The 221944-nt window shown below is 64.1% G+C and carries 212 protein-coding genes, 1 tRNA gene and 1 pseudogene (1 of these 214 only partly in view); 110 read left to right on the forward strand and 104 right to left on the reverse strand.

The window, feature by feature from the left end; genetic code table 11:
- Positions 1 to 25: 25 nt before the first annotated feature.
- The gene (locus tag ACSQ3E_RS02150) at positions 26 to 364 is read right to left on the reverse strand and encodes a hypothetical protein (protein ID WP_310316843.1); all 339 of its coding nucleotides are present in this window, start codon (positions 362 to 364) and stop codon (positions 26 to 28) included.
- Positions 365 to 1141: 777 nt separating this feature from the next.
- Here ACSQ3E_RS02150 and ACSQ3E_RS02155 point away from each other — a divergent pair.
- The 3 genes from ACSQ3E_RS02155 to ACSQ3E_RS02165 are packed head-to-tail and all read left to right on the forward strand — an operon-like array spanning position 1142 to position 4950.
- Positions 1142 to 1912, forward strand: coding sequence for a glycosyltransferase family 2 protein (locus tag ACSQ3E_RS02155; protein WP_436121427.1), 771 nt, complete (start codon positions 1142 to 1144; stop codon positions 1910 to 1912).
- 9 nt (positions 1913 to 1921) lie between these two features.
- The gene (locus ACSQ3E_RS02160; protein WP_310316838.1) at positions 1922 to 2866 is read left to right on the forward strand and encodes a glycosyltransferase family 2 protein; all 945 of its coding nucleotides are present in this window, start codon (positions 1922 to 1924) and stop codon (positions 2864 to 2866) included.
- Entirely contained in the window at positions 2863 to 4950 is a 2088-nt protein-coding gene (locus ACSQ3E_RS02165; RefSeq protein ID WP_436121428.1) for a glycosyltransferase, read from the forward strand. The genes ACSQ3E_RS02160 and ACSQ3E_RS02165 overlap by 4 nt, the downstream gene beginning before the upstream one ends.
- Before the next feature lie 37 nt (positions 4951 to 4987).
- Here ACSQ3E_RS02165 and ACSQ3E_RS02170 read toward each other — a convergent pair whose 3' ends face one another.
- From ACSQ3E_RS02170 to ACSQ3E_RS02210, 9 genes are all read right to left on the reverse strand, one after another.
- A complete protein-coding gene (locus ACSQ3E_RS02170) occupies positions 4988 to 5752 on the reverse strand; it encodes a GGDEF domain-containing protein (RefSeq protein WP_436121429.1) in 765 nt (254 codons plus the stop codon).
- A gap of 124 nt (positions 5753 to 5876) precedes the next feature.
- The gene (locus ACSQ3E_RS02175; RefSeq protein ID WP_436121430.1) at positions 5877 to 7136 is read right to left on the reverse strand and encodes an NAD(P)/FAD-dependent oxidoreductase; all 1260 of its coding nucleotides are present in this window, start codon (positions 7134 to 7136) and stop codon (positions 5877 to 5879) included.
- Between the two features lie 28 nt (positions 7137 to 7164).
- Positions 7165 to 8655, reverse strand: a complete 1491-nt coding sequence (locus ACSQ3E_RS02180; RefSeq protein WP_436121431.1) for a M81 family metallopeptidase — start codon at positions 8653 to 8655, stop codon at positions 7165 to 7167.
- A gap of 159 nt (positions 8656 to 8814) precedes the next feature.
- Positions 8815 to 10170, reverse strand: coding sequence for a serine hydrolase domain-containing protein (locus ACSQ3E_RS02185; protein ID WP_436121432.1), 1356 nt, complete (start codon positions 10168 to 10170; stop codon positions 8815 to 8817).
- A gap of 73 nt (positions 10171 to 10243) precedes the next feature.
- Positions 10244 to 11233, reverse strand: a complete 990-nt coding sequence (locus ACSQ3E_RS02190; protein ID WP_436121433.1) for an ABC transporter ATP-binding protein — start codon at positions 11231 to 11233, stop codon at positions 10244 to 10246.
- On the reverse strand, positions 11230 to 12183 hold the full coding sequence (locus tag ACSQ3E_RS02195) for an ABC transporter ATP-binding protein (protein WP_436121434.1): 954 nt from the start codon (positions 12181 to 12183) through the stop codon (positions 11230 to 11232). Before ACSQ3E_RS02195 ends, ACSQ3E_RS02190 begins: the two co-directional genes overlap by 4 nt.
- A gap of 2 nt (positions 12184 to 12185) precedes the next feature.
- Entirely contained in the window at positions 12186 to 13037 is an 852-nt protein-coding gene (locus ACSQ3E_RS02200) for an ABC transporter permease (protein WP_436121435.1), read from the reverse strand.
- Complete coding sequence (locus ACSQ3E_RS02205) at positions 13034 to 13960, reverse strand: ABC transporter permease (RefSeq protein ID WP_436121436.1); 927 nt, start codon at positions 13958 to 13960, stop codon at positions 13034 to 13036. The genes ACSQ3E_RS02200 and ACSQ3E_RS02205 overlap by 4 nt, the downstream gene beginning before the upstream one ends.
- Positions 13961 to 13978: 18 nt before the next feature.
- The gene (locus ACSQ3E_RS02210) at positions 13979 to 15568 is read right to left on the reverse strand and encodes an ABC transporter substrate-binding protein (RefSeq protein ID WP_436121437.1); all 1590 of its coding nucleotides are present in this window, start codon (positions 15566 to 15568) and stop codon (positions 13979 to 13981) included.
- 290 nt (positions 15569 to 15858) lie between these two features.
- Between ACSQ3E_RS02210 and ACSQ3E_RS02215 the strand changes: the two genes are divergently transcribed.
- Complete coding sequence (locus ACSQ3E_RS02215) at positions 15859 to 16716, forward strand: MurR/RpiR family transcriptional regulator (protein ID WP_310316809.1); 858 nt, start codon at positions 15859 to 15861, stop codon at positions 16714 to 16716.
- A 77-nt stretch (positions 16717 to 16793) separates the two neighbouring features.
- Here ACSQ3E_RS02215 and ACSQ3E_RS02220 read toward each other — a convergent pair whose 3' ends face one another.
- Positions 16794 to 17678, reverse strand: coding sequence for an AraC family transcriptional regulator N-terminal domain-containing protein (locus ACSQ3E_RS02220; protein WP_436121438.1), 885 nt, complete (start codon positions 17676 to 17678; stop codon positions 16794 to 16796).
- Positions 17679 to 17814: 136 nt separating this feature from the next.
- Here ACSQ3E_RS02220 and ACSQ3E_RS02225 point away from each other — a divergent pair, with 136 nt between their 5' ends.
- Positions 17815 to 18780, forward strand: a complete 966-nt coding sequence (locus ACSQ3E_RS02225) for an aldo/keto reductase (protein ID WP_436121439.1) — start codon at positions 17815 to 17817, stop codon at positions 18778 to 18780.
- Positions 18781 to 18909: 129 nt separating this feature from the next.
- Here the strand turns inward: ACSQ3E_RS02225 and ACSQ3E_RS02230 are convergent, their stop codons facing one another.
- Entirely contained in the window at positions 18910 to 19809 is a 900-nt protein-coding gene (locus ACSQ3E_RS02230) for a LysR family transcriptional regulator (RefSeq protein ID WP_436121440.1), read from the reverse strand.
- A 114-nt stretch (positions 19810 to 19923) separates the two neighbouring features.
- Between ACSQ3E_RS02230 and hglS the strand changes: the two genes are divergently transcribed.
- The 4 genes from hglS to ACSQ3E_RS02250 all read left to right on the forward strand — a co-directional run bounded on the left by hglS (position 19924) and on the right by ACSQ3E_RS02250 (position 25763).
- On the forward strand, positions 19924 to 21315 hold the full coding sequence (gene hglS, locus ACSQ3E_RS02235) for a 2-oxoadipate dioxygenase/decarboxylase HglS (protein WP_436121441.1): 1392 nt from the start codon (positions 19924 to 19926) through the stop codon (positions 21313 to 21315).
- On the forward strand, positions 21315 to 22736 hold the full coding sequence (locus ACSQ3E_RS02240; protein WP_436121442.1) for an FAD-binding oxidoreductase: 1422 nt from the start codon (positions 21315 to 21317) through the stop codon (positions 22734 to 22736). The genes hglS and ACSQ3E_RS02240 overlap by 1 nt, the downstream gene beginning before the upstream one ends.
- A 49-nt stretch (positions 22737 to 22785) precedes the next feature.
- Positions 22786 to 24300 carry an L-piperidine-6-carboxylate dehydrogenase gene (gene amaB / locus ACSQ3E_RS02245; RefSeq protein WP_436121443.1) on the forward strand — a complete coding sequence of 505 codons (1515 nt, stop codon included), beginning with the start codon at positions 22786 to 22788 and terminating at the stop codon, positions 24298 to 24300.
- A gap of 167 nt (positions 24301 to 24467) precedes the next feature.
- Positions 24468 to 25763, forward strand: a complete 1296-nt coding sequence (locus tag ACSQ3E_RS02250) for an NAD(P)/FAD-dependent oxidoreductase (protein WP_436121444.1) — start codon at positions 24468 to 24470, stop codon at positions 25761 to 25763.
- Positions 25764 to 25924: 161 nt separating this feature from the next.
- Here ACSQ3E_RS02250 and ACSQ3E_RS02255 read toward each other — a convergent pair whose 3' ends face one another.
- Positions 25925 to 27100 (reverse strand): M20 aminoacylase family protein, encoded by a 1176-nt coding sequence (locus tag ACSQ3E_RS02255; protein ID WP_436121445.1) that lies wholly within the window; start codon positions 27098 to 27100, stop codon positions 25925 to 25927.
- Between the two features lie 152 nt (positions 27101 to 27252).
- On the opposite strand from ACSQ3E_RS02255, the gene ACSQ3E_RS02260 reads away from it, so the two are divergent.
- The 8 genes from ACSQ3E_RS02260 to ACSQ3E_RS02295 all read left to right on the forward strand — a co-directional run bounded on the left by ACSQ3E_RS02260 (position 27253) and on the right by ACSQ3E_RS02295 (position 38705).
- A complete protein-coding gene (locus ACSQ3E_RS02260) occupies positions 27253 to 28407 on the forward strand; it encodes a M20 aminoacylase family protein (RefSeq protein WP_436121446.1) in 1155 nt (384 codons plus the stop codon).
- A 224-nt stretch (positions 28408 to 28631) separates the two neighbouring features.
- Positions 28632 to 29369: an IclR family transcriptional regulator gene (locus tag ACSQ3E_RS02265; RefSeq protein ID WP_436121447.1), complete on the forward strand. Its 738-nt coding sequence runs from the start codon at positions 28632 to 28634 to the stop codon at positions 29367 to 29369.
- A gap of 17 nt (positions 29370 to 29386) precedes the next feature.
- A complete protein-coding gene (locus ACSQ3E_RS02270) occupies positions 29387 to 33238 on the forward strand; it encodes a hydantoinase B/oxoprolinase family protein (protein ID WP_436121448.1) in 3852 nt (1283 codons plus the stop codon).
- An 84-nt stretch (positions 33239 to 33322) separates the two neighbouring features.
- Positions 33323 to 34894 carry an ABC transporter substrate-binding protein gene (locus tag ACSQ3E_RS02275; RefSeq protein WP_436121449.1) on the forward strand — a complete coding sequence of 524 codons (1572 nt, stop codon included), beginning with the start codon at positions 33323 to 33325 and terminating at the stop codon, positions 34892 to 34894.
- A 57-nt stretch (positions 34895 to 34951) separates the two neighbouring features.
- Entirely contained in the window at positions 34952 to 35959 is a 1008-nt protein-coding gene (locus tag ACSQ3E_RS02280; RefSeq protein WP_436121450.1) for an ABC transporter permease, read from the forward strand.
- A complete protein-coding gene (locus ACSQ3E_RS02285) occupies positions 35956 to 36852 on the forward strand; it encodes an ABC transporter permease (protein ID WP_436121451.1) in 897 nt (298 codons plus the stop codon). Before ACSQ3E_RS02280 ends, ACSQ3E_RS02285 begins: the two co-directional genes overlap by 4 nt.
- A gap of 1 nt (position 36853) precedes the next feature.
- On the forward strand, positions 36854 to 37891 hold the full coding sequence (locus ACSQ3E_RS02290; RefSeq protein WP_436121452.1) for an ABC transporter ATP-binding protein: 1038 nt from the start codon (positions 36854 to 36856) through the stop codon (positions 37889 to 37891).
- On the forward strand, positions 37884 to 38705 hold the full coding sequence (locus ACSQ3E_RS02295) for an ATP-binding cassette domain-containing protein (protein ID WP_436121453.1): 822 nt from the start codon (positions 37884 to 37886) through the stop codon (positions 38703 to 38705). The genes ACSQ3E_RS02290 and ACSQ3E_RS02295 overlap by 8 nt, the downstream gene beginning before the upstream one ends.
- Positions 38706 to 38874: 169 nt before the next feature.
- Here ACSQ3E_RS02295 and ACSQ3E_RS02300 read toward each other — a convergent pair whose 3' ends face one another.
- The 7 genes from ACSQ3E_RS02300 to ACSQ3E_RS02330 form a co-directional block, all read right to left on the reverse strand.
- Positions 38875 to 39927, reverse strand: coding sequence for an ABC transporter ATP-binding protein (locus ACSQ3E_RS02300; protein WP_436121454.1), 1053 nt, complete (start codon positions 39925 to 39927; stop codon positions 38875 to 38877).
- Positions 39924 to 40961: an ABC transporter ATP-binding protein gene (locus ACSQ3E_RS02305; protein WP_436121961.1), complete on the reverse strand. Its 1038-nt coding sequence runs from the start codon at positions 40959 to 40961 to the stop codon at positions 39924 to 39926. The genes ACSQ3E_RS02300 and ACSQ3E_RS02305 overlap by 4 nt, the downstream gene beginning before the upstream one ends.
- Before the next feature lie 113 nt (positions 40962 to 41074).
- Positions 41075 to 41962, reverse strand: a complete 888-nt coding sequence (locus tag ACSQ3E_RS02310) for an ABC transporter permease (RefSeq protein WP_436121455.1) — start codon at positions 41960 to 41962, stop codon at positions 41075 to 41077.
- A 12-nt stretch (positions 41963 to 41974) separates the two neighbouring features.
- Positions 41975 to 42931, reverse strand: coding sequence for an ABC transporter permease (locus tag ACSQ3E_RS02315; RefSeq protein ID WP_436121456.1), 957 nt, complete (start codon positions 42929 to 42931; stop codon positions 41975 to 41977).
- Between the two features lie 42 nt (positions 42932 to 42973).
- Positions 42974 to 44575: an ABC transporter substrate-binding protein gene (locus ACSQ3E_RS02320; RefSeq protein ID WP_436121457.1), complete on the reverse strand. Its 1602-nt coding sequence runs from the start codon at positions 44573 to 44575 to the stop codon at positions 42974 to 42976.
- A 119-nt stretch (positions 44576 to 44694) separates the two neighbouring features.
- The gene (locus tag ACSQ3E_RS02325) at positions 44695 to 45558 is read right to left on the reverse strand and encodes an amidohydrolase family protein (RefSeq protein ID WP_436121458.1); all 864 of its coding nucleotides are present in this window, start codon (positions 45556 to 45558) and stop codon (positions 44695 to 44697) included.
- The gene (locus ACSQ3E_RS02330; protein WP_436121459.1) at positions 45545 to 47356 is read right to left on the reverse strand and encodes an adenine deaminase C-terminal domain-containing protein; all 1812 of its coding nucleotides are present in this window, start codon (positions 47354 to 47356) and stop codon (positions 45545 to 45547) included. Before ACSQ3E_RS02330 ends, ACSQ3E_RS02325 begins: the two co-directional genes overlap by 14 nt.
- Before the next feature lie 255 nt (positions 47357 to 47611).
- Here ACSQ3E_RS02330 and ACSQ3E_RS02335 point away from each other — a divergent pair, with 255 nt between their 5' ends.
- Positions 47612 to 49000: an amidohydrolase family protein gene (locus tag ACSQ3E_RS02335; RefSeq protein ID WP_436121460.1), complete on the forward strand. Its 1389-nt coding sequence runs from the start codon at positions 47612 to 47614 to the stop codon at positions 48998 to 49000.
- 103 nt (positions 49001 to 49103) lie between these two features.
- Here the strand turns inward: ACSQ3E_RS02335 and ACSQ3E_RS02340 are convergent, their stop codons facing one another.
- The 4 genes from ACSQ3E_RS02340 to ACSQ3E_RS02355 all read right to left on the reverse strand — a co-directional run bounded on the left by ACSQ3E_RS02340 (position 49104) and on the right by ACSQ3E_RS02355 (position 53426).
- The gene (locus ACSQ3E_RS02340) at positions 49104 to 49832 is read right to left on the reverse strand and encodes a GntR family transcriptional regulator (RefSeq protein ID WP_436121461.1); all 729 of its coding nucleotides are present in this window, start codon (positions 49830 to 49832) and stop codon (positions 49104 to 49106) included.
- A 124-nt stretch (positions 49833 to 49956) separates the two neighbouring features.
- Positions 49957 to 50916 (reverse strand): GlxA family transcriptional regulator, encoded by a 960-nt coding sequence (locus ACSQ3E_RS02345; protein ID WP_436121462.1) that lies wholly within the window; start codon positions 50914 to 50916, stop codon positions 49957 to 49959.
- Between the two features lie 31 nt (positions 50917 to 50947).
- Positions 50948 to 52114, reverse strand: coding sequence for an MFS transporter (locus ACSQ3E_RS02350; protein ID WP_436121463.1), 1167 nt, complete (start codon positions 52112 to 52114; stop codon positions 50948 to 50950).
- Between the two features lie 190 nt (positions 52115 to 52304).
- Complete coding sequence (locus tag ACSQ3E_RS02355; RefSeq protein WP_436121464.1) at positions 52305 to 53426, reverse strand: DUF930 domain-containing protein; 1122 nt, start codon at positions 53424 to 53426, stop codon at positions 52305 to 52307.
- A gap of 216 nt (positions 53427 to 53642) precedes the next feature.
- Here ACSQ3E_RS02355 and ACSQ3E_RS02360 point away from each other — a divergent pair, with 216 nt between their 5' ends.
- The 3 genes from ACSQ3E_RS02360 (at position 53643) to ACSQ3E_RS02370 (ending at position 56447) form a co-directional block, all read left to right on the forward strand.
- Positions 53643 to 54617 carry a nucleoside hydrolase gene (locus tag ACSQ3E_RS02360; RefSeq protein ID WP_436121465.1) on the forward strand — a complete coding sequence of 325 codons (975 nt, stop codon included), beginning with the start codon at positions 53643 to 53645 and terminating at the stop codon, positions 54615 to 54617.
- A gap of 262 nt (positions 54618 to 54879) precedes the next feature.
- Entirely contained in the window at positions 54880 to 55089 is a 210-nt protein-coding gene (locus tag ACSQ3E_RS02365) for a hypothetical protein (RefSeq protein ID WP_310316771.1), read from the forward strand.
- Positions 55090 to 55634: 545 nt separating this feature from the next.
- Positions 55635 to 56447, forward strand: coding sequence for a GntR family transcriptional regulator (locus ACSQ3E_RS02370; RefSeq protein ID WP_436121466.1), 813 nt, complete (start codon positions 55635 to 55637; stop codon positions 56445 to 56447).
- Positions 56448 to 56595: 148 nt separating this feature from the next.
- On the opposite strand, the gene ACSQ3E_RS02375 is transcribed toward ACSQ3E_RS02370, so the two are convergent.
- Positions 56596 to 57693 (reverse strand): CapA family protein, encoded by a 1098-nt coding sequence (locus ACSQ3E_RS02375; RefSeq protein WP_436121467.1) that lies wholly within the window; start codon positions 57691 to 57693, stop codon positions 56596 to 56598.
- Positions 57694 to 58119: 426 nt separating this feature from the next.
- On the opposite strand from ACSQ3E_RS02375, the gene ACSQ3E_RS02380 reads away from it, so the two are divergent.
- The 6 genes from ACSQ3E_RS02380 (at position 58120) to ACSQ3E_RS02405 (ending at position 65012) form a co-directional block, all read left to right on the forward strand.
- Positions 58120 to 59136, forward strand: a complete 1017-nt coding sequence (locus tag ACSQ3E_RS02380) for a sugar ABC transporter substrate-binding protein (protein WP_436121468.1) — start codon at positions 58120 to 58122, stop codon at positions 59134 to 59136.
- Between the two features lie 96 nt (positions 59137 to 59232).
- Complete coding sequence (locus tag ACSQ3E_RS02385) at positions 59233 to 60801, forward strand: sugar ABC transporter ATP-binding protein (protein ID WP_436121469.1); 1569 nt, start codon at positions 59233 to 59235, stop codon at positions 60799 to 60801.
- Positions 60798 to 61862, forward strand: coding sequence for an ABC transporter permease (locus ACSQ3E_RS02390; protein ID WP_436121470.1), 1065 nt, complete (start codon positions 60798 to 60800; stop codon positions 61860 to 61862). Before ACSQ3E_RS02385 ends, ACSQ3E_RS02390 begins: the two co-directional genes overlap by 4 nt.
- A 59-nt stretch (positions 61863 to 61921) precedes the next feature.
- Positions 61922 to 63349, forward strand: coding sequence for an allantoinase AllB (gene allB / locus ACSQ3E_RS02395; protein WP_436121471.1), 1428 nt, complete (start codon positions 61922 to 61924; stop codon positions 63347 to 63349).
- An 82-nt stretch (positions 63350 to 63431) separates the two neighbouring features.
- Positions 63432 to 64247, forward strand: a complete 816-nt coding sequence (locus ACSQ3E_RS02400; RefSeq protein ID WP_436121472.1) for a bifunctional allantoicase/(S)-ureidoglycine aminohydrolase — start codon at positions 63432 to 63434, stop codon at positions 64245 to 64247.
- Between the two features lie 54 nt (positions 64248 to 64301).
- Positions 64302 to 65012, forward strand: coding sequence for a GntR family transcriptional regulator (locus ACSQ3E_RS02405; RefSeq protein WP_436121473.1), 711 nt, complete (start codon positions 64302 to 64304; stop codon positions 65010 to 65012).
- 64 nt (positions 65013 to 65076) lie between these two features.
- Here ACSQ3E_RS02405 and ACSQ3E_RS02410 read toward each other — a convergent pair.
- Positions 65077 to 65152 (reverse strand) — tRNA-Ile (locus ACSQ3E_RS02410).
- A 136-nt stretch (positions 65153 to 65288) separates the two neighbouring features.
- Here ACSQ3E_RS02410 and ACSQ3E_RS02415 point away from each other — a divergent pair.
- Positions 65289 to 66002: an SIMPL domain-containing protein gene (locus tag ACSQ3E_RS02415; RefSeq protein WP_310316709.1), complete on the forward strand. Its 714-nt coding sequence runs from the start codon at positions 65289 to 65291 to the stop codon at positions 66000 to 66002.
- A 228-nt stretch (positions 66003 to 66230) separates the two neighbouring features.
- Here ACSQ3E_RS02415 and ACSQ3E_RS02420 read toward each other — a convergent pair whose 3' ends face one another.
- Both ACSQ3E_RS02420 and ACSQ3E_RS02425 read right to left on the reverse strand, forming a co-directional pair.
- Positions 66231 to 66659, reverse strand: coding sequence for a hypothetical protein (locus ACSQ3E_RS02420; protein WP_310316706.1), 429 nt, complete (start codon positions 66657 to 66659; stop codon positions 66231 to 66233).
- Between the two features lie 231 nt (positions 66660 to 66890).
- Positions 66891 to 67337, reverse strand: coding sequence for a YcgN family cysteine cluster protein (locus tag ACSQ3E_RS02425; protein WP_436121474.1), 447 nt, complete (start codon positions 67335 to 67337; stop codon positions 66891 to 66893).
- 199 nt (positions 67338 to 67536) lie between these two features.
- On the opposite strand from ACSQ3E_RS02425, the gene ACSQ3E_RS02430 reads away from it, so the two are divergent.
- The 5 genes from ACSQ3E_RS02430 to ACSQ3E_RS02450 all read left to right on the forward strand — a co-directional run bounded on the left by ACSQ3E_RS02430 (position 67537) and on the right by ACSQ3E_RS02450 (position 72164).
- Positions 67537 to 69627, forward strand: a complete 2091-nt coding sequence (locus tag ACSQ3E_RS02430; RefSeq protein WP_436121475.1) for an OmpA family protein — start codon at positions 67537 to 67539, stop codon at positions 69625 to 69627.
- A 335-nt stretch (positions 69628 to 69962) separates the two neighbouring features.
- On the forward strand, positions 69963 to 70499 hold the full coding sequence (locus ACSQ3E_RS02435) for a TIGR00645 family protein (RefSeq protein WP_067959907.1): 537 nt from the start codon (positions 69963 to 69965) through the stop codon (positions 70497 to 70499).
- A 131-nt stretch (positions 70500 to 70630) separates the two neighbouring features.
- Positions 70631 to 70873: a hypothetical protein gene (locus tag ACSQ3E_RS02440; protein WP_436121476.1), complete on the forward strand. Its 243-nt coding sequence runs from the start codon at positions 70631 to 70633 to the stop codon at positions 70871 to 70873.
- Between the two features lie 197 nt (positions 70874 to 71070).
- Positions 71071 to 71499, forward strand: a complete 429-nt coding sequence (locus ACSQ3E_RS02445) for a PACE efflux transporter (RefSeq protein ID WP_436121477.1) — start codon at positions 71071 to 71073, stop codon at positions 71497 to 71499.
- 137 nt (positions 71500 to 71636) lie between these two features.
- Complete coding sequence (locus tag ACSQ3E_RS02450) at positions 71637 to 72164, forward strand: hypothetical protein (RefSeq protein ID WP_436121478.1); 528 nt, start codon at positions 71637 to 71639, stop codon at positions 72162 to 72164.
- Between the two features lie 73 nt (positions 72165 to 72237).
- On the opposite strand, the gene ACSQ3E_RS02455 is transcribed toward ACSQ3E_RS02450, so the two are convergent.
- Complete coding sequence (locus tag ACSQ3E_RS02455) at positions 72238 to 72663, reverse strand: VOC family protein (protein ID WP_436121479.1); 426 nt, start codon at positions 72661 to 72663, stop codon at positions 72238 to 72240.
- A 69-nt stretch (positions 72664 to 72732) separates the two neighbouring features.
- On the opposite strand from ACSQ3E_RS02455, the gene ACSQ3E_RS02460 reads away from it, so the two are divergent.
- Entirely contained in the window at positions 72733 to 73338 is a 606-nt protein-coding gene (locus ACSQ3E_RS02460) for a TetR/AcrR family transcriptional regulator (protein ID WP_436121480.1), read from the forward strand.
- A gap of 3 nt (positions 73339 to 73341) precedes the next feature.
- On the opposite strand, the gene ACSQ3E_RS02465 is transcribed toward ACSQ3E_RS02460, so the two are convergent.
- The gene (locus ACSQ3E_RS02465; RefSeq protein WP_436121481.1) at positions 73342 to 74277 is read right to left on the reverse strand and encodes a LysR family transcriptional regulator; all 936 of its coding nucleotides are present in this window, start codon (positions 74275 to 74277) and stop codon (positions 73342 to 73344) included.
- A 109-nt stretch (positions 74278 to 74386) separates the two neighbouring features.
- Between ACSQ3E_RS02465 and ACSQ3E_RS02470 the strand changes: the two genes are divergently transcribed.
- Positions 74387 to 75022, forward strand: a complete 636-nt coding sequence (locus ACSQ3E_RS02470; RefSeq protein WP_436121482.1) for an FMN-dependent NADH-azoreductase — start codon at positions 74387 to 74389, stop codon at positions 75020 to 75022.
- Positions 75023 to 75416: 394 nt separating this feature from the next.
- A complete protein-coding gene (locus tag ACSQ3E_RS02475; protein ID WP_436121483.1) occupies positions 75417 to 77903 on the forward strand; it encodes a PIG-L family deacetylase in 2487 nt (828 codons plus the stop codon).
- Positions 77904 to 77961: 58 nt separating this feature from the next.
- Here the strand turns inward: ACSQ3E_RS02475 and ACSQ3E_RS02480 are convergent, their stop codons facing one another.
- Positions 77962 to 78420, reverse strand: a complete 459-nt coding sequence (locus ACSQ3E_RS02480) for an Lrp/AsnC family transcriptional regulator (protein ID WP_310316673.1) — start codon at positions 78418 to 78420, stop codon at positions 77962 to 77964.
- Positions 78421 to 78592: 172 nt separating this feature from the next.
- Here ACSQ3E_RS02480 and ACSQ3E_RS02485 point away from each other — a divergent pair, with 172 nt between their 5' ends.
- The 5 genes from ACSQ3E_RS02485 (at position 78593) to ACSQ3E_RS02505 (ending at position 82808) form a co-directional block, all read left to right on the forward strand.
- Positions 78593 to 79333: an AzlC family ABC transporter permease gene (locus ACSQ3E_RS02485; protein ID WP_436121484.1), complete on the forward strand. Its 741-nt coding sequence runs from the start codon at positions 78593 to 78595 to the stop codon at positions 79331 to 79333.
- Positions 79330 to 79629 carry an AzlD family protein gene (locus tag ACSQ3E_RS02490; RefSeq protein ID WP_310316668.1) on the forward strand — a complete coding sequence of 100 codons (300 nt, stop codon included), beginning with the start codon at positions 79330 to 79332 and terminating at the stop codon, positions 79627 to 79629. The genes ACSQ3E_RS02485 and ACSQ3E_RS02490 overlap by 4 nt, the downstream gene beginning before the upstream one ends.
- A gap of 145 nt (positions 79630 to 79774) precedes the next feature.
- Positions 79775 to 81397, forward strand: coding sequence for an ABC-F family ATP-binding cassette domain-containing protein (locus tag ACSQ3E_RS02495; RefSeq protein ID WP_310316665.1), 1623 nt, complete (start codon positions 79775 to 79777; stop codon positions 81395 to 81397).
- A 113-nt stretch (positions 81398 to 81510) separates the two neighbouring features.
- Entirely contained in the window at positions 81511 to 82101 is a 591-nt protein-coding gene (locus ACSQ3E_RS02500) for a VOC family protein (RefSeq protein ID WP_436121485.1), read from the forward strand.
- A 17-nt stretch (positions 82102 to 82118) separates the two neighbouring features.
- Positions 82119 to 82808: a glutathione S-transferase family protein gene (locus ACSQ3E_RS02505; RefSeq protein ID WP_436121486.1), complete on the forward strand. Its 690-nt coding sequence runs from the start codon at positions 82119 to 82121 to the stop codon at positions 82806 to 82808.
- A gap of 69 nt (positions 82809 to 82877) precedes the next feature.
- Here the strand turns inward: ACSQ3E_RS02505 and ACSQ3E_RS02510 are convergent, their stop codons facing one another.
- From ACSQ3E_RS02510 to ACSQ3E_RS02525, 4 genes are all read right to left on the reverse strand, one after another.
- Positions 82878 to 83579, reverse strand: a complete 702-nt coding sequence (locus tag ACSQ3E_RS02510; RefSeq protein ID WP_436121487.1) for an outer membrane protein — start codon at positions 83577 to 83579, stop codon at positions 82878 to 82880.
- 159 nt (positions 83580 to 83738) lie between these two features.
- Complete coding sequence (locus ACSQ3E_RS02515) at positions 83739 to 84029, reverse strand: HlyU family transcriptional regulator (protein WP_436121488.1); 291 nt, start codon at positions 84027 to 84029, stop codon at positions 83739 to 83741.
- Between the two features lie 104 nt (positions 84030 to 84133).
- On the reverse strand, positions 84134 to 84427 hold the full coding sequence (locus ACSQ3E_RS02520; protein ID WP_310316651.1) for a GYD domain-containing protein: 294 nt from the start codon (positions 84425 to 84427) through the stop codon (positions 84134 to 84136).
- 124 nt (positions 84428 to 84551) lie between these two features.
- The gene (locus ACSQ3E_RS02525; RefSeq protein ID WP_436121489.1) at positions 84552 to 85445 is read right to left on the reverse strand and encodes a helix-turn-helix domain-containing protein; all 894 of its coding nucleotides are present in this window, start codon (positions 85443 to 85445) and stop codon (positions 84552 to 84554) included.
- Between the two features lie 157 nt (positions 85446 to 85602).
- Here ACSQ3E_RS02525 and ACSQ3E_RS02530 point away from each other — a divergent pair, with 157 nt between their 5' ends.
- Positions 85603 to 86433, forward strand: a complete 831-nt coding sequence (locus tag ACSQ3E_RS02530; protein ID WP_436121490.1) for an N-acyl homoserine lactonase family protein — start codon at positions 85603 to 85605, stop codon at positions 86431 to 86433.
- Between the two features lie 24 nt (positions 86434 to 86457).
- Here the strand turns inward: ACSQ3E_RS02530 and ACSQ3E_RS02535 are convergent, their stop codons facing one another.
- Entirely contained in the window at positions 86458 to 86934 is a 477-nt protein-coding gene (locus ACSQ3E_RS02535) for a GNAT family N-acetyltransferase (protein WP_436121491.1), read from the reverse strand.
- A gap of 84 nt (positions 86935 to 87018) precedes the next feature.
- Positions 87019 to 87630 (reverse strand): LysE family translocator, encoded by a 612-nt coding sequence (locus tag ACSQ3E_RS02540; protein WP_115731279.1) that lies wholly within the window; start codon positions 87628 to 87630, stop codon positions 87019 to 87021.
- 238 nt (positions 87631 to 87868) lie between these two features.
- Here ACSQ3E_RS02540 and ACSQ3E_RS02545 point away from each other — a divergent pair, with 238 nt between their 5' ends.
- Both ACSQ3E_RS02545 and ACSQ3E_RS02550 read left to right on the forward strand, forming a co-directional pair.
- On the forward strand, positions 87869 to 88138 hold the full coding sequence (locus ACSQ3E_RS02545; RefSeq protein ID WP_436121492.1) for a DUF2798 domain-containing protein: 270 nt from the start codon (positions 87869 to 87871) through the stop codon (positions 88136 to 88138).
- Between the two features lie 309 nt (positions 88139 to 88447).
- The gene (locus ACSQ3E_RS02550; RefSeq protein WP_436121493.1) at positions 88448 to 90616 is read left to right on the forward strand and encodes a right-handed parallel beta-helix repeat-containing protein; all 2169 of its coding nucleotides are present in this window, start codon (positions 88448 to 88450) and stop codon (positions 90614 to 90616) included.
- 44 nt (positions 90617 to 90660) lie between these two features.
- Here the strand turns inward: ACSQ3E_RS02550 and ACSQ3E_RS02555 are convergent, their stop codons facing one another.
- Entirely contained in the window at positions 90661 to 91278 is a 618-nt protein-coding gene (locus tag ACSQ3E_RS02555; protein WP_436121494.1) for a TetR/AcrR family transcriptional regulator, read from the reverse strand.
- A 143-nt stretch (positions 91279 to 91421) separates the two neighbouring features.
- Here ACSQ3E_RS02555 and ACSQ3E_RS02560 point away from each other — a divergent pair, with 143 nt between their 5' ends.
- The 3 genes from ACSQ3E_RS02560 to ACSQ3E_RS02570 all read left to right on the forward strand — a co-directional run bounded on the left by ACSQ3E_RS02560 (position 91422) and on the right by ACSQ3E_RS02570 (position 93224).
- Positions 91422 to 92120 (forward strand): PspA/IM30 family protein, encoded by a 699-nt coding sequence (locus ACSQ3E_RS02560; protein WP_436121495.1) that lies wholly within the window; start codon positions 91422 to 91424, stop codon positions 92118 to 92120.
- Positions 92121 to 92151: 31 nt separating this feature from the next.
- Positions 92152 to 92412, forward strand: coding sequence for a YiaA/YiaB family inner membrane protein (locus ACSQ3E_RS02565; RefSeq protein WP_115731274.1), 261 nt, complete (start codon positions 92152 to 92154; stop codon positions 92410 to 92412).
- Positions 92413 to 92567: 155 nt separating this feature from the next.
- Positions 92568 to 93224, forward strand: coding sequence for a methyltransferase family protein (locus ACSQ3E_RS02570; protein WP_436121496.1), 657 nt, complete (start codon positions 92568 to 92570; stop codon positions 93222 to 93224).
- A 4-nt stretch (positions 93225 to 93228) separates the two neighbouring features.
- On the opposite strand, the gene ACSQ3E_RS02575 is transcribed toward ACSQ3E_RS02570, so the two are convergent.
- Together ACSQ3E_RS02575 and ACSQ3E_RS02580 are read right to left on the reverse strand one after the other, a co-directional pair.
- On the reverse strand, positions 93229 to 93486 hold the full coding sequence (locus ACSQ3E_RS02575) for a putative hemolysin (RefSeq protein ID WP_436121497.1): 258 nt from the start codon (positions 93484 to 93486) through the stop codon (positions 93229 to 93231).
- A gap of 122 nt (positions 93487 to 93608) precedes the next feature.
- A complete protein-coding gene (locus ACSQ3E_RS02580; protein ID WP_436121498.1) occupies positions 93609 to 94691 on the reverse strand; it encodes a citrate synthase in 1083 nt (360 codons plus the stop codon).
- A 75-nt stretch (positions 94692 to 94766) separates the two neighbouring features.
- Between ACSQ3E_RS02580 and ACSQ3E_RS02585 the strand changes: the two genes are divergently transcribed.
- Both ACSQ3E_RS02585 and ACSQ3E_RS02590 read left to right on the forward strand, forming a co-directional pair.
- Positions 94767 to 95972, forward strand: a complete 1206-nt coding sequence (locus ACSQ3E_RS02585) for a citrate synthase family protein (RefSeq protein WP_436121499.1) — start codon at positions 94767 to 94769, stop codon at positions 95970 to 95972.
- A 74-nt stretch (positions 95973 to 96046) separates the two neighbouring features.
- A complete protein-coding gene (locus tag ACSQ3E_RS02590; RefSeq protein ID WP_436121500.1) occupies positions 96047 to 96433 on the forward strand; it encodes a DUF1801 domain-containing protein in 387 nt (128 codons plus the stop codon).
- Here ACSQ3E_RS02590 and ACSQ3E_RS02595 read toward each other — a convergent pair.
- Entirely contained in the window at positions 96430 to 97107 is a 678-nt protein-coding gene (locus tag ACSQ3E_RS02595) for a TetR/AcrR family transcriptional regulator (RefSeq protein ID WP_436121501.1), read from the reverse strand. The two genes, ACSQ3E_RS02590 and ACSQ3E_RS02595, sit on opposite strands and share 4 nt — an antisense overlap.
- A 17-nt stretch (positions 97108 to 97124) precedes the next feature.
- On the opposite strand from ACSQ3E_RS02595, the gene ACSQ3E_RS02600 reads away from it, so the two are divergent.
- The 3 genes from ACSQ3E_RS02600 to ACSQ3E_RS02610 all read left to right on the forward strand — a co-directional run bounded on the left by ACSQ3E_RS02600 (position 97125) and on the right by ACSQ3E_RS02610 (position 99228).
- A complete protein-coding gene (locus ACSQ3E_RS02600; RefSeq protein ID WP_436121502.1) occupies positions 97125 to 97883 on the forward strand; it encodes an SDR family oxidoreductase in 759 nt (252 codons plus the stop codon).
- A 31-nt stretch (positions 97884 to 97914) separates the two neighbouring features.
- Entirely contained in the window at positions 97915 to 98472 is a 558-nt protein-coding gene (locus tag ACSQ3E_RS02605) for a class I SAM-dependent methyltransferase (RefSeq protein ID WP_436121503.1), read from the forward strand.
- Between the two features lie 99 nt (positions 98473 to 98571).
- A complete protein-coding gene (locus ACSQ3E_RS02610; RefSeq protein WP_436121504.1) occupies positions 98572 to 99228 on the forward strand; it encodes a DUF930 domain-containing protein in 657 nt (218 codons plus the stop codon).
- Between the two features lie 55 nt (positions 99229 to 99283).
- On the opposite strand, the gene rpoD is transcribed toward ACSQ3E_RS02610, so the two are convergent.
- Entirely contained in the window at positions 99284 to 101308 is a 2025-nt protein-coding gene (gene rpoD / locus ACSQ3E_RS02615; protein WP_310316597.1) for an RNA polymerase sigma factor RpoD, read from the reverse strand.
- A 325-nt stretch (positions 101309 to 101633) separates the two neighbouring features.
- A complete protein-coding gene (gene dnaG, locus ACSQ3E_RS02620; RefSeq protein ID WP_436121505.1) occupies positions 101634 to 103589 on the reverse strand; it encodes a DNA primase in 1956 nt (651 codons plus the stop codon).
- A gap of 351 nt (positions 103590 to 103940) precedes the next feature.
- Between dnaG and ACSQ3E_RS02625 the strand changes: the two genes are divergently transcribed.
- The 3 genes from ACSQ3E_RS02625 (at position 103941) to ACSQ3E_RS02635 (ending at position 107855) form a co-directional block, all read left to right on the forward strand.
- On the forward strand, positions 103941 to 105605 hold the full coding sequence (locus ACSQ3E_RS02625) for a Na/Pi cotransporter family protein (RefSeq protein WP_436121506.1): 1665 nt from the start codon (positions 103941 to 103943) through the stop codon (positions 105603 to 105605).
- Positions 105606 to 105918: 313 nt separating this feature from the next.
- A complete protein-coding gene (locus ACSQ3E_RS02630) occupies positions 105919 to 107082 on the forward strand; it encodes an amidohydrolase (protein WP_436121507.1) in 1164 nt (387 codons plus the stop codon).
- A gap of 188 nt (positions 107083 to 107270) precedes the next feature.
- Positions 107271 to 107855, forward strand: coding sequence for a glyoxalase superfamily protein (locus tag ACSQ3E_RS02635; RefSeq protein WP_436121508.1), 585 nt, complete (start codon positions 107271 to 107273; stop codon positions 107853 to 107855).
- Between the two features lie 103 nt (positions 107856 to 107958).
- Here ACSQ3E_RS02635 and ACSQ3E_RS02640 read toward each other — a convergent pair whose 3' ends face one another.
- Positions 107959 to 108408 carry a GatB/YqeY domain-containing protein gene (locus tag ACSQ3E_RS02640; RefSeq protein WP_310316585.1) on the reverse strand — a complete coding sequence of 150 codons (450 nt, stop codon included), beginning with the start codon at positions 108406 to 108408 and terminating at the stop codon, positions 107959 to 107961.
- A gap of 289 nt (positions 108409 to 108697) precedes the next feature.
- Here ACSQ3E_RS02640 and carA point away from each other — a divergent pair, with 289 nt between their 5' ends.
- The 7 genes and pseudogenes from carA (at position 108698) to ACSQ3E_RS02675 (ending at position 115339) form a co-directional block, all read left to right on the forward strand.
- Positions 108698 to 109900, forward strand: coding sequence for a glutamine-hydrolyzing carbamoyl-phosphate synthase small subunit (carA, locus tag ACSQ3E_RS02645; RefSeq protein WP_310316582.1), 1203 nt, complete (start codon positions 108698 to 108700; stop codon positions 109898 to 109900).
- Positions 109901 to 110051: 151 nt separating this feature from the next.
- Positions 110052 to 110339, forward strand: a pseudogene (locus tag ACSQ3E_RS02650) (MFS transporter); the annotation flags it as partial.
- 247 nt (positions 110340 to 110586) lie between these two features.
- Positions 110587 to 111144, forward strand: coding sequence for an FMN reductase (msuE, locus tag ACSQ3E_RS02655; RefSeq protein ID WP_436121509.1), 558 nt, complete (start codon positions 110587 to 110589; stop codon positions 111142 to 111144).
- Positions 111145 to 111234: 90 nt separating this feature from the next.
- Positions 111235 to 112599, forward strand: coding sequence for an LLM class flavin-dependent oxidoreductase (locus ACSQ3E_RS02660; RefSeq protein WP_436121510.1), 1365 nt, complete (start codon positions 111235 to 111237; stop codon positions 112597 to 112599).
- 22 nt (positions 112600 to 112621) lie between these two features.
- A complete protein-coding gene (locus ACSQ3E_RS02665) occupies positions 112622 to 113473 on the forward strand; it encodes an ABC transporter permease (RefSeq protein WP_310316569.1) in 852 nt (283 codons plus the stop codon).
- A gap of 36 nt (positions 113474 to 113509) precedes the next feature.
- A complete protein-coding gene (locus ACSQ3E_RS02670) occupies positions 113510 to 114514 on the forward strand; it encodes an ABC transporter substrate-binding protein (RefSeq protein WP_436121511.1) in 1005 nt (334 codons plus the stop codon).
- Between the two features lie 54 nt (positions 114515 to 114568).
- Entirely contained in the window at positions 114569 to 115339 is a 771-nt protein-coding gene (locus ACSQ3E_RS02675) for an ABC transporter ATP-binding protein (protein ID WP_436121512.1), read from the forward strand.
- Between the two features lie 94 nt (positions 115340 to 115433).
- Here the strand turns inward: ACSQ3E_RS02675 and ACSQ3E_RS02680 are convergent, their stop codons facing one another.
- From ACSQ3E_RS02680 to ACSQ3E_RS02720, 9 genes are all read right to left on the reverse strand, one after another.
- Complete coding sequence (locus tag ACSQ3E_RS02680) at positions 115434 to 116033, reverse strand: YdeI/OmpD-associated family protein (protein WP_436121513.1); 600 nt, start codon at positions 116031 to 116033, stop codon at positions 115434 to 115436.
- Positions 116033 to 117289 (reverse strand): TCR/Tet family MFS transporter, encoded by a 1257-nt coding sequence (locus ACSQ3E_RS02685; protein ID WP_436121514.1) that lies wholly within the window; start codon positions 117287 to 117289, stop codon positions 116033 to 116035. The genes ACSQ3E_RS02680 and ACSQ3E_RS02685 overlap by 1 nt, the downstream gene beginning before the upstream one ends.
- Before the next feature lie 186 nt (positions 117290 to 117475).
- Complete coding sequence (locus tag ACSQ3E_RS02690; protein ID WP_436121515.1) at positions 117476 to 118393, reverse strand: aldo/keto reductase; 918 nt, start codon at positions 118391 to 118393, stop codon at positions 117476 to 117478.
- A gap of 11 nt (positions 118394 to 118404) precedes the next feature.
- Complete coding sequence (gene ypfJ, locus ACSQ3E_RS02695; RefSeq protein ID WP_436121516.1) at positions 118405 to 119316, reverse strand: KPN_02809 family neutral zinc metallopeptidase; 912 nt, start codon at positions 119314 to 119316, stop codon at positions 118405 to 118407.
- Between the two features lie 117 nt (positions 119317 to 119433).
- Positions 119434 to 119622 carry a hypothetical protein gene (locus ACSQ3E_RS02700; RefSeq protein WP_436121517.1) on the reverse strand — a complete coding sequence of 63 codons (189 nt, stop codon included), beginning with the start codon at positions 119620 to 119622 and terminating at the stop codon, positions 119434 to 119436.
- Positions 119623 to 119798: 176 nt separating this feature from the next.
- Positions 119799 to 120680 (reverse strand): hypothetical protein, encoded by an 882-nt coding sequence (locus ACSQ3E_RS02705; protein ID WP_436121982.1) that lies wholly within the window; start codon positions 120678 to 120680, stop codon positions 119799 to 119801.
- Entirely contained in the window at positions 120640 to 123183 is a 2544-nt protein-coding gene (locus ACSQ3E_RS02710) for an AMP-binding protein (RefSeq protein WP_436121518.1), read from the reverse strand. The genes ACSQ3E_RS02705 and ACSQ3E_RS02710 overlap by 41 nt, the downstream gene beginning before the upstream one ends.
- A gap of 146 nt (positions 123184 to 123329) precedes the next feature.
- Complete coding sequence (locus tag ACSQ3E_RS02715; protein WP_436121519.1) at positions 123330 to 124046, reverse strand: class I SAM-dependent methyltransferase; 717 nt, start codon at positions 124044 to 124046, stop codon at positions 123330 to 123332.
- A 74-nt stretch (positions 124047 to 124120) separates the two neighbouring features.
- Entirely contained in the window at positions 124121 to 125293 is a 1173-nt protein-coding gene (locus ACSQ3E_RS02720; RefSeq protein ID WP_436121520.1) for an MFS transporter, read from the reverse strand.
- A gap of 147 nt (positions 125294 to 125440) precedes the next feature.
- Between ACSQ3E_RS02720 and ACSQ3E_RS02725 the strand changes: the two genes are divergently transcribed.
- A complete protein-coding gene (locus ACSQ3E_RS02725) occupies positions 125441 to 125782 on the forward strand; it encodes an ArsR/SmtB family transcription factor (RefSeq protein WP_436121521.1) in 342 nt (113 codons plus the stop codon).
- Between the two features lie 2 nt (positions 125783 to 125784).
- The gene (locus ACSQ3E_RS02730) at positions 125785 to 126540 is read left to right on the forward strand and encodes a metallophosphoesterase family protein (protein WP_436121522.1); all 756 of its coding nucleotides are present in this window, start codon (positions 125785 to 125787) and stop codon (positions 126538 to 126540) included.
- An 89-nt stretch (positions 126541 to 126629) separates the two neighbouring features.
- Here the strand turns inward: ACSQ3E_RS02730 and ACSQ3E_RS02735 are convergent, their stop codons facing one another.
- Together ACSQ3E_RS02735 and ACSQ3E_RS02740 are read right to left on the reverse strand one after the other, a co-directional pair.
- A complete protein-coding gene (locus tag ACSQ3E_RS02735; RefSeq protein ID WP_436121523.1) occupies positions 126630 to 129047 on the reverse strand; it encodes a DNA/RNA non-specific endonuclease in 2418 nt (805 codons plus the stop codon).
- A 96-nt stretch (positions 129048 to 129143) separates the two neighbouring features.
- The gene (locus ACSQ3E_RS02740) at positions 129144 to 129740 is read right to left on the reverse strand and encodes a TetR/AcrR family transcriptional regulator (protein WP_310316529.1); all 597 of its coding nucleotides are present in this window, start codon (positions 129738 to 129740) and stop codon (positions 129144 to 129146) included.
- Positions 129741 to 129870: 130 nt separating this feature from the next.
- Here ACSQ3E_RS02740 and ACSQ3E_RS02745 point away from each other — a divergent pair, with 130 nt between their 5' ends.
- The 5 genes from ACSQ3E_RS02745 to ACSQ3E_RS02765 all read left to right on the forward strand — a co-directional run bounded on the left by ACSQ3E_RS02745 (position 129871) and on the right by ACSQ3E_RS02765 (position 136986).
- A complete protein-coding gene (locus ACSQ3E_RS02745; RefSeq protein ID WP_436121524.1) occupies positions 129871 to 130875 on the forward strand; it encodes an NADP-dependent oxidoreductase in 1005 nt (334 codons plus the stop codon).
- A gap of 93 nt (positions 130876 to 130968) precedes the next feature.
- Positions 130969 to 131970: an NAD(P)-dependent oxidoreductase gene (locus tag ACSQ3E_RS02750; RefSeq protein ID WP_436121525.1), complete on the forward strand. Its 1002-nt coding sequence runs from the start codon at positions 130969 to 130971 to the stop codon at positions 131968 to 131970.
- A 249-nt stretch (positions 131971 to 132219) separates the two neighbouring features.
- Positions 132220 to 135714 (forward strand): carbamoyl-phosphate synthase large subunit, encoded by a 3495-nt coding sequence (gene carB, locus ACSQ3E_RS02755; RefSeq protein ID WP_310316517.1) that lies wholly within the window; start codon positions 132220 to 132222, stop codon positions 135712 to 135714.
- Positions 135715 to 136005: 291 nt separating this feature from the next.
- Positions 136006 to 136383 (forward strand): hypothetical protein, encoded by a 378-nt coding sequence (locus tag ACSQ3E_RS02760; protein WP_436121526.1) that lies wholly within the window; start codon positions 136006 to 136008, stop codon positions 136381 to 136383.
- A gap of 237 nt (positions 136384 to 136620) precedes the next feature.
- Positions 136621 to 136986, forward strand: a complete 366-nt coding sequence (locus tag ACSQ3E_RS02765; protein ID WP_436121527.1) for a hypothetical protein — start codon at positions 136621 to 136623, stop codon at positions 136984 to 136986.
- Positions 136987 to 137036: 50 nt separating this feature from the next.
- Here the strand turns inward: ACSQ3E_RS02765 and ACSQ3E_RS02770 are convergent, their stop codons facing one another.
- The 5 genes from ACSQ3E_RS02770 to ACSQ3E_RS02790 form a co-directional block, all read right to left on the reverse strand.
- The gene (locus tag ACSQ3E_RS02770) at positions 137037 to 137504 is read right to left on the reverse strand and encodes a hypothetical protein (RefSeq protein WP_436121528.1); all 468 of its coding nucleotides are present in this window, start codon (positions 137502 to 137504) and stop codon (positions 137037 to 137039) included.
- Positions 137505 to 137506: 2 nt separating this feature from the next.
- Positions 137507 to 138592, reverse strand: a complete 1086-nt coding sequence (locus tag ACSQ3E_RS02775) for a DUF262 domain-containing protein (protein WP_436121529.1) — start codon at positions 138590 to 138592, stop codon at positions 137507 to 137509.
- A 1065-nt stretch (positions 138593 to 139657) separates the two neighbouring features.
- Positions 139658 to 141313 (reverse strand): peroxidase family protein, encoded by a 1656-nt coding sequence (locus ACSQ3E_RS02780; RefSeq protein WP_436121530.1) that lies wholly within the window; start codon positions 141311 to 141313, stop codon positions 139658 to 139660.
- Positions 141314 to 141422: 109 nt separating this feature from the next.
- Positions 141423 to 141911 carry a GNAT family N-acetyltransferase gene (locus ACSQ3E_RS02785; protein ID WP_436121531.1) on the reverse strand — a complete coding sequence of 163 codons (489 nt, stop codon included), beginning with the start codon at positions 141909 to 141911 and terminating at the stop codon, positions 141423 to 141425.
- A gap of 2 nt (positions 141912 to 141913) precedes the next feature.
- Positions 141914 to 143014: a transglycosylase SLT domain-containing protein gene (locus ACSQ3E_RS02790; RefSeq protein WP_436121532.1), complete on the reverse strand. Its 1101-nt coding sequence runs from the start codon at positions 143012 to 143014 to the stop codon at positions 141914 to 141916.
- A gap of 235 nt (positions 143015 to 143249) precedes the next feature.
- Here ACSQ3E_RS02790 and ACSQ3E_RS02795 point away from each other — a divergent pair, with 235 nt between their 5' ends.
- Positions 143250 to 143768 carry a methylated-DNA--[protein]-cysteine S-methyltransferase gene (locus tag ACSQ3E_RS02795; RefSeq protein ID WP_436121962.1) on the forward strand — a complete coding sequence of 173 codons (519 nt, stop codon included), beginning with the start codon at positions 143250 to 143252 and terminating at the stop codon, positions 143766 to 143768.
- Between the two features lie 103 nt (positions 143769 to 143871).
- On the opposite strand, the gene ACSQ3E_RS02800 is transcribed toward ACSQ3E_RS02795, so the two are convergent.
- On the reverse strand, positions 143872 to 144234 hold the full coding sequence (locus tag ACSQ3E_RS02800) for a hypothetical protein (protein WP_436121533.1): 363 nt from the start codon (positions 144232 to 144234) through the stop codon (positions 143872 to 143874).
- 310 nt (positions 144235 to 144544) lie between these two features.
- Here ACSQ3E_RS02800 and ACSQ3E_RS02805 point away from each other — a divergent pair, with 310 nt between their 5' ends.
- Positions 144545 to 144754: a cold-shock protein gene (locus ACSQ3E_RS02805; RefSeq protein WP_109575191.1), complete on the forward strand. Its 210-nt coding sequence runs from the start codon at positions 144545 to 144547 to the stop codon at positions 144752 to 144754.
- A gap of 284 nt (positions 144755 to 145038) precedes the next feature.
- Here ACSQ3E_RS02805 and ACSQ3E_RS02810 read toward each other — a convergent pair whose 3' ends face one another.
- From ACSQ3E_RS02810 to ACSQ3E_RS02820, 3 genes are all read right to left on the reverse strand, one after another.
- Positions 145039 to 145650: a glutathione S-transferase family protein gene (locus tag ACSQ3E_RS02810; RefSeq protein WP_436121534.1), complete on the reverse strand. Its 612-nt coding sequence runs from the start codon at positions 145648 to 145650 to the stop codon at positions 145039 to 145041.
- Positions 145651 to 145752: 102 nt separating this feature from the next.
- The gene (locus ACSQ3E_RS02815; RefSeq protein WP_436121535.1) at positions 145753 to 146589 is read right to left on the reverse strand and encodes an EAL domain-containing protein; all 837 of its coding nucleotides are present in this window, start codon (positions 146587 to 146589) and stop codon (positions 145753 to 145755) included.
- Positions 146582 to 147493 carry an EAL domain-containing protein gene (locus ACSQ3E_RS02820; RefSeq protein ID WP_436121536.1) on the reverse strand — a complete coding sequence of 304 codons (912 nt, stop codon included), beginning with the start codon at positions 147491 to 147493 and terminating at the stop codon, positions 146582 to 146584. The genes ACSQ3E_RS02815 and ACSQ3E_RS02820 overlap by 8 nt, the downstream gene beginning before the upstream one ends.
- A 282-nt stretch (positions 147494 to 147775) precedes the next feature.
- On the opposite strand from ACSQ3E_RS02820, the gene ACSQ3E_RS02825 reads away from it, so the two are divergent.
- From ACSQ3E_RS02825 to ACSQ3E_RS02840, 4 genes are all read left to right on the forward strand, one after another.
- On the forward strand, positions 147776 to 148978 hold the full coding sequence (locus tag ACSQ3E_RS02825; RefSeq protein WP_436121537.1) for a pyridoxal phosphate-dependent aminotransferase: 1203 nt from the start codon (positions 147776 to 147778) through the stop codon (positions 148976 to 148978).
- A 217-nt stretch (positions 148979 to 149195) separates the two neighbouring features.
- Complete coding sequence (locus ACSQ3E_RS02830) at positions 149196 to 149588, forward strand: hypothetical protein (protein WP_310316484.1); 393 nt, start codon at positions 149196 to 149198, stop codon at positions 149586 to 149588.
- Between the two features lie 121 nt (positions 149589 to 149709).
- On the forward strand, positions 149710 to 149880 hold the full coding sequence (locus tag ACSQ3E_RS02835) for a hypothetical protein (protein ID WP_018428911.1): 171 nt from the start codon (positions 149710 to 149712) through the stop codon (positions 149878 to 149880).
- A gap of 332 nt (positions 149881 to 150212) precedes the next feature.
- On the forward strand, positions 150213 to 152102 hold the full coding sequence (locus tag ACSQ3E_RS02840; protein WP_310316477.1) for an MFS transporter: 1890 nt from the start codon (positions 150213 to 150215) through the stop codon (positions 152100 to 152102).
- A gap of 69 nt (positions 152103 to 152171) precedes the next feature.
- Here the strand turns inward: ACSQ3E_RS02840 and ACSQ3E_RS02845 are convergent, their stop codons facing one another.
- Entirely contained in the window at positions 152172 to 153065 is an 894-nt protein-coding gene (locus ACSQ3E_RS02845; protein ID WP_436121538.1) for an NAD(P)/FAD-dependent oxidoreductase, read from the reverse strand.
- A 204-nt stretch (positions 153066 to 153269) separates the two neighbouring features.
- Between ACSQ3E_RS02845 and ACSQ3E_RS02850 the strand changes: the two genes are divergently transcribed.
- Positions 153270 to 153716, forward strand: a complete 447-nt coding sequence (locus ACSQ3E_RS02850) for an Rrf2 family transcriptional regulator (RefSeq protein ID WP_310316473.1) — start codon at positions 153270 to 153272, stop codon at positions 153714 to 153716.
- An 82-nt stretch (positions 153717 to 153798) separates the two neighbouring features.
- On the opposite strand, the gene ACSQ3E_RS02855 is transcribed toward ACSQ3E_RS02850, so the two are convergent.
- Positions 153799 to 154293, reverse strand: a complete 495-nt coding sequence (locus tag ACSQ3E_RS02855) for a hypothetical protein (protein WP_436121539.1) — start codon at positions 154291 to 154293, stop codon at positions 153799 to 153801.
- A 227-nt stretch (positions 154294 to 154520) separates the two neighbouring features.
- A complete protein-coding gene (locus ACSQ3E_RS02860; protein WP_436121540.1) occupies positions 154521 to 156014 on the reverse strand; it encodes an MFS transporter in 1494 nt (497 codons plus the stop codon).
- 97 nt (positions 156015 to 156111) lie between these two features.
- On the opposite strand from ACSQ3E_RS02860, the gene ACSQ3E_RS02865 reads away from it, so the two are divergent.
- Both ACSQ3E_RS02865 and ACSQ3E_RS02870 read left to right on the forward strand, forming a co-directional pair.
- Positions 156112 to 156843 carry a winged helix-turn-helix transcriptional regulator gene (locus tag ACSQ3E_RS02865; protein ID WP_436121541.1) on the forward strand — a complete coding sequence of 244 codons (732 nt, stop codon included), beginning with the start codon at positions 156112 to 156114 and terminating at the stop codon, positions 156841 to 156843.
- 101 nt (positions 156844 to 156944) lie between these two features.
- Positions 156945 to 157859, forward strand: a complete 915-nt coding sequence (locus ACSQ3E_RS02870) for a pyridoxal-phosphate dependent enzyme (protein WP_436121542.1) — start codon at positions 156945 to 156947, stop codon at positions 157857 to 157859.
- A 27-nt stretch (positions 157860 to 157886) separates the two neighbouring features.
- Here ACSQ3E_RS02870 and arsK read toward each other — a convergent pair whose 3' ends face one another.
- Positions 157887 to 159080, reverse strand: a complete 1194-nt coding sequence (gene arsK / locus ACSQ3E_RS02875) for an arsenite efflux MFS transporter ArsK (RefSeq protein ID WP_436121543.1) — start codon at positions 159078 to 159080, stop codon at positions 157887 to 157889.
- Between the two features lie 232 nt (positions 159081 to 159312).
- Complete coding sequence (locus ACSQ3E_RS02880; RefSeq protein ID WP_436121544.1) at positions 159313 to 160902, reverse strand: ABC transporter substrate-binding protein; 1590 nt, start codon at positions 160900 to 160902, stop codon at positions 159313 to 159315.
- 298 nt (positions 160903 to 161200) lie between these two features.
- Between ACSQ3E_RS02880 and ACSQ3E_RS02885 the strand changes: the two genes are divergently transcribed.
- A complete protein-coding gene (locus ACSQ3E_RS02885; protein ID WP_436121545.1) occupies positions 161201 to 163252 on the forward strand; it encodes an elongation factor G in 2052 nt (683 codons plus the stop codon).
- 175 nt (positions 163253 to 163427) lie between these two features.
- On the forward strand, positions 163428 to 164387 hold the full coding sequence (msrP, locus tag ACSQ3E_RS02890) for a protein-methionine-sulfoxide reductase catalytic subunit MsrP (protein WP_436121546.1): 960 nt from the start codon (positions 163428 to 163430) through the stop codon (positions 164385 to 164387).
- Between the two features lie 43 nt (positions 164388 to 164430).
- Here msrP and ACSQ3E_RS02895 read toward each other — a convergent pair whose 3' ends face one another.
- Positions 164431 to 164853, reverse strand: coding sequence for a GFA family protein (locus ACSQ3E_RS02895; protein WP_436121547.1), 423 nt, complete (start codon positions 164851 to 164853; stop codon positions 164431 to 164433).
- Positions 164854 to 165645: 792 nt separating this feature from the next.
- Here ACSQ3E_RS02895 and ACSQ3E_RS02900 point away from each other — a divergent pair.
- Positions 165646 to 166143: a methyltransferase family protein gene (locus ACSQ3E_RS02900; RefSeq protein WP_436121548.1), complete on the forward strand. Its 498-nt coding sequence runs from the start codon at positions 165646 to 165648 to the stop codon at positions 166141 to 166143.
- 52 nt (positions 166144 to 166195) lie between these two features.
- Here ACSQ3E_RS02900 and ACSQ3E_RS02905 read toward each other — a convergent pair whose 3' ends face one another.
- The 5 genes from ACSQ3E_RS02905 to trxB form a co-directional block, all read right to left on the reverse strand.
- On the reverse strand, positions 166196 to 166612 hold the full coding sequence (locus ACSQ3E_RS02905) for a GFA family protein (RefSeq protein WP_436121963.1): 417 nt from the start codon (positions 166610 to 166612) through the stop codon (positions 166196 to 166198).
- A 24-nt stretch (positions 166613 to 166636) separates the two neighbouring features.
- Positions 166637 to 167104 carry an SRPBCC family protein gene (locus ACSQ3E_RS02910; RefSeq protein WP_436121549.1) on the reverse strand — a complete coding sequence of 156 codons (468 nt, stop codon included), beginning with the start codon at positions 167102 to 167104 and terminating at the stop codon, positions 166637 to 166639.
- Between the two features lie 2 nt (positions 167105 to 167106).
- On the reverse strand, positions 167107 to 167421 hold the full coding sequence (locus ACSQ3E_RS02915; protein WP_436121550.1) for an ArsR/SmtB family transcription factor: 315 nt from the start codon (positions 167419 to 167421) through the stop codon (positions 167107 to 167109).
- Between the two features lie 302 nt (positions 167422 to 167723).
- Positions 167724 to 168620 (reverse strand): LysR family transcriptional regulator, encoded by an 897-nt coding sequence (locus tag ACSQ3E_RS02920; RefSeq protein WP_115731220.1) that lies wholly within the window; start codon positions 168618 to 168620, stop codon positions 167724 to 167726.
- Between the two features lie 32 nt (positions 168621 to 168652).
- Positions 168653 to 169627 (reverse strand): thioredoxin-disulfide reductase, encoded by a 975-nt coding sequence (gene trxB / locus ACSQ3E_RS02925; RefSeq protein ID WP_436121551.1) that lies wholly within the window; start codon positions 169625 to 169627, stop codon positions 168653 to 168655.
- Positions 169628 to 169881: 254 nt separating this feature from the next.
- On the opposite strand from trxB, the gene ACSQ3E_RS02930 reads away from it, so the two are divergent.
- Positions 169882 to 170352 carry an Lrp/AsnC family transcriptional regulator gene (locus tag ACSQ3E_RS02930; protein WP_067959664.1) on the forward strand — a complete coding sequence of 157 codons (471 nt, stop codon included), beginning with the start codon at positions 169882 to 169884 and terminating at the stop codon, positions 170350 to 170352.
- A gap of 36 nt (positions 170353 to 170388) precedes the next feature.
- Here the strand turns inward: ACSQ3E_RS02930 and ACSQ3E_RS02935 are convergent, their stop codons facing one another.
- From ACSQ3E_RS02935 to greA, 6 genes are all read right to left on the reverse strand, one after another.
- On the reverse strand, positions 170389 to 171309 hold the full coding sequence (locus ACSQ3E_RS02935) for an FkbM family methyltransferase (protein WP_436121552.1): 921 nt from the start codon (positions 171307 to 171309) through the stop codon (positions 170389 to 170391).
- A 57-nt stretch (positions 171310 to 171366) separates the two neighbouring features.
- A complete protein-coding gene (locus ACSQ3E_RS02940; protein WP_436121553.1) occupies positions 171367 to 172158 on the reverse strand; it encodes a glycosyltransferase family 25 protein in 792 nt (263 codons plus the stop codon).
- Positions 172159 to 172202: 44 nt separating this feature from the next.
- On the reverse strand, positions 172203 to 172985 hold the full coding sequence (locus ACSQ3E_RS02945; protein ID WP_436121554.1) for a glycosyltransferase family 25 protein: 783 nt from the start codon (positions 172983 to 172985) through the stop codon (positions 172203 to 172205).
- A 12-nt stretch (positions 172986 to 172997) separates the two neighbouring features.
- Positions 172998 to 173921, reverse strand: coding sequence for a glycosyltransferase family 25 protein (locus ACSQ3E_RS02950; protein ID WP_436121555.1), 924 nt, complete (start codon positions 173919 to 173921; stop codon positions 172998 to 173000).
- Between the two features lie 232 nt (positions 173922 to 174153).
- Complete coding sequence (locus tag ACSQ3E_RS02955) at positions 174154 to 175239, reverse strand: glycosyltransferase family 4 protein (RefSeq protein WP_436121556.1); 1086 nt, start codon at positions 175237 to 175239, stop codon at positions 174154 to 174156.
- Between the two features lie 43 nt (positions 175240 to 175282).
- Entirely contained in the window at positions 175283 to 175756 is a 474-nt protein-coding gene (gene greA, locus ACSQ3E_RS02960) for a transcription elongation factor GreA (protein ID WP_115731214.1), read from the reverse strand.
- Between the two features lie 281 nt (positions 175757 to 176037).
- Here greA and ACSQ3E_RS02965 point away from each other — a divergent pair, with 281 nt between their 5' ends.
- Positions 176038 to 177171 carry a PQQ-dependent sugar dehydrogenase gene (locus tag ACSQ3E_RS02965; protein ID WP_436121557.1) on the forward strand — a complete coding sequence of 378 codons (1134 nt, stop codon included), beginning with the start codon at positions 176038 to 176040 and terminating at the stop codon, positions 177169 to 177171.
- A 75-nt stretch (positions 177172 to 177246) separates the two neighbouring features.
- Here ACSQ3E_RS02965 and msrA read toward each other — a convergent pair whose 3' ends face one another.
- The 4 genes from msrA to ACSQ3E_RS02985 form a co-directional block, all read right to left on the reverse strand.
- The gene (gene msrA, locus ACSQ3E_RS02970; RefSeq protein WP_310316410.1) at positions 177247 to 177753 is read right to left on the reverse strand and encodes a peptide-methionine (S)-S-oxide reductase MsrA; all 507 of its coding nucleotides are present in this window, start codon (positions 177751 to 177753) and stop codon (positions 177247 to 177249) included.
- 167 nt (positions 177754 to 177920) lie between these two features.
- Positions 177921 to 178460 carry a tetratricopeptide repeat protein gene (locus ACSQ3E_RS02975; protein WP_436121558.1) on the reverse strand — a complete coding sequence of 180 codons (540 nt, stop codon included), beginning with the start codon at positions 178458 to 178460 and terminating at the stop codon, positions 177921 to 177923.
- 155 nt (positions 178461 to 178615) lie between these two features.
- Complete coding sequence (locus ACSQ3E_RS02980) at positions 178616 to 179197, reverse strand: tetratricopeptide repeat protein (RefSeq protein ID WP_436121559.1); 582 nt, start codon at positions 179195 to 179197, stop codon at positions 178616 to 178618.
- 60 nt (positions 179198 to 179257) lie between these two features.
- The gene (locus ACSQ3E_RS02985) at positions 179258 to 179608 is read right to left on the reverse strand and encodes a DMT family protein (protein WP_310316400.1); all 351 of its coding nucleotides are present in this window, start codon (positions 179606 to 179608) and stop codon (positions 179258 to 179260) included.
- Positions 179609 to 179763: 155 nt separating this feature from the next.
- Between ACSQ3E_RS02985 and ACSQ3E_RS02990 the strand changes: the two genes are divergently transcribed.
- From ACSQ3E_RS02990 to ACSQ3E_RS03010, 5 genes are all read left to right on the forward strand, one after another.
- The gene (locus tag ACSQ3E_RS02990; protein ID WP_115733721.1) at positions 179764 to 180189 is read left to right on the forward strand and encodes a DUF3775 domain-containing protein; all 426 of its coding nucleotides are present in this window, start codon (positions 179764 to 179766) and stop codon (positions 180187 to 180189) included.
- 103 nt (positions 180190 to 180292) lie between these two features.
- Complete coding sequence (locus ACSQ3E_RS02995; protein WP_436121560.1) at positions 180293 to 181255, forward strand: extensin-like domain-containing protein; 963 nt, start codon at positions 180293 to 180295, stop codon at positions 181253 to 181255.
- 110 nt (positions 181256 to 181365) lie between these two features.
- Complete coding sequence (locus ACSQ3E_RS03000) at positions 181366 to 182367, forward strand: extensin family protein (protein ID WP_436121561.1); 1002 nt, start codon at positions 181366 to 181368, stop codon at positions 182365 to 182367.
- Positions 182368 to 182516: 149 nt separating this feature from the next.
- On the forward strand, positions 182517 to 183224 hold the full coding sequence (locus ACSQ3E_RS03005; protein ID WP_436121562.1) for an LssY C-terminal domain-containing protein: 708 nt from the start codon (positions 182517 to 182519) through the stop codon (positions 183222 to 183224).
- Between the two features lie 92 nt (positions 183225 to 183316).
- Positions 183317 to 184606, forward strand: coding sequence for a hemolysin family protein (locus ACSQ3E_RS03010; RefSeq protein WP_436121563.1), 1290 nt, complete (start codon positions 183317 to 183319; stop codon positions 184604 to 184606).
- 64 nt (positions 184607 to 184670) lie between these two features.
- Here the strand turns inward: ACSQ3E_RS03010 and ACSQ3E_RS03015 are convergent, their stop codons facing one another.
- Entirely contained in the window at positions 184671 to 185651 is a 981-nt protein-coding gene (locus ACSQ3E_RS03015) for a quinone oxidoreductase family protein (protein WP_436121564.1), read from the reverse strand.
- 96 nt (positions 185652 to 185747) lie between these two features.
- On the opposite strand from ACSQ3E_RS03015, the gene ACSQ3E_RS03020 reads away from it, so the two are divergent.
- Entirely contained in the window at positions 185748 to 186143 is a 396-nt protein-coding gene (locus ACSQ3E_RS03020) for a winged helix-turn-helix transcriptional regulator (RefSeq protein WP_436121964.1), read from the forward strand.
- Between the two features lie 57 nt (positions 186144 to 186200).
- Here the strand turns inward: ACSQ3E_RS03020 and ACSQ3E_RS03025 are convergent, their stop codons facing one another.
- Positions 186201 to 186806, reverse strand: a complete 606-nt coding sequence (locus ACSQ3E_RS03025; RefSeq protein WP_310316381.1) for an NADPH-dependent FMN reductase — start codon at positions 186804 to 186806, stop codon at positions 186201 to 186203.
- A gap of 102 nt (positions 186807 to 186908) precedes the next feature.
- Between ACSQ3E_RS03025 and ACSQ3E_RS03030 the strand changes: the two genes are divergently transcribed.
- On the forward strand, positions 186909 to 187277 hold the full coding sequence (locus ACSQ3E_RS03030; protein ID WP_310316378.1) for a winged helix-turn-helix transcriptional regulator: 369 nt from the start codon (positions 186909 to 186911) through the stop codon (positions 187275 to 187277).
- A 140-nt stretch (positions 187278 to 187417) separates the two neighbouring features.
- Here ACSQ3E_RS03030 and ACSQ3E_RS03035 read toward each other — a convergent pair whose 3' ends face one another.
- Positions 187418 to 187813 (reverse strand): acyl-CoA thioesterase, encoded by a 396-nt coding sequence (locus tag ACSQ3E_RS03035; RefSeq protein WP_310316375.1) that lies wholly within the window; start codon positions 187811 to 187813, stop codon positions 187418 to 187420.
- 180 nt (positions 187814 to 187993) lie between these two features.
- Here ACSQ3E_RS03035 and ACSQ3E_RS03040 point away from each other — a divergent pair, with 180 nt between their 5' ends.
- The 5 genes from ACSQ3E_RS03040 to ACSQ3E_RS03060 all read left to right on the forward strand — a co-directional run bounded on the left by ACSQ3E_RS03040 (position 187994) and on the right by ACSQ3E_RS03060 (position 192864).
- A complete protein-coding gene (locus ACSQ3E_RS03040) occupies positions 187994 to 189610 on the forward strand; it encodes a GMC family oxidoreductase (RefSeq protein WP_436121565.1) in 1617 nt (538 codons plus the stop codon).
- A gap of 122 nt (positions 189611 to 189732) precedes the next feature.
- Entirely contained in the window at positions 189733 to 190143 is a 411-nt protein-coding gene (locus ACSQ3E_RS03045) for an endonuclease domain-containing protein (RefSeq protein WP_436121566.1), read from the forward strand.
- 208 nt (positions 190144 to 190351) lie between these two features.
- Positions 190352 to 191563: a mandelate racemase/muconate lactonizing enzyme family protein gene (locus tag ACSQ3E_RS03050; protein WP_436121567.1), complete on the forward strand. Its 1212-nt coding sequence runs from the start codon at positions 190352 to 190354 to the stop codon at positions 191561 to 191563.
- Between the two features lie 7 nt (positions 191564 to 191570).
- Positions 191571 to 192488 carry an NAD(P)-dependent oxidoreductase gene (locus tag ACSQ3E_RS03055; RefSeq protein ID WP_436121568.1) on the forward strand — a complete coding sequence of 306 codons (918 nt, stop codon included), beginning with the start codon at positions 191571 to 191573 and terminating at the stop codon, positions 192486 to 192488.
- Positions 192489 to 192642: 154 nt separating this feature from the next.
- Entirely contained in the window at positions 192643 to 192864 is a 222-nt protein-coding gene (locus ACSQ3E_RS03060) for a DUF6500 family protein (protein ID WP_310316361.1), read from the forward strand.
- A gap of 208 nt (positions 192865 to 193072) precedes the next feature.
- On the opposite strand, the gene ACSQ3E_RS03065 is transcribed toward ACSQ3E_RS03060, so the two are convergent.
- Positions 193073 to 194011 carry a diacylglycerol/lipid kinase family protein gene (locus ACSQ3E_RS03065; RefSeq protein WP_436121569.1) on the reverse strand — a complete coding sequence of 313 codons (939 nt, stop codon included), beginning with the start codon at positions 194009 to 194011 and terminating at the stop codon, positions 193073 to 193075.
- Positions 194012 to 194260: 249 nt separating this feature from the next.
- Here ACSQ3E_RS03065 and ACSQ3E_RS03070 point away from each other — a divergent pair, with 249 nt between their 5' ends.
- The gene (locus ACSQ3E_RS03070; protein ID WP_310316354.1) at positions 194261 to 194674 is read left to right on the forward strand and encodes a hypothetical protein; all 414 of its coding nucleotides are present in this window, start codon (positions 194261 to 194263) and stop codon (positions 194672 to 194674) included.
- A gap of 143 nt (positions 194675 to 194817) precedes the next feature.
- On the opposite strand, the gene ACSQ3E_RS03075 is transcribed toward ACSQ3E_RS03070, so the two are convergent.
- Positions 194818 to 195060, reverse strand: a complete 243-nt coding sequence (locus ACSQ3E_RS03075) for a DUF1344 domain-containing protein (protein WP_436121570.1) — start codon at positions 195058 to 195060, stop codon at positions 194818 to 194820.
- A 463-nt stretch (positions 195061 to 195523) separates the two neighbouring features.
- Between ACSQ3E_RS03075 and ACSQ3E_RS03080 the strand changes: the two genes are divergently transcribed.
- Positions 195524 to 195781: a SemiSWEET family sugar transporter gene (locus tag ACSQ3E_RS03080; protein WP_436121571.1), complete on the forward strand. Its 258-nt coding sequence runs from the start codon at positions 195524 to 195526 to the stop codon at positions 195779 to 195781.
- A 111-nt stretch (positions 195782 to 195892) separates the two neighbouring features.
- On the opposite strand, the gene ACSQ3E_RS03085 is transcribed toward ACSQ3E_RS03080, so the two are convergent.
- The 3 genes from ACSQ3E_RS03085 to ACSQ3E_RS03095 form a co-directional block, all read right to left on the reverse strand.
- A complete protein-coding gene (locus tag ACSQ3E_RS03085; protein WP_436121572.1) occupies positions 195893 to 196846 on the reverse strand; it encodes a hypothetical protein in 954 nt (317 codons plus the stop codon).
- A 105-nt stretch (positions 196847 to 196951) separates the two neighbouring features.
- Positions 196952 to 198040, reverse strand: a complete 1089-nt coding sequence (locus ACSQ3E_RS03090; RefSeq protein ID WP_436121573.1) for a CapA family protein — start codon at positions 198038 to 198040, stop codon at positions 196952 to 196954.
- 45 nt (positions 198041 to 198085) lie between these two features.
- Positions 198086 to 199177: a glycosyltransferase family 4 protein gene (locus tag ACSQ3E_RS03095; RefSeq protein ID WP_436121574.1), complete on the reverse strand. Its 1092-nt coding sequence runs from the start codon at positions 199175 to 199177 to the stop codon at positions 198086 to 198088.
- A 252-nt stretch (positions 199178 to 199429) separates the two neighbouring features.
- Here ACSQ3E_RS03095 and ACSQ3E_RS03100 point away from each other — a divergent pair, with 252 nt between their 5' ends.
- Both ACSQ3E_RS03100 and uvrB read left to right on the forward strand, forming a co-directional pair.
- A complete protein-coding gene (locus ACSQ3E_RS03100) occupies positions 199430 to 199846 on the forward strand; it encodes an SH3 domain-containing protein (RefSeq protein ID WP_436121575.1) in 417 nt (138 codons plus the stop codon).
- Positions 199847 to 199956: 110 nt separating this feature from the next.
- On the forward strand, positions 199957 to 203010 hold the full coding sequence (uvrB, locus tag ACSQ3E_RS03105) for an excinuclease ABC subunit UvrB (RefSeq protein WP_436121576.1): 3054 nt from the start codon (positions 199957 to 199959) through the stop codon (positions 203008 to 203010).
- 51 nt (positions 203011 to 203061) lie between these two features.
- Here uvrB and ACSQ3E_RS03110 read toward each other — a convergent pair whose 3' ends face one another.
- Entirely contained in the window at positions 203062 to 203277 is a 216-nt protein-coding gene (locus ACSQ3E_RS03110) for a DUF1127 domain-containing protein (protein WP_436121577.1), read from the reverse strand.
- 87 nt (positions 203278 to 203364) lie between these two features.
- Here ACSQ3E_RS03110 and ACSQ3E_RS03115 point away from each other — a divergent pair, with 87 nt between their 5' ends.
- Entirely contained in the window at positions 203365 to 204237 is an 873-nt protein-coding gene (locus tag ACSQ3E_RS03115) for a LysR family transcriptional regulator (protein WP_310316332.1), read from the forward strand.
- 202 nt (positions 204238 to 204439) lie between these two features.
- A complete protein-coding gene (locus ACSQ3E_RS03120) occupies positions 204440 to 204862 on the forward strand; it encodes a VOC family protein (RefSeq protein WP_436121578.1) in 423 nt (140 codons plus the stop codon).
- Between the two features lie 41 nt (positions 204863 to 204903).
- Here ACSQ3E_RS03120 and ACSQ3E_RS03125 read toward each other — a convergent pair whose 3' ends face one another.
- On the reverse strand, positions 204904 to 205521 hold the full coding sequence (locus tag ACSQ3E_RS03125; RefSeq protein ID WP_310316328.1) for a glutathione S-transferase family protein: 618 nt from the start codon (positions 205519 to 205521) through the stop codon (positions 204904 to 204906).
- 229 nt (positions 205522 to 205750) lie between these two features.
- Between ACSQ3E_RS03125 and ACSQ3E_RS03130 the strand changes: the two genes are divergently transcribed.
- The 3 genes from ACSQ3E_RS03130 to ACSQ3E_RS03140 all read left to right on the forward strand — a co-directional run bounded on the left by ACSQ3E_RS03130 (position 205751) and on the right by ACSQ3E_RS03140 (position 207511).
- Positions 205751 to 206179, forward strand: coding sequence for a hypothetical protein (locus ACSQ3E_RS03130; protein ID WP_436121579.1), 429 nt, complete (start codon positions 205751 to 205753; stop codon positions 206177 to 206179).
- A complete protein-coding gene (gene dapA, locus ACSQ3E_RS03135) occupies positions 206154 to 207134 on the forward strand; it encodes a 4-hydroxy-tetrahydrodipicolinate synthase (RefSeq protein ID WP_436121580.1) in 981 nt (326 codons plus the stop codon). The genes ACSQ3E_RS03130 and dapA overlap by 26 nt, the downstream gene beginning before the upstream one ends.
- Positions 207135 to 207256: 122 nt before the next feature.
- The gene (locus tag ACSQ3E_RS03140; protein ID WP_436121581.1) at positions 207257 to 207511 is read left to right on the forward strand and encodes a hypothetical protein; all 255 of its coding nucleotides are present in this window, start codon (positions 207257 to 207259) and stop codon (positions 207509 to 207511) included.
- Between the two features lie 41 nt (positions 207512 to 207552).
- Here ACSQ3E_RS03140 and ACSQ3E_RS03145 read toward each other — a convergent pair whose 3' ends face one another.
- Positions 207553 to 208032, reverse strand: coding sequence for a hypothetical protein (locus ACSQ3E_RS03145; protein ID WP_436121582.1), 480 nt, complete (start codon positions 208030 to 208032; stop codon positions 207553 to 207555).
- Positions 208029 to 208535 (reverse strand): Lrp/AsnC family transcriptional regulator, encoded by a 507-nt coding sequence (locus ACSQ3E_RS03150; RefSeq protein WP_436121583.1) that lies wholly within the window; start codon positions 208533 to 208535, stop codon positions 208029 to 208031. Before ACSQ3E_RS03150 ends, ACSQ3E_RS03145 begins: the two co-directional genes overlap by 4 nt.
- A gap of 103 nt (positions 208536 to 208638) precedes the next feature.
- Here ACSQ3E_RS03150 and ACSQ3E_RS03155 point away from each other — a divergent pair, with 103 nt between their 5' ends.
- Entirely contained in the window at positions 208639 to 209835 is a 1197-nt protein-coding gene (locus tag ACSQ3E_RS03155) for a diaminopropionate ammonia-lyase (RefSeq protein WP_436121584.1), read from the forward strand.
- A 260-nt stretch (positions 209836 to 210095) separates the two neighbouring features.
- The gene (locus ACSQ3E_RS03160) at positions 210096 to 211445 is read left to right on the forward strand and encodes a serine hydrolase (RefSeq protein ID WP_436121585.1); all 1350 of its coding nucleotides are present in this window, start codon (positions 210096 to 210098) and stop codon (positions 211443 to 211445) included.
- A gap of 75 nt (positions 211446 to 211520) precedes the next feature.
- Here the strand turns inward: ACSQ3E_RS03160 and ACSQ3E_RS03165 are convergent, their stop codons facing one another.
- The 3 genes from ACSQ3E_RS03165 to ACSQ3E_RS03175 form a co-directional block, all read right to left on the reverse strand.
- Positions 211521 to 214664 carry an efflux RND transporter permease subunit gene (locus tag ACSQ3E_RS03165; protein ID WP_436121586.1) on the reverse strand — a complete coding sequence of 1048 codons (3144 nt, stop codon included), beginning with the start codon at positions 214662 to 214664 and terminating at the stop codon, positions 211521 to 211523.
- A 108-nt stretch (positions 214665 to 214772) separates the two neighbouring features.
- Positions 214773 to 215912 (reverse strand): efflux RND transporter periplasmic adaptor subunit, encoded by a 1140-nt coding sequence (locus ACSQ3E_RS03170; protein ID WP_436121587.1) that lies wholly within the window; start codon positions 215910 to 215912, stop codon positions 214773 to 214775.
- A 52-nt stretch (positions 215913 to 215964) separates the two neighbouring features.
- Complete coding sequence (locus ACSQ3E_RS03175) at positions 215965 to 216573, reverse strand: TetR family transcriptional regulator (RefSeq protein ID WP_436121588.1); 609 nt, start codon at positions 216571 to 216573, stop codon at positions 215965 to 215967.
- A gap of 298 nt (positions 216574 to 216871) precedes the next feature.
- Between ACSQ3E_RS03175 and ACSQ3E_RS03180 the strand changes: the two genes are divergently transcribed.
- Positions 216872 to 217516, forward strand: coding sequence for a DUF1326 domain-containing protein (locus tag ACSQ3E_RS03180; RefSeq protein WP_436121589.1), 645 nt, complete (start codon positions 216872 to 216874; stop codon positions 217514 to 217516).
- Complete coding sequence (locus ACSQ3E_RS03185) at positions 217513 to 218361, forward strand: DUF2182 domain-containing protein (RefSeq protein ID WP_436121590.1); 849 nt, start codon at positions 217513 to 217515, stop codon at positions 218359 to 218361. Before ACSQ3E_RS03180 ends, ACSQ3E_RS03185 begins: the two co-directional genes overlap by 4 nt.
- A gap of 1 nt (position 218362) precedes the next feature.
- Here the strand turns inward: ACSQ3E_RS03185 and ACSQ3E_RS03190 are convergent, their stop codons facing one another.
- The 3 genes from ACSQ3E_RS03190 to ACSQ3E_RS03200 all read right to left on the reverse strand — a co-directional run bounded on the left by ACSQ3E_RS03190 (position 218363) and on the right by ACSQ3E_RS03200 (position 220128).
- Positions 218363 to 218890: an N-acetyltransferase family protein gene (locus ACSQ3E_RS03190; protein WP_436121591.1), complete on the reverse strand. Its 528-nt coding sequence runs from the start codon at positions 218888 to 218890 to the stop codon at positions 218363 to 218365.
- A 6-nt stretch (positions 218891 to 218896) separates the two neighbouring features.
- Positions 218897 to 219463, reverse strand: a complete 567-nt coding sequence (locus tag ACSQ3E_RS03195) for a helix-turn-helix domain-containing protein (protein ID WP_436121592.1) — start codon at positions 219461 to 219463, stop codon at positions 218897 to 218899.
- Between the two features lie 80 nt (positions 219464 to 219543).
- Positions 219544 to 220128, reverse strand: a complete 585-nt coding sequence (locus ACSQ3E_RS03200) for a TetR/AcrR family transcriptional regulator (protein WP_436121593.1) — start codon at positions 220126 to 220128, stop codon at positions 219544 to 219546.
- 139 nt (positions 220129 to 220267) lie between these two features.
- Here ACSQ3E_RS03200 and ACSQ3E_RS03205 point away from each other — a divergent pair, with 139 nt between their 5' ends.
- Positions 220268 to 220756, forward strand: a complete 489-nt coding sequence (locus ACSQ3E_RS03205) for a hypothetical protein (RefSeq protein ID WP_436121594.1) — start codon at positions 220268 to 220270, stop codon at positions 220754 to 220756.
- Between the two features lie 27 nt (positions 220757 to 220783).
- Here ACSQ3E_RS03205 and ACSQ3E_RS03210 read toward each other — a convergent pair whose 3' ends face one another.
- Positions 220784 to 221434 carry a class I SAM-dependent methyltransferase gene (locus ACSQ3E_RS03210; protein ID WP_436121595.1) on the reverse strand — a complete coding sequence of 217 codons (651 nt, stop codon included), beginning with the start codon at positions 221432 to 221434 and terminating at the stop codon, positions 220784 to 220786.
- Between the two features lie 173 nt (positions 221435 to 221607).
- Between ACSQ3E_RS03210 and ACSQ3E_RS03215 the strand changes: the two genes are divergently transcribed.
- Positions 221608 to 221944 carry the 5' end (the start) of a polysaccharide deacetylase family protein gene (locus tag ACSQ3E_RS03215; protein WP_436121596.1) on the forward strand. It continues 443 nt past the right edge of the window, so only the first 337 of its 780 coding nucleotides appear in the window; the start codon lies at positions 221608 to 221610; its stop codon lies off the right edge, out of view.

Here is a 221944-nt window from a genome sequence, read left to right on the forward strand (position 1 = left end):
CAGCCAAAAGCAGCGCAGGTCGCACTTACTTGTCGGGATTGCTCTCTGAGCCGGGAGGCGCTTCGGCCTCGTCGTGACCGATCGTGCCGACGACGAGGGAGCCGCCGAGGGGCCGGCGCCGTTGCCGCGTCTCGGCCACGACCTTGTCCATCTCCGCCTTGATTTCGGCCAACGCAGCCAGCGCCTCGTCCTCCAAGCGCTTCAACTCAGGATCAGGCGTGCCCGACACGGCCTCAGCTGTGGCCCGCGCGTCGCGTACGATCAGGTAATCCTTGTAGGCCTCGTCCCACTTGCTGGTCAGGATAACCCAGTCGTCGAAAGCATCGGGGGCAGGAGGAGTTTCGGGTCGCTGTGGGCTAGGCAAATTGAATCCTCGAACAATCGGGCGCACGGAACATGTCACAGGCGCTGTGTCCGAACGCCGCTGATCGTGCTGGTGGCCCCCGCCTCCTGATTTCATCCAACCTAACATGAACGACCCGGTCCGTCATTCGAGCAGTCGCCTTATCTGCACACTTGCTAACAAACATCTGCGTGCATGTTGCCCTTCCGCCGCACTGCTTGAAGTGGCCGGTTTTAGCCCAAAAACCCCGCATTTTGGGCCGATCACAATGTTGCGACTGGCCGGTGTTGTGCATTTCAGGCTGCAACCATCACGGGTTTTGAACAGGATACAGGCTTCGTCAGCCAGCGTTCGCTTAGGTTTCGAGCCAAAAGAATTAACACTAAAGCTCAACCTAATATGCCTGACATGAATTGATGTATGCCCATTGCCACACGCCTGCCATCGCCGTTGTCGTAGTTAAATTTAGATAAACATTTATTTATCTAGTAAAAATCATTGAAACGACAGGTTCATACAAATCCACATCTATGAATCAGCACTAATGGAGAGCCAACTACATGCAGATACTACATATGGTTTACAACAAGTAAATGCATGGTATAGTTCTGATCGGCGAGTGGGGCTAACAAGACACTTGCGTCCAGATTTTATTCGGAAACAACCTTCCTGCGAAGTTGTGTTCTGCAGGCTGCTGTTTTGCGTCCGGTGCGTTTGGTTCGCGTAGTCATTGGGTGCCACCACCTTTGGGTTGGAGTAACCATAATGACGGCGGCAGCATTCCCGCATCGACCTGCTATGGAAATTTTCAAACTGGCAGGAATGCCTGTCGGCGGCACACCTCGCATCAGTGTCGTGGTTCCCGCCAAGAACGAGGCCAAGAACCTTCCTCACGTCCTTCCCCACATCCCTGCATGGGTGGATGAAGTCATTCTCGTCGACGGCAACTCGACCGACGACACCATCGCTGTCGCCAAGTCGCTGCTGCCCGACATAGTCGTGCTGCAGCAGGACAGGCGCGGCAAGGGCGCGGCGCTGCGCACCGGCTTCAACGCCGCCAAGGGCGACATCATCGTCACCCTCGACGCTGACGGCTCCGCCGATCCCGGCGAGATCCCGGCCTTTGTCGGCGCGCTCCTCGCGGGCGCCGATTTCGTCAAGGGCTCGCGCTTCATGCAGGGCGGCAACACCACCGACATGGAGTGGTATCGCCGGCTCGGCAACTGGGGACTTTTGACGCTTGTGCGCATTCGCTTCGGCGGCAAGTTCACTGACCTCTGCTACGGCTACAACGCTTTCTGGCGCGACGTGCTGCCCTATCTCAACATCGAGGATGCGACGGGTTTCGAAATCGAGACCGAAATGAACGTCCAGGCGCTGCGCGCCAACCTCAACGTGTTCGAGGTGGCGAGCAAGGAGTTCCCGCGCATCCACGGCGTCAGCAACCTGCGCACCATCCCCGACGGCTGGCGGGTGCTGAAGACGATCGTCCGCCTTGGCGTCTCCCGCCCGGCGCGGCCGGCGGTCCCGCCCCGCAGCGCAACCGGACAACACCAACCCAGCATCTAGCGAGCGGTCATGACGGCGTCGGCGACTTCGGTATCAGTCATCATCTGCGCCTACGCCGACAACCGTCGCGAGCAGCTTCAGCGCGCCATCGCCTCGGTGGTCGCCCAACGCACCAAGGCGACCGAGATCATCGTGGTCATCGACCACAACATGCCGCTATGGGCGTATTTCTTTTCCATCTACCCAGCCGTGACCGTCATCGTGAACGAGGGCGCACGCGGCCTTTCGGGTGCCCGCAACACCGGCGTCAGGCGGGCTAGCAGCGAAATCCTGGCCTTCCTCGACGACGACGCGGTCGCCGCACCCGACTGGCTGGAAAAGATGCTGCCGCACTATCGCAACCCGTCTGTTATCGGCCTGGGCGGGCAGGTGCTGCCGATGTGGCAGGTCGATCGCCCACGCTGGTTTCCGGAGGAGTTCCAGTGGGTTGTCGGCTGCAGCTATCGCGGCCAGCCCGAAAAGGTCGAGCCAGTGCGCAATCCTATCGGCTGCAACATGTCGTTCCGTCGCAGCATCCTCGATTTGACCGGGGGGTTCCGCGAAGGCATCGGCCGCACCGCGGCTGATGCCGCCGGCTGCGAGGAGACGGAGCTTTGCATCCGCGCGTTGCAGGCCATTCCCGGCTCGCTCATCCTCTACGACCCAGCGATGAGCGTACACCACCAGGTCACGGCCGAGCGTGCGGGCTGGCGCTATTTCCGCAAGCGCTGCCTCGCAGAGGGCCGTTCCAAGACCCAGGTCGTCAATGCTGTCGGTGCGCTGGATGGATTGTCCAGCGAACAGCGCTATGTCATGCGTGTCCTGCCCGCGGGTGTTCTGCGCGGACTTGGCGATGCAGTGCTGAAGCTCGACATGTGGGGGCTGGCTCGTGCCGCCGGCATCTTCTTCGGGCTCGGCTACACCACGATGGGTTATGTCGGCGCCCGGCTGAGCCGCGCACGGAGGCATGCATGAGCGCGCCCGAGTTTCACCCGATCAAGATTCTTGACGTCGATGTCTGCCGGCCAATGAACGACGTGCAGATGCTCGACGCGGCAACCGGCCAGCGCTACGGCGGCGTCTTTTGCCTCGTCCGCCGCCAGGGCCGTCCGGTGACGATCATGGAGTTCGATTTCGACGAAGACGTGCTCACGACATTCGAACTGCGCCGCCGCCTCAACGAGAACCAGGCTGTCCAAGACAGCACCTTGCAGCACGACGCGCCCCTGCCAAAGAAGGACGGCCCGTTCGCCAGCGTCGTGATTGCCACGCGCGACCGCGCCGAAAGCCTGGCGCGCTGCCTCGATTCACTGCTGGTCCAGACCTACCAGCCATTCGACATCGTCGTCGTCGACAATGCGCCGTCCTCGTCGCAGACCGCCGATCTCATCGCCCGGCGCTACGGCGGCTCACGCGCGGTCCGTTATGTCAGGGAAAACGTGCCGGGCCTCGGCCGCGCCCACAATGCCGGGCTTGCCAACCTGTCGTCCGAGCTGGTGCTGTTCACCGACGACGACGTCGTCGTCGACCCCAACTGGGTGGCGGCGATGGCCGCCAATTTCGACCGCGACGGCCGGGTCGGCTGCGTCACCGGCCTGATCCTGCCGGCCGAACTCGACACGCGCGCGCAGTTCTGGACCGAGCGCCATGGCGGCTTCGGCAAGGGTTTTGCGCGCAAGGTCTTCGATCTCGCCGGCAATCGCCCGGCGGGATCGCTTTTTCCCTTCACCGCCGGACAGTTCGGCTCAGGCGCCAACATGGCATTCAGGACCGAGGCGCTGCGCCAGATCGGCGGCTTCGATTCAGCACTGGGCGCCGGCACGCTGGCGCGTGGCGGCGACGACCTCGCCTCCTTCTACGCGGTAGTCCAGGCCGGCTTCCAACTTGTCTACGAGCCGCGCGCGCTGCTCTGGCACCATCACCGCCGTGGCGAGGACGGCATGCGCCGCCAGGCCTTCGGCTACGGCATGGGCCTCGGCGCCTACCTCACCAAGGTGGTCATCGACGAACCGGCGGCTGCCTTGCGGCTGGCGCGCGCCATGCCGGCCGGCATCGCTCACATGGCCGGGCCGACATCGCCCAAGAACCAGCGCCTGCCGGGCGACTATCCGAGCAATCTGATCTGGCGCGAGAGGTTGGGCATCGCCGCTGGCGTGCCGGGCTATCTGCGCAGCCGCTATGCCGCAGCACGCAGCCCGTCATCCGGCATCGCCCCCTCCGCAAGCGGGCACGAGGTCGCCTTCAAGGGAGGATCGACAGCCATGCGCCCATCAGTGCCTATCCTTGTTTACCACAGCATCGACACCGAATGCGCTGCGCCCTACCGGCGCTGGATGATGCTGCCCGACGAGTTCGAACGCCACATGCAGGTGCTGGCCGAAGGCGGCTTCCGCCCGGTGACGATCTCGGCGCTGGCGACGATCTTTCGCGAAAAGCGGCCTTTGCCTCCGCGCACCGTCTGCATCACCTTCGACGACGGGCTGCAGGATTTTCTCATCGGCGCCATGCCCATTCTGGAACGCCACGGCTTTGTCGCGACGCTCTATGTCGTCTCGGGCCTTGTCGGCAAGACCAGCCAGTGGCTCGCTTCATCTGGCGAAGGCGACCGGCCGATGCTCGGCTGGGGCGACCTGCGCGCACTGGCCTGCGAAGGCATCGAGATCGGCGCCCACACAGTCAGCCACCCGCAACTGGACATCCTGTCGGCCAGCGACGCGGCGCGCGAGATCCACGACAGCAAGCTCGCCCTCGAGCACGGCCTGAAGCGGCCGGTGCACAGCTTCGCTTACCCGCATGGCTATTCGAGCCGCACCACGCGCGCGCTGGTGCGCGGCGCCGGCTTCACCTCGGCGTGCCGGGTCAGGCATGCCATGACTTCGACGACGGAGGATCCGTACACCTTGTCGCGCATCATCATGACCAGCGAGATCGGGCCGGCCGAATTGCGCCGCATGCTGACCCAGCCGGTGCTGCCGGTGGCACCGCCGGCCGACAGGCTGGTCGCCTCGGGCTGGCGCATGGTTCGCCGCTTCCAGCATCTGGCTCATGCCGGCGGCTAAGATCCGGAGTACGGAAGAAGCGGAATGACGCCCCGGCTCAGGCCGCGGCCAGCTTGCCGTCGGTGTTAACGATACGGTCGCGGCCATTGGCCTTGGCGAGATAAAGGTTCCTGTCGGCGGCGAGCAGCAGAGCGTCGAGGCTCTGGCCCGGCTGATGTTTCGACACACCGATGCTGACGGTGACCTCGCGGCCGCTCATGCCGACAATGGCGGCAATCGCCTTCACCTTCCGCCGCAGGCGCTCGCACACCAGCGCTGCCTTGTCCTCGCCGGCACCAACCAGCAGCACGACGAACTCCTCGCCGCCCAGCCGCCCGGCAATAGCCTTGGCGCCAATGCTCGAAGCCAGTGCCGCGCCGATTTCCTGCAGCACGGCATCGCCCATGGCATGGCCGTGGCGGTCGTTGATCGCCTTGAAATGATCTGCATCGATGAAGAGCAGCACCCCGGCACCCTCGCCGCTTTCGTGGCCGCTGAGGACCTGCCGGGATCGAAGCAGGAAGGTTTTTCTGTTCAGCAGCCCGGTCAGGTCGTCGAGACGATTGGCCCGGTCGAGCTCGGCCGCAAGTTCAACGAGCCTGGCGCTGCGCCCCATGAAGAAATAGGACAGCGGCCCGGCCACGGCGACGACGATCAGGCTCGTCAGCGCGAGATCGAGCAGCAGCCGGTCGGAAAAGAAAATCGAGTAGAAGATCAGCGTCAGCAGGTCGGCGCCCAGCGTCGCGGCGGCCACGATCACGCAGGACTGTCCCAGCACCGACAGGCCGTTGAACCGTTCAGCGATGCGACTTGCCCCAACCATCCCTGGCCGCTCTCCCGATTTGCGGCTTGGGATTAGCAGCAATTGGTAAAGGCCAGCCTGACCGACTTTGTTAATTGTTTGTTTCGGCGAGCCTCGGCACAAGGCACCGCTGCTGCGCTACGCGTCAGCCAAACCGCTCCAGTGCGTAAGGCGCAGGATCGGTAAACACCGGCTCGCCCGTCATCATTTCGGCCAGCAGGCGTCCCGTGATCGGGCCGAGCGTCAGTCCGTGATGGTTGTGGCCAAAGGCGAACCACAGCCCCTTGTGCCTGTAGCCTCGGCCGATCACCGGCCGCATGTCGGGCAGGCACGGGCGCGATCCCATCCAGGGTTTCGGTTCGATGCGCTGCCTGAGCGGGAAGATCTGGCGCGCCAGCGGCTCGGTCATGTCGAGCTGGACCGGGTTTGGCCGGCTGCCGCGCGAGGCGAATTCGACGCCCGTGGTCAGCCTCATACCCTTGGCCATCGACGCCAGCACGAAACCGCCATCGGCATCGACAACGGGATGATTGAGTCGGGCGTCTCCATCGGTTTCGAAATGGACGTGGTAGCCGCGCTTCATCGCCAGCGGGATCTTGTAGCCGAGTGATCGGGAGATCGTGTCGGTCCAGGGCCCGAGCGCCACGACCGCCTCCGGCGCCTCGACGCCTCCGCTGTCGGTGACGATGCTCCAGCCCGCTTCCGCCTGCCGCAGCTGCTGGGCATCGCCTTGCAGGAAGAGCCCGCCGCGATCGACGAAATGGCTGGCATAGGCCTTCACCAGCGCCCCCGGATCAGCAACCGTGGCCGGATCGAGCCAATGCACGGCGCCGACCAGCGCGTCGGAGAGATGCGGTTCGCGCTGCTGCAGCGCCTTGCGGTCAAGCACTTCGTAATTCAGGCCGAACTGGTGAAGGGCCGTGGCCGCGCCCCGCGCGTGTTCGAACGTCTTTTCGCTTCGATAGGCCTCGAGCCAGCCGGCCCGGCGCAGCTGCGGCAAAACACCTGCCTCCGCCATCAGCGCCTCATGCTCGCTCACCGAATTCTCGATGAGCGGCTGCATGTCGGCTGCGGCGCGTGCCAGCGGCCCTGGTGCCGACTCACGCCAGAACCGCCACAGCCAAGGTGCGATGCGCGGCATCTGCAGCCAGTCGAAACGCACGTCCGCCGACAGGTTGAACGCATAACGCATCAGCTTCGAAAACTCGCGCGGCGCGCCATAGGGCACGACGCTGGAGCGTTCGATCAGGCCGGCATTGCCGTAGCTCGTTTCCTCGCCGGCGCCACGACGGTCGACGAGGATGACGGAACGGCCGCGCCGCTGCAGCTGCAGCGCGACCGAAACGCCGATGATCCCGGCACCAAGCACGATGACGTCGGCCTGCTGGATATGTGGCTGTGTCATCGGTTTCCTTGCTGTCATTGCCATGCGCTTAAAGTGTCATGTCGCGGTCGAGCGGGAAGATCGGGCGGGCGACGTTGCGATAGGGCATCCTGGAATAGTCCATGGTGCAGAGCGCGCCGCTGTCGCAAACGATGACCTTGCCGGCGATGGGCTCGAAGGCAGCGCGGAAATGCTGCATCGACTTCAGCCCGACAACGCGATGACGCGCCGGGTCGATGCCGAAGGCCCGGAACTGCTGCAGGTCGCGCATCTGCGACGGCTCGGTGACGACGAGCACGGCAATGCCATCGATCTGCACCACGGCCGTCGGGCCGAACGAGAACTCCAGTCCGCCCAGTTGCTCTCCGTCGCCGATGAGCTTGCCGTCACTGATAACGAGCAATTTGCCGGTCACCTCGAGCGGATCGCCGCCGAAGCGTGGATCGGTCTTGCCGCCGAGCTTCAGCTTCACGGTATCGCCGACGGTGGCTCGGTGAAGCTGGTTGGCCGTCTCCGGATCGACAATCGGACCGAAGCAGGCATCGCTGATGCCCACTTCGAGCATGGCACCAAGCAAGGCCGTCGCGTCGCCATAACCGCCGGCACCGGGATTGTCGGCATAGTCGGCGATGATCAACGGGCGGTCGCCGCGGTAGTCATGCGCGATCTCGGCAGCCTGCATCACCGTGTAGAAGGTGTTCAGCACGTTGAAGCGGTTGTCCCAGATCTCGTCGGCAATGCTTTCGGCAAAGGCCTGATGCCGCGCCGGGTCGCCGTCATAGGTGACGAGCACGGTCGGGCCGACTTCGGGGATGTCGGCATTGGGAAAGGCGCCGTTGATGCTGACCGCCAACGCGCCAGCCGTCTCTTCATAGGCGCGGGCTCTGGCGATCCATTCGACCATCGGCCCGATGTCGGTGCGCCCGGCATTGGCCTCCTCCAGCATCGGCCGCCGCGCCAGAAGCGTTTTCGGGCGGATTTCGCCGGCCATCGTCTTCTGCAAAAGCTCGCCGGCGTGGTGGGCGATCGCGCGCATGTCGATATGCGGATAGGTCTTGAACGAGATCAGGATGTCGGCGAGCTCGCACATCTTGGCCGTGACGTTGGCATGCGGGTCGAGCGTGACGGCGATCGGCAGGTCCGGCCCGACCACGGCGCGCAGCCGTTCAAGCAGCTCTCCCTCGCCGTCGGGCGAAAAGTCGGTGACCATCGCGCCATGCAGGCCAAGCAAGATGCCGTCGATCTGGCCCTTGTTGTCCGCCGCCGCCTTGACTATGGCGCCGCCGATGCGGTCGAAGGCGTCGCGCGTCACCGGCCCAGCCGGTTCGGCTGCGGTGCTCAGCACATGCTCAATGGCCCAGCCATATTTGCGGCCGATGTCGAGGAAGCCGGCGATCTCGGTGTTGGCTTCGCCTCGGGCGCGGATGGCGTCGTCGCCGAACAGCACGCCTTCGACGGTGAAGGCGTCGTAACCCGTCTTGCGGACGCTGAAGGTGTTGGTCTCATGCGCGAATTCGGCGGTCAGAACACGAAAGCTCATTGTCGATCTCCATGTGGTCGTTCAGGCGTTTTGGATCGATCGGGCGCGCGTATCCATTGCGTCCCTCGCTGAGGGACACGTGCGCCTGATCAGGCGAGTTGGTTTGACGTGTTTGGAAGGGTGGCCGCACCGGCAGGCTGCGGCCTACTTCCGTTGCGATTACTCCATGTGGAAGCGCATTTCGCTCACCCGGTCCTCAGTGTCGCGGCTGATCGTCCAGTGCAGGTGGTAGCCGCCCATCTCCAGCCGGTAGCGCCTGCCGCCGTCGGCTTCCTGATGGGTAAGTTCGAGCGGCACTCCAGCCACCGCGACGCCGCTGGCTGCGATCTGTTCGAACCAGCCATTGCTCCACAGGCGCCAGGCCTCGCCAGCAAAGCTGTCACGTGACGCGCGTCGATCGACGATGGCCTGCAGCAGTTCGTGGTCGCGCCGGGTCAGCGCTTCGTTGCCGTCGGCAACCGGCTCGTAGGGCGCTAGTGCGGGGTCGACGATGCCTGCGATCTTCTGGCCGATCCGGGCGACCTGGGCCTCGTCAGTGTTGCCAAGCACGCAGACCGACAGCTTGCGTGCCGGAAAGCGTGCGATCTCGGCACGAAACCCGTCCCAGGTACCGCCATGGCGGATCTTGCGATGGCCGCGGATCGTGGAATTCTGCCAGCCCAGGGCATAGTTGTTGAACGACGGCTGGCCGTTCTTCATCTGCACAGGCTCCGACATCAGTGCGATGGTTTCGGGCCGCAGCACCGTCGGATTGTCCAGTTCGAGCAGCCAATGGGCGATGTCGCGCGGCGAGAAATAGAGCCCGCCATCTCCGGTACGCTGCAACGTGGGTGCTGCCCAGTAGCGGTTCTCCAGCTTGCCGTCGCGAATGCAGTGGCCGGCGGCGCGGTTCGGCACGATGTCGAACCACGAGGCCTCGCGCGCCGTTGCCATCCCGATCGGTTCGAACAGCCGCTCGCGCAGCAGCTCGTAATAAGGCTTGCCTGAGACGCGGGCGACGACCAACCCGGCCAGGATGTAACCGGTGTTGCTGTACTGGTAGCCCTCGCCCGGCTGGTACATGAACGGCGAACGGCGGGCCAGGTCGATCAGTTGCTCGTCGCTGTAATCCTGCCACAGGTTGAGCGGCACGGCGCCGCCCTCCTCGCCGCCTTCCGCACCGAAGACGATGTCGAAATTGCCGAAGCCGGCCATCATCGAAAGCAGGTTGCGGATGGTGATGCCGGCCCAGCTTTCGGGCCCCTCGGGAATGTAGCGGCTCAACGGATCGTCGAGCTTGATGCGGCCGTCCTGCAGCAGGAACATCACCGACGCCGAAGTGAACATCTTGCCGGTCGAACCGGAATGGAAAACCGTATCCGGCGTCACCGGCACCTGGTTCTCGACATTGGCAAGGCCGTAGCCCTTGAGGTGAATGATCTCGCCATCGTGGACGATGGCGACGCCGAGGCCGGGAACCTGGCTGTTGTCGATTTCCGACTGGAGATAGCGGTCGAGTTCTTCTGTGAAGTTCATGCTGATTTCCTGGTCTTCAAAGCTGTCCGCTTCGGTGCGAGGCACCTGCAACGGCAGTGTCTGTGGATAGCGTTCATGCGACCGACCTCTGCTCAACTGCCGCCTCGGGCATGGCAGTCAGCGGATGGTGACAGGCAGCCTGATGCCCGCTGCCTTGCGACGTCAGTGTCGGCAGCTGGCGACGGCAGAGATCTGTGACGCGCGGGCAGCGGTTGGCGAAAGCGCAGCCGGCCGGCAGGTCGTAGCCGCTCGGGATTTCGCCGGCGAGCCGCGTGATAGAGCGGCGGCGTTTCGGATCGGGCTCGAAGGTGCTGTCGAGCAATGCCCGGGTGTAGGGATGCGCGGGCGCCGCATCGCTCGGCAGCACCTCGACGATGCGGCCAAGATACATGACCAGGATCTGGTCGCAGAAATAGCGCACCAATCCGAGGTCGTGCGAGATGAACAGATAGGTCAGCCCGAGTTCCTGGCGCAGCCGCTCCAAGAGTGCAACGATCTGCGCCTGCACCGAGACGTCGAGCGAAGCCGTCGGCTCGTCGAGCACCACCAGCGACGGATTGAGCGCCAGGGCGCGTGCGATGCCGACACGCTGCTTCTGGCCGCCCGACAGCTGGTGCGGGTAGCTTGCCGCAAGCGAGCTGTTCAGGCCGACCATGTCGAGCAGCGATGCGACAGTCTCATCAGTAGATTTCGGCTTCACGCCCTGCACGCGGTACGGTTCGAGCAACGCGTCCCTGATCGAGTAACGCGGATCGATCGCCGAATAGGGATCCTGGAACACCAGCTGCATGCGCTGGCGCAGGCGGCGCATGTCTCCACGCGACAGCGAGGCCATATCGACGCCGTCGAACGTGACCTGCCCCCCGCTCGGGTTGATCAGCCGCAGCACCAGCCGCGCCAGCGTGGACTTGCCGCATCCGGATTCGCCGACGACGCCGAGGATCTGGCCCTTCTTCAAGGCGAACGAGACGTCACTGACGGCGTGGAACGTCTTGCGCTTGCGGAACAGTCCGCCATCGCTGAAACGGCGGCTGAGCCCATTGACTGTAAGAAGATCGCTCATGCTGCCTCCGCCACGTGGCAAGCCACGCCATTGCCGCTCACGCCTATGCGCAGCTCGGGGATTTCGATGCGGCAGCGGTCCGCGACACGGGCGCAGCGCGGATTGAACCGGCAGCCCGGCGGCTGCGCTGCGGCACTCGGGACCACACCGGGGATGGCGCTCATCGTCCCGCGCGCCATGTCGTGGCGGGGGATGCAGCGGATCAGCGCCTGCGTGTAGGGATGACGCGGCTGCGCGAACAGCGCGTCGACCTCGGCCAGTTCGACCACGCGGCCGCAATACATCACCGCCACGCGGTCGCAGGCCTGGGCAACGACGCCCATGTCGTGGGTGATCAGGATCAGCCCCAGCCCGCACTGCCGCACGAGGTCGACGAGGATCTGCACGATCTGCGCCTGGACCGTGACGTCGAGCGCCGTGGTCGGCTCGTCGGCGATCAACAGCTCGGGGTCACCGGCAAGCGCCATGGCAATGACGATGCGCTGCTTCATGCCACCCGAGAGCTGGTGCGGAAACAGGTCGTAGACCGAGGCCGGATCGGGGATGCGCAGATCGGCCATCAGCTCCAGGCTTCTGGCCCGTGCCGCACTTCGGCTGAGGCCGAGGTGCAGGCGCGCGGCCTGGTCGATCTGCGGTCCGATCCGCATCATGGAGTCGAGCGAGGTCATCGGGTTCTGCGTGATCAGCGCGATGCGCCCGCCACGCAGCCGACGCATCTGCCGTTCCGGCAGCCCGACGAGATCGGTGCCGTCGAAGCGGATGGTGCCGGCAGCGACCTGGCCGCCGATACGCGGCAAAAGCCCCATGATCGCGGTCGCGGTCAACGACTTGCCTGAACCGGATTCACCGACGATGCCGAGGATTTCGCCACGGTCGACGCTCAGCGTGACCTGGTCGACCGGCGCGAAGGCACCGAAGCTGATGCGCAGCATTTCCAAATCCAGCAGCATCGTTACGCCTCCCTGAATTTGGCGCGGACATCGAGCGCAGCGATGACCGCGTCGCCGAACAGGTTGATGAAGACGACCGTCAGCGCCACAGCGAGGCCGGGCAGCAGGATCACCCAAGGGGCGATGAACAGCTGGGCCGTGCCGGAACTCATCATCGCGCCCCAGCTTGGCGTCGGCGGCTGCGCGCCCAGTCCAAAGAAGCCGAGAGTCGCCTCGAGGATGATGGCATCACCCGTTGCCAGCATCGCCGCGACCAGCACCGGCGCCAGCGCGTTGGGCAGGAGATGCGAAAACAGGACATGGGCGTGGCCGGCGCCAAGGCTGATTGTCGCCTCGACATAGGTCTCGCTCTTGAGCGACATGATCTGGGTTCGCGTCAGCCGGGTGAACTGCGCCAGGTAGGCAATGGCTATGGCGATCACCACGCCCTCCAGCCCCGGCCCGATGATGGCAACCAGCATCAGCGCGATCAGGATCTCGGGAAACGACCAGGTCAGGTCGATCACGGTCATGACGACCCGGTCGAACGTGCCGCCGAAATAGCCGCAGGTGGCGCCCAGGACCAGGCCGAGCAGCACGGAGATGCCGATCGCCGTGACACTGACCGAGAGCGAGGTGCGCGCGCCGGTGATCATCCGCGACAGCACATCGCGTCCGAACTCGTCGGTGCCGAACAGATGCGTCAGCGACGGCGCCTGGTTCATGATGCCCAGGTCCTGCTGGTCGTAGGGATATGGCGACAGCCACGGCGCAAACAACGCGCCGATGACCAGAAGCAACAAAAACGCCCCCGATATGCCGCCCTTGAAGGTAGAGACGGCCTTGAGCAGTGCCAATGCGCGACGCTTGATCATGCCCGTGCCTCGCGCTGGCGTGGATCCATCGCCGCCTGGACGATGTCGCCGATCAGGGCGCCGATGATGACGGCCATGGCCAGCATGAGAAGGCAGCCCTGCACCAGCGGATAGTCGCGCTGGTTGAGCGCCCTAATCAGCAGCGACCCGAGGCCCGGACGGGCGAAGACATATTCGATCGTCACAGCACCACCGAGCACCCAGCCGATGCGTAGGCTGAGGATGGTGACGACGGGAACCATGGCGTGGCGCAGCACATGGCGCAGCTGGATGACGAAGGGCGGCAGGCCCTTGGCGTGCAGCAGCGTCACGAAATCCTGCCGCGACGTCTCGATCATGGCGATGCGTGTGACGCGGGCCACCAGCGCTATGCCACCGAGGCCGGCGGCGATGGTCGGCAGGATGAGCGAACTCCAGCCGCGGGCGCCCGACACCGGGACCCAGCCGAGCCAGACCGCAAAGACAAGGATCAGCAGCAGGCCGAGCCAGAAGCTTGGCACCGTCGAGCCAAGCAGGATGAAGCCGGTGATCGTATCGTCGACGCGGGTGCCCTGGTAGCTCGCCGCAATCACGCCGGCGGCGATGCCGGTCAGCGTCGAAAACAAGAGCGCAGCAATGCCCAGCTCGAGGCTGTAGGGCAGGTTGCGGGCGATCAGGGCGCTGACCGGGCGCCCCTGAATGATCGAGGTGCCGAGATCGCCGGTCAGCAGCCGCCCCATCCAGGTGAAATATTGCTCGACGAGGCTGCGGTCGAGACCATACTTCGCCGCAATCAGCATGCGCTGCTCCGGCGTCGAGCCGGCGCGCATGAGATTGTCGATGGGATCGCCCGGAACGAGGTGGATTATGAAGAACACCACCAGCGAGACGACAAAGAAGACAGGCAGCAGCAAGACAAGCCGCCTCAACGTGAATCCGATCATTATCGTCCCGCCGACCGCTTAACCAACGACCTTGATGTCGACGGCCGTTGCCTGCACCAACTGGGTGCCGCGCAGCTTTTCCGGCACTTCGAGCATGGTCTTGTTGAACGCGTAGTTCTGCACCGGCTCATGGATCGGCACGAACAGGAAGTTGCCGATCAGGTTCTCCTGATACTTCCTGAAATTGGCGACCCGCTCGTCCTGAGTCTTCGACTGCTGCATGGCGACGTTACGAAGCTCCTGCGATTTCTCGTCCTGCCAGCCGGAGGAGTTCGGATAGGGAATGTTGGTGGTGCTGAAGAACCAGTCGAGAATGTCGGCGTTGTTCCAGCCATACTGACGCACCGCGAGCTGATGCTGGCCCTTCTTGAGCTGATCGACGACTGTCGTGCTGTCGAAGATATCGATCTCGACAACCATGCCGATTGCCTTGAGCTGCGCCTGGACGATCTCGGCAGTACGTTTGATCGCCGTCTCCGACTGCGCCGTCAGCTTGATCTTCAGCGGCTTGCCGTCCTTGACCCGCATGCCGTCATCACCGCGCTGCCACCCGGCCTTGTCCAGAAGCTCGTTGGCCTTGGCCAGGTCGTGGTGGATTTCCAGCTTGGGATCGATCTTCGATTCCACCAGCGTGCTGATCAGGAACTGGTGCGCTTCGAGGCCAACGCCGTTGAAGACGCTCTTGAGGATGGCGCCCTGGTCGACCGCCAGCGCGGTTGCCTGGCGCACGGCGGCATCGCCGAAGGGCTCGGCGCGGGTGTTGAACGCGAGGTAGGTGATGCCGAAGCCAGGCAGGCTCCGAAAGTCCAACATCTCTTCTGCCTGAAGTTGCGGCAGGAACTGGTCCGGCACCCCGAGCAGCAAGCCGACGCCGCCCGTCTTCAGTTCGAGGAAGGCGGTCGAGGCATCGGGAATTTCGCGCAGGGTCAGCCGCTTGATATGCGGTGATGCCTTGTTTTCCGAGAGGTCGCTGCCCCAGTTGTAGTCTTCATTGGCGACCAGAACGGTTTCCTGGCCGACGGCAAAGCTCTCGAACTTGAAGGGCCCGGTTCCGACGGCCTCGGTCACGCCAAAATTGTCACCCGCCGCGTCGTAGGCCTTCGGCGACGGGATACCCATGAAGGACGACGCCAGATTGTAGATCAGATTCGGCTCCGCCCGTTTCATGACGAAGCGAACCGTGTAGTCGTCGACGACCTCGACACGATCGACAGCGTCGACAAGGTACTCGTTCGGGCTGCCTTTGAACTTGGGGATCCACCACGCTATGGTCGCGGCATTGAACGGTTCACCATCATGAAAGCGAACGCCTTGCCGCAACTTGAAGGTCCAGTTCATGCCGTCGGGACTGTTCTCCCAGGATTCGGCGAGATGGGGATGATAGGTCTGGTCGACATCCTGCTCGATCAGCCGGTCGTAGATCAGGGTCGCGACGGTGCTCAGCAAGGTGGCGCGAATTGGATCGTGATGAGGGGCGCCGATTTCGGCACTGCCGAGAGCAAATACGGCCTCCGGTTCTGATGCCCGCGCTGAATATCCTCCAGCCAGTCCGAGGCCTGCGGCCAGCGTGACCACCGATACCGAAGCAAGAAAACCACGTCGATTCATGTTCAACCTCCCCTTGGAAAATTGGCAAAAGCCCGCCATGCCGCGGAAGCAGCATTTTTTCGACAACAGACAAGAATTCGCGTGGTGGCACGGTCATATAACCTGAGCCAGCTGCGCGTCGTTTCCTCCCGGTTGCTGTGCAGCACTGCCAAAGGCCAGTGGCCCAGCAACGTTTTTCTTCCCCGCTCCTCAACGGGGGTGGGTTCAAGCTATTTTGAAAAAAAACAAACGTCAATCGATTCTGTGATAGAATTCTTACAAGAAATCCCGCCCCAGACAGGGAGAGCAAAATGACGGAATCGGTACGCCGAAGGCTTGTCGAAAGCCTCGCCACCGCCACCAACGCCGAAAAGGCGCTGGCCAACTACATGCTGGCAAATCTGAACGGCGTGCCGTTCGAGACCTCGGCGACGCTCGCCAGCAAGGTCGGCGTCAGCGAGCCGACTGTCGGGCGATTCTGCCGGACGCTGGGTTATGCCCGCTTCAAGGACCTCAAGGAGGACCTCCGGGACAACATTGGCACGCAGCCCTGGCTGGCCGGCGACCGGCTGAAGGAATTCCGCGACCGCAGCCAGAACGGCGATGCGCTGGCGCGCAGCCTGGAGCTGGAGATCGCCGCGCTGCTCAGGATCTACGAGATCGCCAACACCAAGGAGTGGGCCCGTGCCGTCAAGCGCCTGGCCAACACGCCCCAGCTGTTCGTTGCCGGCTTCCAGACCGAGCGCGGCATCGCCCAGTATTTCGCCAACCAGCTCCAGTACCTGCGCCCCGGCGTCCAGCTTGCGGATATCGCCGGCGGCAATTTCAGCGAGATCCTGCTGAACCAGCCTAAATCCACTTGCCTGGTGATCTTCGAGGCCCGGCGCTATTCGCGCCTGAACCTGCTGCTGGCGCAGGAAGCCAAGAAGGCGAAGATTCCGATCACGCTGGTCACCGACGCCTTCTGCGACTGGGGTCGCGACCTTGCCGACGAAATGTTCGTCGTTCCCACCGAATTCGGCATGTTCTGGGAATCGACCGCGCAGATGGCCAGCCTTGGCAACCTGCTGATCAACGGCATCTTCAACGAGCTCGGCGTCGCGATCGAAGGACGCATGAACAAGGTCTCGGAACTGCACGGCAAGATTACCGGCTACGTCGGCGACTAAAGCATAGGCCGTGAGCGATAGGCGAACACGCCCTTCAGCCGTCTGATCGTGCAGGCAGCCTGCCCGCGCCCTGCGCGCTATCCCTGGGAGTTCATGGCCTGCAGCTGCCTGGCGTCGCGGGCTGGCGACAGGCCGAACAGGCGTTTGTACTCGCGGCTGAACTGCGACGCGCTTTCATAGCCGATCGAGAACGCCACGCCGGCGGCGTCTGCCGGCGCCTGGGCTAGACGGGACCGGGCCTCGTGCAACCGGATCTGCTTCTGGTACTGGATCGGCGACAATGCGGTCACCGCCTTGAAGTGCTTGTGGAAGACTGACGGGCTCATGCCCGCGATCGCAGCCAGCTCTTCGACACGGATCGGCTCGGCGAAATGCGACCGGATCCACGACATCGCCTTCCTTATGCTGGACAGGCGGTTCTCGCTCCCCGTCAGCTGCCGAAGCAGGAACCCGCTCGGTCCCTGCAACAGCCGGAACAGGATTTCCCGTTCGATCATCGGAGAAAGAACCGAGACCTCATCCGGGCGGTCCAGCAGGCTCACCATGCGCCGCCATGCATCCATCATCTGGTCGTCCGCGCTGGTGGCCACGAAACCGGCAGGCTTTGCAGGCTCTTTCCCTTTCGGCGCGTCGAGCAGCACCTTGGTGATGACATACGGATCCAGCAACAGATTGACCGCCAGAAACGGGCGGTCGGGGGTCGCCTCGGTGATCTGGCCCATCGCCGCCACCTCGGCGGCGGCGACGAAGTAGTCGCCGGCGGTATAGTGGAGAACCCGATCGCCGATGACGGCCCGCTTGCCGCCCTGAAGCACCAAGCAGACGACGGGTTCATAGATCACCGGCTGCAGCGTGGTCGGCTGCTCCAGCTTCATGATCTCGACGCGCGCGATCGGCGTGATCGTTTGCAGCTGGTGGGCATGCGGAAGCGTAAGCAGCTTCAGGTCGTCGATCTTGCTCATGCCGACCCGATACTCCTGCAGCGAACGCCGCGCAACACATCAGGAGGATTAGGCAAGAATCCAGCAGTTTCCGGCACGCCGGATCGGGTGCCAGCACTTAGCTATGTCGTGTCCAGACTGAAAGGGATTTACCACCATGCAGAAGCGCAAATTGGGCCTAAACGGTCCGGAAGTTTCGGAAATCGGCTATGGCGCCATGGGCGTCTCCATCGCCTACGGCAACAGCGACGAGGCTGAGGGCATCGAAACGATCCGCTACGCATTCGACCAGGGCGTGACCTTCTTCGACACCGCCGAATTGTATGGCTGGGGCGAGAACGAGAAGATCGTCGGTCGCGCCGTGAAAGGGTTCCGCGACGAGATCGTCATCGCGACCAAGTTCGGCTTCACCCATGACTACGGGGTCGACAGCCGCCCGGACCATATCCGCGAAGTGACCAACAACAGCCTGCGTTACCTCGGCGTCGAGCAGATCGACATCATGTACCAGCACCGCGTCGACCCGAACGTGCCGATCGAGGATGTCGCCGGCACGGTCAAGGACCTGATCGCCGAAGGCAAGATCAAGTATTTCGGCATGAGCGAGGCCGGGCCCGAGACCATTCGGCGTGCCCATGCCATTCAGCCGGTCACCGTGCTGCAGACCGAATACTCGGTGTTCGAGCGCGAGGTCGAGGTCATCTTGCCGACACTGCGCGAGCTGGGCATCGGCTTCGTGCCCTACAGCCCTCTCGGCCGCGGTTTCCTGACCGGCGAAGTCAAGCCGGCAGCCGCATATGCCGAAAACGACATGCGCCGCACAGACCCTCGCTGGCAGCCCGGCAACTTCGAGAAGAACAAGGCGGCGGTCGAGCAGCTGACCGTGCTGGCGAAGTCCAAGGGTGCCACCGTCTCGCAGCTGGCGCTAGCCTGGCTTCTGGCGCAGGGCGACGACATCGTGCCGATCCCCGGCACCCGTCGCAAGGAGCGCCTCGACGAAAACATCGCCGCGGCCGATCTCAAGCTTACGCCAGAGGATCTGGCACGCATCGTCGAGATCCTGCCCGACGGCGCTGCCGGTGCTCGTTATGCCCAAGCCAGCATGATTCCCGATTGGAAGTAAGCCGATAGGCCGCCTTGGCAGCAAGGATGGTGCATGGATCGAGTTCCGTGCGCCATCCGACGTGCCAGCCCAACGGGGTGGAATCCGCACACGAAAGGCGCTGGCCTCAACGGCCAGCGCCTTGTGGTTTCAAGCCTGCGGCGTCACCTGCCCCAGAATCCAGTCGAACAGCTGATTGGTCAGCTGGCCCGCCGCTTTTCGTTCGGGAACGACGAAATAGTAGCTCTTTTCGGTCTGCAGCGGCATGTCGAGCACGACCTGCAGCTTGCCGTCGCGCAGCTCGCTTTCGACGAGATAGAGCGGCAGTAGCGCCACCCCCAGGCCGGCCACGGCCGCCTCGATCAGCATGGTGAACTGGTCGAAGCGATGGCCCTGATAAGCACCTTGCGCCTCGACGCCGGCGGCCTGGAACCAGTTCGCCCATGCCTTGGGGCGAGTCGCCATATTGAGCAACGGCGCATGCGCCAGCGCTTCGGGCGAACCGATGTCGCGGCCGGCAAGAAAGTCCGGGCTGGCAGCTGGCACGATCACTTCGCGGCAGATGTAGCGGCACACCGCGTTTGCCCAGACCGGCTGGCCATAATGGATCGCCGCATCAAAACCCTGATCCTCGAGGTCGAACTGCTCGGAACGCGACACCACGTTCAACGCGATGCCGGGATGGGTTTTCAGGAAGCCCGGCAACCGCGGCACCAGCCAGCGGCTGCCAAAGGTCGGCAAGGTGGCGAGGCTGAGCAGCGACACGCCTGAGCTCGCCATCGCCCTCAGCATCGCCGCCTCGCCCTGCTCGAGCAGCTTGCGGGCGTCGGGCAGGAATTTCTGGCCCGCCGCCGACAGCACCACGCGCTGGCGCACCCGCTCGAACAGAAGCAGGCCAAGCTGGGCCTCGAGGTCGCGGATCTGCCGGCTGACGGCACTTTGCGACAGATTCAGCTCGCGCCCGGCGAGCGTGACGTTGCCATGGCGCGCAGCGGCCTCGAAGGCCTGCAGCTTGCCCAGGTCAGGGAGGAGTGTACGCGCAGCAGTCATTCTGTTTTCGCATCAACTTAGATGGATTCAGCGCAATTCAGCGCCGTCAGAACCGGATATAGCACTGCCGAAGCATGAAGTCGCCCATGCCGAACGCGAAAACAGAGGATCCGAATGTCCCCGTCTCCTTTCATGTCGCCCGATGCCATCCGCGCTGCCTTCTCGGCGGCCATGTCGGCCATGTACCGCGATGAGGTGCCCGCCTACGGCACGCTGATGGCCTTGGTCGCCGACGTCAACGAAGCAACCCTCGTCGGCCAGCCGGAGCTCCGCGCCAGCCTGGAAGCGACCGAGACGCTCGATCGTATCAGCGAGGAGCGCCACGGCGCCATCCGCCTCGGCACCGAAGCCGAGCTCGCCATGATGCGGCGCGTCTTCGCCGTGATGGGCATGTTCCCGGTCGGCTATTACGACCTCAGCGAGGCTGGCGTGCCGGTGCATTCCACAGCCTTCCGGCCCGTTGGCGAAGCCGCGCTCAACATCAACCCGTTCCGGGTATTCACCTCATTGCTGCGGCTCGACCTGATCGCCGACGAAGGCCTGCGCGCCACCGCAGAACAGACGCTGGCCCGCCGGCAGATCTTTTCCGACGCGGCTACTGCGCTCGTTGGCAAGGCCGAGCGCGACGGCGGCCTGTCGCATGACGATGCCGGGCTGTTCGTCACTGAGGTGCTCGACACGTTCCGCTGGCACAATGAGGCAAGCGTCGACCAGGCGCTTTACATCAGGCTGCACGATGCACACCGCCTCATCGCCGATGTCGTCTCGTTCAAGGGACCGCATATCAACCATCTGACGCCGCGCACGCTGGATATCGACGCTGTGCAGGCCCAGATGCCGTCGCGCGGCATCGTGCCCAAGGCCGTCGTCGAGGGCCCGCCCAGCCGCGCCTGCCCCATCCTGTTGCGTCAGACCTCGTTCAAGGCAGTCGAAGAACGCGTGTCGTTTCCCGACGACAACGGCAACCTCAAGACAGGCTCGCACACCGCACGCTTCGGCGAGATCGAGCAGCGCGGCATTGCCCTGACGCCGAAGGGCCGTGCTCTCTACGACAAGCTGCTGAACCAGGCACGCGCCTCGGCGCGCCCTGCCCCTGATGGTTCCAATGCGGACGCCTACCACGCAGCTCTCGCCCAGAGCTTCGCCGAATTCCCCGACGATTGGAATTCGATCCGCAAGGCCGGGCTCGGCTACTTCCTCTACACCGTCAACGACACGGTGGGGGGTGCGCGCGGCAGCGACATCGAAGCCCTGATCGAAGCAGGTGCGGTGCGTTTCGACGCCATCGTCTACGAAGACTTCCTGCCCGTCTCGGCCGCGGGCATCTTCCAGTCCAATCTGGGCGACGACGCCGTGCAGGAGTTCAGCGCCAGCCCCAACCAGCGCCTGTTCGAAAAGGCGCTCGGAGCTGCCGTTCTCAACGAGTTCGAGCACTATGCCGGCATCGAGCGGGCATCGATCGAGCGCTGCCTTGCTGCGCTGAAGGCGTTTTCGGACGCGGCCTGATGCTGGCGCGCGAACACATCGACAACCTCAGCGCCCTGCTCGGCGCAGGCGGACTTTTGACCGACCAAGCCGACATGGCCGGTTACGAGAAGGGCGCGCGCTATGACAGCGGGCGCGCCGCGTTTGTCGCGCGACCGGCTGCGACGGAGGCCGTCTCGGCCGTGGTCGCCTATTGCGCGCGCTACGCGATCCCACTGGTACCGCAGTCCGGCAACACCGGGCTCGTCGCCGGCTCCACTCCTGACGACAGCGGCACTCAGGGTGTGCTGAGCCTGGAGCGCCTGCGCTCCACCTTCGAGCTCGACATCGACAACCGCACCCTGCGCGTCGATGCCGGCCTCCGCCTCTCCGAGATCAACGCCCGGCTCAAACCGCACGGCCTGTTCTTCCCGATCGATCTCGGCGCCGACCCGATGGCCGGTGGCATGGTCGCGTCCAACACCGGCGGCGCGCGTTTCCTGCGCTTCGGCGACGTCCGCCGCAACACGCTGGGTCTCAAGGTGGTGCTCGGCGACGATGCCGGCACCACAGTCGACCTCGGCGCCGGACTGCGCAAGGACAACACCGGCGTCGACTGGAAACAGCATTTCATCGGCACCGCGGGCGCGTTCGGCGTCATCACCGAATGCACATTCAATCTGGAAAGGCTGCCGCAGCAAACGGCAACCGCCTATCTGGTGCCGCGCTCATCAGAGCATGTGACCGTCCTGCTCAACGCCATGGAAGAGCGCCTGGGCACCTATCTCAGCGCCTTCGAAGGCATGTCGGGCGCAGCGATCACCCGCACGCTTGCCCATGTCGAAGCGCTGCGCAATCCGTTCCCCGGCGGTGCGGTGCCCAATTTCGTCATCCTCGCCGAGGTGTCCAGGTCATGGCTGCCTCGCGCGGCCGAGCAGCCGCTCGACGCCGTGCTCGAAGACGTGCTGGCGGAAATCTGGAGCCTGCCGGAAGAACCGCTGGGCGACGCTTTTGTCGGCCCGGCGCACGAAATGTGGGCCCTGCGTCACGCGCTGTCCGAAGGCGTGAAGTCGTCGGGCTACGTCGTCGGCCTCGACCTGTCATTCCCCCGCGGCGAGCTGATGCGCTTCCGCCAACGCATGAGCGACCTGCTCGCCGTGGAGTTCCCTGCTGTCGCCATCTGCGATTTCGGCCATGTTGGCGACGGCGGCGTGCACTTCAATCTTGTCGTGCCGAAACTGGCGAACGGAACGAACGACATGGCAACCGCCGAGGCGTTGCGCGGCCGGGTCATCGCCGTCGCCGTTGAAGAGCATGGCGCGAGCTTCAGCGCCGAACACGGCCTCGGCCGCCGCAACCAGCATTTCTACGACCGCTATACGCCCGCAAAACTGAAATCGATGGCCGCGCAGCTGAAACAGGCGATTGCCCCCGCCTCGATCGGCACCGCCCGGCTGGGTTGACCATGGCGCGCAGCGCCGCAACGAACACGAGAAACAAAAGGACAAGAAGATGACGATAGCAAAGGAAACCGCCGCCCTTCTGGAACGGCTCGGCGTAGCGACGGCTGCCTTCAGCGGCGGCGACCTGATCGTGCGCAGCCCGGTGACGGGCGACCAGATCGGCGCGCTCAAGTCGATCTCGACTGATGAAGCCGGTGCCGTCATCGCGCGCGCCGATGCGGCCTTCAAGGCCTGGCGCAACGTGCCGGCGCCGAAGCGTGGCGAGCTGGTCCGCCTGCTCGGCGAGGAGCTGCGTGCCGCCAAGGCCGATCTCGGCCGCCTGGTCTCGATCGAGGTCGGCAAGATCCCGTCGGAGGGCCTCGGTGAAGTCCAGGAAATGATCGACATCTGCGACTTCGCCGTCGGCCTGTCGCGCCAGCTCTACGGTTTGACGATTGCCACCGAGCGTCCCGGCCATCGCATGATGGAGACTTGGCACCCGCTCGGCGTCGTCGGCGTCATCTCGGCCTTCAACTTCCCCGTCGCGGTGTGGTCGTGGAATGCCGCACTGGCGTTTGTCTGCGGCAACTCGGTGGTCTGGAAGCCGTCGGAGAAGACGCCGCTGACAGCCCTTGCCTGCCAGGCGATCTTCGAGCGCGCGGCAAAGCGGTTCGGCGCGGATGCGCCCGAAAACCTGTCGCAGCTGCTGATTGGCGACCGCGCCATTGGCGAAGTGCCCGTCGACCATCCCAAGGTGCCGCTGGTCTCGGCCACCGGCTCGACCCGCATGGGCCGTGACGTCGGCCCGCGGCTTGCCAAGCGTTTTGCCCGCGCCATCCTCGAGCTCGGCGGCAACAATGCCGGCATCGTTTGCCCGTCAGCCAATCTCGACATGGCATTGCGGGCGATTGCCTTCGGCGCCATGGGCACCGCCGGCCAGCGCTGCACCACCATGCGCCGCCTGTTCGTCCATGACAGCGTCTATGACCAGCTCGTGCCGCGGCTGAAGAAGGCCTATGAAAGTGTGTCGGTCGGAAGCCCGCTGGAGAGCTCGGCCCTCGTCGGCCCGCTGATCGACAAGGCGGCCTTCGACGGCATGCAGAAGGCACTCAAGCACGCGGCCGAAAGCGGCGGCGTCATCACCGGCGGCGCCCGCGTCGACCAGGGTTTTGACGGCGCCTATTACGTCAAGCCGGCACTTGTCGAGATGCCGGGCCAGGTTGGCCCGGTGCTCGAAGAGACCTTCGCGCCGATCCTCTATGTCATGAAGTATTCCGACTTCGACCAGGTGCTGGACCTGCACAATGCTGTCGGTGCGGGCCTGTCGTCGTCGATCTTCACGCTTGACCTGCAGGAGGCCGAGCGCTTCCTCTCCGTCGAGGGCTCGGACTGCGGCATCGCCAATGTCAACATCGGCACCTCGGGCGCCGAGATCGGCGGCGCGTTCGGCGGCGAGAAGGAGACCGGCGGCGGCCGCGAAAGTGGCTCCGACGCCTGGCGCGCCTACATGCGCCGCGCCACCAACACGGTGAACTACTCCAAGGCGCTGCCCCTCGCCCAGGGCGTCAGCTTCGACATCGACTGAGCAGCACTACATCGGCTGCGGCGACGGCATCAGCCACGCCGCAGCACCATGACTTCGAGCGCCGTCCGCACAAGCAGGCGGCGCCACCCTCACCTCGGCTCAGGCGTCATGCCGTCCCGAGCCGGGTCAATCTTTTCCCAGCAACCTGCAGCCACGGACGCCTGCCGATGCTCAGCACCCCTCACAAGCCGCATTCCCATGGGCCGCGCTCGCACGGGTTGTGGGAAGCGACGGCACCAGTGGCACCGGCAACGACTGCTCTCGACGGGCACGTTTCGGCTGACATCGTCATCGTCGGCGGCGGCTACACCGGCATGTCCTGCGCGCTCCATCTCGCCGAGGCCGGCCGCCGGGTGGTGCTGCTGGAAGGCAAGGAGATCGGCTTTGGCGGCGCAGGCCGCAATGTTGGCCTGATCAATGCCGGCCTGTGGCTCGCCCCCGACGACGTCTCCGCCGCTCTCGGGCCCGATCATGGCGAGCGGCTGCTCAAGCTGCTCGGCGACGGCCCGGCGCAGGTGATGGCGCTCATCGACAAGCACGGCATCGACTGCGAGCTGGAGCGCAACGGCACGCTGCACTGCGCGGTCGGCGCTTCAGGCCTCGCCGAGATCAGGGAGCGCGAGGCGCAGTGGCAAAGGCGTGACGCGCCGGTCAAGCTGCTCGACGCCACCGAAACCGCAGCAAGGCTCGGCACATCAGCCTATCTCGGCGCGTTGCATGATGCGCGCGCCGGAACGCTGCAGCCGCTGGCCTATGCGCGCGGACTGGCCACGGCCGTCGTCAAGGCGGGCGTGACGCTCCATACATCTAGCCCCGTCACCACCGCCGAGCGAAAGGGCGATCGCTGGCGCCTCACTACCCCCGACGGCAGCATCGATGCCGACTGGGTCGTCGTCGCGACCGATGCCTACAGCACCGGCCCCTGGCAGATGGTGCGCAACGAGCAGGTCCACCTGCCCTATTTCAACCTGGCAACCCAGCCGCTCGCACCCGACCTGCTGCGCAAGGTCCTGCCCCGGCGTGAAGGCGTTTGGGACACCAAGACCGTCCTGTCGTCCTTCAGGCTCGATCGCGCCGGGCGGCTGGTGTTCGGCAGCGTCGGCGCGCTGCGCAACTCCGGCACGACCATCCACAAGGCCTGGGCCCGCCGTGCCTTGTCACGGCTCTATCCCGAGCTTGGCGACATCGACTTCCAGCACGAATGGTACGGGCAGATCGGCATGACCGGCGATGCCTTGCCGAGGTTCCACACATTCGGCCCCAACGCCGTCGGCTTCTCCGGCTACAACGGCCGCGGCATCGCCCCCGGCACGGTATTCGGCCGCGAACTCGCCCTGCTGATCACAGGCGAAAAGACCTACGCCGATCTACCGCTGCCGGTCTCCGACGTCACGCCCGCGCCTTTCCGCCGAGGCCGCGAAGCCTGGTACGAAGCCGGAGCCCAGCTCGCCCATCTGATCTGACGGCAGTCAGGCAACCATCAACGCCCCGACGAAGCGCACGCCGACCGCATGCACGACATGCAGCGGCAGGTCGGCGCCGGCCTTCATCTAGAGGCTTGGGGGGACGCTGCCGTCGGCGTATGTTGCTCCTCAAGGGGAAATCTGCTGCCGCCCTCGATCGTCTAACCGCGGTTCGCCAGCCTCTCGCCGACCAGCGTCGTCCAGTAGCTGATACCATGGACGATCGCGTCGTCGTTGAAGTCGTAGGCGGGGTTGTGCAGTCCGGCGGAGTCGCCGTTGCCCAGCCAGATGATGGCGCCGGGACGCTTTTCGAGCATGTAGGAGAAGTCTTCGGCACCCATCGTGCACTGGCAGTTGCCGTTGACCTTGTCCGCGCCGGCGACGTCGGAGGCGACTGAAATCGCGGCTTTCGTCATCTCGGGGTCGTTGACGGTCACGGGGTAACCGGGGCGCCAGTCGATCTCGGCCTGGGCCTCGAACAGGCGCGCAGTGTTGGCGACGATGTCCTTGAAGCGCTGCTCGACGGCCTTGCGCGTCTGCGGATTGATCGTCCGGATCGTGCCGCCGACGACGGCCTGCTCCGGAATAACGTTGAGTGCACCCTCACTGCCGCCGGCGAGATAGGTGACCGAGACGACGACGGGATCGAATGGATCGACGTTGCGCGAGGCGATCGACTGCAGCGCCGTCACCAGATGCGCGGCAATCAGCACGGGGTCGCGCGATTCATGCGGCGAAGCGGCATGCGAGCCCTTGCCGTTCAGTTTGACCACGAAGCGGTCGGCGGCGGCCAGCATCGGACCCGGCCGGATGGCGAAGGAGCCGACCGGCAGGCCCGGTTCGTTGTGCATGCCGAAGACCTCCTCGATGCCGAAGCGCTCGAGCAGCCCCTCCTCGAGCATGACGCGCCCGCCGGCGCCGCCCTCCTCGGCCGGCTGGAAGATGAGCACGGCCGTGCCGGCAAAGTCCCTGGTCGAGGCAAGGTGACGCGCAGCACCCAGCAGCATCGCCGTGTGGCCGTCATGGCCGCAGGCATGCATCTTGCCCGGGTTCTTCGACGCATGGGCCAGGTTGGTCTGCTCGGCGATCGGTAGCGCATCCATGTCGGCGCGCAGGCCGACGGTGCGACCGGCGCCCAGCTTTCCCTTCACCACCGCGACGACGCCTGACTTGGCAATGCCGGTGACGACCTCATCGCAGCCGAACGACTTCAGCTTGTCGGCGACGAAGGCCGACGTCGCGGGCAGGTCGAACAGGAGCTCGGGATTCTGGTGGAGGTGGCGGCGCCACTGCCCGGCTTCTTCCGCAATCGTCTCGATCGTCTGTGCTGACATCATTTCCTCTTTCAGGCGGCTCAATCTGGAGTGTCGGCGCCTGTGGGTCAGTCGACCCGCGCCGCCGTTCACATCTTCGAGGCCTAGGACGAAACGCTTGCCTTCACAAGACGCCAGTGCCACTGACACGCCAAAGCCACGAAAGACGGTCCGCCATGCCTGTGATTGAACAGATTGCCCAGTTCGCCGACGATCTCACCGCGATACGCCAGGATTTTCACCAGCATCCCGAGCTCGGCTTCGAGGAACATCGCACCTCGCAGCGGGTCGCGGATCTGCTTGCCAGCTGGGGCGTCACCGTCGAGCGCGGCATCGGCGGCACCGGCCTGGTCGGCGTCATTGAGGGCAACAGGCCGGGGCGCAGTATCGGCTTGCGCGCCGACATGGACGCCCTGCCGATGGATGAGTTGACCAACCTGCCCTACGCCTCGAAGAACCCCGGCGTGTTCCATGGCTGCGGCCATGACGGCCACACCACCATGCTGCTTGGTGCCGCGCGCTACCTCTCGGGAAATCGCGATTTCGCCGGCCGCGCCGTGCTGATCTTCCAGCCGGCGGAGGAAGGTCTCGGCGGCGCTCGGGCCATGCTGCGCGACGGCCTGTTCGACCGCTTCCCCTGCGACGAGCTCTACGGCATGCACAATTCGCCCTACCAGGGGCATTCCCAGCTGACGATCCGGCCGGGCAAGGCACAGGCCGGCGCCAGCTTCTTCGACATCACGATCCACGGCCGCGGCAGCCACGGCGCCATGCCCCAGGCCAGCCGTGACCCGATCACCATCGGCTCCGGCCTGATCAAGGAGATGCAGGAGATCGTCTCGCGCAACACCGACCCGACGCATCCCGCCGTCGTTTCGGTCACGCAGTTCCATTCCGGCTCGGCCTACAACGTCATTCCGGAAACCGCTGTCCTGCGCGGCACCTTCCGCTATTTCCACGACGCAGACGGCGAACTGATCGAAAACCGCATCCGCAAGCTCTGCGCCGGCTTTGCACTCGCCCACGAAATCGAGATTGAAGCCGACATCCGCAACATCTTCGACGTGCTGTCGAACGATCCAGAGCGGGTCGGCAATCTCATCGAGGTGGCCCAGGAGATCGTCGGCGACAAGGCACAGCCGAGCGCGGAACTGACCATGGGGTCGGAAGACATGGCCGATCTGCTGCGCGTGGTTCCGGGCGCTTTCTTCAATCTGGGGCATGGCGGAACCGTCCCGCTGCACAATTCCGGATTCATTTTCGACGACACGATCCTGCCCGTTGGTGCCAGCCTGCTGGCCCGGCTCGTCGAGGTGCGCGGCGGCGCCTGAGCGCGGCCGCGCCAATAAAATCAATTTCTTGATCTGAGGACTTCTCACGATCCCGGCATCGCTGCCGGGATCGGCGGAGCTTTGCCTTTGCGATCCGCGATGCCGCCTGCCCGGAGGCATCGGGAAGTCGGCTCATTTTTTAGCTTGACCGAATGCACGGACGAGAGCATTAGTTGCGTAAAGTGGAACTCGAGTTCCATTTAATGGAACGACTCGGAGGAGCAATGTCGGTCCTGAACAATGCCGCAGATGTGCTGAGGTGCTTCGGCAACGACTGTCCCGACCTGACGGTTTCGGACGTCGTGAGACTGCTCGGCATGCCGAAGGCCAACGCGTCGCGCCTGTTGAAGGCGATGCGCGAGGCGAACATGCTGGAGACGATCGGCGACAGCCACCGCCATCGCCCAGGCCGCCTGATGCTCGACCTTGCCGCGGCCTATCGTCGTTCCTCGCTGCTGATCGGCCGCGCCAGCGAAGTGGTCGCCGAAGCCAGCGCCACGTTCGGTCATACCGGCTACATCTCCGTCCGCGACGGCAAGGAAGTGACCGCCGTCGCCGACTTCCAGGGCACCAACGCGCTGCGCGTCGTCAGCAACATCGGCAGGCGCCTGCCCGCCCATCTCAGCGCGACCGGCCGGTCGCTGCTGGCGAGGCTTGGTGAAGAAGCAGTGCATGCGCTCTACGCCGGGCACAGCGCGCTGCACGATCTGGGCGAGCAGCTCTCGAAAGTGCGGCACCAGGGCTTCGCTTATTCGAGCCAGGAAGCCACGCCCGGCGTCGACGCCATCGCGATTTCGGTCGCCGACCCCCGTACCGACGAAGCCGTCAGCCTCTGCATCGTCTACCCCCACGCCCTCGTCGACACCAAAGGCCGTGACGAGATGATCGCCGCCCTCGCCAAGGGGGCCGCCCGCATAGCCGAGGACCTGGGCGACAGCGCCTTCGTCGCCCCCCGGATCTGAAGAAAAGGACATCAGTAATGAGTGATCTGCCCAACCGCTGGCGCGTGGGGTTCGACATTGGTGGAACCTTCACCGACTTCGTGCTCTATGACAGCCAGAACCATTCCGTCACGCTGCACAAGCGCCTGACCACGCCGCACGATCCGTCCCAGGCCGCACTGCTCGGCCTGCAGGAGTTGCTGGATCTTCAGAGCATCAGGCACAGCGACGTTAGCGAGATCGTCCACGGCACGACGCTGGTCACCAACGCTGTCATCGAGCGCAAAGGCGCGCCTGTCGGCCTGATCACCACGCGCGGCTTCCGCGACCTGCTCGAGATGGGCACCGAGCAGCGCTACGACATCTACGACCTGTTCGTCTCCTTCCCCGATCCGATGGTCAGCCGCGACCTGCGCCTCGAGGTCGACGAGCGCATGAACGCTTCGGGCGAGGTGGAAACCGCGCTCGACGAAGCACAGGTTCTGCAGGCCGCCAAGTCGCTCGTCGCGCAGGGTTGCGAGGCGGTGGCCATCGCCTTCATGCATTCTTATGCCAATTCGGCGCATGAGCGCCGCGCCGCCGACATCATCCGCGCCGCCTTCCCCGAGCTGTCGATCTCGATGTCGAGCGAAGTCGTCGCCGAAATGGGCGAATACCAGCGCATTGTCACCACCTGCGCCAACGCCTTCGTGCAGCCCCTGATGCACCGCTACCTGACCAAGCTCGAGAAGTCGCTGCGCGGCGCGGGCTTTGCCGGCGCGCTCAGGCTGATGCATTCGGCCGGCGGCCTGATGTCGCTGGAAACGGCACGGGACTTCCCGATCCGGCTGCTGGAAAGCGGCCCGGCCGGCGGCGGCCTCGCCACCGCGCTGTTCGGCAAGGCGGCCGGCCTGTCCGACGTGATTTCCTTCGATATGGGCGGCACCACTGCCAAGGCCTGCATGATCGAGGACGGCCGCGCCGAAATCTCGCCGATGATGGAAGCCGCGCGCGTCCACCGTTTCGTCAAGGGTTCCGGTCTGCCGATCAAGGCACCGGTTATCGAGATGATCGAGATCGGCGCCGGCGGTGGTTCGATCGCGGCCATCGACGACGTCGGCCTGCTGAAGGTCGGCCCGCATTCCGCGAGCTCCGATCCGGGCCCGGCCTGCTACGGCATGGGCGGCAAGCAGCCGACCGTCACCGACGCCAACCTCACGCTCGGCTACTACGATCCCAACTTCTTCCTCGGCGGTCGCATGAAGCTCGACCTCGAGGCCGCACGTGCAGCCATTGCGCGCGTGGCAGAGCCCCTGAACCTGACCATCGAAGAAGCTGCACTTGGCATCCACAAGGTTGTCGTCGAGAGCATGGCTTCGGCGGCGCGCGTGCACCTGGTCGAGCGCGGCAAGGATCCGCGCGAATATTCCATGGTCGGTTTCGGCGGCGCTGGCCCGGCCCACGCTGTCGACGTGGCGCGCGCCATGGGCATCAGCTCAGTGCTGATCCCGCCGGCATCGGGTGCTGCATCAGCGCTCGGTTTCCTTGCAGCCCCCCTGTCCTTCGAAGGCGTGCGGTCGCTGCGCGTCGAGCTGAAATCAGGCTTTGACGCGGAAGCCGTCAATGGCGTGCTGACCGCCCTCGAAGACGAGGGACGCCACCAGCTTACCCGTTCGGGCATCGCCGCAGCCGACATCGTGGTCGAGCGCAGCGCCGACATGCGCCTCGTCGGCCAGATGCACGATATCAGCGTATCCCTTCCCACGACCACGCTCGGCGAAGCCGACCTGCCCACCATTCGTGAGGCCTTTGTTCGCGCCTACTCCGCCCGCTACGCCGAGCCGTTCGAAGGCGCGCGCTTCGAATCCGTCAACTTCCGCGTCCGCGTCGCCGGCCCCACGCCGCAGCTTTCGCTCACCGGCGCTACCGGTGGTGGCGATACGGCAGCCCGGATCAAGGGTCACCGCATCTGCTGGTTCGACGAAGGCAAGTTCGAGACCGCCGTCTACGACCGCTATGCCCTGCGCAGCGGCGACACCATCCCCGGTCCGGCGATCATCGAGGAGCGTGAGTCCACCACCGTTGTCGGCCCGTCCGACAGCGTGACCATCGACGCCGGCCAGAACCTCTGCGTGCAGGTCGGTGCGCTCAAGGCAGCCGATGCGTTCGTCACCGACGACATGACCCGCGCCGAGGCCGTCGCCCGCATCAAGGGCGACCCGATCGGCCTCGAGATCATGTGGTCGCGCCTCGTCAACGTCGTCGAGGAGATGTGGCTGACGGTCTGCCGGACCGCCTTCTCGCTCGTCATCGCCGAGGCGCAGGACTTTGCCTGCGAGCTGCTCGACAAGGACGGCGAGACGCTGGCCCACAGCCCGCGCGCCATGCCGGTCTTCAACCTGACGCTGCCTCGCGCGGTCAAGGCGTTGCTGGCCCGCTACCCGGCCGAGACGCTCAAGCCGGGCGACGTGCTGATCACCAACGACCCGTGGCTGTGCGCCGGACACCTGTTCGACATCGCCATCGTCACGCCGGCCTTCCGCAATGGCAAGCTCGTCGGCCTGATGGGCACTGTCGGCCACGTCTCCGACATCGGCGGCACCAAGGACTCGCTGCATGCCCGCGAGATCTACGAGGAAGGCCTGCAGATCCCACCGATGAAGATCTTCGAGGAGGGACGACCGAACGAGACGCTGATCCAGCTCATCCGCCAGAACGTCCGCAACGGCGAACAGGTGCTGGGCGACATCTTCTCCTTCGTCGCAGCCAACAAGCTCGGCGCGGAGCGGCTCGATGCCTTCATGCACGACTATGGCATGCATGACCTCGGCGCCCTTGCCGAAGTGGTGCAGGGCCTGTCGGAAAAGGCGATGCGCGATGCAATCCGTGCACTGCCCGATGGCGAGTATCGCTCGGTCATCACCAACAACCCGCTCGGCGAGACCATCACCTACCCCGTCCTGGTCAAGGTCGAAGGCGACAGCATCACTGTCGATTTCGACGGCGCGCCGCCGCAGCTGCCGCAGGGTGGTCTCAACTCGACGCTGAACTACACGGCGGCGCACGCGACCTACCCGCTGAAGTGCATGCTGACGCCAGCCGTGCGCGGCAATGCCGGCTGCTATCGCCCGTTCACCGTGACGGCGCCTGAGGGTTCGATCCTGAACCCGACTTACCCGGCGGCCGTGAACCTGCGTACCCGCACCGGCTGGTATCTCGCGCCGAACATCTTCGCAGCACTCGCCTCGGCCTCGCCCGAAATGGTGCAGTCCTTCACCGGGCTTGCGGTCGCGGCGAATGTCTATGGCCAGACCAAGGACGGGCAGTTCTATTCAGACATGCTCTTCTGCGGCGGTGGTCAGGGTGGTTCCGAGCGCGGCGACGGCCACTCATCGCTGCTGTGGCCGACATCGGCTGCCAACACCTCCATCGAGCTGATGGAAAGCCGCGTGCCCGTACTGGTGCTGGAGAAGGCGTTCCGCGCCGACAGCGGGGGTGCCGGCAAGCAGCGCGGCGGCCTCGGCCAGGTCGTGCGCTTCCGCAAGCGCGACGAGGACGGACTTGAGATGCTCGTCTCCGTCTACCCCGAAGGTGTCGACAACCCGATCGACGGCCTGTTCGGCGGCCAGGCCGGCGGCGGCGCCCGCGGCCGCGTGCTCTCCACCGACGGCCGCGTGCTGCGCGACTGCGGCACCGGCGAGCTGGTGTCACTGCACCGGACCGACCAGGTGGTCGAGCTCGTGCTCGCCGGCGGCTCCGGCTACGGCAACTCCGCCGAGCGTTCCCCAGCAGCGATCTCCCGCGACCTTGCGCTTGGCTTCGTCACGCCCGACCACGTCGCGCTCAACTACCGCCACGAACCGGGAACCTCCGGCACCGTAGCACCCCAGGAGAACGTGGCCTGGGCCTGACCGCCCCATCGAGATCCGGCGGCGCCCGGCCAACTGGCGCCGCCCATTTGCAATGACGACCAGACATTCGACAGGAGCAATGCAATGACCTCTGACCAGTTCAACATCTCGCGGCGCGGCCTTCTGGCCCTCGCCGGCGTCGGCCTCGCCACCACGGTTTTCCCGCGTCAGCTCTTCGCCCAATCGGGCGGCGTCCTGATCATCGCCGCCGGCCAGGACATCCCCAACTTCGACCCGCACACCGCGACCGGCTATTCCGCCTCGTTCTTCATGCGCAACGTCTATGACCCGCTGGTGCGCATCTCGGGCAACCCGCCGGTACCCGCCCCTGGTATCGCAGAAAGCTGGACGGTCAGCCCCGACGGCACGGAATTCACCTTCATCCTCAACAAGGCCGCCAAGTTCCACTCCGGCAGCCCAGTTACCGCCGACGACGTCGTCTATTCCTTCGCCCGCGCGCTGAAGCTCGCCAAGGGCAACTCCTGGATGATCCGCGACATCGTCACCGCCGAGGGCGTCACCGCCGTCGACGCCGGCACCGTCAAGTTCAAGCTCACCGCCCCCTTCGCGCCGTTCCTGCAGGTGCTGCCGTGGATCTTCATCGTCGAGAAGGCGGTGGTCGAGGCCAATCTCGGCGGTGATTCAGGCGAAACCTACCTCATGACCAATACCGCGGGCTCGGGTCCGTTCGCCGTGGCGCGCTTCGAAGTCGGCACTCTCTACCAACTGGCGCGCGCGCCTGAAGCCTGGCAGGCCGGCGGCGGCAACCTCGAAGGCGTGATCTGGCAGATCGTGCGTGAAACAGCCACCCAGCGCCTGATGATCCAGCGCGGCGAAGCCCATATCGCTACCGACCTCACCAGCGAGGACATGGACGCGCTGAAGGATGCAGCCGGCGTCGTCAGCGTCATCGAGCCGGAATACCGCACCTTCTCGATCAAGATGAACACCCAGCACGGCCCCTGCGCCGACATTAACCTGCGCAAGGCGATCTCCTACGCCACGAACTATCAGGCGATCCTCGACGCCGCGGGTTATGCCGACCTGATGAAGGGCCCGCTGCCGATGGGCATCCTCGGCTTCGACGCCAATCTCGCCGCCTATGGCACCGACATGGCCAAGGCCAAGGAATACATGGCGAAGTCGGCCAAGCCGGAAGGCGGCTTCAAGCTCAAGATGTACCACGTCTCGGGTCTCGAGCAGCAGCGCCGCTGGGCACTCATCATGCTCGACAGCCTCAAGCAGCTCAACATCGAGCTCGAGATCGTGCCGATGAACTGGCCCGACATGGTCACTGCCTGCAAGTCGCCGGAAACCTTCCCGGACCTGTTCCCGGTCTACCAGACGGCGAACTACGGCGACCCCGACAACATCGCCTATGCGGCCTACCACTCCTCGCGCAACGGCGCCTGGCAGAACGCCGTCTACAAGAACCCGGAAGTCGACGCTCTCATCGAGGCCGGCCGCAAGGAAATCGATCAGGCCAAGCGCGTCGCGATCTACGGCGAATTCCAGAAGAAGGTCGTCGAGGATGCGCCTGACGTCTTTGGCGTGCTGGAGCGCCGCAAGCTCGCCATGCGCGACACGGTGAAGGACTACCACTTCACCCCGGTCGCCTCCAACGCGATCGAGGCCTGGGGCCTGTCGCTCGGCTAAGTCGAACATTTGGCGGGCCTCCGGGCCCGCCAAAGCTCCAACCAAAGGACATCGGCAATGCTGCATTTCATCCTGCGGCGGCTTCTGCTGCTCATACCGGTCATCGTCGGACTGACGGTCATCATGTTCGCCATCGCTCGCCTTCTCCCCGGCGATCCGGTGGCGCTCGCCGCAGGTCCGAACGCCACGCAGGCGGAAATCGCAGCACTTGCCGTCGAGTACGGCCTGGATAAGCCGATCTGGGTACAGTACGGCACCTACGTCTCCGGCCTGATGCATGGCGACCTCGGCACGTCTTTGCTGACCCGCCGCCCCGTCGCCGCCGATATCAAGGCCTACCTGCCCGCGACGCTTGAACTCGTCTTCGCAGCGATGTTCATCGCGGTCGTGGTCGGAATTCCGCTCGGCCTGATCACCGCCGTCTGGCGCAACCGCTGGCCCGACTACCTCGCCCAGATTGGCGCAATCGGCGCGATCTCCATGCCGCGCTTCTTCCTCGGCCTGCTGCTGCAGCTCTGCTTTGCCATGTGGCTGATGTGGCTTCCGCTCGGCGGACGCCTGCCGATCGTCGTCATCCCGCCGCGCTTCGTCACCGGTTTCCTGACCATCGACTCCCTGATCGCCGGCAACTGGAATGCCTTCTTCATGTCGCTGCGCCACCTGGCGCTACCAGCAATCGCCATGTCGCTGTCCCCGCTCGCCACCATCATGCGCATGATGCGCGCCTCGACGATCGAAGTGATGCAGCAGGACTATGTGATGACGGCGCGCGCGCTCGGCCTGCCCCAGCGCAAGATCATCACCAAGTATGTCGCCCGCAACGCCGTTTCGGCGACGCTGACCGTCATCGGCCTCTATTTCGGCTGGCTGCTCGGCGGCACGGTGCTGGTCGAGACCGTCTTCGACTGGCCCGGCCTCGGCCTCTACGCCACCAAGGCCATCGTCTCGCAGGACATGATGCCGGTGATCGGCGTCGCCTTGGTGATCGGCCTGCTCTTCGTCTTCGCCAACCTCGTCATCGACCTGCTCTACGGCGTCATCAACCCCAAGGTCCGCTACTCATGAGCACCACCGAGCACAACATTGCGGACGATTTCGCGACGCCCCGGCGCGACAGGCTGCGCCGCGCCTTCTTCCGCTTTTCGCAGAGCAAGCTGTCGATGCTCGGCGCTGTCATGGTCGCGGCGGTGATCTTCTTCACCGTCTTTGGCACCGTGCTCGCCCCCTACCCCGAACATGTCGCCGGCGGCGTCGACACCGCTTCGCGCTTCATGCCGCCATCGGTCGCCCATCCCTTCGGCACCAACGAACTCGGCCAGGACGTGCTTTCGCTGGTCATGGCCGGCACGACGGTTTCGGTGCTCGCCGGCTTCGGCGTGGTGCTCATCGGCTCGGTGATCGGTACGCTGGTCGGCGCCGTTGCCGGTTTCGCCCGCGGCTGGGTCGACGAGGTGCTGATGCGCCTGACCGACCTGACGCTGACCATTCCCGGCCTGATCCTCGCCATGGCGATCGCCGCCGCCCTCGGCTCGGGCTTCGGCAACATGGTCATCGCGATCGCACTCTCATGGTGGCCCGGCTATGCGCGGCTGGTGCGCGGCGAGGTGCTGGCAGCGCGCGAAGAGGTCTATGTGACCGCCGCCCGCGCCCTCGGCGCGACGCCCAAGCGCATCCTCTTCCGCCACATCCTGCCCAACGTCGTCTCGCCGATCATCGTCAAGATGTCGCTCGACATGGGCTTCGCCATCCTGACCGTCGCCGGCCTCGGCTTCATCGGAATCGGCGTCCGTCCGCCGACGCCCGAATGGGGTACGCTGCTCTCCGTTTCGCGCTCCTACATGCCCGACTACTGGTGGACGGCCATGGCGCCCGGCATGGCGATGTTCCTGGCCGTGTTCGGCTTCAACCTGCTCGGCGATGGCCTGCGCGACATCCTCGATCCGAAGGCGAGGCGCTGAGATGACCCAGCCTCTCCTTTCAATCCGCGACCTGCACCTCAGGATGTCCAGCTTCGACGGCCGGGCGCATGTCCTGAACGGCATCAACCTCACCGTGAACCGGGGCGAGATCTGGGGCCTCGTCGGCGAAAGCGGCTGCGGCAAGTCGCTCACCGGCCTGTCGGTGTCACGCCTGCAGCCGACGCCGCCCGCGCACTACACCGCCGGCGAGATCCTGCTCGAAGGCCAGGAGTTGCTCAAGCTCAGCCAGACTGAGATGCAGCGCCTGCGCGGCAAGCGCATCGGCATGATTTTCCAGGATCCGACGACCAACCTCAATCCGGCCTTCCGCATCGGCGAACAGCTCGTCGACGTAGCGCTGGCTGCCGCTGACCGCGATCCTGACGTCATCGGCTGCACGCCCAGTGCCGGCCGGCGCGAACGCCGCCAGGCCGCCCGCAAGCTGGCCGGCGAGATGTTGACCCGCGTCGGCATCCCCAACGCACTGGCGCGGCTCGACGACTATCCACATCAGTTCTCCGGCGGCATGCGCCAGCGCGTGCTGATCGCCATGGCCCTGATCGGCCGCCCCGACCTTCTGATCGCCGACGAGCCGACGACGGCGCTCGACGTGTCAGTCCAGGCGCAGATCCTCGAGCTGATCAAGAACAGCGTCAAAGACTTCGACATGGGCGTCGTGCTGATCACCCATAATCTCGGTGTCGTCGCCCAAACATGCAGCCATGTCGCGGTCATGTATGCCGGAAACATCGTCGAAAGCGGCCCGGTCGCGGCCGTCATCGGCAATCCCGTCCATCCCTACACGCGTGCCCTGATGTCGGCGATCCCGACACGCGAAACCAAGCGCGGCGAGCTTCGCGGCCTGGCGGGCTCCGTGCCCAACCTCATCACGCCGCCACCTGGCTGCCGCTTCGCCCCGCGATGCCAGTTTGCCCAACCCGCCTGCACCGCGTCCATGCCGGCGCCGGTGTCGGTCGGCGACAGCCATGCTGCCGCCTGCATCCGCGTCAACGAAATGGAGGCGCTCGTCGATGACTGAGATCATGCTTGAGATCGACAACGTCTCGAAGATCTACCCGGGACGGCGCGGCATCTTCGGCACGTCAGCCGAGGTCCATGCGCTGAAGAACGTCTCGCTCAGCGTGCGCAAGGGCGAGAGTTTTGGTCTCGTCGGCGAAAGCGGCTCGGGCAAGACGACGCTGACCCGCTCCATCCTGCATCTGGAAACGCCGACCTCGGGCAGCATCCGCGTGCAGGGACAGGACCTGGGCAAGCTTTCCGACGCCGAACTACGTCGCCTGCGCTCACGCGTCCAGATCGTCTTCCAGGATCCCTACGCCTCGCTCAACCCGCGCATGTCGGTCTATGACATCGTGACCGAACCGCTCGTCATCCACCACGAGACGCTCGGCCTGACCAACAGGCAGCGCAGCGACCGCGCCGCCGAACTGCTGTCGCTCGTCGGCATGGGCCCGCAGCACCTGCACCGCTATCCGCACGAGTTCTCTGGCGGCCAGCGTCAGCGCATCTGCATCGCCCGTGCGCTTGCCTCGGGCCCGGAGCTTCTGCTGCTTGACGAGCCGACCTCGGCGCTCGACGTCTCGGTGCAGGCGCAGGTGCTCAATCTGCTGTGCGAGTTGCAGGATCGTCTCGGCCTGACCTACTTCTTCATCAGCCACGACCTGGCGGTGGTGCGTTACCTCTGCGACCGGGTGGCGCTCATCAACCGCGGCGAGCTCGTCGAACAGGGCGACTGCGCCGAGATCTTCGACGCCCCGAAAAGCGAGTACGCCCGCATGCTGATCGGCGCTATGCCGGAGGTGAAGGTGCCGACTGCCGGAGTGAGCGTGTAATCGTCGAAACTGTCAGCACTTCGAAAGAAATGCTGGTGGATCGGCCTCAAAACGTTCCCGGCCAATCCACCAGCGGCGCCAGATCATGGGAACATGCGGTGGGGAAGCAAACCGCAAATGATCTCGACGCACCCCGCGGCGCTTGAAACCGCGGGGGGAGGCCGAACGGCTAGCCGGCGTTAACCACTGCTTCCGAAGATGACGTTGCCAAGGCCGGCCGGGTGAACAGTTCCGCCGCCCGGAAGCAGCGCGTTTCGCGGCTCTGCGAGAGCGAGAGCGGCGGTGGGCTGTCCTTCGTGCAAATGGCATCGACGGCGAAACGGCAACGTGGCGCGAAGCTGCAGCCTTCGGCGAGCCGGCTCATGTCGGGCGGCGTGCCGGGGATGGCGTCGATGTCGGTGTCGCGATCCTGGCCGTGCACGGTCGAGGCTAACATGCCCATCGTGTAAGGGTGCGACGGCTTAAGCAGCACGTCGCGCACGCAGCCATATTCGACGATGCGCCCGGCATACATCACAGCCACCTTGTCGGCGATCTGGGCGGCCACGCCGAGATCGTGGGTGACGAAGATCACCCCCATGCCAAGCTCCTGCTGCAGCTTGCGCAGCAGCAACAGCACCTGGATCTGCACTGTCGCATCGAGTGCGGTTGTCGGCTCGTCGGCAAGCAACAGCTTCGGCCGGCATGACAGGGCGACCGCGATCATGGCGCGTTGGCGCAGGCCGCCCGACAGCTCGTGCGGATAGGCCTTCAGCCGCCGCTCGGCGTTCGGCACCTTGACGAACTGCAACAGCTCCAGCGCCTTGGCCATCGCCTCGCCGTGGCTGCAGTGCTGGTGGCGCACGATGGTCTCGGCGATCTGGTCACCGATCGTGTAGGTCGGGTCGAGCGCCGTCATCGGCTCCTGGAACACCATCGAGATGGTCGAGCCCCTGATGTCACTGAGCTGGCGCTCGCTGACCGCCATGATGTCGTGCTCGGCGACGCGGATGTTCCCCGAAACCCGGGTAATGCGCGGCGAGAACAGCCGCATCAGCGCGCGCATTGTCACCGACTTGCCGGAGCCGGACTCGCCAATGATGCACAGCACCTCGCCCGGCATTACGTCGAACGACACGCCGTTGACGGCGTGCACGGTGCGGTCGCGCGTCTCGAACCTGACATTGAGGTCGCGGACCTCGACCAGCGGCCGGGCGGTCTGTTCGGTTGCGGGCGCGTTCATCGTGTCGCCTCCTGTGCAAGCGCGTCGTGGGCTGCGGTCCCTGCCCTTGTGTGCCCCGATTGCGGATCGGCCATGTGGCAGGCAGCGACATGCGAACCCCGGTTGGCCCAGGCGCCGAGCACTGGTGCCTTGCTTTCGCAGATGGCTTCGGCGAATTGGCAGCGGCTGCGGAAGCGACAGCCAGGAGCCGGGTTGATCGGATTGGGCGGATCGCCGGTCAGCGGCGGCGTGACGATCTTGTCGTCAGGGTCCATTGCCAGCCGCGACCTGAGCAGCGCCGCCGTATAGGGGTGCTTCGGGCCGTTGTAGATCTGGTCGACAGGACCCATTTCGACGACCTGGCCAAGATACATCACCATGACGCGGTCGGAGATGTACTGGACCACGTTGAGGTCGTGCGAGATGAACAGGTAGGTCAGGTCGAACTCGCGCTTGAGCTGGCGCAAAAGGTTCAGCACCTGCGCCTCGACCGACTTGTCCAGCGCCGACACCGCCTCGTCGAGGATCAGCATCTTGGGGTCGAGCGCCAGTGCACGGGCGATGTTGACGCGCTGCTTCTGGCCGCCCGACAGCTCGTGCGGATAACGAGGTCCGAACAGCTCGGGGCGCAGGCCGACCTTGCCGAGCAGGCTGCGCGCCGCCTCGCGCGCCTTATCGGCGCTCATGCCGTGGACACGAGGTCCGTAAGCGATCGAGGCCTCGACCGGCAGGCGCGGATTGAGCGAGGAATAGCTGTCCTGGAACACCATCTGCAGGTTGCGTCGGAGTTCGCGCAGCGGCAGGCCGTCCTTGTCGCCGACGGTGCGGCCGCCAAAGGCGATCTCGCCGCTATCCGGTGGCATCAGGTACATCAGGAGCTTGGCCAAGGTAGACTTGCCGCAACCGGACTCACCGACGACACCCAGCGTCTCGCCCTTGAAAACGGTGAAGGAGATGTCGTCGACGGCGTGCACGTTGCCGACCTTGCGGTTGAGCAGCCCGCCCTTCACCGGGAAGTACTTCTTCAGGTTCTTGACCACCAGCATGGCCGGCATCGCGGCCGATCCGCCACGCGGGGTCTTGCTGCCGCCGGTTTCGGGCGTTGCCAGGGCGTCGAAAAGTGCCGCGGCAGGAATTGCCAATTGAGCGTCCATTTTCGCCTCCGATCTCACTGCCTGACGTCCATTGCCTGCCGCAAACCATCGCTGACCATGTTGAACGACAGCGAGGTGATGAAGATCGCGACACCGGGCAAGGCGCACAGATACGGGTCGATGTAGATTGCCTGGCGCAAGGCCGAGAGCATCAGGCCCCAGTCAGGCGTCGGCGGCTCGACACCGAGGCCGAGGAACGACAGGCCGGCGGCCAAAAGCACCGAGACCGAAATCAGGCTGGACGCATAGATGAACACCGGCCCGAGCACGTTGCCGAGGATGTGGTGCACGATGATCGAGCCCATGCCAGCGCCACTGGCGCGGGCCGCTTCGACGAAGTCGAGGCTGCGCACCTGGGCAGTTGCCGTCTCCGAAATGCGGCACAGCGGCGGGATGAACACCAGGGTCAGCGCCAACAGGCCGTTGAGCATGCCGCCGCCCATCATGCCGGAGACGGCGACCGCCAGAAGCACTGACGGAAAGGCGTAAAAGACGTCCATCACCCGCATGATCGCGGTGTTGACGAAGCCGCCGGCATAGCCAGCGACCACGCCGAGGAAGCCGCCGATAACAGTCGCCAGCATAACCGGCACCAGCCCCATCGCCAGCGACACGCGGCCGCCATAGAGCAAGCGGGCGAGCATGTCGCGGCCAAGTTCGTCGGTGCCAAGCCAGTGGCCTGATGTGCCGATTGGCTTCAGCCGGGCGATCATTTGCGGCTTGTTCGGGTCCACCGATGTCAGCCATGGCGCAAACACCGCCGACAGCACGACAAGAAGGATGATCCCGGCGAAGAACAGCGTCACGTGGTCGTAGCTCAGCCGGTGGCCCACGCTTTGCCAGTAGCTGCGCACCTTGGGTGCGGCGGAGCGCGAAGGAGTGTCGAAAGTAGCGTCAGTCATGATGTCCTCCCGTCAGCCGCGCTTGATGCGTGGATCGACAGCCGTCTGGATGAGGTCGACGCACAGGTTGGTGATGACGAAGCAGATGGCGAGCACCAGCACCACGCCCTGCACGACTGGTACGTCGCGGGTCAGGATCGCCTTGCCGAGCAGGAAGCCGGTGCCCGGCCAGTTGAAGATAGTCTCGACGAGGATCGAGCCGCCGACGAGATAGCCGAACTGCAGGCCCATCACGGCGAGCACCTGCGGCAGCGCGTTGCGGATGGTGTGGCGGGCAACCGCCCATTCACCCAGGCCCTTGGCCCGCAGCGCCTGGACGAAATCCTGCGACAGCACGTCGGCGACCGCCGAGCGGGTGTTGCGCATGATGACGCCGAGCGGTACCAGCGACATGGTGGCGATGGGCAGGATGGCGTATTGCAGCTGCTCCCACTCGAAGATGCTGAAATTCTCGGAACCGCCGCTGCCCATGCCCATGGCTGGCAACAGGTTGAACTCGACGGCGAAGATGATCACCAGCACGACGCCGAACCAGTAATTGGGCACGCTGACGCCGGCGATCGACAGGCCGGTTACAGTACGGTCGACCCAGGTGCCGAGATGATAGGCGGCAATGGTGCCGAGCACGAAGGCGATGGAGAAGGCGATCGCCACCGCGCCAAACGACACGAGGACCGTGTTCATCAGCGCATGCGAGATTTCCGTCAGCACCGGCCGGCCGCTCTGGATCGAGTTGCCGAGATCACCGGTGCCAACCCGCATCAGCCAGTCGAAATACTGCACCGGCAAAGGCCGGTCGAAACCGTAGACGCCGCGCAGATATTCGATGTCGGCCTGCGAAGCGTCTGGCGGCAAAAGCGAGCCGAGCGGGTCGCCCGGGGCCAGGAAAACCAGCCCGAAGCAGATGATCGATACGCCGAGAGCGATGGGGACGGCATAGACAATACGCCGCAATGCATAAAGCCACATGGTCCTGTCTCCTGTTCGTCCTCGGCGCCTTTCTCCTTGTGCTTATGGTTCAACGACGATCGGCGTCAGGTCCTGGAACCAGCTCTGCGCCTGGACGAAGCCCTTGACCTTGGGCGACATGGCGCGCGGGTTGAGGTCGTGCGCGATGTAGACCATCGGCGCCTGGGCGACCGTCAGTTCATGAATCTTGGTGATCATCGCGTCGCGCTGCGGCTCGTCGAAGGTTTCCATCGCCTTCTTGCCGAGCGCGTCGATCTCGTCGGTCGAGAACCAACCCCAGTTCGGCCCGTTGGGCGCGAAGCGGCTCTTCATGACGAAACCGAGCACGCCATTGTAAGGCTCCATCGGCGCCCGGCTGACATTGATGGCGTCGGTGTCGGGAAACGCCTCGCGGCCCTTCAGGCTGACGTCGTGCAGCGCGCTCCAGTCCATGACGTTGAAGTTGACCTTGAAGCCGGCGGCTTCCAACTGCGACTTGACCAGCTCGTTCATCGCCAAAGGCTGCATCTGGCCGGAACCGGCCGTCGACATCGCCACGTTGATCTCGCAAGGGAAGCAATTGGCTTCCTTGAGCAGCGCCGTCGCCTTCTCCGGGTCGAAATCGTATCTCACCGGGTGGCCGAAATAGCGCGAGCTCGGCGGCAGCATGGCATAGCCGGGTTCGCCGGTTCCACCGAGCAGCGCAGCGACATCCTCGCGGTTGACAGCGTGGTTGGCCGCCTGACGCACCTTGATGTCGTTGAAGGGCGGATCGACCATGTTGACCTGGTAGGTCCAGTTGTGCGGATAGGTGTTGGTGACGATCGTCATGCCCGCCGACTGCAGCCTCGGGATGGTGTCGGGCGACGGCGCCTCGACGAAATCGACCTGGCCCGACAGGAGGGCTGCCGTGCGCGTGGTCGCTTCCGGCATCGGCACCAGCACCAGGCGGTCGTGCTTCGGGATGCGGTCCTTGTCCCAGTAGTTCTCGTTCTTCACCAGCTCGAGCCGCTCATGCGGAACGACCTTGTCGAACTTGTAGGGGCCGGTTCCAGCCGGCGCCTTGGCATAGACGGCATAATCCCAGTTCGCCTTCTCCAGCGCGACCTTGGAGATCATGAAGAAGTTGGTCAGGCTGAACGGCGTGAATGAATCCGGCGCCTTGGTGAACAGCGCCACTTGGTTGGCACCCAGCGGCTCGACATGGTCGATGTTGCTGGCGCGGGTGCGCATGCGAGCGAACTGCGCCGGGTCGAAGCCCTGCGTGGTCTTGTCTGTCAGGCGGGCGAAGTTCCAGGCGACGACCTCGGGTGTCAGGTCGGAGCCGTCATGGAACTTCACGCCTTCGCGCAAGGTGATGATCCAGCGCTTGTGATTGGCGGGGTCGACCTCCCATTTGGTCGCCAGGCCCGGGCGGAGTGTCGGCTCCTTGTCGGATTTGGAGAGGTCCCAGTTGATCAACCCGTCATGCAGGTTGAAGCCGACGAAGCGGTAGCCCTCGTAGCCCTGATCAGGCTGGCCGGTCCAGGCCGGGATGTCGCCAAGCGTCATGGCGACGCGCAGCACGGTCTCGGCCGAAGCGGTTCCCGGCGACAGCATCGTCGAAGCGAGCGCGACGGCGGCACTCCATCTGATCAGGTTCCGTCCGAATGTGTGTTTGGTCATGTCAGAGTTCCCTTTGTTATTGTCGACGCGTCAAAGGTTCGGTCCTCCCTGGACCGCTCCTCCCGGGCCGCCGCGCCGTTGGCGGCCATTCTAGCACCGGACGCCTTGTCCGGCTTGGCTCAACGTTGGGCGCCCTCCTCCAGCCGGCCGTCGCGAGCGACGATGCGACCGTCGAGGATGACGACTGACGGCACCGCCTGGGCGATGTCGTCCACGATCAGAAGGTCGGCCAAGCGTCCCGGCGCCACGGAACCGACGTCATGTTCGATGCCGTGCTGCACGGTGGCGTTGAAGCCTGCCATCTGCACCGCGCGATGGAGCGGAATGCCGGCCTGAACCGCAGCGCCCAACACCGGCCGCACGGCGATGGCGCCGTTGTTCGCTTCACCGTGGCGAAGCATAAGCCGTGCCGTCTCGAGCCCGACGGCAGCCACCGTGCGCAGCAAGGCGAGGCGCTTGACGGGATCGGAGCCAACTTCGAGAACCACCGCCATTCCCGCGGCAACCGCATCAAGGGCAGCTCCGGCGGCGGAGCAGACCTGCTGCTGATGGACAAGGCGGGCGCGGCCCACACCGTCAAGCCAGCCAGGTCCTTCGGCCGCCAGATGCCAGCGCCGCACGTCGGGCTGTCCGGAATTTGGCGCGATCGCGCCTGTCTCGGTCGAGACAATGGACGTCACGCCCAGCGGAAGCAGGGTCGCGGCGAGCCGTTCGGCGTCCGACGAAACACCAGTCAGGGATTCGACATAACCGGGCAGGACATAGCGTCCCGAGCAATCGATGATGTGCCTGGCGTCACCGTCATAGCCTGTGCGGATCGCAACGATGCGCGAACCCGCGATGGCGATTGAGGCCGTGTAGGTCTCTTCCGACCAGACATTGACAAGGTTGCAATTGGCGAGCAGCAGGTCGGCCGGCTGCCGGGCCAGGGAGACACGGACTCCTGCCAGCGCCGTTTCGACGGAAGCGTCAGTGGCCAGCATCTTGAGCTCCTTCCACGACGACAGTGGTGCCGACGCCGATGCGCGAATTGATCAACCCCTTGTCGGTCAGGCCGAGGTCGGGAAGCGTGGTGTGGATAGTCGAGACCAGCGTCTTGAACGGATCGGTAAGCGCGCAACCCAGCTCGGCGGCCGCTGCTTGCGCCTTGTCGATACTGGCAAGCAGCACCTCATAGGGCTCTTCCGACATGATGCCGCCGACGCGCAGCGGCGCCTCGGCAAGCACCTCGCCATCGGCGACGGCGATGAAGCCGCCCTGGATCTCGCCCATGCGCTGGATGGCGTGCCAGATGTCGTCGTCTGTGGCACCGACAACGACGACATTGTTGAACGGCACCGATATCGACGTCGCCAGCGCGCCACGCTTCAGCCCGAACCCCTTGACGAAACCAGTGCCGATCTTGCCGTGCAGGCCGTAACGCTCGACGACCGCGATCTTCAGGATGTCGTTGGCCGGGTCGGGCTGGATACCCTCGCCCGTAACGGCAAGCGTGTGGACAAAGCCGCGATTGAAGGAGTCGCCGTCGACCACCTCGAAAACACGCGCCTGCACCGACGTCGCATCTTCGGGCGCGTCGCATTTGAGCGATGCACGTTCGACCTTTTCGAGCTTGATCGAGTTGCGGTAGCTCTCGGGGAAATTCGGCTTGGGGATGTCGATCTGCAGCTCGCCGCGGCGGGCCACCACTTTGCCACCGACGATGACATATTCCGGCGGAAACGCATCGGGCGCGGTCATGAGCAGGATGTCGGCAAAACGGCCGGGCGCGATCGAGCCTATCTGGTCGGTCACCCGGAAATGCTCTGCCGGATTGAGCGACACCATCCTGTAGGCGTCGAGCGGCGAGACACCCGCCTCCAGCGCAATGCGCACCAGATAGTCGATATAGCCGTAGCCCTTGGTCACCATGTCGATCGAGGTGTTGTTGTCGATGCACATGCAGACCTGGCGGAAGGACAGCCCCTTGCGCAGCATCTCGTCGAGCAGCGGCCGCAATTGGCCGCGCCGGCCGGTGCATTCAACGAAAAACAGCTTCAGCCCGCGCCGCAACCTTGGCAGGATGTCCTCGCCCCGGCCGATGCAATGGTCGTCCTGGATGCCACTCGCGACATAACCGTCGAAGGCGGCCTCGTCGCCGCGGCGGATTTCGCCGCCATGGCCGCTGACCCGGAAACCCGCCTCGCGGCAGGTCTGGATGACACGCATGTAGTCGAAGTCTTCCAGCGCGATCCGCGACCAGACGGTCTCACCGATGCTCATGCAGCCGTCGTTGAGCAGTTCGGCGATGTCGGCCGAATTCATCTCGACCGCTGCCGTGCCAAGCGTTGCATCGAACGGACAGTAGGAAGGTGCGGCCACATAGCCGCGCAGCGGCAACCCCTCGAAGGAACGGCGCAGCACGTCGACGGCTTCGACACCGCCAGTATGGGCGTTGTTGGTGGTGTCGACGAACACGCTCGTGGTACCAAGCGGCAAGAGCACCCGTGCTAGCTCGCCGGGCCACAGGAACGTCGTGTCGACATGCATGTGACAGTCGATCATGCCCGGCATCGCCCACAAGCCCTGGCAATCGATCACTTCGGCGCCGGCGTAGCTGTCGCGCCTGGCGATTGAGACGATGCGCTCGCCCGAGATGGTGATGTCGGTCTCTTCGGTCACGCCTGAATAGACGTTGAGCAGCCGGCAGCCCTTCAGGATCAGCGTCGCCTCCCCTGCCGCGGCCGGCACTGCGTCATGCAGCGGCGCTGCGGGGCCAACCGGTGCGTCTTCAAGCGTCATTCTGGCGATCCTCCTGATGCCGGGCAGCTGCTTGGCAACCCGACCTTTCCATCATCGTGACACTCCTCAAAAAAAGTTGCAACATAATTTTGAGGTTTTTGTTACAATCATTTTTGAAGATCATTCACAAAGAAGATATTGCAGTTTGTCCAAAATTTTGGCGGTATGCGCCCAACGCAGCCAGACGGCTGGGGCAACTGCCTGGTTTCGAGGCACAGCCGCAGCGTCAGGATCAACAATGGAAGGAGTGATGAGATGACTACGCAGACATCAGGGCCGTCAGCGGTCGACCTCATGGTCAAGGGATGCGACCTGATCACCATGAACGATGCAGACACGGTCATCCGCGATGCAGCGCTTGCCGTGGACAAGGGCCGCATCGTGTGGACCGGCAAGGCTTCGGAGGTATCGGAGCTCTACCGAGCGAACCAGACAATCGACGCCAGCGGCCAGATCGCGATGCCCGGCATGGTCGACGCGCATTTCCACACCGCCCAGCACCTTTTGCGCGGCAAGCTGTCGGAGATCACCCGCACGCGCGCCCCGAAAATGCCGGTGTGGAAGCACTACTACCTGCCGTTCGAGGCGATGCTCGAACCGGAAGACGTGCACCTGTCGGCGCTGGCCGCCTACACCAACATGCTGCGCGTCGGCACCACCTGCTTTGCCGAGGCCGGCGGCCCGCACCCCGACGAGATGGGCCGCGCCGCCGACGAGGTCGGCATCCGCGGCTTTATCGCGCAGTCGACTTGCGACACCGGCATGGGCGTGCCTGACGCGCTGATGATGAAGACCCAGCAGGCCTATGACCGCAACGTCGAGCTGGTGCAGCGCTGGTCTAAGCACGAGCGCGTCAAGGCGTTCCTTTCGCTGCGCCAGATCGTTGTCTGCACGCCGGAACTGGTGAAGGGCATCGGCCAGGCAGCCAAGGACCTCAACGTCAAGGTTCACACTCATCTCTGCGAGGGCATCTACGAGATCGACTTCGCGCTGGAGCGCTACGGCAAGCGCCCGACCGAATATCTGGAAGAACTGGGCGTGCTATCGCACCATTTCCACGGCGCGCATTCGATCTTCCTGTCGCCGGAGGAAGTGGACCTCTATGCGCGGCACAAGGTGTCGGCCTGCCATTGCGGCCTGCACAACTACTCCGTCGGCCAGCCGCGGGTCGCCGAGATGTGGCGCCGTGGCATCGATATCGGCCTTGGCACCGACGGCGCGGCCTCCTCGGGCACGCTCGACCTGTTCCAGGTGGCGCATGCCGCCCGTATCGGCCAGCAACTGGTGGCCGGCACGCCCTGGCACATGCGCACGGCGATTTCGAGCGACGAACTGCTCAAGATCGCGACCCACGGCGGCGCGCGCGCGCTCGGCGTCGGCCATGAGTTGGGCCGGCTGGAAAACGGCTTCAAGGCCGACTTCATCCTGGTCGACGCCTCCGACATCGACCAGCAGCCGATTTATGATCCGCTGTTCACCGCATCGACCACCACGGTCGGCCGCGACGTCCGCACCGTCATCGTTGACGGCAAGCTGGTGATGAAGGACCGCGAAATCCTCACCGTCGATGTTGAGGCGATCAAGGCACGGCTCGCCAAGCGGCGGCCAGAGATCATGGACAGGTTCGAAAAGCTGGTCGCCTGAGACGACAGTGAGACGCGAGGCCGGGCCGTAGGTCGGGCGGCCTCGCTTCGCCTTGGCAGGTGCCTATGGCGACAGACAGGCAGGGGCCGTCCTTCGGGGCGGCCTACTTTGCCTTGGCGGGCCGCGACGCGTAGCGCGACAGGATCTCGCCCAACCCCGGCTCTTCGGCCGGTTCGCCATCCAGGCTGACCCGCTCCAGTATGTGCTCGAGGTGATGCACCATAGCATCCGACGCCGCCGCGGCATCGCGCTTGCGCAACGTCTCCAATATCGCGTCATGCTCGTCGATGCCGCATTCCGACGACGAGCTGCGTCCGTAAAGCGCCATGACAAGCGCGCTGCGGGTGATCAGCTTGCCCAGCGTCGCCTCCAGCACCCGGTTGCCCACCATCTCGGCAGCGCGCTGGTGGAACCGCTCGGCAAAACGGCGTGACTCGGCATCGCGGCCGGCGCGGTAACTGTCGCGATGATCGGCCACCTGCTTCTGCAACTCGTCGAGCTGCGCCGGCGTAATCTGCCTGGCCAGCCGCGCCGCAACTTCCCGCTCCAAAACGATGCGCAGATCAAATATCTCGCGCGCCTCCTCGACCGTCGGCGACGACACGTAGGCGCCGCGATTCTTGTGGATCTCGACCAGCGCCTCGCCGTGCAGCCGGTTGAGCACCGCGCGCACAACCATCCGGTTGACGCCGAAGGAACTGGCGATCGTTTCTTCCGACAGCTTCATCGCCGGCTTGAGATCGCGCGACAGGATTGCCTCGACCAGACCGGCATAGACGTCGTCAGTGCTGAGCTCGGCCGTTTCGGCGTCGATCACTTCGTGCTTGGACATGCTGAAACCTGCTCTGCGAAGGCGGCACATGCTGCCATGATGCAACTGATATAGCTCACGAATACCGATTCACACAATCACTCAGCAGGTCGGCACCCAATCCAGAAACATTTTTGTTACAGTTTCACAGTGCCGGCGAGCGACGCGACGCTTCCGTTGGCGACAGGCCCGTCATCTTGCGGAACACCCGGCTGAAGTGCCCGGCATTGACGAAGCCGGCCTGGAAGGCCACCTCGCCGACCGGGTTCTTGCCCGAGCTCAGCAGGCGCGTGGCCAGGCTGATGCGCAGCTTCAGATAGGCTCGCGCGGGGCTGGTGCCGAGCTGAGCGGCGAAATCGCGGTCGAGCTGCCGCGTGGACACGCCGACCGAACGGGCGACGTCGACGATCGCGAGCGGTTCCTGGAGGTTGCTTTCCATCACCAGCAACGCCCGGCGCACCGAAAGCGTCTTCGCCTCGGGGAAAAGCTCGAGGTTGGGCTGCACGGCGTCGGCATCCCTAACCCGGTCGAGCAGGAGGATTCGCGACGCCTTGGACGCCGACTGCTCGCCGATGACCTCGGAGACCAGATGGGCCGCAAGGTCTGCGGCGCCCGCCCCTCCCGAGCATGTCGCCCTGTTGCCATCGACGATGAACAGCCTGTCGCATGAAGCGTCGACGTCGGGGAAACGTGAGCGGAAATCCTCGATGTGGAACCAGCTCACCGAAGCCCGGTGGCCGTCGAGCAGCCCCATCTCCGCGAGCACGAAGCTGCCGGTGCACAGGGCGCCCACTGGAACGCCCTTCCGTGCGGCGCTCTCGACGAACCGCTCCGCCGACGCCGGCAGCGAATTCTTTCGTCCGAGCAGCCCGCCCACCACCAGGATGTTGTCGTAGTCCTCGGGGCGGAGGGCTGGCGCCGTCGGCATCAGCTCGATGCCGGAACTCGCCCGGATGGGCAGCCCGAGCTCGCCAATGATCTGCCAGTCGAAGGCGGCGCGCCGGCTGCGATCGCCCTCGTCCCCGGCGAGCCGGAGCGTGTCGACGAACAACGACAGCGGCGACAGTGTAAAATCGCGGGCAAGGACGAATGCGAAGCGCTTCATGCCGGCATAGTCGAACGAAATGTTCGACTTTTCAAACTTCGATGGCAGGCCTCCTCGGCTTGTCTGCGACACGCCAGGCAGCAACCAGGCTGGCGACGACGGCAAGGGCCGCGAGGACCGCCCCCGTCCATGGCAAGGCCGCCGTCGAGCCGCGCTCGAGCGCAAGCCCGCCGATCGCGGTGCCGAGGGCGACGCCGACATGCATGGCGGACAGATTGAGGCTGACGCCGGCCTCCGCGGTGTCGGGCCCGGCGCTGATCAGGAAGCTCTGCACCACCGGCGAGATCATCCAGCTGATGCAGGCCCAGACCATCATCAGGCCGAGGAATGCGAGCGGCATGGAAGACGCCGCCGGAATGGCGAGCAGGACGGCGAGATAGGCGAGCGGTACAACGAGGATCGCAGTGCGCGGCGTGACAATGTCAGTCAGCCAGCCGCCGAGATAACCACCGCTGACACCGGCGGCGCCGAAGGTAACGAAGATCGGCACGAGCTTGTCAGCATCGAATCCAACCGCGTCGACGGCATAGGGCGCGAGATAGGCGAACAGGACGAAGTGGCCGCCGATCATCAGGATGGATACCAGTTGCCCGGATATCAGCCGCAGCGCCCCGAAATGGCGGCGATAGCCGGGCACATCGCGCGGCCTTCTGCCTGAAACTGGCAGAAACAGCTGGCACACCGAAAGGATAAGAACGGCCAGCAGTGCGAGCGCCACGAACACGCTGCGCCAGCCAAACAGGCTGCTGATCAACATTCCGGCAGGCACGCCGAGCACCATCGACCCGCTGATACCCATGAAGATCAGGCCAATTGCCCGCCCGCGCCTGTCGGGCCCGGCGAGTTCGACAGCCAGCATGGTGGCGACAAGGCAGACGGTGGCGCTGGCAGCCGCCATGGCAACGCGTGCGGCAAACAACACCGCGATACCAGGGCTCAGCGCCGCGACCAGATTGCTCGCGATGAACAAAGCCAGGGCGAGAGCGAGGATCGTCTTGCGCTCCATGCGCCTGGTCAGCACAAGTGCTGCTGGCGCGGCCAGCGCAAAGGTCAGCGAAAAGACGGCCGTCAACTGACCGGCCAGGCCAAGCGAAACGCCAAGGCCTGCAGCGACGTCGGGAAGAATGCCGATGACGATGTTTTCGGCCGTGCCGGTGGCAAACGTCGCCAGGGCCAAGAGAAAGATGCGAGGATCCATGTGCTGCCTTCCGAAACATGGTCGCGCCATGCCGGGAAGAAAAAACGTCCCGACACCGCACGACGTGCTTGCCGGGTTTCGAGGCTGAGCTTCGGTTATCCCTCTGGGCGCTTGATACCACGCAATGGCGCTACAGCGGAAGGGCAGCGTTACATTCAGCCAAGATCGGGATACGCCTTCCGGCAAACCACTAGTTACTTGCAGGCAGCCCCAGGCGCGCCCACTCGCCAGGCGGGATCCTGGCTCCGACGCGGAAGGACAAGGACCGGATTGTCGTCGCCTCGCTATCGACCTCGCATCGAAAGCTCAGCGCGTGCCATGCCGTTCGCGTGCGGAATGCAGCCTCCGGCACGTCAAGGACATTGCCCCGCTTCAGCGGGACAAGTGGCACCAGGTCGGGGGAATAGGAAGCGTCGACCAATTGCTGCTGCAGCGCGCTGGCGCAGAGTTTGGCCGCACGCTTGTCGCGTGGCACGCCAGCCATCGACGTCGTCGCCAGGGCATCTCCGCCGCCACCTTGCGACCGGGGCCGTCGAACGCCCGGCAATCCCGAGAAGGGCTGCGATGTGGCAACGTCCGCATTCCCTGGGTTTGGCCCGGCACTGCCGCTTCCGGGTTTCGGGACCTTCCTCAGGCTGGGCTTCGGCGCGTTGGCGGGCCTGGGTTCAGGCGCCTTGGCCAAGGCGGGTAGCGCGATCTCACCGTCGGTGCCAGCAGTGCCCAATGGCGCCGGTGCCATGGCCGATTGCTTGTCGGCACCGTCCGCCAGGCCCTCTTGCTTTTCAGCCTCCTGTTTGCCCGTGTCCTTGTCCGAGGTCGACTCGATCGCAGCATTCTGGGCTGGTTCGGCATCCTTTGCCGCGGCCGCCTGCGTCGCGGCGTCCTTGGCTGTATCCGGCCGCTCCTCGGAAGGCGGCGTCAGCTCCTTGTCCTTCGCCGGCGGGATCGAGGCATCCTGGATGTTGTCCTTGTCCTGGGACTTGCCGGAACCGGCATCCTTGTCTCCGAACCGGAAAACAGGCTTCAGCACCTCGATTTGCGCCGACTTGGGCGGCTGCTCCGGTGCAGGTTGCGGCTTCGGCTCCGCTGGCTTTTCGGCATCGGGCACCTTTGCCGGCGGAGGAGGAGCAGCTTTCGGCTTCGGCTGTTCCGGCGGAGGCACCAGAGTGACGTTAACCGCCTCCTCCTGCTGTTCAGGAAGCTTCGGCTGGCTGTAGGCCACCAAGACCGCGATGAGTAACCCATGCAGGATCAGCGATGTGGGCCAGGCCCACAGCAAATCCCGACGCAGGTTCCTTGTCTCATCCGACATGCTGAGCGATGTGCAGTGAAATACTGGCGGCATCAAGCATGATCGTCGGCATCACGCAAGATAACCGAGCCAGAGAGCTGGCTCTCGGATCGCCGTTCCGGGACCAATCGCTGCGGTTGCGTTGGCAACCATGCCTTGATTGGAGCCGGTCGGACCGGAACCTTGACGGCGCCTGGCGCGGCGGTCTCTAGTCGCCAAAGACAGAAAGGCGCCCCCATGGAAAAGATCATCCTGGACTGTGATCCCGGACACGACGATGCCATTGCCATCCTGCTGGCGGCAGGCAATCCAAACATCGACCTGCTCGGCATCACCACCGTTTCAGGCAACCACAATGTCGAGAACACCACGCGCAATGCGCTTTCGGTGTGCACCGCTTATGGCATCAAGGTGCCGGTCGCCAAGGGATCACCCGCGCCGATGATCAGCGACCAGGTTCTGGCCATCGAGATCCATGGCGAGACCGGGCTGGACGGACCCGTGCTGCCGCCGGCGTCCTTCGAGCTCGACAAGCGTCACGCCGTAGATTTCATCATCGATACCGTCATGGCGCATGAGCCCAGGACCGTCACGCTCGTGCCGGTCGGTCCCTACACCAATATCGCGCTTGCCGCGCGCAAGGAACCGCGCATCGTCGAGCGGGTGAAGCGGGTCGTCGCGATGGGCGGCAGCTATACGCGTGGCAACATCACGCCCGCTGCCGAATTCAACATTTACGGCGATCCGGAAGCCGCCGATGTCGTGTTCCGCGCCAATTGGGACGTCACCATGGTGGGGCTCGATCTCACCCACCAGGCGCTCGCCACCCCGGAACTCCAGGATAGGGTGCGCGGCGTCGGCGGCCCGATCAGCAAGTTCATTCTCGACATCTGGGAGTTCATCGCGACAACGCATAGTGGCCTGCTGCAGATCGCGCACCCTGCCGTGCATGATGCCTGCTGCGTCGCGGCCATGATCGACCCGTCCGTCGTCACCACCGAAAAAGCCGACATCCGCGTCGAAATCGCCGGCCGCTGGACCAAGGGCATGACGGTCTGCAACTTCGAGAAGATGGGCGGCATGCGCCATTTCGGCGGCACCGCCAGCGAGCAGGTCAACTTCCGCCACAGCGTGGCAATGCAGCTCGACCACCCCAAATTCTGCGACCTGATCGTCGACGCGCTGGAGCGTCTCGCGAGTCCGAAGGCGTGACCGGTCTGCAGGATCAGCCTGGACCTGTCTGCTCGGCCCGTCGCCGGAGGTCTGCATCTAATGATTGCGCGGCTCGGCAGCGTTGCTCGGCGCGGGTCGCATGCCTCCGGCGCCGCCATGCGGCTCAGCAGGATTCATGAGCCGACAAGCGGCTTGGCGATGTGGAGCCGTATTGTTGTTTGGCGGTTTTGACCGGAGACCTCTGAACCATTGGCACTGAATTCGATGCCATCTATAAGCCTCCCTCCATTGGGATGCTGGCATGACGCTTGAAGACATATGTGAAGATTCCTCGCTGAGCCCGCAGCGCAAGCTCGAGCGGCTGCGCGCGATTGAAAGCACCATGCGCGAGCTGGAACGATGCAGCGTTTTCAAGGGCCCGGATCAATCATCGACGTGGCAGGACGATCTTTCCCGGCTCTGTGTGATCATGCGGGATATCGAGAGACAGATCGCAAGCGTGCGCCCATAGCCCGGTGTCAGACATGACGACAGCCATTTAGGAAGCACTCGCCGTGCCATCGACGCGGCGAACGAGCCAGCCCGTTACCAATTGCCTGCGTGAACTAGGCCCATAGGGCAGCGGCTCCACCACCGTTGCCTAGGTCGGCTCACGACGAAGTCACCCCGGATCAGCGCGGAAGGCCATATGTGCTGCGTCGCGGATCCGCCCTGGTGCGTCCAAGAAATCGACCTTTGCGCAACATGACGAGACGATCGATTTTCCGTTTGTCGCCAAGTTAGAAGGTGGGGCCCCTGCCGACCTGCCAATCGGGTAGAACAAATGCTCGCAGCTTCAGCTTCATACTCATAACAGTATCGGTGCTCAGGCAACCAGCAGCAGTCGAACCACCGTGCTGGCGGCAGGGCCGTTGGTGTTCTATCTTCCATCCAAGCCATTCAGGCAGTCGATTGTGTCGGCTAGCTGTGGATTAACTTTTCATAGTGGGTTACGCCGCTGGTAAGCCCTTTCGGGCTGGCTACTGTCGGCTCTGCCGACCGGGAAGGATAGAATTGATGACCGTGGGGACCAAGCGACCCAGCAAGACGACACGCGGGCCGCGGTCCAAGCCCGCTTCACACCAGAACGCTGATACGACTTCGGCGTGGCGGTCGCTCTCTGACCAAGTGGCGCAGCGCATTGCAGACGACTATGTGGTTGGCGGACGCACCCCGCCGGGCGAATTGCTTCCAAGCGAAGGCGAGCTCTGCGGTATCTATGAAGTTTCGCGCGGCACGATCCGGGCCGCCATCCGAACGCTTTGGGATCACGGCCTGATCAGCGTGCGAAATGGCGTCGGCGCCATCGTGCTGCCGCGTGCGACGGAAGTTCGTCACGGACTGGATCGACTTGGCTCCATCGACACATTTGCCCGGGAGACAGGGCACAATGTAGAAACGGGCCATATGCGATGGGAGAATGTGCAGGCGGATGCAGCCATCAGCAGGAAACTGCAAATACCGGTTGGAGCACCCGTATTGCAGGTCAAGCGCAGCAAAATAATCGACGGGGAGCCATCAGCCTGGATTATAGATACGGCTCCATTGGATGCGGTGGACGAACAGATGCTCCGCAAGAAATTCGATGGCTCCATCCTCGATGTCTTGCTCTCGGATGGCCAATACCGGATTGACTATGCCGACAGCGAAGTGAAGCCATGCCTCGCTCGCGGCGAGGTCAAGGAAATACTGGCAGGCAATGAAGACGGGCTCCTGCTCTTTCTCGACACGGTGACCGTTACCGTCGAGGGCAAGCCGATCCTGTGGGGCCAGGTATGGCTGGACCCGGCACACTTCACATTTGCCTTTCACCGCCGCCGTTTCCGCTGACGCAGCGCTTCGAGCTGCCGCGTCATGATCGGCAACTCAACTAGGTAGTTCGACAGGCATTGCAGTTGTGGTGACGGTGACGGCTTGCTGCCGAAACGCGGCCAGCAGCCAATTCCTCAAACCTGGAGACGAAGCATCTAATGCGTCGTCATATCGAGGAGACTATTATCCGTCCCTCGACACGCCGTACGGCCCCACCCCGAACGGCCGACAGCCTGCTTAGTCTCTCGTAAATGCGACCCGCAACCTCCGGGGGGGCGATTTCAGGAAGACGACGCTCATTGAGTACCGTCGGAACTATCTCGATGTCGCGAACGCCCTGGGCACCGAAATGAAGGCGTGTGACAAACCCTTCATCGGACATGGCGCGCCAGATTTCATGGACCTGATCTGAGGCTGGTAGCAAGACTTGCTGACCGATCAGCACGTTTGCACTGAAGATGACGGGCTTTTCTTGATAGAATCCGACCGCCTGGATCGCATGTGGATGATGCCCATGGATCACGTCGGCACCCGCGTCAATCAGCGCCCTCGCCAATGGTTCCTGATACTCGGCCAAGGCTTCAGTCGACCCGAATCCCCAGTGGACTGAGGCAATAAGGCAATCGCAACTCTTCTTCGCCTCCCTGACTGCCTCACACGCAGCAGCGATATCCTGGTCCCGCACGCGGGTGCGGATTGTTATGCAGCCGGAGTCACCCGGCTCCTCCATCTGGTAGCCCGGGTCCACCTCATAGCCCGTCGTCACCTGCAGGCAAGCGATGCCAGGTCGGGTTGACGACGCTCCAAAGCCCGCCGGCGCCAAGCAGGAAAACGCAATCACGCCGATGCGCTTTGACTTTACGCTAGTGACAACAGGGGACAGCGCCTCAGCGAGGGTTTCGCCCATGCCGACAACCTCGATCGACTGCGCTTCAAGGGCACGGCGCGTATCCAGCAGACCATCCCAACCGTAGTCCCCGGCATGATTGTTGGCGAGGCTGGCAACGCTGAAGCCGAGGGAAGACAGGCCCTCCGCAGCGGATGGAGACGCCTTGATGTTGAGGAGCTTGGGAACCGCGACCCCGCGATCGGTGAGCGGAATTTCGAAATTGACGACCGAGAAGTCAGCTTCGCCGATCAGTTTGAAAACCGCGCCCACCTTCTCGTCACCGGCGTGGACAGGCGATATCGGGTAGACATCCGGGCACAGGACTATCTCGACGGTTGATCCCGCCTCATCCGCCTCGTGGTCAAGCTTTTCCATGAAGAGACCTGCCTTTGTTGGGTGTGTGCGACGGTCAACCCTGCTTGCAGCGAGGGATCGATTGGCGAACCGGCGTCATGGGATCGCTCAGTGTTTGTCGCCGGCAATGAGACAGGCTCGCGCTCCACTCCATGGGGCAGACAGCCCACCGGTCATCGAGCTCACCTGAATCATCGCCATATCTGTTTGAAAACGCTGGATGATTCCATGGATCACCAGCAGCGGCCCAGCTACCAGAACTGCACCGCCCCAATGAACGCGCTCCAGTCACATGTCTCCTAGCTCATGTCAACCTATATAATTGGCTTGCCAACCTATCATATAGGTGCTACTTCCAACAGCGTTACCTGCGGATTGCCGCATGTTGGAGGACATGTAAGCGTCGACATCACGGAGGTAGCGAACAACAACAAGGAGGAGGAACACATGAAAGAAACTCTCTGCGAAAAGGGAGCGTCCGGACGGACAACCAGCAGGCGGAAATTCGTTCGCCTTGCAGCGCTGGCCACCCTGGCGTTGGGATTGGCGTCAGCGGCATCTTTCCCCGCATTCGCGCAATCGTCGAAGACGATCGCCGTAAGTTTTCCCAACTCGTCAAAGATCGGCGCCGTGATCATTTCGCTCGATCAGGCCAAGAAAAGGGCCGGCGAGCTTGGCTACGAACTGGTGGTCGATGACCCGGGCTCGGACATGAACAAGCAGGTCAACGCCATCAAGACCTGGATCGAACAGAAGGTTGCGGTCATCGTCTGCAACGTGCCCAATCCGGCCGCGTTCGAAACCCTGGCAAAGCAAGCTCGCGAGGCAGGCATCTACTGGATCACCTACGGTGATCGCATCGAAAACCAGGATGCGACCGTCGGCTACGACCAGTACAATGACGGGCGCAAACTCGGTGCGTATGCTGGCCAATGGATCAACGAAAACCTTGGCGGCGAGGCAAAAGTTGCGCTGCTGGGCTTTGACCTGATGATCTGGGGACAGGCCCGCACCAAGGGGATCGAGGAAGGCCTGGCGGAGGCCGCGCCGAAAGCCGCGATCGTCGCCAAGCAGAACGCCATCACGCCGACCGAAGGCCTCAACGTGACCCGCACGATCCTGCAGGCCAACCCGGAGGTCAATGTCATTCTCGGCGTCGAGGACCCGGCGACCGAAGGCGCCTACAAGGCGTGGGTGGCTTCGGGCCGTGATCCGAAGCAACCAGGTATCTTCATCGGCGGCATGGATGGAACCGCGCCGGCGCTCACGCTGCTGCAGCAGGGCGACAACGTCTACAAGGCGTCAATGGCGATCCCGCTCCGTCGTGTCGGAGATGCCATCGCCGAAACGGCTCATGAGCTTGTCACGAAAGGCAAGGCGCCCGACAATATCGTGCCGCTCGAGCTCATCGCGTCGGGTTCACCGCTGGCTGCCCAGTATCTCGCGGAACAGGGCAGCAAATAAGGCGCGAGGTCCGCTCTGGCGGCCTTTTGCAGCGAGGCAAACTAGACGCGGCCGCGCCCGGCGGCGGCCGCGATCCTCGCGACAAGAACAGAACGCGTGCGCCTGCTGAATTCGCGGGACCACCACTCTAGCACTTCAATACGGGAGGAGCTCGAAATGGCATTTGCAGTTCGAGGGCTAGGAAAATCTTACGGCGGGATAAAAGTCCTCAACAGCGTGGATCTGTCGGTCGAAGACGGCGAAATCCATGCTTTGCTCGGTGCTAATGGCGCCGGAAAATCGACGCTGATCAAATGCTTGTCCGGCGCTGTCTCTGCCGACTCCGGTGAGATCGTGATCGGCGACCGATCCTACAAATCACTCAATCCTCGGGAGTCGAGACAGGCCGGCGTCGCCGTCGTCTATCAGGAGCTGTCGCTTGCGCTTTCGTTGAGCGCTGCCGACAACATATTCCTCGGCCAGGAAGATTGCTGGGGCCCGTTCGTGCGACGGTCCCGCCAGCGATCCCGCGCCGCCAAGCTGTTGGGCGATCTCGGTGTCGAGATGCAGTTGGACACCGATCTCGGCGATACCGGCAACGCCGAGCTGCAGTCGATCGAGATCGTCAAGGCCCTCGCCTCCAACCCCAAGGTTCTCATCCTCGACGAACCGACAGCTGCCCTTTCCGAACGCGAAGCGGAAAGGTTGGAGCAACGCCTGAAGCAGCTGAGAAGCCACAATCTGCCGGTGCTCTACGTCACGCACCGTCTCAGTGAGGTCTTCAGCCTGGCCGATCGGGTCACTGTGCTGCGCGGCGGGCGAGTGGTGCTCACGGGCAATGTCCGCGACTTCACGCAGCAGCAGATTGTCGACGCGATCGTCGGACGCACGGTTGATCGGGGACGCATGGTCGAGGCCGCCGACACGGCCAGGATGCCCGTGTTGTCGCTCACCGAGATGGTCGCACCAGGGATAGGCCCTGTCAGCTTCAATCTCCACGGTGGCGAAATCCTCGGTGTGTTCGGCCTTGTCGGCTCGGGAAGGACTGAATTGCTCGAGACGCTTTTCGGCGCGCGTCGGCTTCATGGCGGCCGGATCCGCTGCTACGACGCGGAGATCAATCCATATAGCCCGGCACAGGCGCAACGGCACGGTTTGGCCCTTGTTCCCTCAGACAGGCTGCGCAAGAGCATATTCGCCGGCCTGACGGCGGCTGACAATCTCCTGGCATCGAGCTTCGGCGAGCTTTGCTCCGGCTTCGTCAGGAGACGGTCGCGGGAGCGCGGACTGTTCGACCAGGCCGCCGCGAAGCTCAACTTGCAGCCCCGTCGCCCCGATCTGGAAGCCAGGCGTTTCTCCGGTGGAAATCAGCAGAAGCTGGTGATCGGCCGATGGCTGAACGACGTCAAGAACTGCCGGATATTGATGCTCGACGAGCCGACACAAGGTGTCGATGTCGGCGCCCGGAGCGAAATCTATGCGGCCCTGCGCGAGGTGGCATCCAGCCGCGACCGGGCAGTCATCGCGACATCATCAGAACCAGAAGAACTCATTCAAATCGCCCATCGCGTCGTCGTCCTCGCCGGCGGACGCGTGGCGGGAATCCTCGAAGGCGACGAGATCACGGAGGGCGTATTGCTTTCCCTGGCCCACAGCCGCGAAAACGCACAGGAAGCGGTAGCATGAACCAGGCGTATGAACTGCGGCAAGGCCGCATCTCATTTTCGAAGTTGCTCTCAAGCGGCAACCTCGTGGTCAACAACATCCTATTTCTGGCCTTGTTCGTGCTGATTGGCTACTTCGCCTTGGCGAGCAGCCATTTCCTGAGCGTCTCGAACTTCACCGTGCTGCTGACGAACTATGCCGCGATCGGAGTTGTCGCCGCCGCCATGACGCTCCTGATGATTGCCGGACACGTCGACCTGTCGGTTGGATCGAACATCGCATTTTCCGGCATGATGACCGCCTTGGCCGTCATCAATTTCGGCGCCCCTCCCTCCGTGGCGATCGTCATCGGCATCCTGAGCGGCGCCTTCATCGGCGGCATCATCGGCGTGGCGTGCGGAATCCTGAAGCTGAGCCCCATCATCGTCACGCTCGGCATGCTCAGCCTTCTGCGCGGCGCGACACTGCTGGTGAACCCAACTGAGGTCTACGGCCTCGGCGACACGTTCTTCTACATCGGCAACGGCGCCTTCCTGGGAATTCCGGTGCTGTTGTGGATCGTGGCGCTGGCCTTCCTGGCCTCTGCCCTGTTCATCTCGACGACGGTCTGGGGCCGCTATATCTATGCGGTTGGGATCAATCCCCAAGCAGCGTTTCTCGCCGGATTGCCAGTGGGAAGGCTGCTTCTGTCGCTCCACGTTATCACCGGCGCTGCTGCCGGCCTGGCAGGTGTTCTCTTGGCAGCGCGTCTTGATGGCGTGTCTCCTGGCGCCCTTGGCATGCAGATGGAATTGCAGGCCCTGACGATCATCCTTTTGGGCGGCGTGGCGTTTGCCGGCGGCCGCGGGCGCATCCTGAGCGTCATGGCAGCCTGGGTTTTTCTGGCCGTCCTCGACAACGGACTGACACTGCTCAACGTCCCGCCCTTCGTTCAACTGGTGGCCAGCGGCATGGCGCTGGTGTTCGCGGCCAGCATCGACGCGATCGGAACCTATGTGGCGCCAAAGCTCGCGCAGCGACGGCAGGTGGCCGAGCAGATCGAACAACGACGCCTGCGCGAGGCAAAGACGCCCGAAGCTTAAGCATCGGTGGCGCGCAGATCATACGAATGAGTAACAGCGGGCTTTCGCGAAAACGCTCAATGCCCCCCGGGCCGAACGACGCGCTGCGCAGTGAACATCGGCGATCGGGCGCAGCGATCGGCAGAACAGGAAGAGAAACGATGGATACCTACATCAAGAATGCCAGGATCGTGACAGAATCCGGGACGTTCGATGGCGGCGTGGCAATAAAAGACGGTCGGATCAGCCTGATCGTCGACGGTGAGCAGGCCATAAGCGCCGACAATGTCATCGACGCAGCGGGCAACTATGTCCTGCCTGGAATTATCGACGCGCACGCCCATTTCAGCCATCCCGGGCGCGAGTTCGAGGGGTATGCGACGGGCTCGAGAGCCGCGGCCGCCGGCGGCGTCACAACAGTGATCGACATGCCGCTCAACGACCTGCCGCCGATGGCAACGGCGGCGGCACACGCTGCCAAGCACGATATGGTCAAGGATCTGGCCGTCGTGGACTACGCGTTCTGGGGCGGCCTGATCGACGACAATTTGGAACACCTCGATGAGCTCAACGACAAGGGTGTCGCCGCCTTCAAGGCATTCATGCGCACGGCGAAGGACTATCCCAAGGTAAACGACGATCTACTTTTCGCCGGTCTCAGGAAGATGAGCGAATTTGGCAACATGGTTGGCGTTCACGCCGAAAACGATACCGTCATTTCGCATCTGGAATCCCATTTCAAATCCATTGGCCGCCATGACCGCGCGGCGTGGAACGATTCCCATCCTTGCGAATCTGAACTCGAGGCGATCAACCGCGCCATCTTCTGGTCCAAATCCACCGGCGGCAGCCTCTACATTTGCCACATCAGTTTCGCCGAAGGCGTCGACGCTGTCAGGCAGGCAGCCCTGCAGGGCGTCGATGTCTATGCCGAGACCTGCGCCCACTACCTGTTCTTCGACATGGACGACTATCTCCGCGTCGGACCCCGTCTGCGCGCTGCACCGCCGATCCGGCCGCGGCCGCAGGTGGAAGAACTCTGGAACAGGGTGCTGCGCGGCAATGTCGACGTCATCGCATCCGATCATTCGCCGTTTCTGCCGGAAACGTACCGCGCCGGCGAAAACAGTCCCTGGGAAGGGACCGGCGGCGTGACGGGAATACAGTCGATCCTTCCAGCCATGATGACCGAAGGTGTCCACAAGCGAGGCATGTCGTGGGAACTGCTGGTCAAGATGATGTCGTCGAATCCGGCAAGGATTTTCGGCCTCTACCCGAAGAAGGGTGCGATCCTTCCTGGGGCCGACGCTGACCTTGTGATCGTGGACCCCAACAAGACCTGGACCCTCGAAGAAGACGATCTGTTCTATCGCTACAAGCACAGCCCCTATGTCGGGCGCTCGTTCCACGGCAGCGTCGAGCGGACGATCGTGCGCGGCGAAACGGTCTACCTGCAAGGCGAAATTGTGGGAACGCCTGGCCACGGGCAACTGGTTCAGCGCCGCTGACAGACAGCGTAATTGTCAGAACAACATGCATCGGGATGACCACTGGCCATCCCCGGCGAATTCGAGCGGCAAAGATCGAGAAATGGACAGATATTCATCCCTGACAGTCGGCGGACTACCTGACCAGAACCAGCTGATTTCAAGCAAGGCCATATTCACACCCGCCTATGCGGTGGTGCCGCGTTCGGTCCTGACGGATATCGTCTCGAGCTTTTTTCCTGACTGGCGGTCAACTCGCGGGTGGATCCTGGCGAGACCGCTTTCCGGCTTCGCCGAGACTTTTGCCCAGTATCTCATGGAAGTCGAGCCCGGCGGCGGCAGCGACGAGCCCGAACCGGACCCTCGCGCCGAAGCCGCACTGTTCGTGATCGACGGAAAGCTGACGGTGGAGACCCTGGGGGTCCGCCACGAACTTCGCGCCGGGTCGTTCGCATTCATTCCAGCCGGGCAATCCTGGACGATTGCGAACACGTCGCAAAGTACCGCCAAGTTCCAATGGATACGAAAGGTGTTCGAAAAGGCGAACAAGCTGGGTGCCCCGCCGGCGATCTTCACGCATGAAGACGAAGCACCTTCGGTAACGATGCCGGGCGAACCGCGGTGGGGCTCGACGAGGTTCATCGATCCTGGCGACCTGCGATACGACATGCATGTCAACATCGTCTGGTTCGACACGGGCGCGGCGATTCCGTTCCTCGAGACCCATGTGATGGAACACGGCCTGTATATCCTGGAAGGAACAGGCGTTTACCGTTTGAACAGCGACTGGGTGGAAGTCGAAAAGGGAGATTTTCTTTGGTTGCGGGCTTTTTGTCCGCAGGCTTGTTATGCCAGAGGGTCAGGTAGATTTCGCTATCTCCTTTACAAGGACGTCAACCGCCATCCCAAGCTGTGGTAGCTCCAAATCAAAAAGCGCATGTCAGGAGCGGCCTGAGGTTGCCAAGGTGAGAGAATGGCCAAAACCGCAAACATCGACCCGAAGGACAGACCCGGTTCGAAGATCGACGCCATCTACCAGGTCCTCGTCCGGGCAATCCTCGCGCGCGAACTGACGCCCGGCACCAAACTCAGCGAGCAGGCAATCGGGACACTGTTTTCAGTCAGCCGTACCCTCGTGCGCGCTGCCTTCAACCGCCTGCACACGGAATCGCTTGTCGAGTTCCGTCAGAACCGCGGCGCATTCGTTGCCAGCACAACGCCCGAGGAGGCACGCCAGGTTTTCGAGACCCGCAACTGCATCGAGCGCGAGATCGCCTCGAAGCTGGCCACCATCGTCACTGACAAGCAGATCGCTTCGCTCGAACGGCATATCGAGAGGGAACGCGATGTCCGCCATTCCTGCGACCACGCCGAGGCGATCCTGCTGTCGAGCGAGTTCCACCTGCTGGCCGCCCAGATGGCCGACAACGATGTTCTGGCCGGCATCCTCAAGTCACTGATCTCGCGGACGTCGCTGATCCTTGCCCAGCACAGCGCGCATAAGGAAACCGACTGCAGCGTCGATGAACACACTGCCGTCCTGCAGGCCCTGCGCTCACGCGAACCAAGGGCCAGCGCTGCAGCCATCGTCCAGCACCTGCGGCAAGTGTTCGAGCGGGCCAATATAGGCCAAGTCACGCGTCCCAAGCGGGATCTGAGTGAAGTTCTCTCGCGCTACGCATGATCTTGTGAAAGGAGCCTCGTGCTCCAGTGCACGTCCTGGTGCACACTCAAAAAAGCAAATGGTTTGGTGGGCCCGGAGGGACTCGAACCCCCAACCAAGCGGTTATGAGCCGCCGGCTCTAACCATTGAGCTACAGGCCCCACACGCGGGCTGGATAGTCAGTTTTGCGCGCTGGCACAAGCCATCTTCGCGCATCTGTTGCGCGCTGCCGCAATCCACCCATAATCCGCCCCTATTTGACACTCCCGAAGGGCTCAGGACAACGGAGATTATATTATGAATCGCAAATACATGGCGCTTGCACTTGCAGCAGCACTGACACTTCCAGCGGCTGCCGCCCGCGCCGACAACGAGCCGTCGCCGCGCATCGTCGTGACCGGCGAAGGCGAAGCCTCGGTAGCACCCGATCTCGCGCTCCTGTCGCTGTCGGTGATGCGCGAGGCCAAGACCGCGCGCGAGGCGCTCGACGCCAACAACGACGCCATGGCCCAGGTGATCGCCGCGATGAAGGCTGCGGGTGTCGCCGACCGCGACCTGCAGACCGCAGGCATCCAGATCCAGCCGCGCTACAACTACACCAACAAGCCCGACGGCTCGCAGGATGCCGAACTCGTCGCCTACCAGGTGATCAACACCTTGTCGGTACGCGTCCGCGACATCGCCAAGACCGGCGAGATCCTCGACAAGGCTGTCTCGCTTGGCGTCAACCAGGGCGGCGGCATCACCTTCACCAACGAGAAGCCGGAAGGCGTCATCACCGAGGCGCGCAAGCTTGCGGTTGCCGACGCCATCGCCAAGGCCAAGGTCCTGGCCGAGGCCGCCGGCGTCAAGGTTGGCAAGGTGCTCGAGATCACCGACCAGTCCTATGCCCCGCCGCCAATGCCGATGCAGGCCAAGTCGTTCGACCGCGCAGCCGGTGCCGCACCTGTCGAGGCAGGCGAAAACGCCTACCGCGTCCAGGTCAACGTCACCTTCGAACTGAAGAACTGACGGGCCAACTGAGGGCCTGAAATTGGAATTCCCTCTGCCGCGCGTTCAAGCGCGCGGCAGAATTCATCCAGGCAGATCGCGAACCAGGCAGTTCGACAACGATCAGGCACTTCGAACAATGAAAAACCCCGGAGGCCAGGCCTCCGGGGTTTTGTTTGGAGCCACCACCCTTCCCGAGGGGAAAGGGGCTCCCGCTACTGCGATCGGGCGTACCCGATGCTGTCGAGATTACCAGCGGACAACCGGGCAGTTCGGGGCACGGGCGAAGGTGATCGCGACGCGCTCGCCATACTTGCGTCCGCTCACCGTGATCGAGCGGCGGTTGACGTCGACGATGCGGGCGCGGCGCAGGCCCATGCGCTCGGCCTTGTCGACGGCGCGGTCCGGCGAGCAGGCGCGGTCCCAACGGCCACCCGGACGGCCCCAACGGTTGTCGTGACGGTTGTCCCAGCGGCCGCCATTGTCCCAGTTGCCATTGCGGTTATCCCAACGGTTGTCACGGCGGCCATCGCGGTCCTGGATGTAGACGCCGACATTCGGCGAACCCTGGCCGAGATTGAGATAGAGGCCGTCGGCCTGTGCGGTCGCCGGTATGGCGGCCAGCGTGCTGAAACCGATGACGGCAGAAAGGGCGGCAGTCTTGATCTTGTCGAACATGGGGGCTTCTCCTTGAATTCAGTGGCGTCAGGCCATCTCTGCCTGAGCGATGACCAGACAATGCACCACCCAAGCTGAACCGTTTTCGAACCGTGTATTCATTTTCGGTTCATGTGGCAAACATTTGATTCTAATAGATATTTCTTACACGCCGCAACACTGCGTGAGCCGTCACGCAGTCGTGAGAGGGACCGGAGGCCTGAGCGGCATGGTCGCGAGCGGGTTCGCCGTTTATGGCTCTTCGTCCAGCATGTGGTCGAAATAGTCTTCCGGCTCGGCCATGTCGTCCTCGGAAGCCGTCAGCTTGCCGCGCACCGAAATGCCGGCCTCATGCACCGTCTCGCGGCTGCCGGAGACAAGATGGTGCCACCAGTAGAGATCATGGCCTTCGCCGACCAGGCGATAGGCGCAGGTGCTGGGCAGCCAGGAAATCGTACGCACATTCTGAGGCGTCAGCCCGACGCAATCAGGCACGCGCGCGAGACGATTGGCATAGTCGGCGCAGCGGCAGGTCGCGCCGTCGAACAGCCGGCAGCCGACGCTGGTCCAGTAGATCTCGCCGGTGTCTTCGTCCTCGAGCTTGGACAGGCAGCATTTGCCGCAGCCGTCGCAAAGCTGTTCCCACTGGGTCGGGCTCATCGCCTCGAGCGGCGTCGTTTTCCAAAAGGCATCGTCCATGGCTGGCATTTGGCGCCGAAAGGAGGTTGCGTCAAGCGCAGCGCATTCATCGCCAGTTCAGCGAAACCACGATATTGCCATGTTGCTGTCGGGCAATCGCCCCGATGCGATGCGACTTCGGCGGCAAGCGGAACCATAACCGGTTCCATCTGTTTGGGCCGGGACGGGACCAAAGTTCACTTCGAGGAGATTTCCAACGATGAAACGCCAACCACGGATTCTCGCAGGCACGGCTATCGGCCTGTTCATGGCATCCGCGCCGTTGGGCGCCATGCCGCTGACGAACGGCGCGCTGACTGAGGCAGGTGCTACGCTGCCGCTGATCCGCGTCCAGTCCGACTGCCAGGAAGGCGAATCGGCGGAAGCCTGCGCCGCGCGCCAGGGTGGTGGCCAGCAGGCCCCTGCCCCGGAGCCACAGCCAGAACCTGCCCCGCAGCCGGAGCCGGCTCCGCAGCCTGAGCCCCAGCCCGAACCGCAGCCGCAGGCAGAACAGCCGGCACCGCAGGCCGAAGAGCCAGCACCCGAGCCGCGCCGCAAGAAGCGCGAGGCCCCGGCCGAAGAACCTGCACCGCAGCAGGAGGTAGCACCGCAGGCCGAACCCGAGCCGCAGGCAGAGCCTCAGCCGCAGGCGGAAGAGCCTGCCCCCAAGCGCAAGAAGCGCGAGCCCGCCGCTGAACAGCAGCAGCAGGAACAGCCGCAGGCGGAGCAGCCCGCCGCCGAGCCGGAGGTAGCGCCTCAGCCCGAGCCGCAGGCCGAGGAGCCGGCACCGAAGAAGGGCAAGCAGAAGGAGCAGGCTCCGGCCGCTGAAGAACCAGCCCCGACGCCTGAGGTTGCACCTCAGCCCGAGGCCCAGCCCGAGCAGAAGCCCCAGGCAGAGCAGCCCGCCGAACAGCCGGCGGCAAAGCCTGCCGAGCCGACACCGGAACAGGTTCCTACCCCTGCCCCGGCACCCGAAACCACCGCACCCGCAGGTGAAACGCCGGCGCAGGGCGAACAGCCTGCCGTGCAGCAGCCATCGACGGAGCAACCCGCGACTGGCGAGCAGCCCGCTACGGGCGAGCAGCCCCAGCAGCCGGCAACTGGTGAACCGCCGCAACAGCCTGCCCAGCAGGGCGAGGCGAACCAGCCGCCGGTGAACCCCAACGAGGCGCCGATCCTCGACAGCCAGAAAGAAACGCCGCCTGCCCAGGCCGGTGGCCAGCAGCCGGCTACTGAGGGCCAGCCCGCTCAACCCGCGCCCGAAGGCCAGACTGGCGAGCAGACGGCGCAGCCTGTGCCGGTGCCTGTCGATCCGGGTCCGCCTCCGGTCGACGACAAGGCGGCCACCGAAGCAGCCCAGCCTGTCGAGATCCAGGCTGTGACAGCCGAAAAGGGCACGCGCATCGAAAAGATGCCTGAAGTCGACCTGCGCCGCAGGCCGCGTCCGGAAGGCAGCGAGTTCCTGCGCGAGATCGGTGACCGGGTGATCATCCAGATCAACAACCAGATCATCGTCGAAAGCAACGACCGGCCGCGCATCACCCGCGACGCCCAGGACGTCTATTACGAGGAACTGCCGCGCGGCCGCACCCGCGAAGTCATTGTTCGCGACAACGGCAACCAGATCATCACCATCCGCAACCGCTACGGCGACATCGTGCAGCGTTCGCGCATCACGCCCGATGGCCGCGAATATGTGCTGAGCTATGTCGACGACCAGTATTACGAGGAGATGGACGAATGGCGCGATCCGGGTCTCGACCTGCCGCCGCTGCAGCTTCACATTCCGCGCAACGAGTACATTCTCGACGCGCAATATGTCGAGGATGACGATGCCTATTACGACTTCCTCGAGCGTCCGCCGGTGGAGCGCGTCAAGCGGCTTTACTCGGTCGACGAGGTCAAGCGTTCGGCCCGTGTCCGCGACATCGCCAGGCGCGTCGACCTCGACACGCTGAGCTTCGAGTTCGGCTCGGCCTCGATCCCCGAGAGCGAGATTTCCAAGCTCGAAGGCGTCGCCAATGCGATGGAGAAGCTGCTCAAGAAGAACCCGGCCGAAACCTTCCTCATCGAGGGCCACACCGACGCCGTCGGTTCCGATGTCGCCAATCTGGCGCTGTCGGATCGCCGCGCCGAGGCCGTGGCGGATGCGCTGACCAATGTCTTCGGCATCCAGCCGGAGAACCTGTCGACGCAGGGCTACGGCGAGCGTTACCTCAAGGTGAAGTCGCAGAAGCCGGAGCGTGAAAACCGCCGCGTCGCCATCCGCCGCATCACGCCGCTGGTGGCGCCTATCGCCAGCGCCAACTAGCGCCAGGCGCAATCATCCAAGGCCCGCCCCGCGCATCGCGGAGCGGGCTTTTTGCCCGCCTAAAGTGCTCTTTTCGGACACAGAATCGCCGGTAACAATCACGCGATCACCCGGCTTTGGCCATTGAATCGCTGGATTTTGATGCCACTTTGTGGGTGACGTGGTTCCCTGCCCCGTCCCATCTCCGGCGTTTCAGGAGATCAGGCCCGGCCGAATCCCCCCTCCAGCGGCCGGGCCTTGTTTTATCCCCGAAGCTGTTGCATTCGTCTTTTATCCTCGAAGCTGTTGCATTCGTCGGCACGCCTCAATTTCCAATCGCCAATTTCGGACGTCTCATGAAACGCCTCGAACACGCTGTCGAATCCATCATTCTCGCCTCGCGCTGGCTGCTCGTGGTGTTTTACCTCGGCCTCGCCGTCGCACTCGGCATCTACGCCCTGTCCTTCGTCAAGAAGCTCTACGAGTTCGTCATGAAGGTGATGGTGCTCGACGACACCGACACCATCCTCAAGGTGCTGGGGCTGATTGATGCTGCGCTTGTCGCCTCGCTGGTGGTGATGGTCATCATCTCCGGCTACGAGAACTTCGTCAGCCGCTTCGACAACCATGATGGCGAGGTCCACTGGCTCGGCACCATCGACATCAGCTCGCTCAAGATCAAGGTTGCCTCGACCATCGTCGCGATCTCGTCGATCCACTTGCTCCAGGTCTTCCTCAACGCCCAGCAATACACCTCCGACCAGCTGATGTGGCTGACCATCATTCACCTGGCTTTCGTGCTCTCGGCGCTGCTGCTCGCCTATATCGACCGCCTGACCGGCCTCTCCAAGGGCGACAAGAAGGCTGCAGGCGAGGACGGCCCCAGCCTCTAGAACGCAACGTCGGCTGGAATCATTTTCTCAGCCGCGCCGGCCAAGCCGCTGGATTGACTCATCTTCGGCCACTGTAGCGCCGATTGACATCAAGGGACGGAGGTGCTGCACAAGCGCCTCCGTTTTCAATTGTGCGGGAGGCACTGCTGCGTCTGTTGGGATATGCGCTGCTCGTCCTGGGCATCCTGGTCTGTGCTGCGAGCTTCGGCGGCTGGGTCTGGCTGAACGCCTATGGCTGCAGCACCGGCTGCAACGATTTCCGGCTGCGCTGGGAAAACAGCGAGGCGCTCGCCGTATTCATCCCGCCCTTCATCGCCGGCTCCTTGCTGGCACTCGCCGGCGCCGGCACGGTCTTCTTCAACCGCAGGAAGTAGCCGGACAATATCGGCGCCACGCAGGACGGCAGTTGCAGGCTGCCACCGTCTTCTGCTGCCCCTGGCACCGTCGAACAGGCAGCCCTGGCAGTATTGAACAGCTGTCCGGGCTTCATTAGTCTTGCCTGCGAAGCGAGGACCATCTCCCCCATCTGGGACGCTTTTTCGGAACGGGCCGAAATCCCAGGAGGGCTAAGATGCGCACCACCCTTGACCGTGTTCGCCACGCTGTCAGCTTCGAGGTGATCGGGCTGGCCTTGGTCACGCCGCTAGGCGCCTGGGCCTTCCACATGCCCATGGGCGACATCGGCGTCGTTGCCATCGTCAGCGCGACGATCGCAACGATCTGGAACTACCTGTTCAATCTCGGCTTCGACCACCTGCTTCTGGCTATGAGAGGCAGCGTCCGGAAATCGCTTCAGGTGCGTGTCGTCCACGCCGTCCTTTTCGAGGTCGGGCTGCTCGCCTTGCTGATGCCGTTCATCGCCTGGTATCTCGGCATAAGCCTGCTCCAGGCGCTGCTGATGGATGCATCGTTTGCGATTTTCTACATGGCCTACGCATTTGTCTTCAACCTGGCCTACGACCGCGTCTTTCCGGTACAGGAGCGCCCGGCCGAGGCTTAGTTTTCGCCTCCCTTTGCTTGCCCCAAGGGCACGGCGTCTGGTCGGACACGGAACCTTTCTTCAAAACGCCGCATTCATCTTGCGTTCAAAACATGCCCGCTAAGGTCGAGGCCTCCAACGATTCGAGGACATCTATCGTGTCAATCGCCCAAACCCTTACGATGCGGACGGCCTTCGCATCGATCTGTGTCGCCGGACTGGCGGCAACAGTCTCCGCCTTTACCTCCACCCCCGCAGAGGCTCAACGGCTGATCCGCTGCGCATCGGAAGGCGGCACCTGCCGCCTGCCTTATCCGGCCGAGGTCGTTTATGGCGCGCAAGGCAGGACCACTTCGCGCTTCATCGACGCGCCTGCCGTCCGCTGCTCGAACCGCAGTTTCGGCGACCCGGCGCCGGGCATGCGCAAGGAATGCTACATCGTCGAGCGCGGCCGCCGCGGCCGCGACTATGGCGACGGCGGCGGCTACGGCGAACCGCGCCGCAAGCGCTGGGCTGCCTGCGCCAACGAAAATGAGTACTGCGATTTCTACGGCCGCAAGCGGGTGCGCTACGGCACGATGAACCAGTTCGAGGAAGGCGTCTTCCGCGACGGCGTCGATTGCGACAACGAGACCTTCGGCGATCCAGCACCGGGCGTCCGCAAGCGCTGCTACATCCAGGACTGAGCCTTTCGGCCAGCTTGAAGCTGGTAGATAAAGTGACGGAGGCGCCTCGCGGCGCCTCCGTTTTTCGTTTGCGTCAGGCGTCAACTTTGTCCGGCACATACAGCGCCAGGAACTCGGGGCTCGGCGGGATCGGCGTGATGACGTCGATCAGCACGCCGTTGGGATCCCTGGTGATGAAGTGGCGTTGCCCAAAGTCTTCGTCGCGCAGCGAGCGCAGGATCGGCAACCCTTCCGCGACCAGCCGTTCATGCACGGCATCAACATCCTTGACCTCGAAATTGATCAGCAGGCCGGAGACCCGCCCGCGCCCTTCCTCGGGGATCGTCTCGTGGTCGCCCTGGACGATGGCGAGATCGACGCGCCTGTCTTCCGTCGACCGCAGGTGGACATACCAGCCGGCGTCAAACTCCGACGCGAAGCGGAAGTGCTTGATGTAGAAAGCGGCGGTGCCGGCGACATCGCCGGTCATAATCACGGGATAGTAGCTGGTCGTTTTCATGGCTTTCCTTCTCTCCTCAATCAACATACAGTCTGCATGTAAATGTGAATTAACATACAGGCTGCATGTATGCAAGTGAAAAGCGAACGCCGCTCCAACCGTGACCGCACCGAGGCGACGCGCGGCGACCTGATCGCCGCCGCGCGCAGGCTGTTCACCGAAAAATCCTATGCCGAGACGAGTACACCCGAGATCGTGGCGGCGGCCGGCGTCACGCGCGGCGCGCTCTATCACCACTTCAGCGACAAGCAGGCACTGTTTGCCGCGGTCGCCGAACAGGAGGCAAATGCGGTTGCCGAAGAGGTCGAACGCGCAGCCCCCACCGCCCTTGGCGCCCGCGAAGCACTGTTGGTCGGCAGCGAAGCCTATCTCAAGGCAATGCAGGTGCCGGGACGGACGCGGCTATTGCTGCTCGACGGCCCGGCGGTACTCGGCCGTCCCGGCATGGACGCCATCGACGACCGCCATGGCAACCGCACGCTGCGCGAGGGCCTCGCCCTGACGATGCGCGCAGGCGAGATGCGCAAGCTGCCGCTGGCAGCGCTCACCAGCCTGCTTGCCGCCACCTTCGACCGTGCCGCGCTGGCGATCGATGCCGGCGCGCCCTTCGCCGACCAGGTCGCCGTCATCTCGGCCCTGATCGATGGGCTGATGACGCCTGACCTATCAGCCTGACGCTCACGCCATGCCGGTCGCTGTCTGGCGATGCGGCTCGAACTCGTTGAAACAGCCAAGCTCACGCTTGAACTGCTCGATCAGCCAGGCCGCCGCCGGCTTTGGCGTGCGGTCGGCGCGATACATGGCAAACAGCGGCGAGCGCTGCTCGCTGTAGGGCTCGAGGTTGAGCTCCACCAGGCGGCCGTTTGCCAGGTCGTCGGCGATCAGCCAGCGCGGCAGACCGCCCCAGCCAAGCCCCTCGCGCATCAGGGCATGTTTGGTGCGCATGTCGGTCAGCCGCCATGTGCGATAGGCGAAAACGCCGAAATCGCGCCCGCGCGTCCGCTCCGACTGGTCTGACACAACGAGCTGGATGTGCTCGCGCATCTCCTCCAGCGGCACCGGGCCGGAAAACTGTGCCAGCGGATGATCGGGAGCGGCTGCCGGCACCATGGACATGAAGCCGAGGCGAACAAGCTGCACCTCGGCCTCGCCCGTTATGCCGCCCACCCCGAGATCGGCGTGCCCGGTCATGACCTGGTCGACGATCAGCCCGAGCGAGCCGACATGCAGGCGCAGCGCCACCGTCGGAAACCGCTCCTCGAACGCCTTCAGCACCGGGACCAGCACCGGCGACGGCAAGGCAACCTCAACCGACATCGCGACTTCCGCCTCGAGCCCCTGCTGGTGGCCGCTGGCGCGCGAACGGATCCGCTGCAGCACGCCGATCATGCGGCGGGCATCTTCCAGCATCGTCTTGCCGACATCAGTCAGCTGCGGCTCGCGGGTGCCTTCGCGCTCGAACAGCTTGAGACCCAACTGCGCCTCGAGATTGGCGATGGCATAGCTGATCACCGACTGCGCACGGTTGAGCTTGCGGCCTGCCGCGGAAAAGCTTCCGGCATCAGCCACGGTAACAAAGACCTGGAGCTGGTCGAGCGTGGGATTGGGCTGCATCTATCCATCCAGATTATGGATGGATTATATAGATAATATGCCAGTTTTTCAAATGGGTTGGTCGGACCATATTCAGTGCACCGAACAACCCAACCCAAGAGAAACCGCCATGTCCGTCCTGCTTGTCACGTCCAGCCCGCGCGGTGCCGCCTCGCACTCGACCCGCATCGCAACCGAATTCGCCCAGAAGCTGGTAGCCGCCGACCCTTCTGCCAATCTTGTCGTCCGTGATCTCGTCGCCAACCCGCTGCCGCATATCGACACCGACTATGCCACCGGCATCTACACGCCTGCCGAAAACCGGACCCAGCGCCAGGCCGAGGTGGTCGGCGTTTCCGACGCTGTTCTCGACGAGCTTTTTGCCGCCGACACCGTCATCCTCGCCACCGGCTTCATCAACTTCAACATCTCGTCGACGCTGAAGTCCTGGGTCGACCACGTCGCCCGCTCCGGCAAGACCTTTGCCTATGGCGAAAACGGCCCCAAGGGCCTCGTCACCGGCAAGAAGGTCTATATCGTGCTCGCCTCGGGCGGCATCTATTCGGAAGGTGCCGCCGTCCAGATGGACCACGCCATCCCCTACCTGCGCAGCGTGCTCGGCTTCATCGGCATGACCGATGTCGAGGTGATCCGCATCGAGGGCGTCGGCATGGGCCCGGACGCGGTCACGGCGGCACTCGCCAAGGCAACGGCCACGGTCGACGCGCTGGTTGCAGCCTCCGCCCATACGGCCATTGCCGCATAAGATTTTACAATCGCCACGATTGCCATCAGGGGACGCCGCCAAGCGTCCCCTGAATCATTTTTCGGGTGGATGCCGGCGTCATTCCCTTTCGCCCCTTTGATCCAGTTGTCTTTCGATGCCGGACCAGCATCCGCCTTCAATGTCGAGGACACGGCACGAAGCAAGCGCGGCAGGCTAAAACACCGCCGCCGCAGGCCCAGATGGCATCACATGTCCCCGCCCTGCCCGTCAGCTTCTCACCTTAGGTAAGCACCTCCTCAATTACATAAACTTACTTGAGTTATTTTATCTTGCTGGCCATAGTCTGCTCTGTTGGCCCCGTTGGCCAGCGGAGGCGTCCACGGGAGGGGAGCTGCCACCTCTGGGCGCCGCCTGATTACGAGAGGAGATTTCCATGTCCACGATGACCCGGCGATTGTTCATCGCCTCGTTGCCGCCTGCCCTTCTGGCCATGCGCACTGCCGCGCACGCCGCGCCCGCCACCGACCTCGAGCTGATCGCCCGGCAGAAGCTGGAGCCGGCAATCGTGACCTTGCACCGCCGCCTCGAGCGGTTGACCTCGACACTCACCTTCATGACCACGGGCGCCCATCCCGACGACGAGCCGAGCGGCCTGCTTGCCGCACTGCGCCACGTCTACGGCATCCGCCCGGTGCTCTACTGCATCACCCGTGGCGAAGGCGGCCAGAACAGCATCGGCGCCGAGCGCGGCTCGGTGCTCGGCGTGCTGCGCACCCGCGAAATGCAGGAAGCCTCGCGCTCGCTCGACGCCTCGCTCGCCTTCGGCGGCCGCGGCCATTCCGATTCGGTGCACGACTTCGGCTTCTCCAAGGATCCCAACGCCACCATCGACCGCTGGGGCCGCGACCGTGTCGTCGAGCGCATGACCTGGGCCTTCCGCCAGTACAAGCCCGACATCGTCATGAACTGCTTCCTCGACGTGCCGGGCCAGCACGGCCAGCACCGCGCCGCCGTGGTTGCCACCTTCGTCACCGCTGACATCTCGGGCGACGCCAAGGAATATCCGGACCAGATCGCATCGGGCCTCGACCCGTGGAACGTGCCCAAGATCTATTCGCCGGCCTATGGCGGCGGCGGCGGCGTCTATGACGACGAAACACCCCCGCCCCCGACCACGCTGACGGTCACCGCGCCCGAACGCGACAAGATCTCCGGCGCCACCTTCCCGCAGATGGGCGAGTGGTCGCGCTCCTGCCACCTGACCCAGGGCATGGGCAAATGGCGCGAGGAGCCGCAGACCGAATGGCAGCTGCATCTCGCTCGTGTCGCCAAGGGTGAGCCGGCCAAGACCGAAAGCGACATCCGCGAGGGCCTGATTGCCACGGTCGGCGACATCGCCAAGCTCGACGGCATGCCGGCATCTTCGGCCGACGCGCTGCGCAATGCGCAAGGCCTGATCGACGAGGCCATCGCCGACTATGGTGACCCGGTCGTGGTGGTCGCCAAGGCGGTGGAAATCGCCAAGGCCATATCAGAGGCCCGCAAGCAATTGCCGCAGGAGCTGCGTGCTCAGGTCGCCCACCGCCTCGAACGCAAGGCGCGCGAAATCGATCTGGTTCTGGCAACCGCCTCAGGCATGCACATCAGGGCCTTCACCGACGGCGAAGACCTCAAGCCAGGCGACAGCATCACCATCAAGACCCTGGTCGAAGCCCCTGAAAACGTTGTCGTTGAATCGGCCGAGATCATCGCCCGCAAGGGCCTGACGGCGAGCAACGACCAGCTTTCGGTGGCAGCCGACGCCGAGCTCACCAACCCGCTGACCGAGCAGTTCGACCCGCTCGGCGGCAATGGCGATGCCTTCGTGCGCCTGACCGCCAAGATCGGCGGCCATTCGGCGGTGCTCGACGTCGATCTCGAACACGCGCTCCGGGTCGTGCCCGCGGCATCGCTCGAGCTGAAGCCGGACGCGGTGGTGTTCAACACCGCGGCTGACTTGGCGCCTGTCGCCATGACCGCGACCGTCACCAACGCCAAGGTCGGCGACCTCAAGATCGACCTGCCCGAAGGTTGGGCGCTGAGCCCGTCGGGCGAAGCGTCTGACAATTCAGGCACATTCGACCTGCAGCCGCCGGCAAAGCCGGGCGAGACACGCTTTGCCATCGAGCCCCAGCTGCTCGGCAAGGACGCCTATGCCATCAACACCTTCACCTACCCGCATATCGGCCGCTCCGTTGTGCCGACCCGGGTTTCGGTTCCGGTGCAGACGGTCGGCGCCGAGCTGACCGGCCTGAAGGTCGGCTACATCAGCGGCGGCAACGACAAGGTCGGACTGTGGATGAAACGGCTCGGCATCGACGTCGTCGAGCTCAGCCCAGCCGACGTCGAACAGGGTGCATATCGCGACCTCAAGACCATCGTTGTCGGCATCTTCGCCTTCGGCAAGCGCAAGGACCTCGCCAAGGCGGTACCCGAACTGCACAAGTGGGTGCAGGATGGCGGCCATCTGGTCACGCTCTACCATCGCCCGAGCGATGGCTGGGATGCCGAGAAGGTACCGCCGCTGTTCCTCAAGATCGGCTCGCCCTCGATCCGCTACCGCGTCACCGACGCAGCTTCCGAGGTCGATATCCTCGAGCCGGAACACCCGCTGCTCAACAAGCCCAACAAGATCGGGCCTGAGGACTGGGCAAACTGGGACAAGGAGCGCGGCCTCTACTTCGCCTCCGAATGGGACAAGGCCTACAAGCCGCTGCTGGCGATGAGCGACAAGGGCGAGGATAAGCTCAACGGCTCGCTTTTGTCGGCCAAGATCGGCAAGGGCCGCCACACCCATACCTCGCTGGTGCTGCACCACCAGCTCGACAAGCTGGTGCCCGGCGCCTTCCGCCTGCTGGCCAATCTGGTCCAGCCGGCCTAACTTCAACGAAAGGCCCCGGCAACAGCCGGGGCCTTTTCTCCATTCACCGGCATTCTGCCTACAGCGGCATTTCCGATGTCTGCTTGATCGTCTGGCTCGGCACATCGGTCTTGACGTTCTGCACGCCCTTGATGCGGCTGAGATGCTCGGACTGGAAACGCCGGTAGGCATCGATGTTGGCCGCCACCACCCGCACCATGGCATCGCAATCGCCGAGCATCAGGTAGCACTCCAGCACCTCCGGCAGCTTCGCCACCTCGGCCGCGAAATGCTCGATCGTGTCCTCGTCCTGAGCCTTCAGCCAGATCCGGGTGAAGAAGGTCTGCCCCCTGCCGATCTTCGCCGGGTTGAGCATGGCGACGTAGCGGTCGATGACGCCGGCCTCCTCCAGCAGCTTGACGCGCCGCAAGCAGGGCGACGGCGACAGCCCGACTTCGCGCGCTAGGTCGTTGTTCGCCATCCGGCCGTCGCGCTGCAACGCCCGCAGGATGCGCTTGTCGATGTCATCCAACTTCATTGGCCCAGGATTCCAATATTTCAATCATCCACCGCATCAGATGCCATCTCGGCGTGAAATTCAACAATCTTCGCAAGCAAATTGCGTCGATGTTGGACTAAGTTGCGGTTTGACACCGTCAGTTCGAGTCACTTTGGAAAGCGCGCGCTGCGAGGCACGCGAGGATGATTTCATGAGTATTTCGCAAGCCACATTGTCCGACCGGACAGAAGGCGGCATCGGTTCCGAGTTCTGGCGCGGCATGCGCTCGTGCACGCCGGTGCTGCTCGGCATCGTGCCCTACGCGCTGGTGCTTGGCGCCCAGGCGGCGCAAAAGGGGCTGAGCCCGGTCGAGGTGCCGTTGATGACCGGGTTGAACTTTGCCGGTGGCTCCGAATTCGCAGCGATCCAGCTCTGGACCTCGCCGCCGCATGTCCTGCTCATCGTCGCCATCACCTTCCTGGTCAACAGCCGCCACCTGTTGATGGGGGCAGCGCTCGCGCCGTTCCTGCGCCACCTGCCCAAGCGCAAGGTGTTTCCGGCGCTCTTCCTGATGTGCGACGAGAGCTGGGCGCTCGGTCTCGCCGACGCCAGGAAACGCGCCGCGACAGGCGTCGCCCCCTCCTTCAGCCTGCCCTACTACGCCGGCGCCTCGATCCCCTTCTACCTGGCCTGGGTCGTCTTCACCGGGCTTGGCGGCGCGCTCGGCCCCGTGCTGGGCGACGTCGAGGCCTACGGTTTCGACATGGCGTTTCCGGCCGTGTTCCTGGTGCTGCTCGCCGGCATGTGGAAAGGCGTCGCCGCCGCGCGGCCATGGCTGGTCAGCCTTGTCGTTGCAGCCCTTTTCTATCTCCTGGTTCCCGGCGCCTGGTATGTCGCCGCCGGCGCGCTGTCCGGCCTCGTCGCGGCCTATGTCCTGGCAGGTGACGCATGATCGACCCGATCAACCTTCTCGCCATCGTCTTGATGGCCAGCGTCACCTACCTCACCCGCATCGGCGGCTATGTCATGCTGCGCAACCGCACGCTCAGCCCGCGCGCCACAGCCGTCATGGAGGCAGCACCGGGCTGCGTACTGATCTCGGTCATCGCGCCTGATTTCGTCTCCGACAATCCGGCCGACCTCGCAGCACTCGCCATCACCGTGCTTGCGGCGACGCGGCTGTCGATGCTGCCGACTGTCATCGTCGGCATCGCCTCGGCCGGGATCCTGCGCCATCTGATCGGTTAGGAATGCGCTTTTATCCCTGCGCCGCCGGTGCCTGTGACATCGGCGGCCCTTGCGCGCCAAGGCTCCGGATGCTTTACGGGCACACTCTTTTACGGGCGCAACCGATGGCGTGGTGACCCGACAAATCCTCTGGGTCCTACAAAACATGATTCGTCTCGAAAACATCGGCAAGCAGAACGGCAAGCAGCTCGTCTTCATCGAGGCCTCGGCAGCCCTCCAGAAGGGCGAGAAGGTCGGCCTGGTCGGCCCGAACGGCGCCGGCAAGACGACCTTGTTCCGCATGATCACCGGCCAGGAGCAGCCCGACGAGGGCCAGGTCTCGGTCGATCGCGGCGTCACCATCGGCTATTTCAGCCAGGACGTCGGCGACATGTCGGGCCGCAGCCCGGTCACCGAGGTGATGGACGGCGCCGGCCCGATCAGCGAGCTGATCGCCGAGATGCGCGAACTGGAAGCGGCGATGGTCGACCCCGACCGCGCGGACGAGATGGACCAGGTCATCGAACGCTACGGCGAGGTGCAGGGCCGCTTCGAGGAGCTCGACGGCTATTCGCTCGACGGCCGCGCCCGCGAGGTCCTCGACGGCCTCGGCTTCTCGCAGGAGATGATGGACGGCGACGTCGGCGCGCTGTCCGGCGGCTGGAAGATGCGCGTTGCGCTCGCCAAGATCCTGCTCATGCGCCCCGACGCGCTTTTGCTCGACGAGCCGAGCAACCATCTCGATCTCGAAAGCCTGATCTGGCTCGAGGCCTTCCTGAAAAACTATGACGGCGCACTGCTGATGACCTCGCACGACCGCGAGTTCATGAACCGCATCGTCAACAAGGTCGTTGAAATCGACGGCGGTTCGCTGACCGCCTACTCCGGCGACTACGAATTCTACCAGCAGCAGCGCGCGCTGGCCGACAAGCAGCAGCAGGCCCAGTTCGAACGCCAGCAGGCCATGCTGGCCAAGGAAATCGCCTTCATCGAACGCTTCAAGGCGCGCGCCTCGCACGCCGCCCAGGTGCAAAGCCGGGTCAAGAAGCTCGACAAGATCGACAAGGTCGAGCCGCCCAAGCGCCGCCAGACCGTGTCGTTCGAGTTCCAGCCCGCCCCGCGCTCGGGCGAGGACGTCGTCACGCTCAAGAACGTGCACAAGAGCTATGGCTCCAAGACCATCTATGAAGGCCTCGACTTCCAGGTCCGCCGCCGCGAACGCTGGTGCATCATGGGCATCAACGGCGCCGGCAAGTCGACGCTGCTGAAGCTTGTCGCCGGCGCCTCCAATCCCGACAACGGCACTGTCGCCCGCGGCCCGAGCGTCAAGATGGGTTATTTCGCCCAGCACGCCATGGACCTGCTCGACGGCGACCGCACCGTGTTCCAGCAGCTCGAAGACACCTTCCCGCAGGCTGGCCAGGCGCCGCTGCGTGCGCTCGCTGGCTGCTTCGGCTTCTCCGGCGACGAGATCGAGAAGAAGTGCCGCGTGCTGTCGGGCGGCGAAAAGGCCCGCCTGGTCATGGCGATCATGCTGTTTGATCCGCCCAATCTGCTGGTGCTCGACGAGCCGACCAACCACCTGGATATCGCCACCAAGGAAATGCTCATCACCGCGCTGTCGCAGTACGAGGGCACCATGCTGTTCGTCTCGCACGACCGCCATTTCCTCGCCGCCTTGTCCAACCGCGTGCTCGAGCTCACCCCTGACGGCATCCATACCTATGGCGGTGGCTACACCGAATATGTCGAGCGCACTGGCCAGGAAGCCCCGGGCCTCCGCAGCTGACCGGGCACCTGCCATCAGGGCCGCGGACCGGCGCGACACCGGTCCGGGCAGTCCTCTCGATCTATTGCTTGTGACGGGGCTTGTGCGACACTGCTGCCGACGGAGGATGGCACATGCGAAAACTCCAGGCGCAAGGCGTACACCACATCACCCTTGTCGGCGCTGACCGGAACACCTCGATCGATTTCTGGGAAGGCCTGCTCGGCATGCCTTTCATCTTCGAGCAGCCCAATCTCGACAAGGCCAGCGAGAGCCACCTCTATTTCGATCCCGGCGATGGCCGCCTCATCACCATCTTCACCGACGAGAACCGCAAGCCCGATCCGAAGCGGACGCCGACCGACATCGGCTGCGTGCATCACATCGCCTTTGCCGTCTCGCGGGTGACGTTCCTGCAGGCAGTCGAGCGCCTCGACGAACGCGCCATCAAGCACAGCGGCGTCAAGGATCGCGGCTTCATGGATTCGATCTATTTCGAAGATCCGCTCGGCCTTTTGATCGAACTCGCCTCCTACCGGTTCGAGCCGCCGGCGGGCCACACCCATGCCGACGTGCTGATGGAGGCCCACAAGGTCAGGGTCGCCCGCGGCGACTACAACATCGCAGAAATTCACCTGGCGGACGCCATCGAGGCACTCACCGAGCGCAGCCGGGCGACCTTGTCGGCCGGGCGCGAGCCAAAGGATCCTTATCGCAAGAGCTGAAGCTGGGAGAATCTGACATGGCCGACATCACGCTCAACGTCATCAAGCCAAGCGTCAACAACATGAGCGCGCGCGTGTTCTTGCGTGCCTCGGGCCTCGGTTTCACCGAAAAGGACGTCTACGGCCAGACCCGGACACCGGAATATCTCGCGGCCTGCCCGGCCCATCTCACGCCGATGATCGAAACCGCCGAATTGCCCAACGGCGTGTTGTGGGAGAGCTGCGCCATCATGCAATATCTCTCCAACAAGCACGGGCTGGACAACCTCTACCCCAGGGATCCCGAGCGGCGCGCGATGATCGACAGCGCCATGTTCTACCTCATCGGCACCTTCTATCCCTATCTGGCGCGCGCCACTTACCCCGCACTCAACTTCCCGCAATATCCCGGTGAAGTCGGCCACAGCGACGCCGATGCCCCGACCAAGGAGAAGGCGCGCCAGGCCGCCGTTGAAGCTCTCGCCGAGCCACTCGACGTCTTCCGCTCCTTCTACTTCAAGGACCAGCCCTTCATCGGCGGCGACAGGCCCTCCATCGCAGACATCCGGCTTGCCGCGACTTTGGAATTCCTCGCCGTCATCGACTATCCGCTGCCAGGCTGGGCAAAGACCTATGTCGCGGCGATGGAGAAGTCGCTAGGCGACGCCTACACCGAACCCGCCAACGACGTGCGCGGCTACATCGGCTACGTCAGGTCGCAGGGCTAGGCTGGCAACGGCCCCCAGAAACAAAAAACCCCGGCGCGAGGCCGGGGCTGATGGTGAAAGAATGACGCCTCAGAACTTGTAGTTCAGGCCGATCTTGACGGCGTGGACGTTGAAATCACCCTCGTAGGTGCGAAACGGAATAGGATCGTCCACGGCGATGTCGCCCGAAAAACGGTAGAACTGATATTCGCCTTTCACCGACCACTTGTCGTTCAGGGCATGCTCCACGCCACCGCCGATCGTCCAGCCCGTCAGGGTCTTGGAGCCGCGCGAATTGAAAGTGTCCGGGTCCGTGTAATCGTCCATTTCGAGCCGGGTGAAGCCAATGCCCGCCTTGCCATAGAACAAGGTGCGGTCAAGCGCGTAGCCGGCCCGGCCGGTGATGCTGGCAAGGAATGAATACTCGTTGTCGTTGCGCGCGCCATTATCCGTCTCGGCGGGAAATTCGTTGATCCTGGAGCTTCCGTCCGCCCAAGAATAGGACAGATCACCCTCCAGGCCGAGAACCCAGGAACCCCACTGATGGTTGTAGCCAACTTGGGCGCCCAGTAGGCCTCCGCGCGCCTCGGGATAGGCAGTCTCAAACCGTCCGACACCAGGTTGGGGATAAGCACCATCGCCACTACCCCAGGAATAGCCACCATGGACGCCGGCATAGAAGCCGGTCCAGTTGTAGGGTGCTGCCACCGGGTCAGCCGCCACTGCGTCGGCCGCCATGCTCGCACCGGTCGCGGCGAGGAGGATAGTTGAGGCGAGAAGAACGGATTTCATGCCAGTCCCCAGATTCGGTTGTAACCACCCTAGGGTTTCAAGAATCCGTCACGCAAGGCAGGATCGCAGTACGCAACCTCATTGCGACAGCAAGTTGCATTAGAGCAACATAATGGAATGGCATCGCGGCGAACGAAGCCTGGCCGGAGACAATCGGCCTCAGCCGAACATCTTCTCGCCCTGCTCGTCGACGAGCTGGCGCCCCTTGGTCAACGACACCTCGACCGCGTCGTCGAGCGCTGCAAAACGGTCGGCGCGGATGAACTTGTGTTCCTTGACCACGCCGTCGACGTCCTTGGAAACGATACCGCAGGTCTGGAACTGGCCACCTTCCTTGTAGGGCATCGCCTTGATGGCAAAGCCCTTGTATTCGATCTCCTTGGCCACCGTCGATGCCGGCGCCTCGGCCGATCCGCCGCCACCGCCAAATAGCCTCTTCAGAAACGACATCTGGTTCTTCCCGTTGTTTTTCCGAAGCTTAGACGCTTGTCTTGATTCAGTCGAGGCGTTTCGGCCCGGGCGCATGCGCCATGCCTGCGCCCGGTGCCAGGCGACTAGCCCATCGAGGCGATGATCTCGCGATAGGCAAGTTCGGGGAAGGCTTTCAGCGTGCGTGTCCTGATGTTACCGGCCTGTCCGAGGATCAGCGCAAAGCGCGCCACCACCGCGTCGTCGGGCGCTTCGGCCACCGCCACCATGTCGTATTCGCCCATGGTCAAATAGAACTGCTTGAACGATCCGCCCATGTCGCCGAGCAGCTTCTTGGCCGCATCGAGCCGCTTGGGCGATGAACGCACGTCGCGCACGCCCTGGTCGGTCCAGTTGATCAGCATGATGTATGTCGTCACGGCACACCTCCCTCCGGTGCCACGGAGCACGGCGTACTGCCGGGGCGGGCATCCGGGTCATCGCCCTCAAATGCATCCACGGGAAGGCAGTATCCTCCCCTGCCGGGCTTCCGGCAAGGTCGTTTCAACTTTGCCGCGATGCCCCTTTCAGCCGCGCCTCGGCCGGTGTCGCCCCATAAACCGCTTGGAATCGGCGGGCGAAATGCGACCTTGAGGCATAGCCGGCCGCATCCGCCGCATCGGTGATGTTGCCGTCGCCGCGCACCAGCATCTCATGCGCCAGTTGCATCCTGGCCGAAGCCTGGACGCCGCGCAGCGACGTGCCCGCTTCGACAAGTTTGCGCCGCAGCGTCGAGGCGCCGACACCGAGCTCGCGCCCGATCTCCTCGGCCGTCCAGCGTTTCGCGGGCGCGCGCGCCACCAGCCATGCCGCACGCTCGGCCAGCGACTGCTCGAACAGCGGCTGCGCCACAGGCATTTTCCTGAGCAGGATCAGCACCTCGGCGAGGCGATGTTCGGCCAGCGCCGCGGCATGGTCGGAACCGCCGAGCGAGATGGCGGCATGGCCGAGCGCATCAACGAGCTCCTGAGACAACGGCACGCGCAGGTCAAAGCCGGCGACCGGACGGGCAGCGCCCGGCATCTCCTGCACCCATTTCGGCACCTGGGTGACCTCGACAAGCAGTGACTCGTAGAGGCCGCTCGTCTCCGAGGGAATGTTGACAGCGTCGAACGGCGTGCCCGCCGGCAGCACGAACACGTCGCCGGCCACGAAACGCTGGCCGGCGTCGCCGAGCCAGAACTCCTTTTCGCCGCTGAGCACGATGCCGATCCTCGGCATTTCCGAAACCACGCTCGCCAGCCGCTCGCGCTCGATGCAGCAATAGCTGAACAGCTGGCGGGCAAACGTGTGCAGGCCGGGGCCGCGCGCCGTGCGGCTCGACATCGCCAGCGGCCGCAGGAGCTGCAGCAGGCGTCGCGACAATGTGCTTTGGGCGTCTTCGACAGATTTGAGCATGCCAGCAGTTTAGCGCCTGCCATGGCGCTGTCGACTTCACTTTGAGCGTTTCGGGCACATATGGCGCCAATTTCAGGCACGCCTCCCCTGCACCCACGGACCATTTTGGCGCCGCGCCGGCAATCGACGCCGCCGCAGCATCCAAGGAGATCCGAACGTGAAAACTGGACAATTTCTGCTGGCCGCCATGCTGGCGCTGCCGGCTTTCGGTGCCGCACAAGCGACTGAGACCGAACTCTGGCGCCTCGACTGCGGATCGATCAAGATCGGCGATCTCTCCGCCTTTTCCGACACGCTGCGCTACCAGGGTGAAACCAGGACACTGACCGACAGCTGCTACCTGATCCGCCACGACGCATCCTACGTGCTGTGGGACGCCGGCCTGCCGGCAGCGCTCCTCGGCGCATCGCAGGACGGCGGCGGCATGAAGCCGAGCCTGGCAACGACGATCAAGGACCAGCTGTCCGAGATCGGCGTGGCACCAGAAAAGATCGAAACCGTCGGCATCAGTCACAACCACTTCGACCATGTCGGCCAGGCCACCGATTTCCCGCAGGCCAGGCTGCTGATCGGCAAGGCCGACCTGGATGGCTTTCGGGCAGAGCCGCCGGCCTTCGCCGTCGATCCGTCGCTGGTCAAGCCATGGCTCGATGGCAAGGCTGTGCTCGAAACCGTCGAAGGCGACAAGGACGTGTTCGGCGACGGCTCCGTCGTCATGCTGTCGACGCCCGGCCACACCCATGGCAGCTATTCGCTGCTGGTCCGACTCGCCGGCAAGGGACCGGTACTGTTGAGCGGAGACACCGTGCATTTCGAGGAGCAGTTCGCCAACAATGGCGTGCCGCCCTTCAACGTCGACAGGGCACAGTCGCTGGCGTCGATGGACAGGCTTCAGGACATGGCCAAGGCGCTCGATGCGACGCTCATCGTCCAGCACGATGCCAACGACATCGCCAAGCTGCCTGCCTTCCCGGCCAGCGCGAAATAGGCAGCAGCGCTTCCCAAAACCCGGTCAGGCAGTCTCGGCGGCCGCGCCGAGCTGCTTCTCCATGAACACGCTGAGCGGGTCCTCGCGGTAGTCCCCAAAAGGCCCGCGGCGGACAAAGCCCTTGCGCTCGTAGAGAGCCATAGCCTCGTGGCTGTCGATGCCGGTTTCCAGGCGCAGCACCGAATGGCCGGCATCGAGTACCCGCGCCTCGAGGTCGGCCAGGATGGCTTTCGAGATGCCCTTGCCCCTGGCTTCGGGCACCACCCACATGCGCTTCAGTTCGGCAAAGCCGTCCGACAGCGCGATGGCTCCGGTCGCGACAGCCGTGCCCTGCCCGTCACGGGCAACGACGAAACGCACATTCGGCGCGCGCAATGCATCCAGCGGCAGGAAATGGTTGCTTTCCGCCGGATAGAGCGAGGCACCATAAGCATCGCCCGCCTCCAGCAGCGCGATCACGTCAGGCTTGGCAGGATCTTCCAGGGCAATGTGGAACTGCATGTCGTCGGGCTCGGCTCGAAATCTCGTCGAGCCCGACTAAAGCGCAGCCACAGCTACCGGGCAACCCGGCCGACAGGGCCACTCTCAGCGTTCCGTCAGGGCCAGCTTGGCGCCGAGCATGACGAAGGCCGCGGCAAACGTCCGCCGCATCCAGGTCATGACGCGCGGGCTGCCCGTCACCTTGTCGCGCACGGCAGCGGCGCACAGGCCATAGATCGCGAAGATGACGAAGGTCGCCAGCATGAACACGCCGGACAGCTCCAGCATGCGCCCGAGCACGTTCGCTTCATTCGGCGCGATGAACTGCGGCAGGAAGGCAACGAAGAAGATCGACAGTTTCGGGTTCAGCACGTTGATCAGGATGCCGTCGACAAGCACCTGCCAGGCGCTGCGCGGATCGGCATTGGCCTCGACCTTGAGCGCGCCATGCTCGCGCAGGCTCTGCCAGGCCATGTAGAGCAGGTAGGCGACACCGGCATATTTGACGATCTCGAACAACAGCGCGCTGGTGTGCAGCAGCGCGGCAAGGCCGGTCAGTGCCGCGATCAGGTGCGGCACGATGCCGAGCGTGCAGGCGAATGCCGCAAGCACGCTTGCCTTGCCACCACGCGACAGCCCTGCCGCCAGTGTGTAGACGACACCCGTGCCGGGCGATGCGACGATGATCAACGTGGTCAGCAGGAATTCGATCGACACTGGTGTCCTCCCTCAAGGTGAGGCGACCATAGTGCAAGACGACATCAGGCAAAAGCCACCCGAAAAGCTATAGCTGACACCGTTGCATTCTGTTGCAGCCGAAGCTATCTAAGCCGCGCTGCCTTCAGCGCATGCCGTAAGCGTCTCACGTCAAGCAACGCATTCAACCGGTCGCAACCGGGAGGAATGCCATGACTTGCACTCTCGTGATCGACGACCGCTCCCAAAGAGTGATCTTATGAGCTTACGTTCCCATCCCCGTTCGCGCGGCAAGCTGCCCGCGCGCTACGCTGCCATCATCATGCCGCTTGTGCTGTCGGTGCTGATGTCGTCCGTCGTCTCGGCCATCTCGACGCTGAAAAGCCTCGGGCCGACGCCCGACTTCCTGTCGACCTGGCCCGCCGCCTGGGCGCTGTCCTGGCTGGTAGCCTTCCCCACGCTGCTGCTCGTCCTGCCGCTGGTCAGGCGCATCGTGGCACTTGTCGTCGCGGCACCGCCGTCCAATTAGAAGCGAAACGCCCCGGGCGGCACGAGCTGCTGCCCGGCGCGCCTGCCTGGCCCAACGAAAAGCCAATTTGCCGCAGTATGCGATGACAACCGGCTTGGTCTCTTGCAGTGGCCACCGACTGCCCCAGCGTCCGCAGCCGTTTCTAACAAACGCACCCCTTCAGGGTCCTAAATTAGATTCAACGCATTGAAACAAAAGGCAAAAATGTCGTCCACAGGCGGCGCCATGCATTCTCCAGTTTAATCTGGACTCTTTTATTCAGGTATTATAGCTCACCGACGTTCAATCGGAAATTTGAAGTACCTCATCATGAAATTCCCAAGCCTGTTTGCAGCGGCGCTGGCCTCCGGCACCGCCCTTTCGACCTGCGCCTTCGCGCAAGCCCAGCAGCCGATCCTCGAACTTGAAGGCAACCTCGCCTATGGCCACGGCAATGGCGGCATCGGCATCTTCATGCCGTTCCTGCTCGACAGCGGCAACGGCGTGTTCTTCGACGCCAGCGGCCATTTCGTCGAAGGCTCGGCACGGCAGGCCTCGTTCGGCATGGGTTACCGCCACCGCATCGAGAGCGGCTGGCTGCTCGGCGGCTATGGCTATCTCGACGTCTTCAACAGCGAACACGGCAACACCTTCAACCAACTGTCCTTCGGCGTCGAAGCGCTCGGCCCGGTCTATGAGGCGCGCGCCAACGTCTATCTGCCGCTCGGCGACGACAAGGTCGCCGCAAGCCTGAGCCACGCCTTCGTCTCCGGCAGCGAGCTCAAGTTCCAGGCCGGTCGCGAATTCGCCCGTACCGGCGCCGACGCCGAGGCCGGCATGCGCCTGCCCGTCTTCCCCGAAGGCATGAACGTCGAGATGAAGGTCTTTGGCGGCGCCTACTGGTATGACGGCGCGCGCGGCCTCGACGACACGCTGGGCGTCAAGGCGCGCACCGAAGTCAGCTTCTCCGGCCTGCCCGGTGTTTCGGGCTCGACGCTGGCGCTCGGCGCCTCTGTTTCCTACGACAACGAGGACCGCACCGAATTCGGCCTCACCGCGCGGCTGCGCGTGCCGCTCGGCGGATCGAGCCGCACCGGCAAAGCCGCCTTCGACCCGATGTTCCAGCGCGTTGAACGCTCTGACTTCGTCCGCACCCATGCCGACAGGGATGGCGTGATCGAAACGGCCGAATTCGTCCATGGCGGCCAGGCCGTCGGCAAGGTCGTCTCGATCTCGCAGGCAACGGGCGACGCGGCGGCCATCAATGCCGCGCTCACCACCGCCGGCACCAACGCACTGGTGCTCGCCAATGGCGGCATCACGCTCGGCCAGACGCTGCAACTGGGTGCCGTCCAGCACATGGTCGGCGGTGGAGGTTCGATCGCCGTGCGCGGCGTCAACAGCCGCATCCAGGCGGCGTTCCGCGCCGACGGCGCGCTCGCTTCTCTGCATGGCACCAACCCGGCTGCCAACGTCGTCAGCATGGCCTCGGGCAGCGAGATCGCAGGACTGGCGATCACCGGCGGCCTCGCCGGCATCGCCTCCAACGGCGCATCGAACATCGCGATCAGCAATGTCGACATCTCCGGGACCGCGGGCGACGGCATCCGGCTCGACAACGTGACCGGCGCCACGATATCGGGCGCCAACATCCACGATCTCTACATCTGCAACAGCAACACCAACTGCGAATTCGCCGTCGGCCGGCCGAACCGCGCACCGCACGCCGCAATTGCCGCGCTCGGCACCAGCGGACTGACGGTTCGCGATACGGTGATCGACAGCGTCACCTACGGCATCTTCGCCGGCAGCCGGATCGACCAGAGCGACTGGCCGGAGGTGATCACCCATGCCGCCAGCGACATCGTCATCGACAACGTCAAGATCAGCAAGTCACGCCGCGAAGGCATCCTGCTCGTCGCCGCCAACGACGTGACGATGAACAAGGTCACCGTCGACAATTCGGAACAGGGCCTGGACATGGACCTGGTGGTGCTCCAGGGCACCTCCAATGTCTCCATCACCGACATGACCTTGAAGGGCGGCATCAACGGGCTGATGCTCGTCACCGCCTCGACCCTGCCTGAGGATGCGGTGACGACCAACGTCAATGTCCGCGGCCTCACCATCGACGGCACCCGCAATGCCGGCATCTTCCTGAACCCCGTCTCCGGCATCAGCTTCAAGGATGTCACCATCACCAATGCCGGCACCTATGGCGCCTACATCTACGGCAGCGAGTGGGAGTTCCTCGGCGGCCCGGTGAAGAACATCGACTTCGGCAACATGCGCGTCGAAGGCGCCAGCAAGGCCGGCCTCTACTTCTCCGGTCCTGCCGAAAACATCCGCGGCGACGTCACCGTCGTCGGCACCCCACTCAACTGCCTTGCCGACCAGGGCGCATGGTCAGGCACCTCGCTGACCCAGACCGACGGTTCGGTGCTCAAGCTCAACGGCGCGGCACTCGAGGCAAGCAAGCTGAAGACCACCTGCAAGTGATCCATTCGACCCCGCGCGGCATCAGTCGCGCGGGTCTCCTCCCGTCAGGCGCCTGCCTGCTGCCTGAGGCCGGCGACGAAGGTCGTCACCAGAAGCGTGACCTGCTCCGACACGTCGCCTCGCCTGCCCTCGATGTCGTCGGTCGCGTAACCGACCGTGACGATGCCGTGGACACTGGACCACAAGACATGGGCCGCCGTTCCTCGCCGCCGCGGATCGGTTATCAGGCCGCTCTTCTCCAGAATATCGGCGATCAGCAAGAAGCTGCTGGACAGCCGCTCCTCATAAGCCTTGGTTTCGTCGGAAGGCGGTCCGGCAAGACCCGTGGCCAACAGCGACTGCCAGCTGCCAGGATTGTCGCCAACGAAACGCTGATAGACCCCGGCGAGTGCCAGCAGCAGCCGGACCGGATCGGTCACGCCCTGGCGCTCCAGATCGCCGAGCACCTGTTTGCCGGCCGCATCCAGCCGTTCGAGCAGCCTTGTGTTGACCGCCCGCAGGATACCGGTCAGGTCGCCGAACAGATTGTAGACCGAGCCGACTGCGATGCCGGCCTCGCTGGCGATGGTGCGCGCCTGCAACTTGGCGGCGCCTCCTTCGTTGAGCAGCCGCTCGGCGATGCCGAGCACCCGCTCCTTCGTCTCGTTGCGATCCAGCGCCATCTTGTTTCCTGCCTGTGTTGAAGGCCCGCCTTGCCATCCAGATAGCACGACATGGCCAAAATGAACATCGTTCAAAATTCTACTTGAACAATGTTCATTTTGTGGTAGCCTTCAAATATGAACAATGTTCAAGGGAGGGAAGCATGATACGGAATGTCTTCAAGTCGTTGCTGGCGGTAGCGGGAGCCAAGGCTGAAACCGGTCTTGAGAACCGCTTTGCCATCGACCTGCTCGAACAGCACATCAGGAATGCCCAGTCCGGCCTGAGCGCCGCCAAGCAGACCCTGGCAACGATCGTCATCCGGCACCGTGGCGAGCAGGCGGCACTCTCGCGCCTTGCCCAGCGCATCAGCGACCTCGAACAGCGGACCGCCAGTGCGCTTCATGCCGGCGCCAATGAACTGGCCCATGACGGCGCAACCGTCATCGCCGAGTTGGAGAACGAACGCGCCGTTCGCCAGGCGACGCTGGCAGCGCTGGAGCAGCGGATCACCCGCATGCGGCTCTCCATCGAAAAGGCTCATGCCAAGATCGTCGACCTCAACCAGGGCCTGATCTCGGCCAGGGCGCTCGACGCCGAGCATCGCGCCCAGCGCGGCCTCAACCGCTCGCTCGGCGGCTCCACCGGTTTCAAGGAGGCGGAAGCTCTCATCGCCCGCATCCACGACCGCAGCGACCCGCTCGAGGAAGCCTTCGTCATCGACGCCATCGACGACGAACTGAGCGGCGATGCAGTCCGCACGAGACTGGCGAATGCCGGCCACGGTCTACCCGTCAGGATCGACGCGACCCAGGTCCTTCAGCGCCTCGCAGCCGCTACCGAAATCTCGTCAACCAATTGATCCCGACATCTCGTCAACCAAGGAGGAATTCATGAGCCCGAACCAGACCTACATCCTGTTCAACGCCGCTTCCGTCGCCGTCGCCTACTTCATGCTCGCACTGTCCCTGTGGCTAGCGCCGGTCGACCTCTCCACCAAGGGCTATTGGGGCATGGGCGTGCTGCTACTCACCGGCGCCCTCGTCAATCTGGTCAAGTACCGCATGGACGACCGCCTCGCCGCAGAACTGACGGCCAAGATCGAAAAGGCCCGCAACGAAAAGCTGCTCAGCGAATATGTCGGCAAGGAATAAGAAAGTAACCCGGACCGCTCGGTGAAAGTAGAACGGGCCGGACTCTTGAATACTCAAGGCGGCTCGCGCGGGTACACGCCGTGCGGGCCGCTCTTGCATTGTAGGCCATGTTTTCCGCTAAGATGGGAGCACTCGCATCGGGGCCACGAAAAACTATGCCTTCTCTGAAGATACTTATCCTTGGCGTGGCCGGAACGCTTGTCAGCCTCGGGCTTGCCATCGTCGGCGCGGGCGGCTTCGCGGCCTTTTTCGCCAACCCGGCCCGCACCGCTGCCGCGATCCTCACCGTCGTCCTGATGGCCGCAGCCCTGGTCAGCGGCGCAAATCTCAACTCGGGCGAGCAGGAGGACCGCGCCAATCGCTGGGTGCTGCCGGCGCTCGGCGTCATCGGCCTGCTCAGTGCCTTCCTGCCTGCCTACACTGACCGCATCGATTTCTGGGCCATCGGCGGCGAAACGGTCCGCTGGATCGGCGTCGTGCTGTTCGCCGCCGGCGGCGTGCTCAGGCTGTGGCCGTTCTTCGTCCTCGGCAGCCGATTCAGCGGGCTTGTCGCCATCCAATCGGGGCACAGGCTGGTCACCTCGGGCATCTATGCGCTCATCCGCCATCCCAGCTATCTCGGCCTGCTGTTCAATGCGCTCGGTTGGGCGCTTGTCTTCCGCTCCGGCCTGGGTGTCATCCTGGTCGGCCTCACCGTGGTGCCGCTGGTCGCCCGCATCCTCTCCGAGGAACGCCTGTTGCGCGGCCACTTCGGCGCCGAATACGACGCCTATGCTAGCCGCACCTGGCGGCTCGTGCCCGGCCTCTATTGAGGGCCTAGTCCTTCGGCGCCACGCATTTCTTGTCGCGGAACAGCGCCCATTCCTCGCAGATGCTGCCGTCGGGCATGCGGCAATAGCCGGTCTCGTTGCCGGCTGCGTCCTTGCGGATCTCGAGCTTGCCGCCGATGTTGCCGCAATGCACCGAGGCCGGATTGGCCATGCCAATGGGCTTTTGCGCCGGTGCCGCCGCAGCTCCCATCACAACAAGCGAAATGGCCGCCAGTCCTACAGAGCTCGCCACAAGCCGCCGCATCGCACCCTCCCTTCAAGCTTGCTGTCCAATCGCAACTAGCGTTGCGCCAGTCAAAGGCAATTGCCAAATGAAAAAGCCCGGGATTCTGCTCGGGCTTTTCGGAAGTGCTGGCGACCGCCGCTTCAGGCCGGCATCGGCCCGGTGTAGACCGACGCTGGCCGCAGCAGACGGCCGGTGCGCTGCTGTTCCAGCGCATGCGCGACCCAGCCCGCCGTGCGGCCAACCGCGAACACGGGCGTGAACGCCTCGCGTGGAATGTTGAGCGCACCGAGCAGGATCGCCGTGTAGAATTCGACATTGGTGTCGAGACGCCGGCCCGGCTTGGCGCGGGCAAGCGCCTCGCGGGCATAACCCTCGACCTCGGCGGCAAGACCGAGATCCATGCCCTCGGAGCCCAGCGTGCCCACCGACCGCTTCAGCACGTCGGCGCGCGGATCGCGCACCTTGTAGATGCGATGGCCAAAACCCATCAGGCGCTCGCCGCGCGCCAGAGCCGCGTCGATCCAGGTGGCGATGTTGTCGGCCTTGCCGATCGCTTCAAGCATGTCGAGCACCGGCGCGGGTGCTCCGCCATGCAGCGGGCCCGAAAGCGCGCAATAGCCAGCCGTCACCGCCATGAACAGATCCGCCTGCGTCGAGGCGACGACACGGGCGGCGAAAGTCGAGGCGTTCATGCCGTGGTCGCTGACCGTCACCAGATAGGCGTCGAGTGCCGCCGCTTCCGCGTCGCTCGCCACGGCGCCACGCATCATCCGCAGCATGTCGGCGGCCTGGCCGAGGCTGGCGTCTGGTGCCACGGGTGCCAGGCCTTCAGCACTTCGCGCAAGAGCAGCCGCCAGAACCGGCATCGCGCCGAGAAGTGCGACCTCGTCGTCGAGCCCCTCTTCCTTGTCGATCGCGGCGATCGCCGCGCGGAAACCGGCGCCGAGCGCCAGGCCCTCGGTCGCGGGCAAAATCTTGTCGAGCCGCGCAAAGGCGCGGACACGTGCTTCGCCGAGCTTCGCCCTCAATTCACCAGCGTCAGTTTCCTTGCCGGCTGCCGAAAGCAGCCGCGCGGCTGCACCTTCGAAATCGGTCTCGGCCGCCAGCTGGGCGACGCGGCTGCCGGCGATGATCAGTTCGCCACCCTCGCCGTCGACATGGGAAAGTGCGGTCATGGCCGCGGTCACGCCGTCCAGTCCGGCGGTGGTCTGATGAAGTGTCATGGGGCTTGCTCCTTGCTGCACTGCAGAAAGATGCGGCTCTTTTCATATTGATCAATCTTGATTAGCTTGATCAATATGAAAAAAGCCTCCGAACCGCTCTATCTCTCCGCCCGCGAGGCCGCAGGCGAGCTCGCCGTTTCGCCGGCTACGCTTTATGCCTATGTCAGCCGCGGCCTGATCCGATCCGAACCGTCAGATGACGCCCGCGCCCGGCGCTACCGCGCCGACGATGTCCGCGCCCTTCTGGCGCGGCGCGCGCCGGCCGGTCTCGCCAGCGCCGGCGAGACAGAGGCGCCGGTTCTCGACTCGGCGATTTCGACCATCACAAGCGAAGGTTCGGTCTATCGCGGCGTCCAGGCGGTGGCGCTCGCCGAACATGCGACGCTGGAGCAGGCGGCGACGCTTCTGTGGGACATGAACGACGCCGACCCCTTCGCCGCCGCCAACATGCCTGTCGTCAGCGACACCATGCGCGCGGTAGCCTCGGTCACCACCGGCGAGGCGCCCATCCCGCGCGCCATCGCCATGCTGGCGCTGGCCGGCGGCAACGATTCGCGTGCCTTCAACCGCTCGCGCCAGGGCCGCGTCGAGGTCGGAGCGCGGGCCGTTCGCCTGCTCACCTCGGGCATCCTCGGCACCACGCCCTCGCCCGCGCCGATTCACCTGCAGGTGGCCAACGCCTGGGCGCCCAGCCATCCGCACGCCCAGGCGATCTTCCGCCGCGCGCTGGTACTGCTCGCCGACCACGAGCTCAATCCCTCAACCTGGACGGTGCGCTGCGCCGCCTCGACCGGCATCAACCTCTACGATGCGCTGATCGCGGGCCTGGTGGCACTCAAGGGCCCACGGCATGGCGGCGCCGGACCGCTGGCTGCCCATATGGTGGCCGATTTCGCCGCCACCGATGTCGCCGCCAACATCCGCGAGCGCGTCGCCATCGGCGACCGCATCCCCGGCTTCGGCCACACCGTCTACCGCGATGGCGACCCGCGCGCCGACAGCCTGCTGGCGGCCTTGGCCGAAGCGGGCGCCGACCGGCGCCTCGCTGTCGAAGCGCCGACGCTGATCACCGAAGCCACCGGCCTGCACCCCAACATCGACTATGCGCTGGCGGTGATGGTGCGCACCTTCGGGCTGCCGATCGGCCATGAGACGGCATTCTTTGCCATCGCCCGCTCCATAGGCTGGGTCGCACACGCCATCGAGCAGCTGACCTCGGGTGTGCTGATCCGCCCGCGCGCCCGCTATGTCGGGCCAGCACTGGGGCGCGGCGGCAGCTAGCCTCGAACGTTGCACACCGTATGGCGCAGCCGGCGCGACCGGGATAGCGTCCCAGCCGAAGGGGAACAGCCCAGATGATGCGCAAGGAAGTTCCGGCGGAAAGCCCCGAGGCCTATGTCGCGGCCTTGAGCGGCTGGCGCCGCGACATCGTCGAGACACTGCGCGCCGCCAGCCGCGCCGCCGGCGATCCCGAGGCGCGCATCAAATGGGGTCACATCGTCTGCTTTTCCAACGGGCCGGTGCTTCTCATCCGCGCCGAGGAAGCCCGCGTGCTGTTCGGCTTCTGGCGCGGCAAGCGGTTGCGCGGCATCGAGCCAAGGCTGAAAGCCGGCGGCAAGTATGAGCTCGCCACCATGGAGTATCGCGAGGGCGACACGGTGGATATGGCTCTCGCCGAAAAGCTCGTCCGGGAAGCGGTGCGGCTGAATGCCGAGGTCGGTGACCCGACCAAGAGCAGCTAGGCAGCCATGCCGAGGTAGCCGGCAACCGCCCGTCGCAGCCGTGCCTGCAGATCGTCGAAATCGCGCTCGCCGGCCCGAACGGCGGCGTCGACGATGCCTCGCGACAGCGACATCAGGTCAAACGCCGTCCGCTCCGGCTGTTCGATGCCGTGGTTGCGCAGAACGGCAACGACGAGGTCGCGCATGTCCGCCTTCAGGGCCACCGTCTCCTCGTCCAGCTTGAGCTCGAGCTCCTCGCGCTCAAGCGCCTGTGCCAGTGCCGGCCGCCTGAGATGATGGCGCAGGCTCGCCGCCACCATGGCATCGACGGCATGGGCAAGCCCCTTGCCTTCGGCGTCGCGCGCAGCGCTCACAAAATCCGCCAGCATCTCCTGCCGCATCTGGCGCACCAGCTCGGCCAATATCGCCTCCTTCGCCGGGAAGTATTGATAGAGCGTGCCGACAGAAACGCCTGCCAGGGCTGCGACATGATTGGTGGTGAGTCGTTCGCTGCCCGACGTCTCCAAAATGCGAGCAGCCGCCTCTAGGATCGCAGCGCAAGTGACCGCACTACGCTCTTGCCGCGGCGTCTTGCGGGGGGTCAGCCTGGACTTCAAAGCGTTTCTCGGATGCGAGTAGTGGGACGAGCGATTGTTAGCAATATTTCCCGCACCCAAACAGGGGTCAACAGCCAAGCCGGCCGGGTCAGGGAATGCACCAGAGTTTCGACTTCAACAACAGGACCGTGCTCGTCACCGGCGGCGCGCGCGGCATCGGCCTGGAGCTCTCCCGCCAGCTGGTCGCCAAGGGTGCGCATGTGATCGCGATCGGGCGCGACGCGGCCTCGCTGGACGCATTGGCGATGCAGCTCCATGGTTCGGTCACCATCATGCAGGCCGATCTCGGTTCGCCTGATAGTGCCGAGGCCCTGTCACAATGGGTTCGCGAAACGCGCCCAGAATGCAGCGTTTTGATCAACAATGCCGCGATCATTCATCACGCCGACCTGACGGTGAACAGCCTGGACCGGCTCGACGCCATGTCAGCCGAGATTGCGGTCAACCTGACCGCACCGCTGCAGCTGTCGGTCGCGATGCTACCGGTGCTGTCCGCTCATTCCTCTGCGGCCATCGTCAACATCACCTCCGGCCTCGCCATCGCGCCGAAGCGTGAGGCCGCCGTCTACTGCGCCAGCAAGGCCGCCCTGCGCAGCTTCACCCGCTCGCTGCGCGACCAGTGCCGTGCTGCGAAGCTTTCGATCCAGGTGACCGAAGCCGTCATGACGGTTGTCGACACCACGCTGTCGCGCGCCGGTTCGTTCCGGAAGTATCCGCCGGCGCGCGCTGCCGCCGACCTCCTTGCCGGCGTCGAACGCGGCCTCGACGAGATCTGGATCGAAAAGACCAAGCTTTTGCGCATCGTGCACCGGCTTTCGCCAGAGCTCGCCTATTGCATCATGCGCGACCGCTAACCACTTACGCCAAAAGCCAGGACCAGCAAGAATGACCGAATTCAACGCGTTCGCTGCCCAACTGTTGCGCCGGCCCCGCCAGGTGTCAGCCCTCGCCCCTTCATCGCCAAGCCTGTGCCAGCTCATGGCCAGCCAGCTGCCCCGCTGGGCCCGGCGGGTCGCCGAGTTCGGACCCGGCACCGGCAACATCACCCGCGAGATCCTGAAGCTCGGCATCGCCCCCGCCGACCTCTTCCTCTACGAGCTCAATCCGGTCTTCTGCAGCATGTTGCGCGACCGCCATCCCGATGTGACGGTCTTCGACGAGCCGGCGGAGAAACTGGCGTCCGTCGGCCCCCAGCACGTCGATGCAGTCGTCTCGGGCCTGCCGCTGCTGTCGATGACGGAGAGCCAACAGCAAGCCATCCTGTCAGCCGCCTTCTCGCGGCTCGGGCCCGACGGCGTCTACATCCAGTTCACCTACGGGCTGTTTTCGCCGCTGCGCCGCGGCATTGCCGAAAGCCTCTGCCTGGAATACACGCGCTCCCCCCGCGTCTGGCGCAACCTGCCGCCGGCGGTCGTCTACGTCTACCGGCGCAAGCGAAACTAGGCAGGCGTACGCAGCGCCGATGCCCGGCGCCGCAATCGCGCCACAGTGACAGGCGAACCAACCGGCTGCATCAAAAAGCCGGGTCGCATGACGCCTGCCGTGAAACTGGATCTTAGCTGGCCCGTCTCGGTGGCACTGCATGCCCTGCTGCTGGCGGCCATCTTGCTGGTGCCGAGGCCAAAGCCGTTCAAACTGCCGGCCGAAGATGCGGTACCGGTCGAACTGGTGGCGCCCGCGCCCACGCCAGCACCAGTCCAGTTGCCGCGCCAGCCAGAAACGCCCGCCACCCCGCCTCTGCCTGCTGCTCCCCTTGCGCCTGCCACTCCGGTCACGCCAAAACCCCAGGCTCCTGCCGCGCAGCGCCCCGCCATGGTCAAGGCGCACAGTTTCTACGCGGCAAAGCTGCTCGCCGACCCGCGCAGCCGCCACGCCAGGCAGGCGCTCGCCACCTTTGCGCCAGACGAACGGGCCGTCCAGCTCTGCAACATCGAGGCCATGGAGCAGATCCATCGCTGGAAGACAGAGCTCCGCCCTGACCTCGTGGTGCCTTATGCAACAAGCAATCTCAGGATCGACGAGGGCTCGATCCACGCACAGGGCGGAGCGTTCCGTTCCGAGCGCCGCTGGTACGCTGTGACCTTCTCTTGCAATGTCGCCCAAGGCGCTGTGTCGGCTTTCGAATTCAGCGTCGGCGAGGCAATCCCCGAGGCCAGATGGGCCGAATACAATCTCGTCGCCGGCGACCCGGAGGATTAAGCCCAAACGAAAAAAGCCCGGCTGGAGCCGGGCTTTTTGAACGATATGGATACGATCAGCTGTCGAGGAACGAGCGCAGCTTGCGCGAGCGGCTCGGGTGCTTGAGCTTGCGCAGCGCCTTGGCCTCGATCTGACGGATACGCTCGCGGGTGACCGAGAACTGCTGGCCGACCTCTTCGAGGGTGTGGTCGGTGTTCATGCCAATGCCGAAGCGCATGCGCAGCACGCGTTCCTCGCGCGGGGTGAGCGAGGCGAGCACGCGCGTGGTGGTCTCGCGCAGGTTCGCCTGGATCGCCGCGTCGATCGGCAGGATCGCCATCTTGTCCTCGATGAAATCGCCGAGGTGCGAATCCTCCTCGTCGCCGACAGGCGTTTCGAGCGAGATCGGCTCCTTGGCGATCTTCAGCACCTTGCGCACCTTCTCGAGCGGCATGGCGAGCTTTTCGGCCAGCTCTTCCGGCGTCGGCTCGCGGCCGATCTCGTGCAGCATCTGGCGCGACGTCCGGACGATCTTGTTGATCGTCTCGATCATGTGCACCGGAATGCGGATGGTGCGGGCCTGGTCGGCGATCGAACGGGTGATCGCCTGCCTGATCCACCAGGTGGCATAGGTCGAGAACTTGTAGCCGCGGCGGTACTCGAACTTGTCGACGGCCTTCATCAGGCCGATGTTGCCTTCCTGGATCAGATCCAGGAACTGCAGGCCGCGGTTAGTGTACTTCTTGGCGATCGAAATCACGAGGCGCAGGTTGGCCTCGACCATTTCCTTCTTGGCGATCGCTGCCTCGCGCTCGCCCTTCTGGACCTGGTTGACGATCTTGCGGAATTCCAGGATCGAGATCGCCGTCTCGGTGGCGAGGTTCTGAATCTCGGCGCGCAGGTCGCGGATCGCATCCTTCTCGTTCTTGGTGAACTCCTTCCAGCCACGGCTGGACAGGTTCGAGATCGAACGGATCCAGTTCGGGTCGAGCTCGGAGCCCTGGTATTCCTTCAGGAACTCGTCACGGCGCACGCCATAGCTTTCGGCGAGACGCAGCAGCTTGCCTTCGTTCTGCACCAGACGCTTGTTGATGTCGTAGAGCTGCTCGACAAGCGCCTCGATGCGGGCGTTGTTGAGCGACAGCGACTTCACGGCCTTGACGAGCTGGTCCTTCAGCTCCTTCAGGCGGCGGTCCTGGCTCGGCGACAGGGTGCCGGCGGCAGCGAGACGGTTCTCGACCTGCTGGTCCTGCAGCTTGCGCAGCTTCTTGTAGGTGTCGGCGATGACGTCGAGGGTTTCCATGACCTGCGGACGCAGTTCCGCTTCCATGGCAGCCAGCGACAGGCTGGCCTCGTCCTCGTCTTCCTCGTCATCCTCGCCACGGGTGTCGCCACCCACGTTGGTGATGTCGTCTTCTTCGTCGCCGCCGCGGCGGCGGCCGCCCTTCGGCTCTTCCTTGGGCTTGGCGTCTTCCTCGACGCGCTCGACGATCGGCGCCTGCTTGGCCTCGGGGCCGGCATAGGTCGCCTCGAGATCGATGATCTCGCGCAGCAGGATCTTGGCTTCGTTGAGTTCGTCGCGCCAGATGATGATGGCCTGGAAGGTCAGCGGGCTCTCGCACAGGCCGGCGATCATCGTCTCGCGGCCGGCTTCGATGCGCTTGGCGATGGCGATTTCGCCTTCACGCGACAGAAGCTCCACCGAACCCATTTCGCGCAGATACATGCGCACCGGGTCGTCGGTACGGTCGGTCGGCTCTTTCTTGGTCGTGGTGGCGGCGACGGCCGTGCCGGTCTGTTCGGCAAGCTCGTTGGCGTCTTCCTCGGCATCGCCTTCGGCGGCCTCGGCTTCCTCGCCCTGCTCGTCGTCCTCGACCACGTTGATGCCCATGTCGGAGAGCATCGCCATGGTGTCTTCGATCTGTTCGGAGGTCACTTCCTCCGACGGAAGCACCGCGTTGAGCTCGTCCATGGTGACATAGCCGCGTTTCTTCGCGACTTTGATCATCTTCTTGACAGCGTCATCGGAAAGGTCGAGCAAAGGTCCGTCTGGGGCGCCTTCGCGTTCGGTCTCGACCTCTTCCTTTTCTTTTGTCGCCATTCTTCGCTTTCTCCAGGCGGCCCGTCAGCCGCTTAAACTCTTGGACAGTGCAAATCAGATGCGCTCATCGAACCTGCGCCTGAACTGCCAGTAGCTGCACCTGTGTTAAGTCCAGATTAACCGTGATATCTGTGGCGGAATATCTTCCTGTCCAGTGACAAGTGCCCCAATCCGCATTTTCAGGCCATCGACACGACTGGCGACCTGGCCGCCGGTTAACTTTTTCGAATCGACCTGATTCCGTCATTCCGGCGGAAGGTCAAGCGCCTCTCGCATGATTCGCGTCAAAAAAGCGAATCAATTGCGGGATAATCGGTCCGCAGCGTCAGTTACGACCGCCCCGGCCCGAAGACACCCCGAAGCCTTCGATAAGCGCTTCGGTGGCCTGCACGTCGTGAAACTGCGCCTGAACTTCCACCAGATGTCGGTAGTTTTCGTCGGTAGGATCTGTAGCCAGCGCAGCTTCGGCCTGTTTCAGCTCCTTATGTAAGGTGCGGGCGCTGCGGTGCAAGTGCAACGTCTGCGCGAAGGCGTCGCGGGCGTCTTCGATCGCCGCGTCTTCGAACGCCGTCCATTGCCGGGCGCGCCGCGCCAGCGTCACGGCACGCTCCCACATCTCGGCGCAGGACGCGCGTTCGATCGCCGCCACCACCGCCTCGCGTGTGTTGGCCTCGCCATGCGCCATCGCATCTATCAGCACCGAATGCAGTTGCTTGAGCTCGCCATGGCTAAGATCGAGCCGTTCGACATGCTCGAAATTCTCGTCGATCAGCGAGGGGTGGTTGACGAGCGCAACGACAAGGGCCGCCTCGCGCAACGGCATGCCGGCGGTGCGCTTGACCATCGCCGAGCGCGCCAGACTTTCCGACACAGCGAGCCGGCCGGCCTGGACACCCGCGCCACCCTTGTTCCACTGGCCGCGCTCGCCGCCGCCTTTGTTGAACGAGCCTTTGTTGAATGATCCCTTGCCGCCGCCCTGCCCTTGCTGGCGGCCGCGCTGGTTGCCGAAAAAATTCAGCACCCGCTCGCGCATTTCCTGCTGGTAGTGATAGCGGACGCTCTCGTCCTTGATCCTGCTGGTCAGCTCGCGCAGCGTCTTTTCGAGCTCGGCGCGGCGCTCCGGCGTTTCGAACATCCCGCCCGACGTCTCGCGCATCCAGATCAGGTCGGACAGTGGCCGCGCGGCGTTGAGCACGGTGCGGAACGCTTCGGGCCCTTCCGCCTTGACCAGGTCGTCGGGGTCCTTGCCCTCGGGCAGCAGGGCGAAACGGGCCGTGTTTCCCGGTGCCACCAGCGGCAGCGCCAGGTCGGCGGCGCGGTAGGCGGCCTTGAGGCCCGCCTTGTCGCCGTCGAAGCACAGCACCGGCTCGCCCGACATGCGCCACAACAGCCCGAGCTGGTTTTCCGTCAGGGCCGTGCCGAGCGGCGCCACGACATTTTCGAAACCGGCCTGCGCCAGCGCGATCACATCCATGTAGCCTTCGACGGCAATCACAGTCCCGCCCTTTTGCAGCGCCTTGCGGGCACGGGCGAAATTGTAGAGCACGTTGCCCTTGTGGAAGAGATCGGTCTCCGGCGAGTTCAGGTACTTGGCCGAGATCTCAGCCGACATCGCACGCCCGCCGAAAGCGATGATGCGGCCACGCGAATCCGAGATCGGAAACATGATGCGGTCGCGGAAGCGGTCGTAGGACACCGGCACGTCCTCGAAGACGGTCAGCCCGCAGGCCTCCATCTGCGCCTTCTCGATGCCCTTGGAGGCGAGGAATTCCTTGAGCGCGTTGCGGCTGTCGGGCGCGAAGCCGAGCCGGAACTGCTGCTGCGTCGCCTGCGACAGCCCGCGGTCGCGCAGATACGCGCGTGCCCTCGCTCCGTCCGACGTCTGCAGCCTGTCCTCGAAGAATGTGGTCGCCAGCTCCATGACGTCGTGCAGCGAGGCGCGCTCGCGCTCGCGCCGCTCTTCCTGCGCATCGCGCGCCGGCATTGGCACGCCGGCCATCTCGGCGATGCGCTCGACGGCTTCGGGGAAACTCAGCCCGTCCATTTCGGTCAGGAAGCGGAAATGATCGCCCGTCACGCCGCAGCCGAAGCAATGATAGCGACCCTTGCGATCCTCGCAGTGGAACGATGGCGACTTCTCGCCATGGAACGGGCAACAGGCCCAGAAATCGCCTTTCTGGGTATTGGTTTTCTTGCGATCCCAGGTCACGCGCTGACCGATCACGGCCGAAATCGGCACGCGGTCACGTATCTCGCTCAAAAATCCGTCGGAAAAGCGCATCGGGTCCTGCTTGTTTCAAACTGATATAGGCGCTCGCCTCGCCGGACACGACTCCTATTCGCTGCCCACCCACGGACATGCCCGCTGTTCACAGCCTCGCCGGCGCAAACATCCGGCCGAACATCCGAATTGCGCCGTCCGCCGGTCGCTGTCGAACCGGAATTGCGGCCCTAGATATCACAATATGGATGATCGCATCTTGCGATCCCGTGCACACGTGTGCAGTATGGACGAAAAATATTATCCGGCTAATCTAAATGGCATGCTCATGACAGTGATTCGCATCCGCGCACGAACCGTCGCGGCCGCCTCCCCGACAGCCCCCGGCTGCATGCCCATCGGGTGCTCCCGATGAGCGGCTCCGTCGTCCTGTTGCATCTCGCCGGTGCTGTCGCCCTGCTGTTGTTTGCCACCCGCATGGTGCGCACCGGCGTCGAGCGCGCCTATGGCGACGTGCTGCGCCACAAGCTGCGCAACACCATGCGCAACCCGATCCTCGCCGTGCTTGCCGGCACGGCCTTGGCAATCGCCTTCCAGAGCTCGACCGCCGTCACCCTGCTGGTCGGCTCCTTCGCCGGCGCCGGCATCGTCAGCGGCATCGCTGGCCAGCTGGCCGTGCGCGGCGCGGAAATCGGCTCAGCGCTGGTCATCAAGATCCTGACCTTCGACCTGTCGCTCTTGGTGCCGTTGTGCCTCGTCGCCGGCACCACGATGTTCCTCGCCACCGACAGGCGTAGCTGGCAGCAGACCGGGCGCATCCTCGTCGGCATCGGCCTTCTCGTGCTGTCGCTCGAAATGGTCGGCCAGGCCTCCGAGCCGCTGCGCGAGAGCAAGCTTTTGCCGGTCATCATCGACTATTTCGCCGGCGACCCCATCACCGCCTATTTGCTCGCGGCCATCGTCACCTGGCTGTTCCATTCCTCGATCGCCGCCGTGCTGTTGATCGTCACCCTTGCCGGCCGCGGATTCGTTCCGCCCGAACTCGGCATCGTGCTTGTGCTCGGCGTCAATCTCGGCAGCTCGATCATCGCGCCCCTACTCACCCGCAACGCCGAGCCCGGCGTGCGTGTCGTGCCGATCGGCAACCTGCTGATGCGCGGCGCCGGCTCGCTGGTCATGCTGGTGGCGTTCCTTTGGATCAAACCCTCGACCGCCTTCCTCGGCTCGACTGGTCCCGACCAGATTATTAACGCCCACATCCTGTTCAACTGCATCATCCTGGTCGCCGGCATCCCGCTCGCCAAACTCGTCTACAGCGCCTCGGAAAAGATCGTGGCGCTCGGCACCAAGACCGATCCCGCCAAGGAGATGGCGGTCGCCGAACTTAGTGCGCTCAATGAAGCCGCCCTCGACACACCCTCGCAGGCACTGGCCAACGCGACGCGCGAGACGGTGCGTGTCTGCGAAACCGTCGAGATCATGCTCCAGCGCATCATCGAGCTCTACGAAAAGCCCGACGCCGACAAGATCAAGGCGCTGGCCTCGCTCGACGACCGCGTCGACCGCAAGCATGCGGCGATCAAGCTCTACCTCGCCAAGGCGACGATCCGGCCAATGACCGAAGACGAAGCGCTGCGCTGCCAGGAACTGCTCGGCGCCTGCGTCAAGCTCGAGCAGGTCGGCGACATCATCGTGCGCAACATGCTGGCCCATGTGCAGAAGAAGCTCGACCGCGGCCTCGAATTCACGCCTGAGGGCTGGCGCGAGCTGACCTCCTTCCACGCCTCGGTCATGGCCAATGCGCGCCTTGCCTTCAACGTGCTGGTCTCGCGCGACGCCAACACCGCCCGCCAGCTCGTGCTCGAAAAGGACAGGCTGCGCGACGTCGAGAAGCAGACCAGCCAGAGCCATTTCCTGCGCCTGCGCGACGGCACCATCAAGAGCGTCGAGACGAGCTCGATCCACCTCGACACCATCCGCGACCTCAAGCAGATCAACTCCCTGCTCGCCTCGATGGCCTATCCGGTGCTGGAGGAACAAGGCCTGCTGAGGGGCTCGCGCCTCAAGGCAAGCTGAGCGACTATCCGTCTGCGAACGCCGTCATCCCGGAAACAGAAGCGCAGCGGAGGTTATCCGGGACCCATTGACTGGAACATCGTCTGGCACAGCCGGGTCCTTGCCATAGTGCATCTCGCCGTCGCCTCCACGAGCCCATAACCCGGCCGCGCTCATCAATAGGTCCCGGGTCTCACTTCGTTCGCCCGGGATGACGGCAGCGCTGGATTGCGCTCTCACCACAGAACCCGCAGTCCCTGGCCCCACCAACCGCTCTTGCCTGCCACCGCCAATCCGGGCGACGCTGCACCCTCCAGTCTAGGGGATTTGCACAATGGCCGCGCTCGACCAGAAAAACCTCGTCGCCGAGATGACCGGCTGGCGGCGTGACCTGCATGCCCATCCCGAATTCGGCTTCGAGGAGAAGCGCACCGCAGCCTTCGTCGCCGCTCAGCTCCGAGCCTTCGGCCTCGACGAGGTCGTCGAGGGCATCGGCGGCACCGGCGTCGTCGGCACATTGCGCCGTGGCAGCGGCAACCGGGCCATCGCACTCCGCGCCGACATGGACGCCTTGCGCATTACCGAGCAGGCCAGCCACGACCATCCCTCGCAAAATCCCGGCGTCATGCACGCCTGCGGCCATGACGGCCACACCACCATGCTCCTGGGAGCGGCAAAGCTTCTCGCCAGCGAAGGCGGCTTCGACGGCACGGTCCGCTTCATCTTCCAGCCGGCCGAGGAGTGGGGCAAGGGCGCGCTCGCCATGCTCGACGACGGCCTGATGGCGCGTTTTCCCTTCGACGAGATCTATGGCCTGCACAACATGCCCGGCCTGCCGGTCGGCCATTTCGAGACCCGCCCCGGTCCGATCATGTCGGCGGAGGATAATTTCGAGATCGTGCTGCGCGGCCTTGGCGGCCACGCCGCCCGACCGCATCTCGGCCGCGAAGTGCTGGTTGCCGCCTGCGCCGTCGTCACAAACCTGCAGACCATCGTTTCGCGCCGACTGAGCCCGGCCGACATCTCGGTCGTCTCGGTCACCGAACTCATCACCGACGGCACTCGCAACGCCCTGCCCGGCTTCGCCCGCATCTTAGGCGACGCCAGAAGCTTCCGCCCCGAGGTGAGCGCCGAGATCGAAAGGCAGATGCGCATCATCGCCGAAGGCACCGCACTCACCCACAACTGCACGGCCGAGGTGACCTACACCAGGGAGTTCGTGCCGCTGGTCAACGACACCGAGGCCACGGCCGCTGCGGTCGAAGCTGCCGCCACGGTGTTTGCCTCAGGCGCAGTCAACGGTAAGGGCGAGATCGTCACCGCTTCCGAGGATTTCGCCCGCTTCCTCGATCATGTGCCCGGCTGCTTCGCCTACATCGGCAACGGCGAAACGTCTGCGCCGCTGCACAACCCATCCTTCGACTTCAATGACGATGCCCTCATCCACGGCACCCGCTTCCATGCCGCCATCGTGCGCCAACGATTGCCGGTGACGTGAACTCGGAAATGGCGACAGACTTGCCCGAATCGACCGGGTCGGCAAAAATCAACCCAGGCCGTGCAGCCTGCCGCTCGCTCCTATCCGGATTGGCGAATGCACCAGAAAACCTGGTTTGACCCTTGGGGTGACCGTCGGCAATGCGAGCACTGACGCTGAATGTCACCCCTTTTCCAAGGGAACATCCCATGCCACCGCTTGATCGCGTGAAATCCATGGCCAAGGAGCTGCGCGCCAGCCTGGCCGCGCAAGACATCTACCTCGCCCACAGCGCCTGTCTCGAGATCGTCGCCCGTCAGCTCGGCCACGACAACTGGAACACCCTCAAGGCGACCTTCGACGCCAAGGCCGAACTGGCAATCTCGATCGTCGTCGAGCACGGCCGCGAGGAGGAAGCGGCCGCCTTCTACCAAAGGGCGTTCGGCGCCGTTCGCCGCGGATTCTACCTCTTCGAGGGCGCTCCGATCTCGATCGACCTCCAGATCTGCGATCTCGCTGTCCAAGTCGGCGGTGCCAATCCGCGCCGCGAACTGGAACCGATGCGCGGCGGGCCGTTCTTTCCCAAGGCCCATGGCGCGGTCAGCGCCGTCTTCATCCTTGATGTCGCCAACGCCGAGACCGCGCTGCATCGGGCAGTCGATGCCGGAGCAACCATCCGGGGAGAGCTTGCCATAGCGACCGACGGCCGCCGTGGCGCCACCGTGTTCGACCCGTTCGGCCACATCTGGGGCCTGCGCGACAGGGCGCCGGCCAAGCTCCGCCGCGCCGCCTGATCCCGCAGGGGAGAAGGAAAGGCTGCAATCTCCCCCAAAAGAAACCGCCCCGGCCGCATCGCAGCCGGGGCGTTCCTGTTCACATGGCCGGAGCCGACAAAACCTACTGCAGCAGTTCCTTGACGATGCCGCTGGCTTTGCCGAAATCCATCTGGCCGGGATAGCGCTCCTTGAGCGCGTTCATGCAGCGGCCCATGTCACGCAAGCCGTCGGCACCGACTTCCGAAATCACCTGCTGTGCTGCGCTGCGCACCGCGCCCTCCTCCATCTGCTTGGGCAGGAAGTCGGAGATGATGGCGATTTCGTCGCGCTCCTGGGCAGCAAGCTCCAGCCGCGAGCCTTCCTCGAAGGCCTTGGCCGATTCCTGGCGTTGCTTGACCATCTTGGTCAGGATCTGCAGGATTTCCTCGTCGGTGACAGGGTCCTTGCCGACACCGCGATGGGCGATGTCGCGGTCCTGGATGGCCGCCTGGATCAGCCTCAGCGTCGAGGTGCGGCGCTTGTCGCCGGTCTTCAATGCAGTCTTCAGTGCCTCGGCGAGTGTCTCGCGCATGGCCGTTACTCCTGAACGTGTCGCAAACAATAGCGCCGACCTGCCACAGTGGCAAACCCAATGACAATGGCCAACTTCCTGTTTTTGCTAGGAAAAATAATTGGCCACGAATCCCGGCCCGGTCATTGACCATATGCCGGCCTTCGCCTATTGTCCGCGCCTTGCAAGGACTTGTTTGTTTTGTGCACGGGGCCCGCCAAACGGTGGTCGTCCGTGCTTTTCGCTGCGCGATATGGCCCCTTGCGAGCCATTTTTCAAGTCGCGGCGCCCGTTACGCAGGAGCATCGCCATGGCCTCAGAGACCGCCCCCTGGGCAACCGAAGTGCCGACCGCCGTTCTGGTTCTGGCCGACGGCACGGTCATCACCGGCCGAGGCCTCGGCGCCACCGGCAGTGCCGTCGCCGAAGTCTGCTTCAACACCGCCCTGACCGGCTACCAGGAGGTCCTCACCGACCCCTCCTACGCCAGCCAGATCGTCACCTTCACCTTCCCCCATATCGGTAACATCGGCACCAACGATGAAGACATCGAGGACCTGAACCCGGCTGCCCGCTTCGGCGCGGTCGGTGCGGTGTTCAAGGCCGACGTCACCAACCCGTCGAGCTATCGCGCCGCCGGCCATCTCGACCAGTGGCTCAAGCGCCGCGGCATCGTTGCCATGTCCGGTGTCGACACCCGCGCGTTGACCGCCCTGATCCGCGAAAAGGGCATGCCCAACGCCGTCATCGCGCATGCGCCGGACGGCAAGTTCGACATCGAGAACCTGAAGGCCCAGGCTCGTGCCTGGTCGGGCCTCGTCGGCCTCGACCTCGCCAAGGAAGTGACGTCGGGCCAGTCGTCCAGCTGGACCGAGACGCCCTGGGTCTGGAACGAAGGTTATGGCGAGCGGGCTGAAGAGACCATGCACGTCGTTGCCATCGACTACGGCGTCAAGCGCAACATCCTGCGCCTGCTCGCCGGCCTCGGCGCCAAGGTGACGGTCGTTCCGGCCAAGACCTCGGCCGAGGACATTCTGGCGATGAAACCGGATGGCATCTTCCTGTCCAACGGCCCCGGCGACCCCGCGGCAACGGGCGAGTATTCAGTGCCGGTCATCAAGGACCTGCTCAAGACCGAGCTGCCGGTGTTCGGCATCTGCCTCGGCCACCAGATGCTGGCGCTGGCCCTTGGCGGCAAGACGGCGAAGATGCATCAGGGCCACCACGGCGCCAACCACCCGGTCAAGGACCACACCACGGGCAAGGTCGAGATCGTGTCGATGAACCACGGCTTTGCAGTCGACGCCGAGTCGCTGCCCGAGGGCGTCGAAGAGACCCACGTCTCGCTGTTCGACGGCACCAACTGCGGCATCGCACTGACCGGCCGCCCGGTGTTTTCGGTCCAGCATCATCCCGAGGCCTCGCCCGGCCCGCAGGACTCGCACTACCTCTTCCGCCGCTTCGCCAACCTGATCCGCGAACGCCAGGGCGAACCGGCACTCGCCGAGCGCTGAGAGCGGCCACGGCAAGGCAATAAAGAGGCCCCGCTATGTGGGGCCTCTTTTCTTTTGGCCGAAGCAAGTGGCCTTGAAAGGACGTCGCCAAAGCGGTCCGCTTACTTCGGCACCGGAGCGATCAGGAAGGCATTGGCAGCCACTGCCATCTGGCCTCGGCATCGGCATCGCAATGTGGGGCCTGCATATGGGCTTCACTCAGGGCCTGCTGGCGACCCTGATCGCCGAAACCGCACCGGCGGAGCTGCGCGGCACAGCCTTCGGCATGTTCAACCTGGTGACAGGCGCGGCAATTCTTCTGGCCAGCGTCATCGCCGGTGCACTGTGGGACATTGCCGGGCCGCAAGGCACGTTCCTTGCCGGCGCCACATTCACGCTGGTGACATTGGCCGGGCTGTTTTTGGCGCGCACCCACCTGACCACATCGCGACAAGGATAAGTCCCGGGTACCCCCAAGACGCCATCGCCACCCCCTCGCCGGGGCCTGTCGACCGCCCCAAATACCGGCTCTTGCGCGGCGTCATGCCAAATCGCCCAACTGCTGCCGCAGCGTCAAATGAACCAGCCGGGGGCGATCTGCCGCAAACTCAATCCGCTCGCAGCATCGCTTTTGAAATCCTCTCGCTCTTCAATATCTACAAATTCCGTAGAGTTAATAGGTATCGACCGCTGATGAGGATCCGCACATGCCAAGACAACTCGTGGTGGGAATTTCGGGCAACCTGACCCGTCCGTCGAAGACCAGACTGTTCATCGAGCACATTGCAGGCGAGGTCGCCAGGAGCACCGGAGCAGCGGCCGCCACCTACGACATCGAGGATCTTGGCCCGTCCTTCGCCCAGGCACGGCGCGTCAGCGATCTCGCCCCGCCGGCCCGCGCCATCGTCGAGCAGCTGTCCCAGGCCACGGTTCTCGTCGTCGGCTCGCCCACCTTCAAGGGCAGCTACACCGGCCTGTTCAAGCACTTCTTCGACCTGCTCGACCCCAATTCGCTGAAGGGCAAGCCGGTGATCCTGGCGGCGACCGGCGGCGGCGAGCGCCATTCGCTGATCGTCGAGCACCAGCTTCGCCCGCTGTTCGGCTTCTTCGAAGCGCTGACCATCCCGACCGCCATCTACGCCTCCGACAGGGATTTCGCCGACGGCGCCCTTGTCTCCGAGGCGATCCGCGCCCGCGCCCAGCAGGCGGTCGCCGAGGCCTGTCGTGTCGCACAGGTGCGCGACAGCGTCGACCTCGCTGCCTGATCTAGCCCTCACCGTTCCATTCCCTGACACGACCGGCCTGCGGCACGCACCGCGGGATCGACCTTTGTCGTCTTTTCCAGGAGATCCCCCATGACCAGACAGACCAAGCCCAGACAGATCAAGCTCGGCGCCTTCCTGCCCGGTGGCGGCCAGCATATCGCCGCCTGGCGTCACCCCGGCTCACCGGCCGACGGCGCGACCAATTTCGCCTTTCACACCGAGCTTGCGCAGACCGCCGAACGTGGCCTGTTCGATGCCTATTTCCTGGCCGACAATCTGTCGGTCGGCCTCGGCGGGCGTGAAGGCGGCAACGCCAAGATCGCCGGCTTCGAGCCGGTCACGCTGTTTGCCGCATTGGCGCCGCTGACCACGCATCTCGGCTTCATCGCCACCGCCTCCACCACCTACGAGGAGCCCTACACGCTTGCCCGCAAGTTCGCCTCGCTCGACCATCTGTCGAATGGCCGCGCAGGCTGGAACGTCGTGACGTCGGCCGGCGACGACACCGCGCGCAACTTCAATCGCGACAAGCAGCCCGACCATGCCGACCGCTACGCCCGTGCCAGGGAGCATGTCGACACCGTCAAGGCGCTGTGGGACAGCTGGGAGGACGACGCCTTCATCCGCGACAAGCAGACCGGGCGCTTCTACGATCCCGCCAAGGTCCACGACATCGACCACAAGGGCGCGCATTTCGCCGTCAAGGGACCGCTCAACGTCCCGCGCCCCGTCCAGGGCCATCCGGTCGTGGTCCAGGCCGGCCAGTCGGAAGACGGGCGCAGGCTTGCCGCCCTGTCCGCCGAAGTCATCTTCACCGCGCACCAGAGCCTCGCTTCGGCGCAGGAGTTCTATCGCAACATCAAGGCCCGTGTGCTGGCCGAGGGCCGCGTTCCGGACCACGTGCTGATCATGCCCGGCGTCGCCCCCTTTGTCGGCCGCACCGAGGCCGAGGCGCGCGCCAAATACGACAAGCTCAACGAACTGATCCTGCCCGAGGACGGTGTTGCCCTGCTCAACGGGCTTGCCGGCGGCACGCTTGACCTCAGGGGCTACCCGCTCGACGGCCCGCTACCGAGGAGTGCCGAGACTGAGGGCATGAAGAGCCGCCAGGCCCTGATCCGCCAGATCGCCGACGAGCACGACTTCACCATCCGCGAGCTCTACCAGTGGGTCGCCACCGCGCGTGGCCACTACACCGTCGTCGGCAGCGCCACGCAGGTCGCTGACCAGCTTGAGGAGTGGTTCCACAACGAGGCTGCCGACGGCTTCAACATCCTGCCGCCATGGCTGCCCGGCGCGCTCGACGATTTCGTCGATCTGGTCGTCCCCGAGCTGCAGCGGCGCGGCCTGTTCCGCACCGCCTATGAGGGCCGCACGCTTCGCGAGAACCTTGGCCTGCCCCGCCCGCAAAATCCCTGGACCGCAAGCCGCAGCTCGCTGCAGGCCGCTGAATAATCCCGAGAGCGAGGGCAAGATCATGAGTTTGCAACACATCGAACAGCCGAGCGTGCTTGGCGCCGGCATCGGCGACAACAGCTTTGGCCACGAGCTGGTGCAGCGCGGCGGCCGCGCTGCCGCACACTTCCTGTCGCGTTACGGCGTGCTCGCCGGCTTCCTCGCGCTCTGGCAGGTGGCGAGCCATGCCGGCTGGGTCAATCCGGCGGTCATTCCGCCGCCGGATGCCATCATAGCAGCGCTGTGGGACGGCATTGCGGGCGGCGCGCTGCTCGACGACATCGCCATTTCGCTGCAGCGATCGGGCACGGCCTTCGTTGCCGCCGTCTTCGTCGCGATCCCGCTCGGCCTGTTCATGGGCCAGGTCCGCTCCGTCGAGCGCGCGCTCGATCCGATCCTGCAGGTCTTCCGCCAGACCTCGGCGCTCGCGCTCTACCCCGTCTTCATCCTGCTGCTCGGCCTGGGCGAGGCGTCCAAGGTCTTCGTCATCTTTTGGGCGACGCTGTTTCCGCTGCTGCTCAACACCATCGGCGGCGTCAAGGAGGTCGATCCCAAGCTGATCGAGATGGCACGCGTCTATGGCGCTTCCAGACTCACCGTGTTCCGCCGCGTCGTGCTGCCGGGTGCGGTGCCGTCGATCTTCGTCGGCCTCAGGCTGTCGGCCACCACGGCCCTGCTACTGCTCATCGCCTCCGAGATGATCGGCGCCAACAGGGGCGTCGGCTTCCAGGTGATGAACGCGCAATACAACTTCCAGATCCCGCTGATGTTCGCGGCCATCGTCCTGCTCGCCGGCCTCGGCCTCGTCTCCAACTACGCGCTCGTCCTGCTGCAGCGCCGGCTTTGCCGGTGGAGCAACGCCACCGCCGCCTGACGCATTCCCTTTCGCCCCCAATCAAGGATACCGACAATGACCTTCCGATTTCGTACCCTCAGCATCAGCACGCTTGTCGCCGGCAGCCTGTTCGCCGCCGGCCTCGCCGGCACCGCCTTCGCCCAATCGCCCGAAACGGTGAAGATCCGCTACCTCTCCAGCCAGGGCAGCATTTCGCCGCACGAGCTGGCCAACGAGCTCGGCTATTTCAACGGGCTCGGCATCGAGTTCGAAAATGTCGGCTACGCCCAGGGCGGCCCGGCCTCGCTGTTCGCGCTGGCCGCCGGCAGCGTCGACCTCGGCTCCGCGGCGACTTCGGCGGTGGTCAACTCGATCGCCGGCGGCAACGACTTCATCGCCGCCTATCCCAGCAACGGCATCAACGACAAGGTCCAGAGCGTCTTCTACGTGCTCGAGGACAGCCCGATCAAAACGGTCGCCGACATCGCCGGCAAGTCGATCGCCGTCAACACGCTCGGCGCCCATCTCGACTATACGGTGCGCGAGGCGCTGCATCAGGCGAAGCTGCCGCAGAATGCCGCCAACCTCGTCGTGGTTCCCGGTCCGCAGCTCGAACAGACCCTGCGTTCCGGCCAGGTCGACATCGCAGCCCTCGGCTACTGGCAGGCCACTTTCGAGGGTCTGCTGAAGGAACATGGCGGCGTCCGCGCCATCTTCGACGACACCGACGTGCTGGGCGAAATCGCCGGTGGCTTCGTCGTGCTGCGCCGCGACTTCGTCAAGGCTCACCCCGACGCTGCCCGCAACTTCGTCGAACAGTCGACCCGTGCCGCCGAATGGTCGCGCCAGAACCCCGATGAGGCGCGCAAGGTGCTGGCATCCATCCTGTCGAAGCGCGGCGAGAACGCCGAGCTGGCCAAGTACTGGACCGGATTCGGCCTCCGCGAAGGCGCGCAGGCGGTCCCCCGCGACCTCGACTTCTGGATCGCCGTGCTCGAACGCGAAGGGTCACTGCCCAAGGGCAAGCTCAAGGCCGCCGACCTGCTGTTCCAGCCCAACGCCGAAGCCAAATCGAACTGAGCCCGCAGGGGACCGGCCCAAAACATCAGGGCCAATGACATCGGGGAAAGAAAAATGACCAGCATCGACAGCAGCCGCCGCGGCGAGGTTTCGATCCGCGACCTCTCGAAATCTTTCGCCATCAACGGCCGCCCGCTGGCGGTGCTCAAGGGCCTGAACCTCGACATTCGATCCGGCGAATGCCTTGTCATCGTCGGCGCTTCGGGATCGGGCAAGACCACGCTGCTGCGTGTGCTTGCCGGCCTCGAAGCGGCCGATGGCGGCCGGGTGCTGATCGATGGCGAGCCAGTGCATGGCGTCGGCTCCGACCGCGCCGTGATCTTCCAGGAACCGCGGCTGCTGCCCTGGCTGACGGTGCTCGGCAATGTCGCCTTCGGCCTCGAGGTGCGCGGCGAGCAGCGCGCCCGGGCCGAAGAGCGGGCCCGCGACTATATAGGGCTCGTCGGTCTCGACGACTTCACCGACGCCTATCCCAGGCAACTCTCGGGCGGCATGGCCCAGCGCGTCGGCATCGCTCGGGCGCTCACCGTGCAGCCCGAGATTCTTTTGCTCGACGAGCCGCTCGGCGCGCTCGACGCCATGACCAAGATCACCATGCAGGAAGAGCTCGCCCGAATCTGGAGCGAGGAGAACGTCACCATGGTCATGGTCACCCATGATCTCGAGGAAGCGGTCTATCTCGCCGACCGGGTGCTGGTGCTGCCCAAGGAAAAGGGCGCCGCCGCCCGCCTGATCGACATCGACCTGCCCCGCCCGCGCGACCGCAGCGAACCCCGCTTCGTTCGTTACCGCGAGGAACTGCTGCGCGAGTTCGGGCTGCATTGAGCCTGGGGGACACAGCGGACGGTGACGTCGGCAGGTGTTTCGACAATCCCGCTGACAAGGTGCTAGGCGGGACAATCCATCCCGCCCTTCCCGCTCACTTCTTGCCTTGCGGGTAGATCGTCTCGCCGCGTTTCAGCATGGCGACGAAGGTCTCGATCTTCTTCCGGCGTCCGGCCTCGGTCTTCATGTTGTGGGTGCGGAAGGCCAGGGCGAAGCGGTTCTGCTCGCTGAGCTTGGCAAGCATTGCCTTCGCCTCGGGCTCGGCGTCGATCGCCGCCTGGAGATCGGCGGGGATCAGCATGTCCTTGCCGCTCTTGTAGGCCTTTTCCCAGCGGCCGTCGGCCTTGGCCGCCTCGACCTGCTTCATGCCGTGCTCGGTCATCCGCCCCTCGGCGACCAAGCGCGGGATGCTGTCGACATTGATCTGGCTCCAGGTACCCTTCTTGCCGCGCGGCGAGTAGCGCTGCAGGAAACTCTTGTCGTCGAACCCCTTGCGCACGCCGTCGATCCAGCCCCAGCACAGGACGACCTCGATCGCCTCCTTCGGCGTGATCGAGGCCAGCCCCGATCCGACCTTGTGGACCTTGATCCAGACCTCGTCCTGGCTGTCGTGGTTTCGGCCCAGCCAGGCATAAAAGGCAGCCGAATCGGCGAATTCGTGAACCTTGCCAGGATCGACATAAACCGGTGCCATCAGTTGACCTGCTCCACTTCGACGGCGGCGACCTTGCTGGTTGCCGGCCGTTCGACCTTCAAAATGAACACCAGCAGCGCCAGGCTGATGAAGACCCCACCGACGGCATAAGGAGCGCCGGCAAACGTCACCGGCGCGCTCGGCCCGGTGAACCAGGCGAAGATGCCGGTGTAGAGCAGCGGCGTGATGATGCTGGTGATCGAAAACAGGCTAGTCATCGCGCCCTGCAATTCGCCCTGCGCATCCGGCGGCACCTTGGCCGCGGCCAGGCTCCTGAGCGGTGGGTCGGCGAGTGCTTCCAGGCAAGTCACCACTATGACCGCATAGATCATCCAGCCCTGCCATGCCGCGGCATAACCGAAGGCGGCGATAGCGGTGAAGCCGAGGCCGATCACTGCCGTGCGCCACTCACCCAGCCGGGGGATGACCCGCGGCAGCACCAGGGCCATGACGAGCGCGCCGCCAAGGCCGAACACGCCCAGCGAGAAGCCGATCTGCCGTTCGCTCCAGCCATAGCGGTAGCTGCTGACGAACGACCAGACCGCCGGATACATCATGTGGCCGAGCGCCATCAGGAAGAACACCAGCCCGATCCAGCCGACGCCCTTGTATTTGCGCATCTGCTTAAGCGCGCCGAGCGGGTTGGCGCGGCGCCATTCGAAGGCGCGCCGGTTATGCCGCGCCAGCGTCTCGGGCAGGAAAAACAGCGCGACCAGGAAATTGACGAAGGCAAGTGCCGCCGCCCCCCAGAACGGCACGCGCGGCCCGAACTCGCCAAGGAAGCCGCCCAGCACCGGCCCGATGATGAAGCCGACGCCGAAGGCGATGCCGAGCAGGCCGAAATTCTTGGCCCGGTTGTCGTCGTTCGAGACGTCGGCGATGAAGGCGGCGGCCGTCGAATAGCTCGCGCCGCTGATGCCGGCGAGCACGCGGCCGACGAAGAGCATCGGATAGGACCAGGCTAGCGCGCAGATGGCGTTGTCGATGGAAAAGGTCAGCACCGAGGCGAGCAGGATCGGCCGACGTCCGAAACGGTCGCTGAGATTGCCCATCAGCGGCGCAAACAGGAACTGCATCGCCGCATAGGCGAAGAACAGCCAGCCGCCCTCGATCGCCGCCTCGCCGACGCCAACGCCGGTCAGTTCCTGCAGGAAGGCCGGCAGCACCGGCATGATGATGCCGAAGCCGATGATGTCGAGCAGCAATGTGACGAAGACGAGCGCAAGGCCTCGCTTCGCGGTCTTCTCATCAACCATGTCGAACCCACAGGCGCCGCTCGAGGCCGCGACGATCAGTCAAGTTGCGCTGGCATCTGCATCCGCGTGGGATGCCAAAGCACCAGCTTCGAACCGCCGGGGGCATGCGGAAAACTGCTTATAAGCGAAGCAACCATCAAGAACAATACAAGAACATATCAATTTTGTTCATGGCCGCGCGGAACATTACGGGACCGCCTGGCCCTCGCTCGCCTCGAGAATGGCGAACCACTGCTGGCGGTCGAGCGCAACGTCGAGCGCCTTGACCAGCCCGGCCAACCGCTCCGGCTTCATCGTGCCGAGCACCGGCACTAGCCGCGCCGGATGCCTGAGCAGCCAGGCGATGGCAACCGTCGAAATGTCGCCGACACCGGTCTCGGCGGCAACCGCCTGGAGCGCTGCCCGCACCCTTTGCTCGCGCACGCCCTCGCTGGTGAACAGCGAACCGCCGCCCAGCGGCGACCAGATCATCGGCGCGTAACGCAGCCTCTGCGCATGGTCGAGCCGCCCGTCGGTCAAGGCCGAGGTCTCAAGCACCGAATGCTCGATCTGGTTGGTGACGAGCGGAAACGGCAGCCGCGAGGCCAAGAGGTCGAACTGGGGCGGCGTGAAGTTGGACACGCCCACCGCCCGCACCTTGCCCGCCGCGACCAGCCGCTCGAAGGCACGCGCCACCTCGTCGGCGTCCATCAGCGGGTCGGGGCGATGGATAAGAAGCAGGTCGAGATAGTCGGTGCCAAGGTTCTTCAGCGAGCGCTCGACCGAGGCTTCGATATGGGTGGCACCGGTGTCATAGTGCTTCAGTCGGTTCTGCGGCCGGTTGGGTGTTTCAAGCATGATGCCGCATTTGGAGATCAGCTCGATGCTGTCGCGCCGGCCCTTCCAGCGCGCCAGCCCAGCGCCGAAAGCCTCCTCGACTGCGTAGCCGCCATAGATGTCGGCATGGTCGAAGCTGGTCAGACCGAGATCGACTGATGTATCGATCAGACATGCCACCTCGTCAGCGCCAGGCTTCTGGCCGTCGAGCAGCCGCCAGGCGCCAAAGACCAGCCGCGACAGCGACAGGCCTCTCGGCACCAGCTCGATGCGTGGAGAGACAGCCATCGGACCGGCCGTCAGATCGGATTGTTGAAGGTGTCGCACTCCGACAGCTTGCCGCTCTTGAAGCCGGCGGCGAACCAGCGCTGGCGCTGCTGCGAAGTGCCGTGGTTGAAGCTTTCCGGCACGACATAACCCTGCATGCGCTTCTGCAGCGTGTCGTCGCCGATCTGCTGGGCAGCGTTCAGCGCCTCTTCGATGTCGCCCTGTTCGAGCAGGCCCTTCTGGTCGGTATAGTGGCCCCACACGCCGGCGAAGCAGTCGGCCTGCAGCTCGACGCGCATCGACATCTGGTTGGCGTCGGCCTCGCTCATCTGCTGCCGCATCTGGTTGAACTTGGGCAGGATGCCGGTCAGGTTCTGGACGTGGTGGCCAACCTCATGGGCAATCACATAGGCCTGGGCGAAGTCGCCGGCAGCGCCAAACTGCTTGGCCAGCTGTCCGAAGAAGGCGGTGTCGAGATAGACCTTCTGGTCGCCGGGGCAATAGAACGGGCCGGATGCCGAGGAGGCGAAGCCGCAGGCCGAGCGCACCTGTCCGGAGAACAGCACCAGCTTCGGTTCCTGGTATTTCAACCCCTCAGCCTGGAAGATGCCGTTCCAGGTGTCTTCGGTCTCGGCCAGCACTGTCGAAACGAACTGGGTCATCTCGTCATTGGCGGGCGCACCGCCTTCGCTCACCTGGCCGCCGCCCGAAACCGGGCCACCGTCGCCGCCGGCCAGGATCTGCATCGGGTCAATGCCGCAGGCACGCAGCGCAAAGAACAGGATGACAAGGATGATGATGCCGGACAGTCCGCCGCCGCCCGTCGACATGCGCGGGCCCATCGGCAAGCGTCCGCCACCGAGGCCTCCGCCAAGCCCGCCACCGCCGCCTTGACCGCGCGTATCCTGGACATTGTCACTCTGGCGGCGGCCTCTCCAGCGCATAGGCGTATCCCTCGATGTTGTCGCAGCCTTCGCCGCTCAGTTGAGACAATTAGCTTAACCCCTGCGGCAAGTCACAGGGTTTTTGCTTGGGCCACCCGCCAGACGGGCACCGCCAATTCAGCTTTTCTGCTTGCTGCCCGCGCTCTTGCCATCAGAGCTTTTGGCGCGTTCCTCGAAGCGCTTTTCGCCCTTCTTGAAGTCTTTGCCAGTCTTGGCCTCGACCTTGCGCTCTTCCCGCGCCGCTGCCTTGCGCAGGCCCCTGGCGGCCTCTTTTCCCTTGGCGGTGGGTGCTTGCGTGATCGCCATTGTCGCTTCCTCCTGAAGGCGCCGCAGTCGTGCGGCGCTCAGGCTAACGCGAACCGGCAGCACTCGTTCCCTGGCGGCGCCAGCTCGGCCACGCCGCGACCGTCAGCGCCCTAAGCAGCCATTCCAGTGGACCGTAGGCGTGCAAGAACACAGAACAGACCGGCGTTTTCGATGCGCTAGCGCGGTGATGGCCCTATTGGGTTCACCGTGAAACTGAAGCTGACGTTCATGGTGAAGACGACTAAAAGCCCAACGGCATTGCTCACCACAGCAAGTGCGGCGACCGCCTGTGAGATGTAGTATGCAGATGGCGATTGCCATAGTGAGGCGCAGGCCGCCCCTATAGCCATTAGGTGGAGAACCAGTAGCGCCATCAAGCTCAACTGAAGGGCGACTAGCAAAGAACCAAAAAACCATCGATAACCGCGACCGGGAACAAAAACATCAGGTCTCCAGATGTTCATCTGGCTCCCATAGAGTTTCAGGAAGAACTCAAAGTAGCCCTCACTAGCATTTACAAAATCGGGATCGACTCCTGCCGGCCTGGCGAATTTTTCCCCAAACTTGTTCACGATCGCCAAATAGGCTTGCTCATTAAAGAAGGCCAAGCTCGCGAACATGAAGGCTAAGGAAGCCAAGGTCGTAGCTATCTCCAACCCAGCTGGAACGTCGATGAGATTGATCCCGAGTCCAGGCACCTCGATGGCCCTTCCATACAGAAGAAGCAGGATCGCTGCGTCGAGTATGGCGACGCCCTTGAAGAGCTGGTCCCGCTTTCCAAGCGCCTCCAAGTGCATTTTCTGGAATTTTTCACGGCGATCTTCATTGAAAACGAGCCGCTCCTGATCAAGCGACATCTCATCGTCCAACGTCATCATCAAGCGGACGATCGGCGAGAGCCGAAGAGTAAATTTTCCGTCGGAATCCAAGTTTGCCCCCCAAACAGCGCCAAAAGGCAGCTTAGGCGACGCGGCCATTCGGAAAAAGAGGTACGCGCCCGTCAACAGGCGAAAAGCGCTACTCCGCCGGAGCTGCGTGCGCCCCGAGCGCTGCTCCACCGCTGCGCCTCCTGGCCAGCCATGCCGTCAGCGCCTTCTGGGCATGGAATGCCGCGATGCCGGTCAGGATGCCGGTCGCGACGCTCAGCGTGGTCGGCCACGGCAGCTTGAGCTGCGACAGCAGCAGCTCCGGCACCAGGCGGTGGAACAGGTAGATGTGATAGCCGGCCGCCGCCACCGGCAGGGCCAGTGCCGCGACCTGCTTCGGCACGGTGACGCGCGGGGCGTAGAGCAGCATGGCGACGCAGGCCAGCTGCAGCATGAACTTGACCCAGGACCCGGTCCAGTTGCCGCCCCAATAGGCCATGAACGGAAAGGCCATGGTCGCGACGCCGAGCACCAGAAGGCGCTGCTGCGCCGCCTGCGCATGGAAGACGCACCAGCCGAAGACGGCGAGATAGAACACGTCCGACACGGTGAAGATCTGCACCGCCCCGACAGCCCAGACCTTTGGCGCCAGGATCTTGATCGCGACGGTCACGACGAGCGCCGCAATGCCTGTTGCGAACGGGCTGGCGGCCACCCGTCGCCGCACCGCAGGCAGCGAAAACAGCGCGGCAACGATCAGCATCACCTGCGCATAGGCTTCGACGAACCAGTAGAGGTAAGGCAGCATGTGCTTTGGATCGAAGATGCCGAGATTGCCGACAAGGAACACCGACGGCCACAGCACCTCGCCGCGCGCGAACGAAAAGCCGGCGACCAGCGGCGCATAGACGGCAAGGTTGGCCGCCACCGCGCGCAACAGCCTCGACGTTTCGCCGCGCATCAGGGCTGCGCCATGGAACCGCGCCAGCCCGTAGCCGACCAGCATCACCAGCGCCGCCGCCCCGCCCGGGATCGGCCACAGGGTGGCGTGGTGCAAGACCACAAGCAAGATCGCCAGCGCCCGCATCAGCATGTCGGTGTCGACGACGCGACGATTTCCCTTCTGGCTTCCCAGCCTGGCAAGCGTGCCGACCGGCATCTTCTCCCAGCCCTCGGGGATGCGGCCGAGCTTGCGCTCCAAAGTCAGCGACAGCTGCACGTAGAGCAGCGAGTCCCCACCCAGCACCTCGAAGCTGTCTGACGGCGTCACGCGCCGGGGATAGAAGGCCCGGCCAAACGCCTCGATGATCCCGGCGTCGGCTTTCTGGCTGCGCCGGGCAAGCTGCGCCACGGCCTGGCAGTCGACCTTGCCAGAAGCCAGGCGCGGCAAGGCATCGACCGCCACCGCCTCGACATGCAGCGCCGTCAGGCCGCTTGCCGTAATCATCAGCTTGCAGACGTCTTCGGGCGACTGTCCCGACGAGAACGCCGCGACCAGCCGCCGGTCGTCGCCGGTAACCGCGGCCACGACGCCCCGGCTTGCCAGTGCGTGTTCCACCGCCTCGTGGCTGATCCTCAGGCCTGCGATCTTCGACATGCGCTTGAGGCGTCCGACGACGCGGAACAAGCCGTTTTCGCAACGCTCGGCCAGATCGCCGGTGCGCAGTTCCTCGATCTCCGCGCCGCGTGCCAGGTCGTTGCGGTCGAGCGCGTACCCCATCATCACGTTCGGCCCGCGATAGACGAGTTCGCCCGCCTCGCCGCAGCCCTCGGTCCGGCTTCCGTCCTCCCCGACCAGCGCCAGTTCGCCGCCCGGAATGGCGACACCGATGCTATCGGGGTTATCGGCCAGTGCCTCCGGCGGCACATAGGCGATCCGGGCCGTCGCCTCTGTCTGGCCGTACATCAGGAACAGCTGCCGCCCCGCGGCTTCGAGCCGGCGCTGGAAGGTTTCGGCAAGGCCGGCCGGCATCCGACCGCCCGCGACCGTCATGAAGCGCAGCGACGACAGCTCGTCGACGCTGAAGCCGGTCTTGTCCATCAGCTCGTAGGAATAAGGCACGCCGCTGATGTTGCTGACGCCGGCCGCGCACAGATCGTCAGTGAAGCCCTTGTCCGCCACGCCCTTGGCCGAGACGAACACGCTGGCGCCGACAGCCAGGTGCGAATTGAGCACCGACAGGCCGTAAGAATAATGGAACGGCAGGATCAGCGCCGCGCGGTCTTCAGGCGTCAGAACGAGATAGCTCGCGATCGCCTCCGCGTTGCTCTCGACATTGGTCCGCGACAGCCGGACGAAGCGGCTCCTGCCGGTGCTGCCTGACGTCGCCAACAGCACGGCAAGGTCGGGATGCAGCGCCTCCCCTGCTGACTGGCGCTCAACAATACGCCAGCGTCCGTCGAACGGCCGCGCGCACAAATCGGGGCGAAAATCCTCCTCGAACGCGTCAAACGCCAGAGCATCCCCAGGAGCAATCAGCGCCACAACGTGCCCGCCGGCCCGCGCGGCGAGATAGGCGACGATGGCATGCTCGGAATTGGACGCCTCCAGCGCCACGAGCTTGCGGCCCCCGCCGAACTCCGCCGCCATGGCCGCAACGCGGCGCGAAAGCTCGGCATAGCTGATGGCGGCGCGGCCCGGAAACACCAGCGCCGTCCGTTCGCCAAAACCGGCCAATCTTTGCAGGAAATCCATTCTTCGCCCGCCCCGCCGCTTCGCTTGCAGCCACATGAACGCGCGAGCCGATAGCGTTATTCCTGATAATTTGCATCAAGAAAATGCAAGGCAGCTAATATATAAGCCGGCTGGGGCGGAGCTGACCCTACTGGCAAAGGGACAGTTCAAGCCAGGGTGCGTGCCTTGAGCCAGAGGAACAGCGGCACGCGGGCCCATTTGCGCAGCAGGTCCGAATCGACGCGGTCCGGGATCGGCTCGCGTAATGCAGTGATTGCCAGACCCGCGCCCTCCAGCGCCGCCATATAGTCCTCGAGCGGCTGCGACCAGCCGGCGAAATGCATCGTCAGCCCGTCGCGTTCTTCCTCGCCATCGAAATGCTCGCGGCCAAAATAGCTGCCATCGAGCACGAAGGACGCGTCCGCCCCTTGCCCGTCGAAACGCCCACGGTCCCTGAACGGATGGACCAGCGAAATGAACAGCGTGCCGCCGAGCTTCATCACGCGGCGGATTTCCCCGACCGCCGCCGGCACGTCGTCAACGTCCATCAGCACGTTGTAGGCCATGACAAGGTCGAAGCTGCCGTCGTCGAAGGGCAGGTCATCGACGCCGGCAACGGCATAGTCGTCGGCAGAGTTGGCCTGCGTTGCTGCCTCCACCATCGCCGGCACGACGTCGGTCGCGGTCACATGATAACCCAGCGCCTTCAGTTCGCGCGCCACGCGGCCCTCGCCGCAGCCCACGTCGAGCGCGCGGCCGGAGCCCTCGCCGATGAACCGCGCCAGCCCCTCGCGATAGACCCAGAACGCGTCATGGGCAGGCGAACGCGCCCAGGCGATCCATTGATCGGCAACACGCGCCCAGTGCTCTTTGTCGCTTTTCATCCCGTCGGTCTCCGCTGGGTGTCGCGTCTAGGACGCTTCGCCCAGCGGAGACCGACGGGATGGTTGGGCCAGCCTCACCGGGCAGCGGCGAGCCGGATCGACCTGCTGCTGGCCGCAAGCACGGCCAGCGCCACCAGCGGGAAGGCTGCCGCCACCAGGCCGAGATCGGACGGCCGGGCGAATTCCAGCACCCGGCCGCCGATGACCGTGCCGAAGGCGATGCCGAAATAGAGCGCCGAGGCGTTGAGCGACAGCGTCAGATGCGCGACCTCCGGGCCCATGCCGACGATGCGGCTTGCCTGCGCCGGCGGGAACGCCCAGCCGATGATGCCCCATGGCACCATCAGCGCAATCAGCACCGGGCCGGCGACATGGTGCGGCAGAAGCTTCAACGTCAGGGCAATGGCGATGCAAAAGCCCGACGACATCAACAGCGAGATCACCACCATGCGCGTCGCGCCGATGCGGTCGGCGAGATAACCGCTCGACAGGTTGCCGATGACGGCCCCCACGCCGAAGGCCAGCAGCATGCCTGGCAGTGCGATTTCAGGCAGCCCCGCCCCTTCCAGCGCCAGCGGCGCGATGTAGGAAATCACGGTGAAGCCGCCGGCGAGGTAAAGCAACGTCACCAAAAGCGATGGCAGGATGCCCGGTCGTGCAATGGCGGTGAAACGCTCGGCGAGCGTCAGCTTGATGCCGCGCGAGCCCCTGGGCAACCGCACCCACAGGATCGCCGCGCACGAGATGCCGAGCAGTGCGATGGCAACGAAAGTGCCGCGCCAGCCCCACATGGTGGCGATCAGCGAGCCGACCGGCGCGCCCAGCGCCACGGCGAATGTGGTGCCGCCGACGACAACGGCAATGGCCCGTGCCCGGTGCTCGGGGCCGGCCAGCGACACGGCGGTCGCCTGCGCGGTCGCCGCATAAAGCCCGGCCGACATGCCCATCACGATCTGGGCGACCAGAAGGCCAACGAAGGAGTTGCTCATCGCGGCGATGATGTTGCCCAAGACGAACACAAGCATTGTCGCGGCCAACACGCGGCGGCGGTCGATCTCGCCGGCCAGCGCCGACAGCACCGGCGCGCCGATCGCATAGGCGAGCGAGAACGCCATGATCAGGTAGCCCGCGAACGGTATCGACACATGCGCGTCGCCGGCGATTGCCGGCAGCAAGCTGGAAAACACGAAGCCGACGGTGCTCATCGCGAACGAGCCGACCGCCAGCCAGATAAGGCGCTTGTCCATGACAGGGTCCTTAGTTCAAAATATGTTGAACTATTGAACTTATCCCAGCGTCATGTCAATCTGCATGGCGAACCACTGCTGCCATCCTCATGTCAGCAGGCAGCCCAAAACCTTGAACCGACAAACAAGCGCCGTTACCTTCCGACCATGTCCTTGCCGCACCCAAATCTCGACCAGATCAGCCTCGCCAACGTGCTGTCAGTGCTCGGCGACCAGACCCGACTCGCCATCGTCGGTTACCTCGCTTGCAACGAGGGCGTGGCGGTGAGCTGCGGCCAGTTTTCCGAGTTCGGCTCCAAGACTAACTTGTCCTATCACCTCGCCAAGCTGCGCGAGGCCGGGATCACCCACACCGAGGTGGCGGGCACCAGCCGGCTGATCTCATTGCGCCGCGCCGATCTCGACAGTCGCTTCCCCGGCCTGCTCGATTCGATCATCGCCGCGGCACAGGAACTGCCCGCACTCGAGCGCCTGCGCGACGAGGCCTAAGGATGCGCATTGCCGCCATCGCCGACATCCATGGCAACATCCTTGCGCTGGAGGCTGTGCTCGCCGACCTCGCCCGCCGTGGCGGCGCTGACGTCGTCGTCAATCTCGGCGACCTCGTCTCTGGTCCGCTCTGGCCCGGCGAAACGGCAGCACGGCTGCAGGCCCTGAACTGGCCGACGGTGCGCGGCAACCATGACCGCCGTGTCGCAACCGACCCGCTCGCCGAAATGGGCCCGTCAGACCGTTTCGCCCATGATCGCCTGACGCCCGCCCAGCGCGACTGGCTGGAGGCACTGCCGCTGACGCTGGAGATCGCCCCGTCGGTGCTCGCCTTCCACGCCCGCCCGGATCACGACGAGCGCTACCTCTCCGAGGTCATCGACGAAGGCCAGCTCATCCGCGCGCCGCTGAAAGTCATCGAAAGCCGCCTCAGGCGGATCGATCCGAAATATCGCCTCCTGCTCGCCGGCCACAGCCACCGCGCCGATATCGTCCAGCTCTCCGACGGGCGCCTGCTGTTCAATCCGGGCAGCGTCGGCATCCCCGCCTACAGCGACGACACCGCCCCGGCCCATGTCTCCGAGCAGGGCTCGCCGCTGGCGCGCTATGGCCTCGTCGAGCTCGACGCGAAAGGCGCGGTCGTCGGCATCGATGCCCTCGCCGTCACCTACGACCACGAGGCCGCCGCCCGCCGCGTCGAGGAAAGCGGCCGGCCGGAATGGGCGCATGCCTTGCGCACCGGCTTCATGCCGGACTGAGTAAGTCGGCTGTTCGCCCTCGTCCAGTCCACCACATCGGCAGGTGGACGTGGCGGTCTCGACCAACGGCACACCATCTCCGCTCCCGCCTACTTCCGTCGCCGACTCGGCTTCGACACCTTCTTGACGCCACCCCCCCGTGCCGGCTTCGCCGCGGCTTTGCCCGCCCTTGCCGCCGGTTTGCGTGGCCTTGCCAGGTCCGCTGCCTCCAGCGTCAATGCCGGCCTGCCGATCGCCTCCTGTCCAACGCGCACATCGGCGTCACGCAAGGTGACGCCGAAATCGAGCCCGGTCAGGCTCTCAATATGCGCCACCGTCGTCAGGAACTCGGACACACGCGCCAGTTCCTCGGCATCGCCAAACGCCTCCGCCACGCCTTCAGGCATCACCTCGATCAGCGGCCCCTGGTCGGCGAGAAGTGCTATCGAACGCAGGTCAGTACCGTCGTTCCACGCTGCGATCTTCCAGAATTTCAGCGGCACCTTGCTTTCGAAGCGATAGGGAGGATCGCTGTCGGCGAACACCGGCCCGGCAAACACCGTCACCCTTTGGCGCATGGTCACCGCGTTGCGCAACACATAGGTCTCGACCGCCCGCCAGCGCAGCTTGCCCTTTGAGCCCGGCCGGTTGAGCGCGCTGCCCTGGTTGAAGAAGCCGAGCTGCGGTGCGGCATTGGTGTAGAAGAACGTGTCGCGTTCGGCCGCCACCGCTTCCGCATCGGTGCCCCAAGCCGGGTCGCCGCGCAGCGTGATGTGGCCTTTCTGGAAGATCCGCGCCTTGCGTTCGTTCGACGTCGCAATCGGGAAGCCCGCCACTTTCTGCGCGTCATAGAAGGGCTTGTTCATCTGCTCTTCCAGAGCCACGCGGCGGTCGGGTCGGAAATCGTCGCTGGCTTCCGCCCCGCCGATCGACTCGATGCCGAGCTCGCTCAGGCTTGGATCCTCGGTCACCGTCTTGTCGTCGCGGTTGACCGCCTTGATGCGGGAGCCGTCGATGTTGCAGGCGGTGAAATAGGCAAGCCGTCGCTCGGCGTTCATGACGACGGAAAAATGGTGATACGGCAGCTCGAACGGGTCGTCGCTGGGCTTGGCCAGCAGATTCCTGGCGGCCCGCCCCGGCGCGCCGTCATGCTTGGGCAGCGGCAGCACGAAACTGGGCACGAAACCCGGCTCATAGCCGCCGCGGTCGTCGAAATTCTCGGTCTTCCAGCTCGCCGCCTCGGCCCCTGGACCACCCGTCCTGACCTCGCCCTCGCCGGACTTCGGCGCGAAGCCAGTCGACGCCTGTGCCATCAGCGGCGCGCGCACGCTGATCTCGATCGGAAACGTCCAGGTCACCGAGCCGTCGTCGCCCAGCCGGACCTTGGGCTCGCGGTCGCCACCTGATGTCAGTGACTGCGCCTTGCCGGCTTTCGCCGCCGCCCGGTCCGGTTCGCTTGCGCCCTCGGGCACCGGCTGCAGCTTCAGCCTGCCGGCCTCTTCCCAGACGTCGAGCAGTTGCGTCACCGCCGCCCGGCTGCGGGCGTCCATGCCGGCAAGCCGCGACTCCAGGTCGTTGACGATGGCGCTGATGCGGATGCCTTCGTTGATCTCCTTGGCCAGCGGCTTGCCGTCGGTGCCCATCACCTCGTGCCACGGCCCGCCCCAATGATGCAGGGCGATCGGCTCCCACTCGTTGTTGAACACCGGCGAGCCCGACGAACCCTGCTCGGTATCGGCGACATAATGCAGCACATGCAGCGTCTCATCGCGCGCCACCAGGTGGTTCTCGCGCAGCACCAGCTCCTTGTGCCGGCCGTCGGGGTGTTGGACGACATTGGCGATCTCGCCCAGCATGTGCTTGTCGCCGGCGCTGGACAGCACCAGGAAGCCGAACTCGTCGAGCGCACGCGGGCCGCGCCGGCGCTGGCCGATCCCGATCAGCGTGTAGTCGAGCCCGTCTATGTCGTCGGTGACGAAGCACAGATCCGGATCGAGGAAAAACGACGTCGGCTGCCTGAGCTCGTTGAACTTGTCGCGCTCATAGTCGAACTGCACCTGGAACCGCGCCGCATCGGCGGCCGTCTGGATGACGTGGTGATTGGTCAAAAACAGGTTCGGCCCGACCAGGAAGCCGGAGCCCTGCGGCATCTCGTTGAGAAAGGCGACCCGGCCGACGGCATCGGCCGCGCGGCGCCCGCGTTCAAGAAAGGCAACGCCGACAAAGTCCAGCGTCGATCCCTGGATCGCCTCCGGCCCCATCGGCTTGGCCGCCGCCATTGCGGGCTTTCGCCCTGCTTTTGCGGGTTCGGCGACCGTCTCGATCGCCGTCGAGATCATCTCGGCCTGTTCGCGGGTCAGGTCGGCTTTGACCTGCAGCCGCTCGACGCGGCGACGGCGTTCCGGCTCCGCCGCCAGGGGGTTGCCCTCGGCGATGCGCGCCAGCGACGTGTCTATTTCAGGTCTTGTTTTCTTCAACCTTTCACGAACGACACGTTCAACTTCACCGAAGGTCTGGATATCAACCATGCCCGCCCCCTTGCTGAAGACCCCAAGTATAACTTGAGAACCTACGCGGAGGTAGCGACGTTTTGTTGACAGCCCTCGCTGGAAAACTGCCCGCGGTCAGCGGCGAAACCGCTCCAGTGTCGCCGTGAACAGCTCGGTCAACGCGGCAACTGCGTCGTCATATGAAATCCGACCCGCCGCCGTATCCCGCGACACGGCCTCGGCCGCCCCGAGAAGCCCCGACAAAACAGGCTCGCCAATGTCGGCTGGCAAATCGACGAAGCGCGAAACGGCATCGCGATACTCGGCGAGATAACCATTGCGCAGCGTCTGGCGAAACTCGTCCATCTCTTCGGTGCCCGAAAGTGCGGCAAATACCGCGCCCGCTTCGGGGCCGGCCCGGCTGGCACAGCGCACGTAGGCCTCGCCCAGAATGCCGGCCACATCGCGCAGCGTCTTGCCGCAGCTGGCAAGCGCCTCGCGCTGCGTCTCCAGTTGCAGGTCGCTGTAGGAGGAGAACAGCGCCATCAGCAGCCCCGCCCTGGTGCCAAAATGCTCGTAGGCGATCGGCTTGCTCACCCCTGCCCGTTCAGCCACCCGGGCGAGCGTCAGCGCGTCGGTGCCTTCCTCACGCACCATCTCCTGGGCGGTTTCCAGCAGCTGCGCGCGCCGTTCGGCCTTCGGCAGTTTTTTCGTCGAACTTGCAGTCGTCATCGCCTTCGCATCCGGCCCGAAATTTTTCGGCCTGCGGCTTGAACATCGCCGCACGCCACATATGTTACCATCAGTAACTTACAAAGAGTAAGCTACACCTAGTAGATGACTACACATATAGGGGAATTCAATGTCCATTGCAGCCCGTGAAATCCACCTGAAGAGCCGCCCGGCCGGTTTGCCGGGAGCCGACAATTTCCAGCTTGTCGAACGCAGCTTGCCGGCCCCCGCCGAAGGCCAGTTGCTGGTCAAGACGCTGCTCATGTCGGTCGACCCCTACATGCGTGGCCGCATGACCGACCGGCCAAGCTACATCGCCCCCTTCGAGATCGGAAAGCCGCTTGAAGGCTCCGCCGTCGGCATCGTCGAGCAGTCAGCCCACCCCGACTTCAAGGCCGGCGACCTGGTCAGCCACTTCTCCGGCTGGCGCGACCACGTGCTTGTCGATGCCTCAACCGCAAACAAGATCGACGCGTCAAAGGCGCCGGCCGAAGCCTGGCTTGGCCCGTTGGGCATCCCCGGCCATACCGCCTATGTCGGCCTGCTCCGGATCGCCGGGCTAAAGGCTGGCGAAACCGTCTTCGTCTCGGCTGCCGCCGGTGCCGTCGGTTCGATGGCCGTGCAGATCGCCAAGCTCAAGGGTGCCCGCGTCGTCGCCTCCGTCGGCTCGGAGGAAAAGGCCCGCTGGGTCGAGGAACTCGGCGCCGACGCCGTCATCAACTACCGCACGGCGGGAGACCTGACCGAGGCGCTGAAAAAAGCCGCGCCTGAAGGCATCGACGTCTATTTCGACAATGTCGGCGGCGATCATTTGAGGGCAGCGCTCGAAGTCGCCAAGCCCCGCGCCCGCTTCGCCATCTGCGGCATGATCTCGGGCTACAATGATGAAAAGCCGGTTCCCGGCCCCGACAATCTCGCCGCGATGGTCATCAAGAGCATCAGCATGCGTGGCTTTCTGGTGCTCGACCATTTCGACATCCTGCCGGAGTTCATCGCCGACATGGCCGGCTGGCTGGCCGATGGCCGCGTGACCTACCGCGACACCGTCGTTTCGGGCCTCGAAAACGCGCCCCAGGCCTTCATCGGGCTCTTCTCTGGTGAAAACCTCGGCAAGATGCTGGTCAAGCTCGACTGACAGCAGGCGGCGGGTTCGCTCGCCGCCTTCACCTCATTCCAATCCAGACATTAGAGCGCCGCCCTCGCGCGGCCACGGAGGAGTATTGCCCAAATGACAACGCACAAGCCCGTCCTCATCATCGGCGGTTCCGGTTTCGTCGGCGCCCTTGCCGCCCGCACGCTGCGCAAGCTGCACCCCACACTCCCCATCGCCATCGGCGGCCGCAATCTCGACAAGGCCGAAGCCGTCGCAAGCGAGATCGGCAACGCCGAAGCTGTCGTCATCGACCTCGGCCGCAAGGACCTTGGCGTACCGGCGGACAAAGGCTTCAGCGCCATTGCCATGTTCGTCTATGACAACACGCTCAATGCCCTGCACTACGCCCAGACCAACGCGGTGCCCTATCTCAGCGTCTCGACCGGCATCCAGGAGATCGGGCCGGAGATAGCGCTTTATGCCCACAAGGCGAATGCGCCGTTCGTTATGGGCAGCAGCTGGCTCGGCGGCGCCGCGAGCCTCGCGGTCGTGCATTTCGCCAAGCAGTTCGAGACGGTTGATTCGATCGAAATCACCGCCCTTCTCGATGAGCACGACATGGGCGGCCCCGCCGCCGAAGCCGACTTCCACCGCCTCACCATGATGTCCAGCACCCTGGGCCTCGAAGGCGGCAAATGGCAGTGGAAGCCGTCTGGCGAACAAGGCCGAAGCGTGACGAGTGTCGACGGCCGGCAGGTCCCCGGCCTGTCCTACGCGCCATTCGACGTCTTCAGCCTGCCAGTCACCACCGGCGCAAAGACTGTACTGTTTGATTTCGCGCTCGGCGAAACCGCAAGCCGCCATCGCGGCGAGCATTTCTCCACCGAGATCACCATCGCCATTTCGGGCAGGAGGAAAGACGGCACTGAGGGCCGCAACCGTTATGAATTCGTCCATCCCGAGGGCCAGGCACCGGTCACCGCACTCGCCGTTGCGCTTGCAGTCGAGCGGCTGACCGGCCTCGACGGCAAGGCACCGACGGCACCCGGCCTCTACTTCGCCGAAATGCTTGTAGAATCGGACTATGCGATCAAGCGCTTCAAGGAATTCGGCGCCAGCATCACGCAGGCGGCATAGGCAAATACCGCTCCAAATGGGCAGTCGCTGACCTCGGCGACTGCCCTTCTGTTTGTGCGAGTACGGCATGTGCGCAGCCGACGCGCCTCAAAGCCGCATCCCGGTACAGGAAAAGCGTTTTTTTGGGGTTCCCCCCTTCCCATCCTTCCCCTATAAGGCCCGCCTAGCCTCTAGTTGACTCTTCTTGCGCACCGGCCGGGATTCTCCCGTCCCGGTTCTTCGCGCAGGCATATTTTACGGACCGTACACATGGCAAAACGCACCGACATCAAGTCCATCCTGATCATCGGCGCCGGTCCCATTGTCATCGGCCAGGCCTGCGAGTTCGACTACTCCGGCACCCAGGCCTGCAAGGCGCTGAAGGAAGAAGGTTACCGGGTCATCCTGGTCAACTCCAACCCGGCCACGATCATGACCGATCCGGAGCTGGCCGACGCTACCTACATCGAGCCGATCACGCCCGAAGTCGTCGCCAAGATCATCGCCAAGGAGCGCCCCGATGCGCTGCTGCCCACCATGGGCGGCCAGACCGCGCTCAACACCGCGCTGTCGCTGCGCCGCATGGGCGTGCTCGAGCGTTACAATGTCGAGATGATCGGCGCCGACGCGCACGCCATCGACAAGGCCGAGGACCGCTCGCTGTTCCGCGAGGCCATGGCCAAGATCGGCCTAGAAACCCCACGCTCGATGCTGGCTAACGCCTCCGACGTCAAGGATGCCGACCGCAAGAAGCACGAGGCCGAGCGCGCCGCGCTCAAGGCCGAGAACCCGGCCAATCTCGACGCCGCGCTCGACGCGCTCGAAACCCAGTGGAACCTCGGCGAAGGCGACCGCAAGCAGCGCTACATCAATCACGGCATGGCGATCGGCGCCCAGGCGCTCGACCATGTCGGCCTGCCCGCCATCATCCGCCCGTCCTTCACCATGGGCGGCACCGGCGGCGGCATCGCCTTCAACCGCCAGGAATTCTTCGACATCGTACAAAGCGGTCTCGACGCCTCCCCGACCACCGAAGTCCTGATCGAGGAATCGGTGCTCGGCTGGAAGGAATACGAGATGGAGGTCGTGCGCGACCGCGCCGACAACTGCATCATCATCTGCTCGATCGAAAACATCGACCCGATGGGTGTGCACACCGGCGACTCGATCACCGTTGCCCCGGCGCTGACGCTGACCGACAAAGAATACCAGATCATGCGCAACGCCTCGATCGCGGTGCTGCGCGAGATCGGCGTCGAGACAGGCGGCTCCAACGTCCAGTTCGCCGTCAACCCGGCCGACGGCCGCCTCGTCGTCATCGAAATGAACCCGCGCGTCTCGCGCTCGTCGGCGCTGGCCTCCAAGGCCACCGGCTTCCCGATCGCCAAGATCGCGGCAAAACTCGCCGTCGGCTACACGCTCGACGAACTCGAGAACGACATCACCGGCGGTGCGACGCCTGCCTCGTTCGAGCCGTCGATCGACTACGTCGTCACCAAGATTCCGCGCTTTGCCTTCGAGAAATTCCCGGGCGCCTCGCCCGTGCTCACCACCGCCATGAAGTCGGTCGGCGAGGTCATGGCCATCGGCCGGACCTTCCAGGAATCGCTGCAGAAGGCGCTTCGCGGCCTTGAGACCGGCCTGACCGGCCTCGACGAGATCGAGATCCCCGGCATCGGCGAAAACGGCGACAGCGGCGACGACCGCAACGCCATTCGCGCCGCACTCGGCACGCCGACGCCCGACCGCCTGCGCATGGTCGCCCAGGCAATCCGCATGGGAACCTCGCTCGAAGACGTGCACGCCATGTGCAAGATCGACCCGTGGTTCCTCGAGCAGATCGCCGGCATCATTTCGATGGAAGCCCGCGTCCGCGAGCACGGCCTGCCGCAGGATGCCGAAAACCTGCGCATGCTGAAGTCGATGGGCTTTTCGGACGCACGTCTCGCATCCTTGACGAAGACAGAAGCCGAAGCCGTTCAAAAGACTCGTCAAAAGCTCGGCGTGCACCCGGTCTACAAGCGCATCGACACCTGCGCTGCCGAGTTCGCCTCGCCGACGGCCTATATGTATTCGTCCTACGAGCTGCCCTTCGCCGGTGCCGTGGCCGACGAGGCTCAGGTCTCCGACCGCAAGAAGGTCGTAATCCTCGGCGGCGGCCCCAACCGCATCGGCCAGGGCATCGAGTTCGACTATTGCTGCGTGCACGCCGCCTATGCGCTGCGCGAGGCCGGCTACGAGTCGATCATGATCAACTGCAACCCCGAGACCGTGTCGACCGACTACGACACCTCCGACCGGCTCTATTTCGAACCGCTGACGGCCGAAGACGTGCTTGAAATCCTGCGCGCCGAACAGGCCGCCGGCACCCTGCACGGCGTCATCGTCCAGTTCGGCGGCCAGACCCCGCTCAAGCTCGCGGATGCGCTCGAAAAGGCCGGCATCCCGATCCTCGGCACCTCGCCCGACGCCATCGACCTCGCCGAGGACCGCGACCGCTTCCAGAAGCTCCTGCACAAGCTCGACCTCAAGCAGCCCAAGAACGGCATCGCCTACTCCGTCGAGCAGGCCCGCACCGTTGCCGGCGAGCTCGGCTTCCCGCTGGTCGTGCGCCCGTCCTACGTGCTCGGCGGCCGCGCCATGCAGATCATCCACAATGAGGGCATGCTGCAGTCCTATTTGCTCGACACCGTGCCGGGCCTGGTGCCCGAAGACATCAAGCAGAAGTACCCCAACGACAAGACCGGCCAGATCAACACCCTGCTCGGCAAAAACCCGCTGCTGTTCGACACCTACCTGTCGGGCGCCATCGAGGTCGATGTCGACTGCCTCTGCGACGGCAAGGCGACCTATGTCTCCGGCATCATGGAGCACATCGAGGAAGCCGGCATCCACTCCGGCGACTCGGCATGCTCGCTGCCGGTGCACTCGCTCTCCACCGAGCTCGTCGATGAGCTCGAGCGCCAGACCTCGGCCATGGCGCGCGCGCTCAATGTCGGCGGCCTGATGAACGTGCAATACGCCATCAAGGACGGCGTCATCTACGTGCTCGAAGTGAACCCGCGCGCCTCGCGCACCGTGCCCTTCGTCGCCAAGACCGTCGGCAAGCCGATCGCCAAGATCGCCGCCCGCATCATGTCGGGCGAGAGCCTCGACGAGGCCTTCGCCCACTACGGCGCCAAGCCCGATGCGCGCAATCCCGGCCACATCGCGGTCAAGGAAGCGGTGTTCCCGTTTGCCCGCTTCCCCGGCGTCGACATCCTGCTCGGACCTGAGATGAAGTCGACCGGCGAGGTCATGGGCCTCGACCGCGACTATGCGCTCGCCTTCGCCAAGGCCCAGCTCGGCGCCGGCGTCGACCTGCCGCGCTCGGGCACGCTGTTCGTCTCGGTCCGCGACGAAGACAAGGCTGGCATCCTGGGTGCCGTCCAGCGCCTCTCGGGCCTCGGCTTCAAGGTGCTGGCAACCTCCGGCACCGCGCGTTTCCTCGTTGAAAACGGCGTGCCGGCCGAAAAGATCAACAAGGTGCTCGAAGGCCGTCCGCACATCGAGGACGCCATCCGCAACCGCCAGATCCAGATCGTCTTCAACACCACCGACGGCCAGAAGGCCGTGTCGGACTCCAAGTCGATCCGCCGCGCCACCCTGATGCAGAAGGTGCCCTACTACACGACGCTCTCAGGCGCCGCCGCCGTCGCCGAAGCCATCGCAGCCCTCAAGGCCGGCTCGCTCGAAGTCCGTCCGCTGCAGGACTACTTCAAGTAAGAGGCGCAGTACCTTTGTAACTTGCCCGCCACCGCATCTGCTATTGTTGGAGATGCGGTGGCGGGCAAGTTACAAAGGTGTCGCCACCACATGTCCCGACGCCCAAATATATTCACAAGCTAAAGCGCTTCCCAGGGGCACCGCGCGGTCTGCAACCAGCACCACAACAACAGCAATAGCTAAGATAAAGACACCTTCTTTGTCGGCACTCCGTTATTTGTTCCACTTCCACCTTCCCACACGCATAGAGTGCAGATAAATCTTTCTCATTCACTTGGGGGAGTTTGGGGAATGAAGCTGAAAACCGTGCAGCTGGCACTGGCATCGGTGCTGGCAGGACTTCTGGTTGTGGCCGCACCGGTCGCGGCGATGGCCAAGGACAAGGGCTCGCTGGCCGGTAGCGAAGGCAAGAAGCGCTACGCGGCGCAGTTCGGCCAGACCACCGGCCCATGCAAGGATGCCTACAAGAAGTACGTCGCCGCCCCCGGCCACTCGGCCTATGCGCAGACGCACGTGAACTTCAACGTCGAAGCCTTCTACTGCGCCGACTCCCTCAACGCCCCGTCCCAGGCGGCGGCCGAAAAACAGGCGCTGGAGCGCTGCAACTCGGTCGGCAAGAAGTACAAGCTCAAGACAACAGGCAAGTGCGCCATCTACGCCTCGAAGTGAGACGCGAGCTTACCCTCCCCCTTGTGGGGAGGGTCGATCCGCAACGCGGATCGGGGGGTACCCGAAGCAGCGCACGTCCCCGGTCCCAACTGACTGGCGCCACGCCAGTCCTTGCTGGCGGCTTCAGAACCAGTGACGCACGGAGGCAGTCTGCCGAAGACTGTCGCTACCACGCCTCGCACCCTCGTCATCCCTTCCCCATCCGGCTACCCTGCCCCGCCAACCAGGAATCGCCGCATGCCCATCGCCTACGACCCGTTCGACGAGATCCGCCGCGAGGCAGCGGGCACAAGCCTGATCCCGCCGCAGGTGGTAGCCGACAATGCCGCCAAGGGCCTCGACCTGAGGAAGCAATTCGGCCGCGGCGGCACCGAGATCGGCGTCGGCCGCGCCGAGGAGCTTGTCGCCCGCACCGAGCTTTCGCCCCACACCATCAAGCGCATGGTCAGCTACTTCGCCCGCCACGAGGTCGACAAGCGCGGCAAGAATTTCGGTAACGAGCAGAACCCCTCAGCCGGCCACATCGCCTGGCTGCTCTGGGGCGGGGATGAAGGGCGGGAATGGGCGGTGGAGATGAAGGGGCGGATGAACAGACATTCATAGCCTGCGACAACAAGCCCTTCGTCGCGCAAGGCGAAGTTTACACAAATCAATTAATTACAATGCTGATCAAAGCACTTGTTTAACGCATCCAAAATGTGATCTGCCGCGCGCTGCCCATGTCGAACATCTGTGATCGTAATATTCGATCCTCGTTTATGCCCAGCGTCATGGCGGGCCGCAATGATATTACTGTATGTTGTGACTATCCTGTCCTCAACAAATTCATTAAAGGTATCCCTAAACACTTCCCCAAACCTTGCAGTAAGCTTTGAAATATCTGACTTTGGAGTCCTCCTAATAAGATCGTCCATCGTCGATGTGACAAATGACACCATGATCGGATGGGAGTACATCCCAAGTCTTTTCTTTACAATCTCGGAAACTCTCTCTTCCATCTCCGAGTACAATACAACGGCCGCGTATTGTGCTAGAAAATTTGACACGGCACCCATATCATCCCGCGATTGAACCGTGCGTTCAATCATATCCAGTACGGCCGACGTTCTTTCGAGAGCCATGATTAACTAACCAAGTATTTTTTGGCGGCTTCGAACCGACGATTCACAACAACCTGGTCGCTCGTGTTAAACGAAACATCATCTTGAAATTGCTTGTCTGCAACAAGATTTTGGAACTTTGCTTTCAAATCGGAAACATCGCCAGCTCGCATGAGCGTCGCTACAACCGCGTCAAGGGCGCTAAAATTTAGCCTGCCGCGCAGATGGAAAGGCTTCGACCCGAGTTCGGCCAAAATCAAGTCGCATGCCATGCTAAATTTGGAAGCCATCTCAGACATCTCGTCAGTTTTTGCCTGACCCTGCCCGCCCTTCGCTGCAGTAAAGTGAACCGCACAATCGTTCAGGAAACGCTTCATCGGCTTATCATAAGCCTCTAGGTCTTTGTAAAAAGACATGACACGTAATATTAGCTCTTTATCTCTAAGCCTTTTATCAGCCTTGTCAACGCCAAGAATATCTCGCCATGACTTCATCAAGTTGAGCTGCTTAAGCCTATTTAAATATTCGCTTGCGTAAACACACTGACGAACCTCCATCGCATTTAGGCGAATACCTCCAGTATTCAATCTTTCAAAAATATGAAATATACTTGAATGATCTGCCGGGTGCGTTTGCTGGATTACAACAGCCCGAAGCACCGTCGTCTCCAGATTAAATCGAGCATCCTCCGGCAACTCTTCAAATGTTCGCCCAAGCCAACGATCATCTACACCTTTGAGACGAAATTTAGATTCTCCAAATATTCCCTTCTGATAATCTACAATACTTCGGATTCTTTGGTGGCCATCAATGATCCAAAACGACTTTGAACCGGCTGGCTTGTACAAAAATACAGGAGGGACAGGTAATCCCAACAAAAATGATTCAATAAGCTTACTTGCCCGCGTCTGATCCCAGACATATTCTCGTTGGAAATCAGGTATAGACAGCTGGTTATTATTCCATTGCTCAAGGTATCCTTTGAGAGTGGTATCAGCTGGGTAAGAGAAAATCTCGTATTGGGACGCAGGTAGCGCCTCGTCATCCGAATCTGGTTCTGTCTGCTCAAAATCAATGTCCGACAGGTGCGCTTCGACTTCATTGGTCATTCAAAAGCATCCAATACAATTCACCGACAAAAAACCAATAACCCAAGTCGGCCCCTTCACCATGAAGGGAGTAGTACTCAACATCGCCACTCATCTGTCATCAGTCAATCCACAATCAATCATTTGATGATGTAAACCCAGTATGCTGTCGCAATTGGAAACACGACTAGAGTGCGTCGACTACTGCGCGAGCCCTGATTCCGGCCCGGCCTGTCCCGTCACCATCTGTCAGCAATCCGCGTGGATAACCCCACCCCTCTTTTCCACGCCCTGAAAACCTCCCGTACACTCCATGCCAGTTCCTCCTGCGGGAACGCCGGTCGCGACGGTGGCATGCGGGCCGGCGCTTCCGACCATGGGCTAACGTGGCTCGTGGTCCGGGGAGGTTCCGTCCGAGGGTTCCCCTCCGGGCACTACGGCCCGGGTGCGCTGGACGATGCGCCAGGGCGGGCAAGGGCGCCAATGCCCCGGCTCCAGGAAGCGGAACGGACGGGAACGGAAATCGCCGGGTGAGACATGGACGGCCAAAGGCCGGCGAAAAGCCAACGATTTGGCTTTTCGAATGTCGAACGCCCGGAGCCACAGCGGAGGGCCGCGAGCGCCACATACTCACATTCGGCAGGCCCGGCCTCACGCCCCGCTTCCCGGATTTCTCTCCCGACAAGGGAGCGTTCTTTGACAATAGCCAGGCGCGAAGGCGAGCGTGGCAGTGAACAAGTTTGGCTTCTTTCATCGTTCGCGAGAAGGTGGGATGCGGCCGCGCAGCGGACGAAAAGCCAATCGCTTGGCTTTTCGAGCATCGAACGCCAGCAGGAATGGGAGCGGCACGACGTTCACGCGTCATCCCGGCCGAGCAAAGCGAGAGCCGGGATCCATTGACTGGATCATCGTCTTTCACGGCCGGGTCCTCGTCCTGGCGCCTTCATGAAGGCAACTGCAACCCAGACCCCGGCCGCGCCAGTCATAGTTCCCGGCTCTCGCTTCGCTCGGCCGGGATGATGGCGGCGTGTGCGCCGTTATCAAAATGGGAGACCTGCGCCCCTCGGGGCCGCCCCCGCCTACCCCTCAATCCCCTACCGGGTTCAGCGGATCGGCCACCCCGTTCGGATCCCCCGCCGCCGCGACGAACTTCAGCAGGTCGGTCATGAAGAACGTGCCTGGCACATCAGCCGGCAAATGCGGCTTCCAGCCTTCCTGCGACAGGTAGGAGGCCGCGTCGCCCTGGACGATGCCGATGAAGGTTTCGGCGATGATGCGCGCGCCCACCGGCCCGAGCTTCTTGCCACCGCCGCGGATGCTCGCTTCCTTGAGGATGTAGTACCAGAGCGGCGTCTTCTCGTGGAAACCGAGCGACTTGGCGGCCGCCCCGTCGGGACCGTCGGCCGCGATCTCGGCCGCCGAGATCGGATCAAAGGCGATCTTTTCGCGCATCAGTTTGGCGACGTCCTGGCCCGACGGCAGGCCGATCTGCACGCCGCGCCGGAGGTTGCGGAAGGCGAGGCTCGCCTTCTTGTCCGACGGATCGACGCCCGGCAGCCGGCCAAGCTCGCTCGCCAGCAGCGGGTCGAGCCGGCGCGAATGGTTGAACTCGGCCTTGATCGCCGGCGGCGCCGGCAGGTCGAAATAGCGCCGCCAGTCGATCGCCCAGTTGCTCGGAAACGTGCCCTGCCCCGGCGTGCCGCTGTCGAGCCCGCCCGACAGATTGGTGAAGCGGAAGAAGAAGTTGAACGTGCCTTCCGCCAGATGCGGATCGGGCGAGCGGAAGATGCGGTTGTGGTTGTAGCGCGGCCGCACCATCGAATGGCCGAGCCGGTAGGCGGCACCGGAAAACTCCCACGGCATGAAGGGCTTTGTCTTGAAGCGGTAGAACTTGCGGCCGTCATGCAGGATTTTTGCGACGATGCCCGGCTCGGTCAGCCGCTCGACCCAGTCATGCAGCACCATCCACTGGTAGTGCCAGCGCACCGTCTTGCTCGCCTGGTTGAACAGCTCGTTGTCGGGCACCGTGCCCCTGATGTGCTCCACCACCGCATTGTGGAACTTGAGGAAGGCCAGATGCAGCTGCGCGACGATCAGGTTTTCGTCGTTGCGGTGGTCGCCAATCAGCGCCACGCCTTGCGCGTTGCGCGGCAGGTCGTGGCCGACAAGCTGCTTGACCTGGCTGCCCGCCGGCTTGTCGATGTTCTCGCGCGTCGCCTCCGCTGTCCCAAGCAGCAGCCTCGGCGTGTCGACCATGGCACCGCTGGCGTTCGGCGCCCGCTCGAACAGGAAACGATGCGGCCCGGGGCCAGCACCATAGACGCAGTCGAGGTCGAGCCCCGGCGTGCGGAAGTTGCGCGTCATTGCGGGGTCGGCCTGCGCGTCGGCCAGCGGCGTCAGGTCGAGCGTGATGTCGTGGTCGACGAATTGACCGAGATAGGTGAAGCCAGCCGGAATGTCCGGATTGTCGTGGTCTGCCTGCCCCGGGTCGTCCGCGGCAAGGTCGGGCTCGACCATCGCCTTGGCAAGCTCGAACAGCGGTTCATCATCCGCCTTCAGCCCCTTGCCCTTCAATTCGCCGAACATGAAGTCGAAAAAAGCCTCGCCCGCAGCACCACCGACGGCAAGCGGCGAAAATCCCTCGGCGTCCTGCTGCGCCGCCGCAATTGCGGCATTCTCCGCCACCACCTGGCGACTGACGAAACCGTGTCCGATACGTTGCCTGAGATTCGGTCCGGCCATGCTGATCCCTCCCCTTGGCTGCGTGAAGGGAGGCAGCGTAACGCCGATCAATTATTCATGCAATCTAAAATAGAATACTTGTCGGATATTCTATTTTTAGTTGCATATTCTAGCCGCCCCAATCCACCTCGGTCATGCCGAGTCTGATGTAGAGCCGAACGGCAGCGGCGTTGTCGAACAGGTTGGTCTTGAGATCGATGTGATCAGCGCCGCGCGCGGCGAAAGTGGCAAAGACATGCCACAGCAAGGCTTCGGCGATGCCCTTGCCGCGAAAGGCGGGGTCTACCGCAAGGTCCTTCAGGAAGCCGCTGGTCCAGCTGAGCGCCGCACCGGCCAGCCGGCCCTCACCGTCGAACACCAGGAAACACAGTTCCGGATCGAATTCGGAATCGGCCTCGAGCCGCGGCCACCACTGGTCGAATGGGCCGTTCATGCCATCGTCGAAGACGAGCTCAAGCAGATCGTAGAGTGCGGTGGCGTCGGACGCCTTAAAGGTCCGCATTGAAAAGCCGGCGGGCCAGCGCGGCGGCTGCAGTTCGCCCGGCAGCATCCTGCGCAGGCGGACGTCGTTTTCCCCCTGCGGCGACGGCATCGGCAAGGCTAGCCGCGGTGACGGACGCGGTCACGCCCGAGGCCCGTCTCGTCGAGCAGGCCCTTGCGCTTGGCGTGGTAATAATAGCCGCTCTGGTAGAGCTTGTCGGCCTTGTCCTCGTCGCCATCGGCGACCATGAAGGCGCCGCGCAGATATTTGACCGCGTATTTCAGGTTGGTCTCGGCGTCGAACAGGCCGCGCGCCGGGCCGTCATAGCCCATGCCGCGCGCGGTCGCGTGCTTGATCTGCATCAGTCCCCAATGGCCGTTGTTGAAGGCCATCGGATTGAAGGTGCTCTCGCGGTTGACCACGCGCCGCACCAGCCGTTCCGGCACCTCGTAAAGGGCCGCGTATTTCGAGATCAGCTCGTCGATCTTGCCGCGCGAGGCAAGGGCCGGGCTGTCGGGCGCGGCATAAGACGAGGTGGCGAAGCTTTCGGGCGCGACATTGCCCAGCGATGCGACCTGGTAGCTGCGCGGCACCGGTGCGCTGGCCGGCAGGGCGTAGTCGGCGATCGTTGGCGCGGACGGGAACTCGCCGACAAGCTTGGGCGCGCCGGCAACAACGACGACATCGCCACCGGCCATCGGCACCGACATCGGATCGACCGGACCCTTGGCCAAGGCAGGAGCCTTGGGCGCGGCGGCGGCAACGGCGACAGTCTTGGCGGCATCCGCAGCAGGTAGGGCAGGCGCAGCGGCAACGGTCGCTTCAGCACCGGCAGCAGCAACCGTCTTTCCGGCACCTGCAGCAGGAGTAGGTTGCACGGCGGCTACGGCCGCGGCGGCGGCTTCATTTGTGGCCGGAGTCGCGGCGTCAGCCGCAACAGCGACATCCGAGGCATCGGTTGTGGGCGCCGCGGCAGCGAGCACGGCCGTGGCCGGCGACGTTTCGGCGGAAGCGTATGATGCGGTCGGTAGCACAGCCACGGTTTCCGGCAGTGCGAGGTCAGCGACCTCTGTCGAAGCAGGCGCAACCTCGGCGTTCAAGGCCACGTCGGCGCCCGTCGAGAGATCGGTGCTGAGGGCCGCTGTGTTGGTCTGGCAGCCAGACAGCAGAGCCGTCGCCAATGCCGCCGAGATCAGCAGGTGGGTCTTTATCGCCGGCAAATGCACACTCTTTTAATGATTTAGTCCCGCCCGAACCTCTCTACAACAACGTATGAGTCCGGGCAATCCACAGGCAGATGCGGTTTTCGGGTGGCATGCGGTCGCAGATCATGGCAAATTGTTCCCTCTTTGTACCGAATTCACGCCTGCCGCACGGATGAAAGGAACGGTCGTGGACACCAGCGTTTTCTACCCCCTGCCCGGCCACGCCGTGTTCGAAACGGCCCTCGGTTTCATGGCGCTGGCATGGAGCGACACAGGACTTGTCAGGCTTTGCCTGCCCGAGAAAACCCGCGACGCCGCCGAACGCCGGCTGTTGCGGCTAGCCGGTCATGGCGCGGCCGCAGGCGACCGCACGCCGCCCGAGTGGATCGACACGCTGATCGTCGACATCAGGCGTTATGCCGACGGCGCCGATGTCGACTTTTCCACAGTGCCGGTCGATCTCGCCGGCGTCGACGATTTCCGCCGCGACATCTATGCCGCCGCCAGAAACCTTCATTATGGCGAGACGACCACTTATGGCGGGCTGGCGGAAAAGGCCGGCCGCAAGGGGCTGTTCCGCGAAACCGGCTCGGCACTGGGCGCGAACCCTATTCCCCTTGTCATCCCCTGCCACCGCATCCTGGCCGCCGGCGGCAAGATCGGCGGCTTCTCGGCCACCGGCGGGTCGAACATGAAGGAAAAGATGCTGGTGCTCGAAGGCGTGCGCGTCGGCCCGCCGCCGACCACCCAGGCGTCGTTCGGGTTCTGACCGGCAATTGAAAAGCATCGGACGCAGCAGCCCCGCGGCTACGAGCCCAAAGCCGCGATCAGGCGCGCAGAAGGCGTTCAGCCATCCGGAATCAGTTCTGCTTTCAGTGGCGCAGCGGAAACAGCCGTCGCTTGAAGAAGTCGCGCTCGATTCGCTTGCAGTTGTAGACCGGGCAGGAGCGCGCATCGGCGGTCGGCACATATGCCCGCTGCGCCTCTTCGCCGGCCGAACAGAAATGATCGTTGGCGACATAGCGGTCGTAGCGCGGCACGCCCGATGTCGGCGATGTCCAGCGCAGGATCACCGCCCCCTGGTTGCGCACCACGCTTTGCGTTTGGGCGCAGCTCATTTTCGTCGTCACGTAGCGCGAAGCGGCCTGCGCTTCGGCGGCCAGCAGTGTCAGGCACGCGGCAAGCAAAATGGTTTTCATGATGACCTCCCAGGACTTCAAAAAATGGCGGCCCACCTGCCGATTTTAACATGAAAGCATCGCTTGCACGCCTAAAGGCGTCCGCGATGCTATAGCGCCACGCAATATAACACCCAGCGCCCGCCATGGTTGCATGGCAATTGGGGCCGCTTTCAGGCTTCCACTATTTGGAAGGGCTTGCACTTGGCGCCAATTGCCCTTATATCCGGCACGTTGATATTTCGGCCGACAGATCCGTGCCCCGCGACACTCTCGCGTTTGCAGACGTCTCTCCCCAAAATCTCGATACAACGACTGGGCATGCTCGCTTGGTCAAGAACAACTGCAAACGACAAGGATATTCAATATGGCAACTGGCACCGTTAAGTGGTTCAACGCAACCAAGGGCTTCGGCTTCATTCAGCCCGACGCCGGTGGCGCGGACGTTTTTGTCCACATCTCCGCTGTTGAGCGTTCGGGCATGGGCTCGCTGGCCGATGGCCAGAAGGTCAGCTTCGAAATCGAACAGGACCGTCGCACGGGCCGTTCGTCGGCTGGCGCTCTGAAGGCAGTCTGATTTAAGGCGCGCGGGAGCGAAAGCTCCAATCGCGATGCAAGTCACGGATGTACTGGCGGCCGCGCGACAAGCGCGCCGGAACCGGGACCCAGAAGGACGATGCGGCAGATTGCCGTGAGCCTCGGATCCAAGGAACCAGGATCAGCTGCTGACAGTGGAAGGCGGGGTCAAACCCCGCCTTTTTCTTTTTCATACACAGGTCGCGGATCTCGACACCTGTGCGCGACATAGAAAAAGGCCCGAAGATCAGATCTTCGGGCCTTTTGCATATCAGGACCTGGCGCTCAGGGCAGCCATGTAAGCGGCACATGGCCCTCGTCCGCCGCAACACGGGCAAGCCAGGCCTTGACCGCTGGAAACGCGTCAAGGTCATAGCCGCCGATTGTCGCGTCATGGGTGTAGGCATAGAGCGCGATGTCGGCGACGCTCATGGCATCGCCGGCCAGGAACGGCGTCTTCTCAAGCTGCACCTGCATCACGCCGAGCGCCTTGTTGCCGCCATCGAGCAACGCCTGCATGCGTTCCGGCGTCGCCTGGGCAGCGCGTTCGGGATAGAGGAACATCGTCCGCCTGACAGCAACGAAGGGCTCGTGGCTGTACTGTTCGAAGAACAGCCATTGATAGACCAGCGCCCGCTGGTAGGCGTCGCTCGGCAAAAGCCGGGTGCCCTCGGCCATATGCAGCAGGATGGCATTCGACTCGGCGAGGAAGCGGCCATCTTCGAGCTCGAGCAGCGGCACCTTGCCGTTGGCATTCTTGGCGAGATAGGCGGGCGTGCGTGTCGAGCCGTCGCGTGAACTGGTCTCGACATGGCGGAACGGCCGGCCGAGCTTGGCCATCAGAAGCCGCGGCTTGTAGCTGTTGCCGCTGTCGCTCATTCCATAGATCGTGATCATCGCATTCACCCCGTTTGGTGAGCGATTATCGTCCCAGGGCTGAGTCGATCCAGCGAATTGTTGTGCTGCCAGGCATCAGCTTTGGTGATGTTTCCGCTGACATCAGCCGAACAGCGGCACCACCACGCATTCACCCCGACGATATTGCGAGGTTTCGCGCGGCCCTTCGGCAAAGACGCTGCCGACCAGCTTTGCCGGTTCGAGCAGGTCGCCCTGGAGCAGGTCGACACCGGCGCCAAGCGCGATCTCGAGACGGCTCTCATTGTCGATGCCTTCGACGAGCACGTCAGCGCCAAGCGTCTTGAGTTCCGAAACCACCGGACGCAGCAGGCGCCCCGTCGCGGCATCGGCGCAGAAGCGTTCGAACGAGGCCCGATCGAGCCTGACGATGTCTGGCAGCACGCGCTTGACGGCATCGCCGTCATGCTCTGCCGAACCATGATGACCGAGCGCGACACGCATGCCGAGCGCCCGCAGCGCGCAGGCGAGCTGTTCGTCGCCGCCGATCTCGCAGATCAGTTGCGACGCCTCGAAACCTTCGCCCTTGAGGCGCTGGACCATGAAGCCCAGATCGTCGAGATCGGGCGCATCGCCGTTGATTTCCTGCCTGAAGAGCAGCGCGATGCCCTTGAGACCCATATTGTGGGTATTGGCCAGCGGCAGCACCGCCCAGACGCGCCCGACGATCGCGCGCTCTTCGTCACTCATCTCGGCAAGGAATTCCCCGATCGCCACCGGCTGGCCTTCGCGGTAGGGCACGACCTTCGCGTCGGCGGCGACCGGCGTCAGGCGACCGTACTCATGCCGGAAGATCGGCTGGATCGCGCAGCGCAGGCGAAACTCACCATGAACGCCGAACTCCAGGCCAATTTCGTCGGCGGCAATGTTTGCCACCAGATCGCGAGGCAACGCGCCAAACCCGAAAACCACGTCACTCATGCAATGTCCTCTTGCCGAAGCTTCGGCTTGATCGCGGCGCGCGCACTGCAACCGCACCGGCAACACCGGCGGGCACAAGCTCCGCCCTGTGGTCTCCGGCGGCTTCGGGCGCCACCGGTTCGAACTTGGAGAAATTCGCCGGCACGATTTCCGGCAGGGCCAGAACGAAGCCCTGCACCATCGAGGCGCCGGAGCGCTCGGCCAGTTGCAGCTGCCAGCTTTCCTCCAGCCCTTCGAAAACCGTGCGGATGCCCTTGTCCTCGAAGTTGGCCACCATCTCCTTGAGCAGCGCGAAACCAGCGCCCGATTCCATCAGCCGGCTGATCCAGTGGGCATCGAACTTGACGATGTCGGGCTTGATGTCGCGGATGCGCTTGATGTCGGATTCGTCCGAGCCGAAATCGTCGACGGCGATGCGCAGGCCGTTGCCCTTGAGCGCCCTGACGAATTCGAACAGCGCCTCTTCCGAGGCCGGCTTCTTCTCCGTGACCTCGCAGACGATGCGGCGCGGATCGATGCCGGTTTCGTTGAGCACCTGGCGCATGTCGCGCAGCGCGTGCTCCGAGATCGAACGGTCAAGAAACACCGAGGGATCGAAATTGATGAAGATCGACGCGTCCTTGGGCAGGAACACCGCCGCGTTCAGCAGGTGCAGCGTACGGGTCAGCGTTTCGACATGCAGCCGTTCGATGCCTTCCACGGCAGCGAAGAAGAGGCCCGGAGGCACGGCCTCAGCACCGCGAAACGGCCTGATCAGCCCTTCAAAGGCGGTGACCAGCAAACGGCCCGACTGAAAGGCGAAAATCGGCTGAAACGCGCTGCGCAGGGCATGCACGCCCCAGACGCCGGACGCGGATCCGTCGTCGTGCCGGATGATTTGGGCGAGCCCGATGCTCTTCGACACGGTCCGTCCTATTTCCGGAATGCTTGGCGAAATTGCTCCGCCAAAATCTCATCGAAGATTTGATCGGCGGTTAACGCAATGTCTCAAACTTGAACGACCGCCGCCCAGCCGACTGTTTATGCACAGCTTCCGCCGGCATCTGGACCAGCACATCCGAGGCCCCGGAAACGTCAATCTGCTTGCGATTCCCTGCGTCATGCGACATTACAGCGCCGCGCATTCCGTTGGATGCGCAAAGGCGGTCGAGCGACCGCGTCCTTTCCGAACCGGAGACCTGAAGTCATGGCCTTTCTTGCCGATGCCCTTTCCCGCGTTAAGCCTTCCGCGACCATCGCGGTCACGCAGAAAGCGCGCGAGCTGAAAAATGCCGGTCGCGACGTCATTGGCCTGGGCGCAGGCGAGCCGGACTTCGACACGCCAGACAATATCAAGAATGCGGCGATCGAAGCGATCCGCCGCGGCGAGACCAAGTACCCGCCGGTTTCAGGCATCGCGCCGCTGCGCGAGGCCATTGCCGCCAAGTTCAAGCGCGAGAACAATCTCGACTACAAGCCCGAGCAGACGATCGTCGGCACCGGCGGCAAGCAGATCCTGTTCAACGCTTTCATGGCGACGCTGAACCCTGGCGACGAGGTCATCATCCCCCGTCCCTACTGGGTCAGCTACCCCGAAATGGTGGCGATCTGCGGCGGCACATCGGTCTTCGCCGAAACGTCGATCGACAACGGCTTCAAGCTGACGGCAGCGGAACTTGAGCGCAGGATCACGCCGAAGACCAAGTGGCTGTTGATGAACTCGCCGTCGAACCCATCGGGCGCCGCTTACACGGAAGCCGAGCTGCGCGCCATCGCCGACGTGCTGCTCAAGCATCCGCATGTCTGGACGCTGACCGACGACATGTACGAGCACCTGACCTATGGCGACTTCGTCTTCAAGACCATCGCCGAGGTCGAGCCCGCACTCTATGACCGCACGCTGACGATGAACGGCGTGTCGAAAGCTTATGCCATGACCGGCTGGCGCATCGGCTATGCCGCTGGCCCCGTCCAGCTGATCAAGGCAATGGACATGATCCAGGGCCAGCAGACCTCAGGCGCCTGCACCATCGCCCAGTGGGCGTCGGTCGAAGCGCTCAACGGCCCGCAGGACTTCATCGCCAAGAACAAGGCGATCTTCCAGAATCGTCGTGACCTGGTCGTGTCGATGCTCAACCAGGCGCGCGGCATTACCTGCCCGTCGCCGGAAGGTGCCTTCTACGTCTATCCGTCCTGCGCCGGCCTGATCGGCAAGAAGACGCAAGGCGGCAAGGTCATCGACGGCGACGAAACCTTCTGCTCCGAGCTGCTCGAAGCCGAAGGCGTGGCGGTGGTGTTCGGTTCGGCCTTCGGCCTCGGCCCGAACTTCCGCATCTCCTACGCAACGTCGGAGAAGCTGCTCGAGGAAGCCTGCACGCGCATCCAGCGCTTCACGGCATCGCTCGTCTGAGCAAGCCACCAAGGCATAGGAAACCCGGCTTCGGCCGGGTTTCTTTTGCCGGTTGCATAAAGCAACTTTTAATTGTATGCAGATAGCAACAGAAACCTTCTGAACCTCATACGCTATCATACATTTGCATATTGCCGTGCCGGTACAATCTGTTACTCTAAAGTAACTATATCCGCCCTCGTCGGCGGAATCGTGCAGAGGCAGTCAGAGGCAGCAATTGTATCAGCGCAGACAGCAGCAGCAGGGGCGAAGGAGCGGAAGTCTGCTCTCACGCCTGTTGTTCTTGTTGCTACCGCTGTTTGCTGCACTCAGCGTCTCGGTTGCATCGACCCACGCGCACGCGTCCGGCTATCATCCTGAAGCAAATCTGTCGGCCAGCGAAGGCACCTATCGGGTCACCGATGACCCCGCGGCACTGCCCGGCTGCAGCGACACATGCCTTGCCCTTGCCGAGTGCAGCGGCGATGGCAGCGACGACAGCGCGCTGCTGCGCGTCGCCAACACCCTGCCAGCCGTCGACCTGACCAGCGGTGCGCTGGCCATCGACCCGCTTTTCAGCTTCCTGCGTTACCGAACCAGCGAGCCGCGCGCGCCTCCAGCTCGCGCCTGACGGCGCAACGCGCCCCACCTGCGCCGAATGACCCGCCAGCAGCGGCTACAGCATCAAGCTCGCCGCCACGGCTGGTCATCATCTCTCCGGGACATTTCCCGAAACAGTCTCAGGAATCATCATGTCTAAGACTCATCCGCTCGGATTCCGTATCGAACGCGACCTCAAGGAGGCGCTCGTCAAGGCAGCCAAGGACGACCACCGCTCGGTGTCGTCGATGGTTGAAATCATCATCGCAAGGTGGCTGCGCGATCGCGGCTACCTCGTCGAAAAGGAAGAACGGGCAGCCTGATCCGTCCTTCTCGAAAACGTGCCCGGCGGCGCCAATTGCGGCGCCGGGCAGCATCGGCCAGAACGTTCTGAATTGGCAGCTTGACCTTTCCGAGCCGCGCCAAGCTTGCGGTCCGCCTCTTCTGGGCCCAGCCTCTGCATCGTCGTTTGCAATGCAACATAAGTCGCCGAAACGACTTCGCGTTTGCTTCTACGACCAAAGTCATAATCCCAAAGCAGCGATGGATAATGCCCGTCTTGCGGCGTTATCAATTCGACGTGGTTAGGTCAGGCGGATTCGCGCGGAGATTGCTCTCCAGGCCCTTACCGCCGGCACTCTGGGAGGAGACATCTATGACAATTTCGGCAACCGCCGACGCCCGCCGCGGGCGAGGCATGACGCGAGAAGAGAAGAAGGTCATCTTCGCTTCGTCGCTCGGCACCGTTTTCGAATGGTACGATTTCTACCTTTACGGTTCACTCGCAGCCTTCATCGGCGCGACCTTCTTTGCCTCGTACCCCGAGGCCACTCGCAACATCTTCGCGCTGCTCGCTTTCGCCGCCGGCTTCCTGGTGCGCCCGTTCGGTGCGCTCGTCTTCGGCCGCATCGGCGACCTCGTCGGCCGCAAATATACCTTCCTCGTCACCATCCTGATCATGGGCCTGTCGACCTTCTTCGTCGGCCTGCTGCCCGGCTCGGCCTCCATCGGCATCGCCGCTCCGATCATCCTGATCGTGCTGCGCATGCTGCAGGGCCTGGCGCTCGGCGGTGAATATGGCGGTGCTGCGACCTATGTCGCCGAGCACGCGCCCGACGACCGCCGCGGCTACTACACTTCGTGGATCCAGACCACCGCAACGCTCGGCCTGTTCCTGTCGCTGGTCGTCATCCTGGTTGTGCAGACCTGGCTCGGCAAGGAAGCCTTCGCCGCCTGGGGATGGCGCGTTCCGTTCCTGCTATCGTTCATCCTGCTCGGCATCTCGGTGTGGATTCGTCTGTCGCTGTCGGAATCGCCGACCTTCCAGCGCATGAAGGAAGAGGGCAAGGGCTCCAAGGCGCCGCTGTCGGAAGCCTTCGGTCAGTGGAAGAACGCCAAGATCGCCCTGCTCGCACTGTTCGGCCTCACCGCCGGCCAGGCCGTGGTGTGGTACTCGGGCCAGTTCTACGCACTGTTCTTCCTGCAGAACGTGCTCAAGGTCGACGCCCAGTCGGTCAACATCATGATCGCGATCTCGCTGCTGCTCGGCACCGGCTTCTTCGTGCTCTTTGGCTGGCTGTCCGACAAGATCGGCCGCAAGCCGATCATCATGGCTGGCCTGGCTCTCGCCATCGTCACCTACTTCCCGCTGTTCAAGGCGCTGACCTGGGCCGCAAACCCGGCACTCGCCACCGCCCAGCAAAACGTTCGTGCCACCGTCACTGCCGCTCCTGGCGACTGCAAGTTCCAGTTCAACCCGGTGGGCACAGCAAAGTTCACCACCTCCTGCGATATAGCGACGTCGTTCCTGACCAAGAACTCAGTTCCTTATGACGTCGTCACCACGGCTGCTGCCGGCACCCCCGCCACGGTCAAGATCGGCGAAGAAACCGTCACCTCCTATGACGCCATCGCCGCTGGCGATGCTGCCAAGGCGAACGACGCTGCCTTCGTCAAAGCGGTCAACATCGCACTCCACGACGCCGGCTATCCGCTGGTCCGTGGCGCCGCCAAGGTTGCCGACCAGAAGCTCGATGCCTTCATCGCCGCCAATCCGGAACTGAAGCTCGACGCCGCCGCTATCCGCGCCGGTGAAAAGGTGACCGTGCCTGCCGCTCAGGCGATCAAGGACAAGATCGTCACCGCCGAAGAGGCAGCCGCTGCTCCTGAAGTCGGCTTCTTCAACATCCCGGCAGGCGGCTCCTTCGCCATGGTCGCCGATCCGGCAGCCGTGAGCTGGCCGATGGTCATCGCCATCCTCACGGTGTTGGTCATCTACGTGACCATGGTCTACGGCCCGATCGCCGCGATCCTGGTCGAGATGTTCCCGACCCGCATCCGCTACACCGGCATGTCGCTGCCCTACCATATCGGCAACGGCTGGTTCGGCGGCCTGCTGCCTGCAACGGCCTTCGCAATGAGTGCGGCGGCTGGCGACATCTACTATGGCTTGTGGTACCCGATCGCGATTGCCGCCATGACGCTGATCATCGGCACGCTGTTCGTCAAGGACACGCTCGGCACCGACCTCAACGCCAAGGACTGATCCTCGGCCACTGACGACAGAGCCCGGCAAGCGCAAGCCTGCCGGGCTTTTTCTATTCCGAACGGGCTTTCAGTCAGCCTCGAACATCAGCGAACGGTGCGTGGCTGCCCCTGCCATGGCGCCATCCCCCACTGACAGCGCCACCGAGCCTGCAGCCCGCGCAATGTCGCCGCAGGCAAACACGCCCCGCGCCGTCGTCTGCTTCATCGCATCGGTCCTGATGAAATTGCCCATCGGCCCCGCTTCCAGTTCGCAGCCTAGCTGCTCGGCCCACGGAATCTGCAGTGACGTTTTCGGCATGGTGAACAGCCCGTCGAGCGCGATCACCCGGCCATCGTCGAGAACGACGTCGGCGCCCTCGCCCCCGACTTCGCGGACAGGCGTCGCCTCAACCGCTGTGCCCCGCGCTGCCAGCTGCCGAAGCTGCTCGGCGTCGGGCACGAACACGCCGTTGGTGAAGAGCGTCGTCGTGCCCCAGTCCGGCAGCATCAGCCCGTGATGCATCGAGTGCTCCGACACGGCGAGCACGCCGATCCGGCCCTGGTTGAGCTCATAGCCATGGCAATAGGGACAATGAAAGACGGATTTGCCCCAGCGCTCGCGCAGGCCGGGGATATCGGGCAGGCTATCCGAGACCCCGGCCGCCAGCACAAGGCGCCGGCCGTTCGCTAGGTTGCCAGTGCTGAGGTCGACAGCGAAACCACCCTCGATCCGCCACGCGCCCTCCGCCCTGCCCTCGACCCAGCTTACCGTCGAATACAGTTCGAGCTGCGCCCGCGCCTCAGCGCCAATCGCACCTGGCTCGCGACCGTCCTGGCCGAGGAAGCCGTGCGAATGCGAGGCGAAGCGATTCCGGCGCTCGCCGGCGTCGACCACCAGAACCTTGCGCCGTGCGCGGGCAAGCTGCAGCCCCGCAGACATCCCGGCATAGCTGCCCCCGACGATAATAACGTCATAGTCCATGACCAATTCCTCTGAAGCGACCTTCTGATCGCGTTGCGCTTCCCCGGCAGGGCCAGATCATCCCCTCGGGATATCACGCTACTTATTATGTTACGTGACTTGTCATCGTCAAGCCTCACGCAACTCCTGTTGTTGCATGACTAGGCATCTGCTAGGCCTTCCAAGACGCAAAAAGCGATCTGAACGCGCCGAAAGAACTGAACGATGAGATCCGACACCCGCCTTTCCCGCATGCTGCACGTGCTGATCCACATGCAACACCATGAGGGCACCGCGACCTCGGACGCGATCGCGACAATGCTCGGCACCAACCCTGTGGTGGTGCGCCGGACCATGGCGGGGTTGCGCGACCAAGGTTATGTCCGCTCGGAGAAAGGCCATGGCGGCGGCTGGCTCTTGGCGCGGCCGCTGGAAGAGATCACCTTGCTCGACATCCACGAGGCGCTGGGCGCGCCGCAGCTCTTCGCCATCGGCCTCGCCGGCGACAACCCCAGCTGCACCATCGAGCAGGCGGTCAACGTCTCACTCGCCGAGGCGATGAATGAAGCCGAGGCGATCCTGTTGGCAAAATTCGGCAAGGTCACGCTGGCGGAGCTTGCCGAGGGCGCTGCGAAAGCGTCCAACGGCAGGCTGACGATGGAGCACCTCTAGGCGCGCGAGAAAGCGGCTAGGTCGTCGCCTCAATCAGCCGACAATCGCCGGCGCCTTTCAACGCCGCCGCTTTCAGTGCCGATTACTTTGACACGTCCTGGATGCCGATGATCTTGGCGTCGAAGTTCTTGCAGGCGTTGTCGTGGCAGATGCCGTTGATCCACACCTGCCCGTCGCCGAACATGATGCCCTTGTAGTTGACGAAGAGATCCGCGTATTTCTGATCGGTGACCGCCTTGGTGATCGAAGGCGTGAAAATCCCATCATAGTTTTCGGCGAATGCCTTTGCCGACTTGATGTGCGTTTCCTTGCCGGCGACACTCACGCCAATCGGGTAGCTCACAAGTTCAGCAACGCCCGCCGCGTCATGCGCTGCAACCGCCTTCTGCAGGGTATTGATCACCGCCTCGTATTTCGTGTGGTCGCCAAGCAACTGATCGATGGACTGGTTGGTCGTTTCGTTCTGCGCTTCCGCGGGAACAACCCCGACCAGGGCAATGGACGTCGCAAGTAGAACGTACCGCATCGAATTTCGCATCTTCACAATCCTCTCAATCGCTGTTGCAGTTGCGATCATTCGGGTCGCAGTTCTCAGGCTCGCTTCTACATGAAGCATTCACACGATTTCACAGCCGACACGATTGGGCAACGCTGCAACACTTGCACCAACTATGCCGCCGCCAAGAACTTCAGTTATGATGAATCAGGTACCAGCGATGTACTGGTTTCAGGTTCGCCATCGGCCTTTGCCGACATACCGTCGGCCTTGATCCGGCGGAGGCATGCCCGCCGCGCCCCTGCCTTTCAGCCGCCTTGCGTCTCAGTCTGCAGGCCGCCAGAGCCACGCAGCAGCAAGGTCAGCACCGCGCCGCAGATGGCGATGGCGCTGCACAGCAAGGCGGCCGCCTTGAGCGCTTGCCCCAGGGCGTCGCGTGCCGCCTCCAGCTGCGCGCCCGCACTGCCCGGCCCAAGCGCCGCGTTCATCGGCAATTTCGCAAGCTCGGGAAAATCGGCAAGCGCCAGTTGGTAGAGCATCGTCAGCAGGCTGCCGAGCACGGCGATGCCGAAGGCGCCGCCGAGTTCGGTGCTGGCCTCCGACATGCCGGCGGCGGCGCCGGCATGCGATGCCGGCACGGAACCGACGATGACGTCGGTCGTCATGGTGAAGACGGGGGCAAGCCCGAGCGAGAACAGGCAGTAGGCCGAGATCATCAGCGTGAGATCGCCGCCGGCGGCCGCGGCACCCGCCAGCGCGAAGCCTGCAGCGGCGACGACGAAGCCGAGCGCCATCAGCGCGACAGTGCCGATGCGTGACGCGATCGCCGGCGCGGCAAGCGAACCCGCAATGAAGGCTACGCCGGACGGCGCCGAGGCCAGCCCGGCCTGCAGCTCGGTCAGGCCGAGGCCGAGCTGGAAGTACAGCGCCACCAGAAGAAACATGCCGAAGGCAACGAAGAAGCCAAAAATGTTGATCGTCAGCGCCGCGGAAAAGCGCGGCGAGGCAAACATGTCGAGGTCGAGGAACGGAACCGCAAGCCGCCGCTGGCGGCGCAAGAACAGCGCCGTGGCAACGATGCTCAGCGCCAGTGCAAGGCCGGCCTCGCCGCTCCAGCCGTCCATCGCCACCTTCTTGATCGCATAGACCAGGCCAAGCACCGCAACCAGCAAGCCGAACGCGCTCACCATGTCGGGGCGCGGTGCGGCGGCGTCGCGGGCCTCCGGCAGCATCCTCGGGCCGAGAACCAGAAGCAGCGCCATGACGGGCAGGTTGATCAGGAACACCGAGCCCCACCAGAAATACTCGAGCAGCACGCCGCCAACCAGCGGACCGACGGCACCGCCGGCGGAGAAGCTGGCGATCCAGACGCCGATCGCCTTGCTACGGTCTTCCGGATGCGGAAACAGGTTGCGGACCATCGACAGCGTCGACGGCGCAAGCGTTGCCGCCGCAATGCCCATCAGAGCCCGTGCCGCGATCATCATTGGTGCGGAATTGGCGAAGGCGGCGATCAGCGACGCCACGCCGAATGCGAATGCGCCCCACAGCAACAGCCGCCGGCGGCCGATACGGTCGCCGAAGACCCCCATCGGGATCAGGGCGGCGGCCAGGATGAAGCCGTAAATATCGACCATCCACAACAGCTGGGCGGGACTTGGATCAAGATCGGCCGCAAGTTCGGGCACGGCGAGGTTCAGCACCGTCAGATCCATCGAATACAGCAGGCATGGCAAGGCGAGGATCGCCATCGCTGCCCATTCGCGCCGCCCCGCCCGGGGCATATCGCCATGCTCGTCCATCTTCGCCTCCCCTGGAGCGCTTGATCGTCGGGTGCCTGCGTGACAAGGTGAATATGTGTGAACTAATTAGTCCTAAAAAGCAACTATAGAGTTTTTGATGCGAACTACGAAGAGCCGAAGCTACGATGACGGGTGCGCGACCGCGCACGCGCTCGACCTGATTGGCGAACGCTGGGCGCTGCTTGTCGTCCGCGAACTGCTCTTCGGGCCGAAGCGTTTCACCGACCTGCGCAACGACCTGCGCACCATCAGCCCCAACGTGCTGACGCAGCGCCTGGAGACGCTGGAGGAGACAGGCATCGTGCGCCGGCGCAAGCTGCCGCCCCCCGCCGCATCCTGGATCTACGAACTGACCGAGTGGGGCAGCCAACTCGAGGACACCATCGTGACGCTCGGCAAATGGGCCGCGCGTTCGCCGTTCCTGGAACAGGGCCTGCCAATCAGCCGCGCCGGGCTGCTTCTGGCCATGCGGGCGATGTACACACCGCAAGACGATGGCGGCTTCTGCGTCTGCCTCGACATGCCCGATGGCACATCAGTCGTCACCGGCACGCCCGAAGGCTTCGATATCCGGTTCGGTGATGAAGCCTTGAAGGCAACCCAGGCTGTATTCTCGGGCACATCGCAGGTCCTCGACAGCATCCTGTTCGGCGGCGTCACCGTCGAGGCGGCAGTGAAGGCGGGCGATGCCAGGATAACCGGCGAGATGGAGGCGATGCACAGGCTGCTGCAAGCGTTCCCGATGCCATCTGCCGCGCCCGACACCACCCCTGATCTAGGAGATCATGGTCCGGCCGTCGGCACGACCAAGGCCCGGTCGCTGTCCTAAAGGACCGTGGCTCCCTACCCGCCAAGCCCGTCCAACCCGCTGGCACAGCTGCCAAAATTGCCGCATAAGCACCAGACGTCATTCCCCGAGGTCGGATCCCCATGGCCCTGCACATCAACACGCCTCTGCTCGAATCCCGCCCGCTGAGCCTGGCCGCCGGGCGCTCGATCTGGCTGAAGATGGATGCGCTGCAGCCGCCCGGCTCGTTCAAGATCCGCGGCATAGGTGCTGCCTGCGAACACCATGCCAAGGGCGGCAAGCGCCGCTTCGTCTCGTCCTCCGGCGGTAATGCCGGCATCGCGGTTGCCTATGCCGGCCGCCGGCTTGGCATTGCGGTGTCGGTCTTTGTCCCGGAAACGGCAACGGAACTGGCCAAGGCGCTGATCCGCCAGGAAGGTGCTGAGGTCATCGTCCACGGCGCCTCCTGGCAGGAGGCCAATGAACGCGCCATGTCGGCGCTCGATTCCGATACGGCCTTCATCCACCCCTTCGACGACCCGTTGCTCTGGACCGGCCATGCAACGATGATCGACGAGGTCGTCGCCGAAGGTCTGTCCTTCGACGCGGTTGCCGTGTCGGTCGGTGGCGGCGGGCTGATGTCGGGCGTCGTCGAGGGCCTGGCGCGCAATGGCCTCGCCCATATCCCCGTCATCGCGGTTGAAACCGAAGGTGCCGCCTCGCTGGCTGCCTCGATGCAGGCAGGAGCCCGGGTGCAGCTGCCGGCCATCACCAGCATCGCCACCTCGCTCGGCGCCCGCATGGTCAGCGAGCGCGCCTTCGAAGTGACGCAAACCCGGCCCGTCGACAGCGTGGTGGTCAGCGACCATACCGCAGTCGAAGCCTGCCTGCGCTTCCTCGACGATCACCGCGTGCTGGTCGAGCCGGCCTGCGGCGCAACGCTTGCCCTCGCCTACTCGCAGTCCCCGGCACTTGCGCGCTACGAGCGCGTGCTGATGATCGCCTGCGGCGGGGCAACGGCGTCGCTGACGCAGATGCAGGCCTGGCACGCCGCCTGAGCCTTCTGCATTTGCCCGCGCCCTGAGCTACGACGGCGAGCGCACTGCCAACCGGCCGATGGCGGCAAAGATCGCCAATGCGACAACGCCAAGCAGGACGGTGAAGGACAGCGCCCAGGAAATGCCGATGGTGGCCATGGCGAATGCCAGCGCGAAGGGCGCAACCGCAGAGACGATCAGACGGGCCGACATGGCGCGGCCCTGGAGCCGGCCGTAGCCGTCGCTGCCGAACAGCGCCAGCGGCAGTGCGCCGGTGACGATGCTGAACAGGCCATTGCCCATGCCGAAGATCACGGCGAAGGTCATCGCACCCGCAATCGACGGTGCGGTCGCTAGCAACACGCCCACGCCAGCAGTCATCAGCACTGCAGATATGATCGCCAGCGTCAGCGGCGCGAGGCTGATGCCAGCCACCATGTTGATGAAGCGGCTGAGCACCTGGGCGGGTCCGAACAAAGTGCCGACGACGGCAGCCGTGGCGCCGAGCCCGAGGCCGGAGAGTAGCGGCACCATGTGCACCAGGATCGCCGCGCTCACCAGGTTCTGCACCGAAAGCGCAGTCACCATCAGGGCGAAACCGAGCGGGCGCACGGCAACCGCAAGCGAGCCCTCGACATGCTGGTGCGGTTCGGTGTCGACCTGGCCCTGTCCCGTCCGGCGAAACGACAGCCAGGCATGCAACGGCAGGCAGACGACCAGGTTGAGGACGGCGAAGACGAAATAGACCGCCTGCCACGACATCTGCGCGTGCAATGCCGTGGTGATCGGCCAGAAGGCGGTCGATGCAAAGCCGGCGATCAGGGTCAGATAGGTGATGTTGCGCTGCGCGTCGCGCGGCGAAATCTGGACCAGCAGCGCAAACGCCGCGCCATACTGGACAAGGTTCGAGGCGACCTGCACCGCGACCAGCGCAATGACGAAGCTGATCGCATCGGGGGCTGCCGCGCAGGCGACGAGTGCCAGCGCGGCAACAGCCGAACCGGCCGTCATGATCCGGCCGGCGCCGTAGCGGTCGATCCAGTTGCCAAGCCAAGGTGCGGTCAGCCCGCCGACGAGCAGCGCTGCCGACAGCGCGCCGAACAGCCACTCGACCGGCCACGACAAATCCTTCGCCATGTCGCCGGCAAGAATGGAAAAGCTGTAATAGAGCGTGCCGTATCCGACGATCTGGGTGATGCCGAGTGCGATGACGGCGGCAATCGGCGAACGCACGGCGGTCATTGGAAATCGGCTCGCTCTCGGGCTTGGCTGCGACCTCCTTCCAATGTCCACCGCGACAGGTCAAGCGACATGACACCCTGGCACAACGCATATGCCCCGGCGCGGGCCAGGCCCTACGCGCGATCGTGGCGGGCTCGCCCGGCCGCGCAAGACTGGCCGGGTCGACGCCCGTGCCATAGCTCAGCTGACAGCGCCTGCCCCAGCATCACCGGAACAGGCGCAGCGCCCTCGCCTATGCGTTGACCCAGCACTTGGTCAGCGCGTGGCCGCCCATCAACTCGCCGTTCGGATCGTCGACCCAGCCGCCGACCTTGGTGCCGGTCGCGTCGATGTAGTTGTTGAACATCGGCACGATGACGCCGCCCTCGTCGCGCAGGATCACCGCCGCCTGGCGGTAGAGATCCTTGCGCTTGGCCTGGTCGAGCTCGCCGCGCGCCGACAGGATCAGCTTGTCGAAATCGTCGCGGAAGAAGCGGGTGTCGTTCCACTCGGCCTTGGACAGATAGGCGATGGAATAGACCTGGTCCTGGGTCGGACGCCCGGTCCAGTAGGACATCGAGAAGGGCTGCTTGTTCCATACCTCCGACCAGTAGCCGTCGCCCGGCTCGCGCTTGACCTCAAGCGTGATGCCCGCCTTGGCCGCACTCTGCTGGTAGAGCTGGGCGGCGTCGACCGCCCCCGGGAATGCGACGTCGGACGTGCGCAGCAGCACCGGCCCGCTATGGCCAGATTTCTTGTAGTGGAACGCCGCCTTGTCGGGATCGTAGGCGCGCTGCTCGATGTCTTCGGAGAACATCGCATAAGCCTTGGTCACCGGCATGTCGTTGCCGATCGAGCCGTAGCCGCTCAGCACTTTCTTGACCATCTCCTCGCGGTCGACGGCATATTTCAGCGCCAGCCGGAGATCGTTGTTGTCGAAGGGTGCCGTGTTGCAATGAGCGATGAAGACATAGTGCCCCTTGCCAGGCACGTTGCGGATCTCGACGCCCGGCACGCGCTTGATCAGGTCGACGATCTTCGGCTCGACGCGGTTGATCAGGTCGACCTGGCCGCCCTGCAGCGCCGAAGTGCGGGCGGTGGCGTCGTTGATCACCACGATCTCGATCTGGTCGGCATGGCCGCGCTTGTCGGTGCCCCAGTAGTTCTTGCTCAGCTCGCCGACATGGCGCACGCCCGGCTCGTTGACCACCACCTTGTAGGGGCCGGTGCCGATGCCTTCGGTCGGATTGTCCTTGCCGCCGTTCGGCTGGATCATCAGGTGATAGTCGCTGACGACGTAAGGCAGGTCGGCATTGGCCTCCTTGAGCTGGATGACGACGTAGTCGCCATCGACCTTCATGCTTTCGAACTGGCTGACGAAGGCCAGTGCCGCCGATTTCGAATTGGCGTCGGCATGGCGCTCCAGCGTCGCCATCACGTCGGCCGGCGTCAGGTCCTTGCCATTGTGGAAGGTCACGCCCTTGCGGATCTTGAAGTGCCAGGTCTTGGCATCGTCGGAGGCTTCGTAGCTTTCGGCCAGGCGCGGCTCGATCTCGCCCGCCGGCGACACCTCCAGCATCTGCTCGCCCCAGCTGCGCCCGAGCGTGTAGGGCACCTGGCTCGCCCAGGTCGCAGGATCAAGGCTGTCGGTGGCGGCACCGCCGACCATGCCGGCCTTCAGGGTGCCGCCTTTGACCGGCGCTTGCGCGCGTGCGGCACCGGCAAGCAGCGTGTTGGCCGCAAGGGCCGTCACGCCAAGTGCTGCGGCGCGGCCGAGAAAGTCGCGGCGCGACAGCCGTCCGCTGACGACAAGATGGCTGAGATGATCGAGTTCACGGGACATTGGACTGCGTTCCTCCAGATGGGCGCGACTTGATGTCGTCATGGTTCCCCAACGTCATATTGGTCGGCGGCGCTTCCCGCTCAGCCGGCAGGACGCGACATTTGATGCCGTTTCTGGAACATCCCGCATTTCGCCAGCCGCTGCGTCAGCCCCTGTCTCGCGAGGCTCTTGCCCTGCCTTCAAAGCCGTGTGACGATGTCGCCAACGGGGAGGAAGTTCTCAGACGGATTTGCCCGCGACGGCCGAACAGGCCGGCCGCCGCATTCAGGGAAAAATGCCTGAGTGGAGGTCAGCTCTCATGGGTAGTCGCGCCGGAGGAAGACGCACGGGACCGAAGTGCATCGCCATCGTCGGTCCCTTCGCCAGCGGTAAAACCACACTTCTCGAAGCCCTTCTCGCCCGCACGGGCGCCATTTCCAAGCAGCACCCGGTCGCCTCCGGCAGCACGGTCTCCGATCACTCCGCCGAAGCCAAGGCGCATGCCATGAGCGTCGAGGCGGTCTTCGCCACCACCCAGTTCATGGGCGAGAGCATCACTTTCGTCGACTGCCCCGGTTCGGTCGAGTTCGCTTTCGAGGCCGAGCCCATCCTTGCCGCCTGCGACCTCGCCGTCGTCGTCGCCGAGCCCGACGAAAAGAAGATCCCCGCTCTGCAGCTGATCATGCGCAAGCTCGACGATCTCGGCGTGCCGCGCATCCTGTTCCTCAACAAGATCGACAAGGCCGCCGCCGGCGTGCGCGACACGCTGAAGCTGTTGCAGCCGGTCAGCCGCACGCCACTGCTCCTGCGCCAGATCCCGCTGCGCAAGGACGGCGTCGTCGTCGGCTCGATCGACCTCGCGCTGGAGCGCGCCTACATCTACCGCGAATATGCCGAGAGCGAGATCGCCGAGATCCCCGGCGACGACAAGGCGCGCGAACTCGAAGCCCGCTTCGCCATGCTGGAGACGCTCGCCGACCACGACGACCAGTTGATGGAGCAGCTGCTCGAGGAGATCGAGCCCCCGAAGGACGAGATCTTCGACGACCTCGCCGCCGACCTGCGCGACGGCGCGGTCACCCCGGTTCTGATCGGCTCGGCCGAAAAGGGCAACGGCGCGCTGCGCCTGCTCAAGGCCATCCGCCACGACGCCCCCGACATCGAAGCGACACGCAAGCGGCTCGGCATATCAGATGGCAGTGCTGCTGTTGTTCAGGTGATGAAGACCATCCACACCTCGCATGCCGGCAAGCTGTCGGTGTCGCGCATCCTGTCCGGCCAGGTTGCCGACGGCACCGAGCTCTGGCTCAACTCCACCGACACTTCGAAGGTCTCGGGCATCTACCGCATGCTCGGCAAGGACCAGTCCAAGCTGCCCAATGCCGCCGCCGGCGACACGGTGGCGCTCGGCAAGCTCGAACATGCCGCGACCGGCCAGACGCTGACCACGGCCAAGGGTGGCATCAAGCCGCTGTTCAAACTCGAACCGCCCAAGCCGGTCTATGCCTTCGCGCTCCGCCCCAAGGAACGCAAGGACGAGGTCAAGATGTCGGCGGCGATCCAGCGGCTCGCCGAGGAAGATCCCTCGCTCACCTTGCACCACAACCAGGACTCGGCGGAGACGGTTCTGTCGGGCCATGGCGAGATGCATCTCAGGGTGGTGCGCGAGCGCCTCGAAGGCCGCAACCAGATCGCCGTCGAAGGTCACGCGCCGGCAGTGCCCTATCGCGAGACCATCCGCAAATCGGTCCAGCAGCGCGGCCGCCACAAGAAGCAGTCGGGCGGCCACGGCCAGTTCGGCGACGTCGTCATCGAGATCAAGCCGCTGCCGCGCGGCTCCGGTTTCGAGTTCACCGACACCATCACCGGCGGCGTCGTGCCCAAGCAGTACATCCAGTCGGTCGAAGCCGGCGCGCGCGACTTCCTCAAGACCGGCCCGCTCGGTTTCCCCGTCGTCGACATCGCGATCAACCTGTCCGACGGCTCGTACCACTCGGTCGATTCCTCCGACATGGCGTTCCAGATGGCGGCCAAGATCGCGATGAAGGAAGGCATGCCGAGCTGTTCGCCGGTGCTGCTCGAACCGGTCATGAAGGTCGAGATATTCACGCCCTCCGATGCAACCGCCCGCATCATCGCGCTGGTGCCGCAGCGCCGCGGCCAGATCCTCGGTTACGACGCGCGTTCCGACTGGCCCGGCTGGGATGTCGTCGAGGCAACGATGCCGCAATCGGAGATCGGCGACCTGATCATCGAGCTGCGCTCGGCAACCGCGGGTGCTGCCACCTATCGCGCCGAGTTCGACCACATGGCCGAACTCACCGGCCGCCTCGCCGACGAGGCGATGCAGTCGGGCGGCAAGGCCGCGTGAGACAGGCCGCCGGGCGATCCATTCAGGTCGCCCGGCCCTTCTCCTCACGCTCTCTTGATCTCCAATTCGGGACGGCGCCGTAACACGACAGCGTTCCCACGCGTATGTGAACGTGACAGCGTTGATTTCGCCGTCCGCAGGGGCGACCTTGCGGCCGGCCTATTGGAGAGCAAGCATGGCATTCATTCACCGCCGCCCGTCCTGGGCGATACCGGAAGCGCTGGCGACGCCCGAGCACATCTTCCTCAACCGGCGCAGCATTCTCGCCGGTATGGGACTTGGGCTCGCGGCCGCAGCGCTGCCCCACAGGGCGCGCGCCGAGGAGGCGGACCCGACCGCTGATCTCTACCCGGCCAAGCCGAATGGCGCCTACAAGCTCGACCGTGCGCTCACGCCCGAACAGATCAACGCCAACTACAACAACTTCTACGAATACGGCACCTACAAGGAGATTGCTGCGAGCGCCCAGATGCTCCAGACTCGGCCATGGCAGGTCGAGATCGGAGGCCTCGTCGACAAGCCGATGACGCTCGCCATCGACGACCTGATCCGGAAGTTCCCGCTCGAGACGCGGCTCTACCGCCACCGCTGCGTCGAGGCCTGGTCGATGACCATCCCGTGGAGCGGCTTTCCGCTCAAGTCGCTGGTGGCGATGGCCAGCCCCAAGGCGGACGCCAAGTTCATCCGCTTCGAGACCTTCCTCGACCCGGCCATGGCACCGGGACAGAACGACTTCGTCTACCCCTGGCCCTATGTCGAGGGCGTCACCATCGAGGAGGCAGCACTCGACCTGCCCTTCCTCGTCACCGGCGCCTATGACAAGCCTCTGGCCAAGCAGTTCGGCGCGCCGCTGCGCCTCGCCTTGCCGTGGAAGTACGGCTTCAAGTCGATCAAGTCGATCCGCAAGATCGACTTCGTCGCCGAGCAACCGGTTGGCCTGTGGGAGGCGATCCAGCCGAGCGAATACGGCTTCTGGGCCAATGTGAATCCAGAGGTTCCCCACCCGCGCTGGAGCCAGGCAAAGGAACGTGTGCTGGGCACCGGCGAACAGGTTCCGACGCAGCTGTTCAACGGCTACGTAGCAGAGGTCGGCCAGCTCTATGCCGGCAAGGACCCGGCAAAGCTCTATATGTGATAAAGGGCTGGGTCTTGCGTTCGTCGAGTTGGAGGTGCCGCGCCTACACGGCCTTCGCCTCGACATGCCACCATTTCGGCCGCCCGCCCTTGAACGAGTGGCTCTTCGGCATGAGTTCGATCGCGCCGGGCTTGTCGAAGACGCCGAGCAGCAGCGCCACCACAGGCGCTTCGTCGATCGCGCCGAAGGAGCTGCCGCAGGCCGGGCAGAAGGCGCGGCTGGAATAGTCCGACGAGCGATAGACTGACGGCGCACCGCCCGGTCCGGTCCACGTTACCCGGTCGCGTGAAAACTCAACCCACGAAGCAGTCAGCGCGCCGGAGTGGCGCTGGCACATGCGGCACGAGCAGGTGTGCGGCTTGCCGGCCGGACCAACGGCCTCGAAGCGAACCGCCCCGCACAGGCAGCCGCCGCTGTAGACCTTGGGCTTGGCCGCGCCTGCCTTGCCCACACCTGTCTTGCTCATGAATGTCCCCCAAGAGATCGTACGGCCATGTCTGGCGAAACATGGATTCGCAGCAATGTCGCCCAGCCTTGACCGGCCGCCGACAAAATAAAAGCGGCGCCCGAGGATATCCTCGGACACCGCTTTTTGCGGACCGTTCCGCGGGAGGCGGGACGGCAGGTCCGCCGCTACGTGGCCAACGTCTTGGGTCGTTGGCAATCTGCTGGACGCGGCGCGTTGCCTGAACCTGATGCGTGCGGGTGATGCCCCCATCTCCCGACGCACCATCACCGCGTCCATGTAAAAGCTAGGCGCGTCATGGGTCGTGGGGAATGTTACCGGGGGTTACATGTCACTGTTACGTGGGAGGTTTGGCCTGTTTCAGGCAACAAAAAAGCCGGATCCAAGAAGATCCGGCTGAGTTTGTTTGGAAGTGCCGATTAAGGCTAACCTCCAGAGGGGAACACTCGAGGGCGCTAATGGGAGGAGGAACGCGCCCTGGAGATGATCAATATATGTGCTCTCCTTGCCCAACAAACAAGCATCTATTTTGCAACGCACGCATGCAAAAACATACAGGCTGTGGTCCAACAATGTTAGAAGGCCGATAGGACCAGTTTTCGCCCCGAAAATCGCACCTTGGGCATGCCGCATTGCACAATAGGCGGTCATGCCGGCACCGAAACAGGCCCCAAAGCCCCTCGCCGGGCAATGCTGGCAAATCGGGCACGACACGGTCATTGTAGCAGCGAAAGCCACACTGATAGGCAACATGCCCGGATTTCGACCTGAGAGATCAAGAGGAGTGCAGCCTTGCGAAAGCCATCCGCCATCCTCGGCAGCGCCGTCTTCTTCATCGCGGCACCGGGTGTCGTCGCCGGCCTCGTGCCCTGGCTGCTGAGCGGGCGATACGGCCTGCCGCTGGCCTCCTGGCCGCTCGTCATTGTCGGCGCCGCTCTGGTCGCCATCAGCCTCGGCGTGCTGCTCCACGCCTTCGGCCGTTTCGCACTGGAAGGGCTCGGCACCCCTGCCCCGATCGCGCCGACCGACAGGCTGGTGGTCGGTGGCATCTACCGCCATGTGCGCAACCCGATGTATGTCGCCGTGCTGTCGATCATCCTCGGCCAGGCGCTGATCTTCGCGTCCTGGCAGCTTGCCGCTTATGCCGCGATCATGGGGGCCGTGATGGCGACCTTCGTTCGCATCTACGAGGAGCCCGTCCTCCTGCGGCAGCATGGCGCCGACTACGAAGCCTATCGCCAAAACGTTCCCGGCTGGCTGCCCCGACTCACGCCCTGGCGCGGAGCCTAGGCACAAGCAAGGTCAGCCAGCCGGAGACAATGGCAGGCATGCGGTTGAGCGTTCAGCCGTGCGGCATGCCTTCGAAGGCCACAAGGTCCGGATCGATCCTGTCCCAGGCATGGGCCCGCGCTCTGTAGGTCAGCACCTGCGGCCTGAACTGGCCCGGGTCGTCCAGGCTGGCGGCGTGGATTGCGATCGCCTCGGGTGCTGCAGCGAACGTCACGAAGACGGGCGTGCCGCAGTTTGGGCAGAAGGCATGGACCTTTTCCTTGCCGCTGTCGGCGACGATCCGCCAACTCCTGGTTTCGCCCGTCATCGCCATCTCGGCCCGCCGGGCGAAGGTCAGATACGAGCCATGCCCGGTGCCGCTGCGCTTCTGGCAATCGAGGCACTGGCAGTGGTTTTCGAAGACCGGCTCGCTTGTCGTTTCATAGCGGACCGCGCCGCAGGCGCAGCCGCCGGCATAGATCTTGGTCATTGTCATGCTCCAGCTGGCAGCCGATCAGGCTGTTTTCGGCTTGGCGAAAACGTCGATGGGGCGGCCGGTTTCGAGGAAGGATTTCAGGCTCGACAGCACGATCGGCCAGCCCTTGCTGATGCCCTTCGCCATGCCGCCGCCGGCTTCGAGTTCATCATGGGTAACGGTCAGCCGAACCATGTTGTCGTACTCGTCGATGTCGAACGTCACCCGGCTGTAGCTGGCCGGATTTGCAGCCTCTGATGGGTCCGCCCAGGTGATGACGAGGCGGCTCGGCGGCGCAGTCTCGACCACCTTGCCTATGACTTTGACGGCCCGCTCGCCATGGGCCTGGACATGTTCCCACGTCGAGCCCGGGTTCCAGTCGGAAACGTTTTCGTGGCCCCAATAGCGCCTTGCGACGTCGGGTTTGGTGATTGCCTCGAACACCTTGTCCGGCGTCGAGACGATGTAGGTCACGTACACGAAGCTCGTCTTCTCTTGGGTGGTCATCGTCATTCTCCTTCGAGTTCTTTCTTCAGGTCGTGCAGCAGGCTGAGCCGCTGGACCTCGAACTTGCGTACCCACCGCTCGTAGACCTCGTGGATCGGAACGGGGTTGATGAAATGCAGCTTCTCGCGGCCGCGACGGACTGATGTGACCAGGTTGGCCGCCTCCAGGATCCCGAGATGCTGGGTGGCCGATTGCCGGGCCATATCGAGCTTCGAGCACAACTCACCGAGCGTCTGTCCGTTCTTCTCGAAGAGAAGATCGAGCAGCTTCCTGCGGGTCGGGTCGCTCAAGGCCTTGAATACGTCGTCGGCGTCCATCGTCCTCACTCACTTACCGTTGCAAATATGCAGGCAAATACCTGCATGTCAAGTCATGCAGGTATTTGCCTGCATATTTATGTGAACCCGTCGGCCCATGCTGGTTCGCAACCAGCCCAGCGAGCTTCCACACTCGCCGGCAAACACGCGGATGTCCCCGAGAACGAGCCGACCAACGCAGCCGCTGTTCTCGCCCGAACGGAGATTGATTTTGAGAGAGCCCGTATGGGGAACCACGCGCGAGCCGCCTGCCCTCGCCGAAGCGAGGGCATCTTGCAGCGGGCATGGCTGAGAGTGCGAGCCTAGTAGGCCCAGCTCCGGGCCTTGGCGATAACGAAATCGCGGAAGACGTGCAGCTTGGCCTGCTCGCGCATGGCGTCGGGATAGGCGAAATAGGTGTCGAAGGACGGCACCTCGGTTTCAGGCAAAAGCTGCACCAGTCCGGCATCCTTGCCGATGACGTAATCGGGCAGCATGGCAATGCCTGCGCCCGTCTGCACCGCCTTCTTGATCGACAGGATGTCGTTGATCTGCAGCGTCGGCACGCGCTGTCCGCCCTCGAAGTCACCGACGGTTTCCAGCCAGTTGAGCTCGCTCAGATGCGTCGGCACCGGCACGCCGAAGGTGACGATGCGGTGATTCTTGAGGTCGGCGATCGAGGACGGCTTACCGTATTTGTTGACGTAGGCAGGCGAGGCATAGAGGTGGAAATGCACGGTGAACAGCCGACGCTGGATCAGGTCGGGCTGCTGCGGCTGGCGCAGGCGGATCGCGCAATCGGCCTGGCGCATCGTCAGGTCCAACTCCTCGTTGGCGAGGATCAGCTGGATCTGGATATCAGGATAGAGCTCGAGAAACTCCTGGATGCGCTCGGTCAGCCAGCCCGCACCGAGACCGACGGTCGTCGTCACCTTGAGCACGCCAGATGGCCGGTCCTTGGTCTCGGTCAGGCGCGTCTTGATCGTCTCGAGCTTCATCAGCACGTCATGCGCCGTGCGGAACAGCATCTCGCCCTGCTCGGTCAGCACCAGGCCGCGCGCGTGCCGGTGAAACAGCGGCACGCCGATGTCGTGTTCGAGCGCGCTCACCTGGCGCGAGATCGCCGACTGCGACAGCCTCAGCGTCTCCGCTGCATGCGTGAAAGAGCCAGCCTCCGCCGCGGCGTGAAACACGCGCAACTTATCCCAATCCAACGCCATTGTTCCCCTCGTTTATTAGGCGTTTGGTCGGCCTATTCGGCCGCTTCGCGATGCACTTCAACTCCCGCCAGATACTTCTCGGCTTCAAGCGCTGCCATGCAGCCAAGACCTGCAGCCGTCACCGCCTGGCGATAGATGTCGTCGGTCACGTCGCCGGCGGCGAACACGCCCGCAACGTTTGTCCGCGTCGAATTCGGCTCGGTCCAGAGATAGCCGTTCGGCTTCTGCTTGAGCTTGCCGACGAACAGCTCGACTGCCGGCGCATGGCCAATCGCCACGAACACGCCATGCGTCGCCATCTCGGTGATTTCACCGGTGTGAACGTTCTTGAGCCTGACGCCGTCGACCGACGGTGGCAGCGGCTTCTGCGCCGGCGCACCCACGATCTCCTCGACGGCGTGGTCCCAGATCACCTTGATGTTGTCCTTGGCGAACAGCCGATCCTGCAGGATGCGCTCGGCGCGGAAATGGTCGCGCCGGTGCACGACAGTCACCGTCTTGGCCAGATTGGAGAGGTAGAGCGCCTCCTCGACGGCCGAATTGCCGCCGCCGACGACCGCCACGTCCTTGCCGCGATAGAAGAAGCCGTCGCAGGTGGCGCAAGCCGAAACGCCAAAGCCTTGGAACACCTGCTCCGAGGGCAGGCCCAGCCATTTGGCCTGGGCACCGGTCGCGATGATCAGCGCGTCAGCGGTGTAGACGGTGCCGGAATCGCCCTTGGCGCGGAACGGCCTGACGTCGAGATCGACCTCGGTGATGATGTCGTGGATCATCTCGGTGCCGACATGCTCGGCCTGCGCCCGCATCTGCTCCATCAGCCACGGGCCCTGGATCGGCTCGGCGAAGCCGGGATAGTTTTCGACATCGGTGGTGATCATCAGCTGGCCGCCCTGCTGCATGCCGGCGACGAGCACCGGTTTCAGCATGGCGCGCGCCGCGTAGATCGCCGCCGTGTAGCCGGCGGGACCCGAACCGATGATGAGAACTGGCGCATGTTTGGCGGTCATCGAAGGGCCTTCGTGGTCTATGGAAATAGCAGCACCCGTCAAAACGGGCTGCGGATCGTCCCTAATCTAGGTGTTCACCCCCGCCGCGCGCAAGGCGGCAAGATGTTACTCCCCCGAAAGCTTGACTGCCTCGCCCGCGACACCTTGCCGGACGCAGCGTGATTTGCATTTGGGCCCCGCTCGGGTTCCCCAACCGGTGCGAGTAGTTTAATTACGTGAATGCGCAAGATTCTTGCGTGAGTCCCGGAGCGCACATGCCCATCAAGGCCGATCTCGACGCTATCGATTGGAAGATCCTGCGCGAGCTTCAAGACGACGGCCGCATGACCAATGTCGAATTGTCGCGCCGCGTCGGCATCTCGGCGCCGCCCTGCCTGCGCCGCGTCAAGCGACTCGAGGACGAAGGCATCATCCAGCGCTACCGCGCCTTGCTTAATGCCCCGGCACTCGGCATGGACGTCGTCGCCTTCTGCCTCGTCGGTCTCAACCGCCAGTCGGAAGTCGACCTCAAGGCCTTCGCCGACCGCACCCGCAACTGGCCGATCGTCCGCAGCGCCTGGATGGTCTCGGGCGAATCCGACTTCATGCTGCACTGCCTCGCCCCCGACCTCGGCACCTTCCAGGGCTTCGTCATCGAGGAACTGACGTCGTCGCCAAATGTCGACACGGTGCGCACGGCGCTGACCATCAGGCAGGTCAAGGACGACGGGCTGGTGGCGATTTAGGGGGTCTCGGCCGCCACCTGCCCTCTCTGCCAGGCGTTATGGCAGCAGCAAGATGTTCGTGTGGGCGATGCTCATCGGAAGATCGACAACCTTCATTGCGGCTTGATTGCAGCCGTCGAAGATCATGCATTTCTCATAGTAGCGAGACAGGAGCGCGATAAAATCGTGAGCGACTCCCGGCGCGTAGACGTCCGGCGAATACTCCAGCATGACAGGCACGCGCCGCTCGAAAAGCTCATGCATCGACTGGCTGGCGACAGGTTCTGCACCTTCAATGTCCATCCAGACGAAATCGATGTCAGCCGCCCGAACACCAGCCTCGCCAAGCACCTCGGCCAAAGGCTTGACCGGGACCGTCACCTCGCTTTCGGCATTGGGTAGCCGAAACAGGCTACTCCCCCCGAAATTACCTGCAGCGCGATGCAAAGGTGCCATCGACGTGGCACTACCGACTGCACAAGGGACAATGGTGACAACCTGTTCAAGACCATTGTCGGCGACATTGCGCCGAAGCAGCGACAGGTTTCGCGGATCCGGCTCTACTGCGATGACCTTAGCTACCTTGCCTGACCGGCAAAAATACACCGTCTGGGTGCCAATATTCGCGCCGATTTCCAGAACGGTTGCCCCACCGCGAGGCAAATAGCCTCGACCGAACAAGAAAGCGATCAATGCGTCAGAGAGCTTTCGATCAAAGTCGCCAGAAAGAAAAATACTTTTTCCGATGTACTCTTGTGGCGAGAATGACATGACGTGATCATCAAATTTCATCGTCATCGACGTGACATCCGCCAAAAGCACCTCGGACGAAATTAGTCTGCCACGCTTTCCGGAAATCAGCTTCCGGATGAACGCAACCTTCCAATTTCTCACAATGTTCTCAAAGCCCATTAGGAAATCGATTTTCACAGTACCTGTATCCGCTTCAGGCCGATGCTTGTCAGCAAGCAAGCCCATTCCAGGCTTTGCAACAATTGGCCAACAATCCAGCGATATTAAGCAGATAAGTAAAACTCAGCCGAAGGGCACCCTGAGCCTCTCCAGGCCACGCAGCCGCGAGTTCAAAAACATCCATGCCTGCCGTAGCGGTCTCACTACTTCTCTCAGAGGCTTGCTCATCTGCTCACTTCGGCGCTTCAGTTCAGGTCGTTCGTTTTCGAGCGTACTTTTGAAACCGACAACCTGGTTGCCTGCACCAAGCAGCATGTCCTGAATGCAAATTGCGGGGGCCAGTTGGTAGATCGTCAGATCCGCCCAAGCCGTACAGGCTGGGTTGAACATGAACTGGTCGACGGGGTCGACAAAACCCTCGCTCAACGCGATGAGTTTTCGCGCAGCGAACTTCGACAAGATGTAGCCACTTGCACCGGTATGCGTCGCCCTCAACCTCTTGAGAGAACGCCCCAGAACCATCTGGCTTCGTTTCCTCTCAAGGAGGGTATGCACCCTGGTGGTCTCGAGTTTCACGACGTCGGCATCGCCTGGAACCCAGCCATCTTGGCTCAACAGTTCGGCGAGACCGGATCCGAAATGCACGTCGTCCTCAAAGACCGCGCCGTGGTCCTGCTCTGCACTCGCGATCGCCTCCCAGCAGGCCCTGTGGCTGAGAAAGCAGCCCGTTTCCCCTGGGCCGAGCCGGTAAATCCGCCCTGCCCGCTCGGGCTGGCGCAGCTTGCCTTCGGCAATCAGCTTCGCCCCGTCAACGGCCGGGATCCTTGTGAAGTCCAGGCCGAGATCGCCGAAGATCGCGGCCATACGGGCCAGCCGCTCAGGGGAGCGGTCCAGATTGATCAGGTAGATATTCATTGGACGATAGCTCAAGTCTTGCCCCAGTAAGCGGTCGGCGCCGGTCAGCGGAACCGCACCTTGCCCCATCGCTGCCCCCGGAGACTTGCGCCGATGGATGCGGCAAGGCGCCCCAACGGTCTGGCAACCTCCTTCATCAGCTTTTCAGCGCCGCGCACTTTTTCCTGCACCGGCCGCTCGTGCTTGAGCCCGCTTGCCAGCGCATCGGCGAATCCATCCTTGCCGACCACCACCTCCTGCACGCAGATCGCCGGATCGACCTGATAGATAGTCAGTGCATTCCAGGCAACGGAAACCGGATTGAACATGAACTGGTCGACTGGGTCGGCGAAATCCGTGCTCAGTTCGAGCAACTTGCGCGCGCCTTTGCGCGAAACGATGTAAGCGCCCGTCCCCGGATGCGTGTCGCGCAACCGCCGCACCGAGCGGTCGCCGGCGCGGGCGGCGCTGCCGCGGTCGACCAGTGTACGTACCAAAGTGGTTTCGAGCTTCACCACGTCGGCATCAGCGGGAATCCAGCTGGCATCGGCAAGAAGCTCTCGTGCCCCGGCCCCGAAATGGATGTCATCTTCGAAGATCGCGTTGTATTTGGCCTCTTCCTTCGCCGCGGCATCCCAGCACTTGATGTGGCTGAGAAAGCAGCCTATCTCGCCGCTGCCGAGGTCGTAGTACATGCCCTTCCGGGCGCCGCTACCATAACGGTCCGCAAGGTCACGGCCATCGACGGCAGGCATCCTAATGAAGTCGAGCCCCAGTTCGCCAAACAGCGACGCCATGCGATGGAGGCGCTGCGGTTCGCGACCCAGGTTGATGACAAAGATCTTCATTCCCGCATACGCTTATCCTGCACGCTGCGTGTCTGATTGTACCGTCAAGTCGATGGGCACCTTCTTGAAGACCGACTGCCTGGCAGTCGCCAGCAGGGCCATGCGGAAAGGTCGCACCAGCTGCCGCCCGACGCGCCAGAATTCATGCGTGAGCTTTGCCATTCCCCGCCGCCGTGCGGAGCGAGGGTCGCTACGGTGGAACTGGCGTCGATCCTGGGCAATCTGGCTCGTCAACGAGCCGCCGACGGTGGCGTCCTGTGCCCACATGTCTTGAATGCAGAACGCCGGCATCAGCTGCAGCACCACGAGCTCTCCAAGGATGCCATCCTCCGGTGAATAGAGAATGACGTCGGCCGGTTCGCAGTGGCGCTCGGTATAGTCGAGCAAACGGCGGGCAGCGTTCCTCGATACGAAATAGCCCGCCGATCCCAATTGCGCGGACTTCAGCCTGCGCAGCTCATGCCCGGCAGGCTCACCCCAGGTCTTGTGAGACAATTCGGCCCGGGCCAGATCCGTTTCGGCCCTGACGATATCGACCCCCGCCGGGATCCAGCGGTCGGACTTCAGGAAACTCGCGGCATCGGCCGAGAAATGGATGTCGTCTTCCGCGACGAAGGCCCAATCGTCATCGCCTTCGGCCACCAGTGCCCATGCCTTGCGGTGGCTGAGCAGGCAGGCCATCTCGGCGGGCGACATCGAGTTGACGCCGGAGGACAGGCGGCGCAGCCGCTCGAGCTCCTGTTCGGGCAGCAACTTGGCGTCGACCGCCGGTACGCGGATCGTCGCAACGTCCATGCCGGCGACCTGCGCCATGAACCAATCGAGCCGGCCTGGCGACCGGTCGAGATTGATGAAATAGATTTTCAAAGCACGATCTCTACCATAATCGTGCCCCCGGCCCGCGGTTGCCATAAGGCAAGCGAGGGCGCGCAGCAAGCCGGGGGCGCATTGCGGCGCAATATAGAGCAACCTTGCTCAAGAATTCAGCATTATTTCAGACGGCCAAGTGTTTTCCCGCATAAATCGTCTTGTTGCAGCTTCCAGTGGAAAAGCGGAAAGCAAAACGACCTAAATGCGGGAAACTCAAGATATTTAAGCGCAATTTACATTAGGAGAGGCCGGACAGATCGAGGCCAAGGGCGCAAGCCACTGTAGCAATCCTGGGCTGTTATCCCTTCGCCCATACCTGATCATAGACCTCGCGCAGCCCGGCAGCTTCGTTTTCGAGCCGGAACCGTCTGGAGACGTCTTCGAGCCCGGCAGCCCCATGCGCTTCGGCAACTGCCGGATCGGCGAGATAGGGCCTGATCGCCTCGCGCAATGCGTCGCCGTCATTGGCGGCAACGAAATCGCCTGTTACACCCCGCGTCACGATCTCGGAATAGGAGCCGGCGTCGCTGGCAACGACAGCCGTGCGCGAGGCCATAGCTTCGAGCGGCGTCAGTCCGAAACCCTCATTGCGCGATGGCGCAACATAGAGTGTGACGCGCCGGTACCACACGGCAACGTCGGGCACCTCGCCAAGCAGCAGGATGCGCTCCAACAACCCTGCCGTCGCGATCCGCTGCCTGAGCTCGTCGCCGAAGCCCTTGTGCTCCACCGTGATACGGCCGGTGATCACAGCCGTCCACTCGGGATGGTCGGGCAGCAAAGCGATCATCGCATCGACGAACAGGTCGGTGCCCTTCGAATGGCGCACCCGGCCGAAGCAGCCGATGGCATACTTGCCGGGCAGGCCCGAGGCCGCAAAGGCGTCATCCCCAGTGCGCGGCGGGTGGAACTTTTCAAGGTCGACCCCGTGCATCACCACCTTGTGCGGCACTTCGAGGAAACGCCCCGACAGCCGGCTGGTGGCGATCACGCCGTCCATCTGGCGGATCAGCCATTTGGTGAACGGCCTGTGGTCGCGCTGCGCCGCGGAGGTGAACACCAGCCTGATCTGCGCCCGGAAGATGTGGCGCAGGATGAGCCCCGCCACCATCTCGGTGTTGCGCCTGGCATGCCAGATGCGCGGACGCCCGGAAGCCGGCCGCCTGAGCAGCCAAGGCAGCTGCCACCAGCGCATCCTGGGCAGGTTGTCGGGCAGGCCCGGGCCGAACACGGCAATGCCGAGCTCGCGCGCCTGCACCGGCACCAATTGCACGATGGTGCTCGTGACGCCGGAAAGCCGTTGCTTGAGATTGGGCGCGATCACCTCGATGCGCGCCATATCGACCGTGCCGGCAGTTTCGGCGCGGTTTTCTGCCTTGTTCATCGTGTCTGATCCGGCATCGCCACAGCCAATGCCGCCTGTTGCCTCAGATGAACTGGACCTGGACGATCTCGTAGCCGCGCGCACCACCCGGCGCGTTGACCTCGATGGCATCGCCAACTTCCTTGCCGATCAGCGCGCGCGCGATCGGCGAGGAGATCGAGATGCGGCCCGACTTCACGTCGGCTTCCTGGTCGCCGACGATCTGGTACGTCTTTTCCTCTTCGGTATCCTCGTCGAGCAGAACGACGGTGGCGCCGAACTTGATCTTGTCGCCATTCAGCTTGCTGACGTCGATCACCTCGGCGCGCGCAATCAGATCCTCGAGCTCGTTGATGCGGCCCTCGTTGAGGCTCTGCGCTTCCTTGGCCGAGTGGTACTCGGCATTTTCCGAAAGGTCGCCGTGCGAACGTGCCTCGGCAATGGCTTCGATGATGCGCGGACGCTCTTCCTGCTGGCGCCAGCGCAGTTCTTCCTTCAGCGCAGCGAAACCACCCGCAGTCATCGGAACCTTGTTCATAATCGACCTCTCCTGGCCTTTGCCGCGCGGCTTATGCTGCCGCGAGGCACAAAAAAAGAAAACGGTCCGGCAGCCTCGGCTAACGGAACCGTCTCACCTCTATCTCCGCTGAATATAGCAATCCTGTCGCAGAATTCACGTCAAAAAATGCGATAGCCACCACAGACCTGTTGGCATTGAGAACCTGACGCCACTGCCATTCACCCGCTTGTGATTGATCCGCCAAGGCTTTGATGCTCTGTCATGGTTGCCCCGCCAGCCATTGCACCTATGTCGGACAGATGAGCACCAACACACCGCTACTCGCATTCATGCTCGGCATGGCAGCCTCGCCTGCCCTTGCCCAGACCCAGAGCTTCAACACTGACGTCGTCACCGTGCGCGCCGACGTCATCGCTGGCGGGCTCAACCATCCCTGGGGGCTCGATTTCCTGCCCGGCAACGAAGCGATCGTCACCGAGCGCTCGGGCCAAATCCGGATCCTGTCGCAGGGTGGATTGTCGGAACCGGTCGCGGGTGTGCCCGAGGTTGCCGCAAGCGGCCAGGGTGGCCTGCTCGACATTGCGGTTGCCCGCGATTTTTCGACGTCAGGCACGATCTTCTTCAGCTTTTCCGAGCCCGGACGAGGCGGCGCAGGCACTGCCCTTGCCCGTGCCAAGCTGGTCCGAGACGGCGCCAAGGCGCGGCTCGACGACGTCAAGGTCATCTTCTCGATGAACCGCAAGACCGGCACCAGCCACCATTTCGGCTCGCGAATCGTCGCCAACGATGACAGCACGGTGTTCGTCACGACAGGCGACCGTGGACAGGGCGACCGCGCCCAGGACATGCAGGACCACGCGGGCGCGGTCATCCGCGTCAACGCTGACGGTTCGATTCCCCAGGACAATCCCTCGCCAGACGGCAAGGCCATGGCGCCTGAAATCTGGTCGAAGGGCCACCGCAACCTGCAGGGGGCGACCTTCGATCCCGTGCTGGGTGGGCTGATCACCGTCGAGCACGGTGCCCAAGGCGGCGACGAGCTGAACCGCCCGCAGGCGGGCAAGAACTATGGCTGGCCCGTCATCACCTATGGGCGCGACTATTCCGGCGAGAAGATCGGCATAGGCACCTCGGCCAAGGGATACGAACAGCCGCTCTATTACTGGGATCCGTCAATCGCGCCGTCCGGCCTCGCCAGCTACCAGGGCGACATGTTCCCAGAATGGAAAGGCGACCTGCTGGTCGGCTCCCTGAAATTCGAGCTTCTCAGCCGCCTCGACCGCGACGCCAAGGGCAACATCCTCGACGAGGAACGTATCCTCGACGGCGCCTTCGGCCGCATCCGCGACGTCAATGTCGCCCCGGATGGTTCGATCTGGCTTTTGACCGACGAAGGCGACGGCATGATCGTCAGGTTGTCGCGCGGGGACTGATTGCTGGCCTTGCAACGAAAAAGGGACCGGGCAGTGCCCGGTCCCTCGTTATGTCAGTGTCGGCAACCACTGCTGTCAGGCAGCGTTTCGGCGCGGCAGCTTCCAGCCGGGGCGAACGAAGTGGCAGGTGTAGCCATTCGGGAACCGCTCGAGATAATCCTGGTGCTCCGGCTCAGCCTCCCAGAAATCGCCGGCGGGAGCCAGTTCGGTCACCACCTTGCCCGGCCACAGGCCCGAGGCGTCGACATCCTTGATCGTCTCTTCGGCAACCTGCCGCTGCTCGTCCGAGGTGTAGAAAATCGCCGAGCGATAGCTGGTGCCGCGATCGTTGCCCTGGCGGTCCTTGGTCGTCGGATCGTGGATCTGGAAGAAGAACTCCAGCATGTTGCGGAAGTCGGTCTTCGAGGTGTCGAAAACGATCTCGATCGCCTCGGCATGGCTGCCGTGATTGCGGTAGGTCGCGTTCTGCACGTCGCCGCCCGAATAGCCGACGCGCGTCGAGACGACGCCGGGAAGGCGCCGGATCAGATCCTGCATTCCCCAGAAACACCCGCCAGCCAGAATTGCCTGCTCGGTCGTCATGCGGCTTCTCCTTTTTTTGGTGATGGGCCTTAGATAGTTATCAAGCGTGCGATTTTCGAGTTCGCCAGTCAAACGAACGCGTGAGCGAACACCACGACGTCCCTGGCCCAGTCTGGACATGACAAGGGCCGGGCAACTGCCCGGCCCTTTGCTCGATACTGGCAGCCTCAGCCGGCGCGCAGATAGCTCTCGATGTGCTCTTCCAGCATGCCGTATTCGCGGCAACCCTTGCCGCAGCGCTTTTCGATCTCGGACAACTGCAAGCGGGCAGCTGCAACGTCGCCGAGCATCAGATGCGCCTCGCCCATATATTCGCGCACCAGCGTGTAGTCGGGGTTGTTGCGCAGCGCTTCCTGGTAATAGCCGAGACCGACGAGCACGCGGCCGGCCTTGCGGTGCGAATAACCGAGATAGTTCAGAATGCGCGGGTCGGTCTTGTCGGAAGCGAGCGTCAGAACCTTGATCGCCTCGTCATACTTGCCGTCCATGGCGAGCGCGCGGCCGGCCGAATAGAGGCTGTCGTCGTCGATCATGCCGGCCTTGGGCGGTTCGCATTTCTTGGTCTTCTTGTTGTAGACCTCGCCATTGTTGCATTTCACCTCGTCGCCGCTGCTGCTTCCGCCGCTATCGGCCGAGAACACCGGCACCGCCAGCAACGGCAGCGACACCACAACGCCAGCAAGCACTTTCGCAAATCGGGTCTGCATCGCTACCTCCTAAAATGCGCCCATCGACAGACTAACGCAGATCGAGGTGCTTTTCATCCCGCATGACCGCGGATGCCTTCCGCAAACGCATCGAAGACCTGTTCAACCGCTGACCGGCAGGGTTGTGCCTTGGCGGCGTCGAGCCGACTTCTCATTCAGCCCTTCAGATAGCCGTCGATCTGCTCCCGCAACAGCCCGTACTCGCGGCACCCGGTACCGCAGCGCTTTTCGATCTCCGACAGCTGCAACCTCGCACCAGCGACGTCGCCGAGCGTCAGATGTGCCTCGCCCATATATTCGCGCACCGGCATGTAGTCGGGATCGTTGAGGATCGCCTCCTGGTAATAGCCGAGGCCGACGAGGATGCGTCCGGCCTTGCGGTGCGAATAGCCGAGATAGTTGAGGATGCGGGCGTCGGTCTTGTCGTGGGCCAGCGTCAGCACCTTGATCGCGTCGTCATACCGGCCGTCCATGGCCAGCGCCCGGCCGGCGAGATAGAGGCTGTTATCGTCGATCATGCCGGCCTTGGGCGGCTCGCATTTCTTGGTCTTCTTGTTGTAGACGAGGCCGGTGCGGCATTTCACCGGGTCGCTGCCGCCGCCACCGCCGCTGCCGCCACCCATTCCGTCGCCTCCTCCACCACCACCACCACCTCCGTCAGCGGAGATCACGGGAATGGCATAGAGCGGCAGCGCCACCAGTGCGCCGGCCAGAAGCTTCAGAAATCGGGTATGCATGGTTACCTCCACCGATGCGTCCCCCATCGAGGCAAACGCATCGGCTAAGGCCTTTCGTCCTCAGCCGCGGAAAATCAGCGCCGCCCCGCCGGCGATCAGCGCGAAGCCCATGGCATGGTTCCAGGTGATGCCTTCCTTGAGGTAGAACACCGAGAAGATGACGAAGACGCTCAGCGTGATCACCTCCTGCATCGTCTTCAGCTCCGCCGCCGTATAGACCTCGTGGCCGATGCGGTTGGCCGGCACCGCCAGCCAGTATTCGAAGAAGGCGATCAGCCAGGAGAAAATGACCGCCGCGTAGAGTGGGGCGGCCTTGAACTTCAGGTGCCCGTACCAGGCGAACGTCATGAACACGTTGGACGCGATCAGCATCAGCACAGGAAGAACCTTGGGCGAAAGCAGAAAAGCCATGGGGAAATACCGTCTGGAGGGGGGAGGAAGGCGCGCTATATCCGCCTCTCCTAAAGTCATGTCAACCACGGCAACCAAGCCGCGAACATCGAGGCAGTGACGTTGCCGCCAAATGCGCTATCATCAGTTGGGGGGAAGGCAACAGGAGCACGCTCGTGCAGCAGCGGCGCGAAAAAGAGTGGGACCTGACAATTGGCCCGGACACCGTCCGGCTGTTCATCCTCAAGGCCAAGGCGATCAGCGCCGGCGTCAACGAAGATTACGAGGACGGCGCCGAGCACGAGATCGAATATGACGGCGACACCCACGACAACCACCGCCATGACGGCCTCGCCGAGGAAGAGGCGGAAAACCTCACCGAAAAAGAGCTGCGCGGGCTGATCGCCGACCTCAATGTCGACCAGGCGGCCGAACTGGTGGCGCTCGCCTGGGTCGGGCGTGGCGACTACGACGCCGCGGAATGGGCCGACGCCGTCGCCGAGGCGCGGCAGCGTGGCAACCGCCGCACCGCCAAATACCTGCTTGGCATGCCGATGCTGGGCGACTGGCTCGAGGAAGGCCTCGAGGCTCTCGGCGCTTGAGCTGCCGCCTGCTGCGTCGGCCAGATGACAGCACCGTCACCGAATTTGATCGCGCCGCAGTGCCGCCTCGGCAACCGCAAAGCGTGAACGACGTTGAGCGGCGATGCACATAGCCAAGTCCCGCCTGCTTTCCCTGATCCTTGTCCTGCCGCTGGCGTCTTTCGCAGCGATCCCGCACGGCTTTGCCCAGGCCAGCAAGCCACTGCCCGATCGCGCGCCAGTGCCGCAGGCCGCGCCGGCACCGGCCCTACCCGAACCGTCGCCGGCTGCGCCGCAATCCGGGCAGGTGTCGATCCCGACGCCCGAGCCGCGTCCCGATGTTCCCGAGCAGCGCCGCGAGCGAGAAATGTTCGGGCCGCCGATGCCGGAAACGACGGCCAACGCCGAAGCGATACCGGCCTCCGTCCCGATCCCGCCGTCCCGCCCCGATGGCTCCGATACGTCGCCCAACCGGGAAATGTTTGGCCCGCCCGCACTAAAAATGCTGCCCGACAAGCGCTCCAACGTCGCACGGCCGGCGACGATGCCGATCGAGGAGACCGCCTGCCGCACGCGCCTGAAGGTGCTCGGCGCCGAGTTCGAGGAGCATGCCGCGCAAAGCGATGCCGACGGTTGCGCCCTGCCCTTTCCGCTCAAGCTGAAGCGGCTCTCGCGTTCCATCGACATCGAGCCCGACGCGATCATCAACTGCGCCACCGCCGAGGCCTCCGCCCGCTTCGCCGCCAACGTCATCTCGCCTGCCGCCAAGACCACATTCGGCGAGGAGCTGACCGTTGTCGGCCAGGCTTCGGCCTATGTCTGCCGGCCGCGCAACGGCACCCGCAAACTGTCCGAGCATGCCTTTGGCAATGCCCTCGACATCGTCCGCTTCACCATGTCCGGCGGCACATCGGTCGATGTCGAGCCGGCCCCGCCAGAGAAGAACGCAAAGTTCCTCAACACCGTGCGCAAGGCCGCCTGCGGGCCGTTCAAGACAGTGCTCGGTCCCGGCAGCGACGCCGACCACGCCCAGCACCTGCATTTCGACCTCGCCCCGCGCAAGAACGGCGGCACCTTCTGCCAGTAGAGCCGTGCCTGCCTGCGCCGCAATTCGGCCCCAGCCGTAAACGGGGCCGCTGATCTTTCCTTTACCCTTGCCGGCTAGGCTCATCTCCTCAAGGGGACAGGAGCCTTCGCATGGCCGCAGATTCGCGCGCCACCATCCCGGTCGGATCGCCGCGTGCCGCGCGCCAGCGCGCGCTGCTGCTCGCCACGACCCTGGTTGTATCAGGCCTCGGCCTCAGCTCCTGCACGTCGGGCGATGTCTTCGCACTCCAGCCCGCCGTCGATGTCGGCTCCCAGACGGCGTCGCTCGGCCCTGTCGCTGCAGCCCCCGTGATGGTCGAGCCGCAATCCGACCCGGCACTTGTCGCCCAGGCCGCGCCCGCGATCGAACCGACGCTCGACGCGCAGGCAGCGCAGTTCGAGGAGATCCAGCCCGAAACAACGCAGCCGGTGCAGACCGCCGCGCTTGCGCCTGCCCAGGGCCGCGGCATGCAGACGCTGGTGCCGTCCAACCCCTACATGGTCGCCTACCCCAAGCTCGACGATCCCTCCAACGAGCCGCAAAGCGCGCCGATGCGGCCCGCCGTCATGCCGGCCGACGAGGTCGACTGCCGCAGCGACCTGAAAAAGCTCGACGTCACCTATCGCGACCTGCCGCCGATCCGCGACGGTGCCGCCTGCGGCATCGACTATCCGGTCAAGGTCTCGGCCATCGGCTCGGTGCAGATGAAGCCGGCCGCCGTCGTCACCTGCCAGATGGCGGCCAGCTTCGCCGCCTGGACCAAGCGCGACCTCGTCCCCTCCGCCCGACTGCGCTACTTCTCGGGCGTCAAGACCATCCACCAGGGCTCGAGCTATTCCTGCCGCAAGATCGCAGGCACCCGCACCGTGTCAGAGCATGGCAAGGGCAACGCGCTCGACATCATGCGCATCGAGCTCAACAGCGGCCGCGACATCGACGTCGAAAAGCCCGGCCTGTTCGCCTTCCGCACCCGCGGCTTCCTCAACACAATCCGCGCCGACGGCTGCAGCTACTTCAACACCGTGCTTGGCCCCGGCTACAATTACGACCACCGTAACCACTTCCACTTCGACATCAAACAGCGCCGCAACGGCTATCGCGCCTGCCGCTAGCGCATTCCCCGGTGACCGGGCGACGCATTCCCGCGAAAGCGGGTGCGCGCAGCAGGGGTTATTGCTAATATTTCATCGGCTAATGCAACCCATGGTTTGTTCCGAGCTCCAGGCCGCGCGACGGCCCGGTCCATCGGCAGCGGGGTTTTATGTTACGGGGAAAACTGCACCGACAGGCAACCTTATGGTTCATCGCTCTCTGCGTGAGCTATCTTGCGCTCGCCTATTTCGCGGCGCCGGAATTCTGGTCGCTCCGCTTCCTGCGCGACGGCCCCCGGCCTGAAGCGCTGCTGACGACAACCGAACAAGGTATCCCCGGAGATCCCATCAATGTCGGCCTTGTCGGCAGCGAACAGGACGTCACTGCAGCCTTCACCGCCGCCGGCTGGGACCGCGCCGACAAGCTGTCGGTGAAGTCAGCCGTGGAGATCGGCGAAAGCGTGCTGCTCGACCGTCCTTACGTCGACGCGCCCGTCAGCACGCTTTTGTTCAACGGCCGGCGCCAGGACCTCGCTTTCGAAAAGCCCGTCGGCGACAGCCCCGACACCCGCCACCACGTCAGGCTCTGGCTGACTTTCACCCCCGGCGATGACGGCCGCCCGACATGGTACGGTGCCGCGAGCTTCGACCGCGGCGTCGGCGTCAGCCACGACACCGGCGCGATCACCCACCACATCGCCCCCGACATCGATGCCGAGCGCGATTCGCTGATCGGCGACCTGACATCGGCCGGACGTATCATTGAAGTGAAAACCATTCCCGGCATCGGCCTGACCAAAGCTGGCCGCAATGGCGAGGGCGATCCCTATTTTACAGATGGAAAGGTGCTGATGGCGGTGCTGGTGCCGGACAAATAGCGCCGGCCTCACCCCGTCATATGCCGCAAGGTCAGAGTATTTTTAATGCCGTCTTTCCGAAGGGGCTCAAGCAATGCTATGCAGCGACAATCATGTTATACGCTGAAATCGGTATCGTGGTCGTCCTCATCTGTGTGAACGGCCTTCTGGCAATGTCCGAACTTGCCATCGTTTCTTCCCGCCCCGCCCGCCTCAAGGCGATGATCGACCGCAACATCAAGGGCGCCGGCAAGGCGCTCGAACTCGGCGCAAACCCTGGCAAATTCCTGTCGTCGGTGCAGATCGGCATCACGCTCGTCGGCGTTCTCTCCGGCGCCTTCTCGGGCGCCACGCTCGGCGAACGACTGAGCGGCTTCCTCGCCGCCAACGGCATGAGCGCCGGCGCATCCAACGCGCTCGGCGTCGGCATCGTCGTTGCCGTCATCACCTATGGCTCGCTTATCATCGGCGAACTGGTGCCCAAGCAGATCGCCCTGCGCGACCCTGAGGGCGTCGCCTCGCGCGTCGCTCCCGCCATGTCGCTGCTCGCCAAGGTGGCGCTGCCGCTGGTCTGGCTGCTCGACATTTCCGGCCGCTCGGTGCTCTGGCTCCTCGGCCAGCGCGGCGAAAGCGAAGAAAAGGTCACCGACGAAGAGATCAAGATGCTGGTCGCCGAGGCCGAGCATCACGGCACCATCGAATCCGACGAGCGCCGCATGATCGCCGGCGTCATGCGCCTCGGCGACCGCGCCGTGCGTGCCGTCATGACCCCGCGCACCGAAGTCGACTGGATCAACCTGCAGGCCGAGGAAGCCGCCACCCGCAAGCTCCTGATGGAAACCCAGCACTCGCGCCTGCCCGCCGGCGAAGGTTCGGTCGATGCCATGGTCGGCGTCATCCAGAGCCGCGAACTGCTTGCCTCGCTGCTCGCAGGCCGTGCCTTCGACCCGCGCAAGCATGTGCGTACCGCACCCATCGTCCACGATCAGGCCGACGCACTCGACGTGCTCGCCACCCTCAAGCAGTCCGACGTGCCGATGGCGCTGGTCCATGACGAATACGGCCATTTCGAAGGCGTCGTCTCGCCCGCGGACATTTTGGAAGCCATCACCGGCGTGTTCCGTTCCGACCTCGACGAGGACGACGTCGACAACGCCGTCCAGCGCGAGGACGGCTCGTGGCTGCTCGCCGGCTACATGCAGGCCGACGAGATGGCCGACCAGCTCGGCATCGACCTGCCGGAAAACCGCGACTATGAAACCGTTGCCGGCTACGTGCTGTCGCACATGCACCACCTGCCCGCGACCGGCGAATGCGTCGACGCCCAAGGCTGGCGCTTCGAAGTCGTCGACCTCGACGGCCGCCGCATCGACAAGGTGCTGGCCTCGAAACTGCCCGGCTGACGCGGCGCGCGGGCGCACCAAGAGCAACGCCAAACTCCGAGATTGGCGGCAATCGCCGCCAATCTTATGGCACCAGCACGACCTTTCCCGAAGAGCGCCGTTCTTCGATGGCGCGGTGCGCCTCGCTTGCACGATCGAGCGGGTAACGCTCGCCCAGCACAACCTTGAGCTCACCTGTCGAAACCATATGGAAGAGTTCGCCGAGATCACTGCGGAGACGCTCCGGCGAAAGCAGCGGCAGCAATGCAAAACCCTTGAGCGACTGGTTGGCCGCAAGCATCGCCTCTAGTTGCGCTGTTTCCAGCGCAAACCGGCCCATCGCGCCAAACACCAATTCGCCGCCTGGCGCCAGCGCATCGAGCGCTGCCGCCGTCATCGCGCCGCCGACAATGTCGTAGACGATATCGACGCCCGCACCGCCACTGGCTTCCCTCGTGCGCGCCGGCCAATCCGGCGAGCAGTAGTCGATCCCGACATCGGCACCGAGCGACGAAACCAAGTCGAGCTTGCTTGGACTGCCGGCGGCGGCAATCACCTGCCTGGCGCCGGCGCGTTTTGCCAACTGGATCAACAACGTGCCGACGCCGCCGGAAGCGGCATTGATGAGGATCGACTTACCCTCCGGCGGACTTTGCCGGAGCAGGTGCAGTGCCGTCAGGCCCTGCACCATCAGCGCCGTCGCCTGATCGAAAGCCAGATCGTCGGGCAATGGCACAGCGAGATGGGCATCGATCTTCACATGGTCGGCGTAGCCGCCATACGGCCTTTTCGACATGAACAGCGGGGCTGCAACACGCTTGCCAAGCAAGGAAACATCGACTTGAGGCCCAACGGCCTCGACGACACCGGCAGCCTCGACGCCGAGGATCATCGGCAGTTCCGGCGTCATTGCATAACGGTTCGCGCGCATCAGCACTTCGAAGAAGTTGACCCCGGCCGCATGCGACCGGATCAGAACTTCTTCTGGACCCGGCGCGGGTTTTGGAATTTCGACAATCTGCAAAACGTCCGGATCGCCGAAACGCTTCAATTGAACAGCTCGCATGACAACCTCGATGGCTATGGCAACGAGCGTTGTGTGCCACTATCTCCGGCGTCCGAACTACAAACTCTTTCGTTCCATACCCACCAGGAGGTGACCATGGCCGGGTCGACCAAGCGACTGCCCGCACTGCCTGCGGAACGTGCCCTGAAAGTGATTTCAGGCCGCTGGAAGGCGGTAATCCTGTATCATCTGTTCGACCGGCCGCGGCGGCTGTCCGAACTGAAGCGGCTCGTCCCCGGCATCACCCAGAAGGTCCTGATCCAGCAACTGCGCGAGATGGAGGAGCATGGTCTCGTCGATCGCGAAATCTTCCGCGAGATCCCGCCGCGCGTCGAATACGCCGCGACCCCGCTCGGGCTCAGCCTCGAGCCGGTGTTGCTTGCACTTTGCCAATGGGGGCAGCGCCACGCCGACGAGCAGAACGAACTCGACCACGTCGCCGATTGCGTGATCCGGCCGCGCCTGGCGCGCTCTGGCGCCCAGGCGGCATGAAAAAGGGCGGCTCGAGGCCGCCCTGAAAGTTCCTTGGGAGGAAACTGAGATTGCTGCTCAGGCAGCCTTGGCTTCTTCGGCAAGAACGTCGGCCTCGCGCGCGATCTTCAGCGCCTTGGCCCACCAGGCGATCTCGGCGACCAGCCCGTTCGCCGATTGGTTGAGGTGTTCGAAGTCGGAGAGCTGCTTCTCGCCCTGGCGCACGGCCAGGAAATCGGCCCAGACGATGTGCACGGCAGCCTTTGTCGGTGCCATCTGCAGTTCCACCGCATGCATGCGCAGCTGCTCGACGGCACGCGCGCCGCCGACACCGCCATAACCGACGAAACCGGCCGGCTTCTTGTTCCATTCGGTGGCGGCGTAGTCGAGCGCGTTCTTCAGCACTGCGGTCGGGCCGTGATTGTATTCGGCGGCGGTGAAGATGTAGCCGTCGAACTCGGCGACCTTCTTCTGCCAGCGCTGGGCAACCTCGTTTTGCGACGGCACCCAGGCGGACGAGGCGACCTCATCGAAGAAGGGCAGCGGGAAATCCCTCAGGTCGACGATTTCGACCTCGATGTCGGCGTGGGATTTTGCGATCTTGGCAATCCACTCCACCGGCGTGTCGGCGAAGCGTGCGGCGCGCGTCGAGCCGACGACGATGGCGATCTTGGGTTTGGACATGACAGGAACCTTTCGAGCGTGAGTATCTGGGCGACACTGGTAACAAATGGATACCGACGCTATATAGGTGACTGAAAAACAGCCGCACAAGGAGGCACCTTTTTGATACCGAGGCACCCGCACCGCACCGAGGATTGCCGCGCCGTCAGCGATATCCTGCAGCGCGTCGGCGACAAATGGACGGTGCTCGTGGTCGGCAAGCTCGGCGACGGCGCCATGCGATTCAACGAGTTGCGCCACGCTGTCGGCGGCATTTCGCAAAAGATGCTGACCACCACCCTGCGCGGCCTGGAGCGCGACGGCTTCGTCACCCGCACCGTCTTCCCGACAATCCCGCCACGCGTCGACTACGAACTCACCGATCTCGGTCGCGAGCTGCTGGTTCCGGTTTTCGCGCTCGGCGAATGGGCGAGGCTCAACCAGGGCCGTGTCGCCGAAGCTAGGATGAAGTTCGACGCGACGGTGGAATAACGCCAACTGAAGTTGGCGCCACGAAAACTCGCTCCGCCGTGGCGAATGGTGCGGTTTTCGAGAACCGGAGCGGAGCGGACATTCAGTCCGTGAGCACCGGAAGCGCAGAAAATCGCGGCAGGCGCCCGGCGGAGTAGAGTTTACGCCTCCGCCGGCACAGGCTTCGGCTTGCCCTGCCCATCCAGCGCCACCATGACGAAATCGGCGTCGGTCACCTTTTCCATCATGTCGGAGAGATAGCGCTGCGCCCAGGCTTCGACCTTGAGCGTCATCGAGGTGCGGCCGACGCGGTCGACATGGGTGTAGATGCAGAGCGTGTCGCCGATCTTCATCGGCTTCGCAAAAGCCATTTCCTTGACCGCCGCCGTCACCACGCGGCCCCGCGCGCGCTCGGCGGCGCGGATGCCGCAGGCAAGGTCCATCTGCGCCATGACCCAGCCGCCGAAGATGTCGCCGGCGGCATTCGCGTCGGCGGGCATCGCCAGCGTCCTCAGCGTGAGCTCGCCCGTCGGCTGGCCATCGGCATACTGAACCATCGTCATTCTCCTCAGGATTCCTCCATTCACCCGTATCGTCGCAGCATTCGCCGCGTCAACGGCGTATCTCTTGCATCGCCCGGTCGTATTTTTCACAGGCCATGCCGTAACCGACGCCGAAGCCTGTCGCCGAGGCGATAGTCTGGCCGCATCGTGGAATTCCGACAGGCCGCCATCCGCATGCAGACGTTCGATTTCATTATTGTCGGCTCAGGCTCCGCCGGTTCGGTGGTCGCCGAACGGCTGTCTGCAAGTGGGCGCTTCTCCGTGCTGGTGCTCGAGGCCGGCGGCACCGACCGCCGCTTCTTCGTCCAGATGCCGCTCGGCTACGGCAAGACCTTCTTCGACCCCGCCGTGAACTGGAACTATGCCGCCGAGGCCGACCCCGGCCTTGCCGGCAACAAGGATCACTGGCCGCGCGGGAAAATCCTCGGCGGGTCGAGCTCGATCAACGCCATGGTCTGGATCCGCGGTGCCGCCGAAGACTTCGACGCCTGGCGTGACGCCGGCAATCCCGGCTGGGGTTTTGACGACCTGTTGCCGGCCTTCAAGGCGATCGAGGACAACCAGGCAGGCGCGACGGACCTGCGCGGCACCGGCGGCCCGATCCACGTCACCGACAACCGGAAGAACGTCCATCCGCTGACCCATCGCTTCCTGGCTGCCGCGCAAGCGGCCGGCCTGCCATTGAATCAGGACTTCAACGGCGCGGCCCAAGAGGGCGTCGGCATTTATCAAATCACCACCAAAGGTGGCCGCCGCATGTCGGCGGCGCGCGGCTTCCTGCGCCCGGCGATGAAACGTCCCAACGTCCGCGTCGAGACAAACGCCCTGGTCACCAAAGTCCTGTTCGAGGGCAAGCGCGCCGTCGGCGTCGAGTACCTGCAGAACGGCGCCAAGATGACCGCACGCGCCGGCCGCGAGGTGATCCTGTCGGGTGGTTCGGTCAACACACCGCAGCTGCTGCAGCTCTCTGGCATCGGCCCGGCGGCATTGCTCGGCGAATTCAGCATCCCGGTCGTGCACGGCAGCGAGCATGTCGGCCGCAACCTGCAGGACCACCAGGGCATCAACTACACCTGGAAGGCCAAGGTGCCGACGCTCAACCAGCTTTTGCGCCCGTGGTGGGGCAAGGCGCTGGCCGGCATGCAGTATCTTTTGCTGCGCTCGGGCCCGCTGTCGATGAGCATGAACCAGGGCGGTGGCTTTCTCCGCACCGACATGAGCCGCGCCCGCCCCAATATGCAGCTCTATTTCCAGGTCTTTTCCACCGTCCTGCCCAAGGCCGGCGAGCGCCCGATCCTGACGCCCGATCCCTTCCCCGGCTTCTCCATCGGCCTGTCCAACTGCCGCCCGTCGAGCCGCGGCGAGATCATGATCCGCTCCACCGAGCCGACGGTACAGCCGCGCATCACGGTCAACGCCTATTCGACCAACAGCGACGTCGCCGAGATGCTCGACGCGGTCAAATTCCTGCGCCGGATCGCCGCGCAGTCGCCCATGTCGGACATCATCGCCGAAGAGGTTTTGCCAGGCCCGTCAATCACTTCCGACGCCGACTTGATTCAGGATTTCCGCAAGCGCTCGGGCACCGTCTATCATCCCGTTTCGACCTGCCGCATGGGGCCGGACCCTTTGACCTCAGTGGTCGACCCCCGCCTGCGCGTCCACGGCATCTCCGGCCTTCGCATCATCGACGCCTCGATCTTCCCCGACAACATCACCGGCAACACCAACGCGGCGTCGATCATGACCGGCTGGAAGGGTGCCGAACTGGTGCTGGAGGATGCGGGGTGAGTATGCTCTGCTCCGCACGCGCCACAGCAGCATACTTGGTGCGACCAAAGTGGTTGGCGATTCCTCTACCCCGCGAAGTGGGGGAGAGGTGGTTTGCGCAGCAAACCGGTGAGGGGGAAACGATGACGGACGGAAGCCGTCGCAAGCCCGGCACGACTGACCGTGCCCGCGCCCTTCGCGTCGGCGGCAACATCGCCGAGGCATGCCTTTGGGATGAGCTGAAAGACCGAAAGCTCGGTGGCCACAAATTCGTCCGACAGCATCCGATTGGCCCCTATTTTGCAGACTTTGCGTGCCGGCAGGCTCGGCTGGTTGTTGAAGTGGACGGCAGCCAGCACGCAGACGCTTCACGAGACCGAGCGCGCGATGAGTTCATGCGCTCGCGCGGATATTCGGTCCTGCGCTTCTGGAATATTGATATCCTCAAGCGGACGGAAAGTGTGTGCGACACCATCCTCGCCGCACTTGACGGGCGGCTGGCAGAGAACGTTACGGCCACGGACCTGCGTTTCGTGATCGGCGACAAGGAATGAAGGCCCCCCTCACCGCCTCGCTGCGCTCGGCACCTCTCCCCCACTTCGTGAGGGAGAGGAATCGCCAACCTTCCACGCCGAAGCCTCATCCAGAAGCGCGGGCCATCAGCGCTTGGCGATTCCTCTCCCCCAGTCAGGGGGAGAGGTGGTTTGCGCAGCAAACCGGTGAGGGGGTAACCGACACGCAGCCGCCAGGGAGTTCGCCCGCATGAAGATCACCGACGTCAAGACCTTCGTGGTCAACAACCCGCCGCCCGGCATCGGCGGCAAGTATTTCATCTTCGTCAAGCTCACCACGGACGGCGGAGTCGTCGGCTATGGCGAGGCCTACAACGCCACCTTCTCGGCCCATGTCACGGCCAAGATGATCGAGGACATGGCCGAGCGCTATCTCGTGGGACAGGACCCGCACGACATCGAAAACCTGTTCCGCCGCTGCTATTCCTCCGGCTTCACCCAGCGCCCCGACGTCTCGGCCATGGGCTGCTTTTCGGCGCTGGAGATGGCGTGCTGGGACATCATCGGCAAGGAGGCCGGCAAGCCCGTCTACAAGCTGCTCGGCGGCCAGGTGCACGAGACGCTGCGCTCCTACACCTATCTCTACCCGCACACCGGCAGCGTCCACACCGAGGACGTGGCACCCAGGAACGTCTACAACGACCCCGACATGGCGGCCGAGTGTGCCTCCCTCTATGTCGACCAGGGCTTCAACGCGGTGAAGCTCGACCCGGCCGGGCCATGGACCGCCTATGACGGCCACCAGCCGCGCCTCGTCGACATCGACCTTTCGGTGCGCATGCTAAAGGCGATCCGCGAGGCCGTCGGCACCCGCGCCGACATTTTGTTCGGCACCCACGGCCAGTTCACCGCCTCCGGTGCGCTCCGCATGGCGCGTGCCATCGAGCCCTACGATCCCTTGTGGTTCGAGGAGCCGGTGCCGCCTGACATGCCCGAAGTCATGGCCCAGGTGGCGCGCGGCACATCGATCCCAATTGCGACAGGCGAGCGGCTGACCACCAAATTCGAGTTTGCGCGGGTCATCGAAAACCGCGCCGCCACCATCCTGCAGCCCGACCTCGGCCGCTCCGGCGGCATCCTCGAGACCAAGAAGATCGCCGCCATGGCCGAGGCCTACCACATCCAGGTGGCGCCCCACTGCTATTGCGGCCCGATCGTCGGCGCGGCCAACATCCAACTCGCCGTCACCTTGCCCAACTTCCTCATCCTCGAATCGCTCAAGCAGTGGGACGGCTTCCACGCCAGGCTGTTGAAGAAGAAGATCGAATGGCAGGACGGCCACGTCATCCCCTCGAAAGAACCGGGTCTCGGCGTCGAGCTCGACGAGGCGGTGTGCGAGGCCAATCCTTATGACGGTCCTCATCTGCACCTGCAGATGGTGCAAACCCCGCTGATGCCGTGAGGCGCGTGTGACCCAAGCCCTCGCCTACGCCTTCGTCGGCCTCGGCCATCTCGGCGCCAACCTCGCGGCATGCCTTGTGCGCGGCGGCTTCGAAGTGATCGTCTATGACCGCAATGCCGAGGCCGTCGAGCGCCTCGTGGCCGTAGGCGCGATCGCCGCACAAAACCCGGCCGAGGCTGCCGCCCGCGCTGGCAACGCCATCACCTGCCTGCCCTCGCCCAAGATCAGCGAGGCGGTGCTGGCAGGGCCGGACGGATTGCTCGCCGGCCTGCCCAAGGGCGGCACCTGGATCGAGATGTCGACAAACGGCCGCGACGAGATCTTGTACCTTGCCGACATTGCTGCCGACGCCGGCGTCTACACGCTGGAATGCCCTGTGACCGGCGGCGTGCACCTGGCAGCGGAAGGCAAGATCACCGCGCTTGTCGGCGGCGACGCCGCACTCTACGAGCGCCACCGCCCGGCGATCGAAGCAATGTGTGCCCGCGCCTTCCTGATGGGACCGATTGGCTCGGCGGCCGTCATCAAGGTCATCACCAACATGCTGGCCTTCATTCACCTCGTTGCCGCCGGCGAAGCGCTGATGCTGGCGAAGAAGGGCGGCCTCAACCTCGCCCAGGCCTACCACGCCATAACAGCCTCCTCGGGCAACAGCTTCGTCCACGAGACCGAGAGCCAGCTTGTGCTCAACGGCTCCTACGACATCGGCTTCACCATGGACCTGGCGCTGAAAGACCTCGGTTTCGCCCTCGCCATGGCGCGTGAAGGCAACATCCCGCTCGACCTCGCCAACCGCGTCAACACCATCTTCCAGCAGGGCAAGGCAACCTATGGCGGCGATGCCTGGTCGACAATGATCGTCAAGCTCCTGGAAGATGCGGCCGGCACCGACCTGCGCGCGCCGGGCTTTCCGGCAAAGCTGTGAGGCCGACGCCCTTACCCTCCCCCTTGTGGGGAGGGTCGGCGCGAAGCGCCGGGGTGGGGGTCGGCGGGCGCAGAGTTTGACGAGTACCCCCTCAGCCTTTGACACCCGGCTTCAGCCTGCGATAGCCCTGATCATCCATCTGAAGGATTCTCCCATGCGGCCCAGCCTGCGTGCCAAGATACTCGACGTCTGCGCGCGCAAGATCGCCGCCAAGGGCCCCGATGTGGGGCTGTCCTTCTACGCGTTCTTCGCCAACAGGAACGACGACCCGGAGCTTCTGATGGAAGCCGCCGAATGGTGGATCCGCACTCACAAGCTCGACCATTTCGAAAAGGCCGCCAAGATCGAGGCGATGGTCAGGGCGATGGACGCCTAGCGCTTTACGAATTGCCCCTCACCCTTACCCTCTCCCCGTGAAGGACGGGGAGAGGGAGGCGCCAGCGTCGCCGCACTGTCCCTTCTCCCCGTCCTTACGGGGAGAAGGTGCTGGCAGGCGGATGAGGGGCAGCGCCGGCATAAGCAAAAGCGTCAAGAAATTCAGGCACATAACCCAACTTTCCGACTCTCTTCCCAAACCCATTGAATCAGCATCTCACCTTCAGCGCCTTTGCCACCATCTCGTAGGTCGCTGGAATATGCCCCGGCGACTCGCCGTCAATGTCGACGAGCGCGGCATTGGCGAGGGGATCGCCCAGTGGTTCGACCGCCACCTTGCGCCCGCGCAGAATGGTGATGGCGGGGTGGTTACGGTGGCGGCCGCCATAGAGCAGGCGCAGGTCGAGGATCAGCTTGAGTTTGCTCGCCGCGCGCAGGATGACGATGTCGAACTGCCCGTCGTCGGGCACGGCATCAGGCGCGATCATCATGCCGCCGCCGAAGAAGCGTTCATTGGCCACCGCCACCAGCGCCACCCTGGCCTCGACTGGCTCGCCATCGTCGACAGTGATGCGCACGTCCTGGAAGCGGTAGCGCACGAACTCGATCACCGTGCGCCAGAAGAACAGCGCCTTGGCCGGCACCCAGCGTTTGCGCCGGTCGTTGTTGACCGCCCGCACCGTCGCCCCCGACATGCCGAGGCTGGCGATGTTGACGAAATGCCGGCTCGCCAGCCGGCCATGATCCTCGACGAAGGAGATGCGCCCGGCATCGATCAACCGGTCGTTGCCCTCGGCAATGCGCGTGATCGCCGCCTTGATATCGATGGGAATGCCCATGCCGCGGGCGAAGTCGGAGCCGGTGCCACAGGGCAGAACGCCCAGTATGGCCGCCTCGCCCGTTTCGGCCAGCATCTGCAGAAGCCCGTCGGCGACCTCGCTGATCGTGCCGTCGCCTCCGGCGGCGACCACCAGCCCACAGCCAAGCGCCATCAGGTCGCGGGCAAGCACCGCGCCGTCGCCCGGCTCGGTCGTCTCGCGAAACTCGACCTCGCCGAAGTGCCGCGTCAGCGCCGCCGCAACCTCGGTCCAGTGCGTGTCCAGCCTGCCGCCGCCGGCCACCGGATTCCTGACGACGCCGACTTTCACGAACGCACCCTCCCCGGCAGCCTGTATGCCGCCCCCTCCGTCCTTATTGTTAGCCGCACAGGCAAATGCGCAAGGGAAAGGTTGCGAAGTTCACATCCTGTCGACGGCTTTGCCGGGAGAAGATGCCACCGGACGGCTACAACGCTGCCGCGAATGCACAACGCCACCGTCATGCCATGATTGCGGCCAACTGGCGCCGCGATCGGGGCGGAGAAATCGCAGCGTCAACTATCCCTGAGGATTCGGACCGTGATCAAGTCTGCCCTTGTCGCCATGACCATCGTCGGCTGCGACTGCGACGCCAAGCTTTGCGAATATATCGGCGAGACGCCGGCGCAGTGGACCTCCGTCGCCGACTGCGAGGCGGCGATGAAGAGCCGCATCCTGCGCGAGGGCAACCATGCCTATCCGCTGGTGACGGGCATCTGCCGCACCACGGTGTTTGCCGAGCCGCAGCTGGCCTCGGCCCCGACCGAAATCATCGCAGCCGAGCCAGCCGAGCGGACAACAGTCGCCGGCATCGTCGAAGGCGGACGCTCGGTGCTCTATCGCACCGCCAATGGCTATGCGCTGGCGCGCAACGGCCTCAGCGATGCCGCCGCCGGCACGGTTGCCGCAGCAAAACGCTCGTCGAGCTGGCTGGCGGCCAATATCGGCTTTTGAGCCGACCGTCCGGCGGCATGAAAAATAGCCGACCTCGAGAAGAGGCCGGCCATAGTTTGGTTCTGCGTCTTGGAAGGTCTCAAGAACATCATCCGCCCGCCGGGCGCATGGCAGTGCCGGCAGGGCGGATGCGCAGACGGCCGTTAAGAGGCCGCTTCGATCGCGGTCACAGCACCTGTCGTGTCGTCCACGGTCACCTTGACCTTGGCGCCGGCGGCCAGGCCGTCGACCTTGAGGCTTTCGGGGATGACATAGGTCTTGCCGTCGTCGAGCGTGATCGAGCGCGTCGCCGGGTCGACCGACTGGACCGTGCCCTGGACTTCGGCTGCATAGGCGGCACCGATGAAGGCGAGCGAAGCGACGGTCGTTGCAAGGATCTTGTTCATGTCTGGTACTCCCTTTCAGGTCTGTCCCGGCTGGCCCTGCCCTCGTAGCAAGGCCCGCCGAACGAGATGGAGACTGGCCGCCGAACCGCTGAGGCGCAAATCACGTTGCGTGAAATTATCGAACGTAATCATAGGCTTATTTCCGCCGCATTTGACCGCAACCGGCCCCTCACCGGCTGCTTCGGCATCACCCCGATCTCGCCTCATCCCTTGGCGGCCATACACTGGCAGGCGTCACACCGCTGTCATCGCCTCGCCACCCCATGGTCGGATTTCATATCAGCCGATCACGAAACGCCGTTCAACGTCGGCGCGGAGAGTTTTTTTCCGCTCGGGCCGCCACCCTCCCGCGACGTTTTGCGCCGTCGTTTCGTTGGTCCAGCTTGCTGGGTCCGCTTCACAGTCGCCAGTGATTCTGGCATAGCTCGCGCCGCACGATTTGTGCTTTTGGGAAGCTCCCGCCTTGAACCCCCTGTTTGAACTCGTTGGCGCCGTCGCCGCCATCCTGACCACTTTGTGCTGGCTGCCGCAGATCATGAAGATCCTGCGCGAGCGCAAGACAAGCGACATCTCGCTCGGCACCAATGCGGCACTCGCCACCGGCATCTCGCTGTGGATCGTCTATGGCGTGGCGCTGGGTTCGCTGCCGGTCATCCTGTCGAACTCGGTGACGCTGCTCTTCATCCTCGCCATCGTCGGGCTCAAGCTGCGCTTCGGCTAGCGTATCGGCCCGAAAACTGGAATCGGTTTTCGGAAAGCACGATACGGAGCTTCAAAATATTGGAGCGTCCTTTTGCGCGTCCGCACGGACGCGCGACGCTCCAGCCACCCCTCACGAACCGATCTTGCGCACCAGCGAGGCCGTCGCCAGGATCGTCGCCATGTCGGCAATCATCGGCTCGACATGCGCCTTGTAGTTGAGCGCCACACCGGCCGCCGGCAGCTCGAAAAAATCCTTCTGGTGCGGCAATAGCAGAAACCCGCTCGTACCCGACATCGCAATGCGCGCCGGCTCGCCCGGCCAGGCTTCCTTGAGCCAGGTTAGCGCCTGCGCCATCTGCCCCGACACCAGAGGCTGCGCCGCATCGACATTGTCGCTGCGGAACTCGTAGGCCAGATCAAGTTCCTGTACTCCCGACCGGAGTTCCTTCAAGCCACCACCGAAGAGTTCGCCGAAGAAGCTCAAAACCGCGTTGGACCGGATCGTCGCGATCAGGGTGCCCGCAAACGGCTTCTTCAGCCCAAACGCCACGATCACGCCCTGGAAGGTCGTCGAGTCGTGCTTTTCAGCCTGTTGCGTCAGCAGCGTTTCGTAGAGCTCGAAATCGAAACCATCGTAATTGCCGGAAATGAAATCATCGATTTCGAGCTTGTTGTATTTGCCGACAGTGGATTCCGGCAGGTTCATAAACGAAGGCGGCGTCGCGCCCCGTTCATGGTGCATATTCTTGATGAAGCCGAAGACGATCGGCAGCAGCTTGTTGCGAAACGACGCGTTGGCGGCTTCGAGCGGCCGCACCGCACGGAAATAGGCGAAGAACGCAGCGATGAATCCCACCACATAAAGATAGACATGCGGCGTCGACAGCCACTGCTCGTTGACGTCGGCAATGAAGTTGAAGATCAGCGCCAGCACCAGAACCGCAACGATCACGCCGCCGAGATAGAGTGGCACCCGCCACACCGTCGAAAGCCTGATCGCATTGCGCTCGGCCTGATAGGCTTCGAGATCCTTCTTGATACCCGCGATCGTCGCCTCGTCGGGCATGAAACCAGCTGCGCTCATATGTGCCCCCATGGCGCGCCGATATCGTGCCGCCCACCTACCGGATGATAGCGGCTTTTTGCCAAATGTCGCGGCGTAAACAAGGAGATGCAACGATATCCGGACTCAGCTCGTGAGGCCGGCGGCAGCGGCTCCATAAACCGCCTGCCAGCGCGCCCGTGCCTTCGTTCCCAGCTCGCCATCGACCTTGTCGAACGGCACCATCTTCTCGCGCTCATCGTCGCGCTGGCGCATGAACGGCACCAGCCTGTAGCTCGCGATCTTGCCGCGCGTCGCTGCATCGGCGCTGACGTCGACGGCGAGGATCGCGCTTATCCGCCCCGGCCAGGGTTGCCGCGCCAGTGCCGTGCCGAGGAAATCGCCCAAGCCATAGGCCACCAGCGTGTCGTCGATGCGCGCGATCGGCTGCACGACATGGGCGTGATGGCCGACGACGAGCCCGACGCCCAGACCGGCCAGCCTCTGCGCCCAGCTCCGCGTGCCGGCACGTGGAAAATGGCGAAACTCCCAATCCCAATGCGGCACCGCGCAAACGAGATCGACGCCTTCCGCACCCACCAGCCCGTTGCCGGCCGCGCCGAAGAAATCGTCGACCATGGCAACGCGCCCGGCGAACGCTTCGGCTGGTGCGTTGCGCCATTGGGTGAATGCAGCGAACCCCAGCGTCAGCTGGCCGACCGCCACCTTGCTCACATCGGTTGTCGTTCCGATCGTCGCAATGCCAAGCCTGTCCAGCGCCGCAAGCGTCGCCTCGAACCCCTCCGCCCCCTGGTCGAGTACATGGTTGTTGGCAAGCGACAGTACCAGCCGTTCCGGCGCGATTGCCGCTGCCGTCAGCGCGCCCTGAAGAAACGCCTCGGTCATCGCATGATGCGTTCCAAGCCGCGTTCCCAGACGCGCGCTCACCTTGTCGACGACAGGGCTCTCGCAATTGCCGATTACCAGATCCGCCGAGGCCAGAAGCGCTGAGAGCTCGCGGTCAAAAACCGGCGGGCGCTTGTTGGCTACGGCGGAGATATCGCCGACGAATGCCAGGCGCACGCTCTGGCCTGGCTTGGGCACGAACCGCACCTGGTCGGGCAGATGCCCCGGGGCTTTGCCCCGCAGCGACGGCCTGACGAACCGCACCGGCCAGGAGATCTTGTAGGAGAAAGGATAGTTGGACACGCCACGCCTGAAATTGACTGCGGCCACCCTAGCAGCTTTTCATTGCGTACAGCTGGCGCTTTCGGCCAGCCGCTACTTTTGCCTGCGCTTCTTGCTCGAACGGTCGATGGCCAGCCGGTAGATCTTGTCGATCTCGCCGACGATGCGTTTGGGATCGAGCTGCCGCGCGATCTCCTGCCGCCCCGCCTGCCCCACGACCCGGCGTTGCGCCTCGTCACGCAGGTCGAGCGCCGCCGCCGCCATGCCGTCGACGTCGCCGACGGCAAAGCTCTGCTGCCTGGGCAACAGGTCGACCATGTTGCCGACCCGCGTCGACAGTACGGGAAGCCCGGCCGCCATCGCCTCCAGCGGCGCGATTGGCGCCTGCTCGTCGCGCGAGGTCATCAGGAACAGGTCGAAAGCTGGCAGCAGCTCCAGAGCGTCGTTGCGCAGCCCCGGCAGATGGACCCGGCCCTGCAATTCGGGCGTCGCAATCGCCCCGTCCCACTCGGCCATGATGTCGTTGCCCTGATTGGTCGAACCGATCACCAGCAGCTCGGCATCGACACCCTCGTCCAGCAGCTTGCGCAGCACGCGCACCATGTCGATCTGGTTCTTGCGCCCGCCGAGCTGGCCGACCGAGCCGATCAGGAACGCCTCGTCGCGAATGCCGAGTGCCGCGCGTGCCTTTGCCTGTGAGGCAGCCGACGCCGGCTCGATCCTGCTAACGTCGAACATGTTCGGCAGAAGATGGATGTGCTGGCGCGAAACCAGCCAGTGCTTGACGTAATAGTCCACCGTCCACTGGCTTAGCCCGATCACCTCATGGGCGAACAGCCATGGCAGCTGGTACTGGCGCGCATGCGCCGTCATCACGATCGGCGTCCCGGCGGCGCAGCGGAACACCAGCCCGAACTTGTTGCCGCGACTGCCATGGCAGTGCACCACGTCCTCGCCCCAGTCGCGGATGGCATAGCCGACGCGGCGGATTTCCTTCGGCGTGGTGGCGAAATTCGATCCCATCATCTGGATCGGGCCGTCGAAATGCTGGTGCTCGATCCACGAGCCCAGCGAATGCACCAGCATGACTTCATGCCCGGCGTCGAGCTGGGCCTGGATCAGGATCCTGGAACTGGTGGCGACGCCATTGAGCGCACCATGGCCGACGAGATGCGCGATCTTCATTGCGCTGGTGTCTGCAACAAACAGTTGGTCGGGAAGGTCATCTGGTGTCCGGATCAGGAACTGAATGGTCGCTCTCTAACATCCCCCGACGATCAGGCATACACGGCTTGTGCACGCCACATCGCCGCGCCCGTGGCGCTTGCCACCCTGTTACCCAGGCATAAAGGATAATCCCGGCAGCACACTGGCGCGCGCAACAATAGCCAGTAATCTCAAGCAGTTCGGAATGATTCAGGTCTGGAGGGACTGCCCATGATATTTCGAAGACTTGCCACCACTGCGGCCATGCTGGCCGGGTTGATGGCGTTGCCTGCCGGCGCAGTCGCCGCCGAAGCCTACACCACCGGCAACGTCAATGTCCGCAGCGGTCCGGGCACCGACTATGCCAAGCTCGGCATGCTCTACGAGGGCACGCGCGTAGACCTGCGCGGCTGCGAAGGCAACTGGTGCAACGTCTATGGTCCGCGCCTGCGCGGCTGGGTTTCGGCCAATTATCTCGACGACTATGTCGGCCGTCCGCCGGCCGTGGTCGTGGCGCCGACGATCATCGTGCGCCCACCGCACTACCGCCCTCCACACTGGAATCGCCCGCCCAAGCCACGGCCGCCGAGGCCGCGTCCGCCCGGTGCCAACTGCAAGATCGCGCCCGGCTTCCCCTGCCCAAGGTGACATCCTCCTGACAGCCTGATGTCAGGAGCCGAATTGCCCCTCCATGCGGGTGCCGGCTTTCCGGCATCCGCACCCTTTCCATTTTTGCCGAGACCGCCCATATTTCGCCCATGGCCAAATCTCCTGACAAGAAATCGCCCGCCTCGGGAAGCGACAACCGTGCCGCACAGCGCAAGCGCGGCGGCAATGGCGTGACCGACTTCCTTGATGCCTCCGAGCCGTTGCATCGCCCCGGCTTCGGCGAGGCACCGCAGGCCGAATTCACTGGCGCGCCGCTGTCAGGTTCGATCGCCGACTGGGCCGACGAGATCGCCAGGGAGGCGGAGAAGCCGCAGCCCAAGCCGAAGAAAATCCCGGAAAAAAGCTCGGCGCCGACGCGTTCGTCGCGCGGCACCTCGATGGGTGGCGCTGCCTCGGCCAAGGATCGCGCTGCCGCCGGCCTCAACCCGGTCGCCGGCCTCGACATTTCGCTCGAAGACGCTGCATCGCTGTCCAATTCCGGCGTCACCGCCACCGTGGCTGCCCTTTCGGCGCTGATCGAGAGCGGCAACCCGCTGCACAAGAACGGTGAAATCTGGGTTCCCCATCGCCCTGCCCGGCCTGACAAGTCAGAGGGCGGCATCCAGATCGTCATGCAGTCGGAGTTCGAGCCGGCCGGAGACCAGCCCACCGCCATCAAGGACCTCGTCGAAGGCGTCAGTTCGGCCGAACGCACCCAGGTGCTGCTCGGCGTTACCGGCTCCGGCAAGACCTTCACCATGGCCAAGGTGATCGAGCAGACGCAACGCCCCGCACTGATCCTCGCCCCCAACAAGACGCTGGCCGCCCAGCTCTACAGCGAGTTCAAGAAGTTCTTCCCCGACAACGCGGTCGAGTATTTCGTCTCGTACTACGACTACTTCCAGCCCGAGGCCTACGTCCCGCGCACCGACACCTATATCGAGAAGGAATCGACCATCAACGAGCAGATCGATCGCATGCGCCACTCGGCGACGCGCTCGCTGCTCGAACGCGACGACGTCATCATCGTCGCCTCGGTCTCGTGCATCTACGGTATCGGCTCGGTCGAGACCTACACGGCGATGACCTTCCAGATGGCGGTCGGCGACCGGCTCGACCAGCGCCAGTTGCTCGCCGACCTCGTTGCCCAGCAATACAAGCGCCAGGACATCAACTTCGTCCGCGGCTCTTTCCGCGTCCGCGGCGACACCATCGAAATCTTCCCGGCCCACTTGGAAGATTCGGCCTGGCGCATCTCGCTGTTCGGCGACGAGATCGACTCGATCACCGAGTTCGATCCGCTCACCGGCCAGAAGACCGGCGACCTCAAAAGCGTGAAAATCTACGCCAACTCGCACTATGTGACGCCGCGCCCAACCTTGAATCAGGCCATCAAGTCGATCAAGGAAGAGCTGCAGCACCGCCTGCAAGAGCTTGAAAAGGCTGGCCGTCTGCTTGAAGCCCAGCGCCTGGAACAGCGCACCCGCTTCGACCTGGAGATGCTGGAAGCCACCGGCTCCTGCGCCGGCATCGAGAACTATTCGCGCTATCTCACCGGTCGCCGCCCCGGCGATCCGCCGCCGACTTTGTTCGAATACATCCCCGACAATGCGCTGGTCTTCATCGACGAAAGCCACGTCACCGTGCCGCAGATCGGCGGCATGTACCGGGGCGACTTCCGACGCAAGGCGACACTGGCCGAATACGGCTTCCGCCTGCCGTCCTGCATGGACAACCGTCCGCTGCGCTTTGAGGAATGGGACGCCATGCGACCGCTTTCGGTCGCGGTGTCAGCCACCCCCGGCAATTGGGAAATGGAAGAAGCCGGCGGCGTATTCGCCGAGCAGGTCATCCGCCCGACCGGCCTGATCGACCCGCCGGTCGAGGTGCGTCCGGCCAAGAACCAGGTCGACGACGTCGTCGGTGAAATCCGTGAGACGACCAAGGCCGGCTACCGCACGCTGGTCACCGTGCTGACCAAGCGCATGGCCGAGGACCTGACCGAATATCTGCACGAAAACGGTGTCCGCGTCCGCTACATGCACTCCGACATCGACACGCTGGAGCGCATCGAGATCCTGCGCGACCTGCGCCTCGGCGCCTTCGACGTGCTGGTCGGCATCAACCTTCTGCGCGAAGGCCTCGATATTCCGGAATGCGGTTTCGTCGCCATCCTCGACGCCGACAAGGAAGGTTTCCTGCGCTCAGAGACCTCGCTGATCCAGACCATCGGCCGCGCGGCGCGTAACGTCGACGGAAAAGTGATCCTCTACGCCGACCAGATCACCGGCTCGATGGAGCGGGCGATGGCCGAGACCACGCGCCGCCGCGAAAAGCAGATGCTGTGGAACGAGGCCAACGGCATCACGCCTGAAAGCGTGAAGTCGCGTATCTCCGACATCCTCGATTCGGTCTACGAGAAGGACCACGTCCGCGCCGACATCTCGCAGTTCACCGACGAAGCCGGTGCGATGATGGGTAACAACCTCAAGGCCCATCTCGAAGCGCTCGACAAGCAGATGCGCAACGCCGCCACCGATCTCGACTTCGAGAAGGCGGCCCGCATCCGCGACGAGATCAAGCGCCTGCGCGAGATGGAACTCGCCATCTCCGACGATCCGCTGGCGCGGGACATGGAGGCTCAAAGCCCCGCATCCGGCCGCGAAAAGGGCAAGCACAACAAGGGCGTGGCCAAGCATCGCACGGTCGAGGAGCAGGAACGTTTCCGCAAGCTCGACGAGGCGCGCGCCGCCGAGGAGGCGGCCAAGGCTGCCCGGACGAACCTGTTCCGCAAGCCGAAGCTCGACGAAATGGGCGCCGACGGCGCCGTTCCCGCCGGCAAGTCGCTGTTCGCCAAGCCCGACATCGACAGTATGGGCCCGGGCACCGACATGACGACGCCCGCAGGTGCCGTGTCGCGCTCGCTGTTCAAGAAGCAGTCGGCTGCCGAGGCCCATGGTTCGGACTACGGCGTTCCGGAAGACGGCAATTCGCTGTTCAAGAAGAACAACCTCGACGAGATGACCGTCCGCCGCACCGAAAAGCCGGTCGAAGGCGTCAAGCCAGTCAAGCGCGCCAAGATCGGTGCTGGCTCCTACGAGGACCCCGCCGAAGCCGCCCGCGCCAGAAAGAAGCCGGGCAAGTCAGGACGGCCGGGGAAGTGAGCAAAGCGCAACTGCACTGACTGCGACAAAGAACGATCGCTAGCACGGCCCTTATTGCTGCCCCTCCGTCTTATGCCGCACCAGCCACTCGATATTGCCGCGCGAGATGCAGAGATCCTTCAATGCGGCATCGTCGAGGCGCGACAGTCTCCGCGCGGCACGCCATTCGCGTATGGCCGACGCCGCCGAACTGACTGATGCCAGCATGGCGCGGGCGAGCCTGCCGCGATGTGCAGTCTTACCTTGATTTTCGATCACGCTCGTCATGGCCGTTCTCCAAGATTAGGAACAGGCTAACGACCCGACTGGCATAATGGAAACGAATGTATATTATGACCTCGATAAGAGGTCCTTATGCCAAATAACATCGATATCGCATTGCTGAGGGCATTCCTGGCCGTGGTAGACACCGGCGGGATGACCAGTTCGGCCAAGGTGCTCAACCTCACACAGGCAGCCGTAAGCCAGCAGGTGAAGCGGCTCGAAGACCTTTTCGGCTGCGCACTCTTCGAACGCGACCGCAAGGGCCTGAAACTGACGCCGACGGGCCAGCGCCTTGTCGTCCAGGCGCGCCGCCTTGTCCGCAACAATGACGAGGTCTGGTCGGCGATGAACGAAGCCGAATTCGAGGGCGAAATCCGCCTCGGCATACCTTCCGATTTCGTCCGCTGCTTCGGCGCCCCCATCCTCAAGCAATTCGACCAGGCTTGGCCGCGCGTGCGGGTATCGCTCATTTGCGACACAAGCCAGCGCCTGCTTGAAAAGCTCGATGGCGGCGAGGTCGACCTGACCTTCGCGGTCGAGAAAAAATGCGGCCACAACGGCGAGACCTTGCTGTCCGACCCGCTGGTCTGGGTCGGCGCCAAAGGTGGCCAGGCCTTCGAACGCGATCCCCTGCCCATATCGACGGATGACGAAACCTGCTTCCTGCGACCCTTCGCGCTCAAGGCACTGGCAGACCATGGACGCGTCTGGCGCTGGGTCTGCGAAGACGCCAATTTCGACCCCATCCTGGCGACACTCGATGCCGATATTGCGGTAGCACCGCTGCTGGCCTCGACCATACCGCCAGGCTTTGAAATTCTGGGCGAGCGGCATGGGCTGCCGCCCTTGCCAAGCTTCTGGATAAATCTCTATCAGCCACATGCAGGCCCGACGCGGCTTTCGGCAGAATTGGCACTGCACATACGCGACGTGGTCGGCACCCGTTCGCAATTGGTTGCGTGATCCCGGTCGATACTGTTGCCGGCAGGAGAGCTTCCCCCCTCCAGCCTGCTTCGGCTCCGGCCGAAAAAATTCTCGCCGACCATGTCGGATGTGGCCGGCTCCACTCGTCCTAGGAGCGAGGCATCGGCCGACGGCGGCTACGATGCCCCGAAATGCGCCGCGACAAGCGGCGATTGGCTCAAGCGAGGAACGGAGACAACTGATGTCGGAAGCTCAAGCATACCCCGCCCCGAAGGTCCTTGGCGGCCTGATCGCCTACCTGCAGGTCGACGGCGCCTTCAAGGCGGCCGAGTTCTACAAGCGCGCCTTCGGCGCCGAGCAGGTCTTCGCTTATCCGCCTGACGAAAAGGGTCGGACCATGCATGTCCATCTCTACATCAACGGCTCGTCGATGATGTTGGCCGATGCTTATCCCGAACACGGCCATGCCCACGAAAAGGCGCAGGGCTACACCATGCAGCTCATCCTCGGCGACGACGTCGATGCCTGGTGGAAGCGCGCCGTCGATGCCGGCTGCGAGGTCGTCGTTCCGCTCGACGTCATGTTCTGGGGCGACCGCTGGGGCCAGCTGCGCGATCCCTTCGGCGTCGCCTGGGCGATGAACGCACCGGTCAAGCCGGCCTGACTGTCCTGAATCACGCTGCGCGCCTCCGGGCGCGCGGCGACCTACCGATCGTGCGTCTCGCCCGACAAAGGCGTCGCCAACATCGAAGGACGCTGCTCGAACGCGTCGAACCATGCCGTCAGCCGCGCCCGCCCGCGAAACGACGGCAGATCGCGAAACGCCATCCACGAAAGCGCCGTCGCCACCGCGATGTGCCCGACATTAAGCGGCGCGTCTGCATCGATCGCTGCATCGAGCCAGTCATAGCTCGCCTCGATCTTGTCGCTGTAGCCCTCGGCAAGCGCCTGATAGCGCAGATGCTCTGGCCGCCGCTCCGTCTCCCAACGCAGGCCGATGCCCACCTGCGCCAGCCCTTGCGCCACTGCCTGCAGCCGCAGCGCCCGCCATCGTGCCTCGCCCGCGTCCGGGATCAGCTTCGCGCCACCATGCAGCGTGTCGAGATAGGCGCAGATGACGTCGGAATCGAAGATCGGCTCGCCGCCGTCGCGCAACAGCACCGGCACCTTGCCCAACGGGTTCTCGGCGTAGACCCGCGCATTGCGCAGCGTCGGGCTGGTCTCGTGGTGAATTACCTCCAGCCGCTCGGCGATGCCGGCCTCATGGGCGAACACCAGCGCCTTGCGGGCGAAGGGCGAATGGGTCTGGTAATAGAGGATCATCGTTTTCCCATGCAGGCTGGCGGCAGATAGCTCAGCCGTTTCTAGCCCTTGGACGGCGAGAATTGCGCTCTCATTGACGCCCGCCGACGCAACTTCGTTTCGCACCGACCTGCCCTTTCGATGCGTTTCCGCGCCGCCGCAACACGCGGTCAGTCCCTATGCGATTCCTATAAATCAGCCCGCTTCCCTCTCTCGAATTCACACGCGCCGGAGGACTATCTGTTCTCCCATGCATCAGGAAAACATCGCAGCCCTGGCCGACCGCGTCGCCGACATCAGGATCCTGCGCGAGCACCACGTCTGGGCAGCCGCCGAACTTTTCGGCTTCGACGACTTCGACGCCACGCGGCGCCGCAAGTTCAGGGCGCTGATGGAAGCCGACGCGCTGCTCGACGCCGTGCTGTTGCTTGCCGCCAGCGCCAGGCCGTCGAGATCGGTCGAAAATATCAGCAGCCGGGCCGGACATTGGCAGTGCTGCATGCGCCACGCCACCGCCGGCGGCAGCCGCACCTGCACGGCCGAACACGCCGACCTCGCAGCCGCAGTCCTCGCGTCGCTGCTGGCAAGCTTCCAGCAGCCGGCTCCGGCTCGCCGCCGCACCCTTTCCCACCAGCATGATGGATCTTCCAGCCATGAACACCACCGCCACGACCAATGACCAGCTTCGCGGTCGCCTTTTCGGCGCCATGTCAGCACTACCGACCCCGTTCAGGGACGGCGAAGTCGATCTGAGAAGCCTCGCAGCACTCGTCGAATGGCAGATCGCGGAAGGCATCAACGGTCTCGTTACCTGCGGCACCACGGGCGAGGCCCCGACCCTGTCCTGGCATGAGCGCATCATGGTGATCCGCAAGACGGTGGCGGTAGCGAACGGGCGCGTGCCGGTCATTGCCGGCACCGGCACCAACAGCACGGAATCGACTGTTGCCTTCACCGCGGCCGCGCGCGATTTCGGCGCCGATGCCGCGCTGATCGTCGCGCCCTACTACAACAAGCCGAGCCAGACAGGCATCGTCAGGCATTTCGAAACGATCGCGGCCAAGGTCAACATCCCCATCATCGTCTACAACGTCCCGTCCCGCACCGGCGTCGACCTGGCACCCGCCACCATCGAGCAGCTGGCCGCGATCCCCAGCATCGTTGGCTTCAAGGATGCGACCGACGACCTGTCGCGCCCGATGGCGTTCGCCCAAAGGTTCGGCGACCGCTTCACCTGGCTGTCCGGCCACGACGCCACCGCCTTCGGCTTCAATACAATGGGCGGCAGCGGCACCATCTCTGTCGTTTCCAACGTCGCCCCTCGCCTTTGCGTCGCCATGCACGACGCCTGCCGCAACAGCGATCCGCACGCGGCGCGCCAGATTCACAACCGCCTGCGCCCGCTCATCGTCGCGCTCGAACTCGAAACCAACCCTGGTCCGGTCAAGCACGCCCTTCACCTGATGGGCAAGATGTCGTCGGACGTCCGGCTGCCGCTGGTCGAGGTCGAGCCGAACACCGCCTCCGCCATTAGCGACAATTTGTCGGTGCTCGACACGCCGGCGCGGCCATCGCGCGCGCTCCGTCCCGTGCCGGTGGCCGCCCGGGCGGCCTCGAACACCCGGCGTTTATGAGATCTGAATGTCTTCGTCCCTCGCCGCCAATCGAATTCATATGGCGCGGGCATCACATCATGAAATGCAACGAACCTCGGGAAGCGGCAGCACCGCTCCACCTTCAGGAAAGGCAAACCATCATGGGCACTCTGGCTCGCGACATCCACCCGGCACTGCACGCCCACCGCTTCATGGTCGGACGCGACCCGCAAGGGCGCTGGGTCGTCAGCGACGAGCTGGGCCTTGTCGGCGGCATCTTCGCCGACAAGGAAGCGGCCGTCCGCTTTGCGCTGACCGAGAGCGACCACATGCCGGGCGCCGTCTTCTGCGCGCCTTGCGAGGTCACGCTCAACCTCGACACGGCCTCAGATCCGCAACTCGCCGGCCGCCACTAGCCCTGGAGCAGTAGCTCCAAAGTGCGAATTCACGTGGCCGGCTAAGCCGTGTTCAAATGCCCCGATCGCCGCCCAGTTCGGGCGGCAGGCGGGAAAGGAGCACCTGCCATGGCAAGTCTCGGCACATTTGCCTTCACAGCAGGCATCCCCGGCATGGCTCTCTCGGCCGCCGAAGCGGCACCTGTGGCAACAGCGCCAGGCGACCCGGCAGCGCTGTCTCGCAGCGGCGATTTCATCCTGATCGGCAGCCGGTCGGTCACCACCTCGAAGTCGACCAGCAAGTCCAGTTCACGCTCGAGAAGCTGTTCCAACGGCAGCTGCACCACCGACAGCGATTCCCAGAGCAATACCGGCACCAGTTCCTCGACGAGCACCTCGACCAGCACCAGCTCGTCGAGCAATTCGAACACCAATTCGAACTGATTCCGAGATCGCTCCAGACAGCTTTCTGTGCTGATCCCCAGCACCTCACAGGCCCGCTTCGGCGGGCCTTTTTTTGCCCGCCAGGCCTTCGGCTTCAAATCAAGCCGGCCTTGATATCACCCCCCAGTGGCACCGTCAGCCCGGCCTTGACCCGGTCCATCGCCACCAGAGTGCGGAACTTCTTGATGTTGGGATTGGCGAAGAACAGCCGCCGGGTCAGCGCCTCGTATTCGGTCATGCTGGCCACCGTCACCACCAGCACGAAATCCGCCTCGCCTGTCACGTAGTAACATTGCTGCACCTCGGGTGCCGCGCCGAAACTTGCCTTGGTGGCGTCGAGCAGGCCGATCTGCTCGCTCTCGATCGAAATCTCGACGATGATGGTGATCGGCCGACCGACCTTGTCGGGGTCGACGACAGCGACATTGGCGGCAATGACGCCGCCCTCCTCCATGCGCTTGATGCGCCGCTGCACCGCCGGCGCCGACAGGTGCACCGCCTCGCCGATCTCGCGCTGCGGCGTGGCGTTGTCGCGCTGCAGGATGTCGAGGATCTTCAGGTCGAACTCGTCGAGATCGACAGCTTTGCCGGCATTCCTCAAGACATCGTCCCCGCGATACAAAATTGCACAAACCTGGCCGGATAAGAGCGCATTTCTCGCCAACGCTGCAATATAAATGCGCCGATCGAGGAGAAATCGTCCCATGCTTATCCGCAACCAGCACGCCGACTACCTGCAGCCGCTCGAAGCGGTCGATGCCGAAACGCTTGGTGTCGAAGCCGCCGAAACCGTCGAACGCTTCCTGTCGCATCGGCCCAACCATCGCCCGACGCCGCTACGCTCGTTGCCGGCGCTCGCCCAGGAGCTCGATATCGGTGCCATTCACCTCAAGGACGAGGGTTATCGCCTTGGCCTCGGCAGCTTCAAGGCCCTCGGCGGCGCCTACGCCGTTATCCGTCTCGTGCTCGAGGCGGCGGAGCAAAAACTCGGCCGCCCGGTCGCCATCGACGAGCTGCATAGCCCCGAAGTGGCAAAAATCTCCGCCGCCATGACCTTCGGCTGCGCCACCGACGGCAATCACGGCCGCTCGGTCGCGCAAGGGGCGCAGCTGGTCGGCGCCCGCTCGGTGATCTTCGTCCATGCCGGGGTCAGCGACGCACGCGTCGCGGCGATCGCCCGCTACGGCGCCGTGATGGAGCGCGTCGCCGGCACCTATGACGACTCGGTCACTGAAGCCGCCCGCGTCTGCGAGGCCAATGGCTGGACCGTCGTCTCCGACACCTCCTGGCCCGGCTACGAGCGCATCCCGGGGCTCGTCATGCAGGGCTACACGGCGATCTTCCGCGAGGCGCTCGAAAAGCTGCCGCAGCCTCCGACCCATGTCTTCATCCAGTCCGGCGTCGGCGGCATCGCCGCTGCCGCCTCGGGCTATCTCGCCAGTCGCTTCGGCGAGGCGCGTCCGACCTTCATCGTCGTCGATCCGGCCCGCGCCGCCTGCATCTTCGAGACCGCGCGGCAAGGCAAGCTGGTCAAGCTCGCCCATGGCGAACCGACAGTCATGGCGATGCTCGAATGCTACGAGCCGTCGCAGGTCGCCTGGCGCGTGCTGTCGCGCGTCGCCGACGCCTTCATGACCGTCGAGGACGACACCGCCGTCGAAGTCATGAACCTGCTCGCCCGCCCCTTCGGCCATGACCCGGTGGTTGTCGCGGGCGAAAGCGGCGGCGCCGGCCTCGCCGGCCTGCTCGTCGCCGCCCGCGATGCCGACATGCGCGCGGCCATCGGCCTCGACGCCAACTCGCGCGTCCTGCTCGTCATCACCGAAGGCGCCACCGACCCTGACCGCTACCGCGAGCTCGTCGGCCTGACGCCGGGAGATATTGCCCTCGCCGGGAAGTGACTTCGCCTTCTCCCCTTGTGGGAGAAGGTGCCCCGAAGGGGCGGATGAGGGGTGCTGGACGAAGTGCGGCGCTTCCGACAAGGGCGCTTGCTTCTCCACCCTCTCATTCCTTCCAACACCCCTCATCCGTCTCGGCGCTACGCGCCGATCCACCTTCTCCCACAAGGGGAGAAGGCAAAACCGCGCTTCATCGCGCCATGCTAGTGCAATGTCCGCCGCATATCAGCCATCATCCAGTCTGACATGAGGGCACGTCCGAGATGACATTTTCTGCTGCGGCAGTTTCCTCCAGCTCGCACTTTCCATCCCCGGCCGAGATCAAGCGCATCCTCGTCGAGCGCATCGACGTGCAGCGCCAGAGCGTCGGCATCGTGGTCGGCACCTTCGGCCCCGGAGGCCGCGTCATCGTCTCGCATGGCAATTTCGGCGCCTACTACGCCCGTCCGGTCGACGCGGACACCGGCTTCGAGATCGGCTCGATCACCAAGGTGTTCACCACGCTCCTGCTCGCCGAGATGGCCGGGCGCGGCGAGGTCGGGCTCGACGACCCGGTCGCCATGCACCTGCCTGCCACCGTCCACATGCCGACGCGCGACGGCCGCGAGATCACCCTGACCGATCTCGCCACCCACACCTCCGGCCTGCCGCGCCTGCCCGAAAACATGGCGCCGGCCGACGACGACAACCCCTATGCCGACTACAGCGTCGAGCAGATGTACGCGTTCCTGTCGGCCTACGAGCTGCCGCGCGACATCGGCAGCCAGTACGAATACTCCAATCTCGGCATGGGCCTGCTCGGCCATGCGCTGTCGCGCCGCGCCGGGTTGAGCTACGGCGCGCTGGTGCGCGAGCGCATCCTTTCGCCGCTCAACATGCGCTCCACCGCCGACACCCCGGCCGTCTACATGAAGTCGCGCCTCGCCAACGGCCACGATGCCGAGCTGATGCCGGTGCTGAACTGGGACCTGCCGACGCTCGCCGGAGCCGGAGCGCTTTTGTCGACCGCCGACGACATGGTGAACTTCGTCGAGATGCTGGTCGACCAGCGCGCCTCGCCGCTCCGCGACGCTCTAGCCACCACGCTTTCGATCCGCCGCCCGGCCGGTGCGGGAGACGACGAGACCGGCCTCGGCTGGGTCATCTCGGGCCAAGGCGACGACCAGATCGTCTGGCACAATGGCGGCACCGGCGGCTATCGCTCCTATCTCGGTTTCATGCCGGCCAGGGGCGCCGGTATCGTTGCCCTTTCCAACACTTCGACCGAGATTGGCGTCGACGACATCGGCCGCCACCTGCTCGACAGCAGCAACCCGCTGGCCGAGCCGCCAAGGGAACGCATCGCCGTCACCCTCGATCCGGCGATTTATGACCGCTATGTCGGCACCTACAGGCTGGCCCCGGAGTTCGAGATCGCGATTTCGCGCGACGGCGCAAGCCTTTTCGCCCAGGCCACCGGCCAGGGCCGCCACGAGATCTTTGCCGAGAACGACAGCCAGTTCTTCCTCAAGGTCGTCAACGCCCAGCTCAGCTTCCATGTCGACGCCGACGGCCATGCCACCGGCCTGACGCTGCACCAGAACGGCATCGACCAGCAGGCGCCGCGGGTCTAGCCGCGGCCTGCCCAAACGAAAACCGGCCCCTGCTTGTGGCAGGAGCCGGTTGAAAGCTCAGCGCTTGGCGCGCAACTATTCCGCCGCCAGCGCCGGGTGCTGAATCACCGTGGCGGTGTCATCGCCCTTCTCCGCCACCGGTTCGGCCGGCTTCTTCTTCGGCTCACGGCCAAAGAAGAGCGCATAGCCGGCCGGCAGCACCAGGATGGTCAGCACGGTGGCCACCAGGATGCCGCCCATCATCGCATAGGCCAGCGGGCCCCAGAACACGCCGCGCGAGATCGGGATCAGCGCCAGCACCGCCGTCATCGCCGTCAAGACGATCGGCCGGAAACGCCGCACTGCAGCCCCCACGATCGCTTCATAGCGCTCCATGCCCGCCGCGATGTCCTGGTCGATCTGGTCGACGAGGATGATCGAGTTGCGGATGATGATGCCGAGCAGCGCGATGACGCCGAGGATGGCGACGAAGCCGAAGGGCGCGCCCGAGATCAGCAGTGCTGCCGCCGCACCGATGATGCCGAGCGGACCGGTCGCCAGCACCAGCATCGACTTGCCGAAGTGCTGCAGCTGCACCATCAGCAGAAGCACGATGACCAACAGCATGACCGGCGCCTTGGCGGCGATCGAGGCCTGGCTTTCGGCCGCGTCCTCGGCCCCGCCCTGGATCTCGACCTTGTAGCCGGGCGCCAGACCATCGCGCAGCGGCTTGAGGTCGGCATAGAGCTTCATCGCCACGTCGTTAGGCTGGATGCCGTCGGGCAGCGTTGCCCGGACCGTGATCGTCGGCAGGCGGTCGCGGCGCCATTCGATGCCCTGCTCCATCACGGGCACAACCTTGGCGACCTGCGACAGCGGCACGAAACCGCCGAAGTCGGTCGGGATGTAGACTGAATTGACCGCCGTCAGCATGTGACGGTTGGCCTCCGGCTCGCGAGCGACGATCGACACCGTCTCCTCGCCGTCACGGAAGTTGTCGAGCGGGGCGCCCTGCATGGTTGCCTGCAGCATCTGGCGGATGCGCTGCGACGACACGCCAAGCGCCCTCGCCCGGTCCTGGTCGACCACCAGCTTCATACCAGGCACCTGTTCCAGCCAGTCGTCATGGATGGCGCCGAGCTCCGGGGTCGCCGCGAACTTGGCCTTCACCTCGTCGGCGATGCGGCGCACTTCGGCCCGGTCGGGACCCATGACGCGCAGCTGCACCGGCCAGCCGGTCGGCGGCCCGAGGAACAGGCGGTCGACCTTGCCGCGGACCGATGGGAAATCCTCTGCCAGGATGCTGCGCAGCTTGGTGATCAGCCTTTCGCGCGCCGGCTCGTCATTGGCCATGATCAGCAGCTGGGCATAGTTCGGGTTGCGCAGCTGCTGGTCGAGCGGCAGGAAGAAGCGCGGCGCGCCCTCGCCGACATAGGTGGCGATGAACTTCTTGTCGGGATCGCCCATCATCTTGGCTTCCAGCGCCTCGGCCTGCTTTTCGACCTCCTTGATGCTGGTGCCCTCGGGCAGCCACAGGTCGACGAGGATTTCCGGCCGCGACGATTGCGGGAAGAAGTTCTGCGGTATGAACTGGAAGGCAAACAGCGAGCCGAAGAAAGTCACCAGCGTCATGACGAGTACGATGATGCGGTGACGCACCGCCCAGCTCACCGTCGCGCGCAGGCGGCGGTAGAAGTTGGTGTCGAAGGCATCGTGATGGCTGCCGGCATGCTTGCGCTGCTTCAAGATCATGTTGCCGAGCCATGGCGTGAAATAGACGGCCACGAACCACGAGATGACCAGCGCGATGCCGACGACATAGAACAGCGAGCGCACATACTCACCCGCCGTGGATTCGGCGAAGCCGACGGGGATGAAGCCCGCCGTGGTAATCAGCGTGCCGGTCAGCATCGGAAACGCCGTCGAGGAATAGGCGAAGGACGCCGCCTCGACCTTGACCAGCCCCTCCTCGAGCTTTCGCTCCATCATCTCGACGACGATCATCGCATCGTCGACGAGCAGCCCGAGCGCGATGATCAGCGCGCCGAGCGAGATACGCTGCAGGTCGATGCCGAGCTGGTACATCACGGCAAAGGTTGCGGCCAACACCAGCGGGATGGTGATGGCGATGACCAGGCCCGAGCGCCAGCCGATCGACAAAAACGACACGACAAGCACGATCAGCAGCGCCTCGACCAGCGCCGTCATGAACTCGCCGATGGCTTCCGTCACCACTTCCGGCTGGTTGGAGATCTGGTCGACCGACACGCCGTAAGGCAGCGATTCCTCGAAACGCTTGTAGGTCTCGTCGACGGCCTTGCCGACGTCGGTGACCTTGAAGCCCTTGGCCATCACCACGCCGACCTGGACGCTGTCCTGGCCGTTGTAGCGGAACTTGCGCTGGTAGGGGTCTTCCAGACCCGTCGTCACCGTGGCGATGTCGCCAAGACGGGTGACCTGGTTGCCAGCGCGCAGGCGCAACTCGCGGATGTCGGCCGTCTTGGACAGGTCGCCCTCGACCGAGATGCGCACCGAATGTGTGCCGGTGTCGACCGCACCCGCCGGGTCGATGTTGTTCTGGCCGGCAATGGTGTTGCGCACGTCGTTCAGCGTCAGGCCGCGTTCGGCCAGCGCCTTGGACGAGACGTCGATATAGATACGCTGCGGCTGGTCGCCGAGGATGACGGCCTTTTCGACGCCGGGAGTCGTCAACAGCATGTCGCGCGCCTTGATCGCCAGCGCCTTGAGCTCGGGATAGCTGTAGCCCACGCCCGATATCGAATGCAGCGTGATGAAGGTGTCGCCGAATTCGTCGTTGAAATAGGGCCCGAGCAGGCCTTGCGGCAGCTCGCTCGAAATGTCGCCGACCTTCTTGCGCACCTGGTAGAAGGCGTCCTTCACTTGCGCCGTGTCGGTATCGCCCTTGACCTGCACGGTGATGATGGCGCTGCCGGCGCGCGTGTAGGACTTCACCCAGTCGAGATGCGGCGTTTCCTGCAGCTTGCGCTCGATCTTGTTGACGACCTGGTCCTGCATCTCCTCGATCGAGGCGCCCGGCCACACCGCCTGCACCACCATGACGCGGAAGGTGAAGTCCGGGTCCTCGCTCTGGCCCATGCGCATCAGGCCGAGCGCGCCGGTGATGATGATCAGCCCGAACAGGAAGCGCGCGATGCTGGGATGCCCGATCGCCCAACGCGACAGGTTGAAGGGCTGCTTGTCCTGGCTGGAATTGTCCATGGCCGTGGTTCCGATAAGGCGCACGCGTCCGGTATCCGGCACAGCAGATGCGCAGGTTCAAATGTGATTGGCGTTCGCGGCGGCCCTTGGCCGCCGCCTCATGCTGTCTTAGCGAATGGCCGCGGTGGCTTCGTTGGCGGCCGCGCGCTGCTCTGGCGTCGGCACCTTGACCCTCAGGTTCTCGGCCATGAACTGCGTTCCGGCCGCCACCACGAGGTCGCCCGGCTTCAAGCCATCGGCGACCTGGACACCGGCGTCGGCAAAGCTCGCCACCTTGATGTCGCGGGCATGGACCTGTTCGCCGTTGACCACCCAGACGATGTCCTTGTCGCCCTGCTTGGCCAGCGCGCTGAGCGGGATCGCCACGAACGACTTGCCGTTCTCAACCGACGCCTCGATGGTCGCGCTCATGCCAAGCAGCACGCGACCATTGTCGGGCAGGCTGACACGCACCGAAAACGTCCTGGACTGCGGATCAGCACTGCCGGCGACCTCGCGCACCTTGCCGTCTAGCACCAGCCCGGCGTCGGACCAGAAGCTGACCTTGACCGGCTTGCCCGGCTGGAACTGGGCGATCTCGAGTTCGGGCACGGCGATCTGCACTTCCTTGTCGCCGTCGACGGCGACCGCAACGACAGGCGTACCGGCTCCAACCACCTGGCCGGTATCGGCGCTGACTGATGTGACGATGCCGTTCTGGTCGGCGCGCAGCTCGGCATAGCCGACCTGGTTCCGCGCCTGCTTCAGCGACGAGGCCGCAGCATCACGCTGCGACGAGGCCTGCCTGTAGGCAAGTGCCGCCTGCTCGCGTTGCGCTTCGGAGGCGAACTTCTTGGCATAAAGCTGGGCCGCGCGTTCGTCGGCAAGCTTGGCTGTCTCGACCTGCTTTTCCGCCGCATGCAGGTTGGCTTCCGCGGTGCTGACTCCCAGCTGGTAATCGGTTGCGTCGATGCGAGCGAGCAGGTCGCCTGTCTTCACCTTGTCGCCGATATTGACTACCCGTTCGGTGATCTTGCCGGCGACGCGAAAGCCGAGATTCATCTCAGTGCGCGCCTTCACCGAACCCGAATAGTCGAGCTCGCGGGTCGTGCCCATGCTGGCGATCTCGACCACTTTGACCGGGCGGACCGCTTCGACCGTCTCGGTCTTGGCTTCGGAGCAGGCGGAAAGGCCAACGCCAAGCAGCGACACCAGAGCCAGGCTGGCAAGAGGACGCAGGTTCGCATTGAAGGTCTTGAACGAAATCATCGTTCGCACTCCTGGTTGTCTATTGATCTGGATGTCGGCCCGTGGGCCCCGGCTATTTCTTCAGCGCCCTGAGGGCGAAATCAGTAAGTTCCTCGAACGTCGCCCGATTGGGCTTGTTGACGCACTGCGACACCATCTGCGGGTGGCACAGCGTAGCTGTCGCAGCGCCAAAACAGCGCGCGGCGATCTGCGGATCCTGGTCGACGAACTCACCCGCCGCGATGCCCTCGCGGATCACCTCGGCGATGAGGTCGTGCAGCCGGTCGATATGCTTTTCGATGACGTGCCAGTCGCGTTCCAGCGCAACGACGACCATCTCATGCACCTTTTCCTGGTCGAGCATGGTCTCGACGGTCAGGTTGTGCTGGGCAAAAATGAAGCTGCGCAGGCGCTCGGTGGCGCTGCCTTCGGCGCGCAGGATCTGGCAAGCCATCTGGTAGACGGCGCCGAGCATGCGGCCACAGATCGCCTGGTGGATTTCCACCTTGGAGGCGAAGAAGCGGTAGATATTGGCCGGCGACATGCCAAGGTCGCGGGCGATGTCGGCGACATTGGTCTTGGTGTAGCCATAGTGCCTAAACAGCCGCTCGGCGGAATCGAGAATGCGCCCGACAGTCTCCTGTCGCGCCAGATCCACTGGGCTTTCAGCTACGTCGTTCATGTTCCAGGCCACTCGATTTGACGACTGACGAATTTCTAATTTCGTCAGTCGTAAAACTTTATCCGTCCGCCGTCAATCCGGTGCACCGCAAAAACTGACACAAGCTGCCATCGGGAGCCGGGCACCAGGAAATTGCCAAGGCAGTAGACGCACCTTTGGCCGGTTATGAAGACCGCCATTTTCTGCTACAGTGCAGGTCTTCTGGGGACGGTGCCGAACGTTCCGCTGTGCCTGTTATCCGGCCAACGGAATGAACCCGCAAACGACTTGCCGAGCTTGCAAACGCAAGGAGGTGAAGATGCCGGCCGTCAAATGGACACTCAAGGGACGTGAATTCCTGCACTGCAACTGCGCCTATGGCTGCCCGTGCCAGTTCAATGCGCTCCCCACCCAAGGCCACTGCCGTGCCATCGGCGCGATCGATATCGAGCAGGGTCACCACGGCACCACCAAGCTCGATGGCTTGCGCATTGCCATGATCGTCGCCTGGCCCGGCGCGATCCATCACGGCCACGGCCAAGTTGTCGCGATCGTCGACGAACGGGCAACGCCCGAGCAACGGGAAGCGCTGCTCCGCATCATGAGTGGTGAGGACACCGAGCCGGGCGCGACCTTCTTCCAGGTCTTTTCGACAACCTTCGAGAAGGTCCACGACCCCGTCTTCGCCAAGATCGACATTCAGGTCGACATCGAGGGCCGCACCGCCCGCGTGAACATTCCCGGCGTCATGGACGCTCGCGGAGAACCGATCCTGAACCCGGTCACATCAGAGACTCATCGCGCCCGCATCAACCTTCCCAACGGCTTCGAATACACCGTCGCCGAAGTCGGACGTGGCTGGGTCAAGACATCTGGCGCGCTCGAACTCGACCTCAACGATTCCCATGCGCATTTCGCCCGGATGCACATGACCGAAAGCGGGGTCGTCCGTCCGACCCAATGAGCACCTCCCGCCTCGAACTGATACTGAGGCGGGACCGGGCCGTCGTCCTTGGCGCCATCGTTGCCGTTGCCGCACTCGCCTGGGCCTATGTGATCTGGCTTGCCGCGAACATGGGGGCGCCGCCGCCCGCAGGCGCTGAAATGCCTGGGATGTCCATGCCAAGCATGGATATGCCCAAAATGGACATGCCCGCCATGGACATGGGCGCCACGCTCGCCCCTGCCCTCAACGGCTGGAGCGTCGGCGATTTCGCCTTCATGTTTGCCATGTGGGCAATCATGATGGTCGGCATGATGCTGCCGTCGGTGGCACCGATGCTGCTCATCTATGCTGGCGTCGCGCGCCAGGCAGGCTCACGCGGCAAGCCCTTCGCTGCAACGGCATGGTTCGCCAGTGGCTACCTGCTCGCCTGGACGGCTTTCTCCATGCTCGCCACCGCGGCGCAATGGGCGGTCGAACGCGCCCTGTTGCTGACGCCGATGACTGGCATCGGCACCAGGCTCGGCGGCATCGTGCTCATCGCCGCGGGCGTCTACCAGTGCACGCCACTCAAGGACGTCTGCCTGTCCGCCTGCCAGAGCCCGCTGCAGTTCATCATGCGCCACGGCGGCTTCCGCCCGAACCCGCTCGGCGCCATGAACCTGGGCGCCGAGCACGGCATCTACTGCATCGGCTGCTGCTGGGCGCTGATGGCGATCCTGTTCGTCGTCGGCATCATGAACCTGCTCTGGGTCGCCGCCATCGCCGCCTTCATCCTGCTGGAAAAGCTCGTCGTTCCCGGCCGTTTGCTGTCACGAGCGGCCGGTGCCGTGCTGATCGTCACAGGGGCATGGATGCTGTTTTGAGCTAGAGCAGCTTGTACATGATCGTCGTCGCGTCGAGCCGGTTGCTGCCGAAGGGATCACGGGCATAGGCCGGGATCACGCCCACCGTCTGGTAGCCGAGTGCGGTGTAGAGCGGCTCGGCGCTGTCGCCGGTGCGCGTGTCGAGCGTCAGCAGGCTGCGCCCCAGCTCGTGTGCCTTTGCCTCCAGCTCCCGCATCAGCAATTGCGCGATGCCCTGGCGGCGGAAGTCTGGATGCACCATCAGCTTGTTGACGTCGGCACGGTGCGGCTGGTTGGGCATGGTATCGCAGCCGAGCTGCACCGTGCCGGCGATCCGCCCGTCCTTGCGCGCCACCAGCATTGTCCGCGATCCCGTGCGCACGCCCGGCAAAACCTTGTCGCGCCAGAACGCCTCGGCCTCGCTTTGGGCGTATGGCAGCACGAAGCCGATGCTCGCCCCGTCATGCACGCAGGCATGCAGCAGCGCGCCGAGCTCGCCGAGATGGTCCGAGATGTCTTCGGCTGAGAAGGTCGAAACGGCTACGCTCATGAAACCTCACACGACAAAAAGAAAATACCTGGCACCCGCCTCCGCCGGCGTGGCAAACGCACTCGGGCCGAACAGCTGGTAGCGCAGGCAATCGCCTGGCCTGAGCTCATGGCTCCGGCCGTCGACCGTCACCGTGAGCTGTCCTTCGACCAGCACCAGATGATGCTCGAGCCCCGGCCTGGGTGGCGCGTCATAGGTGATCTGAACATCCGCATCGAGCTCGCATTCCAGCGCCTCGCCGGCCAGCGTCTGCGCCGGCGGCGAGATCGCACGGCGGCGAAAACCGACCTCCGGATCGGACCACACCGCCTGCGCGTCGCGGCGCACCAGCGGCGCAAACTCGCCCTCGACCATGTGCATCAGCCGCGACATGGTCAGCCCATAGGCGGCGCACAACTTGCCGAGCACGCTCGCCGTCGGGCTGACCTCGGCGTTCTCCAGCCGCGACAGCGTCGCCCGGCTGACAGCGCTGCGCTTGGCCAGTTCGTCAAGCGACCAGCCACGCTCGGCCCTCAGCGACCGCAGCCGCTGGGCGATACGCCGGTCGATTCCGTCTTCACCTGAACTTTCCATATATGAGAAATATTCCCACAATGGAGAAGGAGTCAAGCACTGGAAAGTGACGGCGCCGCGGCGTCCCCAGCGGCCGAACCCTAATCTGCTGCGGCGATGAATGGCGCCACCGCATCCCTAGGCAATCCGCGCAGCAGCAACTGCCTGAACAGCGCATCGGCCTCGGCAGGCGTCATCGCCGGCCGGTGCTCGAACCACCAACGCAAAGTCGTGTTGAAGGTCGCCACCATATGCTGGATCACCAGTTCGCGCGGCAGCCCACCGGCAGGCCCGACACCCATCGCCTGGCGCAGGACATCAGCCAGCACCTTGTCCACCGCCTCGCGCAGCACCGCACCACCATGGCCACCGGCCAGTGCCGCCTGCACGTCGGCATATTCGCCGACATGCTCGAACAGCGCCCGCGCCGGATCCCAGTTTGAGCCGTCGGCGCCGTGTCCGCTCCCTTGCTGGACCCCAACGAGCAGGTCGCGCAGCCGCTCCAGGCTGCGTTGCAGCAGGTCGTCCTTGGAGGTGAAATGCGCATAGAAGGTCGACCGCCCGACATTGGCCTCGGCGAGAATGTCCTCGACCGTGATCGCCGCATAGTCCTTGGCGCGGATCAGCGCCACCAGCGCGTCGTAGAGCGCCGTGCGCGTCCGCGCCACCCGCCGATCGATCCCCATTGCCGTCTCCGATTTTTCCGGACGTTCCCGGCCGCCAGTCCGTTTCCGGACTTAGACCCGCCTGCTGTTCGGCAACTTCCGAACACCGTGTTCGGTATCGTGATAGCCGAAGCGCCTTCCGTCAACAGGAGACCTTTCCATGACAACAGCCCCTTCGACGCCGGCGCTCTCGGTCAACACTCACCTGCGCGTCGCCACCAGCGCCTTGTTGCTGCTCGCGCTGACCTCGCTGCATCACGCCTATGGCGCCATGGCCTTCGGCACGCCCTGGCGCCTGCACGTCCTGCTTTTCGTTGTGCCTGCGGCCATCGTCATCGCCGTGCTGCTCTATGCCGGCTGGGTCGCCAATACCGCACGCTCGGCGCGCCTGCTCACCTGGGCGGCAGCAGCCGTCGTCTTCGTCGTCCCCATCGTGCTGGTCGGCTATGTCGAAGGCGGCTATAACCACGTCTTCAAGAACGTCGTCTATTTCGGCTTCGGCGAAGCGGCCTTCCACGCCATCTTCCCGACCCCGCCCTACGAAATGCCCAAGGATCTGTTCTTCGAGATCACCGGCGTCGCCCAGTTCCCGCTTTCGCTGCTGACCACGGTCCTGACCGTCCGCATGCTCAGGAGCTTTGGCAAATGACCGAGCACTGTCAGATAAGTTGAGCCATCAGGCGAAGGAAAACACGGCACTTGGCTTTGTCGTTGCGGCATGGCCGGTGCCGACATCCGCCACCGCATGTTCGGCGATAAGTCGAAGCCGTGCATGCGGCAGGTGCGCGCGGCCGGGATCGCCGACGAGCACTTCGATGCCTTTGGCAACACAGCGGTCGAGGAAGGCGGTCACCCGCCCGCCGAGTTCGGCGTCGTAGAACAGGTCGCCGACGGCAACAATGTCCACCTCAGGCACCGGGCCGCCAGTCACATCGCCGCCGATGGCAACGATGTCGACACCGTTCAGCGCCGCATTGAGCCCGATGGCGGCCACGCCGTTGGGGTCGACCTCGGCCGCGAGCACGGCGCGCGCGCCCGCCATACCAGCGGCGATGGCGACCAGACCCGAGCCGGCGCCAAGGTCGAGCACGCGCCGTCCCCTCACCGTCTCGGGCCTGTTAAGGAAATGCCGCGCCAACACCAGCCCGCCGGCCCATTGGTAGGCCCAATAGGGCGGCGGCGCATCGTCGTCGGCGTCATCGGGCGCGAGCCGCCACAGCCCGCTGGCCGGATGCGCGGTGTAGAGCCTGATTTCGGGAACCGACGGCACTGCCAACACACGCATGTTCGCCACGATGAAATCGGCGATGTCAGGCTGCTGCTTCATGCCCTGATGGTTCAATGTCCGGCCCCGGCAAAGTTGCCGCGACATCTAGCACACAGCCGGCCAAGCGCACCGCTGAATTCAGTAAGTCCAGACCCCGCCCTTTGCACGGCCGGTCATGACAGGCTACCGATAGCGCCAGGAGAGTTGGGAGGGGGAACAGCGCAACGATGCTGATGGCAAAAGGCAAAAGGTATGGCGCCTCAGGAGTAACCGTCCTCTGGTTCCTGGCCGCTTTTGTCCTGGCGTGCTGGCCGGCGCTGGCGGCGGACCGCACAATCTACCTCACCTTCGACGACGGCCCGCTCGACGGCACCGCCAACATCCTCGACGTGTTGCAGGCGGAAAACGTGCCCGCCGCCATGTTCATGGTCGGTCTGCACGCCAGATCCAGCCCGGAAAGCAAGGCGCTGGTTGCCCACGCCAGGAGCATGCCGCTGGTCACAGTCGGCAACCACAGCTACAGCCACGCTTTCAACCGGTACCGCAAGTTCTACGCGGACACCGAAGGCG

The organism is Aminobacter sp. LjRoot7 (genome assembly GCF_964252895.1).
Classification (GTDB): Bacteria; Pseudomonadota; Alphaproteobacteria; order Rhizobiales; family Rhizobiaceae; genus Aminobacter; species Aminobacter aminovorans_B.

What these genes read in the sequence shown, in the direction of transcription:
- ACSQ3E_RS02365 (WP_310316771.1), top strand. Translation starts at nt 54,880, where the DNA reads ATGACGCTTGAAGACATATGTGAAGATTCCTCGCTGAGCCCGCAGCGC.
- ACSQ3E_RS03100 (WP_436121575.1), top strand. Translation starts at nt 199,430, where the DNA reads ATGATATTTCGAAGACTTGCCACCACTGCGGCCATGCTGGCCGGGTTG.
- ACSQ3E_RS03125 (WP_310316328.1), bottom strand. Translation starts at nt 205,521, where the DNA reads ATGATCCTCTATTACCAGACCCATTCGCCCTTCGCCCGCAAGGCGCTG.
- amaB (WP_436121443.1), top strand. Translation starts at nt 22,786, where the DNA reads ATGACGATAGCAAAGGAAACCGCCGCCCTTCTGGAACGGCTCGGCGTA.
- ACSQ3E_RS02575 (WP_436121497.1), bottom strand. Translation starts at nt 93,486, where the DNA reads ATGCGGCGGCTTGTGGCGAGCTCTGTAGGACTGGCGGCCATTTCGCTT.
- ACSQ3E_RS02865 (WP_436121541.1), top strand. Translation starts at nt 156,112, where the DNA reads ATGCGAACTACGAAGAGCCGAAGCTACGATGACGGGTGCGCGACCGCG.
- carB (WP_310316517.1), top strand. Translation starts at nt 132,220, where the DNA reads ATGGCAAAACGCACCGACATCAAGTCCATCCTGATCATCGGCGCCGGT.
- ACSQ3E_RS02590 (WP_436121500.1), top strand. Translation starts at nt 96,047, where the DNA reads ATGATGCGCAAGGAAGTTCCGGCGGAAAGCCCCGAGGCCTATGTCGCG.
- ACSQ3E_RS03180 (WP_436121589.1), top strand. Translation starts at nt 216,872, where the DNA reads ATGCCGGCCGTCAAATGGACACTCAAGGGACGTGAATTCCTGCACTGC.
- ACSQ3E_RS02500 (WP_436121485.1), top strand. Translation starts at nt 81,511, where the DNA reads ATGCGAAAACTCCAGGCGCAAGGCGTACACCACATCACCCTTGTCGGC.
- ACSQ3E_RS02920 (WP_115731220.1), bottom strand. Translation starts at nt 168,620, where the DNA reads ATGGCGTTGGATTGGGATAAGTTGCGCGTGTTTCACGCCGCGGCGGAG.
- ACSQ3E_RS02290 (WP_436121452.1), top strand. Translation starts at nt 36,854, where the DNA reads ATGACCCAGCCTCTCCTTTCAATCCGCGACCTGCACCTCAGGATGTCC.
- hglS (WP_436121441.1), top strand. Translation starts at nt 19,924, where the DNA reads ATGTCCCCGTCTCCTTTCATGTCGCCCGATGCCATCCGCGCTGCCTTC.
- ACSQ3E_RS02860 (WP_436121540.1), bottom strand. Translation starts at nt 156,014, where the DNA reads ATGGACGAGCATGGCGATATGCCCCGGGCGGGGCGGCGCGAATGGGCA.
- ACSQ3E_RS02585 (WP_436121499.1), top strand. Translation starts at nt 94,767, where the DNA reads ATGAAAAAAGCCTCCGAACCGCTCTATCTCTCCGCCCGCGAGGCCGCA.
- ACSQ3E_RS02250 (WP_436121444.1), top strand. Translation starts at nt 24,468, where the DNA reads ATGCTCAGCACCCCTCACAAGCCGCATTCCCATGGGCCGCGCTCGCAC.
- ACSQ3E_RS02750 (WP_436121525.1), top strand. Translation starts at nt 130,969, where the DNA reads ATGACAACGCACAAGCCCGTCCTCATCATCGGCGGTTCCGGTTTCGTC.
- ACSQ3E_RS03185 (WP_436121590.1), top strand. Translation starts at nt 217,513, where the DNA reads ATGAGCACCTCCCGCCTCGAACTGATACTGAGGCGGGACCGGGCCGTC.
- ACSQ3E_RS02495 (WP_310316665.1), top strand. Translation starts at nt 79,775, where the DNA reads ATGATTCGTCTCGAAAACATCGGCAAGCAGAACGGCAAGCAGCTCGTC.
- ACSQ3E_RS02885 (WP_436121545.1), top strand. Translation starts at nt 161,201, where the DNA reads ATGGGTAGTCGCGCCGGAGGAAGACGCACGGGACCGAAGTGCATCGCC.
- ACSQ3E_RS02175 (WP_436121430.1), bottom strand. Translation starts at nt 7,136, where the DNA reads ATGACACAGCCACATATCCAGCAGGCCGACGTCATCGTGCTTGGTGCC.
- ACSQ3E_RS02180 (WP_436121431.1), bottom strand. Translation starts at nt 8,655, where the DNA reads ATGAGCTTTCGTGTTCTGACCGCCGAATTCGCGCATGAGACCAACACC.
- ACSQ3E_RS02605 (WP_436121503.1), top strand. Translation starts at nt 97,915, where the DNA reads ATGACCGAATTCAACGCGTTCGCTGCCCAACTGTTGCGCCGGCCCCGC.
- ACSQ3E_RS02565 (WP_115731274.1), top strand. Translation starts at nt 92,152, where the DNA reads ATGAGCCCGAACCAGACCTACATCCTGTTCAACGCCGCTTCCGTCGCC.
- ACSQ3E_RS03005 (WP_436121562.1), top strand. Translation starts at nt 182,517, where the DNA reads ATGTTACGGGGAAAACTGCACCGACAGGCAACCTTATGGTTCATCGCT.
- ACSQ3E_RS03120 (WP_436121578.1), top strand. Translation starts at nt 204,440, where the DNA reads ATGTCGGAAGCTCAAGCATACCCCGCCCCGAAGGTCCTTGGCGGCCTG.
- ACSQ3E_RS03010 (WP_436121563.1), top strand. Translation starts at nt 183,317, where the DNA reads ATGTTATACGCTGAAATCGGTATCGTGGTCGTCCTCATCTGTGTGAAC.
- ACSQ3E_RS02640 (WP_310316585.1), bottom strand. Translation starts at nt 108,408, where the DNA reads ATGCGCGAGACACTCGCCGAGGCACTGAAGACTGCATTGAAGACCGGC.
- ACSQ3E_RS02170 (WP_436121429.1), bottom strand. Translation starts at nt 5,752, where the DNA reads ATGGTTGGGGCAAGTCGCATCGCTGAACGGTTCAACGGCCTGTCGGTG.
- ACSQ3E_RS02845 (WP_436121538.1), bottom strand. Translation starts at nt 153,065, where the DNA reads ATGGACTATGACGTTATTATCGTCGGGGGCAGCTATGCCGGGATGTCT.
- msrA (WP_310316410.1), bottom strand. Translation starts at nt 177,753, where the DNA reads ATGACGACCGAGCAGGCAATTCTGGCTGGCGGGTGTTTCTGGGGAATG.
- dnaG (WP_436121505.1), bottom strand. Translation starts at nt 103,589, where the DNA reads ATGCGCTTTTCCGACGGATTTTTGAGCGAGATACGTGACCGCGTGCCG.
- ACSQ3E_RS02775 (WP_436121529.1), bottom strand. Translation starts at nt 138,592, where the DNA reads ATGACCAATGAAGTCGAAGCGCACCTGTCGGACATTGATTTTGAGCAG.
- ACSQ3E_RS02825 (WP_436121537.1), top strand. Translation starts at nt 147,776, where the DNA reads ATGGCCTTTCTTGCCGATGCCCTTTCCCGCGTTAAGCCTTCCGCGACC.
- ACSQ3E_RS02725 (WP_436121521.1), top strand. Translation starts at nt 125,441, where the DNA reads ATGTCCTTGCCGCACCCAAATCTCGACCAGATCAGCCTCGCCAACGTG.
- ACSQ3E_RS03155 (WP_436121584.1), top strand. Translation starts at nt 208,639, where the DNA reads ATGCTTATCCGCAACCAGCACGCCGACTACCTGCAGCCGCTCGAAGCG.
- ACSQ3E_RS02430 (WP_436121475.1), top strand. Translation starts at nt 67,537, where the DNA reads ATGAAACGCCAACCACGGATTCTCGCAGGCACGGCTATCGGCCTGTTC.
- ACSQ3E_RS02935 (WP_436121552.1), bottom strand. Translation starts at nt 171,309, where the DNA reads ATGGGCTTGCTTGCTGACAAGCATCGGCCTGAAGCGGATACAGGTACT.
- ACSQ3E_RS02270 (WP_436121448.1), top strand. Translation starts at nt 29,387, where the DNA reads ATGAGTGATCTGCCCAACCGCTGGCGCGTGGGGTTCGACATTGGTGGA.
- ACSQ3E_RS02545 (WP_436121492.1), top strand. Translation starts at nt 87,869, where the DNA reads ATGAGCTTACGTTCCCATCCCCGTTCGCGCGGCAAGCTGCCCGCGCGC.
- ACSQ3E_RS02690 (WP_436121515.1), bottom strand. Translation starts at nt 118,393, where the DNA reads ATGGCTGTCTCTCCACGCATCGAGCTGGTGCCGAGAGGCCTGTCGCTG.
- ACSQ3E_RS02940 (WP_436121553.1), bottom strand. Translation starts at nt 172,158, where the DNA reads ATGAATATCTACCTGATCAATCTGGACCGCTCCCCTGAGCGGCTGGCC.
- ACSQ3E_RS03115 (WP_310316332.1), top strand. Translation starts at nt 203,365, where the DNA reads ATGCCAAATAACATCGATATCGCATTGCTGAGGGCATTCCTGGCCGTG.
- ACSQ3E_RS02415 (WP_310316709.1), top strand. Translation starts at nt 65,289, where the DNA reads ATGAATCGCAAATACATGGCGCTTGCACTTGCAGCAGCACTGACACTT.
- dapA (WP_436121580.1), top strand. Translation starts at nt 206,154, where the DNA reads ATGAACACCACCGCCACGACCAATGACCAGCTTCGCGGTCGCCTTTTC.
- ACSQ3E_RS02445 (WP_436121477.1), top strand. Translation starts at nt 71,071, where the DNA reads ATGCGCACCACCCTTGACCGTGTTCGCCACGCTGTCAGCTTCGAGGTG.
- ACSQ3E_RS02670 (WP_436121511.1), top strand. Translation starts at nt 113,510, where the DNA reads ATGACCTTCCGATTTCGTACCCTCAGCATCAGCACGCTTGTCGCCGGC.
- allB (WP_436121471.1), top strand. Translation starts at nt 61,922, where the DNA reads ATGCCCCCCGGGCCGAACGACGCGCTGCGCAGTGAACATCGGCGATCG.
- carA (WP_310316582.1), top strand. Translation starts at nt 108,698, where the DNA reads ATGGCCTCAGAGACCGCCCCCTGGGCAACCGAAGTGCCGACCGCCGTT.
- ACSQ3E_RS02380 (WP_436121468.1), top strand. Translation starts at nt 58,120, where the DNA reads ATGAAAGAAACTCTCTGCGAAAAGGGAGCGTCCGGACGGACAACCAGC.
- rpoD (WP_310316597.1), bottom strand. Translation starts at nt 101,308, where the DNA reads ATGGCGACAAAAGAAAAGGAAGAGGTCGAGACCGAACGCGAAGGCGCC.
- ACSQ3E_RS03140 (WP_436121581.1), top strand. Translation starts at nt 207,257, where the DNA reads ATGGGCACTCTGGCTCGCGACATCCACCCGGCACTGCACGCCCACCGC.
- ACSQ3E_RS03050 (WP_436121567.1), top strand. Translation starts at nt 190,352, where the DNA reads ATGAAGATCACCGACGTCAAGACCTTCGTGGTCAACAACCCGCCGCCC.
- ACSQ3E_RS02435 (WP_067959907.1), top strand. Translation starts at nt 69,963, where the DNA reads ATGAAACGCCTCGAACACGCTGTCGAATCCATCATTCTCGCCTCGCGC.
- ACSQ3E_RS02420 (WP_310316706.1), bottom strand. Translation starts at nt 66,659, where the DNA reads ATGTTCGACAAGATCAAGACTGCCGCCCTTTCTGCCGTCATCGGTTTC.
- ACSQ3E_RS02340 (WP_436121461.1), bottom strand. Translation starts at nt 49,832, where the DNA reads ATGTCCAAGCACGAAGTGATCGACGCCGAAACGGCCGAGCTCAGCACT.
- ACSQ3E_RS02915 (WP_436121550.1), bottom strand. Translation starts at nt 167,421, where the DNA reads ATGGACGCCGACGACGTATTCAAGGCCTTGAGCGACCCGACCCGCAGG.
- ACSQ3E_RS02505 (WP_436121486.1), top strand. Translation starts at nt 82,119, where the DNA reads ATGGCCGACATCACGCTCAACGTCATCAAGCCAAGCGTCAACAACATG.
- ACSQ3E_RS02780 (WP_436121530.1), bottom strand. Translation starts at nt 141,313, where the DNA reads ATGGCCGGACCGAATCTCAGGCAACGTATCGGACACGGTTTCGTCAGT.
- trxB (WP_436121551.1), bottom strand. Translation starts at nt 169,627, where the DNA reads ATGACCGCCAAACATGCGCCAGTTCTCATCATCGGTTCGGGTCCCGCC.
- ACSQ3E_RS02685 (WP_436121514.1), bottom strand. Translation starts at nt 117,289, where the DNA reads ATGGTTGATGAGAAGACCGCGAAGCGAGGCCTTGCGCTCGTCTTCGTC.
- ACSQ3E_RS02895 (WP_436121547.1), bottom strand. Translation starts at nt 164,853, where the DNA reads ATGAGCAAGACAGGTGTGGGCAAGGCAGGCGCGGCCAAGCCCAAGGTC.
- uvrB (WP_436121576.1), top strand. Translation starts at nt 199,957, where the DNA reads ATGGCCAAATCTCCTGACAAGAAATCGCCCGCCTCGGGAAGCGACAAC.
- ACSQ3E_RS02795 (WP_436121962.1), top strand. Translation starts at nt 143,250, where the DNA reads ATGGCGCTGGCATGGAGCGACACAGGACTTGTCAGGCTTTGCCTGCCC.
- ACSQ3E_RS02165 (WP_436121428.1), top strand. Translation starts at nt 2,863, where the DNA reads ATGAGCGCGCCCGAGTTTCACCCGATCAAGATTCTTGACGTCGATGTC.
- ACSQ3E_RS02305 (WP_436121961.1), bottom strand. Translation starts at nt 40,961, where the DNA reads ATGCCGGCCATGCTGGTGGTCAAGAACCTGAAGAAGTACTTCCCGGTG.
- ACSQ3E_RS02345 (WP_436121462.1), bottom strand. Translation starts at nt 50,916, where the DNA reads ATGAAGCGCTTCGCATTCGTCCTTGCCCGCGATTTTACACTGTCGCCG.
- ACSQ3E_RS03000 (WP_436121561.1), top strand. Translation starts at nt 181,366, where the DNA reads ATGGCCGCAGATTCGCGCGCCACCATCCCGGTCGGATCGCCGCGTGCC.
- ACSQ3E_RS02510 (WP_436121487.1), bottom strand. Translation starts at nt 83,579, where the DNA reads ATGAAATCCGTTCTTCTCGCCTCAACTATCCTCCTCGCCGCGACCGGT.
- ACSQ3E_RS02965 (WP_436121557.1), top strand. Translation starts at nt 176,038, where the DNA reads ATGAGCACCAACACACCGCTACTCGCATTCATGCTCGGCATGGCAGCC.
- ACSQ3E_RS02280 (WP_436121450.1), top strand. Translation starts at nt 34,952, where the DNA reads ATGCTGCATTTCATCCTGCGGCGGCTTCTGCTGCTCATACCGGTCATC.
- ACSQ3E_RS02555 (WP_436121494.1), bottom strand. Translation starts at nt 91,278, where the DNA reads ATGGCGCTGGATCGCAACGAGACGAAGGAGCGGGTGCTCGGCATCGCC.
- ypfJ (WP_436121516.1), bottom strand. Translation starts at nt 119,316, where the DNA reads ATGCGCTGGAGAGGCCGCCGCCAGAGTGACAATGTCCAGGATACGCGC.
- ACSQ3E_RS02870 (WP_436121542.1), top strand. Translation starts at nt 156,945, where the DNA reads ATGGCCCTGCACATCAACACGCCTCTGCTCGAATCCCGCCCGCTGAGC.
- arsK (WP_436121543.1), bottom strand. Translation starts at nt 159,080, where the DNA reads ATGACCGCCGTGCGTTCGCCGATTGCCGCCGTCATCGCACTCGGCATC.
- msrP (WP_436121546.1), top strand. Translation starts at nt 163,428, where the DNA reads ATGGCATTCATTCACCGCCGCCCGTCCTGGGCGATACCGGAAGCGCTG.
- ACSQ3E_RS02460 (WP_436121480.1), top strand. Translation starts at nt 72,733, where the DNA reads ATGCAAGTGAAAAGCGAACGCCGCTCCAACCGTGACCGCACCGAGGCG.
- ACSQ3E_RS02315 (WP_436121456.1), bottom strand. Translation starts at nt 42,931, where the DNA reads ATGTGGCTTTATGCATTGCGGCGTATTGTCTATGCCGTCCCCATCGCT.
- ACSQ3E_RS02310 (WP_436121455.1), bottom strand. Translation starts at nt 41,962, where the DNA reads ATGACTGACGCTACTTTCGACACTCCTTCGCGCTCCGCCGCACCCAAG.
- ACSQ3E_RS02475 (WP_436121483.1), top strand. Translation starts at nt 75,417, where the DNA reads ATGTCCACGATGACCCGGCGATTGTTCATCGCCTCGTTGCCGCCTGCC.
- ACSQ3E_RS02745 (WP_436121524.1), top strand. Translation starts at nt 129,871, where the DNA reads ATGTCCATTGCAGCCCGTGAAATCCACCTGAAGAGCCGCCCGGCCGGT.
- ACSQ3E_RS03175 (WP_436121588.1), bottom strand. Translation starts at nt 216,573, where the DNA reads ATGAACGACGTAGCTGAAAGCCCAGTGGATCTGGCGCGACAGGAGACT.
- ACSQ3E_RS02600 (WP_436121502.1), top strand. Translation starts at nt 97,125, where the DNA reads ATGCACCAGAGTTTCGACTTCAACAACAGGACCGTGCTCGTCACCGGC.
- ACSQ3E_RS02730 (WP_436121522.1), top strand. Translation starts at nt 125,785, where the DNA reads ATGCGCATTGCCGCCATCGCCGACATCCATGGCAACATCCTTGCGCTG.
- ACSQ3E_RS02700 (WP_436121517.1), bottom strand. Translation starts at nt 119,622, where the DNA reads ATGGCGATCACGCAAGCACCCACCGCCAAGGGAAAAGAGGCCGCCAGG.
- ACSQ3E_RS02190 (WP_436121433.1), bottom strand. Translation starts at nt 11,233, where the DNA reads ATGAGCGATCTTCTTACAGTCAATGGGCTCAGCCGCCGTTTCAGCGAT.
- ACSQ3E_RS02630 (WP_436121507.1), top strand. Translation starts at nt 105,919, where the DNA reads ATGGCCGCGCTCGACCAGAAAAACCTCGTCGCCGAGATGACCGGCTGG.
- ACSQ3E_RS03075 (WP_436121570.1), bottom strand. Translation starts at nt 195,060, where the DNA reads ATGAACAAGATCCTTGCAACGACCGTCGCTTCGCTCGCCTTCATCGGT.
- ACSQ3E_RS02485 (WP_436121484.1), top strand. Translation starts at nt 78,593, where the DNA reads ATGAGTATTTCGCAAGCCACATTGTCCGACCGGACAGAAGGCGGCATC.
- ACSQ3E_RS02325 (WP_436121458.1), bottom strand. Translation starts at nt 45,558, where the DNA reads ATGCTGGCCACTGACGCTTCCGTCGAAACGGCGCTGGCAGGAGTCCGT.
- ACSQ3E_RS03025 (WP_310316381.1), bottom strand. Translation starts at nt 186,806, where the DNA reads ATGTCCAAACCCAAGATCGCCATCGTCGTCGGCTCGACGCGCGCCGCA.
- ACSQ3E_RS02295 (WP_436121453.1), top strand. Translation starts at nt 37,884, where the DNA reads ATGACTGAGATCATGCTTGAGATCGACAACGTCTCGAAGATCTACCCG.
- ACSQ3E_RS02625 (WP_436121506.1), top strand. Translation starts at nt 103,941, where the DNA reads ATGAGCGGCTCCGTCGTCCTGTTGCATCTCGCCGGTGCTGTCGCCCTG.
- ACSQ3E_RS03085 (WP_436121572.1), bottom strand. Translation starts at nt 196,846, where the DNA reads ATGAGCGCAGCTGGTTTCATGCCCGACGAGGCGACGATCGCGGGTATC.
- ACSQ3E_RS02210 (WP_436121437.1), bottom strand. Translation starts at nt 15,568, where the DNA reads ATGAATCGACGTGGTTTTCTTGCTTCGGTATCGGTGGTCACGCTGGCC.
- ACSQ3E_RS02535 (WP_436121491.1), bottom strand. Translation starts at nt 86,934, where the DNA reads ATGCAGTTCCACATTGCCCTGGAAGATCCTGCCAAGCCTGACGTGATC.
- ACSQ3E_RS02370 (WP_436121466.1), top strand. Translation starts at nt 55,635, where the DNA reads ATGACCGTGGGGACCAAGCGACCCAGCAAGACGACACGCGGGCCGCGG.
- ACSQ3E_RS03130 (WP_436121579.1), top strand. Translation starts at nt 205,751, where the DNA reads ATGCATCAGGAAAACATCGCAGCCCTGGCCGACCGCGTCGCCGACATC.
- ACSQ3E_RS02335 (WP_436121460.1), top strand. Translation starts at nt 47,612, where the DNA reads ATGACTACGCAGACATCAGGGCCGTCAGCGGTCGACCTCATGGTCAAG.
- ACSQ3E_RS03020 (WP_436121964.1), top strand. Translation starts at nt 185,748, where the DNA reads ATGGCCGGGTCGACCAAGCGACTGCCCGCACTGCCTGCGGAACGTGCC.
- ACSQ3E_RS02515 (WP_436121488.1), bottom strand. Translation starts at nt 84,029, where the DNA reads ATGTCGTTTCTGAAGAGGCTATTTGGCGGTGGCGGCGGATCGGCCGAG.
- ACSQ3E_RS03095 (WP_436121574.1), bottom strand. Translation starts at nt 199,177, where the DNA reads ATGAAGATCGCGCATCTCGTCGGCCATGGTGCGCTCAATGGCGTCGCC.
- ACSQ3E_RS02260 (WP_436121446.1), top strand. Translation starts at nt 27,253, where the DNA reads ATGCCTGTGATTGAACAGATTGCCCAGTTCGCCGACGATCTCACCGCG.
- ACSQ3E_RS02185 (WP_436121432.1), bottom strand. Translation starts at nt 10,170, where the DNA reads ATGAACTTCACAGAAGAACTCGACCGCTATCTCCAGTCGGAAATCGAC.
- ACSQ3E_RS02660 (WP_436121510.1), top strand. Translation starts at nt 111,235, where the DNA reads ATGACCAGACAGACCAAGCCCAGACAGATCAAGCTCGGCGCCTTCCTG.
- ACSQ3E_RS02300 (WP_436121454.1), bottom strand. Translation starts at nt 39,927, where the DNA reads ATGAACGCGCCCGCAACCGAACAGACCGCCCGGCCGCTGGTCGAGGTC.
- greA (WP_115731214.1), bottom strand. Translation starts at nt 175,756, where the DNA reads ATGAACAAGGTTCCGATGACTGCGGGTGGTTTCGCTGCGCTGAAGGAA.
- ACSQ3E_RS02680 (WP_436121513.1), bottom strand. Translation starts at nt 116,033, where the DNA reads ATGGCACCGGTTTATGTCGATCCTGGCAAGGTTCACGAATTCGCCGAT.
- ACSQ3E_RS02665 (WP_310316569.1), top strand. Translation starts at nt 112,622, where the DNA reads ATGAGTTTGCAACACATCGAACAGCCGAGCGTGCTTGGCGCCGGCATC.
- ACSQ3E_RS03205 (WP_436121594.1), top strand. Translation starts at nt 220,268, where the DNA reads ATGACAACAGCCCCTTCGACGCCGGCGCTCTCGGTCAACACTCACCTG.
- ACSQ3E_RS02480 (WP_310316673.1), bottom strand. Translation starts at nt 78,420, where the DNA reads ATGAAGTTGGATGACATCGACAAGCGCATCCTGCGGGCGTTGCAGCGC.
- ACSQ3E_RS02905 (WP_436121963.1), bottom strand. Translation starts at nt 166,612, where the DNA reads ATGACCAAGATCTATGCCGGCGGCTGCGCCTGCGGCGCGGTCCGCTAT.
- ACSQ3E_RS02205 (WP_436121436.1), bottom strand. Translation starts at nt 13,960, where the DNA reads ATGATCGGATTCACGTTGAGGCGGCTTGTCTTGCTGCTGCCTGTCTTC.
- ACSQ3E_RS02215 (WP_310316809.1), top strand. Translation starts at nt 15,859, where the DNA reads ATGACGGAATCGGTACGCCGAAGGCTTGTCGAAAGCCTCGCCACCGCC.
- ACSQ3E_RS03015 (WP_436121564.1), bottom strand. Translation starts at nt 185,651, where the DNA reads ATGCGAGCTGTTCAATTGAAGCGTTTCGGCGATCCGGACGTTTTGCAG.
- ACSQ3E_RS02735 (WP_436121523.1), bottom strand. Translation starts at nt 129,047, where the DNA reads ATGGTTGATATCCAGACCTTCGGTGAAGTTGAACGTGTCGTTCGTGAA.
- ACSQ3E_RS03165 (WP_436121586.1), bottom strand. Translation starts at nt 214,664, where the DNA reads ATGGACAATTCCAGCCAGGACAAGCAGCCCTTCAACCTGTCGCGTTGG.
- ACSQ3E_RS02265 (WP_436121447.1), top strand. Translation starts at nt 28,632, where the DNA reads ATGTCGGTCCTGAACAATGCCGCAGATGTGCTGAGGTGCTTCGGCAAC.
- ACSQ3E_RS02880 (WP_436121544.1), bottom strand. Translation starts at nt 160,902, where the DNA reads ATGTCCCGTGAACTCGATCATCTCAGCCATCTTGTCGTCAGCGGACGG.
- ACSQ3E_RS02230 (WP_436121440.1), bottom strand. Translation starts at nt 19,809, where the DNA reads ATGACTGCTGCGCGTACACTCCTCCCTGACCTGGGCAAGCTGCAGGCC.
- ACSQ3E_RS03195 (WP_436121592.1), bottom strand. Translation starts at nt 219,463, where the DNA reads ATGGAAAGTTCAGGTGAAGACGGAATCGACCGGCGTATCGCCCAGCGG.
- ACSQ3E_RS02330 (WP_436121459.1), bottom strand. Translation starts at nt 47,356, where the DNA reads ATGACGCTTGAAGACGCACCGGTTGGCCCCGCAGCGCCGCTGCATGAC.
- ACSQ3E_RS03210 (WP_436121595.1), bottom strand. Translation starts at nt 221,434, where the DNA reads ATGAAGCAGCAGCCTGACATCGCCGATTTCATCGTGGCGAACATGCGT.
- ACSQ3E_RS02285 (WP_436121451.1), top strand. Translation starts at nt 35,956, where the DNA reads ATGAGCACCACCGAGCACAACATTGCGGACGATTTCGCGACGCCCCGG.
- ACSQ3E_RS02275 (WP_436121449.1), top strand. Translation starts at nt 33,323, where the DNA reads ATGACCTCTGACCAGTTCAACATCTCGCGGCGCGGCCTTCTGGCCCTC.
- ACSQ3E_RS02850 (WP_310316473.1), top strand. Translation starts at nt 153,270, where the DNA reads ATGAGATCCGACACCCGCCTTTCCCGCATGCTGCACGTGCTGATCCAC.
- ACSQ3E_RS02720 (WP_436121520.1), bottom strand. Translation starts at nt 125,293, where the DNA reads ATGGACAAGCGCCTTATCTGGCTGGCGGTCGGCTCGTTCGCGATGAGC.
- ACSQ3E_RS02765 (WP_436121527.1), top strand. Translation starts at nt 136,621, where the DNA reads ATGCCCATCGCCTACGACCCGTTCGACGAGATCCGCCGCGAGGCAGCG.
- ACSQ3E_RS03170 (WP_436121587.1), bottom strand. Translation starts at nt 215,912, where the DNA reads ATGATTTCGTTCAAGACCTTCAATGCGAACCTGCGTCCTCTTGCCAGC.
- ACSQ3E_RS02255 (WP_436121445.1), bottom strand. Translation starts at nt 27,100, where the DNA reads ATGATGTCAGCACAGACGATCGAGACGATTGCGGAAGAAGCCGGGCAG.
- ACSQ3E_RS02465 (WP_436121481.1), bottom strand. Translation starts at nt 74,277, where the DNA reads ATGCAGCCCAATCCCACGCTCGACCAGCTCCAGGTCTTTGTTACCGTG.
- ACSQ3E_RS03190 (WP_436121591.1), bottom strand. Translation starts at nt 218,890, where the DNA reads ATGAGCGTAGCCGTTTCGACCTTCTCAGCCGAAGACATCTCGGACCAT.
- ACSQ3E_RS02710 (WP_436121518.1), bottom strand. Translation starts at nt 123,183, where the DNA reads ATGGATTTCCTGCAAAGATTGGCCGGTTTTGGCGAACGGACGGCGCTG.
- ACSQ3E_RS02160 (WP_310316838.1), top strand. Translation starts at nt 1,922, where the DNA reads ATGACGGCGTCGGCGACTTCGGTATCAGTCATCATCTGCGCCTACGCC.
- ACSQ3E_RS02805 (WP_109575191.1), top strand. Translation starts at nt 144,545, where the DNA reads ATGGCAACTGGCACCGTTAAGTGGTTCAACGCAACCAAGGGCTTCGGC.
- ACSQ3E_RS02560 (WP_436121495.1), top strand. Translation starts at nt 91,422, where the DNA reads ATGATACGGAATGTCTTCAAGTCGTTGCTGGCGGTAGCGGGAGCCAAG.
- ACSQ3E_RS02375 (WP_436121467.1), bottom strand. Translation starts at nt 57,693, where the DNA reads ATGGAAAAGCTTGACCACGAGGCGGATGAGGCGGGATCAACCGTCGAG.
- ACSQ3E_RS02550 (WP_436121493.1), top strand. Translation starts at nt 88,448, where the DNA reads ATGAAATTCCCAAGCCTGTTTGCAGCGGCGCTGGCCTCCGGCACCGCC.
- ACSQ3E_RS02715 (WP_436121519.1), bottom strand. Translation starts at nt 124,046, where the DNA reads ATGAAAAGCGACAAAGAGCACTGGGCGCGTGTTGCCGATCAATGGATC.
- ACSQ3E_RS02220 (WP_436121438.1), bottom strand. Translation starts at nt 17,678, where the DNA reads ATGAGCAAGATCGACGACCTGAAGCTGCTTACGCTTCCGCATGCCCAC.
- ACSQ3E_RS02985 (WP_310316400.1), bottom strand. Translation starts at nt 179,608, where the DNA reads ATGGCTTTTCTGCTTTCGCCCAAGGTTCTTCCTGTGCTGATGCTGATC.
- ACSQ3E_RS02675 (WP_436121512.1), top strand. Translation starts at nt 114,569, where the DNA reads ATGACCAGCATCGACAGCAGCCGCCGCGGCGAGGTTTCGATCCGCGAC.
- msuE (WP_436121509.1), top strand. Translation starts at nt 110,587, where the DNA reads ATGCCAAGACAACTCGTGGTGGGAATTTCGGGCAACCTGACCCGTCCG.
- ACSQ3E_RS02350 (WP_436121463.1), bottom strand. Translation starts at nt 52,114, where the DNA reads ATGGATCCTCGCATCTTTCTCTTGGCCCTGGCGACGTTTGCCACCGGC.
- ACSQ3E_RS03035 (WP_310316375.1), bottom strand. Translation starts at nt 187,813, where the DNA reads ATGGTTCAGTATGCCGATGGCCAGCCGACGGGCGAGCTCACGCTGAGG.
- ACSQ3E_RS03110 (WP_436121577.1), bottom strand. Translation starts at nt 203,277, where the DNA reads ATGACGAGCGTGATCGAAAATCAAGGTAAGACTGCACATCGCGGCAGG.
- ACSQ3E_RS02760 (WP_436121526.1), top strand. Translation starts at nt 136,006, where the DNA reads ATGAAGCTGAAAACCGTGCAGCTGGCACTGGCATCGGTGCTGGCAGGA.
- ACSQ3E_RS02580 (WP_436121498.1), bottom strand. Translation starts at nt 94,691, where the DNA reads ATGACACTTCATCAGACCACCGCCGGACTGGACGGCGTGACCGCGGCC.
- ACSQ3E_RS02240 (WP_436121442.1), top strand. Translation starts at nt 21,315, where the DNA reads ATGCTGGCGCGCGAACACATCGACAACCTCAGCGCCCTGCTCGGCGCA.
- ACSQ3E_RS02815 (WP_436121535.1), bottom strand. Translation starts at nt 146,589, where the DNA reads ATGAGTGACGTGGTTTTCGGGTTTGGCGCGTTGCCTCGCGATCTGGTG.
- ACSQ3E_RS02195 (WP_436121434.1), bottom strand. Translation starts at nt 12,183, where the DNA reads ATGCTGCTGGATTTGGAAATGCTGCGCATCAGCTTCGGTGCCTTCGCG.
- ACSQ3E_RS02400 (WP_436121472.1), top strand. Translation starts at nt 63,432, where the DNA reads ATGGACAGATATTCATCCCTGACAGTCGGCGGACTACCTGACCAGAAC.
- ACSQ3E_RS03060 (WP_310316361.1), top strand. Translation starts at nt 192,643, where the DNA reads ATGCGGCCCAGCCTGCGTGCCAAGATACTCGACGTCTGCGCGCGCAAG.
- ACSQ3E_RS02635 (WP_436121508.1), top strand. Translation starts at nt 107,271, where the DNA reads ATGCCACCGCTTGATCGCGTGAAATCCATGGCCAAGGAGCTGCGCGCC.
- ACSQ3E_RS02930 (WP_067959664.1), top strand. Translation starts at nt 169,882, where the DNA reads ATGCCCATCAAGGCCGATCTCGACGCTATCGATTGGAAGATCCTGCGC.
- ACSQ3E_RS02835 (WP_018428911.1), top strand. Translation starts at nt 149,710, where the DNA reads ATGTCTAAGACTCATCCGCTCGGATTCCGTATCGAACGCGACCTCAAG.
- ACSQ3E_RS03040 (WP_436121565.1), top strand. Translation starts at nt 187,994, where the DNA reads ATGCAGACGTTCGATTTCATTATTGTCGGCTCAGGCTCCGCCGGTTCG.
- ACSQ3E_RS02975 (WP_436121558.1), bottom strand. Translation starts at nt 178,460, where the DNA reads ATGCAGACCCGATTTGCGAAAGTGCTTGCTGGCGTTGTGGTGTCGCTG.
- ACSQ3E_RS02770 (WP_436121528.1), bottom strand. Translation starts at nt 137,504, where the DNA reads ATGGCTCTCGAAAGAACGTCGGCCGTACTGGATATGATTGAACGCACG.
- ACSQ3E_RS02360 (WP_436121465.1), top strand. Translation starts at nt 53,643, where the DNA reads ATGGAAAAGATCATCCTGGACTGTGATCCCGGACACGACGATGCCATT.
- ACSQ3E_RS02405 (WP_436121473.1), top strand. Translation starts at nt 64,302, where the DNA reads ATGGCCAAAACCGCAAACATCGACCCGAAGGACAGACCCGGTTCGAAG.
- ACSQ3E_RS02525 (WP_436121489.1), bottom strand. Translation starts at nt 85,445, where the DNA reads ATGCTCAAATCTGTCGAAGACGCCCAAAGCACATTGTCGCGACGCCTG.
- ACSQ3E_RS03200 (WP_436121593.1), bottom strand. Translation starts at nt 220,128, where the DNA reads ATGGGGATCGATCGGCGGGTGGCGCGGACGCGCACGGCGCTCTACGAC.
- ACSQ3E_RS02320 (WP_436121457.1), bottom strand. Translation starts at nt 44,575, where the DNA reads ATGACCAAACACACATTCGGACGGAACCTGATCAGATGGAGTGCCGCC.
- ACSQ3E_RS02570 (WP_436121496.1), top strand. Translation starts at nt 92,568, where the DNA reads ATGCCTTCTCTGAAGATACTTATCCTTGGCGTGGCCGGAACGCTTGTC.
- ACSQ3E_RS03160 (WP_436121585.1), top strand. Translation starts at nt 210,096, where the DNA reads ATGACATTTTCTGCTGCGGCAGTTTCCTCCAGCTCGCACTTTCCATCC.
- ACSQ3E_RS02425 (WP_436121474.1), bottom strand. Translation starts at nt 67,337, where the DNA reads ATGGACGATGCCTTTTGGAAAACGACGCCGCTCGAGGCGATGAGCCCG.
- ACSQ3E_RS02840 (WP_310316477.1), top strand. Translation starts at nt 150,213, where the DNA reads ATGACAATTTCGGCAACCGCCGACGCCCGCCGCGGGCGAGGCATGACG.
- ACSQ3E_RS02470 (WP_436121482.1), top strand. Translation starts at nt 74,387, where the DNA reads ATGTCCGTCCTGCTTGTCACGTCCAGCCCGCGCGGTGCCGCCTCGCAC.
- ACSQ3E_RS02455 (WP_436121479.1), bottom strand. Translation starts at nt 72,663, where the DNA reads ATGAAAACGACCAGCTACTATCCCGTGATTATGACCGGCGATGTCGCC.
- ACSQ3E_RS02810 (WP_436121534.1), bottom strand. Translation starts at nt 145,650, where the DNA reads ATGATCACGATCTATGGAATGAGCGACAGCGGCAACAGCTACAAGCCG.
- ACSQ3E_RS02910 (WP_436121549.1), bottom strand. Translation starts at nt 167,104, where the DNA reads ATGACCACCCAAGAGAAGACGAGCTTCGTGTACGTGACCTACATCGTC.
- ACSQ3E_RS02355 (WP_436121464.1), bottom strand. Translation starts at nt 53,426, where the DNA reads ATGTCGGATGAGACAAGGAACCTGCGTCGGGATTTGCTGTGGGCCTGG.
- ACSQ3E_RS03045 (WP_436121566.1), top strand. Translation starts at nt 189,733, where the DNA reads ATGACGGACGGAAGCCGTCGCAAGCCCGGCACGACTGACCGTGCCCGC.
- ACSQ3E_RS02155 (WP_436121427.1), top strand. Translation starts at nt 1,142, where the DNA reads ATGGAAATTTTCAAACTGGCAGGAATGCCTGTCGGCGGCACACCTCGC.
- ACSQ3E_RS02490 (WP_310316668.1), top strand. Translation starts at nt 79,330, where the DNA reads ATGATCGACCCGATCAACCTTCTCGCCATCGTCTTGATGGCCAGCGTC.
- ACSQ3E_RS02200 (WP_436121435.1), bottom strand. Translation starts at nt 13,037, where the DNA reads ATGATCAAGCGTCGCGCATTGGCACTGCTCAAGGCCGTCTCTACCTTC.
- ACSQ3E_RS02995 (WP_436121560.1), top strand. Translation starts at nt 180,293, where the DNA reads ATGCACATAGCCAAGTCCCGCCTGCTTTCCCTGATCCTTGTCCTGCCG.
- ACSQ3E_RS02390 (WP_436121470.1), top strand. Translation starts at nt 60,798, where the DNA reads ATGAACCAGGCGTATGAACTGCGGCAAGGCCGCATCTCATTTTCGAAG.
- ACSQ3E_RS02980 (WP_436121559.1), bottom strand. Translation starts at nt 179,197, where the DNA reads ATGCATACCCGATTTCTGAAGCTTCTGGCCGGCGCACTGGTGGCGCTG.
- ACSQ3E_RS02955 (WP_436121556.1), bottom strand. Translation starts at nt 175,239, where the DNA reads ATGAACAAGGCAGAAAACCGCGCCGAAACTGCCGGCACGGTCGATATG.
- ACSQ3E_RS02855 (WP_436121539.1), bottom strand. Translation starts at nt 154,293, where the DNA reads ATGATCGCAACTGCAACAGCGATTGAGAGGATTGTGAAGATGCGAAAT.
- ACSQ3E_RS02225 (WP_436121439.1), top strand. Translation starts at nt 17,815, where the DNA reads ATGCAGAAGCGCAAATTGGGCCTAAACGGTCCGGAAGTTTCGGAAATC.
- ACSQ3E_RS02740 (WP_310316529.1), bottom strand. Translation starts at nt 129,740, where the DNA reads ATGACGACTGCAAGTTCGACGAAAAAACTGCCGAAGGCCGAACGGCGC.
- ACSQ3E_RS02945 (WP_436121554.1), bottom strand. Translation starts at nt 172,985, where the DNA reads ATGAAGATCTTTGTCATCAACCTGGGTCGCGAACCGCAGCGCCTCCAT.